Raw genomic sequence first — 195,316 nt, 5'->3', positions numbered from 1 at the left:
CCGAGTTCGGCTCGATATCTCAAGCTGGCGAGGGGAAAGGGAGCCGATCTTCATGCTTTTCAATGCCGGAGTTCGACTCAAGACGTTCAGGTCGGCGTACCTCGAGCATCCACCTCGGTCAGTCCCCTCTCCCTTTGGGAGAGGGCTAGGGTGAGGGGCTTTTTGTTTTTCAGCTTTTAGCCTTCCACAGCAGGAATATGCCCGAACATCTCCTGCGTAAACGCCACCCGCTCTTCAACCGATTCCGTCACCCCACGCGCCTTCAGCTCTTCCAGCCGCGCTTCAACCGCATGGGTACGCAACGTCAGCCCACAATCATTGGCAATCTGAATATTCAGCCCAGGCCGCGCATTCAGCTCGAGAATCAGTGGGCCTTTCTCCTGATCAAGCACCATATCAACACCGATATAGCCCAACCCGCACAGCTCATAACAGCCAGCTGCGAGCTTCATGAAACCGTCCCAGTAGGGCAGTTGCACGCCGTCCACCGCGTTGGTGGTGTCAGGGTGTTTGGCGATGATGTTGTTCAGCCAGGTGCCGCGCAACGTCAGACCCGTGGCCAGGTCAACACCGACACCGATGGCGCCCTGGTGCAGGTTGGCCTTGCCGCCGGACTGCCGGGTCGGCAAGCGCAGCATGGCCATCACCGGGTAGCCCATCAGCACGATGATGCGGATGTCCGGCACGCCTTCGTAGCTGATGCTCTTGAAGATCTGATCCGGGGTCACGCGGTATTCGATCAGCGCCCGATCACGGTGGCCGCCGAGCGAATACAGGCCAGTGAGGATGCTCGAGATGTGATGCTCCAGCTCTTCATGAGCGAGGATCTTGCCTGACACCGTGCGATAGCGGCCCTCGAAGCGGTCGGCAATCACGATGATGCCGTCACCGCCAGCGCCTTGGGCCGGTTTGATCACGAAGTCGTTGCGCCCGCCGATGATCTCGTCGAGCTTGTCGATTTCCTTCTCGGTGGAGATCACGCCGTACAGCTCCGGCACGTGAATGCCGGCCTCGATGGCGCGTTCCTTGGTGATGATCTTGTCATCGACAATCGGGTACAGGCTGCGCTTGTTGTACTTGAGCACGTAGTCGGCGTTACGCCGATTGATGCCCATGATGCCCCGCGCCTCCAGGGCCTTCCAGGTCTTCCAGAAACCGAACATCAGGCGTCAGCCTTCTTCAGGAAAGCCTTGAAGCGCACCAGCTCGGTCAGGCGGTAGCCGCGATAACGACCCATCGCCAACATGAAGCCGACCAGAATCAGCAGGATCGCCGGGAAGGTGAACACGAAGTAGACCAGCTCTGGCACGGTCATGATCAGGTGCGCGAGTGACGCCGCGAACAGCGTGCCGATCGCGACTTTCATCGCATGGCTGGCGCCGCGTTCTTCCCAGGTGATCGACAGACGTTCGATGGTCATGGTCAGAATCACCATCGGGAACAACGCCACCGACAGCCCGCGTTCCAGGCCGAGTTTGTGGCTGAACAGGCTGATCGCCGCGATCAACACTACAACAAAGGTCAGCACCACCGAGAGTCGCGGCAGCATTTGCAGCTTCAGGTGTTCCAGATACGAACGTAACGATAGGCCCAGCGCCGTGATCACGGTAAACAGCAGAATGCCGAAGCCCAGTTGCGTTTCGCGGAAGGCGAGGGCGATCAGCACCGGGGTGAACGTGCCGAGTGTCTGCAGGCCGATCAGGTTGCGCAGAATCAGGATCACCAGCACGCCGATCGGGATCATCACCATGATCATGAACGTCTGCTGAGTCTGCAGCGGCAAGCCGTACAGCGAGTATTCGAGGAAGTTGGCGTCGGTGTTTTCGTCCGTCAGCTTGGCCAGACGAATCGCGTTCATCTCGCTGTTGTTCAGGCTGAAGGTCACGTTGGCTTTCTTGCCGCCGTCGACGGTGATCAGGTTTTCATCGCCGGTCCACCACAGCAGGCGGTCGGTCGGCAGGCCTTGCTCACCGGTTTCCGGGTTGAAGTACAGCCAGTCGTTGCCGTTGAAGCTGCGCAGCCACAGTTCAGGCGTTTGCGGCTGGTCGGCGACGAGGCGGATGGTGTGGACTTTTTCCACCGGCACGTGGGCGATGGACAACAGCAGTTCAACGATTTTGGCTTTGTGCGGCGTCGACGGATCGCCGGCCAGCAGCAGTTTCACGTTGTCGTCGTTGACGTTGTTGACGCGTTTGATCGCCTCGCCAATAAAGGTTTCGACGTCGGCGGAATGCTGGCGGATCGGCGCGAGCAGGGCTTCGGCGGCGATTTTCTCAGGGCCTTCGATGGCGATGCTGTCGCGGAAGGTCGGGCCTTTGATCTTGGATTTTTCGGCGGTGTAACGCTTGGTCAGCACCAAACGGTAATAAAGCGTCTGGTTGCCCTTGGCCCGGCGCGCCGACCAGGTGACCTTGCGGTTGCCGTCGACGCGGTTGACGGCGACACCGTAGTTATTGGAGATAAAGCTTTCATTGAGGCTGACGTAATCGCGGCTCAACGGTGGCACGAACATCTGGATCTTCACCGGATCCTTGGTGCTGGCGACGAACTCGACCTTGGCGTCGATGTTCCACAAGTCGTCGGTGGCGTCTTCGGTCACCGGGATGCCGAGCACGAAAATCTGATAGGCCGTAACCGAAACGCCCAGGAGCACCAGAATGGTGATCAGGATTTTCAGGTGGAAGGTTAGAGAACGCATGGAAATTACTCGGCGGTATGAGCGGCGATGGTGCAGGCGGGTTTGCCGGCAGCGTATTTAAGGCTTGGATCGACCAGCGCATCAAAGCGTTTCAGCGCTTCGGAGCCAATCAAAAGCGGATATTGGAACGCACTTCGGTCGGTCAGGTTCACTTCGATGCTGCGCATCGCCGTGCCCATGCAGATATCCAGCTCGATCACCGGACGGGCGGTATACTTCTTGCCTTCCTCCGGGTCGTAATCGCCAGCGCGGCGCTTGATCTTGCTGACCCGCGCCAGCGGCCGTTCGATCGGGTGCGAATGCGCGGCGTCGATGGCCAGGTAGAAACGTACCCAGGACTCACCGTTGCGTTTAAAGCGTTTGATGTCGCGGGCACTCAGCGATGCGGTTTTCGCACCGGTGTCGAGTTTTGCCGCAACTTCCAGGTTGATGCCGTCAAGCGAAGCGTATTCGTTGAGGCCGTACACGGTTTTTTCCCCCGCGGCGGCGAGGCCGGGCAGGCAAAACAGGGCAAAGAATGTGGGAAAAGGCTTGAGTCTCATAAATCCTGGTGCGCAGCGTTCCGTTTTCGGTTCAGGTCCTTGGCAAAACTTGCGCAAGGCCCTTCGTGTGCCTGGCAGCTTTTTATGACAAGCCGTACAAATGGCCAGCAAATGCGGGCGGCATTCTAGCACGGTGGGTTTATGGCGCCAGCGCTTGGGCCGGTCTATAAAAGATCAGAAGATCGCAGCCTTCGGCAGCTCCTACATTGGATTTGCGTGCGCCCTGTAGGAGCTGCCGAAGGCTGCGATCTTTTAAGGTTATTAGACGATTGTCGACAATACCTATTTATCCTTTGACTGATGCGGGCGAATTGGCTAGTTTTTGCCGCATTGGATTTAAAGGTGTCGACAATCATGCTGGATCAACTCGATCCCCCGGTCATCAGCGGCGACGATTCCGAGACGCTCTCGGAAAACGTCTTCCGGCGTATTCAAGCGGCCATCGTCAAAGGTGAGATCGCCCCGGGCAGCAAGATCTCAGAGCCGGAGCTGGCGCGCACCTACGGCATCAGTCGCGGGCCGTTGCGTGAGGCGATTCATCGCCTGGAAGGCCAGCGCCTGCTGGTGCGTGTACCGCACGTCGGTGCGCGGGTGGTGTCGCTCAGTCATGCCGAATTGCTCGAACTCTACGAAATCCGCGAATCCCTCGAAGGCATGGCCTGCCGTCTGGCGGCCGAACGCATGAGCGTCGAAGAAATCGACGAACTGCGCCGGGTGCTGGAAACCCACGAGCGCGATGCGGCGTTTCAGGCCGGCGTTGGCTATTACCAGCAGGAAGGCGATTTCGACTTCCACTACCGGATCATCCAGGGCAGCGGCAACCGCACGCTGACGCAGATGCTCTGCGGCGAGCTGTATCAACTGGTGCGCATGTACCGCATCCAGTTCTCGACCACGCCGAACCGCCCGCGCCAGGCCTTTGCCGAACACCACCGGATTCTCGATGCCATCGCCGACCGTGACGGCGAACTCGCGGAATTGTTGATGCGCCGTCACATCGGCGCTTCTAAACGCAACATCGCCCGTCATTACCAGGACGGCGCCCACAACAAGACAGCCACTGAACGAGGTGAGTCATGAGTTCCAACCTGAACACTCCAGGCCAGCGTTTCCGCGATGCGGTCGCCAGCGAGCATCCATTGCAAGTGGTCGGCGCGATCAACGCCAACCACGCGCTGCTGGCCAAGCGCGCCGGTTTCAAGGCGATCTACCTGTCCGGTGGCGGCGTGGCCGCAGGTTCCCTCGGCGTGCCGGATCTGGGCATCACCGGCCTGGACGACGTGCTGACTGACGTGCGGCGCATCACCGACGTCTGCGATCTGCCGCTGCTGGTCGACGTCGACACCGGTTTCGGCTCGTCGGCGTTCAATGTGGCGCGCACGGTCAAGTCGATGATCAAGTTCGGCGCGGCGGCGATTCACATCGAGGACCAGGTTGGCGCCAAGCGTTGTGGCCATCGTCCTAATAAAGAGATCGTCAGCCAGCAGGAAATGGTTGATCGCATCAAGGCTGCGGTGGATGCGCGTACCGATGACAGCTTCGTGATCATGGCGCGAACCGATGCACTGGCGGTGGAAGGTCTGGAGTCGGCACTCGATCGCGCAGCCGCGTGCATCGAGGCTGGTGCCGACATGATTTTCCCGGAAGCCATCACTGAGCTGGAGATGTACAAACTGTTCGCCAACCGCGTAAAAGCGCCGATCCTGGCCAATATCACCGAGTTCGGCGCGACGCCGCTGTACACCACCGAGCAACTGGCTGGCGCCGATGTGTCGCTGGTGCTGTATCCGCTGTCGGCGTTCCGCGCGATGAACAAGGCAGCAGAAAACGTTTACACCGCGATCCGCCGCGATGGCACGCAGCAGAATGTCATCGACACCATGCAGACTCGCATGGAGCTTTACGATCGCATCGACTACCACACCTTCGAGCAGAAGCTCGATGCGTTGTTTGCACAAAAGAAAGGCTGAACAAGATCCCCTGTGGGAGCGAGCCTGCTCGCGAAGGACGCCAACGATGACGCGGTGTCCCTGACGCACCGAGGTGTTCCAGCCACCTTCGCGAGCAGGCTTGCTCCCACAAGTTTTCCCCATACAAATTCAAAAAGATTGGAGAACACAATGGCCGAAGCAAAAGTACTCAGTGGTGCCGGGCTCCGTGGCCAGGTTGCCGGGCAAACCGCACTGTCCACCGTGGGCCAGGCCGGTGCCGGGCTGACCTATCGCGGCTACGACGTGCGCGAACTCGCTGCCGATGCGCAATTTGAAGAAGTCGCGTACCTGCTGCTCTACGGCGAGCTGCCGACGAAGGCGCAACTCGACGAATACCAAGGCAAACTGAGCAAGCTGCGCGACCTGCCGCAAGCGCTGAAAGAAGTGCTTGAACGCATCCCCGCCGACGCCCACCCGATGGACGTGATGCGCACCGGTTGCTCGTTCCTTGGCAACCTCGAGCCGGAGCAAGACTTCTCCGAGCAGCGCGACAAGACTGACCGCTTGCTGGCCGCGTTCCCGGCGATCATGTGCTACTGGTATCGCTTCAGCCACGACGGCAAACGCATCAACTGCGTCAGTGACGAGCCGACTATCGGCGGTCACTTCCTGCACCTGCTGCACGACAAGAAGCCAAGCGAACTGCACGTCAAAGTGATGAACGTTTCGCTGATCCTCTACGCCGAACACGAATTCAACGCCTCGACCTTCACCGCGCGCGTTTGTGCGTCGACCCTGTCTGATCTTTATTCCTGCGTGACCGCCGCCATCGGTTCGCTGCGTGGCCCGTTGCACGGCGGCGCCAACGAAGCGGCGATGGAAATGATCGAGCGCTTCTCGTCGCCGGAAGAGGCGATCAAGGGCACCCTCGGCATGCTCGAGCGCAAGGACAAGATCATGGGCTTCGGCCACGCGATCTATAAGGACAGCGATCCGCGCAACGAGGTGATCAAGGGCTGGTCGAAAAAACTCGCGGACGAGGTCGGCGACAAGGTGTTGTTCGCGGTTTCCGAAGCCATCGACAAGACCATGTGGGAGCAGAAAAAACTGTTCCCCAACGCCGATTTCTACCATGCCTCGGCGTACCACTTCATGGGCATTCCGACCAAGCTGTTCACGCCGATCTTCGTCTGCTCGCGCCTGACCGGCTGGGCCGCGCACGTGTTCGAGCAGCGCGCCAACAACCGCATCATCCGTCCAAGCGCCGAATATATCGGCGTTGAACAGCGCAAGTTCGTGCCAATCGAACGTCGCTGAAATGGTGAGCTGACCCGAAGCGCAAGATCACCGCTAAACCCTGTAGGAGTGAGCCTGCTCGCGATGACGGACTGACATTCACCATCGATGTCGACTGATCTACCGCTATCGCGAGCAGGCTCACTCCTACAAGGGACGGTCTGAATCTTGAGTCTGGCGTCAGCCCACCCTTTGCAACCACCGTGACCCGAGTCCTGACCCGATGAACACAGAATTCCGCAAAACCCTGCCCGGCAGTCCTCTGGATTATTTCGACGCCCGCGCGGCAGTCGAGGCGATCCAGCCCGGCAGTTACGACACTTTGCCGTACACCTCCCGCGTGCTGGCGGAAAACCTCGTGCGTCGCTGCGCCCCGGCCACGCTCACCGATTCCCTCAAGCAACTGATCGAGCGCAAACGCGACCTCGACTTCCCGTGGTTCCCGGCGCGCGTGGTCTGCCACGACATTCTCGGCCAGACCGCATTGGTCGACCTCGCCGGCCTGCGCGACGCGATTGCGTTGCAGGGCGGCGACCCAGCGCAGGTCAACCCGGTGGTGCCGACGCAATTGATCGTCGACCACTCGCTGGCGGTGGAAGCGGGCGGTTTCGACAAGCAGGCGTTCGAGAAAAACCGCGCCATCGAAGACCGTCGCAACGAAGACCGTTTCCACTTCATCAACTGGACCAAAAAAGCCTTCAAGAACGTTGATGTGATCCCGCCGGGCAACGGCATCATGCACCAGATCAACCTGGAGAAGATGTCCCCGGTGATCCAGGTGCGTGAGGGCGTCGCGTTCCCTGACACCTGCGTCGGCACCGACAGCCACACCCCGCACGTCGATGCGCTGGGCGTGATTGCCATCGGTGTCGGCGGCCTCGAAGCCGAGAGCGTGATGCTCGGTCGCGCGTCGTGGATGCGCCTGCCGGAAAGCGTCGGCGTCGAACTGACCGGCAAGCTGCAACCGGGCATCACCGCCACTGACATGGTGCTGGCGCTGACCGAATACCTGCGCAAACAGAAAGTCGTCGGCGCCTGGCTGGAGTTCTTCGGCGAAGGTGCGGCGGCGCTGACCCTCGGCGACCGCGCGACCATCTCCAACATGGCCCCGGAATACGGCGCCACTGCAGCGATGTTCTACATTGACCAACAGACTATCGATTACCTGAAACTGACCGGTCGTGAAGACCAGCAAGTGCAGCTCGTAGAGCAGTACGCCAAGCTCACCGGCCTGTGGGCCGATAGCCTGAAAGGTGCGCAATACGAGCGCGGCCTGACTTTCGATCTGTCCTCGGTAGTGCGCAACATGGCCGGCCCGAGCAACCCGCACGCGCGCGTTGCGGTGGCGGATCTGGCGGCCAAAGGCATCTCCGGGCAGTGGGAGGACGTGCCGGGGCAAATGCCCGACGGCGCGGTGATCATCGCCGCCATCACCAGTTGCACCAACACCAGTAACCCGCGCAACGTGATTGCCGCCGGACTGCTGGCGCGCAACGCCAACAAGCTTGGCCTGACCCGCAAACCGTGGGTGAAATCCTCGCTGGCGCCGGGTTCGAAAACCGTGGCGCTGTACCTCGACGAAGCGGGGCTGACCACTGAGCTGGAGCAGCTCGGTTTCGGTGTTGTCGCCTTCGCTTGCACCACCTGCAACGGCATGTCCGGCGCGCTCGATCCGCTGATCCAGCAAGAGATCATCGATCGCGATCTGTACGCCACCGCCGTGCTTTCCGGCAACCGCAATTTCGACGGCCGCATTCACCCGTATGCCAAGCAAGCGTTCCTCGCTTCGCCGCCGCTGGTGGTCGCATACGCCATCGCCGGGACCATCCGTTTCGACATCGAAAAAGATGTGTTGGGCGTGGTCGACGGCAAGGAAATCCGCCTGAAGGACATCTGGCCGAGCGACGAAGAAATCGACGCCGTGGTGAAATCTTCGGTCAAGCCTGAGCAATTCCGTCAGGTCTACATTCCGATGTTCGCCGTCCACGAAGACACCGGCCCGAAAGTCACGCCGCTGTACGACTGGCGCGAAATGAGCACCTACATTCGCCGTCCACCGTACTGGGAAGGCGCGCTGGCCGGCGCACGTCCGCTTAAGGGTATGCGCCCGCTGGCGGTGCTGCCGGACAACATCACCACCGATCACCTGTCGCCATCCAACGCGATCATGCTCGACAGCGCCGCCGGCGAATACCTGGCGAAAATGGGCTTGCCGGAAGAGGACTTCAACTCTTACGCCACCCACCGTGGCGACCACTTGACCGCGCAGCGCGCGACGTTTGCCAACCCGAAACTGTTCAATGAAATGGTCGTGGAAGACGGCAAGGTCAAACAGGGTTCGCTGGCCCGCGTCGAGCCGGAAGGCAAAGTGATGCGCATGTGGGAAGCCATCGAAACCTACATGGAGCGCAAGCAGCCGCTGATCATTATTGCCGGCGCCGATTACGGTCAGGGTTCGTCCCGTGACTGGGCGGCGAAAGGCGTGCGTCTGGCCGGTGTCGAGGCGATTGCCGCAGAAGGTTTCGAGCGCATTCACCGCACCAACCTGGTGGGCATGGGCGTGTTGCCACTGGAGTTCAAGCCGGGCACTGACCGTCACACCCTGGCCATCGACGGCAGCGAAACCTACGACGTGATCGGCGAGCGCAAACCGCGCGCGGACCTGACGCTGGTGATCCATCGCAAGAACGGCGAGCGCGTTGACGTGCCGGTGACCTGCCGTCTGGATACCGCTGAAGAAGTGTCGATCTATGAGGCTGGCGGCGTGTTGCAGCGCTTCGCTCAGGACTTCCTCGAAGAGTCGGCGGTTGCCGTTTAAATCTACTGATGCAGGCGTGAGGCTTGGGTCTCACGTCTGTGGTTAAGGAGCACCATGGCTCACGCACCACAAATCAAAATCCCTGCGACCTACATGCGCGGCGGCACCAGCAAAGGCGTGTTTTTCAGCCTCAAGGACCTGCCCGAGGCGGCACAGATTCCCGGCCCGACCCGCGACGCTTTGCTGCTGCGCGTGATCGGCAGCCCCGACCCGTACGACAAACAAATTGATGGCATGGGCGGCGCCACGTCCAGCACCAGCAAAACCGTGATCCTGTCGAAAAGCATCAAGGCCGATCACGACGTCGATTACCTGTTCGGTCAGGTCTCCATCGACAAGCCGTTCGTGGACTGGAGCGGCAATTGCGGCAACCTCTCGGCAGCGGTCGGTTCGTTCGCCATCAGCAACGGTCTGGTCGACGCCAGCCGCATTCCGCACAACGGTGTTGCGGTGGTGCGCGTGTGGCAGGCCAACATCGGTAAAACGATTATTGCCCATGTGCCGATCACCAACGGCGAAGTGCAGGAAACCGGTGATTTCGAACTCGACGGCGTGACCTTTCCGGCGGCCGAAGTGCAAGTCGAATTCATGGACCCGGCAGCGGAAGAAGAGGGCGGCGGTGGTTCGATGTTTCCCACCGGCAACCTCATCGATGAGCTGGAAGTACCGGGTGTCGGCACGTTCAAGGCGACCATGATCAATGCTGGCATCCCGACGATTTTCGTCAATGCTGAAGACATCGGTTACACCGGCACCGAGTTGCAGAGCGCGATCAACAGCGATCCGCAAGCGCTGCAGATGTTCGAGACGATTCGGGCTTATGGCGCGTTGCGCATGGGTCTGATATCGAATCTCGATGAAGCGGCCAAACGTCAGCACACGCCGAAAGTCGCGTTTGTTGCCAAGCCTGCTGATTACGTGGCGTCGAGTGGCAAAGCGGTTGGCGCCGGTGATGTGGATTTGCTGGTGCGCGCCTTGTCGATGGGCAAGTTGCATCACGCGATGATGGGCACGGCGGCGGTGGCGATTGGTACGGCGGCAGCCATTTCCGGGACATTGGTGAACCTTGCAGCGGGTGGTGTTGAACGTAGTGCCGTGCGTTTTGGGCATCCGTCCGGGACGTTGCGCGTTGGCGCTGAAGCGAGCCTGGAAAACGGCGAGTGGGTGGTGAAGAAAGCCATCATGAGCCGTAGTGCTCGGGTGCTGATGGAAGGCTACGTCCGCGTCCCCGGGGATTCTTTCTAACTTGAGATCTTATACCCTCACCCCAGCCCTCTCCCAAAGGGAGAGGGGGCCGACCGAGGTGTCTGGGGTTGTACATCGACCTGAAAGATCGAGTCGATTATGGACTCAGGGGGCCGACCGAGGTGGCTGGGATGTTCATCGATCTAATCGATTATGGATTCCGTGGAGATCGTTCACGTCGGTGAACCTCTACAGCATCCCCCAATCGGTTCCCTCTCCCTCGGGAGAGGGCTAGGGTGAGGGGCCACCCACTGAAGAAACCCAAAACAAGCAGGCACCCCAGACCTGCAATCAACCAGACCAACCCAGCCAAGCCCTGAGGAAGACCGCACCCACTCATCATTCCCGCACAGGAGAACCGCAATGAGCGCCAACGTCGACCTGAACAACCGCCCCGACTACGACCGTGTCCTGCAGGACATCGCCGATTACGTCCTCACCTTCAAAGTCACCTCCACCGAAGCCCTCGACACCGCCCGCAACTGCCTGATGGACACGCTGGGCTGCGGCCTGCTGGCGTTGCGCTTTCCCGAATGCACCAAGCATCTGGGCCCGATCGTCGAAGGCACCGTCGTCCCGTTCGGCGCACGCGTTCCCGGCACCTCCTATCGCCTCGACCCGGTCAAGGCCGCGTGGGACATCGGCTGCATCGTCCGCTGGCTCGACTACAACGACACCTGGCTCGCCGCCGAGTGGGGTCATCCATCCGACAACCTCGGCGGGATTCTCGCTGTGGCCGATCATCTTTCGCAGAAGCGTCTGGCCAACGCTGAAGCACCGCTGACGATTCGCGATGTGCTCGAAGCGATGATCATGGCCCACGAAATTCAAGGCGTGATCGCTCTGGAAAACTCCTTCAATCGTGTAGGACTCGATCACGTCATTCTGGTGAAAGTCGCTTCAACCGCCGTTACCGCCAAACTGATGGGCGCTCATCGTGAGCAACTGCTGTCGGCGTTGTCCCATGCATTCGCCGATGGTCAGGCGCTGCGCACCTATCGACATGCACCGAACGCCGGTTCGCGAAAGTCCTGGGCGGCGGGGGATGCGACGAGTCGTGGTGTGCGACTGGCCGACATCGCCATGCGCGGCGAGATGGGTATTCCCGGCGTGCTGACTGCGAAACAGTGGGGCTTTTATGACGTGCTGTTCAGCCACACCAATAGCGATCTGGCGCTGAAACCGGAGAATAAACGCGCCTTCAGTTTCTCGCGCTCGTTCGGCAGTTATGTGATGGAAAACGTGCTGTTCAAGATCAGTTTCCCCGCCGAATTCCACGCGCAAACCGCCTGCGAAGCCGCGGTGACCTTGCACCCGCAAGTGCGCAATCGTCTGCATGAAATCGACCGCATCGTCATCACCACCCACGAATCGGCGATTCGCATTATTTCCAAGGTCGGGCCGCTGGCCAACGCTGCCGACCGCGACCACTGCATCCAGTACATGACCGCCGTGCCACTGGCCTTTGGCAATCTGGTCGCCGAGCAGTACGAAGACGATTTCCACCGGGCGCATCCGATCATCGATGTGCTACGCGAAAAAATGGTCATCGTCGAGGAGCCGCGTTTCACCCGTGAATATCTGGAGCCCGACAAGCGCTCGATCGCCAACGCCGTGCAGGTGTTTTTCAAGGATGGCAGCAGCACTGAAAACGTCGTCGTGGAATACCCGATCGGTCATCGTCGCCGCCGTGTCGAGGGCATTCCATTGCTGGAAGACAAGTTCAAGGCCAATCTGGCTACACGTTTCACCGGCCAGCGCAGCGGCGAAATTTTCGCGTTGTGCAAGGATCCGGCGCAGCTCGAAGCCACCCCGGTCAATCGTTTTGTGGATATGTTCGTTATCTGAACCACTTTTCCACAGGCAATTTGGTGATCGCAAACCCGCTCAACAAAACCGCCGAATAGATCATCAGCTCCCGGGACAGGGTTTGCCCCTCGTACCAGGCGCCGATGATCACAGCGAACACCGGGAAAATGATAAACACGAACGACAGGATGATCGGGCTCAAGCGTTTAAGCAGCAAAAAGTAAACGATGAATCCGCCCACCGATGCCACCAGCCCCAGATACAGCAGGGCGCCCCACGAGCGCGCGCTGACATCGCTGAATACCGGCGTCTCAACGCTCAATCCGACAATAAATAACATCGCCCCGGCAATGCCGATTGGCAGCGTGTTGTAGGTGATCACGCTGATCGCGCTGCCGTGTTTTTTCGTCACTACGTAACACAGCGCATGCATCACCGCCGCACAGAGAATCGCCAATACTCCCAGCCATTCCGCTTGATCCAGATGCAGGCCCTGACTACGAATAATCATGAACAGACTGCCAAAACCAATGGCGATGCCGAGCATTTGTGACGGGTAGATTCTCTCGCGCAGAAACAGCGCGGAAAACAACAGGATAAACACCGGCATGCAACTGAACAGCAGGGCGGTCAGGCCGGACGATACGTGCATCTCACCGTAGTTGAGCAGGTAGTAAGGCAGGCTGAAATACGACAGCGTGACGAACACAAAGAACCAGCGGCTTTGCCGGGGAAACAACAGCGGTTCCTTGCGCAACAGCGCGAAGCTCAGGAACAGCGGAAAAGCAATCAGAAAACGCAGCCCGGCGGCCGTCAGCGGCGGCACGCTTTCCACCGCAATCTTGATCCCCAGCCACGTCGTGCCCCAACTCAAACAGACGATGAGAAACAGCGTGCTGGTGATCAATCCGGCGAGCCAGGGTTTGCTGATGTGCATCGGTGTGCTGACGGCGGTCGACATGTGGCGTACTCCGAACGGTGGAATTGACCTGATCGCGGAAACGGTCTATTTCTGATTGAACCTTTTTAAGCACGCTATTCGGGGCGAGAATGACTGTCAAAGTAAGTATTGCCATGGTGTCAATCCTCCGTGATGGACTCGCCAATGGCGTGGGCGTGAAGTACAAACGCCTGGCGAATGCCGTCGCGCAGGCCATCGACGAAGGCGTAATCGATGCCGGTAGCAAACTGCCGCCGCACCGGTTGTTGGCCGACAGTCTCGGAGTGACCATCGGTACGATCAGCCGTGCCTATGGCGAATTGGAACGCGTGGGGTTGGTCGTCGCCCGCGTCGGAGATGGCACTTATGTGTGTCAGCGCGGGATGGAACGGCCGCAGGACAAAGGCTTTCGTAATGTCAGCGATGAGCCGTCAGCCTGCTTCGACATGAGCCGCAACCAGCCTATTCCGGCGCAGGAAGCGGCGTTCATGAGCCAGAGTCTGCAGGAACTGGCCAGCGATCCTCGGGTGCTGCAACAGTTGACCGGGTACACCGCTGAAGCCGGGTTGGCGCGGCATCGTGTGGCGGGGGCGGTGTGGTTGCAGCATGCGGCGTATGTCCCGCATGCCGATCAGGTGTTGTGCGTCAACGGTGGCCAGCATGGTCTGCTGTGCACGTTGATGGGCTTGCTCAAGGCCGGCGACACCGTTGTGACCGAGCATTTGTCCTACCCGGGATTGATCGGCGTCGCACGCCAGCTCGGAATAAAACTCATTGGCGCGGCAATGGATGACGAAGGGCTTTTACCGTCGGCGCTCGAGGACATTTGTCGTCAGCATCGTGTTTCAGCACTGTATTGCACCCCGACGATCCAGAATCCTACGGCCGCTGTAATGTCCATCCCACGGCGCGAGGCGATTGCCGACCTCTGTCGTCAAAACAATCTGCTGATTATCGAAGACGAGGCCCATGCCGTTCTGGATCGCCAGCGCCCATTGCCGCTCAGCTATTTTGCGCCGGAGCGATCGGTGTTGATCGGCAGCCTGAGCAAGGCTGTTTCGGCGGGGCTGCGCGTCGGTTATCTGCATGCGCCGCAAGCTTTGATCGGACGTTTGAGTGCCGCCATCCGCGCAACGTGCTGGATGGCCAATCCGTTATCGATGGAAGTCGCGAGCCTGTGGATTGAAAGCGGCATGGCCGAGCGTTTACTGGACGAGCAGATCAGCGAGATCGCTCGGCGCAAAGCGTTGGTGGCGCCTGTGCTGCAGGGTTTGAACTACAAGACTCACCCTTACAGTCCGCACTTCTGGGTGGAGGTGCCTGAGCTGTGGCGGGCGTCGCAGATTGCGGCGGAGTTGAAGGAGAACAACTATCTGGTGGCCACCGCTGAGGCGTTTGCGGTGGGGCACGCAGCAGTGCCGCAATTTATTCGGGTGAGTGTGTGTAATGCGGTGGGGGATGATCGCTTGCTGCAGGCAGGTTTTGAAGCTCTGGCCAAGGCATTAACAGACACCGTGTGATCGTTCTTCGCGAGCAGGCTCGCTCCCACATTCGACCGCATTTCAACGGGATAAACGCGATCAAACTGTGGGAGCGAGCCTGCTCGCGAAGGCGTCAGATCAAGCAATACAGACCTATTTGAACCGCCGCTCCACACCTTTCTCCACCAGAATCTTCGCCGAAATCTCTTCCACGGAAAAATGCGTGGAGTTGATGTTGGGGATGTTCTCGCGACGGAACAGATTCTCCACTTCACGCACCTCGAACTCGCACTGGGCGTAGCTCGAATAACGGCTGTTGGGCTTGCGCTCGTTGCGGATTGCGGTGAGGCGGTCGGGGTCGATGGTCAGGCCGAACAGCTTGTGCTGATGAGCGCGCAGGGCCGTCGGCAGGGTCAGGCGTTCCATGTCGTCTTCGGTCAGCGGATAGTTGGCCGCGCGAATGCCGAACTGCATGGCCATGTACAGACACGTCGGCGTTTTGCCGCATCGCGACACGCCCACTAGTATCAAATCGGCTTTGTCGTAATAGTGCGTGCGCGCACCGTCGTCGTTGTCGAGGGCAAAGTTAACCGCCTCGATACGCTCCATGTAATTGGAGTTGTGCCCGATCGAATGCGACTTGCCGACGGTGTAGGAAGAATGCTCGGTCAGTTCCTGCTCCAGCGGAGCAAGAAAGGTCGAGAAAATGTCGATCATGAAACCATTGGACGTTGCGAGAATCTCACGGATGTCCTGATTGACGATGGTGTCGAAGATGATCGGGCGAAAGCCGTCGGTTTCAGCGGCTTTGTTGATTTGTTGTACCATGGCCCGCGCTTTTTCAACGCTGTCGATGTACGGTCGCGTGAATTTGCTGAAGGTAATGTTTTCGAACTGCGCCAGAAGGCTTTGACCCAGGGTTTCGGCAGTGATGCCGGTGCCATCGGAGATGAAGAAAGCAGATCGTTTCATTTGCACCTTGGGCCTTAAGCTAATGAGCATTTCTGGATATGATAGGCGCGATTTGTCGGCCGCGACTGGCCCGCATTCTCACTTATTTTCCAGGTCCAGGCCATACAACCGGCCAAGGCTCCCCCGGGCCACCGGTTTCTGAGCTTTTCCAACACAGTTAGTGGAGAGATCACCTTGGTAGAGTACGTAGTTTCCCTCGATAAGCTCGGCAAACACGATGTTGAGCATGTGGGGGGCAAGAACGCATCCCTGGGCGAGATGATCAGTAACCTGGCAGGCGCCGGTGTTTCGGTCCCCGGCGGCTTCGCCACGACGGCCCAGGCCTATCGTGATTTCCTCGAACTGAGCGGCCTCAACGACCAGATCCACAAGGCCCTCGACGCGCTCGACGTTGATGATGTCAACGCCCTGGCCAAGACCGGCGCACAGATCCGTCAATGGATCATGGAAGCCGAATTCCCCGAAAAACTGAATGCCGAGATCCGCACCGCGTTCGCCGCGCTGTCGGCCGGCAATCCTGATGTGGCCGTGGCCGTGCGTTCTTCCGCCACCGCCGAAGACTTGCCGGACGCCTCGTTCGCCGGTCAGCAGGAAACCTTCCTGAACATCCGTGGTGTGGAAAACGTTATCCGCGCCGCCAAAGAGGTGTTCGCGTCGCTGTTCAACGACCGTGCGATCTCCTACCGCGTGCACCAGGGCTTCGACCACAAACTGGTCGCCCTGTCGGCTGGCGTGCAGCGCATGGTGCGTTCGGAAACCGGCACTGCCGGCGTGATGTTCACCCTCGACACCGAATCCGGTTTCCGTGACGTGGTGTTTATCACCGGCGCCTACGGCCTGGGCGAAACCGTCGTACAAGGCGCGGTCAACCCGGATGAGTTCTACGTGCACAAGGGCACGCTGGAGGCCGGTCGTCCGGCGATCCTGCGTCGCAACCTGGGCAGCAAAGCGATCAAGATGATCTATGGCGACGAGGCCAAGGCCGGTCGTTCGGTCAAGACCATTGACGTCGACAAGGCGGATCGCGCGCGTTTCTGTCTGTCCGACGCTGAAGTCAGCGAGCTGGCCAAACAAGCGATGATCATCGAGAAGCACTATGGCTGCCCGATGGACATCGAGTGGGCCAAGGACGGTGACGACGGCAAGCTCTACATCGTGCAGGCGCGTCCGGAAACCGTGAAAAGCCGCACCCAGGCCAACGTCATGGAACGTTACCTGCTGAAAGAAACCGGCACCGTGCTGGTTGAAGGTCGTGCGATTGGCCAGCGCATCGGCGCCGGTAAGGTTCGCATCATCAAAGACGTGTCCGAGATGGACAAAGTCCAGCCGGGCGACGTACTGGTTTCCGACATGACCGACCCGGACTGGGAACCGGTCATGAAGCGCGCCAGCGCGATCGTCACCAACCGTGGCGGCCGTACTTGCCACGCGGCGATCATCGCTCGTGAGCTGGGTATTCCGGCAGTGGTCGGTTGCGGCAACGCCACCCAACTGCTGAAGGATGGCCAGGGCGTGACCGTTTCGTGCGCCGAGGGCGACACCGGTTACATCTTCGAAGGCGAACTGGGCTTCGACATCAAGAAGAACTCCGTCGACGCCATGCCGGAGCTGCCGTTCAAAATCATGATGAACGTCGGCAACCCGGACCGCGCCTTCGACTTCGCGCAACTGCCGAACGCCGGTGTGGGCCTGGCCCGTCTGGAATTCATCATCAACCGCATGATCGGCGTCCACCCGAAAGCGCTGTTGAACTACGACGGTCTGCCGCAGGAAATCAAGGACAGCGTCGATAAGCGTATCGCCGGTTACGACGATCCGGTCGGCTTCTATGTCGAGAAACTGGTTGAAGGCATCAGCACCCTCGCGGCTGCGTTTGCACCGAAGAAAGTTATCGTGCGTCTGTCGGACTTCAAGTCCAACGAATACGCCAACCTGATCGGCGGCAAGCTCTACGAGCCGGAAGAAGAAAACCCGATGCTGGGCTTCCGTGGCGCTTCGCGTTACATCAGCGAATCGTTCCGTGACTGCTTCGAACTCGAATGCCGCGCGCTGAAACGTGTGCGCAACGAGATGGGCCTGACCAACGTCGAAATCATGGTGCCGTTTGTCCGTACTCTGGGCGAAGCCAGCCAGGTTGTTGATCTGCTCGCCGAGAACGGCTTGAAGCGCGGCGACAACGGTCTGCGCGTGATCATGATGTGTGAACTGCCATCCAACGCGATCCTTGCTGAAGAATTCCTCGAATTCTTCGACGGTTTCTCGATCGGTTCCAACGACCTGACTCAGCTGACCCTGGGTCTGGACCGCGATTCCGGTATCATCGCGCACCTGTTCGACGAGCGTAATCCGGCGGTCAAGAAGCTGTTGGCCAACGCGATTGCGGCATGCAACAAGGCCGGCAAGTACATCGGTATCTGCGGTCAGGGTCCTTCGGACCACCCGGATCTGGCCAAGTGGCTGATGGAGCAGGGCATCGAAAGCGTGTCGCTGAACCCGGACTCCGTGCTGGAAACCTGGTTCTTCCTCGCCGAAGGCCAGGCGCAGGCTTGATCAATATGTGAACGGCCTGTTCCCTCTCAGGGGGCGGGCCTTGAGATTCAAGTAGGGCGGGCTCCTGTAGATGCCGCCCTTTTTTGTGCAAGAGCATTATGCAAAGCAGCAGCAACTTATTTCCTGTCGCCCTGATCAGCGCCGAACGGCGTGGTGATCTGAGCGAAGACGTGTATCGCTTGAAACCCGGCAACAGTCCCGACTGGTCCGTGGAAATCGCTGTGACCCGTTTGGGCATGGCCGATGACTCGACGCCTCGCGGTGTGCCGGTGATTCTGCTGCACGGCAGTTTTTCCAATCGGCGCTTCTGGTTCTCACCCAAAGGCCTGGGCTTGGGCGCATATCTGACGCGCCTGGGGTTCGACGTTTGGATTCCGGAGATGCGCGGCCACGGCCTGTCGCAGCGCAATGAGGAATACCGGCGCAATCGCGTGGCCGACTATGCCCGCTACGACCTGCCGGCGATTGCCGCGTTCGTGCGTGAGCAGAGCGGACAGGTGCCGCACTGGATTGGTCATTCGCTGGGCGGCATCACCCTGGCGGCGGCGCTCGGTGGCGAATACCTGGGCGAGCCGGCAGTGGCCTCGGCGGCGTTTTTCGGCACCCAGGTCAGCCGCACCTACTGGCCACTGAAAATCCCGCCAGTGGAGTGGAGCGGGCGCTTTATCCTCAAGCGTTTTGCGCAATTGTCGGGTTCGCGTCTCAAGCGTGGCCCGGAAGATGAGCCGATCGGTCTGGCGCTGGAAAGCATGCGCTGGTACGGCTTGTTCGGTCGTTTTGGCGACAAGGACAAGGATTGGTGGGCGGGGCTGGCCGATGTTCAAGTGCCAGTGCTGGCGGTGACCGCAGCAGGGGATCATCAGGATCCGGCCTGGGCCTGTCGCAAATTGTTCGAGCAGATCGGCTCCGAGCACAAGCAGTTCCTCAATCTGGGGCGCGAGCAGGGCTTCAACGATAATTTCGGCCATGTCGAGATGTTGGTGAGCAAAGCGGCGCAGACCGAGGTCTGGCCATTGGTGTCGCGTTGGTTGAACGATCAGCACACGCCATTGCTGGGTGAGAAGCCGGATCTGGCCGCTGCCGTGTGAGTGCGAAGGCCTTGAAGGGATTTCGTTCGGGTTGGCTTGCGGCTAAGATATGACGCAATGTGCGGATCTGGTCATTTTTGGTGGCGGTTTAGCTATTACGTTTCAGGGTTTGTTCAGGTTCGTTCAGCGACCATGGGATGGACTAAGGTAAACAACGACCACCGAAACTCGTCTCCTCAGAACGCAGCATCCTTGATCGTTTTCCTTTTTACAGGAGTTTTTCGATGAACCATTACCTTACGCCTGATCTGTGCGACGCCTATCCGGAGCTGGTACAGGTGCTGGAACCGATGTTCAGCAATTTCGGCGGCCGTGATTCGTTCGGCGGCGAAATCGTGACCATCAAATGCTTCGAAGACAACTCGCTGGTCAAGGAACAGGCTGAACTCAAGGGCAGCGGCAAGGTGCTGGTGGTCGATGGCGGCGGTTCGCTGCGCCGTGCGCTGCTGGGCGACATGATCGCCGAGAAGGCGGCGAAAAACGGTTGGGAAGGGCTGGTGATCTACGGCTGCATCCGTGACGTTGACGTCATCGCCCAGACCGATCTGGGCGTGCAGGCGCTGGCCAGCCATCCGATGAAAACTGAAAAACGTGGTATTGGCGACCTCAACGTCCCGGTGACTTTCGCCGGTGTGACGTTCCACCCGGGCCACTACATTTATGCGGACAACAACGGCGTGATCATCTCGCCGAGTCCGCTGAAGATGCCTGAATAAGCTTTTCGACAAAGGGATGCGGATGTTCGAGGAAGAAAACGCGCAGTGGGGGCTAGTGCATGCCCTGGTGCTGGACGGAAAAGGCGGTGCGCGTTCGATAGCCCGGACTGAGCTCGACGATTTGCAGCTGCAGGCCCATGAAAGCCTGTGGCTGCATTGGGATCGCAGCCATCCGCAGACCCAGACCTGGCTGCGCAAATCCAGCGGGCTCAATGAATTCACCTGCGATCTGCTGCTGGAAGAGAACACCCGGCCGCGCCTGTTGCCGCTGCCGGATGCCGAACTGTTGCTGTTTCTGCGCGGGGTCAATCTCAACCCGGGCGCCGAGCCGGAAGACATGGTCTCGGTGCGGATTTTCGCTTCTGCCCAACGGGTGATTTCCCTGCGTTTGCGCCCGTTGCGCGCCACCGATGAGCTGCTGGCGCAATTGGCCGACGGCAACGGCCCGAAAACCTCCTCCGAACTGATCCTTTATCTGGCGCAGTTCCTCACCAACAAGGTGCAGGATCTGGTCACTTGCCTCTCGGAAATCGCCGATGAGGAAGAAGAAAAGATGGATGCCGACGAACGGTATACTCCCGAGCATGGTGCCATTTTGCACATCCGTCGCCGGGCGGCCGGACTAAAGCGATTTCTCGCGCCGCAGCGGGATATTTTCGGACAACTCACGCGGATAAAACTGCCTTGGTTTGTCGATGACGATGCCGATTACTGGAACGAACTGAACAACAGCCTGACCCGCTATCTCGAAGAGCTCGAATTGACCCGAGAGCGCGTGGGGCTTGTGCTGGAGGCCGAAGACCGGCGCTTGAGCGAGCGTATGAATCGCACGATGTACCGCTTCGGGATCATCACCTGCATCTTTTTGCCGATGAGTTTTATCACCGGTCTGCTGGGTATAAATGTCGGCGGAATTCCGTTCTCCAGCAGCCCTTATGGTTTCCTGATTGCCTGTTTGACGGTGCTCGCCCTGGCCTTTGGTCAGTGGTGGTTATTCCGTCGTTTGCGCTGGGTATGAAGATGGCGCATGTGACCCGACCAAATCTGCCCGCGTCTTTCACAGACATCACGAGAGGTGCGTATGCACGATCCGTTTGAACAGTCTTTGCGCGACATGCTCAACGCTTCGCCGTCCAGCCGCGACGACGATGCGTGCCTGGGCCGCGTACTCAAAACCGCCAACCGCCAGGTTGGCGCCGGTGATCTGTTCAGCCTGCTGGGCCGCTGGCTGCCCGCGCTGATGATCGCCCTGAATAATGGATCGGCGCATGTCTCGCCGGTTTCCCGTCTTCGTAAACCTACCGCTCGCACTGCTGATAAGGCTGATTGAATATGGAACTTGATCTCTGGACTCAGAGCCTCGTCACGGCAATGACTGCGTTGTGGACCAAAGTCGCCAACTTCATCCCGAACCTGTTCGGCGCACTGGTCGTGCTGCTGTTGGGTTTCGTCGTGGCCAAGCTGCTCGATACCCTGCTGTCCAAACTGCTCGCCAAGCTCGGTCTTGATCGCCTGATGGGTGGCACCGGGCTGACCAAATTGATGTCGCGCGCCGGGTTGCAAGTTCCGATCTCGACCCTGATCGGCAAGATCGTTTATTGGTTCGTCCTGCTGATTTTCCTGGTTTCTGCAGCAGAATCCCTTGGCCTTGAGCGAGTTTCGGCTACGCTGGATATGTTGGCGCTCTATTTGCCGAAAGTATTCGGCGCGGCGCTGGTATTGCTGGTAGGTGTTTTGCTCGCGCAACTGGCCAACGGGCTGGTGCGCGGGGCGGCAGAAGGTGTGGGCCTGGACTACGCTTCGGGGCTGGGGCGAATTGCACAAGGGCTGGTGATCATCATCAGCATCTCGGTCGCGATCAGTCAGCTTGAGGTCAAGACTGACCTGCTGAACCATGTGATCGTCATCGTTTTGATTACCGTTGGTCTGGCCGTTGCGCTGGCCATGGGTTTGGGAAGCCGGGAAATTGCCGGTCAGATTCTTGCGGGAATCTATGTGCGTGAGTTGTATCAGGTTGGGCAACAAGTGCGTGTTGGCGAGGTCGAAGGCCAGATCGAGGAGATCGGCACGGTTAAAACCACATTGCTGACCGATGAGGGTGAGCTAGTCTCTCTTTCCAATCGGATCCTGCTGGAACAGCATGTGAGTAGCCGCTAATCCGGCAAACCCTGCTAATGTATGCCGCCGCAAAATGCCAGCTGATGCTGGTTGCGGCGGACATTGACCTGACTGTCGGCACGACTTGTTTTGAATAAAGCCCAAACGCTATCCACGCGCTACGACCCCCGCGAGCTCTCTGATGAGGAGTTGGTCGCGCGCTCGCATACCGAGCTTTTTCACGTAACGCGCGCCTATGAAGAACTGATGCGGCGTTACCAGCGAACATTATTTAACGTTTGTGCGAGATATCTTGGGAACGATCGCGACGCAGACGATGTCTGTCAGGAAGTCATGTTGAAGGTGCTGTATGGCCTGAAGAACTTCGAGGGGAAATCGAAGTTCAAAACGTGGCTCTACAGCATCACGTACAACGAATGTATTACGCAGTATCGGAAGGAACGGCGAAAGCGTCGCTTGATGGACGCATTGAGTCTTGACCCCCTCGAGGAAGCGTCCGAAGAAAAGGCGCCGAAACCCGAGGAGAAGGGCGGGCTTGATCGCTGGCTGGTGTATGTGAACCCGATTGACCGTGAAATTCTGGTGCTTCGATTTGTCGCAGAGCTGGAATTTCAGGAGATCGCAGACATCATGCACATGGGTTTGAGTGCGACAAAAATGCGTTACAAACGTGCTCTAGATAAATTGCGTGAGAAATTTGCAGGCATTGCTGAAACTTAGTTCAGCGCAAATATCTCTTACGTGTAGGCAAGTTCTGATAGACTTGCCGCCGAGTTGTCCCCCGGTTTGCGGGACTGCTTCACAATCACCAGATGGGGATTTAACGGATGAAACTGAAAAACACCTTGGGCTTGGCCATTGGTTCTCTGATTGCCGCCACTTCGTTCGGCGCTCTGGCACAAGGCCAAGGCGCAGTTGAAATCGAAGGCTTCGCAAAGAAAGAACAATTCGACAGCGCTCGTAACTTCAAGAACAACGGCAACCTGTTCGGCGGCTCGATCGGTTACTTCCTGACCGACGACGTTGAACTGCGTCTGGGCTACGACGAAGTGCACAACGTGCGTTCCGACGACGGTCGTAACATCAAGGGCGCTAACACCGCTCTGGACGCTCTGTACCACTTCAACAACCCAGGCGACATGCTGCGTCCATACGTATCGGCTGGTTTCTCCGATCAGAGCATCGGTCAGAACGGTTCCGGCGGTCGTGACCGCTCCACCTTCGCCAACGTTGGCGCTGGTGCCAAGCTGTACTTCACCGACAACTTCTACGCCCGTGCTGGCGTTGAAGCTCAGTACAACATCGACCAGGGCGACACCGAGTGGGCTCCTAGCGTCGGTATCGGTGTGAACTTCGGTGGCGGCTCCAAGCCTGCTGCTGCTCCAGTTCCAGCACCAGCTGAAGTCTGCTCCGACAGCGACAACGATGGCGTTTGCGACAACGTTGACAAGTGCCCGGACACCCCAGCCAACGTAACTGTTGACGCTGACGGCTGCCCAGCAGTTGCTGAAGTTGTTCGTGTTGAGCTGGACGTTAAGTTCGACTTCGACAAGTCGGTTGTGAAGCCAAACAGCTACGGCGACATCAAAAACCTGGCTGACTTCATGAAGCAGTACCCATCCACCACCACTACTGTTGAAGGTCACACTGACTCCGTCGGTCCTGACGCTTACAACCAGAAACTGTCCGAGCGTCGTGCAAACGCCGTTAAGCAAGTTCTGACCAACCAGTACGGTGTTGAATCGTCCCGCGTTCAGTCTGTTGGCTACGGCGAATCCCGCCCAGTTGCTGACAACAAAACTGAAGCTGGCCGCGCTGTAAACCGTCGCGTAGAAGCGCAGGTTGAAGCTCAAGCTAAGTAATTAGCTGCCGCTCTGAGAAAAGCCCGGCTTAGGCCGGGCTTTTCTTTGCCTGCGATTTGGCTTTGCAGCTTTAAAAAATCGCAGCCTTCGGCAGCTCACAGGACCAATGCAGATCCAAAGTAGGAGCTGCCGCAGGCTGCGATCTTTTGTTCTTCAACAACAGCCGCCACCGCCCCGATCACCAGAATCGCCGGGCTTTTCAATCCAAACGCACGCGCATCATCACTCATACTCGCCAGATCACTCCGGCATTCGCGCTGCTCTGGCAACGATGCATTCTCGATCATCGCCACCGGCGTATCCGCCACCATCCCGCCTGCCAGCAGTTGATCGCGAATCTCCCCAAGCTTGGCCACGCCCATATAAACCACCAGCGTCGTACCACCCTGCGCCAGCGCCTGCCAGTTCAACTGGCTGTCGTCCTGGGTGTGTGCAGTCACCAGCGTCACCCCGCGTGCCACACCGCGTAACGTCAGCGGAATATCGCACTGCGTCGCCCCGGCCAGCCCGGCGGTGATGCCATTGACCAACTCTACTTCGACGCCACGTTCACGCAACCACTGCGCCTCTTCGCCACCACGGCCGAAAATGCACGGATCGCCGCCCTTGAGCCGCACCACACACTTGCCATGGCGGGCATAGCGCAGCATCAGCCGATGGATAAACGCTTGCGGTGTCGAACGGCAGCCGCCGCGTTTACCCACTGCAATGATGCGGGCGTCAGGGCAGTGTTCCAGCACCGCGTCGTTGACCAGATCATCAATCAGCACCACATCGGCCTCGCGCAAGGCGCGCACCGCTTTGAGGGTCAGCAGTTCCGGATCACCCGGTCCCGCGCCGACCAGCCAGACTTTTGCGTTCATGGTGTTTTCCTCATCAGATGATGGCGGCTGGCTGCACGTCGGCATCCAGTAAGCGTTTTATTTCCGGGACGCACGAGCCGCATTGCGTGCCGCAGCCCAGTTGGTTTTTCAAGCCCTGCAGATCCAGGCCTTGGCGAATGCCGGCGCAGACCGCGTTGAGGCTGACGTTCTTGCAGTTGCACAGGGTTTTATCCACAGCCATTTGCGCCCCGAAACTGCCCGGCGGCGCACTCATTGGCGCCAATAGCCAGCGCCGCAGTTGCTCATCCGCACGGCCTTCCAGCCACAACCCTTGCAGCCAATGCTGAGCGAGGGTTTCACCGGCTAACCGGATCGCAGTGATCCGGCCGTTTTCAATGCGCACGCGTTTGCCAATGGCGCGGCGAGGATCGTCATAAGCCAATACCGGGCCGTCGATCAGTGACAGGCATTGGTCGATTTCACCGAGCAATTGCGCATTCGGAGCTTCGCTGCTGGCCGCGCGTATCAGCAATGCCGATCGTTCACGTCCGACAAGGCTGAGACTCACGTAGGAGAATGCCTCACAGAGCGGCCGTAGCGTCTCGAAATGCCGTTGAACATCGCCTTCGATCAGTGCGAAAAGCTGCCACGGCAGATTGATCGGCTCGAGACGCACACCGCTGTGTTTCAGCTCCGGTTGCTTCGACAGCGGATCAAAGTCCGGCAGGGTCAGGCTATTCACACCGCCCTTGAGAAAACGGTCGCCCCAGTGCATCGGCAGAAACGCTTGCCCCGGACGTACGCTGTCATCGCTGCCAACCGCGACGATTACCGCGCCGCGACGACTTTTAAGGTTGACCAGATCGCCCGGCTGCAAACGATGCCGGCGCATTTCGTCCGGGTGCAGGCTCAACACCGCTTCGCTGACATGCCCGAACAATTGCGCTGCCGTGCCAGTGCGGCTCATACCGTGCCATTGATCGCGCAAGCGGCCAGTGATCAACGTCAGTGGAAAGCGAGCATCGCGCTGCTCTTTGGCGGCGCGATACGAATCGGCAATAAACTGAGCCCGACCGTTGGCCGTAGGAAAAATCCCGTCCTCGTACAGTCGTGGCGTTCCTTGCCGCGCTCCGACAGGGAAGGGCCATTGCTGCGGTCCGATCTCGTCGATCAGCGCGTGGCTGATCCCGGACATATCCAGATCCCGTCCACGGGTCAGCCCTTTGAATTCATTGAACAACTGCGCAGGTTGGTTAAACGTAAACAGGCTCGACTCAGCGGGACGCAGACGTTTCTCCAGACGTTGTGCGAAATCTACCGTGATCGCCCAGTCCGGCCGCGCCTCACCCGGTGGGAGGAGGGCTTTACGCACGTGGGAAATGCGTCGCTCGGAATTGGTCACCGAGCCTTCTTTCTCGCCCCAACTGGCGGCGGGTAGCAGGAGATCTGCGAATGCAGCGGTTTCGGTGGTGCGAAAGGCTTCTTGCAGAACCACAAACGGGCAGGTCTCAAGCGCTGCTCGCACAGCATGTTGGTCCGGCATCGATTGCGCAGGGTTGGTGCAGGCAATCCACAACGCCTTGATCTTGCCGTTGCGCACTTGCTCGAACAGTTCGATGGCACTGAGACCGGTACTTTCCGGCAACCGATCAACGCCCCAATATGCCGCTACTTCGGCGCGATGTTCAGGGTTGGCCGCGTCTCGATGGCCCGGCAACAGATTCGACAAACTGCCCGTTTCGCGCCCGCCCATGGCATTTGGCTGACCGGTAAGGGAGAAAGGTCCTGCACCCGGACGGCCGATTTGCCCGGTAGCTAAATGCAGATTGATCAGTGCGCTGTTCTTCGCGCTGCCAGCGGTGGACTGGTTCAGGCCCATGCACCACAGCGACAGAAAACTCGGCGAGGTGCCCACCCATTCAGCGCACTGCTGCAGTTGCTCGACACTGATCCCGCACAGTTGCGAAACCATTTGCGGGGTGTAATCGCGCACCAGATTTTTCAAGTCGGCGAGGCCATCGGTGTGCGCCTTGATGAAGTCACGGTCGATCCAGTCTTCCCACAGCAACAGATGCAGAATTCCGTGAAACAACGCGACATCGGTGCCCGGCAGAATCGCCAAGTGCAGATCCGCGAGGTCGCAGGTGTCGGTACGCCGTGGGTCAATGACGATGACTTTCATCTGTGGGCGGCGGGATTTTGCCTCTTCCAGCCGACGGAAAAGTACCGGATGGGCGTAGGCCATGTTACTGCCGACGATCATCACGCAATCGCTGAGTTCCAGGTCTTCATAACTGCACGGAGGAGCATCGGCGCCGAGGCTGCGTTTGTAGCCGACCACTGCTGAAGACATGCACAGGCGCGAATTGCTGTCGATGTTGTTGGTCCCGACCAACGCCCGCGCCAGTTTGTTGAAGGCGTAATAGTCCTCGGTCAGCAACTGCCCGGAGATATAGAACGCCACGCTGTCCGGGCCGTGCTCGGCAATGGTCTCGGCGAACACGTTGGCAGCGTGTTCCAGTGCCGTATCCCAATCCGTTCGGCTGCGCGCCAGGCCTTTGCCCAGACGCAGTTCCGGGTACAGCGCGCGAGCCGCGAGGTCGCCGGTCAGGTGCAGGGTCGAGCCTTTGCTGCACAGTTTGCCGAAGTTGGCCGGGTGCGCCGGATCGCCGCTGACGCCGAGGATGCGCTCGCCGTCATGCTCGATCAGCACGCCGCAGCCGACCCCGCAATAACAGCAGGTCGAGGCGGTCGTCTGGCGGTTCATCAGATGGCGTCCCGCAGGGCCAGTTGCACACGACCGTTTTCGACCCGCGCCGGGTGATGGTGCGCGCAACCGATGTCCGGCGCCTGAGCTTCGCCAGATTCGAGGTCGATCTGCCAGTTGTGCAACGGGCAGGCCACACGTTTGCCGTAGATCAAACCTTGCGACAATGGTCCGCCCTTGTGCGGGCAGCGGTCGTCGAGGGCGAAAACCTCATCGTCGCTTGTACGAAAAATCGCGATGTCACCTTTCGGCCCGGCAATGATTCGCGAACCGAGGGCATTGATCTCGTCGAGGGCACAGATATCCAGCCAGTTCATGCCGGCACCTCCAGGTTTTTCACGGGAATTACGTCGAATTCTTTCTTCAGTTGCGGCTGCGCCAGACGCTCTTTCCAAGGGTCTTGCTCGAACGACAGAGAGAATTGCAGGCGCTCGTTCAGGGCCTTGCGACGCTCGGGGTCTTCGAGCACGGCTTTCTTGATGTGCTCCATACCGACCCGTTGCAGGTAGTGCACGGTGCGTTCGAGGTAGAAGGCTTCTTCGCGGTAGAGCTGCAGGAACGCGCCGTTGTATTCGCGGACTTCCTCGGCGGTTTTCAGCTTGACGAAAAACTCAGCGACCTCGGTTTTGATTCCGCCGTTACCGCCGATGTACATCTCCCAACCGGAGTCGACACCGATAATTCCTACGTCTTTTATCCCCGCTTCCGAGCAGTTGCGTGGGCAACCGGAGACGGCGAGTTTCACTTTGTGCGGCGACCACATGTTGAACAGATCGTGCTCGAGCTCGATGCCCAGTTGTGTCGAGTTCTGCGTGCCGAAACGGCAGAACTCACTGCCGACGCAGGTTTTCACGGTGCGGATGGATTTGCCGTAGGCATGCCCGGACGGCATGTCGAGGTCTTTCCAGACGCCGGGCAAGTCCTGCTTCTTGATGCCGAGCAAATCGATGCGCTGACCGCCGGTGACCTTGACCATCGGCACGTTGTACTTGTCGGCCACGTCGGCAATCCGCCGCAGTTCCGAAGGATTGGTCACGCCGCCCCACATCCGTGGCACCACCGAATAGGTGCCGTCCTTCTGAATGTTGGCGTGGGCGCGTTCGTTGATCAGGCGCGATTGCGGATCGTCCTTGGCTTCGCCGGGCCAAGTGGAAATCAGGTAATAGTTGAGGGCAGGGCGGCATGTTGCGCAGCCGTTCGGCGTGCGCCAGTTGAGGTAGCTCATGGTGCCGGCGATGGTCAGCAGATGTTGCTCGCGGATGGCCTGACGGATCTGCCCGTGATTGAGGTCGCTGCAACCGCAGATGGCTTTTTCGCTCTTCGGTTTGACGTCCGCCGCACCGCCGACGGTGTTGATCAGGATCTGTTCGACCAGCCCGGCGCAGGAGCCGCAGGAGCTGGCAGCCTTGGTGTGTTTCTTCACCTCATCGACGCTGAACAGGCCGTGTTCCTGAATGGCTTTGACGATGGTGCCTTTGCACACGCCGTTGCAGCCGCAGACTTCGGCGGTGTCGGCCATGACCATGGCTTTGTCCTGGCCTTGATGTCCTACGTCGCCTAACGCATTTTCTCCAAACATGAGGTGATCGCGGATTTCGCCGATGGCGTGATTCTCACGAATCTGCCGGAAATACCAACCGCCATCTGCCGTATCGCCGTACAGACAGGCGCCGACCAGCACGTCATCCTTGATCACCAGTTTTTTGTACACGCCGCCAATCGGGTCGGAGAGGGTGATGGTTTCCGTGCCTTCGCCGCCCATGAAATCGCCGGCAGAAAACAGATCGATGCCGGTGACTTTCAATTTGGTCGAGGTCACCGAACCCTGATAACGGGCGAAACCCAGTTGTGCGAGGTGGTTGGCGCAGACCTTGGCCTGTTCGAACAACGGCGCGACCAGACCGTAGGCAATGCCGCGGTGGCTGGCGCATTCACCGATGGCATAAATACGCGGGTCGTAGGTTTGCAGCGTGTCATTGACCAGAATCCCGCGATTGCACGGGATGCCGGCCTTTTCCGCCAATTCTGTGTTGGGACGAATACCGGCAGCCATTACCACCAGATCAGCCGGGATGATCTCGCCGTTCTTGAACTGCACCGAGCCGACCCGGCCATTGCCCGCATCGTGCAGCGCCTGAGTCTGTTCGCACAGACGGAAATGCAAGCCTCGGGATTCGAGGGCAGTTTGCAGGAGTTGGCCGCTGGTTTTGTCCAGTTGCCGTTCCAGCAGCCATTCGCCGATGTGCACCACGGTGACGTGCATGCCGCGCAACATCAGGCCATTGGCGGCTTCGAGACCGAGCAGACCGCCACCGATGACCACCGCGTGTTTGTGGGTTTTAGCGGTGTCGATCATTGCCTGGGTATCGGCGATGTCGCGATAGCCGATCACTCCGTGCAAGGTGTTGCCGGGGATCGGCAGGATGAACGGCGTCGAACCGGTGGCGATCAGCAGGCGATCGTATTCGGCCTCGGTGCCGTCCTCGGCGATCACCCGGCGCTTGACCCGGTCGATCTCCATCACTTTGCGGTTGAGCAGCAACTTGATGTTGTTTTCCAGGTACCAGTCGAGATCGTTGAGGACGATCTCTTCGAAAGTCTGCTCACCGGCCAGCACCGGCGACAGCAGGATGCGGTTGTAGTTGGTGTGCGGTTCGGCGCCGAAGACCGTGATGTCGTACAGCTCGTTGCTCAGCTTGAGCAGTTCTTCCAGGGTGCGGACCCCGGCCATGCCATTACCGATCATCACCAGTTTGAGTTTTTTCATCAGGTTCTCCGGGAGCTGCGGCTGGCCTCTTGTGGGCAGTCAGGCCTTGCTCGAGAAATTTTGCGCAAACAAAAAAAGGCGTCCCGCTAGTTGCCTAGCGAGGACGCCTTTGTCCTGGTCCCGTTCTCTCGGGAAGCGCAGCCTTCGTCGTTGAAGGTTGGGCTTTATGTGTGTGTTGGGTGGGGTAATGCAGTGGTTGTGCCAAGTGGGGGCGGTGGCGGGTTTATTGGGGTTTGGCAGTTTTTGAGGGTAATTTTTTGCACTGAATCGAGGCGGGTTGCTCGTTCGTGGGGCATTCAGGCAGGTGGATTTGTAGTGATTGGGCGGGCCCCTTCGCGAGCAAGCTCGCTCCCACAGTGGATCTTTGTCGTTCACAAATTCCTTGTGGGAGCGAGCCTGCTCGCGAATGACGCGACGCGGTTCAACTGTGAAACAACAAAACCAGCAGCGCCACATTTCCGAGCAACGCCAGCAACGCCATCGTCCGCCAGACCTTCAACGGCTCACGCTCCAATAATGGTCTGGGCCGCACACTCAAACTCCGCCGCTCACCCTGTTCCAGCACCAACAGCCATTCCTCAGCCGTTTCAAACCGTTGTTGCGGATCAGCCGCCACGCCACGCTCCAGACTCTGCGCCAGCCATTCCGGCAGATCCGGCCGATAGCGACTGGCGCTCACCGGCAGACCAAAGCGCGGTCGTTGAAACGCTTCAATTTCGCCATAGGGAAAATGCCCTGTCAGCAGGAAATACAGGGTCACACCGACCGCATACAAATCCTGCGACACACTTGGCGGATCACCGCGAAATGCTTCCGGAGCGATGTAACTGGGTGTCCCGGGCAGCGTCGATGGCGCGTCTTCGGACAAGCCTGGGCAGTACGCCAGGCCAAAATCCAGCAGACGCAATTCGCCGTCGTCGCCCACGTGCAGATTTTCCGGTTTGATGTCCCGGTGCAGAATCTGTCGCCGATGCAGCAGCCCGACCGCGCGCAGCAGTCGCTCGGCGATGTCCTGCCACTGTGCCAACGGCAGCGGGCCTGACTGTTGAAACAGCTGTGCCAGCGTCGCCCCAGAATATTCCCGCATCACGTAGTACAAATGCTGACGCTGCTGGCAGGCATGGACTTCAGGAAAGTGGCGACCGGCTACGCGTTTCAGAAACCATTCCTCGGACAACAGTGCTTGCCCGGCGTAGGAATCATCGGCGGAACGCGTGGGTAGGGTTTTCAGAAGCCACGTTTGACCTTGTCCATCAAGCACCCGATACAGCAGCGATTGCTGGCTCTGAGCGACAACCTCCAGCACTTGCCAGCCTTCGAACGACTGACCGGGTTTCAACGGTGGCGGCAGGGGCCATTGCTGCAGATGAATCAGCGCATCGCCGATACTGGCCTCACCCAAAGCATCCACCCGCACCAGCAAAGCACTGGCATTGTCCTGGCTCCCCGCCAGATGCGCGGCGTTGATCAGCGTCTGCGCTGCACTGTGCAGATCCGGTTGATCACGCAGAATCGCCGCAATGGCGGTATCGCCGAGTGTCGACCAGACCCCGTCACTGAGCAAAACAAAGCACTCGCCGTCGCGCAGTTCGCCATCAAGGAAGTCCAGCACCAGATGCTGATCCAGCCCTAGCGCACGCTTGAGCACATGCTGCATGCCCGGCTGATCCCAGACGTGGTCTTCGCTGATTCGCTGCAAGCTGTCGGCGTGCCAGCGATACACCCGGCAATCGCCGACGTGGGCGAGGGTGAAACGCCGACCACGCATGACCAAGGCGCTGACCGTGGTGAGCAACGGTTGCCCACCACCGTTGGCCTGCAACCAGCGGTTTTGCGCGAGCAGCAGGCGATCCAGTGCCTGGGCCACGCTCCAGGTTTCCGGCGTGGCGTAGTAGTCGAGCGCCAGCGCCTGCAAGGTCGAGCGCGCGGCCAGTCCGCCATCGGCACACTGGCTGACGCCATCGGCGATAGCGAACAGATAACCCTTGCTCGCCGCCAGCGCCGGCGCGGGCGTGACCAGACGCAAAGCGTCCTGATTCTCCGCGCGCGGACCGGTGGCGCTGGCTTCGGCGAAACTCAGTTGCAGGGCCATCGAAGGTTCAGACCCGCGCCGCCGTCACTGCCGCCGACCCCCAGGTGGTTCTCCAGCGACGCTTGACGCCGTGCAGGCCAAACCACGCCAGCACGCCAAGGCTGGCGAACAACCACAACGCCAACTGATAGCTGCCGGTGCTCTGCTTGATCGCGCCCATACCGGCGGCCAAGGCAAAACCGCCGATGCCGCCGGCCATGCCGATCAGCCCGGTCATCACGCCGATCTCCAGACGAAAACGCTGCGGTACCAGTTGGAAAACTGCGCCGTTGCCTGCCCCTAAACCGAGCATGGTGCAGACGAAAAGCGCCAGAGCAGCGTAGGAACTTGGCAGGTTGAAACCGACGGCCGCGATGCACACGGCGGCGACGGTGTACATCGCCAGCAACGTACGAATACCACCGAAGCGATCAGCCAGTGCGCCACCCAGCGGCCGCATCAAGCTGCCGCCGAACACGCAGGCTGCGGTGTAGTAGCCAGCGGTCACCGGGCTCAAACCGTACTGATCGTTGAAATAGCCGGGCAGGGCGCTGGCCAGGCCGATAAAGCCGCCGAAGGTCACGCTGTAGAAAAACATGAACCACCAACTGTCACGGTCGCCCAGGGCTTTGAAGTAGTCAGCCATGGCTTTGGCTTTCGGCCGCTCAGGGGCGTTTTTTGCCAGCCAGGCGAACAGCACCAGGGTCAGAATCAGCGGGATCAGAGCGAAACCGAAGACATTGCTCCAGCCGAACGCGGCGGCGAGTACCGGCGCGAGCAGCGCGGCGAAAACGGTACCGGAGTTGCCCGCACCGGCGATGCCCATGGCTTTGCCTTGATGCTGCGGCGGATACCATTGCGAGGCCAAGGGCAGGGCGACCGCAAACGATGCGCCGGCCATGCCGAGGAACAGGCCGAGAATCAACGCCTGCTCGTAGCTATGAATGCCGATTTTCCAGGCACCGAACAGCGCGCAAATCACGATGACCTGACCGATCAGCCCAGCAGTTTTCGGTGACAGCCGATCGGCGAGCATGCCCATGATGAAGCGCAACACGGCGCCAGCAAGGATCGGCGTGGCGACGACGAGACCGCGTTGTTGCGTGGTTAGCTGCAGGTCGGCGGCAATCTGCACCGCCAGCGGGCCGAGCAGGTACCAGACCATGAAGCTCAGGTCGAAATACAGGAAGGCCGCGAACAGGGTCGGGGTGTGGCCGGATTTCCAGAAGCTTGAATTCATCGCGCACCTCAGCTGAAAAGAGTCTCGAAAGGAGTCATGCAACAGCAGGTGGGGCGCCGCCACGGCCGCACCACCGGCCCCGGTCTGTGGGGCCAAAACGCAAAAACGCCGCTCCCTGATGCGCCGGTTGGGCGAACGGGTGAGCGACGTCTTTGTCGTAGGTGGGGCAACCGCCGTTGGTTACCTGTGCGTTTTACTTAGCGAGATTTGTGCCAATAACCTGAAAATCAAAAGCCCCTCACCCTAGCCCTCTCCCAGAGGGAGAGGGGACTGACCGAGGTGTCGGACCTCAAACATCGACCTGAAACACCGAGTCGATTATGGATTCACAGAAGGAATTGCAGGTCGGCGTATTTCCCGAGCATCCCCCAATCGGTTCCCTCTCCCTCCGGGAGAGGGCTAGGGTGAGGGGCTCTTAAGCTGTCAGAACACCTCAGCCCAATAACTCACTCATCGCAATAATCTGCTCCGCCACCTGAATCAGCTTCTGCTGCCGACTCATCGCCTGGCGCCGCATCAAGGTGTAAGCCTCTTCCTCATTGCAATCCTTCATCTTCATCAACAACCCCTTGGCCAACTCAATGCGCTTACGTTCAGCCAATTGCTGATCACGCGCCTGCAACTGCGCGCGCAAGGCCTGATCACTCTCGAATCGTGCCATCGCCACATCGAGAATCGGCTGCAAGCGCTGGGCGTGAATGCCTTCGACGATGTACGCACTGACCCCGGACTTGATCGCCTGACGCATCACACCGGGGTCATGCTCGTCGGTAAACATCACGATCGGCCGTGGCTGGTCGCGGCTGACCAGTACCACTTGCTCCATGACATCGCGGCTCGGTGACTCGGTATCGATCAGGATCACGTCCGGGCGCACCGTTTCGACGCGCGCGGGCAGGTCGATGGTCAGGCCGGACTCGTCGATCACCTCGAAACCGGCCTCGGTCAACGCAGCTTTCAGGCGCCCGACTTTTTTCGCTGTGTCGTTGATCAACAGAATACGCAACATGTTCGCGGTCTCCTGTCAGCGGCGGGCGAGAAGGGGGGCGTCGTCGTTCAGCGCGTGCAACTTGAAACTGCGCGCGTAAGCAGCCGGGTCGCTGCCGTCCCAGACTTTGCCGTCGAGCAACTGGCTGCTGCGCATGTCAGTGCCCCATGCGGCGACGCCGACAGCGGTGGCGGCGTCGCGGTAGACGTCCAGCCGCTGAACCTGGCGGGCGACGGCGAGGTAATCCGGATCTTCGCGCAGCAAACCCCAGCGGCGGAACTGGGTCATGAACCACATGCCGTCCGACAGATACGGCAGATTCACTTCACCGTTGCCGTGAAAACGCAGCGCATGCGGATCCTGCCAGCGATTGCCGAGGCCATCGGCGTAATCACCGAGAAAACGCGGTTCGATGCACGCCACTGGCGCATCGAGATATTCCGGCGCGCTAAGCAACTGCGCGGTGCTGCGGCGGTTTTCCGGGCTTTCTTCGATGAAGCGGCTGGCTTCAAGGATCGCCATCACCAACGCCCGTGCGGTGTTCGGATACTGCTCGACAAATTCGCGAGTGCAACCAAGGACTTTTTCCGGATGATCGGGCCAGATGGTCTGGCTGGTGGCCAGGGTAAAACCGAGATTCTGCTGCACTGCACTGGCGGCCCACGGTTCGCCGACGCAAAAACCGTCGATACGCCCGGCTTGCAGGTGCGCGACCATTTGCGGCGGCGGCACCACCACGCTGTCGACGTCCTGCAATGGATGAATGCCCTGGCTCGCCAGCCAGTAATACAGCCACATGGCATGAGTGCCGGTGGGGAAGGTCTGCGCGAAGGTGAGTTTTGCGCGGCTTTGGTGCACGTGCCGGTCCAGTGCTTCAGGACTGCTCACGCCGAGGTTTTGCAGGCCGTGAGAGAGGTTGAGGCTCTGACCGTTCTGATTCAGGCCCATCAGTACGGCCATATCCGTCGGGGCGACCCCGCCGATACCCAGGTGCACGGCGTAGATCAGTCCGTACAAACTGTGCGCGGCGTCGAGTTCGCCGCTGACCAGATTGTCGCGCAGATTCGCCCATGAGCTCTGGCGCTTGAGGTTCAGCGTCAATCCATAAGGCTGGGCGAAGCCCTGTGTGGCTGCGACCACCACCGACGCGCAATCGCTCAGGGCCATGAAGCCGAGGTTGATCGCGCTTTTTTCCGGGGCATCGCTGCCATTGACCCAGGCCAGTGGCCCTACCGAAGGTTCATTCATCCAACGTACCTCGAAAAAAAAGCGCCGCCCCGGACTTTGCGCAGGCAAACCCCGAAGACGACGCCATTGTCCGTGCCCGCCTGCCGTCATTGACCGGCGCGCTGATAGCCAGGAGGGTGCAAGGCATATGCCAGTGCCAGTGATTTGCGCGTGCGCCTCGCGCCGCAGGTCGATGCCCGGCTATAATCGCCGCCTCTTTTCGCCGCCCGAGTCATCGCCGCCCATGTACACCCTGGCCCGTCAGCTGTTGTTCAAACTTTCCCCGGAAACCTCCCACGATCTGTCGCTGGATCTGATCGGCGCGGGTGGGCGTTTGGGCCTCAACGGCTTGCTGTGCAAGGCGCCGGCAAAGAAGCCGGTGACGGTCATGGGCCTGGAGTTTCCGAACCCGGTGGGGCTGGCGGCCGGTCTGGACAAGAACGGCGCGGCCATCGATGGCTTCGCGCAACTGGGTTTCGGTTTTGTTGAAATCGGCACCGTGACCCCACGCCCGCAGCCGGGCAACCCGAAACCACGGATCTTCCGCCTGCCGGAAGCCGAGGCGATCATCAACCGCATGGGTTTCAACAACCTCGGTGTCGATAACCTGCTGGCGCGTGTGGCCGCGGCGAAATACAAAGGCGTGCTGGGCATCAACATCGGCAAGAACTTCGATACGCCGGTTGAGCGCGCGGTCGACGATTACCTGATCTGCCTGGACAAGGTTTACGCCCACGCCAGCTATGTGACAGTCAACGTCAGCTCGCCGAACACTCCGGGCCTGCGCAGCCTGCAATTTGGTGATTCGCTCAAGCAGTTGCTCGCCGATCTGGCTACCCGCCGCGCCGAACTGGCCTTGCGTCACGGCAAGCATGTGCCGCTGGCGATCAAGATCGCGCCGGACATGACCGATGAAGAAACCGCACAGGTTGCTCAGGCGCTGATCGAAACCGGCATGGACGCGGTGATCGCGACCAACACCACCCTGAGCCGTGTTGGCGTCGAAGGCATGGAGCATGGCGACGAGGCGGGCGGTTTGTCCGGCGCACCAGTGCGGGAGAAGAGCACCAATACCGTGAAGGTGCTGGCGGGTGAGTTGGCTGGGCGGTTGCCGATCATTGCGGCTGGCGGGATTACCGAAGGCAAGCATGCTGCCGAGAAGATTCTGGCCGGTGCGAGCCCGCTATCGCGAGCAGGCTCACTCCTACAGGTTATGCGCTCGGCACAAAAATCCATGCAATAAAAAGGGCTCCTCGAAGGAGCCCCTGGGCCGCAGCCCGCCGTCCGGGAAGGACGTGCATGGTAAGTCGTTACAAATTCAGATTGTCGTGTCGGAATTAATGCCCTGTGTCAGCCGACGGCGTGAAGTTCGTTGAGTCTGTGGATTCCCGCAGTGCCGGTCATACCGTCCCAGTTGTCGCCGCGTCCTTCTCGCCAGCCGTTAATCCAGGCTTGGCGTACCGACGGTAGAGTAAATGGGCAAAGCTCACGGGATTTGCCACCAACGCCATATTGATATCCGCGCAAAAATGCTCTTTCCAACGGATCACGCTTAAGTCTTCTCATAGGGTGTTTCCCTCACTTGTTGACTGTTTTGTGTCGCGTTGACCTCAACTGAGGTCTGGCAGAAGAAACCTGCCATGGTGCGGCTCGCTGCCGGCGTGGCGAGCCAAGGTGTTGACGCCGTTGCGACGTCAACCTGTGTTCAGTTCTAACCAATGAGTCACACCGAGGGAATGATCGTTTTGTCATAAGGACGTAACGAAATTGGTGCTACAGCCATAAGTAACGACGGGTTTCATGCACGGTTTTTCAGCAAACCCCGGTATGATCGGCCCCGCGCTGCATGATGGGGTTAATTCTTTAGTGAGAATGACCCACGTTTGCGCTGGGGTATAAAGCGACGAAGGGTCGCTTTAAGACTTTTTGTTTCATCAACTTTTTTATCTGTCCCGGCATCTAAGCTCTTTTAACCCGAGCAGCGGGGATGGAACGGCACACCTTCGTGCCACGCGGGCGTTCTTTTAGAAAAGCGCCTGATTGAAAACCGGATCGGCAATGCGTTGCCGATTCACTAGCCAAAGGCTCTGGAAATACCATGTCCGACCGTTTCGAACTCTTCCTCACTTGCCCTAAAGGTCTTGAAGGCCTGCTCATCGAGGAAGCCGTCGGGCTTGGCCTTGAAGAAGCGCGCGAGCACACTTCCGCCGTGCGTGGCATGGCGACCATGGAAACCGCTTATCGCCTGTGCCTCTGGTCGCGTCTGGCCAACCGCGTGTTGCTGGTACTCAAGCGTTTCCCGATGAAAGACGCTGAAGACCTGTACCACGGTGTGCTCGACATCGAGTGGCAGGATCACATGCTCAGCGACGGCACCCTGGCCGTTGAATTCAGCGGCCACGGCTCAGGCATCGACAACACCCACTTCGGTGCCCTGAAAGTCAAAGACGCCATCGTCGACAAACTGCGCACGCCGCAGGGCGACCGTCCTTCGATCGATAAGCTCAACCCGGACCTGCGCATTCACCTGCGTCTGGATCGCGGCGAAGCGATTCTCTCCCTTGACCTGTCCGGCCACAGCCTGCACCAGCGCGGTTACCGTCTGCAGCAGGGCGCTGCACCGCTGAAGGAAAACCTCGCGGCGGCGATCCTGATCCGTTCCGGCTGGCCGCGCATTGCCGCTGAAGGCGGCGCGCTGGCTGACCCGATGTGCGGTGTCGGTACGTTCCTCGTCGAAGCCGGCATGATCGCCGCTGATATGGCGCCGAACCTGCGCCGTGAGCAGTGGGGCTTCACCGCATGGCTCGGTCACGTGCCGGCGCTGTGGAAAAAACTCCACGAAGAAGCGGTCGAGCGTGCCGCTGCCGGTCTGGCCAAGCCACCGCTGTGGATTCGTGGTTATGAAGCTGACCCACGTCTGATTCAGCCAGGCCGCAACAACGTTGAGCGTGCTGGCCTGAGCGAGTGGATCAAGATCTACCAGGGCGAAGTCGCGACCTTCGAGCCGCGTCCGGATCAGAACCAGAAAGGTCTGGTCATCTGCAACCCGCCGTACGGCGAGCGTCTCGGTGACGAGGCCAGCCTGCTGTATCTCTACCAGAACCTCGGCGAGCGCCTACGTCAGGCTTGCCTGAACTGGGAAGCGGCGGTGTTCACCGGCGCCCCGGATCTGGGCAAGCGCATGGGCATTCGTAGCCACAAACAGTATTCGTTCTGGAACGGCGCGCTGCCGTGCAAACTGCTGTTGATCAAAGTGCTGCCGGATCAGTTCGTCACCGGCGAGCGGCGTACCCCGGAACAGCGTCAGGCCGAGCGTGAGCAAGCGGCTTACGACCAGACCCCGGACGAGCCGCAAGAGCGCAAGTTCAACAAGAACGGTAACCCGATCAAACCGACGCCAGCCCCGGCACCGGTGATCGAGCAACCGCGCTTGAGCGAAGGCGGGCAGATGTTTGCCAACCGTCTGCAGAAAAACCTCAAGGCCATGGGCAAGTGGGTCAAGCGCGAAGGCATCGATTGCTACCGCGTCTACGATGCCGACATGCCTGAATATGCGATGGCCATCGACCTGTACCACGATTGGGTGCACGTCCAGGAATACGCCGCGCCAAAATCGATCGACCCGGAAAAAGCCTCGGCGCGCATGTTCGACGCGCTGGCGGCCATTCCGCAGGCGCTGAACGTTGACAAGAGCCGCGTGGTGGTCAAACGCCGCGAGCGCCAGAGCGGCACCAAGCAGTACGAGCGTCAGGCTGCACAGGGCAAGTTCAATGAAGTCAGCGAGGGCGGCGTGAAGTTGCTGGTCAACCTCACCGACTACCTCGACACCGGCCTGTTCCTCGATCACCGGCCAATGCGCATGCGTATTCAGAAAGAGGCCGCCGGCAAGCGCTTCCTCAATCTGTTCTGCTACACCGCGACCGCCAGCGTGCACGCGGCCAAGGGCGGCGCGCGCAGCACCACCAGCGTCGACCTGTCGAAAACCTACCTCGACTGGGCACGCCGCAACCTGTCGTTGAACGGCTTCTCGGACAAGAACCGTCTGGAGCAGGGCGATGTGATGGCGTGGCTGGAAAGCAGCCGTGACGAGTACGACCTGATCTTCATCGATCCGCCGACCTTCTCCAACTCCAAGCGCATGGAAGGCATCTTCGACGTGCAACGTGACCAGGTGCAGTTGATCGACCTGGCCATGGCGCGTCTGGCGCCGGGCGGTGTGCTGTATTTCTCCAACAACTTCCGCAAGTTCCAGCTGGAAGAAAACCTCGCCGAGCGTTACGCGGTCGAGGAAATCAGCGCGCAGACCATCGATGCGGATTTCGCCCGTAACACCAAGATCCACCGCGCCTGGAAAATCACGGCTCGTTGACGCTTTGCGCAATTGGATCCACAGAGCCTTGATTTTTAAAGGCTCCGTGGATCTGCCCGCGCTAGCTAAATTAGTGGCTAATAGCTATAACTCACACACGGTCAATGGGGTTTTCCCGTAAATGCTGGCGTAGTGTGAGTTGTCTTTATGTCGTTGCACCCCGTGCGCCCAAAGATTCTGGGTTTCATCAGCGAAGACGTCTCGGCCTGGCTGGTCGCGCTACTGGTATTGCTCGCCGGCGGGGTTCTCACGGGGCTGCTCGCCTGGGCCACCCTCAATCAATTCCAGCAACAGACCCGTCAGCGTTTTCAACTGCTGGCCAACGAACGTTACACCCGCATCGAAGAACGCTTTCAGGATCAGGAGCAACGCCTCGATGGCCTGCGCCGCTTCTTCGCCAACTCTGAATCGGTGTCCCGCGCCGAATTCGACGGTTACACCCACCCCTTATTGATGCGTACCCAGGCCTATTCGTTTGCCCTCAAGCTCAATGGGGCCGAGCGCGCTGCATTTGAGCAGCGCGTGCGTGACGAAGGCCTGACCCACTTCACGATTCGTGAGCTGAATGCGCAGGGCGAACTGCAACTGGCGGGCGAACGCGAGGAATACGTGCCGGTGCTCTACAGCCAGACGCAGAGTCGACTTGGCTCACCGTTGGGTTATGACCTGCTGGCGCAACCCTTGCGCCGGGACACCCTGCAACGTGCCGACAAACGCGGCGGGCTGGCGGTGTCGCAACCGATGCACCTGGTCAGCATCGAGCCGTCCTACGCGCGCGGTGTGCTGCTGGTGGCGCCAGTGAGTCGTAATGGCGAGCGCCAGTCGTTTGGCTACGTGATGGCGGTAATCAGCATGCGCCAGTTGCTGGCCGATGGTCTGCCGGATGCCTTCCATGATTATCTGTCGGTGCGCATTCTCGACATGTCGACCAATGATCAGCACGAAGTGTTGTTCGAGTCGACCAATGAGCCGGCGCCGAGCGACCTGTCGGCCACGCGATTACTGCGCATGGCCGATCACGACTATCAGGTCGATATCCTGCCGAGCGACGCCTTCGCGCAGGCCAACCATTCGTCGGTCGGCAGTGTGATTATCCTGGGGGGCTTGCTCAGTCTGCTGCTCAGCGCCTTGCTCTACGTGTTGGTCAGTCAACGTCAGCGCGCCCTGCGCATGGTCGAATTGCGCACCCAGGAACTGCACGCCAGCGAACAGGAGCTGCGCGGCACCCACGGCCAGTTACGCGGCGTGCTGAATGCGGCGACGCAGGTGGCGATCATTGCCACCGACTTGCGCGGCGTGATCAACACCTTCAACCCCGGCGCCGAACAAATGCTCGGTTACAGCAGTGCCGAAGTCGTCGGGCACATGACCCTGGAAAACCTGCACCTGCCCCGTGAGCTGATGGCCCGCGCTGCCGAGTTGAGTGCGCGCTACGGGAAAAGCATCCCGACCTGCCACGCGATGCTGGTCGAGGGCGGTGAGGTCGGCGGCCACGAAGCCCGGGAGTGGACGCTGGTGCGCAGCGATGGCAGTCATTTGCCGGTGAACATGCTCGCCACGCCGGTGCTCGATGAACAAGGGTTGTGGGTCGGGCATCTGGCGATCTGCATCGACATCACTGAGCGCAAGCGCGTGCACGAGGTGCTGGCGGCGCGGGATGTGTTGCTGAAGAAACTCAGCGCGCACGTGCCCGGCGGTATTTATCAGTTCAGGATGGAATTCGATGGGCGCTTCAGCGTGATCTACGCCAGCGACGGCATCCGCGAGATCTACGAGCTGGAGCCGGACGTGCTGTTGTTCAACGCCGAAGCGATCTTCACGCGCATTCATCCACAGGACGTTACTCGTGTGCGCTCTTCCATTCGCGCCTCGGCCGACAGCCTCAGCCCATGGCGCGAGGAATACCGCGTGCAACTGCCCGAGCGCGGCCTGCGCTGGGTGCGCGGCGAGGCGACGCCGGAAGAGCTGCCGGGCGGCGGCGTGCTTTGGCACGGCTATATCTCGGATATTTCTGACCTCAAACGCGTCGAGGAAGAGTTGCGGGCGCTGTCGGTGACCGATTCGCTGACCGGCATCCACAACCGGCGCTACTTCCAGGAACGCCTGACCACGGAAATGGCCCGGGTCGAGCGCGGCGGCGGCGAGCTGTCGGTGATCATGCTTGATATTGACCACTTCAAACGTATCAACGATCAGTACGGCCACGCTGTGGGCGACCGGGTGCTGCAAGCGGTGTGCGAACGCATCGGCCATCGATTGCGGCGCACCGATGTGTTCTGTCGCTTGGGCGGCGAGGAATTCATGGTGCTGTGCCCGGACATCGACGGCGAGCATGCGCACACGCTGGCGGTTGAGTTGTGGCAGGGTTTGCGCAGTGCGCCGGTGGATGTAGTTGGCGTGGTGACCGCGAGTTTCGGTATCGCCAGTTGGCGACCGGGGGAGGGCGCGGACGCGCTGCTGTTGCGGGCGGATTCGGGCGTGTATATGGCGAAGCAGCGCGGGCGTGATCGCGTCGAACAGATGAGCTAAGCCGCGACGCTGTTCCCTTGTAGGAGTGAGCCTGCTCGCGATTGCGGTATGTCAGTCACACATGATGTATCTGGACTGACGCTATCGCGAGCAGGCTCACTCCTACAGGAGCCGCGGTGATCAGAGAACCGAAGCGGTCTGCGCCAGTTTCGGCTGCTTGTACAGATCCAGCAGCACCTGATCGAGCACCGACGATGCCCCAAACGGTGCCTTGTCATTGAGGATCGCCACCACTGCCCAGGTGTTGCCATTCACATCACGGCTGAAGCCGGCGATCGCGCGCACGGTGTTCAGGGTGCCGGTCTTGACGTGAGCCTCACCGCGCATCGCCGTGGTTTTCAGGCGTTTACGCATGGTGCCGTCAGTACCGGCGATCGGCAGCGAGCTGATGTATTCAGCGGCATACGGGCTGTGCCACGCCGCTTGCAGCATGCTCGCCATCTCACGGGCGCTGACACGTTCGGCGCGAGACAAACCGGAGCCATTCTCCATCACCAGATGCGGTGCGGTGATGCCTTTCTTCGCCATCCACTGACGCACTACGCGTTGCGCTGCCTTGGCGTCATCACCGTCGGCGTCGTTGCGGAAGCGTTGGCCAAGGCTGAGGAACAGCTGCTGGGCCATGGTGTTGTTACTGTATTTGTTGATGTCGCGGATGATTTCCGCCAGGTCCGGCGAGTAGGCACGAGCCAGCAGTTTCGCGTTGCTCGGGGTCGAGGCCAGACGATCCTTGCCCTGAATGCTGCCACCCAGTTCTTTCCAGATCGCGCGCACGGCGCCGGCGGTGTAGGTCGCGTGGTCGAGCAGCGACAGATAAGTCTGCGAACTGCAACCTTCGCCCAACTGGCCGGCCACGGTCACGGTCACGCTGCCATCGGCCTGCGGCACCGGGTTGTAGCGCACGCCGCCGGTGCATTGTTTGGAAGGCAGCGCTTTGACAGTGTTTTCGATACGCACGCTGGCAATCGGCGGCTCAACCGAGATCAGCACCCGGCCGTTATCGTTACGGGCAACAAAGCGCAGGGCCTTGAGGTTGACCAGCAAGGAGTCGGGTTTGACCAGGAACGGCTTGTTCTCGTCATTACCGTCATCGTTGAATTCCGGCAGCACTGGCTGCACGAAGAAGTTACGGTCGAGGATCAGATCACCGGTGATTTGCGTCACACCGTTGGCGCGCAGGTCGCGCATCAGCAGCCAGAGCTTTTCCATGTTCAGCTTTGGATCGCCGCCGCCCTTGAGGTAGAGGTTGCCGTTGAGGATGCCGCCGTTCAGGTCACCGTCGGTGTAGAACTCGGTCTTCCACTGATGGTTGGGGCCGAGCATTTCCAGCGCCGCGTAAGTGGTCACCAGTTTCATGGTCGAGGCCGGGTTGACCGACACGTCGGCGTTGAACACGGTCGGCGTGCCCGGGCCGTCCAGCGGCACCATCACCAGCGACAGGGCGCTGGGCTGCAATTTGCTCGCCTTGAGGGCTTTTTCGACATTCGGGGTGAGGGAAGTATTGATGGTGGCAGCGGAAACAGGCAGGGCCAGGGGCAAAAGAAGGCCGGCGAGCAATAGAGGACGCAACGATTTGATCATATGAAATAAAACCCTACAGTCGAGGGGAAAATAACGAGGACATGGATGAAAAAGCCCTCAGCGGTCATGAAAGTGTCGGCATTATGCCCCAAGGTGTTACAGCTTGTGCCTTGTCCGGGCCGGCCAATACGTTATTTTTTTACAGGCGGTCGGCTTCAGGGGCCAGAGAGTCGGGCAATCGGCGGCTTAAACTGGTAAAGTGCCGGCCGTTAATACTTAAGAGGATTGTTCCAATGGCGACTAACCGTTCCCAGCGTCTGCGCAAAAAACTGTGCGTTGATGAATTTCAAGAGCTGGGTTTCGAACTGAACCTGGACTTCAAAGAAGACTTGTCCGAAGAAGCCATTGACGCTTTCCTCGAAGCCTTCATCAAAGAAGCCATGGAAGCCAATGGTCTGGGTTATGTGGGCGGCGACGACTTCGGTCTGGTTTGCCTGCAGAAGCGTGGCTCGGTCAACGAAGAGCAGCGCGCTGCCGTTGAAGCCTGGCTGAAAACCCGCTCCGAGCTGACCAAGTATGAAGTCAGCCCGTTGCTGGACGTTTGGTATCCGGAAAAGCCGATCAACGCGGCTAAGTGATACTGAAAAAAACGGCGACCTGAGGGTCGCCGTTTTTTTTCGTCTGGTGGTTGGGGGTTCGGTTTTGGTTTGGCGGTGAATCTACCCCTCATCGGAACGCCGCCCGCCCAGCCCTCTCCCCCAGGAGAGGGGGCCGATTTATGGGCTTTTCAAAGCCTGAGTTCAACTCGGGATCACATGTCGCTAAAATTCCCGCATACAACGCGGTCAGTCCCCTCTCCCTCCGGGAGAGGGATAGGCGGGCGGCGTTCCGATGAGGGGCTTTTGATCTTTTGCCTTAAACTTTGCGCCAATTGAGGATCAGCAAGGTCAAAACCCCCGCCACAATCCCCCAAAACGCCGAACCAATGGAAAACAACGTCAACCCCGACGCCGTGACCATAAAGGTAATCAGCGCCGCCTCACGCTCCTTCACCTCGGTCATGGCAATGCTCAAGCCATTGATGATCGAACCGAACAGCGCCAGCGCGGCAATCGACAGCACCAGTTCCTTCGGCAGCGCGGCAAACAACGCCGCTAACGTGGCGCCGAACACCCCGGCAATCCCGTAGAAAATCCCGCACCACACCGCAGCGGTGTAGCGCTTGTTGCGATCTTCGTGGGCGTGCGGCCCGGTGCAGATCGCCGCGCTGATCGCTGCTAGGTTGATGCCGTGGGAGCCGAATGGCGCCAGCAGCAGCGAGGCAATACCGGTGGTGGTGATCAGCGGTGAGGCCGGCACGTTGTAACCGTCGGCGCGCAGCACGGCGATCCCGGGCATGTTCTGCGAGGTCATCGCGACTACGAACAGCGGAATGCCGATGCTGATGGTCGCCGCCAGCGAGAAGTGCGGGGTGGTCCACACCGGTGTCGCCACTTCCAGATGAAAACCGCTGAAGTCGAGCAGACCCATAAAGCCTGACAGCGCGRTGCCGATCAGCAGCGCGGCGAGCACGGCATAACGCGGCGACAGGCGTTTGATCAGCAGATAAGTGAAGAACATCCCCAGCACCAGCCCGGTGCGGTGCTGCGCGGCGACGAAGATCTCACTGCCGATCTTGAACAGAATCCCTGCCAACAATGCCGCCGCCAGCGACGCGGGGATCTTTTTCACCAGGCGTTCGAAGCTGCCGGTCAGGCCGCAGATCGTCACCAGCACGGCGCAGGTGATGTAGGCGCCGATGGCCTCGCCATAGCTCACGCCGCCGAGGCTGGTGATCAGTAACGCTGCGCCCGGTGTCGACCAGGCGATGGTGATGGGCGTGCGATAACGCAGCGACAAACCAATCGAACAGACCGCCATACCGATCGAGATCGCCCAGATCCACGAAGAAATCTGCCCGCTGGTCAGGCCCGCCGCTTGCCCGGCCTGGAACATCAGCACCAGCGAGCTGGTATAGCCGGTCATCATCGCGATGAATCCCGCGACGATCGCCGACGGTGATGTGTCGGCCAGTGGGCGCAGTTGAGTGTGCGTGGCGTCGTTCATGACGGCGGTGTTCCTTATACCAATGAAGATGTCCCCTGTACGCCAAACCCCTGTGGGAGCGAGCCTGCTCGCGAAAGCGGWGTGTCAGTCAACATTCATTTTGAATGTGAAACGGCTTTCGCGAGCAGGCTCGCTCCCACAGGGGATTGTGGTCGACCAGCGGATTCTGCGATCAAGCCTAAACTCAAACGTAACGGATCGTTGCAATACAGCGGAAGTCACAAACAGCCGTACAGTCGTGTTGCCACCTTCCATTGTGTACAATCGCGCTGTTTTTTACGCGATACTTGCCAGCGACCTACTGTGCCGTATTACAGTCACGGTCTATTCGCCGCAGTTCTCCCGACTCGAGTGCCCATGAACGAACAGTTGCAACCCCTCAAGAAACAACCGCGAGCAGGCAAAGCCGGCCGCAGCGGAACCCAGGACGATATTGTCTACGCGCATATCTTCGAGGCCATCCTCGAACAGCGTCTGGCGCCCGGCACAAAATTGAGCGAAGAAGCGCTGGGGGAAATCTTCGGGGTCAGCCGCACCATCATTCGCCGCGCGCTCTCGCGTCTGGCCCATGAAGGCGTGGTGCTGTTGCGGCCGAACCGTGGCGCCGTGGTTGCCAGCCCGAGCGTTGAAGAAGCCCGTCAGGTGTTTCTCGCACGCCGTCTGGTCGAACGCGCGATCACTGAGTTGGCGGTGCAACACGCCACCGCCGAGCAGATCGCCGAGCTGCGGCAGATGGTCAACGACGAGCGCGACAGCTTCTCCCGTGGCGATCGCGGCGCCGGTATTCGTCTGTCGGGCGAATTCCACCTGAAGCTGGCGGAAGCGGCGATGAACGCCCCGTTGATCAGCTTTCAGCGCAGCCTGGTTTCGCAGACGTCGCTGATCATTGCCCAGTATGAAAGCGGCAACCGCTCGCACTGCTCGTACGACGAACACACCCAGTTGATTGACGCGATCGAGAAGCGTGATGGTGAGTTGGCGGTGAATCTGATGATGCATCACATGGATCACATCGACAGCAAGCTCAACCTCGACGAGGAAGGCGCGTCGGATGATCTGCATGCGGTGTTCTCGCATTTGTTGCAGACCAAGAAGCCGGGGCGTCCTGCGGCCAAGCTCTGACTGACCAATAGAAAAATCCCCCGCAGCTGAAAAGTTGCGGGGGATTTTTTGTGCCTGTCTGATCGTTCCCACGCTCTGCGTGGGAATGCCTCTGGGGACGCTCCGCGTCCAGTGACGCGGAGCGTCACGGGCTGCATTCCCACGCAGAGCGTGGGAACGATCATGGGGCGGGGGAAATTAGCGCTGATGCACCAAAGCACCCGCCGCATACGTCTGCTGCACCGTGCGGTCATCGCCCAGCGTCATCAACACAAACAACGTCTCGGCAATGTTGTTGGCCTGCTTCAAACGGTAGCTCAGCAGCGGCGTGGCGTTGTAATCGAGCACCAGGAAGTCAGCGTCGGAACCCGGTTGCAGGTTGCCGATCTTGTCTTCCAGACGCAGCGCCCGCGCGCCACCCAAGGTCGCCAGGTACAGCGACTTGAACGGGCTCAGGCGCGCACCTTGCAGTTGCATCACTTTGTACGCTTCGTTCAGCGTTTGCAGCAGCGAGAAACTGGTGCCGCCGCCAACGTCAGTGCCCAGACCGACATTGAGCTTGTGCTTCTCGGCCATCGGCAGGTTGAACAAGCCGCTACCCAAGAAGAAGTTCGAGGTCGGGCAGAACGAGATCGCTGAACCGGTTTCCGCCAGTCGTGCGCATTCGTCGTCGCACAGGTGCACGCCGTGGGCGAACACCGAGCGCTCGCCGAGCAGTTTGTAGTGATCGTAAACGTCGAGATAGCCCTTGCGCTCCGGGAACAGCTCCTTGACCCACTCGATTTCCTTGAGGTTTTCGCTGATGTGGGTCTGCATGTACAGATCCGGGTATTCGGTCAGCAGTTGGCCGGCGAGGGTCAGTTGCTCCGGGGTGCTGGTCGGCGCGAAGCGCGGGGTGACCGCGTAGTGCAGGCGGCCCTTGCCGTGCCAGCGTTCGATCAGCGCCTTGCTTTCGACGTAGCTCGATTCGGCGGTGTCGGTCAGGTAGTCCGGGGCGTTGCGGTCCATCATCACCTTGCCGGCGATCATGCGCAGGTCGAGCTTCTCGGCCGCTTCGAATAACGAGTTCACCGATTGCGGGTGCACGCTGCCAAACACCAGTGCGGTGGTGGTGCCGTTGCGCAGCAGCTCCTTGACGAAAATGTCAGCGACTTCGTCGGCGTGGGCCTTGTCGCCGAACTGGCTTTCGCACGTGAAGGTGTAGGTGTTCAGCCAGTCGAGCAATTGCTCGCCGTAGGCACCGACCATGCCGGTTTGTGGAAAGTGAATGTGGGTGTCGATGAAGCCCGGGGTGATCAACGCGTCTTGGTAATGCTCGATTTCGATGTCCGCCGGCAGGGTCGGCAGCAAATCACTGGCGTGGCCAAGGGCGCTGATCTTGCCGCCATCGACCACCAGCAGGCCGTCCTCGAAATATTCGTAGGAGGCTTCGATCCCGACTTCGGCGGGGTCGGCGATGCTGTGCAGGATGGCGGCGCGGTAGGCTTTGCGAGTCAGAGGCATGAGGGTTCTCTAATCAGTTTGAGGCTTTGAGTTTGGTCGCCTGACTGCGCCGTGAAAGCGGCAGCAGTTTGGCAATCGGTTCGGCGCTGGCAGTCTGCTGGCCGAAGTTGGCGTTGTAGGTGGCGATGATTTCGCCGGCGATGGAGATGGCGATTTCCACAGGCAGTTTGCCTTTGACTTCGCCGATGCCCATCGGGCAGCGCATGCGTTGCACGACGCCGCTGTCGAAACCGCGATCGCGCAAACGGTGTTCGAACTTCGCGCGTTTGGTCTTCGAGCCGATCAGGCCGAAGTAGGCGAAGTCGTTGCGCTTGAGAATCGCGGCAGTGAGTTCAAGGTCGAGCTGATGGTTATGGGTCATGACGATGCAGTAACTGCCGGCGGGCAGCTCATCGATTTCATCCACAGGCTCTTCGGAAACGATTTTACGCACGCCGTGGGGGATGTGTTCGGGGAATTCGGCCTCGCGCGAATCGATCCAGCGCACCCGGCAGGGCAGGCTGGCGAGCAGCGGCACCAAGGCGCGGCCAACGTGACCGGCCCCGAACACGGCGATTTGCGCCTGCACCTGGCCCATCGGTTCGAACAGCAACACGGTGGCGCCGCCGCAGCACTGGCCCAGGCTGGCGCCGAGGCTGAAGCGCTCCAGATGAGTGTCCTGCTTGCCGCTGGCGAGCATCTCGCGGGCGATCTGCATGGCTTTGTATTCCAGATGCCCGCCACCGATGGTGTCGAAACTCTGATTAGCGCTGATGACCATTTTCGAGCCGGCATTGCGTGGCGTCGAGCCGAGCTCTTCGATGATCGTCACTAGAACGCAGGGTTCACCCTGGTTCTGCAGGTCGGCGAGGGCGTCGATCCAGTTGTACATACACACCTCTCAGATCGTTCCCACGCTCTGCGTGGGAATGCATCACTGGACGCTCCGCGTCCGCTGTTCAGGATGCGACGCAGAGCGTCGCGGGCTGCATTCCCACGCAGAGCGTGGGAACGATCATCAAACAACCGCGGTTTCAGCTTCGACCGCTTTCACAGCCTTCAACTGACGCATCTGCTCACACCCCCACAACACCCGCTCCGGCGTCGCAGGCGCATCGATCTGCGGCTGATGCTTGTAGTCACCGAGGCTCGCCACCGCATCCTTGATCGCGCACCACGAAGCAATCCCGAGCATGAACGGCGGCTCGCCGACAGCCTTGGAATGGAACACCGTGTCTTCCGGGTTCTTGCGGTTTTCCACCAGTTTCACCCGCAGGTCCAGCGGCATGTCCGCCACGGCCGGGATCTTGTAGCTGGCCGGGCCGTTGGTCATCAGCTTGCCTTTGTTGTTCCAGACCAGCTCTTCCATGGTCAGCCAACCCATGCCCTGAATGAAACCACCCTCGACCTGACCGATGTCGATGGACGGGTTCAGCGAGGCGCCGACGTCGTGAAGGATGTCGGTGCGCAGCATCTTGTACTCGCCGGTCAGGGTGTCGACGATCACTTCGCAGCACGCCGCGCCGAAGGCAAAGTAGTAGAACGGACGACCACGGGCCTGGCTGCGGTCGTAGTAGATTTTCGGGGTCTTGTAGAAGCCAGTGCTCGACAGCGAAACCTGATTGAAATACGCCTGCTGGATCAGCGCTTCAAAGGTCAGGATATGGTCGCGAACACGCACGTGACCGTTGTGGAATTCAACGTCTTCTTCAGTGACTTTGAAGTGACGCGCAGCGAATTCGATCAGGCGTTTCTTGATGATTTCCGCCGCGTTCTGCGCCGCTTTACCGTTCAAGTCGGCGCCGCTGGACGCTGCCGTCGGCGAGGTGTTTGGCACCTTGTCGGTGTTGGTCGCAGTGATCTGCACACGGTCGATTTCGACCTGGAACACTTCGGCCACGACCTGCGCGACTTTGGTGTTCAGGCCCTGACCCATTTCGGTGCCGCCATGGTTCAGGTGGATGCTGCCATCGGTGTAGATGTGGATCAGCGCACCGGCCTGGTTCAAGAAACTGGCGGTGAAGGAAATGCCGAACTTCACCGGGGTCAGCGCCAGACCTTTTTTCAGGATCGGGCTGTTGGCGTTGTAGCGACGAATCGCTTCACGGCGCTCGTGGTACTGGCTGCTTTCTTCCAGTTCGGCGGTCATCTCTTCGAGCATGTTGTGCTCGACGGTCTGGTAGTAGTGGGTGACGTTGCGTTCGGTCTTGCCGTAGTAGTTGGCCTTGCGCACCGCGAGTGGGTCGAGTTGCAAATGACGGGCAATCGCGTCCATCACTTCTTCGATCGCGACCATGCCTTGTGGGCCACCGAAACCACGGTAAGCGGTGTTCGACGCGGTGTTGGTCTTGCAGCGGTGACCATTGATGGTCGCATCGCCGAGGTAGTACGAGTTGTCCGAGTGAAACATCGCCCGGTCAACGATCGACGCGGACAGGTCCGGCGAGCAGCCGCAGTTGCCGGCCAGGTCCATGTTGATCCCGTGCAGGCGCCCGGTGCTGTCGAAGCCGACGTCGTACTCGACGTAGAACGGGTGACGCTTACCGGTCATCAGCATGTCTTCGACGCGCGGCAGGCGCATCTTCGTTGGTTGGCCGGTGAGGTGCGCAACCACCGCGCACAGGCAGGCCGGGCTGGCGGCTTGAGTTTCCTTGCCACCGAAACCACCGCCCATGCGGCGCATGTCGACAACGATTTTGTTCATCGACACGTCGAGCACTTCGGCAACCAGTTTCTGTACTTCGGTCGGGTTCTGCGTCGAGCAGTAGACGATCATGCCGCCGTCTTCGGTCGGCATCACTGAGGAGATTTGCGTCTCCAGATAGAAGTGTTCCTGACCGCCGATGTGCAGCGTTCCTTGGATGCGGTGTTCAGCGGTTGCCAGCGCAGAAACCGAATCGCCGCGCTGGTGGGTGTGGCTGTCGAGGACGAAGTGGCGTTTGCGCAGGGCTTCGACCACGTCGAGCACAGGTTCGAGATCTTCGTATTCGATGATCGCCGCCATCGCGGCTTTGCGCGCGGTTTCCAGATCCTTCGCGGCCACCGCAAGCACCGGTTGACCGACGAACTGCACGTCATCGATGGCCAGCAACGGGTCGCCTGGCATCAGCGGGCCGATGTCTTTCAGGCCAGGCACGTCTTCGTGGGTGATGGCGATGCGCACGCCTTCGAAGGCGTAACACGGCGAGGTGTCGATGCTGATGATCTTCGCGTGGGCGCGGTCCGACATGCGTGCATACAGGTGCAACTGGTTGGGAAATTCCAAACGATCATCGATGTACTGCGCTTCACCGGACACGTGCTTGGCGGCGCTGTCGTGCTTGACGCTGCGGCCGACGCCAGAGGTCAGATCCTTGGCGAACAGTTCAGCCAGTTCAGCCTGGGTTTTTTCTACGCCGTGATGGTTAGACATAAGCGGTCACCCGAGTCTCGATGTGCGGTGTTTGCAGTTCGATGAAGTATTTGCGCAGCAGGTTCTGTGCGCTGAGCAGGCGATATTCCTTGCTGGCGCGGAAGTCCGACAGCGGGGTGAAATCTTCGGCCAGTGCGGCGCAGGCGCGTTCGACCACCGTGTTGGTGAACGGCGCACCGATCAGCGCGGCTTCACAATGGGCGGCGCGTTTCGGGATCGCGGCCATGCCGCCGAAAGCCATGCGTGCATCGGTGATCACGCCGTTTTCCACGCGCAGGTTGAACGCGGCGCAGACGGCAGAGATGTCGTCGTCCAGACGCTTGGAGACCTTGTAGGCGCGGAACAGCTGCTCGGCGCTGGCGCGCGGGACGATGATCTTCTCGATGAATTCACTTTCCTGACGGGCCGTGACTTTGTAATCGATGAAGTAATCTTCCAGGTTCAAGGTGCGGCGAGTTTCGCCTTTGCACAGCACGACCTGCGCGCCGAGGGCGATCAGCAGCGGTGGCGAGTCACCGATCGGCGAGGCGTTGCCGATGTTGCCGCCGAGGGTGCCCTGGTTGCGGATTTGCAGCGAGGCGAAGCGGTGCAGCAGTTCGCCGAAGTCCGGGTACTCGGCGTTCAACGCTTCGTAGCAGTCGGAGAGGGCGGTGGCCGCGCCGATTTCGATGCGGTCTTCGAAGGTGTCGATGCGCTTCATTTCCGCGACGTTGCCGACGTAGATCATCACCGGCAGGGTGCGGTGGAATTGGGTGACTTCCAGCGCCAGATCAGTGCCGCCAGCGAGCAGGCGCGCTTGTGGGTAAGCGTCGTAGAGATCGGCCAGATCAGCGACGGTCAGCGGCACCAGGCAGCGTTTGTCGCCGCTGTTGAGTTCGCCGATATCGGTCGGTGCGATGGCTTTGAGGCGCGCAATGGTCTCCGCTTCGCGGGCATCGAACTGATCTGGTTGCTTGCCGCAGCAGGATTGCTCGGCAGCGGCCAGAATAGGCCGGTAGCCGGTGCAACGGCAGAGGTTGCCGGCCAGCGCTTCGTGGGCCTTGGCGTGATCCGGTGCATCACTGTTCTTTTGCAGGGCGAACAGCGACATGACGAAACCGGGGGTGCAGAAACCGCACTGCGAGCCGTGGCACTCGACCATGGCTTTCTGCACGCTGTGCAGTTCGCCTTTGTGTTTGAGGTCTTCGACGCTGATCAGTTGTTTGCCGTGCAGCGACGACACGAACGTCAGGCACGAGTTGAGGCTGCGATAGCGAATGTGTTCGCGGCCAGCGTCATCCGTTTGCAACTCGCCGACTACTACGGTGCAGGCGCCGCAGTCACCGCTGGCGCAACCTTCTTTGGTGCCGGATTTGCCGACGTGTTCACGCAGGTAATTGAGCACAGTCAGATTCGGGTCCAGGGCGTGCTCGCTACGGAGTTCCTGGTTAAGTAAAAACTGGATCACGGAAGGCCTCGCAGACTCATTATTGTTGTTAACCGACGTGAACCGAATTTAGCAGGTCTGACTTTTCGGTCAATGGTTTTCTGACTTAAAGGTCAGGAAAAAGCATTTCGTCGATCAACAACGTGTCTATTCAGTATTGACCCTCATTGGATCCCCTGCTTTTTTGCGGGAATCGTGCCAAAAACCGCTGAGTGGGCACTCCGCCATGAGCCTGCATTTGCGCTACACTGCGCCGCTTGTGCAGATCGATAGAGTTTGAAGGACAACCATGACGTTCAAGGCGCCGGACAGCCTCGCCGAGCAAATCGCTCACCACCTCGCCGAACGCATCATTCGTGGCGAAATGAAGCCGGGAGAGCGCATCCAGGAACAGAAGGTCACGCTGGCACTGAATGTCAGCCGCGGTTCGGTCCGTGAAGCCTTGCTGATCCTTGAGCGCCGCCACCTGATCGCGATCCTGCCGCGCCGTGGTGCGCACGTCACCGAGTTGACGCCGCACAAGGTGCAGAGCCTGTGCACATTGATGAGCGAGCTGTACATTCTGCTCGGCAACGCGGTGGCCAATGGCTGGCAAGTGCAGTCGGACATGGCGCCGTTCGTGCAGATCCAGCAGCGCCTGACCGCCAGCTACGAGCGTCAGGATATCCGCAGCTTTGTCGACGACAGCTTCGCCGTAATGCGCGCTGCCTATCCGTTCGCCAACAACCCGTACCTGCAAGAGACCGTCGAGAACCTGCAACCGGCGATGAGCCGTGCGTACTTCCTCGCCCTCGAACAGCGCAAGGCTTCAATGAGCGAGTTCCTCGAACTGTTCGAACGCCTGCTCGCCGCCGTGCTCGCCCGTGATTTGCCGCAGATCCGCATCGTGCTGACGGCTTACGCCCAGCGCAGCTGCGATCTGGTGGTTTCCGCCCTGACGGTTGCCTAAGCGTGCGGCTCAAGTGCATCAAACTGGCGGGATTCAAATCCTTCGTCGACCCGACCACGGTGAACTTCCCCAGTAACATGGCGGCGGTCGTCGGGCCGAACGGTTGCGGCAAGTCGAACATCATCGACGCCGTACGCTGGGTGATGGGCGAGAGTTCGGCGAAGAACCTCCGTGGCGAGTCGATGACCGACGTCATCTTCAACGGCTCGACCAGCCGCAAACCGGTGAGTCAGGCCAGTATCGAACTGGTTTTCGACAACTCCGACGGCACGCTGCTGGGCGAGTACGCCGCCTACGCCGAGATTTCCATCCGCCGTAAAGTCACCCGCGACAGCCAGACCACGTATTACCTCAACGGCACCAAATGCCGGCGTCGCGACATCACCGATATCTTCCTCGGCACCGGTCTGGGCCCGCGCAGTTACTCGATCATCGAGCAGGGGATGATCTCCAAGCTGATCGAGTCCAAGCCCGAAGACCTGCGCAACTTTATCGAAGAAGCCGCCGGCATCTCCAAGTACAAGGAGCGCCGGCGTGAGACCGAAAACCGCATCCGTCGCACCCACGAAAACCTCGCGCGTCTGACTGACCTGCGCGAAGAGCTCGAGCGTCAACTCGAGCGCCTGCACCGCCAGGCCGAAGCGGCGAAGAAGTATCAGGAATTCAAAGCCGAGGAGCGTCAGCTCAAGGCACAACTGTCGGCCCTGCGCTGGCAGGATCTCAACGAACAGGTCGGCCAGCGCGAGTCGATCATCGGCACCCAGGAAATCAGTTTCGAAGCGCTGGTCGCCGAGCAGCGTAATGCTGACGCGGCCATTGAGCGTCTGCGTGATGGTCACCATGACCTGTCCGAACGCTTCAATCTGGTGCAGGGACGCTTCTATTCGGTCGGCGGCGATATCGCCCGCGTCGAGCAAAGCATCCAGCACGGCCAGCAACGCTTGCGGCAGTTGCAGGACGACTTGAAAGAAGCCGAGCGCGCACGCCTCGAAACCGAATCACACCTGGGCCACGACCGCACGTTGCTGCTGACCCTCGGCGAAGAGCTGGACATGCTCACCCCCGAGCAGGAAGTCACCAGCGCTGCCGCCGAAGAAGCCGCCGCTGCACTGGAGGATTCCGAATCGGTCATGCACGGCTGGCAGGAGCAGTGGGACGCCTTCAACCTGACCGCCGCCGAACCGCGCCGTCAGGCTGAAGTGCAGCAGTCGCGCATCCAGCAGCTGGAAACCAGCATGGAGCGTCTGGCCGACCGGCAAAAGCGTCTCGGCGAAGAGCGCGCGCTGCTCTCGGCTGACCCGGAAGACGCGGCGATCATGGAACTCAACGAGCAGCTCGCCGAGTCCGAAGCGACCCTCGAAGATTTGCAGACCAGCGAAGAAGCGCAGGTCGAAAAACTCGAACAACTGCGGCAGGAATTGCAGCAGGCGCTGACCGCGCAACAACAGGCGCAGGGCGATTTGCAGCGACTTAACGGTCGCCTCGCGTCCCTCGAAGCCTTGCAGCAAGCCGCGCTCGACCCGGGCACCGGCACTGCCGAATGGCTGAAAGAACACAACCTCGCCGAGCGCCCGCGTCTGGCCGAGGGCTTGAAGGTCGAGGCCGGTTGGGAGCTGGCGGTGGAAACCGTGCTCGGCGCCGATCTGCAAGCGGTGCTGGTCGACGACTTCAGCGGCTTCGATTTGTCCGGTTTTACTCAGGGCGATCTGCGCCTGCTCAGCCCTGCCAGCGATGGCGTGCGCGTGGCCGGCAGCTTGCTCGACAAGGTTGATGCGCAGATCGATCTGTCGCCGTGGCTCGGTCAGGTCAAGCCGGTCGACAGCCTCGAGCAAGCCTTGGCCTTGCGCGGGCAATTGAGCGCCGGCGAGAGCTTGATCAGCCGCGACGGTTACTGGGTCGGTCGGCACTTCCTGCGCGTGCGCCGGGCCAGCGAAGCGGAAAGCGGCATGCTCGCCCGTGGCCAGGAAATCGAAGCGCTGCACCTCGAACGTGAAGAAAAAGAAGCCACGGTCGAGGCCATGGAAACCCGTCTGCAAACCCTGCGTGCGCAACAGCGTCAGCAGGAAAACGGCCGCGAACATTTGCGCCGTTTGCTGCAAGACGAAGCGCGTCAGCAAGGCGAATTGAAAGCACAGCTGTCCGCTGGCAAAGCCAAGGCCGAACAGTTGACTCTGCGTCGTACCCGTCTCGATGAAGAGCTGGTCGAACTGGGCGAACAACGCGAACTCGAGCATGAACAGATCGGCGAAGCGCGCATGCAATTGCAGGAAGCGCTGGATGCCATGGCGCTGGACACCGAGCAGCGTGAATTGCTGCTGGCCCAGCGCGACAGCCTGCGCGAGCGCCTTGACCGCGTGCGCCAGGAGGCGCGGCAGCACAAGGATCACGCCCATCAATTGGCCGTGCGTCTTGGCTCTTTGCGCGCGCAGCATGACTCCACGCGTCAGGCGCTGGAACGTCTGGAAATGCAGGCCGAGCGCCTGACTGAAAAGCGCGAACAGTTGAGTCTGAATCTGGAGGAGGGCGAGGCACCGCTGGAAGAGCTGCGCCTGAAACTCGAAGAACTGCTCGACAAGCGCATGACCGTCGATGAAGAACTGAAGACCGCGCAGATCGCTTTGGAAGATGCCGATCGCGAATTGCGCGACGCGGAAAAGCGCCGGACTCAGGCCGAGCAGCAATCGCAGTTGATTCGCGGCCAGCTCGAACAGCAACGCATGGAATGGCAAGCCCTGACCGTGCGCCGCAAGGCTTTGCAGGATCAGTTGCTGGAAGACGGCTACGATCTTAACGGCGTGCTCGCGACATTAACCGCGCAAGCCAGTGAACGCGAAGCCGAAGAAGAACTCGAACGCATCAACGCGCGGATTCAGCGCCTGGGTGCGATCAACCTCGCGGCCATCGATGAATACACGCAACAGTCTGAGCGTAAACGGTATCTGGATGCCCAGGACGCCGATCTGGTCGAAGCACTGGAGACCCTGGAAAACGTAATCCGCAAGATCGACAAGGAAACCCGTAACCGTTTCAAAGATACCTTTGATCAGATCAACGGTGGTTTACAGGCACTTTTTCCAAAAGTTTTCGGTGGCGGGCGCGCGTATTTGGAACTGACGGGCGAAGATCTACTCGATACAGGGGTAACGATCATGGCGCAGCCGCCAGGGAAGAAGAACAGCACCATCCATTTGCTCTCCGGCGGGGAAAAAGCCCTGACCGCACTGGCACTGGTTTTTGCCATCTTCAAATTGAACCCGGCGCCGTTCTGCATGCTCGATGAGGTTGACGCGCCACTGGATGACGCTAACGTTGGACGCTACGCACGCTTGGTCAAAGAGATGTCGCAGACCGTGCAGTTCATCTATATCACCCACAACAAGATCGCCATGGAAATGGCCGAGCAGTTGATGGGCGTAACGATGCATGAACCGGGTTGTTCGCGACTGGTAGCCGTGGATGTCGAGGAGGCGATGGCGATGGTGGACGCCTGAGTCAGCGTGGTGTCGGAAAAGGTAATTCAGGTCTGTAGGACTTTTTTACCAACTGCGACTTGCTGGCCAATCGACATATTCGCGCAAGCCAAATGAGACAGACGGTGTAAAGTTGTCTTTGGTCGTGCTAGTTTAATGTCAATTTTTCGTATACGTGGGCAAAACGCCTGTCAGAACATAGAGTTGGCGCCACGTTTTAAAGCGGTTTGCACAATGTAAACCCCTTATTTTTCAGCATTTTTTATAGAGGCACGGGATTACATGGAAATCGGTCTGCGCGAGTGGCTGATCGTCATCGGCATCATTGTGATAGCCGGTATTCTTTTCGATGGCTGGCGCCGTATGCGCGGCGGCAAGGGAAAACTGAAATTCCGTCTTGACCGAAGTCTGTCCAACCTGCCGGACGAGGACACCAGCGCTGAGCTGTTGGGCCCGGCTCGCGTGCTGGACACCCACAAAGAGCCGCAACTGGACGAACACGATCTGCCGTCGGTGAGCATGCCGGCCCGCGAAGCACGCGAGCCTCGCGAATCCGGTTCGAAACGTGGCAAGCGTGGCAGCAACGGTCCGGCGCAGGGCGACCTGAACCTCGATCTGGATCTGGACGGCGGCCCGAGCTTCAGCAGCCGTGACAACGATTTCGTTGAAGACAGCAAGCCCGCGCCGGCGATGGCCGACAAGGATCAGCCGCAAGCTGAAGAAGTATTGGTCATCAGCGTGATCTGCCGTGATGCCGCTGGCTTCAAAGGCCCGGCGCTGTTGCAGAACATTCTCGAAAGCGGTCTGCGTTTCGGCGAGATGGATATTTTCCACCGTCACGAAAGCATGGCTGGCAATGGTGAAGTGCTGTTCTCCATGGCCAACGCGGTCAAGCCGGGCATCTTTGATCTGGACGACATCGACCATTTCAGTACCCCGGCGGTAAGCTTCTTCCTCGGCCTGCCAGGCCCGCGTCATCCGAAGCAAGCTTTCGACGTGATGGTGGCTGCAGCCCGCAAGCTGTCGCAGGAATTGAACGGCGAACTGAAAGATGACCAGCGCAGCGTCCTGACCGCGCAGACCATCGAACACTACCGTCAGCGCATCGTCGAATTCGAACGTCGCGCCTTGACCCAGAAGCGTTGATTGAAAAGATTGCCTCGGCACAAGAGGCAGTCGGCAATATAGATTGAGCAGCCTCGGCTGCTCTTTTGCTTTATGAGAGAACACCCATGACCGCCGCCAAAAACCGCATTCTCGAGCTACGCGCTGAACTCGATCAGCACAACTACCGTTACCACGTCCTCGACGAGCCGAGCATTCCGGATGCCGAGTACGACCGGTTGTTCCACGAGCTCAAAGCGCTGGAAGCGGCCAACCCGGAACTGATCACCAGCGACTCGCCGACCCAGCGCGTCGGCAGCGTGGCGCTGACCGCGTTCACCCAGGTGCGTCACGAAGTGCCGATGCTCAGCCTCGGCAACGCCTTCGAAGAAACCGACATGCGCGAATTTGATCGCCGGGTGACCGAAGGTCTGGACCTGCCGGCCGGCGATCTGTTCGGTGGCGGTGCGGCGGTGGAGTACAGCTGCGAGCCGAAACTTGATGGCCTGGCGGTCAGTCTGCTTTATCAGGACGGCGTGCTGGTACGCGGCGCCACGCGCGGCGACGGCACCACTGGCGAAGACATCAGCGTCAACGTGCGCACCGTGCGCAACATTCCCCTGAAACTGCACGGCGAAGGCTGGCCGGCGACGCTGGAAGTGCGCGGCGAAGTGTTCATGTCCAAGGCCGGTTTCGAGCGCCTCAACGCCTCGCAACTGGAAGTCGGCGGCAAGACTTTCGCCAACCCGCGCAACGCTGCCGCTGGCAGCTTGCGTCAGCTTGATTCAAAGATCACCGCCAACCGTCCGCTGGAATTCTGCTGCTACGGCATCGGTCAGGTCTCCCACGATATTTCCGACACCCACATCGGCAACCTCAAGCAGTTGCAGAAGTGGGGTATGCCGATCAGTCACGAACTGAAGCTGGCCAAGGGCATCGGCGAATGTCTCGATTACTACCGCGACATCGGCGCGCGCCGTAACTCGCTGACCTATGAAATCGACGGCGTGGTGTTCAAGGTCAACAGCATTGCCGATCAACGCGAACTGGGCTTCCGCGCCCGCGAACCGCGTTGGGCGATCGCGCACAAATTCCCGGCTATGGAAGAACTCACCGAGCTGCTCGACGTCGAGTTTCAAGTCGGTCGTACCGGTGCTGTCACCCCGGTCGCTCGTTTGAAACCGGTCAAGGTCGCCGGCGTCACTGTGGCCAACGCTACGCTGCACAACATGGATGAAGTCGCGCGTCTGGGCCTGATGGTCGGCGACACCGTGATCATCCGCCGCGCCGGTGATGTGATTCCGCAGGTGGTGCAAGTGGTCATGGATCGCCGTCCCGAAAATGCGCGCGCGGTGCAGATTCCCGAGAGCTGCCCGGTGTGCGGTTCGCACGTCGAGCGCACGCAACTGATCAAGCGCAGCAAAGGCAAGGAAACCGTCAGCGAAGGCGCGGTGTATCGCTGCGTGGGCCGACTAGCCTGTGGCGCGCAACTGAAGCAGGCGATCATTCACTTCGTCTCGCGTCGGGCGATGGACATCGAAGGCTTGGGCGACAAAAGCGTTGAGCAACTGGTCGATGAAGGTCTGGTCAGTTCGCCGGCCGATCTGTATGCGCTGAAGTTCGATGACATCGTCGATCTGGAAGGTTTTGCCGAGGTATCGAGCAACAAACTGCTGGCGGCCATCGAAGACAGCAAGAAACCGGGGCTGGCGCGTTTTATCTATGCACTGGGTATCCCTGATGTCGGCGAGGAGACTGCCAAGGTCCTGGCGCGCTCGCTGGGTTCGCTGGAGCGCGTGCAGCAGGCGCTGCCGCAAGTGCTGACCTATCTGCCGGATGTGGGGCTGGAAGTGGCGCACGAGATTCACAGCTTCTTTGAAGATGCGCATAACCAGCAGGTGATCATCGAGTTGCTCGGCCATGGTTTGCAGATTCAGGATCAGGGTGAGTTGGGCGCCGAGTTCGCGGCCAGCACTACGTTGGGTGGCTTTCTCGACAAGCTGCACATTCCTTCGGTCGGCCCCGGTGGCGCGCAGAAGCTGGCGGACAAGTTCGGTTCGCTGGAAGCGGTGATGAATGCTGACTGGCTGGACATGCGTCAGGCCTTGCCGGAGAAACAGGCCAATTCGGTTCGCGAGTTTTTTGCGCTGCCTGAGAACCGGCAACTGGCTGAGGCATCCGAAAAGCAACTGCGTGATTTCGGCATGCACTGGCAGAGCGAGAAGAAGGTTGTTGAGGGCTTGCCGCTGTCCGACGAGACCTGGGTGCTGACCGGCAAGGTTGAGCTGATGAGCCGTGATGTCGCCAAGGAGCACTTGGAAAGCCTTGGCGCCAAGGTTGCCGGTTCCGTGTCGGCGAAGACTCATTGTGTGGTCGCAGGCCCCGGCGCTGGTTCCAAACTGACCAAGGCCAATGAGCTGGGCGTGAAAGTGATGGACGRAGAAACCTTCATCGCCTTCCTCAAAACTCACGGCGTCGCCGTTTAAGATTGATCGTTCCCACGCTCCCGCGTGGGAATGCCGCTCCGGACGCTCCGCGTCCGCTGTGACGCAGAGCGTCACTGGATGCATTCCCACGCAGAGCGTTGGAACGATCAGCAAAGCGCGGGAACGATGTTGTCACGGGAATGATCTAGTCTTGGCAAGCCCTAGGGAGAGATCGCCATGCACCGCTTTTTCGAGCAGCTCAGTTCCCGCATCATCGCGCCGTTCATGGGCGAATCCTCACGCAACAGCAAAGTCTGGCCGTGCCGCTGCGGCCAGTCGCTGTTCTTTCGCAATAGCCAGTGCCTGGCCTGCAACGCATTGCTTGGTTATCAAGCCGAAGAAAGTCGCCTGACCTCGCTGCAGCCGGGGCCGTATGAGGGCACCTGGACGCTCGATGCCGACCCCGAGGCCGGCCTGTTCCGCCGCTGCGCCAACCTCGACACAGCCGCCGCGTGCAACTGGCTGCTGCCGGCCAACGATCACGACAGCCTGTGCATCGCCTGCAGCCTCAACCGCACCATCCCCGACCTGTCCGCCCCGGACAACCCTGAGCGCTGGCGCAAAGTCGAAATCGCCAAGCGTCGCCTCGTTGCGCAACTGATCACCCTCGGCCTGCAAGTCATCCCGAAAACCGTGGATGAAGACACTGGGCTGGCCTTCGACTTCATCGGCGTCGACCTCGAAGGCAACGCACCGATGACCGGCCACGCCAATGGCCTGATCACCCTCGACATCAAAGAAGCCGACGACGCCCACCGCGAGCAGGTGAGGGCGGCGATGCATGAACCCTATCGCACACTGCTCGGGCATTTTCGCCATGAGGTTGGCCACTATTACTGGGATCGCCTGATCGCCAACGGCCCCTGGCTCGGCTCGTTCCGCAGCCTGTTCGGCGACGAACGCGCCAGTTACGCCGAAGCGCTTGATCGTCACTATCAACAAGGCGCACCTCAGGACTGGCCGCAGCACTACGTCAGCGCCTACGCAACCATGCACCCGTGGGAAGACTGGGCGGAAACCTGGGCGCACTACCTGCACATGATGGATGCGGTGGACACCGCGCTGGGTTTTGGCATGAGCGCGCGGGAAATGGATTTCGACTACCAGCCGTTTCCGCCCAGCACGCTGTACGACCCGGAGCATCCCGGTGGCGAGGCGTTCCTGTCATTCGTCAACGCGTGGATCGAACTGGCGGGCATGCTCAATGAGCTGTCACGGAGCATGGGCCAGCCGGATTTCTACCCGTTCGTGCTGCCGGCGCCAGCGATTGCCAAACTGCACTTCATTCATCTGGTGATCCAGCAGGCGGGCGGCAGGGCGGATGAGGTTCTGACCCTGTAGGCGCTGCCGCAGGCTGCGATCTTTATGTCCTTGAACCCGTTCATATTTTTAATCTGCAACCAACGGTTGTAACTTCGTCTCAGATAGGTACAATGGCGCGGCTCGCCGACAGGCAAGCATCGTTATGGTGACCCCATCGGTCCCCCCGCAACGATTACCCGTGAACCTGGTCAGAGCCGGAAGGCAGCAGCCACAGCGGGAACATTGTGTGCCGGGGTGTGGCTGGTGGGGTTACCACCTTAACGAACAATCGAACGCTTCAAACAGAACTGCATGGGTTTCGCCCACTGCGGTTTTTTTGTGTCTGCGATTTGGCCAGTGCCCTGAGTTAACTGTGGGAGCGAGCCTGCTCGCGAAGGCGTCAGACCTGCCAGAGATGAGTTGACTGAGACACCGCTTTCGCGAGCAGGCTCACTCCTACAGGGGTTATGGGGTGGCTTCAGAGGACCCGGTATAGAGCCGGATAATCTCATCAATCTCCCCCGACATTTTCATCCGCAACAACGTGCGCAATATTCGCTGCACCGGTACCTTCGGATCATTCCTCACGTAACAACCGACCTTCTGCTCCTGTAAAACCGCCACCCCCTGCAACTGTTGCTCAGGGAGCAGGCGCTGGTTAAACCAGTCCAGCGTCCACTGATTGCTCACCGCATACCGATAACGCCCGGCCAGCAGTTTCTCCAGCACCTGCTCCTGATTGCGCGCATCTTCGCGTTGCAATCGATCGTCATCGAACAGTGGTTGCAGAGTCGGGTAGGTGTAGCCCAGAACGGTGCCGATGGATTGGCGGGGCAAATGCGCGGGGACGACACTGGCAGGTTGATCTTTGCGGCTGATCAGCAGATCGCGCTGGAAGAACAACGGCAGACTCCAGATGTAATCCCCCGACTGATTTGGCAGCCATGACTGTGCGGCATAGCAGCGCACGTCGATCTCGCCGTGTTCCATGGCGGTCTGCACGCGGGCGCGGGGCAGGACGTGAAACTCGGCCGGTACACCGACCTGCGTGGCCAGGCTGAGCATCAGGTCGTAGAGAATGCCTTGGGTCGGTCGGCCGCGTTCGAATTGCACCATCGGCATTGCCCAGCTGTCGGGCATGGCGAAGCGCAACGGGTTTTCCGCTGCCGTCACGTTCAGGCTGATTCCCAGCAACGCCCCTAAGGCCCACCGCATAAACGCTCCGGTAATTCCCGATCCCCAGCCGATAAAAGCCTCTGCTCATGCAGCTTAGCCATATTAGACGAGGACACCGGATGCAATTTTGCCCTTGCTCCGCTAGCATTAGCCGCTTCTGCTTCCTTCGCTGCGACGGTTTTCGATGAGTTATCAGGTTCTTGCACGTAAATGGCGTCCGCGCTCGTTCCGCGAAATGGTCGGCCAGACCCATGTGCTCAAAGCTCTGATCAATGCCTTGGACAGCCAGCGGCTGCACCACGCGTACCTGTTCACCGGTACGCGCGGGGTGGGTAAAACCACGATTGCGCGGATCATTGCCAAATGCCTGAACTGTGAGACAGGTATCACTTCCAGCCCGTGCGGCGAGTGTTCGGTGTGCCGTGAAATCGATGAGGGGCGCTTCGTCGACCTGATCGAGATCGACGCCGCGAGCCGCACCAAGGTCGAAGACACCCGCGAACTGCTCGACAACGTGCAGTACGCGCCAAGCCGTGGGCGCTTCAAGGTCTACCTGATCGACGAAGTGCACATGCTCTCCAGCCATTCCTTCAATGCGCTGCTGAAAACCCTCGAAGAGCCGCCGCCGTACGTTAAGTTCATCCTGGCGACCACTGATCCGCAGAAACTTCCGGCAACGATTTTGTCGCGCTGCCTGCAGTTCTCGCTGAAGAACATGACGCCGGAGCGTGTGGTCGAGCATTTGACCCACGTTCTCACTGCCGAAAACGTGCCGTTTGAAGACGATGCCCTGTGGTTGCTCGGTCGCGCCGCTGACGGTTCGATGCGTGATGCCATGAGCCTCACCGACCAGGCGATTGCTTTCGGTGAAGGCAAGGTTCTCGCTACCGACGTGCGAGCGATGCTCGGCACGCTGGATCACGGTCAGGTCTATGACGTCCTGCATTCGTTGATCGAAGGCGACGCCAAAGCGTTGCTCGAAGCCGTGCGTCACCTGGCCGAACAAGGCCCGGACTGGAATGGCGTGCTCTCGGAAATTCTTAATGTGCTGCACCGCGTGGCCATCGCCCAGGCGCTGCCGGAAGGCGTCGACAATGGCCATGGCGACCGCGATCGCGTGTTGGCACTGGCGCAGGCCTTGCCGGCCGAAGACGTGCAGTTCTATTACCAGATGGGCCTGATCGGCCGCCGCGATTTACCGCTGGCGCCGGACCCGCGTGGTGGCTTCGAAATGGTCCTGCTGCGGATGCTGGCCTTCCGGCCGGCAGATACCGCAGACGCACCGAGGCAACCGCTAAAGCCAGTGGGGATCAGCCAGGCCACAGTTGATTCCGCAAACTCCGTGGCTGCCGCGCCTAAACCTGCGCCGGTAGTCGCTGCGGCTGTTGCGCCGACGCCTGCTGTAGCGCCTGCGCCTGCGCCAGTGGCTGCACCTGCACCGGCTCCCGAGCCGGCGCCGGTTGCTCCTGTTGCCGCGCCAGAACCTGAGCCAGCGCCTCTCGTCGCTGAAGAAGTCGTCGACCTGCCGTGGAATGACCCGGTGGAACCCGAGGCCGACCCCGAACCTGCACAGCAACCCGCCGTCGAACCGGTACTGGAAACCACCGCCGAGCAACCCGAGTTGCCGCCGATGCCGCTGCCGACCCCGGACAGCGTCGTTCCGGAGGCGCCTGAGTGGGCCGCCGCGCCGATTCCCGAACCGTCGGTCGCTGACGTCGATGTCGCCACCCCGGGCATGGACCTGGACGACGAGCCGCCGCTGGATGAGGATTACATCGAGCCGGACATCGATTCGGCCTACAGCTACCTCGACGAACTGGCCAGTGAGCACGCCGCCGAGCCTGCCCCGGAGCCCGAGCCAGAGCCGGCTGCGGCGCCGGCCACAGGTCTGGCGTTGCAGTGGCTGGAATTGTTCCCGAAACTGCCGATCTCCGGCATGACCGGCAGCATCGCCGCCAACTGCACATTGATCGCCGTCGATGGCGACCATTGGCTGATGCACCTCGACCCGGCGCACAGCGCACTCTTCAACGCCACGCAGCAGCGTCGTCTCAACGATGCGCTGAACCAGTTCCACGGTCGCACATTGAGCCTGACCATCGAGCTGATCAAGCCCGAGCAGGAAACCCCGGCCCAGGCCGCGTCCCGTCGGCGTGCCAACCGTCAGCGCGAGGCGGAGGAGTCGATTCACGGCGATCCGTTCATCCAGCAAATGGTTCAGCAGTTCGGCGCGGTGGTGCGACACGATACTATTGAACCTGTCGATGCCTTGGTCGCCCAAGGCTAATAACTGAAGGTGCCCGGCCGCGCTGGCCGGGCGCTGTTTTGATCCAAGTACTTTTGAGGTGATTCCCATGATGAAAGGTGGCATGGCCGGCCTGATGAAGCAGGCACAGCAGATGCAGGAAAAAATGGCCAAGATGCAGGAAGAACTGGCCAACGCCGAAGTCACCGGTAAGGCCGGCGGCGATATGGTCACCGTGGTGATGACCGGTCGTCACGACGTCAAAAGCGTGAGCATCGACCCAAGCCTGGTTGAAGGCATGAGCGAAGATGACAAAGAAATGCTGGAAGCGGTCATCGCCTCCGCCGTCAACGACGCAGTGCGCAAGATCGAAAAGAACAGCCAGGACAAAATGGGCAACATGACCGCTGGCATGAACCTGCCGGCCGGTATGAAACTGCCATTCTGATTCGCCAACCGGCGGCAGATGAGCTACACAAAATGCCAGGCATTGCGCCTGGCATTTTTGTTTCTGACCGATCGTTCCCACGCTCTGCGTGGGAATGCAGCCCGGGACGCTCCGCGTTCCAAGTCCAGAGCCGAACGCGGAGCGTCCGTTGCGGCATTCCCACGCGGAGCATGGGAACGATCAACTCACCTCGGTCCACCGGAATAAACATCGAACGCCCAAATGGCTCAACGGTCTGCTCCCTATACCCGCTGAATTAACCCTTCACAGGAGACGCTGACATGTCCGACTCTCTTACCCTCAACCAACGCTTCGTCCTCGCCTCGCGTCCGGTTGGCGCGCCGACCCCGGAAAACTTCCGCCTCGAACGCGAAGCCTTGCCGGATCTGCAGGACGGTCAGGTATTGTTGAAAACCCTGTACCTGTCCCTCGATCCCTACATGCGCGGGCGCATGAGCGACGCACCCTCTTACGCCGCGCCGGTACAAATCGGTGAAGTGATGACCGGCGGCGCGGTCAGCCGTGTCGAGGATTCACGTCATCCGAAATTCCATAAAGGCGATCTGGTGGTCGGCGCGACCGGTTGGCAGAGCCACAGCATCAGCGATGGCCGTGACATCATCCCGATCCCTGCCGGGTTGCCGAGCCCGTCGATGGCGCTGGGTGTGTTGGGCATGCCCGGCATGACCGCGTACATGGGGCTGATGGACATCGGTCAGCCGAAAGAAGGCGAAACGCTGGTGGTGGCGGCTGCGTCCGGCGCGGTCGGCTCGGTGGTCGGGCAAGTGGCAAAGATCAAAGGCCTGCGCTCGGTCGGCGTGGCCGGCGGTGCCGAGAAGTGCAAGTACGTGGTCGAAGAGCTGGGTTTCGATGCCTGCATCGATCACAAAGCCGCCGACTTCGCCGAGCAACTGGCCAAGGCCTGCCCCAACGGCATCGACATCTATTACGAGAACGTCGGTGGTCATGTATTCGATGCCGTGGTGCCGCTGCTCAATCCCAAGGCGCGCATTCCGTTGTGCGGTCTGATCGCTGGTTACAACGCCTCCGAAGCGCCAAAAGGCCCGGATCGCCTGCCGATGCTGCAACGCACGCTGCTGACCAAGCGCGTGCGGATTCAGGGCTTCATCGTGTTCGACGATTACGGTGATCGTCAGCCGGAGTTCATCAGCCACATGGTGCCGTGGGTACGCGATGGCAAGGTGAAATTCCGCGAGGACGTGGTCGAAGGCCTAGAGCAGGCGCCCGAGGCGTTTATCGGTCTGCTGGAAGGGCGCAACTTCGGCAAACTGGTGGTGAAGGTCGCCCAGGACTGAGTATTTGACGCTGGCCAGAGGCGCGGGTATAAACCGCGTCTCGTTGTTTTGTCGGACTTTTTACCCATGAGCTTCAGCCCTTTGATTCGCCAACTGATCGACGCCTTGCGCACTTTGCCGGGCGTGGGGCAGAAAACCGCCCAGCGCATGGCGTTGCAGATGCTCGAGCGTGACCGCAGCGGCGGCTTGCGCCTGGCCCAGGCCCTCAGCCAGGCCATGGAAGGGGTCGGTCACTGCCGTCAGTGCCGCACGCTGACCGAAGACGATCTGTGCCCGCAATGCGCCGATACCCGCCGTGACGATACGTTGCTGTGCGTGGTGGAAGGGCCGATGGATGTGTATGCGGTCGAGCAGACCGGTTTCCGTGGCCGCTACTTTGTGCTCAAGGGGCATTTGTCGCCGCTCGATGGCCTGGGGCCTGAGGCGATCGGCATTCCGCAGTTGATGACGCGGATCGAAGAGGCGGGCACGTTTACCGAAGTCATCCTCGCGACCAACCCGACCGTGGAAGGTGAGGCGACGGCGCATTACATTGCTCAGCTGTTGAGCAACAAAGGCCTGATCGCCTCGCGGATTGCCCACGGCGTGCCGTTGGGTGGTGAACTGGAACTGGTCGATGGCGGCACGCTGGCGCATTCGTTTGCCGGGCGTAAACCGATTTCTCTCTGAATTTGCAGTGTCTGAGCTGACGCCTTCGCGAGCAAGCTCGCTCCCACATTGGTTTTGTGTCATTCACAAATCCCCTGTGGGAGCGAGCTTGCTCGCGAATGGGGCGACTCGGTTTGGCTGATTCACACAATTGAGTTGAAAACCAAGCAAGCGCTCGGTTAAGTTCGGCGAACCTTTCCGTGGAGCTCGCCCATGCCTGCCTTTCAGGAATACTTCGACCCCAGCCACCAATTGGTCCGCGACAGCGTCAGACGTTTCGTCGAACGCGAGATCCTGCCGGACATCGATCAGTGGGAAGAAGCCGAAAGCTTTCCCCGTGAGCTGTACCTGAAGGCTGGCGCGGCAGGCATCCTCGGCATCGGTTATCCGGAAGCGCTGGGAGGCAGCCATGCAGGCGATCTGTTCGCCAAGGTCGCCGCCAGTGAGGAGTTGATGCGCTGCGGCTCTGGCGGCCTGGTAGCGGGGCTGGGATCGCTGGATATCGGCCTGCCACCGATCGTCAAATGGGCCCGTCCCGAGGTGCGTGATCACGTTGTGCCGCAAGTGCTCAGCGGCGAAAAGATCAGTGCCCTGGCCGTCACCGAACCCGGCGGCGGCTCCGACGTCGCCAACCTGCAAACCCGCGCCGTGCGTGACGGCGATGTCTATCGCGTCAGCGGCAGTAAAACCTTTATCACCAGTGGCGTGCGCGCCGATTTCTACACCGTCGCGGTACGCACCGGTGCGCCGGGGTTTGGCGGCATCAGTCTGCTGCTGATCGAGAAGGGTACGCCGGGCTTCACCGTTGGCCGGCAGTTGAAAAAAATGGGTTGGTGGGCGTCGGACACGGCTGAGTTGTTCTTCGACGATTGCCGCGTGCCTGCAGGAAACCTGATCGGCGCCGAGAACATGGGCTTCGCCTGCATCATGGGCAATTTCCAGAGCGAACGGCTGGCGTTGGCGCTGATGGCCAACATGACCTCACAGCTTGCACTGGAGCAAAGCCTGAAGTGGGCGCGCGAGCGCGAAGCGTTTGGCAAGCCGATCGGCAAGTTTCAGGTAATCAAGCATCGCCTCGCCGAGATGGCGACGGCGCTGGAAGTCTCACGCGAGTTTACTTACCGGCAAGCGGCGAAGATGGCGGCGGGGCAGAGTGTGATCAAGGAAATTTCCATGGCGAAGAACTTTGCCACGGACACCTCGGACCGGATCACCACCGAGGCGGTGCAGATTCTTGGCGGGCTGGGTTATATGCGCGAAAGTCTGGTGGAGCGGCTGTATCGGGATAACCGCATTCTGTCGATTGGCGGCGGGACGCGGGAAGTGATGAACGAGATCATTAGCAAGCAGATGGGGCTATAGGTTTCGGCGTGAGGCTGCCGGACCCTTCGCGAGCAAGCTCGCTCCCACAGTTGGAATGCGTTCCCTTGTGGGAGCGAGCTTGCTCGCGAAAGCGTCCGGGAGGGCGCTACTTATTTATCAGTCAGGGCAAACTGCGTCAGGCAGAAGCTAGGAATGCCCATGTCCTCAAGACGCTGCGAACCACCCAGCTCCGGCAAATCAATAATCGCCGCCGCTTCATGCACCCGCGCGCCCATGCGGCGAATCAGGTTGGCTGCTGCGATCAATGTCCCGCCCGTGGCAATCAAATCATCGAACATCACCACCGAATCGCCTTCACACAGGCTGTCGGCGTGCACTTCCAGGAACGCTTCGCCGTACTCGGTTGCGTAACCTTCGGCCAGTACGTCCGCCGGCAGTTTGCCTTGCTTGCGGAACAGCACCAGCGGTTTGTTCAACTGATAGGCCAACACCGAGCCGATCAGGAAGCCACGGGCATCCATCGCGCCAATGTGGGTGAAATCAGCTTCGACGTAGCGGTGGGCGAAACTGTCCATCACCAGGCGCAGAGCCGTCGGCGACTGAAACAGCGGGGTGATGTCGCGAAAGATCACGCCCGGTTTCGGGAAGTCGATCACAGGGCGGATAAGCGATTTGATGTCGAAGGAGTCGAAGACCATCGTCGAGGTGTCCTGGCAGGGCTGCAAACGGCGCAGTATACCCGCGGCTGAAACGCTTCGCTCAACCGCGGATCGAGATCAGCCTTCGATCGAGCCACCGGCCAGCGCGCAGAGCTGGATCGGGTCGAGGATGTGAATCTCTTTGCCCTCGGCGGCGATCAGTTCGTTCTGCTGGAAACGGGTGAAAACCCGGGACACGGTTTCCACCGCCAGACCGAGGTAGTTACCGATTTCATTGCGCGACATGCTCAGGCGGAACTGGTTGGCCGAAAAGCCGCGAGCGCGGAAGCGGGCCGAGAGGTTGACCAGGAAGGTAGCGATGCGCTCGTCGGCGGTTTTTTTCGACAGCAGCAACATCATTTGCTGGTCGTCGCGGATTTCCCGGCTCATAACGCGCATCAACTGGCGGCGTAGCTGCGGCAGTTGCAGGGCCAGTTCATCGAGACGTTCAAAAGGTATTTCGCAGACCGATGTGGTTTCCAGTGCTTGGGCGGAGACCGGGTGTTTCTCGGTGTCCATGCCGGACAGGCCGACCAGTTCGCTCGGCAGGTGGAAACCCGTCAACTGCTCTTCGCCGCTGTCGCTGAGGCTGAAGGTCTTCAGGGCGCCGGAGCGTACTGCATAAACGGAATCGAACGTGTCGCCCTGGCGGAACAGGAACTCGCCCTTTTTCAGCGGGCGGCCGCGTTTAACGATTTCGTCCAGCGCATCCATGTCTTCCAGATTCAGAGAAAGTGGCAGGCAGAGAGGGGCCAGGCTGCAATCCTTGCAATGGGCCTGGTTGTGAGCGCGCAGTTTAACTGGCTCGGACATTTCTTGGATCCTTGTGGGAAAACACACATAAGCCGTAAGGGTAACTCACGGGAGGACATTCAGGCCAGTCTGGGGCGACTTTGCCCTACAGCCATAAAGCCACAGGGCCAGCAGCCGATAAACAGGTATCAAAGTGCATACAAGGAACGATTCGATGGCCGCCATTGGTACGCTGGGCCCCGCTAGCAGCGACGTTGCGGCAACGCCGGAAGCGTTTAAAGCTGTGTCCGGCAATGCACGCGATCCCGGCTCGCCCGAAGAGGCAACCCCGACCTTGGTCGAGGGCGTCAAAGTGTCGCTGTCCGGCGCATCGATCGAAAAGGCCGCCAGTATCGGTGGCGAGAACAGCGACATCGAGAGCAGCGGCTTGCCAGAGAACATCCAGCAATTGCTGAAGATGATCCGCAAACTGCAAAAACAGATTGCCGAGAAAAAGGCACTCATCGAAGCGGTCATGGCCGACAAGCGCCTTTCCAACGAAGAAAAGATCATCAAGGCTGCCGCGCTGCGAGGCGCTATCGCCGCGTTGAATACCGGTCTGATCACGGCCAATCTGGCTTTGTCCAAAGTGGTCGGGCAGTCCGGGTTGACCGCGGATCAGAACCTGAGCGTCGGTTCGTTGCTGACGAAAAACTAGATCACCCGCGAAAAACGCTGACGGTTCTGCTGTTCCAGGTAGGCATCGAACACCATGCACACCGAGCGCACCAGCAGACGACCCGCCGGCAAAACGGCGATCCGCTCGCGATCCAGCGCGATCAGGCCATCACTGGCCATACCCTGCAACTGCGGCCACAGCGCGCCGAAATAGCCCTGAAAATCGATGTTGAACTGCTGCTCGATCTCGGCGAATTCCAGGCTGAAATTGCAGATCAGTTGCTGAATCACCGCTCGGCGCAAGCGATCATCGGCGTTACACACCAGGCCCCGGCTGGTCGCCAGTTGTGCGGCGGCGAGGGTGTTCTGGTACTCGTTGAGATCGCTGCTGTTCTGGCAGTACAGATCGCCGATCTGGCTGATCGCGGAAACCCCCAGACCAATCAGATCGCAGTGGCCATGAGTGGTGTAACCCTGGAAGTTGCGTTGCAGGGTTTGTTCTTCCTGAGCAATCGCCAGCTCGTCATCGGGCAGGGCGAAGTGATCCATGCCGATGTAGCGATAGCCGGCGGCGGTGAGCTGCTCGATGGTGCGCTCAAGCATTTCCAGCTTCTGCGCAGGCTCGGGCAATTCATTGCCGTTGATCCGTCGCTGCGGCATGAAACGCTCGGGCAGGTGCGCATAGTTGAACACCGAGAGCCGGTCCGGTTGCAGGCTGATGACTTCTTCAACGGTGCGGGCGAAATTTTCCGGGGTCTGTTTGGGCAAGCCGTAGATCAAGTCGATATTGATCGAGCGGAACTGCAGGGTACGCGCGGCATCGATCACCGCGCGGGTTTCTTCCAGACTTTGCAGGCGATTGACCGCGCGCTGCACCGCCGGATCAAGGTCTTGCAGGCCGATGCTGACCCGGTTGAAACCCAGTTCGCGCAGCAGGCCCATGGTCGACCAGTCGGCTTCGCGCGGGTCGATCTCGATGCCGTAATCGCCGGAGTCGTCATCCAGCAGATTGAAATGCTTGCGCAGGTGCGCCATCAACTGACGCAGTTCGTCGTGGCTGAGAAAGGTCGGCGTGCCGCCACCGAAGTGCAGTTGTTCGACCTTCTGCGCCGGGTCGAGGTGGCAGGCGATCAACTGGATTTCCTGCTCCAGCCGCTGCAGGTAGGGCAGGGCGCGACCACGATCCTTGGTGATGACTTTGTTGCAGGCGCAGTAGTAGCAAATGTTCGCGCAGAACGGCACATGCACATACAACGACAACGGGCGCAGGGCCTTGCGGCTGTCGCGCAGGGCATGAAACAGGTCGAAGGTGCCGACCTGACTGTGAAATTGCACGGCCGTCGGATACGAGGTGTAGCGCGGCCCCGCCAGGTCGTAGCGGTGGATCAGATCAGAGTCCCAACGAATGGCGTCGAGCATGCGGGCATTCCCCCGGATAGGCTGGCAGTGTGAGCGAGTCTATCGGGGGGCGGTGGTGGCGCTGTTGATTTGCATCAACGGGGAGAGGTGTGGTGTTAGTGCGGGCCTCTTCGCGAGCAGGCTCGCTGCCACATTGGATCGGTGGTGCAACACAAATCCCCTGTGGGAGCGAGCCTGCTCGCGAAGGCCGCGCCGCCGATCTAATGGCCCATGAGCCAATGCTGATGTGGGCCGGGTAATGTCCAGATCCCGAACAGGATCACCAGCAGTCCACCCGCCATGCGCACGCTGCGTTTGCGCAAAATGGCAGTCACGCGTTCCGCCGCAAGCCCCGTCGCCAGCAAAACCGGCCAGGTGCCGAGGCCGAACGCGAGCATCAACAACGCACTGTCCAGCGCATTGCCCTGACTCGCCGACCACAGCAATGTGCTGTAAACCAGTCCGCACGGCAGCCAGCCCCACAACGCGCCAAGTAGTAACGCGCGCGGCACACTCGACACCGGCAGCAAGCGGTTGGCCACCGGTTGAATGTAACGCCACAGCCCGCGCCCCAAACTTTCAATGCGCGTCAGCCCACTCCACCATCCGGCCAGATACAAACCCATGGCGATCAGCAACAACCCGGCCAGCACACGCATGAACAATGCGGCTGGACTGTTCGCCACCGCCCATCCCGCCAGCCCGATCAGCAAGCCCGCCGTGGCATAACTGAGGATTCGGCCCAGGTTGTACGCCAACAACAAGCGAAAGCGCCGGCTGCGCTGTTCCTTGGGAATCGCCAGGGTCAGCGCGCCCATCAAACCGCCGCACATGCCCAGGCAATGACCGCCACCGAGCAGGCCGAGGATCAATGCCGATACCAACAGCGGCGCCAGTTCAAGCATGAGGTGGGGCCTTGTCGTCCGGTTTGTCGGGGTTGGCTTCGTCCACGGCGGCGGTGTGGTTCGGATCCTGATCATCGAACAGGATGCTGTGCGCCGGGCCGTCGAGGTCGTCGTACTGACCGCTGTCCACCGCCCAGAAAAAGATGTAAACGGCGATGGCCACGATCAGCAGGGCGGCCGGGATCATCACGTAGAGAGCTGGCATCTGTACTCCAGGTGCCCGCGCGGCTCAGGCCGGCAGCGGGCGGGTGTGCGATCGGGTGCTGGCGGGCGGCGGACTCGGCAGGCGAGTCAGGCGCAGGGCATTGAGCACCACGGTCAACGAACTGATCGACATGCCGACGGCGGCCCACACCGGAGTGATCCAGCCGAGGGCGGCGAACGGCAACATGAGGCCATTGTACAGCGCCGCCCACAGCAGGTTCTCGATGATGACCCGACGGGTCCGCCGCGCGAGCGTGAAGGCTTGGATCAAGGCGTCGAGGCGGTTGGACAGCAACACCGCATCGGCACTGGTTTTCGCCAGATCGGTGGCCGAACCCATGGCCACGCTGATGTCGGCCGCGGCGAGTACCGGCACGTCATTGACGCCATCGCCGAGCATCAGCACTTTGCGACCTTCCCGGTGCAGCTGTTGCAGGACCTGCAGTTTGTCGTCCGGACGCAAACCGCCACGAGCTTCATCAATGCCCAATTCCGCTGCCACACTGGCGACCATTGGCGAGCTGTCGCCGGACAACAACAGCGTACGCCAGCCGCGCGCCTTGCACGCGGCGAGCAGCGCGGGGGCGTCATCACGCAAGCGGTCGTCGAGAACGAACCACGCCAGCGGCCCTTGAGTGTCGCCGAGCAGCAACCATTGGCCGGCCTCATTCGGCATGGCGGGCACGTTCGCACCGCTGAGGGCGCAGACAAATTCTGCCTGACCGATGCGCAAACGCTGTCCGCCCACCAAGCCTTCGAGGCCAAGCCCCGGCGTGCTGTGGACTTCTTCAGCGGCCAGCGGCGCACGGCCAAAGGCACGGGCAATCGGGTGTTCCGAACGGTTTTCCAGTGCGGCGGCAAGGCTCAGGCATTCATCGCTGTCGCGCGCGCCGAGCGGGCGAATCGAGCGCAGCACCAGTCGGCCTTCGGTGAGGGTGCCGGTCTTGTCGAAGATCACCGTGTCGATTTGATTCAAGCCTTCCAGCACGTGACCACGGGTCAGCAGCAAACCGAGTTTGTGCAATGTCCCGGTGGCTGCGGTGAGCGCGGTCGGTGTCGCCAGCGACAGCGCGCACGGGCAGGTCGCAACGAGCATGGCGAGGACGATCCAGAATGCGCGCGATGAATCCAGCTCCCACCAGAGCAGGCCGATGGCCGCGGCGGCAATCAGTGATAACAGCAAAAACCATTGCGCGGCGCGGTCGGCGATTTCCGCCAGTCGCGGTTTTTCCGCCTGGGCGCGGTCGAGCAGACGGACGATGGCCGACAGGCGCGTGTCTTGGCCCAGCGCCTGAACTTCCACGGTCAACGCGCCTTCGACATTGAGCGTGCCAGCAGTGACCGTGTCGCCGAGGGTACGCGGTTGCGGCAGGTATTCGCCGGTGAGCAGCGATTCGTCGATGCTCGATTGGCCGTCGATGATCTTGCCGTCCGCCGGCAAAATCGAGCCGGCCTGCACCAGAATCCGCTCGCCGAGGCGCAGTTCGCTGAGCAGGATGCGTTCGCTCTGGCCGGCTGCATCAAGGCGCAGGCAGGAGGCAGGCAACAGATTGACCAATTGCGCGGTGGCGGCAGCGGTGCGTTCGCGGGCACGGCGTTCGAGATAGCGGCCGGCAAGCAGGAACAGTGCAAACATCCCCACCGCGTCGAAATACAACTCGCCGACCCCGGTGATCGAGGTCCAGATCCCGGCAATGTAGGCACTGCCGATCGCCAGCGACACCGAGACATCCATGGTCAGGTGGCGTGTGCGCAGATCGCGCATCGCGCCTTTGAAGAACGGCGCGCAGCTGTAGAACACGATCGGTGTGGTCAGGAACAGCGCGACCCAGCGCAGGATCGTGTGCAGCTCGGGGCTGAGGTCGATGTTGAATTCCGGCCAGGTGGCCATGGTCGCCATCATCGCCTGGAACCACAGCAGCCCGGCGACGCCGAGCTGACGCAGGGCCAGGCGGTTTTCGCTGGCCAGTTGTTCGCTGGCGCGATCGGCCTGATACGGGTGGGCGGCGTAGCCGATGTGGCGCAGTTCGGCGAGCACTTGGCTCAGCGGTAATTGCGCGTCGGCCCAGCGCACGTGCAAGCGATGGTTGGACAGGTTCAGCCGCGCTTCGGCCACGGCGGGCAGCGTGCGGAGGTGTTTTTCGATCAGCCAGCCGCAGGCGGCACAACTGATGCCTTCCATCAACAGGGTGGTTTCAGCCAGTTCGCCTTCATGGCGGACGAAGGGTTGCTGCACATCGGCGCGGTCGTACAGGGCCAGTTCATCGACCAATTGCACCGGCAATGCTTCGGGGTTGGCCGAGGCTTCGCTGCGGTGTTGGTAATAGCTTTCCAGGCCGCCGGCGACGATGGCTTCGGCCACGGCCTGACAGCCCGGGCAGCAGAATTCGCGGGATTGCCCGAGTACGACGGCAGTGAAGCGGCTGCTGGACGGGACCGGCAGGGCGCAGTGATAGCAGGGGAGTGGGGTGGTCATGGCATCGTTGAGGGGTTAAGCCCTTGCATTGGGGTTGTCCGCTTGCCCTCACCCCAGCCCTCTCCCGGAGGGAGAGGGAGCCGATTGGTGTGAGCCGGAAAAACTGGTTCAGTCGGCTGGATCATTACTGTCATACACAAAACGTGCAAACGCTCGAGATCAGTTCCCTCTCCTGGGGGAGAGGGCTAGGGTGAGGGGGCTTTTGAAGTTGTTTACTTCTTCAAGTCTTCGGCACCTTGCAGCGGCTCGTCACCCAGCAACAAATCCTTGTCATGGTTAACCAATTCTTCCTCGAACATCCGCCAGACGTGATCATCCTGACTGCCCAGCAACTCGACAAACCGGCGACCTTCAACTTTGTCACCCAATTGACCGATGTAACGCCCGGTTTCAGTCTCGCTGCGGGTCAGGACAATCTTGCGATCCTTCTCCGGCTGCGTCGGTGAAATCAGGTTCAGCTCCAGGGTCTTTGGCTGACTGTCACCGCTCAAGCGCAAATCAACTTCACCGGTCACGTCATCCAGATGCACAGCGGCGCGCATTTTCAGAGTCTGTGCCAACAGTTCACGGTCCAGCGAACGGTTGATGCCTTTGCCGGCCTCGTAGTAGTTGTCGTTGACCAGGTTGTCCGGGTTGTTCACCGCAATGGTCACCATGGACAGGGTCAGGGTCACCGAACAGGCCAGAATCCCGATGATGATCCATGGCCAAAGGTGCTTGTACCAGGGACTTGCGGCGTTTGCTGCGGGCATGTTCAGTTCTCTCAACGGATTTGTGGGCCGATGAATCGGCTCTTGGCTTCAACGTGGACGCTGTCGTCATCGGCATCCTTGAGGATGAATTTCACCTCGTTGGTGCTCGATGGCAGTTGCTCCGGTGCGCTCGACAACTCGACCGGCATGCTGACGATGTCGCCGGCCGCGACTTTGATCTCGCGTTTGCCTTGCAGGCGCAGGTCGGGCAGGCCCGCGGCTTCCAGCACGTAAGTGTGGTCGCGCTGATCCTTGTTCATGATCTTCAGGCTGTAGACGTTTTCGATCCGGCCTTCGGCGTTTTCGCGGTACAGCACGCGGTCCTTGCTAACGTCGAAGCCGACCAGCGAGCGCATCACGAATGCAGTGACCAACAGGCTGATCATCGCCAGCAACACTACGGCATAGCCGATCAGGCGTGGCCGCAGTTTATGGGTTTTCTGCCCGGACAGGTTGTGTTCGGTGGTGTAGCTGATCAGCCCGCGCGGGTAATCCATCTTGTCCATGATGCTGTCGCAGGCGTCGATGCAGGCCGCGCAGCCAATGCACTCGATCTGCAGGCCGTCGCGGATGTCGATGCCGGTCGGGCACACCTGAACGCACATGGTGCAATCGATGCAATCGCCCAGCCCCTGGGCCTTGTAATCGACGCCTTTCTTGCGCGGGCCACGGCTTTCACCGCGACGCGGGTCGTAGGAAACAATCAGCGTGTCCTTGTCGAACATCACGCTCTGGAAGCGTGCGTACGGGCACATGTAAATGCACACCTGCTCACGCAGCCAACCGGCGTTGCCGTAAGTGGCGAGGGTGAAGAAACCGACCCAGAAATACGACCAGCCATCGGCCTGGCCGGTGAAGAATTCGAAGACCAGTTCACGGATCGGCGAGAAGTAGCCAACGAAGGTCATGCCGGTGACAAAACCGATCAACAGCCACAGCGCGTGTTTGGCGAATTTGCGCGCGAATTTGTTGGTGCTCATCGGCGTCTTGTCGAGCTTGATGCGCTGGTTGCGGTCGCCTTCGGTGACCTTCTCGCACCACATGAAAATCCACGTCCACACACTTTGCGGACAGGTGTAGCCGCACCAGACCCGGCCGGCGTACACGGTAATGAAGAACAGGCCGAACGCGGCAATGATCAACAGGCCCGAGAGCAGAATGAAATCCTGTGGCCAGAAAGTGGCGCCGAAGATGAAGAACTTGCGCTCCGGCAGGTTCCACCACACGGCCTGATGACCGCCCCAGTTCAGCCAGACCGTACCGAAATACAGCAGGAACAGTGCCGCGCCGCCCATCATCCGCAGATTGCGGAACAGGCCGGTGAACGCGCGGGTGTAGATTTTTTCTCGAGAGGCGTAAAGGTCAACGCTGTTGTTCGCGTTTTTGCTCGGTGGTGTGACGTCGTGTACCGGAATCTGGTTGCTCATCATTGCATCCCACGGCAGTGGAAAAATGCCTCGGTCGATACGTGCCAACCCAGGTCAGAAAGGGGTGTTGCAGTGGCGCAATGATACGCCGGTCGCTCTGGCTCAAGGGTGCGACCTTTGGTCGCGTTGGGTAAAAAACCTGAATGGTGTAGCGAATGCAGCAAAGCATGATGCAGGTCAATTGACTTGTTGAGTATGGACGGTTTTGGCTTGAGGGCTAATTCATTGTTTCCATGGGAGAACAGTCCGCCGCTGCGGTCATTGCGAGTTTCATAAAAAAGCCTGGTCAGATTGGACGCACGCACGAATGGCGTCACGTTCAGGGTTTCCTTTGCACAACTCGACGCGTGTCTGGCCTGAAAGAAAACTTTGAATGTGGTTTTGCGTGGGCCACGCCACGTTGAATGGAACTTGTCATGTTTATTTTCAGTGCTCTGCAGGTTATTAAACTTGTGCGGCTAGTGTCTCTGAAATAAATCCAATTGATTGTTCTTTGTGAGTGCTTTGAAGTTTTCTGTTTTTTCGAATAAGTTCTGTTTGCGCGAAAAGTTTGCGCCTGATTGATTAATTTAAACGGAATTTAATGTATGGCTTTTAACAAGTTTGCAAGCGTTGTGCTGGGTGTTTGTTTGTGGGCGACGGGTGTATCGGCGCAGGCTATAACCGGAACACCGAAACACATGGTTTTTGCCTCGGATACTCAATATCCCTGGACCGACAAGACCGATGACCGGGAGCCGGAATCCGACGCCGAATTCGATGTTCGTTCGAAATGGCTGGTTGATACTCAGCTTGGGAGTATTGCCGAGTTCAGAAATCAGCACGGCTCTCAAGCCCAGGTGCCTTTGATGATCAATGGCGATATAACCGCTTTTGGTCATGGCTGGCAGCGTTCGTTCATGAAGGATTTACTGACCAAACACTTCAAAGGTGAGTATTTGTACGGCTTGGGTAATCACGATTATGAAAACAATGTTGATGATTGTTTTAGTAATAGCTGTGCAGCGGGAAGTATCGTCGAGTTCAAAGAGCATCATGAGGGTAAAGTCGACAGCTTTGATCTGAAAATCACCAGTGGGTTTCTCAGTAAAAAGTACTCTGGCAGTCTCGCCTATTCAAAAAACATCGGCGAAGTTCATATGGTTCAACTCAATAACGAACCGACGTATACCACCCGGATTGCTCATCCATTGAACCCGACGACATTTGAAATCAACGATGCGCTCGACTGGCTCGAGACGGACCTCAGACTGGCGCGAGCCTCGGGGTACGCCATCATCATCAATATGCATAAACCGTTGCGCCACCAGGGGACCCAGGCGCAACAGAAACGCTTCACCGATATGGTCAATAAATATCAAGTGACGGCGATCTTTGCCGGCCATTTGCATAAGGATGGAGGTGATGCCTATTGGGAGGGTAGCGTGCCCATCTACCTGAGCGGCAGTACGTCTCAGCAAACCTATCTGATTGCCAGTTTCACCGAGGACCGCAAGCAGTTGCAGGTCTATCTGGTGAAGAACAATCAGTGGCGCAATCGAACGCTGATCGATACGACGCCGGTGCATTCAATCTTTGCCAAGCGCCCATAAAAAAAGCCCCGCCAGTGATTAGGCGGGGCTTTGGACGATCAGTGATTGGCCGCGTTCCATGGATTGATCAGATGAACGCCGCTGAGTTGGAAATCGGCAACATTACGGGTGACCAGCGTCAGCCCATGAACAAGCGCGGTGGCGGCGATCAAAGCGTCGCATTCATTGCTGCGATCAGGCACGTGCAGCTGTGCACATCGGCTAGCGACGGCGCTATCGACCGAGAGGATTCTTCCCGAGAATGCGGGTTTGACATGACGCTCGAGCCAGTTGCGCAGCATCCCTCCTTGTGGCGGGTCGCGGCGTTCGATACGCAGAATGCCGGTTTCCAGCTCCAGCACAGTGATGGCCGATAAATACAGGCTGGCCGGGGCGACGCTGTTTGCCCATGTCACCACCTGCTTGTTGGCCTGGGGTTTTCGCAGTTCGGAAACTACATTGGTATCCAGTAGAAACATCAGGACAGGTCCACGCTGCGAGGAGTGATGACGGCGCGCTCGGTTTCGAATTCGATGTCAGGCGCATTCGGCATGACCAGCAGATCGACGATGCTGGTCTGGCTACCGGTCAGTTTCTGGTATTCCTCGATGCTCAGCAGTACATGGGCAGGCTTGCCACGATCGGTAATGATGACCGGGCCCTGATGCGCGGCTTTTTTGGCGGCACTGGTGTCCTGGTTGAATTCGCGGCTGGAAATGGTCGTGATGGCCATCATGTTCGGCCTCCGGTGATTCTGGTGTAGAAACGTTACTACTTTGGGGTTTGCCCAGCAATCAAAAAGGTGGGTTGCGGACGATCGGTTTATCACTGTCATAACGGCACCGGCGAAAGCGCCCCGGCCAAAGGGCAGGGGCGCAGGATATTGGACGTAAATTCGCTGTGTTTTGCTGCCCCCTGTCAGGGCAATCTGCCGCCGCCAAGACCGTCCAGACCGCCGCTGTTACCTGGGCGACCTACAGGGTTTGGTGAGGGTGAGCGTGCGGGTGCCACAGGCCTATTCACCGCCGTTGCTTCATGATCATGGAGGGGCTGCAAACGTTTTGGCAGTGTGGTTTCGTCATTCTTTGACATGTAGGCTTCATCCTTGAAGGTTGACCCGATGCTGTTCATCGGAGTGGGAAAAACCTACAGGGCAGTGCTGCTCAGGTCTATTGAGCATATGTCTCAAGGCATGAATGCCAGCATGAAAAAAGGCCCCGCCAATCAACATTGGCGGGGCCTTTTGTACTTCAAACGCTGGCCTTACTCGGCGTTCGCTTCGGGTGCTTTTTCACCGTGGGACAGGCTGTAAACATATGCCGCCAGCAGGTGCACCTTGTCGTTGCCTTGCAGTTGTTCCTGCGCAGGCATCTGGCCCTGACGGCCGTAACGGATGGTCTGCTGCAGTTGCGCGAAGCTCGAACCGTAGATGAACGCACCCGGGTGGGTCAGGTCAGGCGCGCCCATGGCGGGGGTGCCTTTGCCGGCCGGACCGTGGCAGGCCACGCAGTTGGCGGCGAACAGTTTGCCGCCGTTGGCCGGATCAGCCTTGGTGCCTTCCGGCAGCTTGCGGCCATCCAGGTTGGTCACAACGAATGCTGCTACGTCGGCAACACCTTGCTCACCGATGACTTCAGCCCAGGCCGGCATCACTGCGTGACGACCGCCCATGATGGTGGTCTTGATGGTTTCCGGCTCGCCGCCCCAGCGCCAGTCGGCGTCGGTCAGGTTAGGGAAACCGTAGGCGCCCTTGGCGTCGGAACCGTGGCACACCGAGCAGTTGGAGGCGAACAGACGGCCACCCATCTTCAGTGCTTGCGGATCCTTGGCCACTTCTTCGATCGGCATGGCAGCGAACTTGGCGAAGATCGGACCGAACTTAGCGTCCGAACGAGCCATTTCCTTTTCCCACTCGTGCACGCCGGTCCAGCCGGTCTGGCCGTTGGCGAACGCGGTCTGCTTGTCGTTATCGAGGTAGTTGTAGCCCGGCAGCAGGCCTTTCCAGTTGCCCAGGCCCGGGTACAGCACCAGGTAACCCAAGGCAAAAATGATGGTGCCGACAAACAGCATGAACCACCATTTCGGCAGTGGGTTGTCGTACTCCTCGATCCCGTCGAAAGAGTGCCCGACCGTCTCGTCCGTCTGTTCGCTGCGCTGGCCCTTGCGGGTCGACAGCAGCAGCCAGGTCAGGGAAAAGATCGTACCGAGACTGAGGACTGTGACGTACAGACTCCAGAATGTAGTCATTCTTTGTTACTCCTAGAAGCTTGCTCGACGTGCTTGATGGCTTCGGGATCATCCGCAAAAGGCAACAAGGTCGCGTCTTCAAACTCCGACTTGCGCTTGGGGCTGAACACCCACAGCGCCAGACCGATGAAGGCCACCATCACGACAACGGTGCCCAGGCCACGAATCATCCCGATATCCATCTAGATCACCGTTTGCTTTTGATGATGGTGCCCAGGCCTTGCAGATAGGCCACCAGCGCGTCCATTTCGGTTTTGCCCTTCACGGCATCCTTGGCCCCGGCGATGTCTTCGTCGGTGTAAGGAACGCCGAGCGTGCGCAACACTTCCATCTTCCTGGCAGTGTCTTTGCCGTCGAGCTTGTTTTCTACGAGGAACGGGTAAGCCGGCATTTTCGACTCAGGCACGACGTTGCGCGGGTTGTACAAGTGCGCACGTTGCCAGTCATCGGAGTAACGACCGCCGACACGGGCCAGATCTGGCCCGGTACGTTTGGAACCCCACAGGAACGGGTGATCCCAGACGCTTTCACCGGCGACCGAGTAGTGCCCATAGCGTTCGGTTTCGGCACGGAACGGACGGATCATCTGCGAGTGGCAGCCGACACAGCCGTTGGCGATGTAAACGTCGCGGCCTTCCAGTTCCAGCGCCGAACGCGGCTTCATGCCTTCGACCGGCTTGTTGGTGACGTCCTGGAAAAACAGCGGAACGATTTGGGTCAGGCCGCCAACGCTGACGGCGATGACCATGAAGAAGGCCAGCAGGCCAATATTCTTCTCGACAGCTTCATGCTTCATCAGTGAGCTCCAACGACAGCGATCTGGGCAGCGGCTTCGGCTTCAGCCGGGTTCGAGGCGCGCACGGTGCGCCAGACGTTGTAAGCCATCAGGAACATGCCGCTGGCGAAGAAAGCACCGCCCAAGGCGCGAACGATGTAGCCCGGGTGGCTGGCTTGCAGCGCTTCAACGAACGAGTAGGTGAGGGTGCCGTCGTCGTTGATTGCACGCCACATCAGGCCCTGCGTGATGCCGTTGACCCACATCGAAGCGATGTACAGCACGGTGCCGATGGTCGCGAGCCAGAAGTGCGCGTTGATCAGGCCGACACTGTGCATCTGCGCACGCCCGAACAGACGCGGGATCATGTGGTAGATCGCGCCGATCGAGATCATCGCGACCCAACCGAGAGCGCCAGCGTGTACGTGGCCGATGGTCCAGTCGGTGTAGTGCGAGAGCGAGTTGACGGTCTTGATCGCCATCATCGGCCCTTCGAAGGTCGACATGCCGTAGAACGCCAACGAAACCACGAGGAAGCGCAGGATCGGGTCGGTGCGCAACTTATGCCAGGCGCCCGACAGGGTCATCATGCCGTTGATCATGCCGCCCCAGCTTGGCGCCAGGAGGATGATCGACATCGCCATGCCCAGCGATTGTGCCCAATCCGGCAATGCGGTGTAGTGCAGGTGGTGCGGGCCGGCCCAGATGTACAGGGTGATCAGGGCCCAGAAGTGCACGATCGACAGACGATAGGAGTAGATCGGACGTTCGGCCTGTTTCGGCACGAAGTAGTACATCATCCCGAGGAAACCGGTGGTCAGGAAGAAGCCCACCGCGTTGTGGCCGTACCACCACTGGATCATCGCATCGGTCGCGCCGGAGTAGGCGGAGTAGGACTTGAAGAAGCTCACCGGCAGGGAGGCRTGGTTGACGATGTGCAGCATCGCCGTGACCACGATGAACGCACCGTAGAACCAGTTACCCACATAAATGTGCTTGGTTTTGCGCTTGGTAATGGTGCCAAAGAACACCAGACCGTAGGTGACCCAGACAATCGCCAGCAGAATAGCCAGTGGCCATTCCAGTTCCGCGTATTCCTTGGTGGTGGTGTAACCCAGCGGCAAGGTGATGATTGCGCCGACGATCACCGCTTGCCAGCCCCAGAAGGTGAAGGCCGCGAGGCTGTCGGAAATCAGTCGCGTCTGGCAGGTTCGCTGCACGACATAGTAGGAAGTGGCAAACAGTGCACAACCACCGAAGGCGAAAATCACCAGGTTTGTGTGCAACGGGCGCAGGCGTCCAAAGCTCGTCCACGGCAGACCGAAGTTCAACTCCGGCCAGACCAGTTGCGAGGCGATGAAGACACCGAGCCCCATGCCAAGGATCCCCCAGACCACCGTCATGATGGCGAACTGGCGGACTACCTTATAGTTATAAGCAGTCGGACTGATTGCTGTGCTCATTCTAAGGTTCCACGGTTTGGGTGTTTTATTAGGATTAAAATCGGCCGCAAGTATGCAGAGAGCAGGGGGTCATTGCAACGCGCCATGACCTGGGTCAATGCTTTCCAACGCTGATTCTGCGGCCTTTCCATGCGCCGCGTAAGGACAAAATTGGCCTCGGACAAAATGTCGCAGCGGACGAAAAAAGCGAGGGGTTCAGGTCGCTTGTAACGGAGTGTGTTCAAACGCTCAGTTCGGGTGACGGACGGTAAATGGCACGACAGCCGGTATCTACCGGCGTTTGCGGCCACATCAGTCAGCCGGTTCGCGGAACACAGCAGTCAGCGTTGACCTGGAACCGGCACAAGCCAGTCCGCATCGAGCAAGCGTAGACCCGAATCAGAGGAACCGAAAGGAGAGGGTGTGAAGGGGTGCGACAATGCGTCGCAAAGGGGCTGGATGCTGCCGCACCGAGAATGGTGCGGCAGAGGTGTACGCAATGATTACTTCTTGTTGTCTTCAGTAATCAGTTTTTCTGTATTCAATCCATGTGACAGGCTGTACACATAAGCGGCAAGCAATTGCACTTTATCGTTGCCCAACAGCTCGTTCTGCGCCGGCATGTGACCCTGGCGACCATGGCGAATGGTCTGCTCGAGTTGGGTCAGGCTGGTGCCATAGATAAACCCGGCCGGGTGCGTCAGATTCGGCGCGCCCATGGCTTCAGTACCTTGGCCGGTCGCCCCATGACAGGCCACGCAAGTGGTGCTGAACGCTTGCTGTCCGGCTTGCAGGTCAGCCTTGTTGTCGGCTGGCAATGGCAAACCGGCCAGTTCGTGACGGACGTACGCCGCGACGTTTTTCACCCCGGCTTCGCCCAACACTTCGCCCCAGGCCGGCATCGCCGCCATCCGGCCACCCATGATGGTGGTCTTGATGGTGTCGGCGTCGCCGCCCCAGCGCCAGTCGCTGTCGGCAAGGTTAGGGAAACCGAACGCGCCTTTGGCATCGGAACCGTGGCACACCGAGCAATTGGAAGCGAACAAGCGGCCACCCATTTTCAGCGCCTGTGGGTCCTTCGCCACTTCTTCCAGCGGCATGGCGGCGAACTTGGCGAAGATCGGCCCGAATTTGGCGTCGGCCTTGTTCATTTCCTTTTCCCACTCGTGCACGCCGGTCCAGCCATCCTCGTAACCGGGAAGAATGCCTTTCCAGTTGCCCAGGCCCGGATAGAGGATCAGATAGCCCACGGAAAACACCAGCGTGCCGGCGAACAGCATGAACCACCACTGCGGCAGCGGGTTGTCGTACTCCTCGATGCCGTCGAAGCTGTGGCCCATGGTCTGGTCGACGCTGCCCTTGGTCTCGCCCCGGCGGGTGCCGATCAGCAGCCACGTCAGGCCGATCAGGCTGCCGATGGTCAGTACGCAGATCCACGTACTCCAGAAGGTGGTCATGGCCGGGTACTCCTTGTCTCATTTACTGGGGTTGTGTCGGGTTGCGGCTCGTCGGCGAACGGCAGCAGACGCGCTTCGGCGAACTCCGGGGTGCGCTTGCGGTTGAACACCCACAAGGTCAGGCCGACAAAGGCGACGAACACCACGACCGTGCCGAGGCCACGAATCATGCCTGCACTCATTTCAATGACCATGGCTCACCTCTTGCTCTTGATCGCAGTGCCGAGCACTTGCAGGTAGGAGACGAGGGCGTCCATTTCGGTCTTGCCCTTGAGGCTGGCCACCGCACCGCTGATGTCGTCGTCGGTGTACGGCACGCCGAGGGTGCGCATGGTCTTGAGCTTGGTTTCGGTGTGGCTGCTGTCGACCGCTTGCGTGACCAGCCACGGATAGGCGGGCATTTTCGATTCCGGCACAACGTTGCGCGGGTTGTACAAGTGCGCGCGGTGCCAGTCATCCGAGTAACGCGCGCCGACCCGGGCGAGGTCCGGACCGGTACGTTTCGAACCCCACAGGAACGGGTGATCCCAAACGCTTTCGCCGGCCACCGAGTAGTGCCCGTAGCGCTCGGTTTCGGCGCGGAACGGCCGGATCATCTGCGAGTGGCAACCGACGCAGCCTTCGCGGATGTAGATGTCGCGGCCTTCCAGTTGCAGCGCGGTGTAGGGCTTCATGCCTTCCACCGGTTTGTTGGTGACGTCCTGGAAGAACAGCGGGACGATCTGGGTCAGGCCGCCGATGCTCACGGCGAACACCATGAGCAACATCAACAGGCCGACGTTCTTTTCAATCGTTTCGTGTTTCATGGCGGACTCCTCAGGCCATCTGCGCGGCAGCAACGACGTCAGCAGGCTGCGAGGCCCGCACGGTGCGCCAGGTGTTGTAAGCCATCAGGAACATGCCGCTGAGGAAGATCGCCCCACCAATCAGCCGCACGACGAAGCCTGGATGGCTGGCCACCAGGGTTTCGACGAAGGAGTAGGTCAGCGTGCCGTCCTCGTTCACCGCGCGCCACATCAGGCCTTGGGCGATGCCGTTGACCCACATCGAGGCGATGTAGAGCACGGTGCCGATGGTCGCGAGCCAGAAGTGCGCGTTGATCAAACCGACGCTGTGCATCTGCGCCTTGCCGAAGATTTTCGGGATCATGTGGTACAGCGCGCCGATCGAGATCATCGCGACCCAGCCGAGAGCGCCGGCGTGTACGTGGCCGATGGTCCAGTCGGTGTAGTGGGAGAGGGCGTTGACGGTCTTGATCGCCATCATCGGACCTTCGAAGGTCGACATGCCGTAGAACGCCAGCGAGACCACAAGGAAGCGCAGGATCGGGTCGCTGCGCAACTTATGCCAGGCGCCCGAGAGGGTCATCATGCCGTTGATCATGCCGCCCCAGCTCGGTGCCAGCAGAATCAGCGACATCACCATGCCCAGCGACTGTGCCCAGTCCGGCAGCGCGGTGTAGTGCAAGTGGTGCGGGCCGGCCCAGATGTACAGGGTGATCAAGGCCCAGAAGTGCACGATCGACAGGCGATACGAATACACCGGACGCTCGGCCTGTTTCGGCACGAAGTAGTACATCATCCCGAGGAAACCGGCGGTGAGGAAAAAGCCTACGGCGTTGTGGCCGTACCACCATTGCACCATCGCGTCGGTTGCACCGGCGTACACCGAGTAGGACTTGGTGAAACTCACCGGCAACTCAAGGTTGTTGACGATGTGCAGAATCGCCACGGTGATGATGAACGCGCCGAAGAACCAGTTGCCCACGTAGATGTGCTTGGTCTTGCGCTGCATGATCGTGCCGAAGAACACGATGGCGTAGGCGACCCAGACGATGGTGATCAGGATGTCGATCGGCCATTCCAGCTCGGCGTATTCCTTGGAGCTGGTGTAACCCAGTGGCAGGCTGATCGCCGCCAACAGGATCACCAGTTGCCAGCCCCAGAAGCAGAACGCGGCGATTTTCGGCGCAAACAATTGGGTTTGGCAGGTGCGTTGCACCGAGTAGAACGAACTGGCGAACAGCGCACAGCCACCGAACGCGAAGATCACCGCGTTGGTGTGCAGCGGGCGCAGACGGCCGAAACTGGTCCAGGGCAAATTGAAGTTGAGTTCGGGCCAGACCAATTGGGCCGCGAGAAAAACCCCGAGGCCCATGCCGACGATGCCCCACACCACCGTCATAATGGCGAATTGGCGGACCACCTTGTAGTTGTAGGCGGTACTGATAGAAGTGTTCATGGTTCCCCATCCACGGTTCAGCCGAAGTGAGCGCGCGCAAAACACGCGGCGAATCCTTCGTCTGGAGTTATAGGCAGACTAAAAGCGAGGCAAGCATGGACAAACAGCACAAGGCCAGTATTGACGGGGATCAATGGGCGCAGTGCGTGCTCGATCATGGATGGCTTTGGAACGCCGCCAGTGGTGAGGCTTCAGCGACGTTGATCCTTGCCCACGGTGCTGGTGCTCCGATGGATAGCGATTGGATGAACGACATGGCTGGGCGCCTTGCCGGGCTTGGCATCAACGTGTTGCGGTTTGAGTTTGCGTATATGGCGCAGCGGCGGGTGGATGGCGTGAAGCGGCCGCCGAATCCTGCTGCGAAACTGCAGGAATGCTGGCGCGAAGTGTTTGCCGAAGTGCGACGTCATGTCGCTGGGCCGCTGGGGATCGGCGGCAAGTCCATGGGCGGGCGGATGGCGAGTCTTTTGGCTGACGAATTGGGCGTTGATGCGTTGGTGTGTTTGGGCTATCCGTTTTATGCAGTGGGTAAACCGGAGAAACCGCGGGTTGAGCATTTGGCTTCTTTGCAGACGCGGACTTTGATTGTGCAGGGGGAGCGGGATGCGCTGGGTAATCGGGAGGCGGTTGAGGCTTACACCTTGTCACCGAGTATTGAGGTGACGTGGCTAACGGCTGCAGATCATGACCTCAAGCCATTAAAGGTTTCCGGGTTTACCCATGAACAGCATTTGGCCAGCGCTGCGCAGAAAGTATCCGAGTTTCTCAAGGGTTAACCGAGATCCCGAACTGCATAAAGATCGGCTCCCTTTCCCCCTCGCCCCCTTGGGGGCGGTCCGACGTTTCGGGAGGGCTGGGGTGAGGGGGTAGATCTTGAACACTGCACATTTTTCGATCTATGTGCATATTCGTTGCTGCGGTTAAGCCCACTTAGGGTTTCGCCCTTACGGCGACTCACTTTTTTTACAAACGCCTAAAAAAGTAAGCAAAAAAACGCTTGCTCCTACGTGCGGCCCGCTCGCTAAAGCTCGGGGTCCCTTCGCTCCGGGATCGATCCGGGCGCAGCGTCTCCGGTTTGCTTCGCTGCACCTCCTCTCGCTGTGTTTGGCTGCGCCAAACGGTCGCTACGCTCCCACCCCCGGATCAATCCCTCCACTCAGCCTTCCGACGTCGCCCGTGAATCAAGATCAAAAGCAGGCGAGCTGACACTCGGCCTATTGAGTGGTGAAGAGCACGGCGCGCTTGGCTTTGGTTTTTGTGGTGTTATCGCCCCTCACCCCAGCCCTCTCCCGAGGGAGAGGGAGCCGATTTTTGGGCTTTTCAAAGCCTGAGTTCAACGCGCTATTGCACGTCGGCGTACCTCTCCCAAACACCGCGATCAGTCCCCTCTCCCTCGGGGAGAGGGCTAGGGTGAGGGGCTTTTGATCTGTTTCAGAATCTGAGTTCAACTCGGTATCGCACGTCGGCGTATCTCTTCCATTCCATGCGGTCAGTCCCCTCTCCCTCTGGGAGAGGGTTAGGGTGAGGGGCGATTTCGCTGACACGATAAAAAACTGGAAGCGCGCACTGCCCAGCATTTCCTGTGCGCAAACATGATTTTGTGAGCACGTTTAAATTACACAACCCGTTACGCCACGGGGCCTACAACACCTTGCGCCGTTACCTACGCGTACGCCAGAATCCGCCGGCTTACACGACTACAGGCCGGGCTATATCGTTTCCTTGTCACTGAAAAACAGTGATCGGGTTTGGTAGCCCGCCTTAAATTGTCGTTGTTGCGACACTGTCGATGCTGTCTCCTTTTTGAGATATGGCTTTGTATGGTGGGCATGCGTGGGGCTCCTCTGTGAGCGCCGGGTTACCCAATTTGACCGGTCTACCAACCCGCGCATGGCCGCCACCCGCCGTTTGGTAGCGAGGGTGATGGCTCCCGTTTTTTCAAATTGGAGCTTTATCTATGTTCAAAATCACACCAAACCCACCACCCACTGATCCAATCCCCCACGACCCAGCGCTCAGCCCGCAAAAGATCAAAGAAGCAACCGACCGCGCCCTCGACTATTACCTCAGACCCGAAGCACTGGGGGCTCCACCAAGCTCGCCAAAATTTCGCCCGGTCTATCTCGTCGACCCCACGCTGGATGACGAAACCCTGCTGGTCGAGGCGAGCGAGTCGCTTTCATACGCCCACGCCATGGCCGGCAACATCGCCAACTCAATAGGCGGCCCGGAGCGCAAACCGCTGCTGGCGCTGCAACAGGTGATCATGCTCAACGAGCTGTTGGTCAATCGACTGCTGGATAAGCTGAAGTTGCCTCAGTAGTTATTGGGCCGGCCCTCACCCTAACCCTCTCCCAGAGGTAGAGGGGACTGACCGAGGTGAATGTGCCAGGTGCACCGACTTGAGATACCGAGTCGAACTCAAATTCTGAAATGCACAGAGATCGGCTCCCTTTCCCCCTCGCCCCCTTGGGGGGAGAGGGCTGGGGTGAGGGGGAGATATTCAATGACACAACAAAAAACCCGGAAGCTCTCGCTTTCCGGGTTTTATGTTATCGCCAGTTCAATCAGCGGTTAAACCGCTCCACCAACGAGTACTGCGTATTCGCTGTCTTCGTCAGTTCTTCACTCAACAACGCCGAGTTATGCGCCTGTTCCGACGTCTGATCCGCCAGTTCCGAAATATTGCTGATGTTGCGGCTGATCTCTTCAGCCACCGCACTTTGCTCTTCCGTCGCTGCAGCAATCTGCGTGGTCATGTCGGTGATGTTGGCCACCGCTTCACTGATACCGACCAACGCCTGATCCGCTTCCAGCACCCGCGCTACACCTTCTTCAGCCTGACGATGTCCGGCTTCCATGGTTTGCACGGCACTCGAAGCCGTCTGCTGCAACTTGGCGATCAGGGCATGAATCTGCCCGGTCGATTCGCTGGTGCGTTGCGCCAGTTGACGCACTTCGTCAGCCACCACGGCAAAACCACGGCCCATCTCGCCAGCACGGGCTGCCTCGATGGCGGCGTTGAGCGCGAGCAGGTTGGTCTGGTCGGCGATGCCTTTGATCACATCAACCACGCCGCCGATTTCGTCACTGTCCTTGGCCAGTTGCGTCACGGTCAGGCCGGTTTCCCCGACAACGACCGACAAACGCTGGATGGCTTCGCGGGTTTCGCCGGCGATGTCACGGCCGCGACCGGTCAGGCGATTGGCTTCCTGAGTGGCGTCAGCGGTGCGCTGGACATGGCTCGCCACTTCCTGGGTGGTCGCGGCCATCTGGTTGACGGCGGTGGCGACTTGTTCGGTTTCCACACGCTGGCGTTCCAGGCCGGTGGAGCTGTTGTGCGCCAGGACGTCGGATTGCTTGGCCTGATCGGTCAAGTGTTCGGCGGTGTCCTGCAGACGGGTCAGGCAGGTTTTCAGGCGTGCTTCCTGGCTGAGGATCGACATTTCTAGACGCGCCTGGGCGCCACGGCTGTCGGTGTACATCTGCGCGATCAGCGGGTCGGAAGTGGTCTGCTCGGCCAGGCGCAGCAGGCGTTTCAGCCCGCGTTGCTGCCATTGCAGGCCCATCAGGCCCAGCGGCACCGACAAACCGGCAGCGAGGGCGAAGCCCCAGTGCGAGTTCAGCGTCGCGCCGATCACGAAGCTCAGTTGGCTGACCAGAATGAACGGCAGCCAGTCCTGCAGCACCGGCAGCCATTTGTCGCTGGAAGGGATCGCCGACTTGCCCTGGTTGATGCGTTGGTAGAGCGCTTCGGCGCGGCGGATCTGTTCGGCCGTGGGTTTGATCCGCACCGACTCGTAACCGACCACCTGATTGCCGTCGAACACCGGTGTGACATAGGCGTTAACCCAGTAATGGTCACCGGTCTTGCAGCGATTCTTGACAATGCCCATCCATGGCAAGCCTTGTTTCAATGTGCCCCACATGTGCGAAAACACCGCCGCCGGGACGTCGGGGTGACGGACCAGGTTGTGCGGCGCACGGATCAGCTCTTCACGCGAAAACCCGCTGATCTCGACGAAAGCGTCGTTGCAGTAGGTGATCACGCCCTTGGCGTCGGTTGTGGAAATCAACCGCTGCTGAGCCGGGAAAGTCCGTTCGCGTTGTGTAATGGGCTGGTTGTTACGCATGGTTTTTCAATCCGCAAGGCTTTGAAAGGTTGTCGGCGGTGACAGCTTTTTATTGAAATTTTTTTTCAATAATCAGCACGGCGTCGCAAAACGGCGCTTGCTTCAGCCGGCGAGCATCGGATAAGTGAACAAACCAAAATGCAGCAGGTTCAGCCCGAAATGCGTGGCGATCGCCGCGCCGAGCCCGCCAAAACGGTAGGCCAGACCATAGCCGACACCCGCCAGCCCTGCCAGCAACACCCAGGTCCAGCCTGCGCCGGCATGCACCAGTCCAAACAGCAAAGAGGCCAGCAGCAGGGCGAGATTTTCTCCGTAGGGCAGATTTTTGAAACGCTGACTGAGGCCGCCCTGTATATAGCCGCGAAACAGCGCTTCCTCGACCAAGGTCACCAGCAGCAGATTGTTCAGCACCCACAGCCACGCTTGATCAGGCCACTTCGGTGCCCAGGCGATCACGCCCAGCAACAGCGCGCCGCCAATGGCAAGAACCGCGCTCAGCGTCAGGGCGAGGGCGGTGGCGTAGACGCTCAGGCGCAACGAACGTCGCCCGACAATCCACGGGCACACCAGCAACAACCAGAAGCCAACCAGCGGTTTGTCGAGGTTCAGGTACATCGCGAACGGCACGGCGTTGTCGGTGAAGCGTTGCGGATCAATGGCGCGACCGTTGGCGAAGCCCGGTAGCCAGTGCAATGCCAACGCCACGGCCAGCACGATGAACAGGCCATGGCCGAGAAAACGTGCGACCGGCACTTTCTGCAGATGCACGGCGAAACCTGCGAACACCAGCAGCCCAATGGAGATCAGCGCCAGCCAGCCGAGGTGGCCGTAACTCAGCGCCCATCCGTAACCGAGGCTGAGAAGCGCCAGATAGAGCCATGGCAAAGCCTTCATCGAAAGTCCCTGTGCAAATTTGTGGAAGGGCTTTCTACACGGACGAGCGGCGGGGGACAAGTGAAGGTGAGGCGGCAAACCGGGACAACTCCAATACCGTTGGCCAAACATAAATCCCAATGTGGGAGCGAGCTTGCTCGCGAAAGCGGTGTGACAGGCAATAGTTGTTTCGACTGATACACCGCATTCGCGAGCAAGCTCGCTCCCACAGAGGATTGGTATTTCAGAAAGGGTTTTGCGTTTGGCGTGGGATCTAGCGCAAGTTAAGTTTCGCCGCCGCACGCTCGGTTATTTCCGTGCGCAGTTTCAGCGATGGCGCTGCACGCAAACGTGCTTCATCGACAATTGCGCTCGGCGCGGTTGCCGGGCTGCCCGCGTTGAACGGCGGCGCCGGGGCATATTCCAATTGCAACTGGATCAGCTGCGCCGCGTCGGCACCCACCAACTCTTCAGCCAGCACCAGCGCAAAATCAATCCCCGCCGTAATCCCGCCGCCGGTAAACAGATTGCCGTCACGCACCACCCGATCCTTCACCGCGATCGCCCCCAGCGTCGGCAGCAGATCGTGATACGCCCAATGCGTGGTCGCCCGCTTGCCTTGCAACAGACCCGCCGCGCCGAGCACCAGCGAACCGGTGCACACCGATGTCACGTACTTCGCCTGCGCAGCCTGACGCTTGATGAAAGCCAGCGTCAGCTCATCTTCCATCAGCGCGCCGACGCCACCACCACCCGGTACACAGATCACATCCAGATCCGGGCAATCCTCAAACGTGGTGGTCGGTTTCAGCAGCAGTCCGGTGCTGGCGGTGACCGGCATCAGATCCTTCCAGATCAAGTGCACCTGCACGCCCGGCAGCGAGGCGAGCACGTCATACGGCCCGGTCAGGTCGAGTTGCTGAACCTGCGGAAACAACAGAAAACCGATCTGCAACGTCATCGTTCTTACTCCATGAAAAGGGCTGGACGGCTTCACTGTAGGCGCGTAGGTTCTGGCGCATACGCCAATAACCCCACGAATTACGCCAAATGCCCAAAGCCATCCACGTACTCGCGTTTGCCAACATGCAGATCCTCGACGTCACCGGCCCCTTGCAGGTGTTCGCCTCGGCCAACGACATCGCCCGTCAGCGCGGCTTGCCGATCCCGTATGCGCCGAGCGTGATTGCCAGCGGCGGCGGGCCCGTGATGTCCTCGGCGGGGTTGGCGGTGTTAGCCGAACCGTTGCCCGAAGCGCCCAGCGATACGTTGATCATCGCCGGTGGCTGGGGCATTTATCCTGCCGCTGAAGACGTGCTTTTGGTCGATTGGGTACGCGAACATGGAGCGAAATGCCGACGCGTGGCCTCGGTGTGTACGGGGGCATTTCTGTTGGCGGCGAGCGGCTGGCTCGATGGCCGTCGCGTGGTTACCCACTGGACGCGATGCGAACAACTGGCGCAGCAACATCCGAATTTGCACGTCGAGGCCAATCCGATTTTCATCAATGACGGCCCGGTCTGGACCTCGGCGGGGGTTACGGCCGGCATCGATCTGGCCTTGGCCATGGTTGAAGAGGATCTGGGCAGCGACATCGCCCTGGACGTCGCCCGGCATCTGGTGGTGTTCCTCAAGCGCCCGGGCGGGCAATCGCAGTTCAGCGTGACCTTGTCGTTGCAGAATCAGGGCAATCGCTTTGATGAACTGCACGCGTGGATCGCCGAGAATCTCACCTGCGACCTCGGCATCCCGACCCTCGCAGAACAAGCCGGCATGAGCGAACGCAGTTTCGTCCGCCACTACCGCGCCGACACCGGCCAGACCCCGGCGCGGGCGATCGAATTGATTCGCGTCGAAACCGCCCGGCGATTGCTCAGTGACACCGGTTTGCCGGTCAAACGCATCGCCGCCAATTGCGGTTTTGGCAGTGAAGAGACATTGCGCCGAAGTTTTCTGCGGGCTATCGGGGTTACGCCGCAGGCTTATCGGGAGCGGTTTTCGGTCAGCGCTGCAACAGATCCAGTAATGCCTTGAGGGTTTGTTCAGGAGCTTCCTCGGGAATGTTATGGCCGACATCGGGCAACACACGCCGCTCATAAAAACCGGTGAAATGCTCTGCGTCTTCATCCTCTTGTGGCGCAGGGCCGACACCGTCGTCGGCACCGCACAAAGAAATGGTCGGCACGCCAATGGTCGGTTGCCGAATCAGCAAATCTTCCATCAACTCAAACGCCGGATCTCCCGCGACATACATGAAGCGGTGGCGATAGGAGTGGATCACCACGTCAACGAAATCAGGGTTGTCGAAGGCAGGCGCGGTCAGGGGAAAACGCTCGGCAGCGTGCGACCAGGTCGGAGACCAAAGCCTCCAGAGCAGCTCACAAAACTCCCGACGATTGTGCTTCAGGCCCTCAACGCCACGTGGCGTGTGGAAGTAATACTGATACCAGAACCGATGCTCGGTCTCGGGATCCAGCGGTCGAATCGAGTTGGGGATGTCCTGCAGGTTGTAGCCATCACCGGTCACCAAGCCGCGCACTCGTTCCGGAAATAACGCCGCGACGATGCATGCCGCGCGACCACCCCAGTCATACCCGCAGAGCGTGGCTTGTTCGATGGAGAGTGCATCCATCAAATTCAACAAATCCTGAGCGAGTGCGGCTTGCTGGCCTGAGCGCAGTGTTTGTGCATCGTTGAAGCGAGTCTGCCCATAACCGCGCAGGTACGGAACGATGACTCGGTAACCCTGAGCGGCGAGGAGCGGCGCGATTTCATCGTAAGCGCGAGGGGAATAGGGGAAGCCATGAAGGAGGATCACCGGCACACCGGTTTCCGGGCCATGCGCCTCATAGGCAATGGTCAGGCTAGCGGTTTTGCAGAACAGAATCGCTTTTCCACTCATACCTGGCTCCTGTTATCCGAACAGCACCTTCTGCCAATGATCTTCACTGATGATGGCGATTGGCACGCCGCTGTCTCTCAGCTCAACGGCTTTTTTGATCTTCGTACCATAGCTGCTGTGCAGCCACTGTTCATTGCCGATGCTGCCGATCACTAGATAATGGATTTTCTTGCTGACACCTGCACCTATCATTCCGCCGCGTTCTACGATCAGCGATTCACACGCTTTGCGCGGCCCGTAAGCCATAACACCGGTAAACAGAAAAACACGATTGGCACAGTCCAGAGTTGGGGCTGGACTATCGAGCGGCAGGCTGTTGGGCACACTGAAGGTTTGTGCTGCGCCCACTGGCAGGCCGGCGAACTGATGAAGAATCTCCAGCAATTCCACCGATTCATCGGCATCCAATAAACCGTCGCTAAGCATGCCCTCAAGACGCTTGTAGAGAATATTTACCACCGGATCCCCCAAGTGAACCAAGTGGGTTTCGATCCAGGTCTTGAGAAACTCGGCTTCCTGTTGATTGATCTTGCCATCAGCGGCTAGCCCGGCAGCGACCCCTGCCAGTGCGTCGGCCGAACGCCTGTCAATCCGCGCTTCGTGAAAGAAACGGCTGTTTTGAAATTCCTGATGCAAATCGACCATCGCTGTTTCTCCTTAAACCTCAGCTTCCGCCACCTGATTGAAATACTTCGTTCGATCCGGGGTAAACGTCACCCGCATCTTCGTTCGCGAGCAGGTCAACGAGCGTTCTTCGCTCAGATCAATATCCAGATCCTCACCGCGCAAGCCTTGCCACTGCGCCAGATACTTCAGCGAGCCATATTTCTCGTTTTTCTTCAGGCTGCGGCTCACGCCACCTTTCCAGCCGAGCACGGGCAGTTCGCCGGCGAGACATTTTTGCGCGAGGTCGGGGAAGCGGGTGGCGCGCTGGCGGCCGATTTCCCAGCACTTGATCAGGCCTTTGTCCGCGGCTTCCCAGAGTTGGGTGCGGGTCAGGCCGCTGCGAAGCGGCGTGTCGATGGTGCGCTGGACGTGCTGGGACATTCTGGTTCCTTGAATTCGGGTTTTATTGGACAGCTCCGCTGTGCCCGTTGCGGTGGATGGTAGGGGTGGATGTAACAGCTGGCAACAGGGTATTTCCGGGTGTGACTGCGAGTTGCAGGGCAGGCACGGTTCGGAGGATGTTGACCATTTGTAGTCTTACGGCAGTTGAAAACTGTGCTGAGGGAGCTTGCTCCCGCTCGGCTGTGCAGCAGGCGCAAAGTCAGGCAACCCGGTGCTTCAGTGGGCTTGGGGAGGCAGATTTCAGGGCCGCTTCGCGCCCCGGCGGGAGCAAGCTCCCTCGCCATAGGGGGTGGGAGTGAGCCTGCTTTTGCGTAGGTGTCAGTCCTACAATTGGTTGTTGATGCAGACTATTTCCTACAGCCTTTGGTGACAATTACGGCTGCCAGTAACTCTTTTCCCCACTCAGCTTGCGGTCGAGAAAACTCGCCGCACTGATCAACGCCAGGTGCGTCAAGGCTTGCGGGGTATTACCCAAGTGCCGGCCATGGGCGTCGAACTCTTCGGCGTAGAGACCCAGCGGATTGGCATAGCGCAGCAATTGCTCAAACTCCAGATGGGCTTTTTCAACCTGCCCCGCGCGAGCCAGGCATTCGACGTACCAGAACGAACACGCGGCGAAGGCGCCTTCAGTGCCGGCCAGGCCATCGATATTGCTGTCGTCATTGCGATAGCGATAAACCATGCCGTCGCGCACCAGGGTCTTTTCGATGGCCGCAAGGGTCGACAGCCAGCGCGGATCCTTGGCGCTGACGAAACGCACCAACGGCATCAACAACATCGAGCCATCCAGCGCGGTGCCGCCCTTGTACTGGACGAAATGCCCGCGCTCCTCATTCCAGAAGTTGTCCCAGATGTCGGCGTAGATCGCCTGCCGGGTCGAGTCCCATTGCGCAAACGGTGCCGGTAACGAGCGTTTCGAGGCCAAGCGAATCGCCCGGTCCAGCGCTACCCAGCACATCAGCCGTGAGTGCAGGAAGTGATGCTGCTCACCGCGCATTTCCCAAATGCCGACATCGGCGGTCTGCCACGTTTCACAGACTTGATCGACCACTTCGCGCACATGTTTCCAGCCTTCATGGGAAATCGCGTCGCCGTACTTGTTGACCAGATACACCGCATCCATCAGCTCGCCGAAGATATCCAGCTGAATCTGATCGTAAGCGCCGTTGCCGATGCGCACCGGTTGCGCACCGCCGTGACCGGACAAGTGCGACAGCTCAGTTTCCGGCAATTCCTGACGACCATCGATGGCGTACAGAATGTTCAACTTCATCGGCTTGCCGCAGCAGTCGCTGACCCGTCCGCGCAGCCAGCCCATATAGGCGTTGGCCTCGCCGACAAAGCCCAGGCGCATGAACGCGTACACCGTGAACGAGGCATCGCGGATCCATGTGTAGCGGTAGTCCCAGTTACGTTCGCCGCCCGGCGTTTCCGGTAGACCGAAAGTGGCGGCGGCGAGAATCGCGCCGTGTTTGCGTGAGGTCAGCAGCTTCAACGCGAGGGCCGAGCGGTTGACCATTTCCCGCCAGCGTCCGCGGTAAATCGACTGACCGATCCAGTCGCGCCAGAACTTCAATGTGCGTTCCATGCACAAGTGTCCGGCGCCTTCGGCGAATCGTGGATCATCGGTCGCCCCGAGCATGAACGCCGCCGTTTCATCTTGCTTGAGCGTGAATTGTGCCACCGCCGCTTGCGCGTCGATCTGCATCGGCTGGTCCGAAGCCAGGCGCAGTGACGGTTGGCCGGAAGCGCTAAACGTCACGTCTTGTTGATCCATCTGAGCTCGGGTGTCGGCTCGGGCGTAATCATGGCGCACGGCGCAGCGCATGGTGAAAGTCGCTTCGCCGCTGACCACGCGCACCCGACGCATCAACAGCGGCAGGTCATCGGCGTTGTCCGCCACTGGCAGCAGATCGGTGACTTCGACCACCGCGCGCTCACTCAGCCAGCGGGTTTGCAGAACGTTAGTGTCGGGCAGGTAAATCTGTTCGCGGCGCGCGTCCGGCAAGTCCGGCGCCAACTGGAAAATCCCCGCGTCCGGGGTGTCCAGCAACGAACAGAAAATCGACGGACTGTCGAATTCCGGCCAGCAGAAAAAATCCACACTGCCACGGTCGTTGATCAGTGCTGCACTGCGCATGTCGCCGATGATCCCGTGGGCGTCGATCGGGCTTTGTCGTTCCAGGTGATGCTCAGCCATTGCCGCGAAACTCCGGATAGAGGCTCATGCCGCCGTCGATGAACAGGGTGGTGCCAACGATGTAATCGGCGGCATCCGAGGCGAGAAAGACCACGGCGTTGGCGACGTCTTGCGCGTCGCCGATACGCCCGTAGGGAATCAGATCAAGCAGCTTTTCGCCGGCAGCGCCTTCGGTGGCATCTTTATTGATCGCCGTGCGAATCGCCCCCGGCGCGATGCCGTTGATGCGAATGCGTTGGTGGCTGACTTCCTGTGCAAGGGTCTGCATCAGCTGATCGACACCTCCCTTGGACGCGGCGTAATTGACGTGTCCGGCCCAGGGAATGCGCTGGTGCACCGAACTCATGTGGATGATCTTGCCGGCCGCGCGGGACACGCCTTCACGAACGCCCTGGCGATTGAAGATCCGCAGGGCAGCGCGGGCGCAGAGGAACTGCCCGGTGAGGTTGACGCCGATCACCGCGTTCCAGTCGTCGAGGGTCATGTCCACAGCGGCGGCATCTTTTTGCATACCCGAGTTGGCCAGCAGAATATCCAGCGAACCGAAGGCATCGATGGCCGCCGAGAACAGCCGCTCAACCTCGTCTTCCTTGGAGACATCAGCGCGAATGGCGATGGCCTGCCCACCGTCAGCAATGATTTGCCGGGCCAGTGCTTCGGCAGGTTCTGCCTGGCGGTTGTAGTTGATGACCACCGCCGCGCCGGCAGCGGCCAGGGCTTTGGCGCACGCGTGGCCGATGCCGGAGCTGGCGCCGGTGATCAGGGCTGTTTGTCGGGCGAGGGAAATATGCATGCAAAATCGCGCCTGGGGTCAGTGGGCTTATTTAGCTGACTGACGGGCGGTGGCGAGAGTTCATCTTGCGATCATGAAAAGATCGACAGCTTCAGACCTGATAGCGACCACTGGTGCGATGCCATTCCACATTGCCGGCCAGCCAGCTCTTGACTCCGCCCAGGTAACGTATGAGCGGCGCTGATGCGTGCGGCATTACGGCCTGTTCTGCGGCCTCATACAAATGCATGATCTCGTCGTGAATGGCGGCACTTTGCGCCATTGCTTGTTCCGGCGAGCAGTGCTGTTCGCGGATCAACAGCAAGGGCAGGTTGAAGTCACCGATTCCGGCTTGCTGCTCCTTCAGCGCCGAAAACAGATCATTGGCAATGATCGTCGCGCTGGCGGCCAGTGCCGTCACGCGTCGCACGTCGGGTGCGCTATACACATTGGCCGGTAGTTCGTAGCCTGCAATGATGTCGATCAACGACAGGCACGGCAGGAAACTGTTGACCTGACGGTGGGCCAGATATTCCCAAAGTGCTGGCGTGAGACCTTCGGTGCGCCAGGCCGCTTCGGCGCTCATGGTCACGAACATGGCGATGATTTCATGGCGCACGCGTGCCACCTGTGCCGGTGTGGCGAAGGACTCCACCCGCGCCAGATACCCGCGCAGAGCGACCAATACCGGATCGCCGCTCAATGCCCGCTCAAGGCCGGGGCGGAACCGTTCGCTCAAGTAAACCGGTTCCAGCGCTGCCAGCGCCACGGACAGGCGTGGGCCGACCATTTTCGGTTCAGATCCGGTTCTCTCGTCATCGCAGTAGTAATCATCGACGGCGAACAGGGCGGCAAAACATTGCGCCGCCAGCAGCAGGCGGTCCGGATCATCCGTATCGTTATGACAAAGCACAGCGAAGCGCCCGAAGCCCATCGCCCGCACTTTTTTGTGCTGGCCTGGAAAAATCCCGACCTGCTCGATCCACGGCATGAGGCGATCATCCACTTCTGCCGCCAGAGACGGGTCGACTCTAAAAGGGGCAAGTCCATACAGCAGCGGGACAGTCCAGGGCGATTGCATCGGCGATTCCTTCGCGGTTGAGCGCAGGGTCATCAGAGCCCGATTGGCGAAAAAAGGCACCTGTCAGACCTGACAGGTCTGCGCGCTTTGCGACAGATGGTCATCCTGGATCCAGAGTCTGACGGAGGTTTCTGTCGGTCTGGTCAGTTGCCAGCGGCAGGCCGGCAGGGGCGACTGAGTCATCTGTTCAGCGAAACGACCCGGGGCTTCGCACCTTCACATTCCACCAACAATTCCCTGCTTCCACGCCACCCGACCCTATGGCAACTTGGCGGCCCTTGATGAGGCTGCAGTCCATGGCAAACCCCTACCGCGAATTGTTCAACGCCCCCGGCGCACGGAATTTTGTCCTGGCCGGAATGATCGCGCGCATGCCGATCTCCATGACCGGTATCGGCGTGATCACCATGCTGTCGCAGTTGAAGGGCGGGTATGCGCTGGCCGGCGCGGTGGCGGCAACCTTTGCCCTGGCCACAGCGTTTTGCGCGCCGCAGGTATCGCGTCTGGTTGACCGTTATGGGCAGCGACGCATTCTGCCGGTATCGGCATTGATCGGCGGCGGGGCGCTGCTGCTGTTGCTGCTGTGCACGCGGTTGCAGGCGCCGAACTGGACGCTGTTTATCTTTGCCGCACTGGCCGGGTGCATGCCGAGCATGTCGGCGATGGTGCGGGCGCGCTGGACGGAGATCTATCGTGGCCAGCCGCAGTTACAGACGGCTTATGCGTTGGAGTCAGTACTCGATGAAGTCTGCTTTATCGTCGGTGCGCCGCTGTCGGTGGGGCTGTGCGTGACGCTGTTTCCCGAGGCCGGACCACTGGCGGGACTGTTGATGCTGGCGGTCGGCGTCACCGCGTTTGTCGCCCAGCGCAGCACGGAGCCCTCGGTGCATCCGCATGAGCCACACCATCAAGGCTCGATCATTCGCTCCACGGACATGCAATGGCTGCTGTTGTTGATGACCGCCATGGGCGTCATCGTCGGTGTGATTGATGTGGTCAGCGTCGCGTTCGCCCAGCAACAGGGGCAGCCGGCGGCGGCGAGCATCGTGTTGTCGGTGTACGGAATCGGTTCTTTCCTGTCCGGTATCGCGTTCGGTGCGATGCGCTCGAAGCTGCCGTTGCCGCAGCTGTTTTTGTACGGTGGAGTGGCGACGGCGGTGACCACATTGCCGCTGTTGCTGGCGAGCAATATTGTTGGATTGTCGGTGGCGGTGTTCGTCGCCGGGCTGTTCTTCTCACCGACGCTGATTGTGGCGATGGCGTTGATCGAGCGCATCGTACCGCCGGCCAAGCTCACTGAAGGCCTGACCTGGCTGGTGACCGGTTTGAGTATCGGCGTGGCGGTGGGCGCCGCCGGCGCAGGTGCGCTGGTCGATGCCTTCGGCGCGCGCAGCGGCTTCTGGCTGGCGATTGCAGCCGGGGCGGTAGTCCTCGCATCGGCGGTGCAGAGTTTCCGTCATCTGAAGTGATCGGCTAACCGACTAATTCCCGCGCTATCTCATCCGTTCTCTTTTACAGATAACCCTATTGAGGTAAACGCGGTGACAAAGCTGACACTGCTGTGCCTGCCCTATTCGGGCGCCAGCGCCATGGTCTATAGCCGCTGGCGGCGCCAACTGCCGTCGTGGCTGCACTTGCAACCGGTGGAGCTGCCCGGGCGCGGTGCCCGTTTCGACGAACCCCTGCAAATCGACATGCGTGCGCTGGCCCGGCAACTGGCCCGCGAGCACAAGGCTGGCTTGCAGACGCCTTACGCACTGTTCGGGCATAGCCTCGGCGCGCTGCTAGCGTGCGAGATGGCGCATGCCTTTCGCGAACTCGGGGTACCGGAACCGGTGGCGTTGTTCGCTTCCGGTACTGCTGCGCCAACGATGCGCAGTGACTACGATCGCGGCTTTGCCGAAGCGCGCAGCGATGAGGAATTGATCGATCAGCTGCGCACTTTTCAGGGCACCAGCGAAGAAGTGCTGGCTAACAAAGAACTGATGAGCCTGACCCTGCCGGTGCTGCGCGCGGACTTCATGATGTGCGGGCGTTTCACGCCGGCGCAGCGGCCGTTGCTCAACTGCCCGGTGCACGTGCTGGGCGGCAAGGAAGACCGCGCGACCACCGAGCAACTGATCGGCTGGAGCAAGGAAACCCTGGGCAGTTTTTCCGTGGACATGATGACCGGTGGGCATTTCTTCATTCATGAACACGAAGCCCGGGTCATCCGCACGATCAAGACCCATCTGGAAGTCCATCAGCGCCGTCATGCGCAGGCTACGGCACCGGCGTTTTAGCGCGCGGTTCACCTATCGAGTGATTACAGGAGGCCAGTCATGGCTGTTGCTGTGGGATTTTCCGTTCGGCCACTGCTGCCGCAACGGGGGCGCTTGCCGTTGTTGGTGGAAGCGACCGATGCGGACACTGACTTGTTGGCGGTGTTCGATGAATTGAAAGAACTGGTGGACGAGCATCTGCTGCGCGACGGCGGGGTGCTGTTTCGCGGCTTCCGTCTGAACGGTGCCGAACAGTTCCGGCAGTTTGCGGCCAGTTTTGGCCATCCGTTGTTGAACTATGAATTCGGTTCGACGCCGCGCACCAACGTGACGCAGGGTGTGTACACCTCAACCGAATACCCGGCGCACCAGAGCATTCCGCTGCACAACGAGCAGGCTTATTCCCGCGACTGGCCGATGAAGATCTGGTTCTACAGCATGATCGCCGCCAAGTCCGGCGGCGAGACGCCGATTGCCGACAGCCGTGAAGTTTATCGGCGCATTCCGTTGGCGATTCGCGAGCGCTTCGTCAGCAAAGGGCTGATGTATGTGCGCAACTTCGGCAACGGCTTGGATGTGGCTTGGGAAGACGTGTTCAACACCGACGATCGCGAGGTCGTCGAGGCCTACTGCAAGGCCCACGGCATTGTCTGCGAATGGAAGGACGACGGTGAGTTGCGCACCCGCCAGACTTGTCAGGCGGTGGCGGTGCATCCTGTGACCGGCGACAACGTCTGGTTCAATCAGGCGCACCTGTTCCACATTTCCAATCTGCAAGCGGAAGTGCGCGAAAGCCTGCTCGATATCGTCGACGAAGAAGACTTGCCGCGTAACGTTTATTACGGCGATGGCTCGGCGATTGAAGACGAGGTGCTGGCGCAGATTCGCGCGGTGCTCGATGAGTGCGCGATCAGCTTTCCCTGGCAGGAGGGCGATGTGCTGATGCTCGACAACATGCTCTCGGCGCACGCGCGTTCGCCATTCGAGGGGCCGCGCAAAGTGATTGTCGCCATGGCTGAAGGGCATTCACAGGGGCCGCTCTGAGCAATCCCCACGCCTGGTGGTAAAGCAGCCGAAGCCGGTCTCGTACCGGCTTCGGCGTTTGTGTGCCTAGCGTCGGGCCGCTGTTGCGCCAGCGCGCTAAATCATCACGTTTGTCATTCGTTCTTGTTGATACGACCGGGTCTCCTGGTCACGCCGCCGATCAGCAAGGACCCCATGCATGAATGCCGCAGACGCCCAGAAACTAGCCCGTCGCTTTATCGAACTGCCACAGGACAAACGCCGTTTGTTCCTCGCCGGCATGGCCCGTGAGGGCATCGATTTTGCGCAGCTTCCCATGACTGCCTGTGACGGAATCGCCGAGCGTGACGGGCTTTCGTACGCCCAGCAGCGGATGTGGTTTCTTTGGCAACTGGACCCGCACAGTGCCGCTTACAACTTGCCGATGGCGGTGCGCCTGACGGGTGACCTGCAAGCACAGGCGCTGGAGCAGGCGTTCAGTCTACTGGCGGCGCGGCACGAGTGCTTGCGCACCACCTTCGGTCAGGAAGGTGAGCGCGCGTTTCAGCGCGTCGCCGAACCGCAGCCGTTGAAACTGCCGATCACCGATCTCAGCGCATTGCCCGAGGCCCAGCGCTGGCCGCTGGCGCAACAGCACATGATGGCTGAGGCCGCTCAGGCCTTCGATCTCGAGAACGGTCCGCTGCTCAGCCTGCGCCTTTTGCGTCTGGCCGAGCAGGAGCATGTGTTGCTGCTGACCTTGCACCACATCATCGCTGATGGCTGGTCGATGAACATTCTCATCGATGAATTCATGCGCACTTACGATGCTCTGGTGGCGGGGCGCGAGCCGTCATTGCCGGCACTCACCGTGCACTACCGAGATTACGCCCTGTGGCAACGCAGTTGGCTGGAGGCCGGAGAGCGCGAGCGTCAGCTGGATTACTGGCGTGCACAATTGGGCGACGAGCATCCGCTGCTTGAGCTGCCGACCGATCGTGCCTATCCGGCGCAATCCAGTCATCAGGGCGCGCGTCTGGAAACGGTGATCGACGCAGCGCTGCGCCAAGCGCTGAAAAGCCTCGCGCAACGTCAGGGCGTGACGCTGTTCGTGGTGCTGTTGGCCGCGTTCAAAACGTTGCTGCATCGCTATAGCGGCCAGACCGATATTCGCGTCGGCGGGCTGATTGCCAACCGCACCCGCAGCGAAACCGAAGGGCTGATCGGCTTCTTCGTCAACACGCAGATTCTGCGCAGTGAAGTCACCGCACAAACCCGTTTTGCCGATCTGTTGCAGAGCCTGCGTCAGGCCGCGCTCGGTGCTCAGGTTCATCAGGATCTGCCGTTCGATGCCTTGATCGAAGCCTTACAACCGGCGCGCAGCCAAAGCCACAACCCGTTGTTCCAGGTGATGTTCAACCACCAGCCGCTGGTGACCGACTTGCACGATGTGCAACTGGAGTCCGGTTTGCAGGTGGGCTATTTGACTGAGGAGCAATTGGCCGGCAGCGGTCGCCAACATGCCGCCACCAGCGACCTGATGCTCGACACCCGCGAGGAGGGCGAGCAATTGTTCGCGGCCTTCACGTATGCCACCGATATTTTTGATGCCACCACCATTTCCGCGATGGCCGGGCATTGGCGCAACATCCTCGCGTCCGTGTGCCGCGATCCGCAGCAAGTCGTCGGCGAAGTCGAACTGCTGGCGGCGGCGGAACGTGCACAACTGATTCAGGCCACCGAAGCAGAACCTGTGTTCGCCAGCGTGCAGAGCCTGTTCGAAGCGCAAGTAGCGCGCACGCCACAGGCATCGGCAGTGATTCTGGCGACCGAGCCGTCGCCGGCACTCAGCTATGCCGAGTTGAACAGCCGCAGTAATCGTCTGGCCCATCAGTTGCGCGCTCGCGGTGTCGGCCCTGACGTGCTGGTCGGCGTGGCGCTGGGGCGCTCGCTGGAACTGGCGGTGGCATTGCTGGCGGTGCTCAAGGCCGGCGGCGCCTACGTGCCGCTGGATCCGCAAACCCCGGCCGAACGCTTGCGCCATGTGCTTGATGACAGTGGTTTGAAACTGCTGCTGACCGATCGCGAAAGCCTCGTCAGCCTGCCGGATCTTGGTGGCGTCGATTGCCTGTGCCTGGAGCAACTGGCCGACACTGATCAGGCCGACAATCTGCCGGTGACGGTCGCCGCACAAAACCTCGCCTATGTGATTTACACCTCCGGTTCCACCGGGCGGCCGAAAGGCGTCGCGGTCAGCCACGGCGCGCTGAGCGAGTTCATCGCCCGCGCCATCGATTACAGCGACCTGCGTGAAGGCGATCGTGTTTTGCAATTCGCCACCAGCAGCTTCGACGGCTTCGTCGAGCAGTTTTTCCCGCCGCTGTGCCACGGCGCCGCAGTCGTCCTGCGCGATGCGCGGTTGTGGGACAGCGCGGCGTTGCATCAAGTGATTGTCGATCACGGCATCACCCTGGCCGACTTGCCGGCCGCTTATTGGTATTGGCTGGTGCAGGAATATGCCGCTAATCCACCGAGCGGCTTCGGTGCGCTGCGGCAGATTCACGTCGGTGGCGAGGCGATGGCGGTGGACGGTTTGCGCCTGTGGCAACAGGCCGGTTTGGGCCATGTGCGACTGCTCAATACCTATGGGCCGACCGAAGCCACGGTGGTGTCGAGCATTCACGATTGCACGGCATTGACGGCAGACGCCGTGTCGTGGCGCGGCATTCCGATCGGCCACGGTCTCGACGCGCGGCGTTTATACGTGCTGGACGATGATTTGAACCTGCTGCCGCAAGGCGCGGTGGGCGAGTTGTACATCGGTGGTCCGGGCCTGGCGCGGGGTTATCACCGCCAGCCGATGCTCAGCGCCGAGCGTTTTATCGCCGACCCGTTTGCCGATGGCCAGCGCCTGTACCGCACCGGTGACCGCGCGCGCTTGCGACCTGACGGAGCCGTGGAGTACATCGGTCGGGTCGATCATCAAGTGAAGATTCGCGGTTTCCGCATCGAGCTGGGCGAAATCGAATCGCGCCTGCAGCAATGCCCTGGCGTTCGCGAAGCCGTGGTGCTGGCGGTGCCGCTCAGCGGCGGCCAGCAACTGGTGGCCTACGTAGTCGCCGATCACGCCACGCTCGAAAACGCCGCGACGCAAGCGGCGTTCCGTCAGCAAATTCGCGCTGCCCTGCAAGCCCATTTGCCGGACTACATGGTGCCGGGCCACTTGCTGTTGCTGGCGAACCTGCCGCTGACACCCAGCGGCAAGCTCGATCGCAAGGCGTTGCCGGCGCCGGATCCGAGTCAACTGCAAGGCGACTATCGCCCGCCGCAAACAGTCACCGAACAACAACTGGCGCAGATCTGGGCGGATGTCCTGCAAGTTTCGCGGGTCGGTCTGGACGATCACTTCTTTGAACTGGGCGGCCATTCGTTGCTGGCGGCGCAGGTGATTGCGCGCATCAAAACTCAATTGGGCGTGGTGCTGCCGCTGCGCAGCCTGTTCGAGAAGCCGCTGCTGACCGAGCTGGCCGCCGTGCTGGCGCAACTGGCAGATGGCGCAACGAACGACGACTGGTCCGACATGGATCAGTTCATCAATGCTTTGGAAGGAGAAGATGTATGAGCGGCACCATGGCGGAACGTATCGCGAAGAGGTTCGTCGGCTTGCCGCTGGAACAGCGTCGGCTGTTTCTGGCCAAGTTGCGCGAAGATGGCAAGGACTTCAGCCTGTTGCCGCTGCCGGTCAGTCGTCACGATGTCGCGCCGATTCCGTTGTCGTTCGCTCAGCAGCGCCTGCTGTTTCTCTGGCAACTCGAACCGCAAAGCGCCGCCTACAACATGGCCCCCGGCCTGCGCCTGAGCGGGCGTCTGGACGAAGTGGCACTGCAGCGTTCGTTCGATCATCTGGTGGCGCGCCATGAGGTCCTGCGCACGGTGTTCCAGACTGACGGTGATCAGCCGCATCAGGTGATCCTTGCGCAGCAACCGCTGGCCGTGGAACGCATCGACCTGACGGACTTGCCGGCAGCAGAACGCGAGCAAGCGTTGGCGCAACAGGTGCAGACCGTCACCGCACGACCATTCGATTTGCGCCACGGGCCGCTGTTGCGCGCGAGTTTGTTTGCCTTGGCCGACGAGGAATTCGTGCTGGTGGTGAGCATGCACCACATCGTCTCTGACGGCTGGTCGATGGACGTAATGGTCAAGGAATTCGTCCAGTGCTATCAGGCCTTCAGCCTCGAACGCGAACCGCAATTGCCGGCGCTGGCGCTGCAATACGCTGACTACGCGATCTGGCAACGGCGCTGGCTGGAAGCCGGCGAGGGCGAGCGTCAACTCGATTACTGGCGTCAGCAATTGGGTGAAGAGCATCCGCTGCTGGAAGTGGCACCGGACTTCGCCCGGCCACTGACGCAAAGCTTCGAAGGCCAGACCCTGAGTTTTGATTTCGGTGCGCCGCTGTCCCTGCAACTCAACGCTTTTGCCCGTAGCCAAGGCATCAGTCTGTTCATGCTGGTGCTGGCCGGGTTCTCGTTGTTCCTGTCGCGGCAGGCCGGGCAGCGCGACATTCGCGTCGGCGTGCCGAATGCCAACCGTGGCCGCGCTGAAGTCGAAGGGCTGATCGGCTTTTTCGTCAACACCCAAGTGCTGCGTTGCGAGGTGGATGAGCGCGGCAGTTTCGAGGATTTGCTGGCGCGGGTGCGTGAAGCTTCGTTCGGCGCGCAGGCGCATCAGGAGTTGCCGTTCGAGCAACTGGTGGACGAGTTGGTCGCCGAACGCACCCTCGGCCACAACCCGCTGTTCCAGGCCAAGTTCAACCAGAACGTCGGCATGCAGAAACAGCGCGCGATGGCTCTGCCAGGGCTGACGGTTGCCGAATATCCGCTGGACAAGGACGGCACTCACTTCGATCTGGCGCTGGACATCACCGATGACGGCACGCTGATTCACGGTCAGATGACCTATGCCAGCGACCTCTATCGTCCGCAGACCGTCGAAGCTTTCGTGCCGGCCTTGCTCGGTCTGTTCAGCGAATTGCTGAAAGCGCCGCAGGCACCGTTGCACCGTGTTGCGTTGATCTCGCCAGCGCCGCTCCCGGCACCCGCCGAACCGGCGTTGTTGGTGTTGCAGCACTGGGATCGTGAAGTCGCGCACCAGCCCGAAGCACTGGCCGCGCGCGACCTGAATCAGGCCTTGAGTTTTCAGGCGCTGGATCAGGCGGCCAATCGACTGGCCCATCATTTGCGCGCCCAAGGCGTGCGCGATGGCCAACCAGTGGCGGTGCTGATGGAGCGTTCGCTGGACTGGCTGACCTGTGTGCTGGCGATCTTCAAGGCGGGCGCGGTGTACATGCCGCTGGACGTCAAGGCGCCGGACGCACGCTTGCAGCAGATGCTCGGCGCTGCGAAAGCACGGCTGCTGTTGTGCGCCGAAGACGATGCGCGTGTCTGCGCGCTGGCGGTCGATGGCTGTCAGGGCATCGCCTTTGCAGCGTTGCAGTGGCAGTCAATGCCGGACACGTGCCCAGCCGTGACGCTGTGCGCGCAATCACCGGCGTACGTGATTCACACCTCCGGTTCCACCGGGCAACCGAAAGGCGTACTGGTCAGCCACGGTGCGCTGGGCAGTTATGTGCGCGGTGTGCTGGAACGACTGGCGCCGGCAGCGGACAGCAGCATGGCGCTGGTCTCGACCATCGCTGCGGATCTTGGTTTTACCGTGCTCTTCGGTGCGCTGTGTTCCGGGCGCCTGTTACATGTCTTGCCGGAAGAATTGGGCTTCGATCCGGACCGCTTTGCCGAGTACATGGCCGCGCATCAAGTGGGCATGCTGAAAATCGTCCCGGGCCATCTGGCCGCGTTATTACAGGCCGCGCGGGCTGCCGACGTGCTGCCGGAACACGCGTTGATTGTCGGCGGTGAAGCGTGCTCGCCGGCGCTGGTCGAGCGCGTGCGCCAGCTCAAACCGGGCTGCCGCCTCATCAACCACTACGGGCCGAGTGAAACCACGGTGGGCGTGCTGGCCCATGAAGTCGGTGATCTGACCCTGACGCGCAGCGTACCGGTCGGTAGCGCACTGGCCGGCGCTCACGTTTACGTGCTCGACGATGTGCTGAACAACGTTGCCGATCAGGTGGCCGGCGAGTTGTATATCGGTGGTGACAGCGTGGCGCTGGGCTACCTGAATCAGCCGGGGCTGACGGCCGAGCGCTTCCTCCCGGATCCGTTCGGTTCGCCGGGTGCGCGGGTGTATCGCAGTGGTGACCGGGTACGCCGCAATCGTCAGCAAACGGTGGAGTTCATCGGCCGCGCCGACGATCAGGTCAAGGTGCGCGGTTATCGCGTGGAGCCGGCGGAAGTCGCGCGGGTGTTGCTGGGCCTCGACGGCATCAGTGAAGCGGCGGTGCTGGCGCTGTCACTGGATGACGACCCGACGCGTCTGCAACTGGTCGCGTGGTGTGTGCCGGCGGCGGGGCGGACCATGCAGGCGCAGGCGCTGCGCGAGCAATTGCAGGCGTGCCTGCCGGATTACATGGTGCCGGCGCAGATTGTGCTGCTGGAAACATTGCCGCTGACCGCCAACGGCAAGCTCGACAAACGTGCCTTGCCGGTGCCGGGCGTGGTCACTCAGCACTTCGTCGCGCCACAAGGTGAAGTTGAAGAGAAACTCGCGGCGATTTGGGCCGATGTGCTCAAGCTTGAACGCGTGGGCAGCAGCGACAACTTCTTCGAACTGGGCGGTGATTCGATCCTCAGCTTGCAGATCATTGCCCGGGCCAAACGCCAGGGCATCAAGCTGAGCCCCAAGCAATTGTTCGAAAAACAGACCATCGGCCAACTGGCTGCGGTGGCCAAGTTGATCGAAGCCAAAGCCGTCGCGGCTGCGGCACCTGCTGCTCGCGGACCGTTGCCGCTGTTGCCGATTCAGGCACGTTTCTTCGCAACCGCGATTGCCCAGCGTCAGCACTGGAACCAGTCGGTGATGTTGCAGCCGACCACGCCGCTCGACGCCGTGCATCTGCGCACAGCGCTGGCGGCGTTGATCGAACAGCACGATGCGCTGGCGATGAATTTCCAGGCGTCCGCTGACACGTGGCAGGCAATGCCACAGCCCCAGCGTGATCCGCAGCTGTTGTGGGTGCGTGAGCTGGATAACCTGGACGCTTTGCCGGCACTCGCCGACGACGCCCAGCGCAGTCTGAATCTGCAACAAGGGCACTTGGTGCGGGCGGTGTTGGTGAATCTGCCGAATGCTGAGCAACGCCTGTTGCTGGTTATCCATCACCTGGTGGTCGACGGTGTGTCGTGGCGCATTCTGCTGGAAGATCTGCAGCACGCTTACACTGCGCTGGCGGCGGGCACGCCGCTGGTCTTGCCGGGCAAAAGCAGCTCGCTGCACAGCTGGGCCGAGCATTTGCACCGTTACGGGCAAAGCGCAGCGCTGACCGCTGAGAGCGCCTACTGGCGGCAAACCCTGGCGGCGGGCGACGCGCAACTGCCACGGGATTTCCCGCAGGACACCCAGACCCGCGCACAAGCGGCCCGGGCCAGCACGCGCTTGAGTCAGGCGCTGACCCATAAGCTGCTGAAAGTGGCGCCAGCGGCGTATCGCACGCAGATCAACGACCTGTTGCTGACGGCCCTGGCGCGGGTGTTGTGTGACTGGAGCGAACAGCCTTCGGTACTGATTCAGCTCGAAGGTCATGGTCGCGAAGATCTGTTCGACGACATCGACCTGAGCCGCACCGTGGGCTGGTTCAGCAGCCTGTTCCCGGTGCGCCTGACACCGGCGGCGACGCCAGGTGCGTCCCTCTGTGCGATCAAGGAGCAACTGCGGGCGGTGCCGGGCAAAGGCATCGGGTTTGGTGTGCTGCGTTATCTGAGCCAATCCGCCGAGTTGCAGGGATTGCCGCAGCCGCGCGTGACCTTCAACTACCTCGGCCAGTTCGACGGCGCATTCAACGCCGACGCGGGTGCGCTGTTCGTGCCAAGCGGCGAAAGCACCGGCGCCAATCAGGACGCGGCAGCGCCGCTGGGTAACTGGCTGAGCGTTGACGGTCAGGTCTACGGCGGTGAGCTGGAATTGACCTGGACCTTCGGCAGCGGCATGTATCGCGCAGAAACCGTCGCGGCGCTGGCCGAAGCCTATCGTCGCGAGCTGGAGCGTTTGATCGAACATTGCTGCGACAGTGGCGAGGCGGCTGTGACGCCGTCGGACTTCAGTCTGGCAACGCTGACCCAGGCCCAGCTCTCGGCGCTGCCGATCCCGGCCCGCGACATCGTCGACCTCTATCCGCTGTCGCCGATGCAGCAGGGCATTCTGTTCCACAGCGTCAACGATCCGGACAGTCCGGTGTACACCAACCAATTGCGTGTGGATGTGCAGCATCTCGACGCCGAGCGCTTCCGTCTAGCGTGGCAGCAAACCGTTGATGCCCACGAGATCCTGCGCACGGCATTTGTCTGGCCACAAGACGCTGCCGCCGCAGTACAAGTGGTGCGTCAGAGTGCACAGATGCCATGGCGCGAGCAGGACTGGCGCGGTCGTGCTGACCTCGGCACGGCGCTGGAGCAACTGGCCGGCGAGGACTTGGCCAACGGTTTCGACCTGACCGGCGCGCCGCTGTTGCGGGTGACGCTGGTGCGCACCGACGAGGCCACGCATCACCTGATTTACACCTGCCATCACATCCTCATGGACGGCTGGAGCACCTCGCAGTTGTTCGGCGAAGTGCTGCAGCGGTATGCCGGCATGACCCCGGTGGCCGGGCAGGGGCGTTATCGCGATTACATCGAATGGCTGGGTCAGCGCGATCAGCAGGCCAGCCGTGATTTCTGGACGACGGCCCTCGCTGATCTTGATGAGCCGACGCGTCTGGCCAGTGCCGTGTCGGGCGGGCAGCACGCGGCCAGCGGTTACGCCGATCACGAGCATGTATTCAGCGAGACCTTGACGGCGGATTTGAACCGCTTCGCCCGCGAGCAGAAAGTCACCCTCAATACCTTGGTGCAAGCGGCGTGGCTGGTGTTGTTGCAGCGTTATACCGGGCAGGACCATGTGGCCTTCGGCGCGACCGTCGCCGGGCGTCCGACGGATTTGCCGGGTGTCGAGCAGCAGATCGGTCTGTTCATCAACACCTTGCCGGTGGTCGCGGCGCCGTCCGCCGAAATCGTCGTCAGCCAGTGGCTGCAACAGGTGCAGGACGTCAATCTGGCCCTGCGTGAACACGAGCACACGCCGCTCTACGACATTCAGCGTTGGGCCGGTGCCGGTAACGGCGCGTTGTTCGACAGCATTCTGGTGTTCGAAAACTACCCGATGGCCGAAGCGCTGCAACAGGGCCCGGCCACCGGTCTGACGTTCTCGGCGATTCGTCGTCAGGAACAGACCAACTATCCGTTGACGCTGGTGGCGGTCACCGGGCGTGAGCTGAGCCTGGGGATCAGTTACGACCGGGCCAGTTTCGATGCGGCCGCAATCAGCGGTTTGAGCGCGCAACTGGAGAGCCTGCTGACGCAGTTCCTCGCCGATGCTTCTCTGCCGCTGGGCGAGTTGCAATTGCTTGCAGAACCGCAGCGTCAACAAGCCATCGCTTGGGGCAAGGCTGACCTCACGGCAACGGACGCGCGCACGGTGCTGGAACACCTCGCCGCGCAAGTGCAGCGCCAACCGCAAGCGCATGCGGTGCTGTTCGCCGAACAACAGATCGATTACCAAAGCCTCGATGCTCGGGCCAATCGTCTGGCGCACAAGCTGCAGGCACTGGGTGTCGGACCGGAGGTGCGCGTCGGCGTGTGCATGCGACGCACGCCGGATATGCTCGTGGCGTTGTTGGCCATTCTCAAGGCCGGTGGCGCCTATGTGCCGCTGGATCCGGACTACCCGCAGGAACGCTTGCTGCACATGCTCGATGACAGCCGCGCCGCCGTGCTGATCACCGAACCGGCCGCACTGGCGCTGCTGCCTGAAAACTTGAATGCGCAGGTGTTGTTGGTGGAAGAGGGCGCGTTGAGCGCGTTCCCGGCCAGCGCACCGCTGGTGAAGGTCTCTGCGCAGAATCTGGCGTACGTCATCTACACCTCCGGTTCCACCGGCAAACCGAAAGGCGTGGCGATCACCCACGCTAACCTGTCGGCGCTGATTCAGTGGTCGGCCGGGGTCTATCGCGAAGAACAGTTGCGTGGCGTGCTGGCGTCGACGTCGATCTGCTTCGACCTGTCGGTCTGGGAGATTTTCGTCACTCTGGCTTGCGGGGGTTGCCTGGTGTTGGCGGACAATGCGCTGGCGCTGGCCGATTTGCCGGCCCGCGAACAGGTCACCCTGATCAACACGGTGCCGTCGGCGATTGCCGCGCTGCAACGGGCCGGGCAGATTCCGCGTTCGGTGGCGACCATCAATCTGGCCGGTGAACCGCTCAAACAGAGCCTGGTCGACACGTTGTACGCGAGCACGTCGGTGCAACAGGTCTACGACCTCTACGGGCCGTCGGAAGACACCACCTATTCGACCTTCACCCTGCGCACCCCGCAGGGGCAGGCGAACATCGGCCGGCCGTTGCCGAACACCGTGGCCTATCTGCTCGACAGCCAGTTGCAAGTGTTGCCGAGCGGCGTGCCTGCCGAGCTGTATCTGGGCGGTGCCGGTGTGACCCGGGGTTATCTGCTGCGCGCAGCGCTGACCGCCGAACGTTTTGTGCCGAACCCGTACGCCAGCAACGGCGAACGCCTGTACCGCACTGGCGATCTGGTGCGCCAGGGCGGCGACGACAACATCGAGTACATCGGCCGGGCCGACCATCAGGTGAAGATTCGCGGCTTCCGTATCGAACTCAGCGAAATCGAAGCACGGCTGCTGGAGCAGGATGAGATCCGTGAAGCCGTGGTGCTCGCGCAGGACGGAGCCGCCGGCAAACACCTGCACGCCTATGTGGTGGTGGCGCAGGCAGTGGTCGATCAAACGGTGTTGGCGGAACGCTTGCGCAATGCGCTGGCCAGTCGCTTGCCGGCGCACATGGTGCCGGGCCACTTGCACCTGATCGACGCCATTCCGCTGACTCCCAACGGCAAGCTCGATCGCAAGGCGCTGATGGCCTTGGGCGACGGCCCGACGCAGCAGTACTATCAGGCGCCGCAAAGCGATTTGCAGTGGCAGGTGGCGACGATCTGGCAGGAGGTGCTGGAGGTCGAACAGGTGGGCCTCGCGGACAACTTCTTCCAGCTCGGCGGGCATTCGTTGCTGGCCACGCTGGTGGTGACCCGGATCAAGGAACGTCTGGGCGACAAGGTGCCGCTTAAAGAGTTGTTCGAAACCGATACCCTCAAGGCGTTCTGCGCGCGAATCGAGGCTCTGCGCGTCGAAATGTCGCCCGTTCAGGATGAATTGGCTAAATCCCTGGAGGCCCTCAAACGTCTATCCCTCGATGATCTGGAAAAACTGATTTCTTGAGAGGGAAAAACGCGTGCAAGAGTTAATCGAGTCGGTAGGACAACTTTCGGCTAAGCAAAGAAAGGCTCTGGCGGTTCTGCTCAAGCAGAAAGGCGTCAACCTCTTTGACATTGCCCCGGTTTTCAAGCGCACGGCCGAAGAGCCGTTGCTGCTGTCCTACGCTCAGCAGCGTCAGTGGTTTCTCTGGCAGTGGGCGCCGCACAGTGCGGCCTACAACATTCCGACGGCCCTGCGTTTGCAGGGCCCGCTGGATGTCAGCGCGCTGGAGCGCAGCGTCGAGGCGCTGATCGAACGACACGAAACCTTGCGCACGGTGTTCTCCCAGGAAACCGCGCAACCTTTGCAAGTGGTCCTGCCCGCAGGGCCCTTTGCACTGGAGATTCATCAACTGAACGCTGAGCTGGCCAACGACGCGGATGCCTCGATCCAGGCGTTCGTGCAGACCCAGAGCCAGAAAACTTTTGACCTGCAGCACGGCCCGCTCTTGCGCGCAGCGCTGCTGCAAGTCAGCCCCAATGACCATGTGCTGGTGCTGACCCTGCACCACATCGTCTCCGATGGCTGGTCGCTGCAAGTGATGATCGAGGAACTGGTGCAGCTCTACGCCGGTTTCAACCTCGATCACGACGCCGGTCTGCCGGCGCTGCCGATTCAATACGCCGACTACGCCTTGTGGCAGCGGCAGTGGATGGAGGCCGGTGAACAGGAGCGGCAACTGGCCTACTGGCAAGAGAAACTCGGTGGCGAACAACCGGTGCTGGAACTGCCGATGGATCGCCTGCGCACCATCGAGCAAAGCTTCGCTGGCGCCAGCCATAACCTGATTCTCGACCCGGCGCTGAGCAACGCGCTCAAAGCCTTCGCCCGGCAAGAAAACGTCACCCTGTTCGTGGTCTTGCTGGCCTCGTTCCAGGCCTTGTTGCATCGCTACAGCGGTCAGGCCGACATCCGCGTCGGCGTGCCAAATGCCAACCGTGGCCGGGTAGAGATCGAGCGGCTGATCGGCTTCTTCGTCAACACTCAGGTGCTCAAGGCCGACATCGATGGGCAGATGTCCTTTGTCGATCTGCTGCGTCAGGTCAAACAGACCGCGCAAGAAGCGCAGGCCCATCAGGACTTGCCGTTCGAGCAACTGGTCGAAGCACTGGAACCGGGCCGCAGCCTCAGTCACAGCCCGCTGTTCCAGGTGATGTTCAACCATCAGGCCGAGCGCCGCGCGAGTGTCGAAACCCGTTTGAATGGCCTGAGCATCGAACCGCTGGAATGGCAGAGCCAGACCGCGCAGTTCGACCTGACCCTCAACACCACCGAACAGGCGCATGGCATCGAAGCCGTGCTGAAGTACGCCACCGATCTGTTCGACGCCGCGACCATTGAGCGTCTGGCACAACACTGGAATGCGCTGTTGCAGGCCATCGTCGCCGCGCCGACCCAGCGCATTGGCCAGTTGCCGATGCTCGATGCCGGCCAGCAGCAACAATTGCTGGCGCAGTGGAATCCCGAGCGGATCAAGCAACCGCTCGAGCAGTGCATTCACCAAGCCATTGAAGCGCAGGCCGAGCGTCATCCCGACGCAATCGCCGTGACGTACGACGGGCAACGCCTGACGTACGCCGAACTCAATTGCCGCGCCAATCAGTGGGCGCATGTGTTGATCGCCCGTGGCGTCGGCCCGGACGTGCGCGTTGGCGTGGCGGTCGAGCGTTCGCTGGACATGATTGTCGCCATCCTTGCCGTGCTCAAGGCCGGTGGCGCTTATGTGCCGCTGGATCCGGGCTACCCGGATGATCGCTTGAGCTACATGATCGAAGACAGCGGGATCGAGCTGCTGCTGACCCAAGGCCATCTGCTTGCGCAACTGCCGGTACCGTCGGGGCTGGCGTGCCTCGATCTGCATCAAGCGCCAGAGCCGGGCAACGAAACCAACCCTCTGTGCCTGACCACGCCGGACAGCCTGGCGTACGTCATCTACACCTCCGGTTCCACCGGTAAACCGAAAGGCGCATTGCTGCCGCACGGCAACGTCATGCGGTTGTTCAGCGCCACCGAACACTGGTTCGATTTCGGCCCGCAGGACAGCTGGACGCTGTTCCATTCCTACGCTTTCGACTTCTCGGTCTGGGAGATTTTCGGCGCGCTGTTGTATGGCGGCAAACTGGTGGTGGTGCCCCATGACATCAGCCGTTCTCCGGAAGATTTCTACACGCTGCTGTGCGATGAAAACGTCACCGTGCTGAACCAGACGCCGTCGGCGTTCAAGCCATTGATGCAGGTCGCCAGCGAGTCGACGCGCAATAACTCTCTACGCTACGTGGTGTTCGGCGGCGAGGCGCTGGAAGTGCAGAGCCTTCGCCCGTGGTTCGAACGCTTCGGCGACCGTGCGCCGACGCTGATCAACATGTACGGCATCACTGAAACCACGGTGCACGTGACCTACCGGCCGTTGTCGATGGCCGATCTTGAACAAAGCCACAGCAGCCCGATTGGCGAGCCGATTGTCGACCTGTCGTGGTACTTGCTCGATGGCGCGCTGAACCTGGTGCCGCAAGGCTGCATCGGTGAGTTGTACATCGCCGGTGCCGGTCTGGCCCGGGGTTACCTGAATCAGGCCGGCATGACCGCCACGCGCTTCGTTCCCGACCCCTTCAATCCGCAGGCCGGCGAGCGTCTGTATCGCACCGGCGACCTGGCGCGGCTGCGCGGCGACGGGGTGATCGAATACATCGGGCGGATCGACCATCAGGTGAAGATTCGCGGCTTCCGTATCGAGCTCGGCGAAATCGAAGCGCAACTGCTCAAGCATGCCGATGTGCGCGAAGCCGTGGTGCTGGCGGTCGACGGTATCAGCGGCCAGCAACTGGCGACGTGGATTGTCGCGAACGAGGTGCTGGACGGCGAAGGGCAGGGCGCACTGCGCGATTCGATCAAGGCGCATTTGCGCGAGACCCTGCCGGACTACATGGTTCCGGTCAGTTGGGCGTTCCTTGAACGTCTGCCGCTGACCGCCAACGGCAAACTCGATCGCAAGCAACTGCCGCATCCGGACGTTGCCCAGGTGCAGGAGGTCTATGCCGCGCCGCGCAACGAACTGGAGCAGCGTCTGGCCGAGATCTGGCAGGAGGTGTTGAAGGTCGAGCGTGTCGGCCTCAACGACAACTTCTTCGAGCTGGGCGGCGACTCGATCATTTCGATTCAAGTGGTCAGCCGCGCGCGTCAGGCCGGCATTCGCTTCAGCCCCAAAGACATCTTTCAGCACCAGACCGTGCAGCGTCTGGCGACCGTCGCGCAACAGAGTGACGCGGTGCAGATGCAGCAGGGCGAAGTACTCGGCGACGCGCTGCTGACACCGATCCAGCATTACTTTTTCAACAGCGACATTCCGGCGCGGCATCACTGGAACCAGTCGATCCTGCTGACCCCGGCCACCGCGCTGCGCGCGGCGCCGCTGGAGCAGGCGCTGGTGCAGTTGCAGCGCCACCACGACGCCTTGCGCCTGCGCTACCGGCAAACCAACGATGGCTGGCAGCAGAGCCACGCGCCGGCGGATCAGGCGCGAGGTTTGCTGCGCACGGTCACGCTGGACGACAGCGCAGCATTGCCAGCGTTGTGCCTGGACTTGCAACGCAGCCTCGATCTGCTCGATGGCCCGCTGATTCGCGCAGCATTGGTCGACTTGCCGGACGCCAGTCAGCGTACGTTGCTGGTGATCCATCACCTGGTGGTCGATGGCGTGTCGTGGCGGATCCTCCTCGAAGATCTGCAAAGCGCTTATCAACAACTGAGTAGCGGTCAGCCTGTGCGTCTGCCGGCCAAGACCAGCGCGTTCAAGGATTGGGGCAAGCGTCTGCAGGCGCATGCCCGTAGCACTGAACTGGAAAGCGAACTGGATTACTGGCGCGGGCAACTGCGCGAGGTGTCCGTCGAGCTGCCGCTGGACAACCCGCAGGGCCAGTTGAGCAACCGTTTCGAGCGCAGCGTCGATACGCGTCTCGACGCCGAACGCACTCGCCAGTTGCTGCAACAGGCACCGGCGGTTTATCGCACCCAGGTCAACGACCTGCTGCTGACCGCGCTGGCCCGCGTGCTGTGCCAGTGGACGAACACCGACAGCGCCCTGGTGCAGCTTGAAGGTCACGGTCGCGAAGACCTGTTCGATGACGTCGACCTCAGCCGCACGGTAGGTTGGTTCACCAGCATGTTCCCGGTGCGCCTGACCCCGGACGCCAGTCTGGAAACCTCGATCAAAGGCATCAAGGAGCAACTGCGCGCGATCCCGAACAAAGGCATCGGTTATGGCTTGCTGCGTCATCTGGGCAGCGCCGAGTCGCAAGGGGTGTTGAACGAACTGGCGCAACCGAAGGTGACGTTCAACTACCTCGGCCAGTTCGACAACAACTTCGATGAACACGCCCTGTGGGTGCCGGCCACTGAAGACAAGGGCGCCGGTCAGGACGAAAACGCGCCGATGGCCAACTGGCTGACCATCGATGGCCGGGTTTATCAGGGGCAGTTGAGCCTGACCTGGACCTACAGCGGTGATGTCTTCGAAGAGGCGACCATCAACGCGTTGGCCCGCGCCTACGAAGTGGCGCTGGGCGAGTTGATCGACCATTGCCTGAGCCACCCGAGCGGTGGTTTGACACCATCGGATGTGCCGTTGGCCGGGTTGTCCCAGGCGCATCTGGACAGCTTGCCGATCGCCGCCCAGCGCATCGAGGACATCTATCCGCTGGCGCCGATGCAGCAAGGCATCCTGTTTCACAGCCTGTACGACGCCGATGCCAGCGCCTATGTCTATCAGATGCTGCTGGATATCGACGGCCTCGACGTGGCGCGTTTCCAGCAGGCCTGGCAGCGCGTGGTGGATCGCCATGAAGTGCTGCGTGCCGGGTTCATCTGGGGTCGCGATGGCCTCGATGCGCCGCTGCAAGTGATCAATCGCCAGTTGACCCTGGAAATGCCCGAAGTCGATGTGCGCGGTATGGCGGACTTGCCGGCCGTGCTCGAAGCGCGGGCGCAGGCTGATCGCGAACGCGGTTTCGATCTGCAGAATCCGCCGCTGCTGCGCCTGTGCCTGCTGCGCACGGCCGATGATCGCCATCGCCTGATTTTCACCTGCCACCACATCCTCATGGATGGCTGGAGCAACTCGCGGATGTTTGGCGAGGTGTTGCAGGATTACGCCGGTCAGCCGGTGCCAAGCGCGCAGGGCCGTTATCGCGACTTCCTCGTCTGGCTGCAAGGTCAGGACAAGGCGGGCGCGCAGGATTTCTGGCGCGGACAACTGGCCGCACTGGACGAACCGACCCGACTGGCTTCGGCGTGTCATGGGCGTACCGTGCCGGGGCCGGGCAAACAGATGTATCGCCTGCATTTCAACCAAGCCTTCACTCAGCGTCTGAACGGTTTCTCCCGCCAGCAGCAAGTGACCCTCAACAGTCTGGTGCAAGCCGCGTGGTTGCTGGTGTTGCAGCGCTACACCGGTCAGGCCACGGTGGCCTTTGGTGCGACCGTGTCCGGACGTCCGGTGGATCTGCCGGGCATCGAGCAGCAATTGGGCCTGTTCATCAACACCTTGCCGGTGATCGCCAGCCCGCAGGCCACGCTCAGCGTCGGCGACTGGGTGCGCAGCGTGCAGGACAAAAACCTGTTGCTGCGCGACTACGAGCAGACGCCGTTGCAGGACATCCAGCGTCTGGCCCAGCTGAGCGGCGAAGCGCTGTTCGACACCTTGCTGGTGTTTGAGAACTATCCGGTGTCCGAAGCGCTGGAGGCCAACCCGGGCGGTCTGCGTTTCGCTGGCCTGGAGCACCGCGAGCAAACCAACTACGGTCTGACCCTGATCGCCGGGGCCAGCGATGTCTTGAACCTGGATTTCAACTACCTCACCGAACACTTTGCCGAACGCAGCGTGCTAGGTCTGGCGGGGCATCTGGAAGAAGTGCTGCGTCAGTTCATTGAGGCGCCGCAGCGTCTGCTCGGTGAGATCGGCCTGTTGCCACTCGCCGAACGCCAGACCCTGGCGCAATGGAACGACCATCAGGCCGCGTATCCGGCTGAGCGGTTGATCCCGCAAAGTTTTGAACGTCGCGTCGCGGCGCATCCGCAGGCACTGGCGCTGAGTCATGCCGGCGTCGCCCTGAGCTATGCCGAGCTCAATCAACGCGCCAACCAGTTGGCTCATCATCTTGTCGCACTGGGTGTCGGCGCGGAAATCCGTGTAGGCGTGGCGATGCCGCGTTCGGCGGAGCTGGTCATTGCCCTGATGGCGGTGCTCAAGGCCGGTGGCACCTATGTGCCGCTGGACCCGGATTACCCGGCGGATCGCGTGGCCTACATGCTCGACGACAGTCAGGCGAAAGTATTGCTGACGCAGCAGTCGCTGCTGGCGCAACTGCCGCAGACCGATGCGCAGGTGGTGCTGGTCGAGGCGGGTGGTGCAGCATTTGCCGAGCAGCCTGCGGACAATCTTCCTGCGCGCGGGGATTCAGCCAATCTGGCCTACGTGATCTACACCTCCGGCTCTACCGGCAAGCCGAAAGGCGTGGCCATTGCCCATCGCAACGTGCAGGCGCTGATTCACTGGTCCGCCGAGGTCTACAGCGAAGACGATCTGCAAGGTGTACTGGCGTCGACGTCGGTGTGCTTCGACCTGTCGGTGTGGGAGATCTTCGTCACCCTCGCACGCGGCGGCTCGATCGTCATGGCGCGCAATGCCCTGGAACTGCCGGACTTGCCGGAGCGCGATCAGGTGGGCCTGATCAACACCGTGCCGTCGGCGATTGCCGCGCTGCAACGCACCGGGCAAATTCCGCCGGGCGTGCGCATCATCAACCTCGCCGGCGAGCCACTGAAGCAGAGCCTGGTCGACACGCTCTACCGCGAAACGGCGGTGGCGCACGTCTACGACCTGTACGGGCCGTCGGAAGACACCACCTATTCGACCTGCACCCGCCGCGAACTGGGTGGTCAGGCGAACATCGGCCGGCCGCTGGTCAACACCACGGCGTATATGCTCGACGGTCAATTGCAGCAAGCGCCGCTGGGCGTGGCGGCTGAGCTGTATCTGGCCGGCGACGGCATCACCCGTGGCTACCTGTTCCGCCCGGGCCTGACCGCCGAACGTTTCGTGCCCAATCCATTCTCGAGCAGCGGCGAACGCATGTACCGCACCGGCGACCTGACCCGCTTCAGCGATGACGGCCGGATCGAATACGTCGGCCGCATCGATCATCAGGTCAAGGTGCGCGGTTTCCGCATCGAACTGGGTGAAATCGAAGCGCGTCTGCTCGCTCAGGACAGCGTGCGCGAAGGCGTGGTGCTGGCGGTGGATGGCCACAGCGGTCAGCAACTGGTGGCGTATGTGGTGCCGAGTGACAGTAGCCTCAGCCTCGAACAATTGGACGATTTGAGTGAAACGCTGCAGGCCGCGCTGAAGGCGCATCTGCCGGAATACATGGTGCCGGCGCAGTGGCTGTTCCTCGAACAGTTGCCGCTGACCCCCAACGGCAAACTCGACCGCAAGGCCTTGCCGGCAGCGGACCTCAGCCAGTCGCAGCGCGAATACGTGGCGCCATCGACGCCGTTGGAGCAGCAACTGGCGGAGGTCTGGCAGGACATTCTGAAGATCGAACGGGTCGGCGTGACCGACAACTACTTTGCGCTGGGCGGCGACTCGATCATCTCGATCCAACTGGTCAGCCGTGCGCGCCAGCAGGGGATTCGCTTCACCCCCAAAGACCTGTTCCAGCAGCAGACCGTGCAGAAACTCGCCGCTGTGGTTGCGCTCGAGTCGTCGACCGACGAGGCGCCGTTGGATTATCCGCTGGCGCAACTCGATCAGGCGCAGCTCGATGCGTTGCCGGTGCCGGCCGACCAGATCGAGGATGTCTACCCGCTGTCGCCGATGCAGGAAGGCATGCTCTTCCACACGCTGTCGGATAACGGCAGCAGCCTTTACGTGCAACAGGTCAGCCTGCCGATCAATGGCCTGGACGTGGAGCGCTTCCGCCAGGCGTGGGAATTTGTCATCGCCCGTCAGGCGATTCTGCGCACCAGTTTCCATTGGCAGGACGGCCTGGCCAAACCGTTGCAGGTGGTGCATCGCCATGCGCCGTTGCAAATGCAGGTGCTCGATTGGCGTGATCGGGAGACGAGCGAGGAACTGATTGCCGAGTTCGCCAGCGCTGACCGTGCGCTCGGTTTCAATCTGGCCGAAGCGCGTTTGTTGCGGGTGACCCTGCTGCGCCTGAGCGACGATCAGTACCAGATGATCTGGACCAGCCACCACATCCTCATGGACGGCTGGAGCAGTTCGCGGCTGTTTGGTGAGGTGCTGCAGTATTACGCCAAGGGCGAAATCATCGGCGAGAACGGTCGTTACCGCGACTTTATCGCCTGGTTGCAGGCGCAGGATCAGGACGCCCAGGAGCTGTTCTGGAAGGCGCGGCTGGCGGCGGTCAACGAGCCGACGGCACTGAGCCAGGCGATGCACCCGCGCCACAGCGCCGATGTCGCCGGTCACGATGCGATCTATTCGAACTGGGATAAAGCGCAGACCGCGCGGCTGTTGCAGTTCTGCCGCGACCTGCGGATCACCCCCAACACGCTGATTCAGGGTGCATGGTTGCTGCTGTTGCAACGCTACACCGGGCAGCAGACGGTGACCTTTGGCGCCACGGTGTCGGGGCGTCCGGAAAGCCTGGCGAATGTCGGCAACATGCTCGGTCTGTTTATCAACACCTTGCCGATCATTCAGACCCCGCAAGCCGATCAGCGTCTGGCTGACTGGCTGGGCGAAGTGCAGGCCTACAACCTCGACATCCGTGATTATTCCCAGGCGCCGCTGGCGGATGTACAGCGCTGGTCCAGCCTCGGTGGGCAGGCGTTGTTCGACAGCATCGTGGTGTTCGAAAACTTCCCGATCGACGATCGCTTGCAGGAAGACAACGACACCGATCTGACCTTCGGCAAATCCATCGGCCATGGCGTGACCAACGTGCCGATGGACCTCGCGGTGATGCTCGGCGACGAGTTGTCGATCGAATACCTGTACCTGCGCAGCCACTTCAGCGCCGAGGCGGTTGTCGGTATTCGCCAGACCATGGAAAACACCCTCGCCGCGATGCTGGCGGCGCCATACGAGCGCCTCGGTAATTTGCAGCGCCTGAGCGGCGAGCAATGGCAAGCGGCGCAAGCCTGGAGTGCCGAGCCGACGCACACCCATCATGCCGCGCTGTTGCCGGAACTTATCAGCCGTCACGCGCAACAGCAGCCGCAGGCTATCGCCCTGCAATGCGCCGGGATGAACCTGACTTACGCCGAACTCGAGCAACGGGCCAACCGACTGGCGCACTGCCTGATCGAACACGGCGCCGGGCCGGAAGTGGTGATCGGCGTAGCCTTGCCGCGTTCGCTGGAAATGGTCGTGAGCTTCCTCGCCGTGCTCAAGAGCGGGGCGGCGTACGTGCCGCTGGACATCGATTATCCGCCGGAGCGTCTGGCCTACATGATCGAAGATTCCGGCATGGCGCTGTTGCTGACCCAGAGCAGTCTGCGCAGCACGTTGCCGGCGCGGCAAGGCCTGCTGCGTCTGGAAATCGATCACCTCGATGAAAGCCGTTATGCCGACCACGCCCCCGACTGTCGCGTGCAGGAACAGGGCTTGGCCTATCTGGTTTACACCTCGGGTTCCACCGGGCGACCGAAAGGCGTCGCGGTGACCCAAGGCCCGCTGAGCATGCACTGTCAGGCCATCGCCGAGCTGTACGAAATGGACGCCAGCAGTTGCGAGCTGCACTTCATGTCGTTCGCCTTCGACGGGGCCCATGAGCGCTGGTTGAGCACCTTGTACAGCGGCGGTCGTCTGGTGATTCGCGACGGTTGCCTGTGGACGCCGGAGCAGACCTATCAGGCGCTGCACGACTACGGCATCACCATTGCCTGCTTCCCGCCGGCCTATCTCAAGCAACTGGCCGAGTACGCGGCGGCCAGCGGCATTGCGCCGCCACCCGTGCGCATCTATTGCTTCGGCGGTGATGCGGTGCCGGATCAGACCTTCGAGCAGGTCAAGGCTGCGCTGCGTCCGCAGTACTTCACCAACGGCTACGGCCCGACCGAAACCGTGGTCACGCCGATGCTCTGGAAAGTCCCGGCCAGCCAGCATTGCGAAGCGGCGTACGCGCCGATCGGCCGTGCCGTGGGCGCGCGCTCCCTGTACGTGCTGGACGAAGACCTGAACCCGCTGCCGCCAGGCTTTGCCGGTGAGTTGTACATCGGTGGCTATGGCGTCGCCCGGGGTTATCACGGCCGTCCGGACCTGACCTGCGAGCGCTTCGTGCCCAATCCGTTCGCGGTGGGCGAGCGCCTGTATCGCAGCGGCGATCTGGTACGTTTGCGTGTCGACGGTGTGGTCGATTACGTCGGCCGTATCGACCATCAGGTCAAGGTGCGCGGCTTCCGCATCGAACTGGGTGAAGTCGAGGCCAGTCTGCGCCAGTTGCCGTCGGTCACCGATGCACTGGTGATCGCCCGCGACAATGCCTCCGGCAAGCAACTGATCGGTTATGTGGTCACCGCAAGCGGCGAGGACATCGGCGATGAACTCAAGGCGGGCCTGCGCGCCGCGTTGCCGGAATACATGGTGCCGGCGCAGATCGTTTGCCTCAGTGCTTTCCCGGTAACGCCAAACGGCAAGCTCGATCGCAAGGCGCTGCCGGAACCGGAATTCAAAACCGAAGAATACGTCGCCCCGCGCAACGAGCAGGAAAGCCTGCTCGCGGACATCTGGGCGCAGGTGCTGCAGGTCGAACAAGTGGGCATCAGCGACAATTTCTTCGAACTGGGCGGCGATTCGATTCTGAGTTTGCAAGTGATCTCCCGCGTCAGAAACCACCCGACGTTGCAGATGGATCTCAAGCTGCGCGACCTGATGCGTTATCAGACCATCGCCGGCATCGTCGAGCAGGAAGCGGCGAAGGAGGGCACGGCACAACCGCAGACGGACGTCACGCACGTGGCCGCCGAGGGCTTGTTCAATCTCTTGCCGATTCAGGAGTGGTTCTTTGCCGAAGGCATGGCCGAGGCGCATCACTACAACCAGTCATTGCTGTTGAGCGCGCGCCAGCCGCTGGACCTCGATGCGCTGGAGCAGGCACTGGGCTGGATCGCGCAACATCACGACTCGTTGCGCCTGCGTTTCTCCCACGAAGGCGGGCGCTGGATGCAGCGTTACTGCGACCTCAGTGAACAGGGCGAAGCGTTGCTCTGGCGCCGCGAGGCGGACAACAGCGAGCAGGTCGAAGCCTTGGCCAACCTTGCCCAGCGCAGCTTGAAACTCGACGACGGGCCGGTGTGGCGGGTGATGCACGTCGCCTTGCCGGATGGCCAGGCGCGCCTGCTGGTGGTGATTCACCACTTGGTGGTCGACACCGTGTCGTGGCGAATTCTGCTCGATGATTTGAAAGTGGCGTACGAGGCGTGCGTGCAGGGGCTCGAGCCGAAACTGCCGATTCGCACCAGCAGTTATCGATCATTCGCCGAGGCCTTGCAGGCGCAGGCGCCGGTGATTGCCGAGCAGGAACTGGGGTACTGGTTGGAGCAACTGGATCAGCCGGGCGTCGACCTGCCTTGCGACAACCTGCGCGGCAAAAACCTCGTGCGTCAGCAGGCGCAGGCGCGGCTCAAACTGTCCCGCGAGCATACTGAACAACTGCTCAAACAGGCTCCGGCGGTTTACGGCACGCAGATCAACGACCTGCTGTTGTCGGCGCTCAGCCGTGCCCTGTGCCGTTGGAGTCAACAACCGTCGGCGCTGATCCTGCTCGAAGGCCATGGTCGTGAAGACCTGTTCGAGGCCATCGACCTGAGCCGCAGCCTGGGCTGGTTCACCAGCATGTTCCCGGTGCGTTTGCGCCCGGACAGCGACGACATCGGTCAGTCGATCGTCAACGTGCAGGCGCAGTTGGCGGCAGTCCCGCAGAAAGGCATCGGCTATGGCGTGTTGCGGCATCTGGCTGGCGCTGAGGTGTCGAGGCAACTGGCCGAGTTGCCGCAAGCGCGAGTGACGTTCAACTACCTGGGGCAATTCGACCAGAGCTTCGACGAGCAGGCCCTGCTGGTGCCGGCGCTGGAAGAAACCGGTGACAACTACAGCCTTAAAGCCAATCTGGGCAACTGGCTGGAAATTGTCGGCCAGGTCTATGACGGTCAGTTGGCCTTGCGTTGCATCTACAGCAGCCAGCGTTATCGCGCCGGCACCATGGATGCCTTGATGAGCGATTACCAGCGTGAGCTGGAAGCGTTGGTCGAGCACTGCATGGCACGCGCGGGCTGATCGCCACGCGTTCAGTCATCTTCGGGGGCGCTGCCGCGGCGCGCCCCTTTTTTTGCCGATACAAGGATTTTAGCGATGTCGTTACACCCTGATCTGGAAGCCTTCCTCGACTTGGCCCAAGACAGCCAGGACGCCGGCCTGCCGGCCATGCACCAAATGACCCCGAGCGAAGCCCGCGCGACTTTCGAACAGACCACGGCGCAACTGCGCTGGCCGGCGCCTGAAGACCTGTTGGTCAGCGAAATCGACACGTCGGCACGTGATGGTGCGCCGCTGGCACTGCGTCTGTATCGACCCAATGCTGCGGTTTCGCCGATGCCGGTGCTGGTGTATTTCCATGGTGGTGGTTTTGTTGTCGGCAGCCTCGACTCTCACGACGGTGTGTGCCGCGAGTTTTGCCAGCGCACGCCGTGTGCGGTGTTGTCGGTCGGCTATCGACTGGCCCCGGAGCATCGTTTTCCAACGGCACTGGAGGATGGCGAAGACGCCTTGTCGTGGTTAGCGGAAAACGCCGTGAGTCTTGGGCTTGATACCTCGCGCGTGGCGTTTGGTGGCGATAGTGCCGGCGCGACGTTGGCCACGGTGCTGGCGATTCAGGCGGTGGTGCAACCGCATACTGTGGCCATCGCGCCGAAGGCACAGTTGTTGTGCTATCCGGTGACCGATGCTTCGCGCGTGCACGATTCGCGGTTGTTGTTCAGCGAGGGGTATTTGTTGGAGAGCGATACGCTTGACTGGTTTTATCAGCATTACGCTCGCAGTCCGGAAGATTATCTGGATTGGCGTTTTTCGCCGTTGTTGGCGGAGGATCTGCAGGGGGTGGCGCCGGCGATTGTGTTGTTGGCGGGTTTTGATCCGTTGCTTGATGAGGGGCAGGCTTACGCTGATAAGTTGCGGGGGCAGGGGGTGAGTGTCGAGGTTGAGCATTGTCCTGGGCTGACGCATGATCTGCTGCGGATGGCTTCGGTGATGCCTGATGTTTTGCGGGTGCATGAACGCCTGAGCCGGGCGTTGGCGCGGGTGTTGGTTTGATTTTGGGGGGGGGGGGGTGGTTTTTGGGTGAATATCCGTTGCTGCGGTAACGGCTCCTTGGGGTTCCGCCCTTACGGCGGGTCACTTTTTACAAACGCCTAAAAAGTAACCAAAAACGCTTGCTCCTACGTGCGGCCCGCTCGCTGGGGCTCGGGGTTCCTTCGCTGCGGGATCGATCCGGGCGCAGCGCCTACGGTTTGCTTCGCTGCACCTCCTCTCGCTGTGTTTGGCTGCGCCAAACGGTCGCTGCGCTCCCACGCCCGGATCAATCCCTCCACTCAGCCTTCCGATGTCGCCTTACAGATCAAGATCAAGAGCAGGCGAGCTGACACTCGGCCTATTGAGTGGTGAAGAGCGGGTGTTCGGCTTTGGATTTGAGGTGGATTTTCCCCTCACCCCAGCCCTCTCCCGAGGGAGAGGGAGCCGATTTTTGGGCTTGTCAAAATCTGAGTTCGACTCGGTATCGCATGTCGGCGAAGCTCTCCCAAACACCCTGGTCAGTCCCCTCTACATCCGGGAGTGGAGGGAGAGGGGCCGATTTGTGTGTTTTTCAAAACCTGAGTTCAGCGCGGTATCGCACGTCGGCGTAGCTCGCCCAATCACCTCAATCAGTCCTCTCTTTTTCTTGGAGGGAGAGGGGCTGATTTGTTTGCTTTTTAGAGCCTGAGTTCAACGCGGTATTGCACGTCGGCGTAGCTCTCCCAAACACCTCGGTCAGTCCCCTCTCCCTCCGGGAGAGGGCTAGGGTGAGGGGCTCTTGATCTAGCTTTTGATCTTGCTTTGGCTTTGGCTTTGGCTCTTGATCTTTTGCCCCATCGGCAGGCCGAGCGGAGGTGTTCATCCGGGGGTTAGGCGCGCAGCGCCGTGCGGCGAAGCCGCATACATCGAGAGGAGGTGCAGCGAAGCAAACCGTAGGCGATGCTCCCGGATGGACACCGTAGCGAGGGAACACTGAGCCTCAGCGAAGTGCCGTACGCCGGGGCAAAGCCTTTTGGGTTACCTTTTCGGCGTTTGGAAAAGGTGACTCGCTGTAAGAGCGAAACCGCCAGCGGCAACACCCGCAGCAACGGATATGCCCCCAAAACCCAAAGAGCATGGTCGGCCCGAAGGCCGCCAAGACCAACAGGCGAAAAAAAGCCCCACCAAAGCGGGGCTCTCTCACAACACACCCAATCAGAAGTCAGCCTTGACCGACATCACGAAGTTACGCGGATCACCATAGAAATTACCGAACCCTTCGGTACCAATGGTCGAGTAGTAACGCTTGTCAAACAGGTTATTCCCGTTAAGCGCCACCGACCAGGTGTCATCGATACGGTAGCCAATGCGACCGTTCCAGACCGCATAACCGGCGCCATCAATGTTGTCACCGCCCAAAGGCGAAGTCCGGTAGTTGCCCGTCTGCGCGTTGACACCCGCACCGATCGTCACGCGATCCAGCGGCCCGCTCAGGCTGTAGTCACCCCAGACACGCAGCAAATGGCGCGGCACGTAGGAGTTGTAGACCACGCCATCCTGCGTGGCGTCGGCATCTTCCAGCACCTTGGTCTGGGTGTAGGTGTAACCGGCGAGCAATTGCAGCCGATCAATCACCTCACCACTGACTTCAGCTTCGAAGCCCTGCGCGCGAACCTTGCCGGAGTTGATCGAGCAAGAACTGTCTTCGCAACGCGGGTCATCCTGGGCGGCATCTTTCTGAAGGGTGCGGAACAGGTTGAAGGAGCTGTTCAGACGACCGTCGAACCACTCACCCTTGATCCCCAGCTCGTAGCTCTGGCCAACCAATGGCTTGAGGGTGCTGCCATCGATGGTCTTGTAAGCGCCTTGCGGGGTGAAGATGTCGGTGTAGCTGGCGTAGGCGGTCAGGTTGTCGTTGAGGTCGAACAGCACACCGGCGAACGGCGTGACCTGGCCGGTTTCGGTGGACTTGGTGTCGACCTGGGTGCCTTCGCCACGGAAGTACTGCACCGAGTCGGTGTCGGACTTGTACCAACTGACACGGCTGCCCAGTACCAGGGTCAGCGGATCAGCCAGTTTCAGGCGGGCGATCGAGTAGGCGCCGTATTGCTTGATGTGCATGTCCACCGGGCCGCCACGGGAAGCGTTGGCCAGGTAGTAGCTTTCGTCCGGTTGCGGGATGTGGTGGTTGGGGTCGAGCACGTTCTGCCGTTGAGGCAGGGCGGCGACGGCGTAGAAGTCATCCTTGTGCGAACGGCTGGCATTGGCGCCGATGGTCAGTTCGTGTTGCTGGCCGAAGGCGTCGAATTTGCCGTCGACATAGGCATCGAAGCCGTAGTCGCGCTGGTCGTAGTCGTAAATACTGCCCAGCATCAGGGTATTGGTGGCGGTGGCACCGACCGGCACGGCGCCGCTCGGGAAGGCATATTCCATGTCCTGGGTGTTGCGCGAATACACCCCGGCGACTTTCAGCGACCAGTCGTCGTTGAACTGGTGTTTCAGGTCGGCGAAGTAGGTGGCGCGTTTGCTGCGCTGGTTGTTCCACGCGGTGTTCAGGCAGGTGGAGCGCTTGAGGTGCAGGTCGGAGCCGTCGGCGTAACGCGGCAGACCGCCCCAGCATGGCGTGGCGTCGACGTCTTCCCAGGCGAAACCCAGCCCCAGGGTGGTGTCGGGGCTGAGGTCGAAGTCCAGGGCGCCGTAGTAGATCTGGTCCTTGCGGCTGGCCACGTCATAGAAATATTGACGGGTCTGTTCGGTGACCACGGCGCGACCACGGATGGTGCCGGAATCGTTGAGCGGGCCGCCGGTATCGACCTGGCCACGATAGTTGTCCCAGGTGCCTGCCGACAACGACAGTTGTGTGTGCGCAGTGTCCTGGCCGCGTTTGCGCACGAAGTTGACGCCACCGGCGGTGCCGCCTGCGCCTTTCATCATGCCGGCTGCGCCACGCAGAACTTCCACGCGGTCATAAATGGCCATGTCGCTGTTGAAGCTGTCGGCCTGCACGTAGCTGCTACCGATATCCAGCGGCACGCCGTCGTACTGGTACTGGCCAGTCATACGGAAACCGCGGGAGTAGAAATACTTGCCGCCCATGGGCGAGTCATACACGGTAATGCCCGGGGTCTTCTCCATCACCTGTTCGATGGTGTTGAGGTTCTGGTCATCGAGCATCTTGCGGGTCATCACCGTGACCGACTGCGGGGTTTCCTTCAGCGAGTGCACGCCCTTGCCAATGGTCACGCCGCCGGTGGTGTAGGAGTTGCTGCCCTCAGTGGTGGCGCCCAGGCGGCTGGCGTTGACGTTGGTCGGGGCCAGTTCCATCGCGCTACCGGTGGCCGGGCCGAGCACGGTCACGGTGTTGCCGTCACGCTGGTAGCGAATGCCGGTACCGTTGAGCATCGCCTTGAGTGACTCATCATCCTGGTAGCGGCCGTTGAGCGCGCTGGAGCGCAGACCTTGCAGGCTTTCCGGGCTGTAGATGATTTGCAGACTGGTTTGCTGGCCGAGGGTTTGCAGCGCCTGCGCCAGTGGCTGCGACGGGATGTTCAGGGTCCATTCCTGGGCTTGGACATACGGGGCTGCCGTGAGTGTCAGTGCCAGACCAAGGCCGGTGCCGGCCAGTCGAGTGCGTGTCGCGCCGTGCATCAGCAGGGCTCGAGTCAGAGGGCGAAGCATGAAACGGGATGCGGACATGAGGTTAAGACCTTGGCAGGTATAGTTGTTAATGGTTCTTATTCATCTCATTAAGACGAGGAAGCCGCGGCAAACCGGAAAATTATTTTTCCGGCCAGACCGCGGCCTCGTCGATCAAGCGGTTTGCAGTTCGCTCTTGACCTTGCCGGCCTCCATGCGCACCAGTTGATCGGCGACGTCGAAGTAACGGTCATCGTGGGAAATGACGATGATGGTCTTGCCCAGACGTTTGAGGTCAGGCAGCAACTCGGTGTAGAAAATTCGCCGGAACGTCGGGTCCTGATCGGCCGCCCATTCATCGAATACCAGCACCGGCCGCTCTTCGAGCCAGGCATTGACCAGGGCCAGGCGCTTGCGCTGGCCGGTGGACAAATCGGTGGTGCTGAACGCGCCGTCGCGCACGCTGACCTTGTGCGCGATCTCCAGACGTTCGAGGTAGCGGGTCGCGTCCTGCGGGACTTCGCGGTCGCCCTGAATCAGATCGTCGAACAGGTAGTAGTCGGCAAAAATCGTGGTGAAATTCTGCCGGTAGTCATCGCGGTTGAGCGCGGTGATCGGCTGATCGTTGACGCGGATTTCGCCTTCGGTTGGCGCGTACAAGCCCAGCAGCAGTTTGATCAGTGTGGTTTTGCCGCAGCCGTTTTCACCAACGATAAAGACGATGTCGCCCTGTTCGATGCGCAGGTTGACCGGCCCCAGACGGAACGGTTCGCTGCCTTCCACGGGCGGGAAGGCGTAACGCACGTTGTGCAGTTCCAGGCTGTTGACCGCACCGGGTTTCTTGCCTTGGTCTTCCAGCAACAGATGCGGTTCGGGCGAGGAAAATTGCTCGCTCAGTTCGGCGATGCGGCGGAAGGCAATCTGCGCACGGCTGATGATCGGCAACGTGCTGACCAGATGCTCCAGCGGCCCCTTCATGTATAGCAGCACCAGGACGAAGCCGCTCATCACCGCTTTGTCGCCGCTGGGCCAGAAAGATTGCAGGGCCAGCGCCATGCCGATGACCACGAAGAACAGCATCGAACCGAAGGACTTGGCGATCACAAAAGTGTTGATGGATTTGATCTGGGTGTCGCAGATCTTCTCGGCGGTTTTCTGAATACCGGCGACAAACATGCGCTGGCGACGCGGACGGTGAATGCGCAGTTCCTTGGCGCCCTCGGCAATCGCGTTGTAGTGCTTTTGCAGTTCATCTTCGGAATCGCGTGCAGCGTAGAAACCGCGCATGCCCTTGGCCCGGGCAATCGCTTGAATGGTCGTGCCGATGGCAATGGCCACCAGCATCATCAGGAACATCGGCCAGGACAGCATGGCCAGATAGCCGAGGCAGCCGAGGGTGACGGTCATGGAAATTGCCAGCGGGGCGAAGGCGAAGGCGAAGTCGCTGATGGTGTCGACGTCGTGGGTCAGCACCGGGATCAACCGATGGCTGCGGTAGCGTTCGATCTGGTCGATCGGCGCCGACAGGACCTTCTCCCCCAGCTCTTTGCGCAATTTGGCGATGATGTGCTGGCCGACGTAGTTGGTGCCGATGTCGGACAAAATCGTCGTCAACAAGGCCAACGCACAGAGGCCAGCGAAGATCATTACCACGGTGCGGGTCAGGCCGTCGTCGGAGTGCAGGGCATTGTTGATGGTCGCCAGCAGCACGGTGACGCTCAGGCCGCCGATCATGCCGAGCACGATGGACACAGAGACGATCAGGCGGAAGGGCTTGAGCAAGGCGAACAATTCGTTGATCGCCCCACGCGTAGGCTTGGTCATGGAGGATTCCTGCTTCGGTGCGGAGGGAGTGCCGGTACTTAAGGAAAACGAATGGTCACGGACTTTCTTTAAACGACCGCAGGCGGGGCTGCGGTCGTGGCGGGCAGGATCAGAGGTCGCGCACTACGCGAAACCCGAGCCAGTCGCCTTTGCTGGTCGGCCAGCTGCTGTTGCGGTTGCCGGAGCGCGAGAACACCGGCGCCTCGCCCCAATCGTTGCCACGCATGACCTGACGCTCGCAGTTTTCCTGGGTCCATGGGCGACCGTCGTTGGGTACGCCGGAGTAGTCCTTGTGATAACAGTCGGCGGTCCATTCGTAGACGTTGCCGTGAACGTCGTAAACGCCGAAGGCATTGGCCGGGAACGTCCCGGCAGGGGAGGTGAAGTTGTAGCCGTCGGCGGCGCCGTAGGTGTTGGCGTGTCTGGAGATCTGGTAGTTGTTGCCTTCATCGAACGGGAAAGGGAAGGGCCCGGTGCTGCCGCCGCGTGCGGCGTACTCGCGGATCGATTCGCTTTGCAGGCGATACGCGTGGCCGGTCTTTTTCGATAACCAATCGATGTAGCCCTGGGCTTCGGCGACGTTCATGCACACGGCCGGGTCGCGGGCGGTCTGTTTGAATTGCGGTTTGCCGGCGGTGCAGCGGCGACCCGGGCGATCATCGAAGTCGTAAGGCTTGTTGCCGGTTTCGCGCACGTACGCGTCCCACTCGCCGACCAGCACCTGGAAGCGGCTGATGGCGAAGGGTTTGCTGAAGGTCACTGCGTGGCGCGGGCCTTCGTCCGGTTCGCGGCCGACTTCGTCGTCCGGGGTGCCCATGGTGAAGGTGCCGGTCGGCAGCACGACCATTTCCGGGCAGTCCTTGCAGTCCTTGAACACTTTGCCCGGCGCCGGCGCTGTCGCCGCTTGAGCTGCACCGGGCAGCAGGCCGGCGCACAGCGCGGTCAGGGCCAGCGCGGGCAAGGCCTTGAAGGTGAAACAGGCGTGAGGCTTTTTCATGAGTCGTCTCTGTGAAAGGAAAACGGGAGGCGAAGGTTCAGGCGCGCAATTTTTTGCCGAGGATGGCCATGAAGCGGTCCACTTCGGCTTCGTTGTTGAGCAGGCCGGGCGCGGTGCGAATCACCGGGCCGACATCACGGCTGACCGCATCGCAGATCACCCGGTTTTGCATCAGGTAGGCGGCGACTTCATCACTGTCCTGACCCTTGACCCGGAAGAACGTGAAACCGGCGGAAAACTGCGGATCGAGCGGGGTCACCAGTTCGATGTTCGCGTGTTCGCGCAGGCGCTGCTTCAGGTAGCCGTTGAGCTGATGAATGCGCGCCTGAACCTCGGCCTTGCCCAGTTGCAGGTGCAACTTGAACGCTTCGTCCACCGCCCAGCGATGCTCGAAAGCGTGGTAACCGCCCGGGGTCATGATCGTGGCGAAAGAGGTGGCTTCGGAGAACGTCGGCACGCTCGGGCTGACGTATTTCAGCTCTTCGCTGCGGCTGCACACGATGCCGGTGCCGCGCGGGCCGAACATCCACTTGTGGGTGCCGGCGATAAAGAAGTCGCAGTTCATCTGCGGGAAACTCAGGTCGTCGACACCGAAACCGTGCACGCCGTCGACCACGTAAATCAGCCGATCCTTGTCGTCGCGTTGACGGTTGTGTTCATCGACCAGCCGCGAGATAGCGCTGATCGGCAATTTCACACCGCTGCCCGAATGCACCCAGGTCATGCCGAGGACGCGGGTCTCAGGGCGAATGTTGCGGTTGATGGTGTCGAGCACCTGATCCAGGGAAATGCTTTGCGGGTTGTCGAACAGCCTGAGTTTACGCACCTGCGTGCCATCGCGGCGGCTGCGGAAATCGAGAATGTTGCGGGTGGAATAGTGCTCGTGCTCGGTGGTGAGGATTTCCTGATCCGCGCGCACTTGCACGCTGCCATAAATCATCGCCAGACCTTCGGTGGTGCTACCGGTGAGCGCGATCTGGCCGGGCTTGGCTTGCAGGTATTGGCCGGCCCAGACCCGCACGTTTTCCTGCAATTGTTCGTCGCTCCCCAAATCCCAGTCCATGGCCAGCCCCGGGTTCAGGTCAAGCGCGGCGCGATGGCGTTCGATGGCCTCGCGCACGGGTTTGGGGTGAGAGGTAATCAGGAAATTGGCGAAGTGGATCGCCTGTGGATCCTGATCGAACAACTGGCGCAATTGCGTCCATTTGTTCGCGGAGGCCACGGGGGCGGTCGTCGCCATGGCCGGTGCTGTCAGGCTGGCGCCAAGCGGCAGGGCGGCCGCGACCACGCCAGCCTGTTTCAGAAAAGTCCGGCGGTCTGTCATGGCTTGGCAGTGTCCTGACGGGAAATCAGTGCCGGTTTCGCGGATTTCTGCACCTGATCCCAGACGCGCATGAAGTTGCCGCCCCACAGCTTGGCGATGTCCGCTTCGGAGTAGCCGCGCTGTATCAATTCGGCGGTGACGTTGCGGATTTCGCCAACGTTTTCCCAACCCTTGATGCCGCCGCCGTCGTTGAAGTCGGACGAGATGCCAACATGGTCGATACCGATTTTGCGCACGGTGTAATCGATGGCGTCGCCGAGATCCTTGAGGGTGGCTTTCGGCTCTTCTTCAAGGATGCCGTAGAGGCCGCTGGCGTACTGGCCGAGTTTCTGTTCCGACCAGGCCGTGATGATCGGGTCGCCCGGCATCAGCGCCATGGCCAGGTTTGGCAGTGGCGGCAGATCGAAGCGTGCGCGCAGGGCATTGAGTTTGTCCTGCGTGCCCTGAGTCAGCGGTTTGAGGTACTGCGAGAAGCCGACCACCTGAACCACGCCGCCGCTGTTCTTGATCAGCTGCAATTCCTTGTCGCTGAGGTTGCGCGGAATATCCACCGCCGCACGCGGCGCCGAGTGCGAGGCCACCAGCGGTGTGCGGCTCAGCTGTGCAACCTGTTCCAGGCCTTTGGTCGACATCTGCGAAACGTCGATGATCACGCCCAGATCGTTCAAACGCTGCACTGCTTGCTTGCCGATATCGGAGAGACCGTCGAGGGCGTCCGGTGAGTCATTGAAGAACGGCAGCGGCCGCGAGGAGTCCGCCCAGCTGTTGTTGCCGATGTAGCTGAAGCCGAACATGCGCATGCCGCGTCCGGCCCACAGGTCCAGTTTGCTCAGGTCGTTGCCCAGCGGGTAAGCGTTGAGCATGCTGATGAAAATCGCAAACTTGCCTTCGCCATGCAGGCGGCGGAAATCATCCGGGGTGTAGGCGATGCCGACCTGATTGGGGAAGTCGCGGACCATGCCGGTGATGATCTTGTAACGGACTTCCTGTTGGTTGCGGGCTTCTTCGACAAAACCTTCGGTGGGGCGATGCGGAGCGTTCGGGCCGTTCCACATTTCCGGCCAGCCGAACACCGTCAGCGCAGCGCCCGACAAGCGCCCGCGATTGGCCTTGATCAGGTCGAACTGGCCGGAGCCGTCCTTGTCGGCTTCATTGCCGTGGGCGCCGAAACTCAGCGGTACGGTGATGTGGCTGTCGAAGGAGAGAATGCGATCCTGCAACTCGGTCGCCTGTTTCATCACTTTTACCGGGTAGCCAGGGTTGTCCCGAAACCAGTAATCCCAAGCCAGAAACCCTGCGCCGGCGCTGATCGCCAAGGCCAGCGGCAGGCCGATAAATAGAGCCTTTTTCGAACGCGGTTTTGTCATTGCCATCTCATTCAGGTTCGCCGTCGAGGTGCAGGCGCAGGGGCCTTTGCTATCTGGGAGGAACGAGTGGCCGGGCGGGTAATTTAGTCGCGCGCAGGAAAAGCGCTGACGGCGCGTAGCGATCTTTTGCCGGGGCCGTAAATTTCCCCGGCGAGCAAACGTTCTAGCTTGGATAAAGCCTGCTTCATGGCTGACACAGGTAGGGCAATGACGATCTCTCGACGCTGGTTCATGGCGGGCATGGCACTCACGGGCGCCGCGCTGCCTGCCGCTTTTTATGCACATCGTGAGCTGACCCGCGAGGAGTTTCCGATCACCCCGGGCGAGGCTACGGTCGATCTGGCCGATACCGCCGGACAGCAGTTGGCGGACAACCTGCGCGGCGTCTGGGATATCCGTTTCAGCGGATCTGCGGCGGGGCTTGATGGCTTGCCACGCGACGGCCTCGAGTTGTTTCTCGACATTGCCCACAGGGGGCGCGGTTTGCGCGGGTTTCTCGATACCGGTGCCAGCCTGCGCTCAGAAGCGCCTGCGTGTTACCAAGTGATCGGCGATCTGGCGCCGGGCAACGGCGCCGAAATGTACTGGCGGCTGATGCGCGCCGATGCGCCGCACGCGCCGCCGGTCTACGAATTCAAAGTCAAACTCGACGAAGTCTGGGCGGCGTTCGGCAATGCCGGCAGCGGTACGTTCACCGGGCAAGTGTTGCGCCTCGATCGGCCGTTGGCGCTGCCTGAACTGGACAATCATTTCATCGCCATCAAGCGGCGTTTTCCCGAAGCCCGCGAACGCACCGGTTTGAACCCGACGCTGTTGGCGTGGCTGGTGGCGCCGGAACATCGCCTGTTCCACCAGCTCTGGCACGCCAGCCGCGACAAGTGGCACAAGCTCTCGGAGAAAAAGCGCGACGCCCTGCGCGGTATTGGCTGGCAACCCGGCCCCCGTGACAAGGAGCGCGATGCCCGTGGGCCCAGCAAGGATCGTAACGGCTCTGGCATCGATTTTTTCTTCATGCACCGGCACATGCTCGGTAAGGCCCGTTCGATGCAGGATCTGCCGTCCTGGCAGGCCTTCCCGATGCCGCAGCCGGAGCTGGAACGCGACCGCCAAGGCTTCGCCCGTTACTTCGACAATCACGACGGCGATGCACTGCCACCGACGTGGCTGACCGAAGGTGATGACGAATACACCAAGTGGGTCAGCGATATCAAAGCGGCCGAGACCTATCACAGTAATTTCCAGGTGTGGGAGTCGCAGTACCGCGACCCGCGCTACTTGGCGAAACTCACCCTCGGCCAGTTCGGCTCGGAAGTCGAACTGGGCCTGCACGACTGGTTGCACATGCGCTGGGCGTCGGTGGCGCGGGATCCGTCCAACGACATTCCGGTGCCGATGGCGCGCGATCAGGCGGATTTTGCCGCGCGTTGGTATGCGCCGGAAAACGACTTTCTCGGCGACCCGTTTTCCTCGCACGTGAACCCGGTGTTCTGGCGTTTCCACGGCTGGATCGATGACCGCATCGAAGACTGGTTCCGCGCCCACGAGCGTTTTCATCCGGGCGAGGTCAGCCGGCTGGAGGTCAACGGCGTGCCGTGGTTTGCGCCGGGGCGCTGGGTTGAGGTCGATGACCCGTGGCTGGGGCCGGACACCCATGGCTGCAGCACCGTGCCGGGGTTGCAGATCGGGCGCTCGGTGGAGATGGATCCAGAGACGATGAAGCTGGCGTTGCGCATCACCTTTGGCGATGAAGACAACATGGCCGACCTGTTCCGCAAAGTGCCGCAGCGACCGTGGTACGCGCGGCATCTGAAAGTGAAAGGGCGGCAACTCTGAGCGCAAAAAAATCGCAGCCCGGTGCTGCGATTTTTTTTGCCTGGGGATCTTGGTTGCCTGACCTGGCGCCTTCGCGAGCAGGCTCGCTCCCACAGGGGACTTTGTAAACGACGCAGATCCAATGTGGGAGCGAGCCTGCTCGCGAAGGCGTCAGTCCTGTCGATAATTTTCGCTCAGATAACCTGCCAACCCCCGCCCAGCGCCTTGTACAGGGCAATGCTGGCCTGCAAGCGCGAAAGGCGCAGTTGCACATTCATATCCTGCGCCGCATACAAGGTGCGCTGGGTTTGCAGCACCGTCAGCAAGTCTTCGGCACCGGCCTGATAGCGGCTCTGGGCAATGTCGAACGCGGTCTGCGCCTGGCTCAGTTCTTCGCTTTGCCACTGGCGCTGTTCATCGAGGCCGCGAATGTTGCTCAGGGCTTTCTCCACGTCGGCAAAGCCATTGATGATCGCCCCGCGATAGGTTTCCAGCAGTTCGTCCTGACGCGCCTTGGCCTTGTCGCGCTCGGCGCTCAGGCGGCCGTTGTTGAAGATTGGCGCGGTCAATCCGGAAGACAGGTTGTAGAACGTGGTGCGCAGCAGGTCCGCCGCCAGATCGGCGCCGGTGCCGAGGCTGGCGGTCAGGGTGATTTTCGGCAGCATGGCGGCGCGGGCCACGCTGACGTCAGCCTGGGCCGCCGCCAGTTTGGCTTCGGCGCTGGCGATGTCCGGACGCCGGCTCAGCAGATCGCTGGGCACGCCACTGGCGATGTTCGGCCATTGCAACTGTTCGAATGACTGTTGCGGTGCCGACAATGCCTGCACCGGTTGGCCGAGCAGGGCGGCGAGGGTGATCAAGGCTTCGCGGGCCTGTTGCTGCACCAGTGGCAATTTGCGCTGCTGTTCGGCGACCAGGCTTTTTTGCTGGGCCAGTTCCAGCGCGGTGGCGCTGCCGGCGTCGAAGCGGGTTTGCACCAGGTGCAGGACGTTCTGCGCATTGGCCAGATTGAGCTCGGCAATGCGTGCCTGTTCGCGCAATGCCAAGGCCTGTGTGTAACTGTTGGCGACGCCGCTTTGCAGGGTCAGTTCGACGGTGGCACGGTCGAATTCGCTGGCCTGTACACCGAACACGGCGCTGTCGCGCGCCGCGCGTTTACCGCCCCAGAAGTCTATTTCGTAACTGGCGCTCAGCTCGGCGTCGTAGTAATCCAGCGAGCGATTATCCGGGCTGACGTCGAGTTGGCTGTAGCCTTTGCCGTGCAACAGTTTCTGCCGATTGGCATTGAGACCGGCCTTGATTTCCGGGAGCAGCGGGGCGCCGGCAATCGTCGCACTTGCCTGGGCCTGCCTGACCCGGGCGACGGCGGCGCCGAGGTCATGGCTGCCCACTCGCGCCTGTTCGACCAGACGATCCAGCTCGGGGCTGCCGAACTGAGTCCACCATTGGCGGTTGCTCTGCACGGCACCGGGATGCTCAGGCGATTGCCACGCGGCCGGAGGCTGCACGCCGCTGTCGGGACGTGGCGCAGGGCTGTTACAGGCCGCCAGCAACAGGCTGGCGGCAAGGATGGTCAGTGGCGCTTTCATAGGTCGATCATTCACTGGTAAGGGCCGTGACCGGGTCGAGCCGGGCAGCCTTGCGGGCAGGCATGAAGCCGAAGAGGACGCCGGTGGCCAGCGCGCAGGCGAAAGCGCCGATGACGGCCAGCCATTGAAACGCGATCGCCACGCCGCTGAACAACAGCACGCCGCCGACCAGCATCGCCAGGCTGATACCGGCCAAGCCGCCGACCACCGAAAGCATCACCGCTTCGGTGAGAAACTGGCGCAGGATGTCGCGCTGGCGCGCGCCCGTGGCCATACGGATACCGATTTCCCGGGTGCGTTCGCGCACGGTCATGAGCATGATGTTCATCACCCCGATACCGCCGACCAGCAACGAGATCGCGGCGATGGCGCCGAGCATCAGCGACAGCGTGCCCTGCGTGCGTGCTTCGGCTTGAATCATTGCGGCGTTGTTGGTCAGTTCGAAATCCTTCTTGCCGTTGTGCCGCCGCAGCATCGCCTGTTCGATCGCCTGCTCGGCGTCTTTGACTTTGCGTGCGTCCTTGGCGGCGATCACCACGTATTCCGGATTACGGCTGCCGAACAGGCGCGTGCTGGCCGCCGAGTAGGGCACGGCGATGCGGTTGTCGCTGTCGGAATCGCCGGAGCTCGAGCCCTTTTCCGCCAGAACACCGAGCACCTGAAACGGCACGTTTTCGATCAGGATGTATTGGCCGATCGGATCGGCGACATCCTTGAGCAGCTTGTCGCGCACCTTGGTGCCGATCACGGCCACGGCGGCGGCGCTGTCTTCATCGGCCTGGCTGAAGTAGCTGCCCTGAACCACCGGCCAGTTGAAAATGCTTGGAAAATTGGTGTCGTTGCCACCGACGTAACTGCTGTGGTCGGCATTGCCGAAACGCACGCCAGCGGTCGAGCCGTTGACCGGCATGATCCGCTCGACCTGGGGCAGGGCGGCTAGTTCGGCGACGTCGTCGAGGGTGATGATGCCCGGTGGTGTGCGCGGATTGGGTGCGGCGCCGCTGAGGTAGATGATGTTGGAACCGAAGGCGCCCATTTGCGCCATCACCTGGCGTTTGCTGCCTTCGCCCACCGCGAGCATCACCACCACCGAGGCCACGCCGATGACGATCCCGAGCAGGGTCAGCGCAGTACGAAAACGATTGATCCACATGACCCGCCACGCCGCTTGCACGGCGTCGACCAGTTCACCTTTCCAGGCGCCGGTCTGGGTGCTGCCGCTGCTCAGGCGCTGGCGCAGATCCACCGCTTGCAGGGCACCGGGATTGGCGCTGCGTGGTGGCGCTGACGGGTGTTCGGCGGTGTCGCTGATGATCAGGCCGTCACGAATCTCGATGATGCGCTTGGCTCGTTGTGCGACTTCGCGGTCGTGGGTGATGAGAATCACCACATGGCCCTGACTGGCGAGTTCGTCGAGCAGGGTCATGACCTCGGCGCCGCTGTGGCTGTCGAGGGCGCCGGTGGGTTCGTCGGCGAGGATGATGTGGCCGCCGTTCATCAGCGCCCGGGCAATCGACACCCGTTGTTGCTGACCACCGGAAAGCTGATGCGGGCGGTTACCGGTGCGGCTGCCCAGGCCGAGCCGCTCCAGCAAGGCACTGGCCCGGGCGTGGCGTTCGGCGGCCGGGGTACCGGCGTAGATAGCCGGCATTTCGACGTTTTCCTGGGCGGAGCCGGACGGAATCAGGTGATAACCCTGGAATACAAAACCAAACGCTTCGCGGCGCAGCCAGGCCAGCGCATCGCTGTCGAGTCGGGCGACGTCTTCTCCGGCGAAGCGATATTCGCCGCTGGTAGGGCGGTCGAGGCAGCCGAGGATATTCATCAATGTCGACTTGCCGGAGCCGGACGCCCCGACGATGGCGACGAACTCACCGGCATGAATCGACAGATCAATGCCGCGTAATACTTCCACCAGCGGGCTGTCATTGCCGCCATAGGCTTTGCGGATCTGCCGCAGGTCAATCAGGGGCGTTTGCATTCAGCCTCCGCTGCCGGTGGCCGGCGCGCTGAGGATGTGATCGCCTTCGGCCAGGCCTTCAAGCACTTGGGTGCGCAAGCGGTCGCTGATGCCGGTGCGCACTTCGCGGGACTGGATTTCGCCATTGGCGGCGACGATCTGCGCCCGTTGCCATTGTGGGCGTGAGCCGGGTTGCAGGGCGGCGCTGGGCACAGTGAGGGTGTCTTGCGCCTGTTGCGCCACAAAGAACACCTGCGCAGTCATGTCGGTCATCAGGCTGTTGTCGGCGTTGTCGACGTCGAGCAATACGGTGTAGAGCACCACGCGTTCGCTGCCGCTGCGACCGCTGGTGGGACTGCCACCCTGATTCTGTTCGAGCGGGCGCGGCGGCACCGGCAGAATTTGCCGGACGGTGCTGCTCCAGCGCCGAGCGCCGCCGCTGAGCGTGGTGAAGTAGGCGGTCATGCCGGGTTTGACGTGGCCGATGTCCGCTTCGGAAACCTCGGCCCACACGGTCATCGGCGAAAGCCGGGCGATGCGCAGAATCAGCGGGGTTTGCTGCTGCGCGTTGAGCGTCTGGCCTTCGCGGGCGCCGACGGCGACGACCGTACCGCTCATCGGCGCATAAATACGCGTGTAGCCGAGCTCCGCTTCATCACTGCGCAGGCTGGCTTGAGCCTGGCGGATCTGCGCCTGGAACATGTCGATGCGTGCCTGCGTGGCGCGGACTTCGGCGCGGGCGGTCTGCACGTCTTCCTCACGGGTGGCGCCACCGGCGGCGAGTTTCTGCTGGCGCTGGTATTTCTGTTGCGCGAGGTCGTGCTGGGCGCGTTGCTCCTGCAACTGTGCCTTGAGGTTTTCGATGGAAAACCGCCCGGCATCCAGTTTGGCCTTTTGCGTGGAGGGGTCGATCTCTACCAGTAACTGGCCTTCCTTGACCGTGTCGCCAGCCTCGACATGAATCTTCTGGATCTGCCCGGACGCCTGCGCACCGACGTCCACATAACGGCGTGGCTGCAGCGTGCCCAGTGCGGTCACGCTGTTTTCGATACTGCTGCGGGTCACCTGCACCGTGGCGAGGGCGTCGCGCCCGGGCGGCAGGACTTGCCACGCGGCAACGGCGATCACGGGAATCAGGCAAAGGGCGGCGAACAGAGCGCGTCGGGCGGGGCGGGGACGTTTCATGCAGGGTTCCGGCCAGTGGAATCGGCCCGTCATTCGGCCAGTACACAGGCGTGCAGAGGCGCTGAACGCTGTCGCATGGCACGACAGATACGGGGAGCTGTCCTGTAAACGATGAATGCACAAGGGAATTTAAGCGCCGTACACATCAAGTAACAGGTAGCCAGACGCGACTATTTGGGGCGGATGTGGAAACAGCGCTTTAAATCTATATGAGAATTACTATAAATTACGCACCTCACGTTGCCACTATCTTGCTACTGCGTTTGCGGCGGCTGGATCAGTGTGCTCAAGGACAGGAACTGCATCGATGCGGTCGGGAGTCATGTTGGAAAACTACTATCGCGAGCTGGTGTGTTTCCTTAACGCCAAGCTGGGCAACCGTCAGGTGGCCGAAGATGTGGTGCATGACGCTTATGTACGGGTACTGGAGCGTTCCAGCGACACACCGATCGAACAACCGCGGGCCTTCCTTTATCGCACGGCATTGAACCTGGTTATCGATGATCATCGGCGCAACGCCTTGCGCCAGGTCGAATCGCTCGATGTGCTGGACAGCGAAGAGCGCTATTTCACCCCGTCGCCCCACGGCACCCTCGACCACGGTCAACGTCTGGAGATGCTCCAGCGCGCGTTGGCCGAGTTGCCGCCGCGCTGCCGAGAAAGTTTTCTGCTGCGCAAGATCGAAGGTCTGTCCCATCCGGAAATTGCCGAGCACCTGGGGATTTCCAAGGCGTTGGTGGAAAAGCACATCGTCAACGCCATGAAGCATTGCCGCTTGCGCATCAAACAATGGGACGCCCATTGATCCTTGCTGGTTAAATTTCCGTTCATCGTCCTCGTTCCTACTCAACAGACGACCTGCTGACCTGATTCAGGCCGGTCAGGCCACCCAGGCTTTATCCCCGCGTTGAGGGGTTCATCCAGAGGACACTGGAAATGACACAGGCAATTGCATCGCCCATCGTTCACGACCTGATCGGCGTCGGTTTCGGCCCTTCGAACCTGGCGCTGGCCATCGCTCTGCAAGAGCGCGGCCCGACCCAGGGTGAGCTGAATGTGCTGTTCCTCGACAAGCAGGCCAACTACAGCTGGCACGGCAACACCTTGTCGACGCAGAGCGAGTTGCAGATTTCCTTCCTCAAGGATCTGGTGACCCTGCGTAATCCGACCAGCCCGTACTCGTTCGTCAATTACCTCAAGTATCACGGTCGTCTGGTCGACTTCATCAACCTCGGCACCTTCTATCCGTGCCGCATGGAGTACAACGACTACCTGCGCTGGGTCGCCGGGCAGTTCACCGAGCAGAGCCGTTACGGCGAAGAAGTGCTGACCATCGAGCCCGTGCTGCACAACCACCAGGTTGAAGCGCTGCGCGTGATTTCCCGCGATAGCCAGGGCCTGCAACATGTACGCACCACCCGTTCGGTGGTGGTCAGCGCCGGTGGCACACCGCGTATTCCGGAGGCGTTCAAAGCGCTGAAGGGCGATAGCCGCGTGTTCCACCACTCGCAATACCTCTCGCAAATGGCCAAGCAGCCGTGCGTGAACAATCAGCCGATGAGCATCGCGATCATCGGCGGTGGGCAGAGTGCGGCGGAAGCCTTTATCGATCTGAACGATTCGTTCCCGTCGGTGCAGGTCGACATGATCCTGCGCGGCTCGGCCTTGAAGCCCGCCGACGACAGCCCGTTCGTCAACGAAGTGTTCTCGCCTGAGTTCACTGATCTGGTGTTCCAGCAGAACAGCGTCGAGCGTGAGCGTCTGGTCAACGAGTACCACAACACCAACTATTCGGTGGTCGACATCGACCTGATCGAGCGCATCTACGGCATCTTCTATCGGCAGAAAGTCTCGGGTGTTGCCCGTCACGCGTTCCGTACCCTGACCACCGTCGAGAAAGCCACCGCCACCGAAAACGGTATCGAGTTGGCTGTGCGCAACAACGCCACTGGCGAAGTCAGCGTACGCAACTACGATGCGGTGGTCCTGGCCACTGGTTACGAGCGGCAGATGCACCGCAAACTGCTGGCGCCGCTGGAAGAATACCTGGGCGACTTCGAGGTCGATCGCAATTACAAACTGATCACCGACGAACGCTGCCAGGCCGGCATCTACATGCAGGGCTTCTGCCAGGCCAGCCATGGTCTGAGCGATACGCTGCTGTCGGTGCTGCCGATTCGTGCGGACGAGATTGCCGGTTCTTTGTATGACCATGGCAAGAACCGTGGGCATCGGTCGATGGCGGATCTGCTGTTGGCGACGGCCAGTTGATTTTTTAGCGCCTCACATACCGCTTTCGCGAGCAAGCTCGCTCCCACAATGGTTCTGTGTACGCCGGACAAATGTGGGAGCGAGCTTGCTCGCGAAGGGGCCTTCAAGAACACCGCAAAAATTCGTTCCTGAACCCTTCCTGAACATCCCCCACATTCCCCGACACACTGCCTTTTGCGGGTTTACTCTCCAGACATCGGGGCGTAAGCTTCGCGCGTTTTCATCAATAGCGGAGACCCACAGTGGGTACTTGTTCGAGTGACAGTTGTCGGCCGGTCTCGGTAACCGGCAGATTCTCGGCAAGATAACGCGCAGCCTTTCTCTGCCGTTGTCTCGCCGTAACAGCGAGCAGCGGCATCCCGTGCATGACCCGTCCTGGGCCATGTCTGGACGTTCCTTCTCATCGACGCTGAACAGAGCGTGATTGCGACTTTATTGTCGTCATCGCAGCCCTATCGACACGCCTGTCGTTTCTGACTGGCGCGCCAAGCCTTGCCGTGCCGGTTTTTCCGGCGGACGAGGCGCGGCCGTACCTGCTTGACGGTTTCCCGGCTGACCATAGGGGCAACAGCCATGAAACTTACGCTCAAGGAATTCTTCGCAGGTTTTCTGCGGACCCGCCACATCGCCCGGCACTTCCGTCGTCTGGCGCTGCTGGAATCGATCAACGACACCACGGTCAGCCGTGAAGTCCCGCCGACTTTGGCCAACACCCTGGTCGATGCCGCGCATTGCGACAGCGGTGTGTTGCTGTCGTCACTCGGCACGCATTCCGATGGCCTCACCGATTTCGAAGTCGATGCGCTGCGTGCGCAATACGGTCTCAACGAAGTCGAACACGAGCAGCCGCTGCCATGGTGGATTCACCTGTGGCACTGCTACAAAAACCCGTTCAACTTGCTGCTGACGTTGTTGGCGGTGATCTCGTGGCTGACCGAAGACCTCAAGGCCGCCGTGGTGATTTTCTCCATGGTGGTGCTGTCGACGCTGCTGCGTTTCTGGCAGGAAAGCAAATCCAACCAGGCTGCCGACGCGCTGAAAGCCATGGTCAGCAACACCGCCACGGTGATGCGCCGTGATGCACCGCGCAGCGAGTTGCCGATCAAGCAACTGGTGCCGGGCGATCTGATCGTGCTCTCGGCCGGCGACATGATTCCCGCTGATTGCCGGGTGCTCAGTGCCAAAGATCTGTTCGTCAGCCAGGCGGCGATGACCGGTGAATCGATGCCGGTGGAAAAATTTTCGCGTCAGCAGGATCGCGACACGCGCAATCCTCTGGAGCTGGACAACATCCTGTTCATGGGCACCAACGTCGTCTCCGGCACGGCGGTGGCGGTGATTCTCACCACGGGCAACAGCACCTATTTCGGTGCGCTGGCCCAGCGTGTCGGCGCAACCGATCGCGCGGTGACTTCGTTCCAGCAAGGCGTCAACAAAGTCAGCTGGCTGTTGATCCGTTTCATGTTCGTGATGGCGCCGCTGGTGCTGTTCATCAACGGTTTTACCAAGGGTGACTGGACCGAAGCATTGCTGTTCGCGCTGTCGATTGCCGTCGGCCTGACCCCGGAAATGCTGCCGATGATCGTCACCTCGACGCTGGCCAAAGGCGCGGTGTTCCTGTCGCGTAAAAAAGTCATCGTCAAACGTCTCGATGCGATCCAGAACTTTGGCGCGATGGACGTGCTGTGCACCGACAAGACTGGCACGCTGACCCAGGACAAGATCTTCCTCGCGCGCAATGTCGATGTCTGGGGCGAAGACTCCGATGACGTGCTGGAAATGGCCTACCTCAACAGCTACTACCAGACCGGTCTGAAAAACCTGCTCGATGTCGCGGTGCTGGAGCACGTGGAAATCCACCGTGAACTGAAAGTCGGCACGACGTTTCGCAAGGTCGATGAGATCCCGTTCGACTTCAATCGTCGGCGTATGTCGGTGGTGGTCGAAGGACGTGGCCAGCCACATCAGTTGATTTGCAAAGGTGCCGTGGAAGAAGTCTTGGCGGTGTGCAGCCGCGTGCGTCACGGTGAGGTCGATGAAGCCTTGAGCGATGAATTGCTGACCCGGATTCGTCAGGTCACCGCAGCATTCAACGCTGAAGGCTTGCGCGTGGTGGCGGTGGCCGCACGCTCGATGCCCGAAGGTCGCGAGATTTACAGCCTGGCCGATGAACAGGAACTGACGCTGATCGGCTATGTGGCGTTCCTCGATCCCCCGAAGGAAAGCACCGCGCCGGCGCTCAAGGCCTTGGCCGAACATGGCGTGGCGGTGAAAGTGCTGACCGGCGACAACGAACTGGTGACCGCGAAAATCTGCCGCGAAGTCGGTCTGGCTCAGCAGGGTTTGCTACTGGGTAACGACGTTGAACGCATGAGCGATGCCGAACTGGCGGTTGCCGTAGAGACCACCAACGTCTTCGCCAAACTGACGCCGTCGCACAAGGAACGCATCGTGCGCGTCCTCAAAGGCAATGGTCATGTGGTCGGCTTCATGGGTGACGGCATCAACGATGCGCCCGCGCTGCGCACCGCCGACATCGGTATTTCCGTGGACAGCGCGGTGGACATCGCCAAGGAAGCGGCGGACATCATCCTGTTGGAAAAGAGCCTGATGGTGCTGGAGGAGGGCGTACTCGAAGGGCGGCGCACCTTCGCCAACATGCTCAAGTACATCAAGATGACCGCCAGTTCCAATTTCGGCAACGTCTTCTCGGTGCTGGTCGCCAGTGCGTTCATTCCGTTCTTGCCGATGCTGCCGATGCACCTGCTGGTGCAGAACCTGCTCTACGACATTTCGCAGATCGCCATTCCGTTCGATAACGTCGACGAGGACATGCTGAAAAAACCACAACGCTGGCAGCCGGGTGACGTTGGGCGCTTCATGCTGTTCTTCGGCCCGATCAGTTCGATCTTCGACATCACCACATTCGCCTTGATGTGGTACGTATTCGATGCCAACACCCCGGATCACCAGACCCTGTTCCAGTCCGGCTGGTTTGTGGTCGGGTTGCTGACCCAGACGCTGATCGTGCACATGATCCGCACGCCGAAGATTCCGTTCCTGCAAAGCCGCGCGGCCATGCCGCTGCTGGTGATGACCGGGATCATCATGGCGGTCGGCATCTTCCTGCCGATGGGGCCGCTGGCGCACTACTTCAAACTGCAGGCGCTGCCGTCGCTGTACTTCGTGTTCCTGCCGGTGATTCTGCTGGCGTACATGGCGCTGACCCAGGCAGTGAAAGGGTTCTACATCCGCCGGTTCGGCTGGCAATAACCGCACGGCCAACACCGTTCCCCTGTGGGAGCGAGCCTGCTCGCGAAGGCGTCCAGTCAGTTAATCATCTGTTAGCTGACACACCGCTTTCGCGAGCAAGCTCGCTCCCACAAGGAGTTGATGCGTTCTCAAGAGGGAGATACACATGCAAGCCATCAACAACCTCAACCTCGATTCGCTGCTCGATACCCTCGTCAGCCTCAGCGCTGCGTTCATTCTCGGCGGTCTGATCGGCTTCGAGCGTCAGTACCGGCAACGCACCGCCGGCCTGCGCACCAATGTGCTGGTCGCCGTCGGCGCGGCGATTTTCGTCGACATGGCCAACCGTCTCGCCGGTGCCGAAGGTGCGGTGCGTGTGGTCGCCTACGTGGTCTCCGGCATCGGTTTTCTCGGCGCCGGGGTGATCATGCGCGAAGAGGGCAACGTGCGCGGTCTCAATACCGCCGCGACCCTGTGGACCTCCGCAGCGGTCGGTGCCTGTGCCGGGGCCGATCTGCTCGCCGAAGCCGTACTCGGCACGCTATTCATTCTGGCCGCCAACACCTTGCTGCGGCCGATCGTCAACAACATCAACCGCCAGCCACTGGACGTGGTCTCGGCGGAAGTCACCAACATCGTTTACGTCATCGCCCGGCGCTCGCAGCAAACCGCCGTGTTCGCCTTGCTTGAGGCCGAGCTTGAACGCAGCAACTACCCGGCCAGCGATGTTGATGTGCATGCCTTCGGCGCCGATGAAATCGAAATCGAAGCGACGCTGGCGACGACGTCGGTCGATGGTGATGAACTGGATGCGCTGGTGGCGCGGATTTCCACATCGGCGCTGGTGGTGCAGGCGTTCTGGAGTCCGAGTACCACGGAATGATCGTTTTCGGTTGCTGAGAATTGTCCTACAAGGCGGCAAGAAAGAGCCTACATTTTCACCCTTGGGTCTCGATCACTATTTGTTCCGGAGCAGAGATGCCCGGCGTCCTGATGACTCGATGCGTTATTACGGAAGTGCAATGAATACCTGGAAAGTTCGGCAGGGAATGGCCGGAAAGAGGGGGGAACCATTCGTTGCAGATTCCGTGATGAAGGTTGTTCGCTACAGCGAGCAAGCCTGTTGTCGCTGATGAGTAATTGGGAGAGCCAGGCCGCTGGGCCGAATAAACAACTATCCCAAGAGATGTAAAAAATGAAAAAGATCGTCGCTGTTACCGCCGCTACCGTTGTCATGGGTCTCGCTTCTTTCGCCAATGCTGCGACGCCGGCTTCCGGCAACCCTGGCACCGTACGTTTCAATGGTGAAATCGTATCCGGCGCCTGCGGTATCGACGCCAGCTCTCTGGACCAGACCGTTTCCCTGGGGCAGGTGCCATCGAACCAGTTCAAGGCGATCGGTGATCGTTCGACGCCGACCAAGTTCGACATCATCCTGACCGACTGCGACACCACCACCCAGAAGAACGCCCGCTTCACCTTCAGCGGTGTGCAGGATCCAGCGGTTCCGGGCCTGTTCGCCACTACCGGTCTGGCGCAGAACGTCGGCATCCGTCTGCAGGCCAGCGCTGGCGAAATGCTCGATAACGGCACCGAGCAGGTCGCTCCGGTTGTGCTGCAAAACGGCAACAACACCGTGACCTTCGCCGCCATGTATGAAGCCACCTCTGCGACCGTCACCACCGGTGAAGCAGACAGCGTTGCGAACTTCACCGTGGCCTACAACTGATACCTCGGTATCGCACGTTGTAAGAGAAAGGGGTGAAAACCCCTTTTTTCTTTTCCGTCAAAGTTCTGATAAAGGCTATTTCCCGTGTACGGCCGAAAACTTTTCGTGTCTTGCGTGTTGATCTCCTGTGCGCGTTATTCAAACGCTGTGGAGTTTAATTCGGAGTTCCTGAATATCGATAAAAACGACGATATCAGTCTCGGACAGTTTGCCCACGCCCAATATACTGTGCCCGGTCGTTACTTGCTGGATATCACCGTCAATCAGCGTTATTTCGGCTCACGTTCGATCGAGTTCAAGAGCGGCGCCAACCCGCAAGAAAGTTACGCCTGTCTGCCCGAAGACCTGGTGGCGACCTTTGGTCTCAAGCCTGCGTTGCTCAAAAGCCTGCCGCGTCTGGCTGAGGGGCAATGTGTGGATTTGCGTGGCATTGAAAATGCCTCGATCAAGTACATGAAAAACCTTGGACGGCTGTCGATCAGTCTGCCGCAGGCCACCTTCGAATATGACGATCCCAACTACATTCCGCCTGCCGCCTGGAGCGACGGGCTCAACGGCGCGTTGCTTGATTACCGAGTGATCGCCAACAGCCGCGAAACCAATACGCCGTCCGGCGATTCGCGTTCATTGCAAAGCTATGGCACGGCCGGGGTCAACCTCGATGCCTGGCGCATCCGCGCCGATTATCAGGCGCGGCAAGAATCAGGTAGCCAGAATAATGATCCCCACGGCGAAGCGTTCCAGTTGAACCGCTTGTACGCCTATCGCGCGTTGCCATCGATACGTTCGAAGCTGTCGGTCGGTGAGGACTATCTGAACTCCGATGTGTTCGACACCTTCGCCTTGCGCGGTGCGACCCTGAGCAGCGACGACCGCATGTTGCCGCCGAACCTGCGCGGTTATGCGCCGCTGATCAGTGGCGTGGCGCGTACCAACGCGACCGTCACCGTGTCCCAGCAGGGCCGTGTGTTGTACTCGACCACGGTGACGCCGGGCGCGTTCAGCCTTCAGGATCTCAACAGCAGCGTGCAAGGCACACTGGATGTGACCGTGCGCGAAGAGGATGGCAGCGAACAAACGTTTACCGTAGCCACCGCCGCCGTGCCGTTCCTGTCCCGTGAAGGCGAGTTGCGTTACAAGGTTTCCGCCGGCCAGCCGCGCCTGACCGGTAACGGCGGCACAGAGCCTGAGTTTGTCGCCTCGGAAGCGGCCTATGGTCTGCCAAGGGACTGGACGATCTACGGTGGCGTGCTGGCGGCCTCGGGTTATCAGTCGAATGCCATCGGTATCGGCAAGGACCTTGGCGTATTCGGCGCAGTGTCTGGTGATGTCACCACGTCTCGGGCGAAGCTGCGCTGGAACGGCGAAACCGTGGCCGGCAACTCTTACAGAATCAACTATTCCAAGCGTTTTGACGCCATTGGCACCGACCTGCGGTTTTTGGGTTATCGCTTTTCCGACAAGACCTTCACCAACTTTTCGCAGTTTGTCGGCGATGCCGATTCCTATGCGATGAACTCGGGCAAGCAACGTTATTCGGTGACCTTGGCCAAGCATTTTTCCTGGTTATCGACGAGTTTTTCCTACGACCATTCGACTTATTGGGACGCGCCGGCAGCCGATCGTTTCGGCATGACCGTGGCGCGCAGTTTTTCCCTTGGCAACGTCAAGAACATCACCGCAAACCTGTCGGCTTACCAGACGCAAAACAGTCGGCAGAATGACTCGCAGATCTACCTCGGTGTGACGGTGCCACTGGGGGGCAATTCGATGGCCTCCAGTAACCTGCAGCGCTCGGGCTCCGGCGATTCGTCCGCCAGTGTCGGCTACAGCCATGACGACGGCGAAGGCGTGAACTATCAGGTGTATGGCGGCGTTGGCGACAACCGCTACGTCAACGCCTATGTCGGTAAACGCGCTTCGAGTTACCGCGCCAATGCGTCGGCCTCCACCGATGGCAGCACCTATCGCTCGCTGACCGGCGAACTCGACAGCTCGCTGGTCGCCACCCGTTATGGAGTCTCGGCCCATGGCAATGGCACCAATGGCGATACGCGCCTGCTGGTGTCCACCGATGGCGTACCGGACGTGGCCTTCACCGGGCAGACCCGCACCAACCGGGACGGCTATGCGGTGATGGATGGCTTGCCCTCGTTTCAGGCTTACGAAGCGCGGGTCAACGTCGAAAAACTGCCGCTCAACACCGAAGTGTCCAACCCGATCCAGCGTCTGGCGCTGACCGAGGGAGCCATCGGCTACGTCAATTTCGCCACGGGGCAGGGCCGCAACGCATTTGTCGTGTTGACCCGCAACGACGGTAAACCGGTGCCTTTCGGCGCATCGGTGCAGGACAAGAACACCAACCGGGAGGTGGGCATCGTCGGCGAGGCGGGCGTCACTTATCTGTTGGGCATCAAGGTTGGGGCTGAACTGGTAGCGCGTTGGGATGACGCCGGCCAATGCAGTCTGGCCAAACTTCCTGAGGAGGACGTGGTGAGCAATATCGCCAAGCCTGCCCAGTGTCTGTAACCGCGTCTTCCAATAAACCCGGAGTCATCATGTCTCGTTTTGCCTTGTTTACTGCTCACCGTCTGTTTCTGGCCGCGGGCCTTAGTCTGCCGCTGTTGGCCAGCGCCGCTGTGGTGCCGGATCGCACCCGGCTGGTGTTCGAGGAAAGTGCACCATCGGTCAGCGTCACAGTCAGCAACAAAAACCCGCAGCTGCCATTTATTGTGCAGTCGTGGATCGAAAACGAGAGTGGCCAGAAAGTCACCTCACCGTTCATGGTCCTGCCACCGCTGCAGCGCATCGAGCCGAACGAAAGCAGTGTGCTGCGTATCGTGAAATTGCCCGAACTGGCCCTGCCGGCGGACCGCGAGTCGGTGTTCTATTTGAACATTCGCGAGATTCCGCCGAAGAGCCAGGCCGTCAACTCGATGCAGATCGCCTTGCAGTCGAAGATCAAATTGTTCTATCGCCCGGCAGCGGTGAAGCGTGAGCGTGGCGAAGACCTCGCGCTGGGCCTGAACCTGAAAATCGACCCGGCAGCGAAACAGCTGATTGTCGATAACCCGACACCGTTTCACATCACTGTGGTCGGGCTGCTGGCCGGCCCGGAAAAAACCAGAATGCCGATCGATACGGTGATGATCGCGCCACGCGGCAATGCGCGCTTTGCCCTGAGCAACACCGCGTTCAGCACCTTGCGGGTGTCGAACATGAATGACTTCGGTGGCCAGTCCGATACGTTGTTCAACTGCGTGGCGAACGTCTGCAAAGGCGTGAGACCGTGAGCCTGTTCTCCACGCTGACCCGGCTGGTCGCGGCCGCAGTGCTGCTGGGCGCGTCGCAGTTGGCTTCGGCGATGGTCTGCAAGTCGCTGGACGGCGGCAGCTACCTGAGCGAATACATTGGCCCGGTGTCGGTGCCGGACACCGTGCCGGATGGCACGATCATCTGGCGCTCGAAAACCCATGTGGTGCCGGCCGACTGCTGGAAACTCTTCGATCTGCACTTCAGGGAAGACGATCCGATCTACTTCTATGGCAACCCGGCAGGACTCAATGCCACCCCGTGGGGCATCGAATTCGGTCTGGTGTATCGCGGCGTGACAGCCTGGGACGGCGACTGGAGTTCCAACCCGACCCAGGGCGTGAACAGCGGATTCGTATCCCGTGGTTGCCCGGACGCGACCAGCGGCGCTGACATGCTCGCGTGTTCACGGGTGACGCCCAGCATTGCGTTTCAGGTGGTGATCCGCAAACGCGGTTTGTTGCCCTTGCAGCGTCCCTCGCAAGACACCTACGACGTGTTCCAGTTCGACGGTCTCTATGGCTTGAATGGCGGGCCGAGCAACCCGGCGGGCAACTTCCGTTTTCAACTCTCCGGGTTGCAGAACATTGTCGGCACCGCGTGCACGGTCGATGTCACGGTGACGCCGGAGCCGGGCATTGTCGACTTTGGCGTGATTCAGAAAACCACCACTGGGTTCTCGCCGCCCAATCCGACCCGGCCCTTCAGCCTCGCGCTGGAAAAGAAGTGCAGCAGTGCGATCAACATCGGTGCGACGTTTGTCACCGCCAACCAGCAGGGGCTTTACAACATTCTGCCGACGGCGGGCAGCCAGTTCGGCATTCAGGTGCGCGATGCCCACAACAATCTGGTGCAGATCAACGAGCCTTTCCCTCTGGCGAATTTTCCGGCGGACGTCAGCCATATCGATGTGCCGTTCAGCGCGTCGGTGGTGTCGCTGGGCGATCCCGAAGTCGGACCGTTCGAAGCGATCATGGTTGTGCAGATCGTTTACTACTGATGACGCCTTAGCCTCTGGGAAATTTCCTACATTGACGCAGGATAAGTCCTGCGTTCAACCCTGCTGGCGCAGGCCACTATCCGGTCTCCCGGGTCAATTGAGTGATTAAAGGAAGATGACCTCCCCACGTATTCTGGTGCTGGAAAATCATGAGTTTGCCCGCAACGTGCTGGTCAGGATGTTGCAACGCCTGAGCGTGCGTGACGTTTTGCAAGCACCGGATGCCGAGCAGGCCATGGTGCAGATGCACCTGCAGGGCGGGGTCGATATCGTGATCTGCGACCTCACTGACCGGGGCCTCGATTGCCTGGAGTTCCTCCGTGTTGCCAGCCACAGCGGTATGGTGCGCGCGGTGTTGCTGTGCAGTGAGCTCCCCCCGGAACTGGCGCGCACCTTGGGGCAAATGGCCTCGCTGGGCGGTCTGCAATTGCTCGGAGTGCTGAGCCGGCCGGTGCAGCTGCGTGCCTTGAACCGCCTGCTGTATCGCTATAAACACGGGCGGATCCCGCCGGTGCTGGCGCCACCGAGCAAAGAGTTGCCCCACGAAGATGAAGTGCGCCGCGGGCTGGCGCTGGGTGAGTTTCGGGCGTGGTTTCAGCCGCAGTTTCAATTACACAGCGGTGCGGTGATCGGCGTGGAAGCGCTGGTGCGTTGGCAGCATCCTGCGCGCGGGACGCTGTTGCCTTGCGACTTTCTCTCCGCCGTGCTGGCGTATGACTTGACCGACCAGATGTTCAAACAGTTGCTCGAACAGGGCCTGAACTTGCTGGGCATTTTGCGTCATCGTGGTGTGGCCTTGCAGTTGGCGTTCAATCTGCATGCCTCGCAACTGACCCATAGTGCTCTGGTGGAACACATCAAACGGGCGCTGGAGCGGCACGGGTTCAACGGATCGGTTCTGATGCTCGAACTGGCGGAGAACGGTTTGCTCGATTGCCCGCCCGGCACGCAGGAGAACTTGTTGCGTTTGCGCCTGCTCGGCTGCGGATTAGCGGTCGACGACTTCGGTGTCGGGTTTTCCTCGTTGAAGCTGATGTGCCAGTTGCCGTTCACCCAGATAAAACTCGATGGCCGTTTTGTCCAGCACCTCGACCGTCAACGCAACCGGGCGATGGTCGCCAGTACGAGGGTGCTGGCTCGTTCGTTAGGAATGGATCTGGTGATCGAAGGCATCAGCAGCCCAAAGGTGCTTGAGCATGTGCGCGAGCTGGAGTGCGAAATGGGTCAGGGTTATTACCTGGCCCGTCCCATGAACGGACATGACTTGCTGCAATGGCTGGAGAAGCCAGAGGGCGAGCGCTGATCGTTGTGCGGTGCTGTGCGGTGTTTTCCAAGAATTTTCCTACAATTCTGTGGTGCTCGTGTATGTTCTGCACGTGGAGCATCTGGACTGCTGTCCCATTGTTATTTGTGGCGTTGCCAAGTAGTTGATCAACGTCTTACAGGGGTTTTTATGTTGAAAGCGATCATCGTGGACGATCACCCGTTCATTCGCTCTGCGGTCAAGATGCTGTTGAAACAGGAACATTTCGAAGTCGTCGCGGAAGCGGACAATGGCGCCGATGCTGTGCAGCTGGCCCGCGAACATACCCCCGACCTGATCATTCTGGACATCGCCATGCCCAAGCTCGACGGCCTGGAGGTGATCTCGCGTATCCGCGCGCTGAACCTGTCTTGCAAGGTCCTCGTGCTGACGTCGCAGTCGGCACAGTTTTATTCCATGCGCTGCATGAAGGCTGGCGCAGCCGGATACATGTCGAAAACCAACGACCTCGACGAGTTGGTCAAAGCCATCAAGGTGGTGATGGACGGCTATACCTTCTTCCCCAATCTGGCCAGTAGCTCGGTGCGCCGCAGCGATGCCCAGGCCACCGATCTGGAACTGATTCAGAGTCTGTCTGATCGCGAGTTGACGATCCTGCAGCAACTGGCCAAGGGTTTGAGCAACAAGGAAATCGGCGAAGCCATGCTGTTAAGCAACAAAACCGTCAGCACTTACAAGACGCGGCTGATCGAGAAACTCAACGTCAAGTCGGTGGTGTACCTCGCCGATTTTGCCAAGCGTAACAACCTGCTCTAGATGATTATTTTCGTCAGAAATTGCCTGGCCGGTCTGGCACTGTTCGGCTCAATGTCGTTGCTGCAGGCCATGGCCGCGACGCAGCCCGATACATTGCAATTGCTCGGTCGCTCGGATGTCGACGAGTATGCCGTGCCACTCGATGAGCCGGACTGGAGCTGGTTGCGCCGCAAGGGGCGTCTGTTGCTCGGCGACAGCAGCCCTGATTACGCGCCTTTTGCGATCACCGGCAACGGCAATGATTACGAAGGCCTGACGGCCGATTACGCACAACTGATCGAACAATTGCTGCACGTCACGGTCGAGGTCCGGCGCTACGCCTCGCGCGGCGATCTGCTGACGGCGCTGAAGCACGGCCAGATCGATATGATCGGCACCGCTAACGGTTTTGAGGCGGCGGATCCCGAACTGGCAATTTCTTCGCCTTACGCTGACGATAACCCGACCCTGGTGACGCGCATCGATGAGAGTCACAACCTGCCGGAAGACCTGGCGGGCAAACGAGTGGCGATGCTCTATCACTACCTGCCACCGGAAACGGTCAAGGCGTTTTACCCAAAAGCCGACGTGCAACTGTATCCCTCGACACTGACGGCGATCGGTGCCGTGGCGTTCGGTCAGGCTGACGTCTATCTGGGCGACCTGCTCAGCTCCAATTACCTGGTCAAGAAGAACTACCTCAACAACGTTCAGCTCAGCGATTTTTCGCGTATGGAAACCCAGCCCTTCAGTTTTGCCGTGACCCGGGACAACACCCGGTTGTTGCACATTCTCGATGCGGCGTTGAAGGTCATTCCTGCGGAAGAGCGTATGAGCATCCGGCGCCGCTGGAGTGTCGGCGGGGTGGCCATTCCCGGCCAGCATCGACTGCATTTCAGCGTGAACGAACAGCGTTGGCTGGATCACCATCCGCGTATCAAAGTCGCGATCAACGAAAACTTTCTGCCGTTGACCTTTGTCGATGAAGCCGGAAAGTTTCGCGGCATCAGTGCTGATGTGCTGGCCAAGATCAGCCTGCGCACGGGCCTGCAATTCGATATACAGCGTGTTGAGTCGGTGGGCGACCTGATCGGTGAGGTGACCAGCGGCAAGGCCGACATGCTGGCGGCGTTCACGCCGAGCACCGAGCGCGAAGGTCAATTGCGCTTTACCCGGCCGTACCTGATCAACCCGTTCGTGCTGGTCACTCGCCGTGGCGGCGAACCGATGACGCTGGATCAGATGGCCGGCAAGCGCCTGGCGCTGATCAGCGGCAACATTCTGCGCGAGTACCTCATCGAGCAATTCCCCAAGGTGCAACTTGTGACGGCAGGCAACGCCGCCGAGGCCATGGAGATGGTCGCGTTGGGCAAGGCCGACGGCGCGATCAATTCGCTGGTCAGCGCGCGCTATTTGATCTCGCGCCAGTACCGCGACACTTTGCAGGTCACCAGCACGGTCGGCACCCAGCCTGCACGCATCGCACTGGCCACCAATCGCGGTGCGCTGGAGTTGTACTCGATCCTCGACAAGGCACTGTTGAGCATCAGTCCGGAAGAAATGGACGAGTTGACCAACCGCTGGCGCAGCGAAGTGGTGGTGGACGACAGTTACTGGCTGCGCAATCGCGCGATGATCATCCAGGGCTTCGTGATCGCCGGCGTGTTGCTGTTGGTGGCGCTGGGCTGGATCGCCTATCTGCGTCTGTTGATGCGCAAGCGCCGTCAGGCTGAAATTGCGCTGAACGATCAGATGGAGTTCATGCGCGTGCTGATCGACGGCACGCCGCATCCGATCTACGTGCGCGATCGCGAAGGTCGCCTGGTGATCTGCAACAGTGGTTATCTGCAAGTGTTTGGTACCGAGCGCGAAGCGGTCATCGGCAAGTTGGTCACGGACGGCGTGCTCAGCGATATGCAGCAGGCACAGACGTTTCAGGATGATTATCTACGGGTGATGGAGGACGGCTTGCCGAGCATCCAGGACCGTAGCCTGAATCTGGCGGACGGCCGCGCGCTGACCATCTACCACTGGATGCTGCCGTATCGTGGCAGCGACGGTGCAGTCAACGGCATGATCGCTGGCTGGATCGATGTCAGCGAGCGTCAGCATCTGTTGCAGGAACTGCAAATCGCCAAAGATGTTGCCGATGACGCCAACCGCGCCAAAACCACGTTCCTGGCAACCATGAGCCATGAAATTCGGACGCCGATGAACGCCATCATCGGCATGCTCGAACTGGCGCTGAAAAAGGCCGATCAAGGAGTGCTGGATCGCTTTGCTGTTGAGGTGGCCTCGGGCGCAGCGCGGGGCTTGCTGGACCTGATTGGCGACATTCTCGATATTGCACGGATCGAGTCCGGGCGCCTGTCGCTGGCGCCGGAACGCGCCAATCTGCGTGAACTGATTGAATCGGTTGCGCGCATTTTTGAAGGCCTGGCGCGCCAGAAACAGTTGCGTCTGCAACTGGACCTGGATGCCCTGAGCAACGTCGACGTGTTGATCGATCCGCTGCGTTTCAAGCAAGTGTTGTCGAACCTGTTGAGCAATGCGATCAAGTTCACCGATGTGGGCAAGGTGGTATTGAGCGTGCAGGTCGAGACCGGCAGTGATGATCGACTGCGCCTTTGCTTGCGCGTAACCGACAGTGGGCGCGGCATCTCGCTTGTGGATCAGGCGCAATTGTTCACGCCGTTTTCCCAGGCTGCCAACCATGGTCAGTCGGCCCAGGGCGGCTCCGGGCTGGGGCTGATGATCAGTCGCACCTTGTGCGAAATGATGGGCGGCAGCCTCGCGCTGACCAGCGAATTGGGGCAGGGCACGCAGATCGAGGTGCGGTTGAATCTACCGACACTCGATCCTCTGGACGCCGCGCCGGTCGAGGAAAACGTGGCACTGCAGGCCAGCCACTGTCTGAATATTCTGGTGATCGACGACTACCCGGCCAACCGTCTGCTGCTGTCGCAGCAGTTGAGTTATCTGGGCCACCGGGTGACGGATGCCGAGGACGGCGCCCATGGCCTGCGTGCCTGGCGCAACCAGACGTTCGACGTGGTCATCACCGACTGCAACATGCCGATCATGAATGGTTACGAACTGGCCCGGGCGATCCGCGATGAAGAGGCGACGCGAGGATTGGCGCGCAGCCTGGTGTTGGGGTTTACCGCCAATGCGCTGGCCGAGGAGAAGGATCGTTGCGCCGAGGCCGGCATGGACGACTGCCTGTTCAAACCGATCAGCCTCAGGGATCTGAATCTGCGTCTGGCCGCAGTCGTTCCACGGCCTCGTTCACCGACTGAAGACGAGCCCGGCGATGTCGGCACCGGTGACATCGATCTGGGCAGCCTCGAACAATTGACCCGTGGCGACCGCGCGTCGATCAACAGTCTGTTGAGCGATCTGGCCACGAGCAATGCGCAGGACATGGCCAAACTGATGCGCCTGTTTACCCAGCACGACATGCCCGGGCTCGCCAATCTGGCCCACCGGGTCAAGGGTGGCGCACGCATTATCAAGGCGCACTCACTGATCCAGGCTTGTGAAGCGCTGGAGGTTGCCAGCGAAGGTCTCGACACGCAGGTTCTGACCGAAGCGGTGGATGCCTTGCAGCAATCGATGGAGCGTTTGGCGGAGCAACTGGACGAGCGCCTGGCGTAACAAACTATTTCCAGTTTCCCTGTGTTTCTTGCGAATTTTCCTACATTCGTCACTGGCTCTCTGTCGCTAACGTGCGGTGGTCTCGGCATACAGCCGAGCTCACTTCACTGGTTAACATTTGGAGCTGTTGATGACCCTTCCACGTATGTCTTCCCGTGCACGATTGGCCGTCTGTGGACTGGCCGTTGCTGCGGCGTTGAGTGCCTGCGCCAGCGCGCCGCTGCCAGAGCAACAGATCAGCTTGTCCAAGGACGCGGTCAACCGTGCGGTGTCGGCCGAAGCAACCCAATACGCACCTTTGGAAATGAAGGCAGCGCAAGACAAGATGTTCCAGATGGAACGCGCCCTCGGTGAGAAAAACTACCCGCAAGCCAAGTTGTTGGCCGAACAGATCGAAGCCGATGCCAACCTCGCCGAACGTAAATCACGCGCTGTGAAATGGCAGAAACAACTGGCTAACGCGCGCAATGGCATTGAGGTGCTCAAGCAGGAAATGCTGCAAGACCCGGTCACCGGTTTCAATCCGCCAGCCAGCGCTCAATAAGGACTTGTTCATGTCGAATTTCAAACTGTTGCCCATCGCTTCGCTGATCGCTCTGACACTGGCCGGTTGCGCCACGCCGCCTGAAAACCCGCAACTGCTGCAAGCCCGCGAACAGTTCGCGGCGCTGCAAAACAAGCCGGAAGCCAACACCCTCGCAGCCATTGAAACCAAGTCTGCCTTTACGGCGTTGAACGCGGCCGACCAGGCGTCGCAGAAGGACCGCCAGGCACCGCAAGTCGATCAATTGGCCTATCTGGCCAGCCAGAAAATCGCCCTGGCCGAGCAGACCATTGCCGGCCGCCAGGCCGAGGCGGGTCTGAAGAAAATTGACGCCGAGCGGACTCAGGTGCAACTCGACGTGCGCACTCAGCAGCTCAAGGCGCTGCAAGCGATGAAAGCGCAGAAAACCCAGCGCGGGGAAGTCGTGACCTTCGGCGATGTGCTGTTCGACACCGGCAAGGCCGATCTCAAGTACGGCAGCCAGCGCAACTTCGAACAACTGGCGCAGTATCTAGCGGCCAACCCTGAACGCAAGGTGCGTATCGAAGGGTTTACCGACGATGTCGGCGGTGACGATTTCAATCAGCGTCTGTCGGAGCAGCGTGCGGACGCCGTGGCTTTCGCGCTCAAGCAAATGGGCATAGGCGCTGATCGGCTGATCACCAAAGGCTACGGCAAGCAATTTCCGATTGCCGATAACGGCAATGCTCGCTCCCGTCAGCTCAACCGTCGGGTGGAGGTCATCATCTCTTACGGTTCAAGCGTGGTCGGTGCACGCGGCTGATGAGCGATCAAGCGAGCCTGCAACGGGCTCGCTTTCTTGCATCTGAGCATGGGTCAAGACCGATCAATGCTCTTGGGAAATTTCCTACAAAGACAAGGAAAAATCCTACTCAGAAAGTCCCTTCGATTCTCTAAATTGCCGGTTCCCCGAGTGCGAACCGGTTCCCTCAAAGGTTCTGACTCAACTCTATTTACGCCGTTGCCCAAGAGGGCGCACGTGAGGTTCTGTTGATGAAAACCCGTTCCCCGTTGTTCCAGCGCAACCCTGTCGCCGTGGCCGTCGCCATTGCGTTTTTGCTGCCACTGCACGCCAGTGCCTACACCTCTTCAGTCAATGGCGGGGCAGTGATTTATGACGAAAGCGTTACCACCGGCGTGCAATCGATCGGAACCAACGGCACGGCCCATCGCACCACGGTCAGCGGTAGTGGGACGCAGAGCGTATTTCAGAACGGTGTGACCTACGACACCGTAGTAGATGGTGCGACACAAAACGTTCTCAGTGGCGTCAGCCATGGCACGGTGGTCAATAACGGCGGCTCACAGATGGTGGGCACCAGCGGTATTGCCAATGACACCGTGCTCAATGCCAGTCAGCAGACCGTCACTCGTTCCACGGCCAACCGCACGCTGATCAATGCGGGCAGCGTACAGACGCTGGATATCATGGCGATTGCCAACGATAGTCAGGTCGGTGCTGGCGGTACGCAAAACCTGATCAACATGGCGGTGGCTAACGGCAGCGTGATTAACGCAGGCGGTGAGCAAACCCTGCGCCGTGGCTTGGTCGGCGGGGCGGTGGCCAATGACACGCGCGTGCAGGGTGGTACCCAAAGCGTGTACGCCACTGGCACGGCCAATAACAGTACGGTCAGCAACGGTGGTCAGGTCAATCTCTACACGGGTGCCCAAGCCAATGGCCTTGTGGCAGACGCAGGTGGCACGGTGAATGTCATGGAGAACGGCGTGAACACGGTGGACTCGCTGACCCTCAATGGCGGGCGTCTGGCATTCGCGCCGGGCAGCGACGGTACGTTCAAGACGCTTACGGTCAATGCTCTTTCCGGTAGCGGCAGCATTTTGATGAATACCGATATCGCCAATCAGCGTGATGATTTGCTGATCGTGCAAGGCGCCGGCATGGCCAGTGGTGATCACACGCTGATCGTCGGCGATAGCGGTAATGAACCGACGACCTCCGATGGCCGCTTGCTGTTGGTCGATACGAACGGCGGCAGCGCGAAATTCGCCCTGTATGGCGGCCACGTCGATGCGGGTGCATTCCGCTATACCTTGCGCCAACAGGGTGATGACTGGGTACTGGCGAGCGGGGGAGCGATTCCGGTTGATCCGGTAACGCCGGTGGATCCAGAGACGCCAGTAGACCCCGGCAATCCGGTGGAGCCAGTGACGCCAGTTGATCCGGTCAATCCAGTGGATCCGGTGGGCCCTGTGACGCCACCGCCGCGCCCGATCGACCCGGCGCCGGAAAACCTGTCCAAAGGGGCCAACGCCGCCATCGCCGCGCACACCGCCGGCGCCAGCCTGTGGAACGCGCAGATGAACGCTCTGGTCAAGCGCCTCGGCGAGTTGCGCATGGGCGAGGATGACGGGGGGCTCTGGACCCGCGCCATCGGCAAGCGTTTCGATGTGAGCGAGCATTCCAGCCGCGCCTATTCCCAGGACGTCAGCGGTCTGGAAATCGGTGCCGACAAGGCTTTCGCAGTGGACAGCGGCAAGATTTATGTCGGTGGCATGGTCGGTACTGCGCGTTCCGATCTGGATTTCGGTGAAGGGGCGTCGGGCGATATCGACAGCCGCATGTTCGGCATTTACGCCACTTACCTCAATGACAATGGCGTCTACGTTGACAGCGTCTTGAAGTACAGCCGTTTCGATACGGACATCAAAACGCCGAACAATCTGGGGCAAGCGGTAAAAGGTTCCTACAGCACTAATGGTGTCGGTGCTGATATCGAGGTTGGCAAACGCATCAATCTGAAGGATGGCTGGTTCGTCGAGCCGCAACTGGAAATCACTGCGACCCGCACCCAAGGGGCCAGTTACACCGCCAGCAACGGTCTGCGCGTCAAGTCCGATGATCTGGATTCACTGCAAAGCCGTGTCGGTTCGCTGTTCGGTCGCAGCCTGGAGCTAAGCAATGGCATGAAGGCCCAACCGTATGTCAAAGCGTCGTACATCACCGAGCATGCCGGCAGCAGCAAGGTCAGCGTCAATGGCAACAAACTCGATGCCGAGCTGCCGGGCAACCGCGTCGAACTCGGCTTCGGCGGCGTATTGCAGGTCAGTGAGAAAAGCAAGATCTCGCTGGATGCCGAGTACGCCAAGGGCAATGGCATCGAACAGCCATTCGGAGTGAGCCTGGGGTATCGCTACCTTTGGTGAGGCGGGTTGCCACGTCGGATCCTTCCGACGTGGCGTTGTTCTTCAAAGGGCGTCGGAGATTTCTTGGTATTTTTTCAGACTCGTCCTACATGCTTTGACGACTGTTTTGCCTAGTGTGTCGCCTCTTACGCCGCGAGCGGCGACCTTTTCTACCTCTGTCGAAACCAATGTCCTACAAAAGCTGGCGAATTCTGATTGCCGACGAGGAGCCTGCGTTGCACGCCCGAATCGGCAAGACCTTTAAAGAACTGGGCTGTCGCGAACTGACGCGGGTGCACTCGTTTCGTGAGTTGTTGGGCGTGACCCATTACTCCAGCGAGCCCTTCCAGCACTTTGACCTGATGATCATCAACGCGGGGTTGATCGCCGCCACTGGCGTGGATTGGGTGCGGTTCTTTGCAAGCAATGCACAGATTCGCCACGGGGTGATTCATGACACTGTTCGCGGCCAGCCGCAGGCTCAGACGATTTATGCCAACCACCGACGACAGTTGATGCTGATCCGTACCCCGGACCGGCAAACCCTTGGCCCTTTGCTGGAGCACCTTGATGTTCAGGAACAATCCCACAACCGTTGAGACCTCTGCTGGCGAGTCGAATACGCCATTGGCCACGACACACCATGCTCCCGGCATCGACGACTCAATTGCCGTGCCTGCTCTGCCGCTGCGTGTGTTGGTGTTGGAAGACCATGCGTTCCAGCGCTCGGTGGCGGTCAACATGCTGCGTACGCTGGGTTGTCGCGAAATCTTCGAGGCCAGTGACGGAGCTCAGGCGCTGGCGCTCTTGCAGGAAGTCGGTACGGTCGATGTCGCCCTGTGCGATTTGCAGATGGAGGGGATGGACGGGCTGGAGTTTCTGCAGCGGGTGGGGGCCTCGGGGCAGGTCAAGTCGGTGATCATCAGTAGTTCGCTGTCGGCAGACCTGCGTCGTGCGGTGCATCAGATGGTGGCGTTGCTTGGCCTGGAACTGCTTGGCGATGTAGGCAAGCCTTTGCATGTGCAAGTGCTGGCGAATCTGCTGAGCAAATCCCTCGACAGGCCGGCTCTGGCGCAACCCACGGCCGCGGCCGTGACGCTGGCCAGTGAGGCATCGGTTCGTCAGGCGTTGGCGCAGCAGCAATTGCAGGCCTGGTATCAGCCCAAATTCAACCTGCAGACCGGTGAGGTCTGTGGTGTAGAGGTGCTATGCCGCTGGCTCCATCCAACCCACGGCATCCTTTCGCCCGCTTTGTTCATGCCTGTGCTGGAGCGTTGCGGATTACTCGACGAGCTATTGTTTGCGCAGATCGATCAGGCGCTGGGTGTGCAACGAAGTGCCCGTGCGCAGGGAGTTTTCCTGAATGTTGCGTTCAATCTGCACGCTGTGCAGTTGGCCAATGCGCAGCTCACGACCACGTTGAAAAACCTTCTGGCGCACCACGGTGCTTGCGGTGCAGGCCTGACTTTCGAACTGACCGAAAGCGGTCTGCTAGAAGCGCCGGCCACCAGCCTGGAAAGCCTCGTCCGCCTGCGAATGATGGGCTGTCGTCTATCGATCGATGACTTCGGCGCCGGCTTCTCATCTTTGCAGCGCTTGTGTCAGTTGCCGTTCAACGAGATCAAGCTCGACGCCGAATTCATCCGCAATCTTGAGCACGAACCGCGATGCCGGGCGGCGATCAGCAGCACACTGGCGTTGGGAGAAACCCTCGGCATGAGCGTGGTGATCGAAGGAATCGAGACCGATGCACAGCGTCGTGAACTGTTGGCATTGGGGTGTTCCCAAGGGCAGGGCTACTGGTATGCGCGGCCGATGTCGGGGGCCGATTTGTTGCTTTGGTTGCAGCAGCACGGTGATCGGCGTGACTCGGATGAGTGAACCTTCTTTTAGGAAAAGTCCTACAGAACCTGTCGTGTGGCTTGCGTAGTCTTGCCGCACCCAGAAACCGTGACACCGGGAGATTGAACATGATCAATAAAGCCCTGCGCATCCTGATTGCAGACTCGCAGCATTTCCACCGGATGAAAATCGAGCGTCTGTTCAACAGCCTCGATTACTACCGCGTGGCCCCGGTGCAAAGCCTCACTGAACTGTTGACGCTGGTGGACTACGGTTGTGAGCCGTTCGATGTGGTGGTCATCAACGCCGAGCTGGCGGCGCGTTCGCTGGATCTGCTGGGGTTTTTCCTTGATAACCCGCAGATTCGTCAGGCGTTGATCTACAACGAAGGCACGGCGCCGTTGCAACAGACCTCGGGGTTCGCTCAGGAGAATGTGCAGATCAGTCATTTGATGTTGCCTTCAAAGCAGTCGATCAGTCAGTTGATGGCGCTGGTCGATGTGCCCGCAAAGCCAGGTAAACCGGTCGCTCACAAGCCACACCCGCTGATGCAGTACGTTGCGCATGCATAAAAAGTCCCCGGCCGCAACTGTCAGACCTGACAGGTGCTTTGCTCCCCGTTCCATGCAACAGTCCCTGTGCAGCCACTGAGTCTGGATCAGCCCCCATCGGTGGCCTGCCCGTCAGCCTTTGCACCGGGAGTGGCCATGAAGTTAGCGCTGATCGTCGACGATCATCCGGTGGTGCGTGCCGCCATCCGGATCGTGTTGCAAGCCGAAGGATTCAAGCAGATATACGAGGCGTCCGAAGGCAACGAGGTGATCTCGCTTATTCGTGAACACAAGCCTCAATTGGTGATCCTCGACCTGAATTTGCCAGTGCTCGGCGGGCTGGAGGTGCTGGCCCGGATCAAGGCCAATGATCTTCATTGCCGAGTGCTGGTGTTCAGTACACACGAGCCGATGTTCTATCAGGAACGCTGTGTGCGCGCTGGGGCCATGGCCTACGTGACCAAAACCAATCAGCTGGAGCAGTTGCGCAATGCCATCCGGGCGGTGGTGTCGGGGCATACCTTTTTCTCTGCGCTCCCGGACCCTTTCAGTACGCTGAATGCCGTACAGATCACGGAAAAACAGATGATCGAGCAGCTCTCCGACCGTGAGTTGAGCATTTTTGCGCAACTGGGGCAGGGCAAGTCCAACAAGGCGATTGCTGAGGACATGCACCTGAGTCACAAAACCGTCAGCACCTATAAGACCCGTCTGATGAAAAAACTCGGAGTGAACTCAGCGGTACACTTGCGCGATTTCGCCAAGCGCAATCATGTGATCTGAGCGAACAGACATGAGGCAGGGGCGCCGGATTGTCTGGCTGTGGCTGTGGCTGTGGCTGACGCTGATGACCACTTGTTGGGCAAGCGATACGCCGCAGGTGCTGCAAGTGCTGACCCGTACCGGACTGGAAAATGTCCAGCTGCGCCTGGATGAACAGGACCGGCAATGGCTGCGTCAGCACCCGGTGTTGCGCATGGGCATTTCCGGGCCGGATTACCCGCCGTTCGAGATCACCCGTAATCAACAGGAACTCGAAGGGCTGACCGCCGATTACGCCGACCTGCTGGGGCAGTTGCTCGGCGTGCGCATCGAAGTCCGCCGTTTCGCCAACCGCGATGCCGTGATGGCGGCACTCAAACGCGGCGATCTCGATCTGCTGGGAACCTCCAACAGTTTTGAAGCCGCCGACCCGGCCTTCATCCTGTCCCGTGCCTACGCCGAAGATCAGCCGATGCTGGTGACTCGACTCAATGAACAATTGCCCACCGATCTGGCCGGCAAGCGCCTGGCCATGGTCGAGGACTATCTGCCTCTGGCCAGCGTGCAGGCGTTTTATCCCCGGGCAAGTGTGCAGCGTTACCCGTCGGCGATGGATGCGCTCGGTGCGGTGGCCTTCGGCGCGGACGATGTTTATCTGGGCGACTTCATCAGTGCCAACTACCTGATCAACACCAATTATCGTAACGACCTGCAATTGGCCGGTCCGGCCGGGCTGGACGCCAATTCGTTCGGCTTCGCGCTGTTGCGCAGCGATGGGCGCCTCAAACGCATCGTCGACAAGGCATTGACGGCCATCCCCATGGAGCGGCGCCAGCGCATCGAGCTACGCTGGAGCGTCGGCCTCGCCGATATGGCTGAACAGTCGCGGGTGCAACTCAGTGCGAATGAGCAGGAGTGGCTGGACCAGCATCCCGTGGTCCGGGTCGGAGCCATCGAAGATTTCGCACCGCTGACGTTTTTCGATGCCGATGGCCGTTTCAGCGGACTGTCGGCGCAACTGCTGAGTCTGATCAGCCAGCGCAGCGGGTTGAACTTCGAGATCGTGCGCGGGGCGTCGCTGGATCGGCAGATCGAACAGCTCAAGGCCGGTGAACTGGATGTATTGCCGGTGGTGACACCGAGCAGCGAGCGCGAAGCCGAACTGCAATTTACCCGCGCCTACCTGAATAATCCGTTTGTGCTGGTCAGCGCAATCACCGCGCAGGGACCGCTCAACCTCGATGATCTGGCCGATAAACGGCTGGCGATTTATCGCGGCCATCCGTTACGTGCTTACCTGTTGAGCCGCGTGCCGCGCATCCGTCTGGTCGAAGTCAAAAGCCCCGCTGAAGGCATGGCGTTGATTGCCAAGGGGCAGGTCGATGCCACGGTAAGTTCATTGCTGGTGGCGCGCTTTCTGATCGCACGTCACTACCGTGAGCGTCTGCGCATTACCGGCACCATCGGCGATCAACCGGCGCGCATTGCGTTGGCGACGGCACCGCAGATGCCGGCATTGCATTCGATCCTGAACAAGGCGCTGTTGAGCATCGCCCCGCCACAGATGGACGAACTGGTGGAGCGCTGGAGCCACGATGTGGTGGTGGAAGACAGTTATTGGTTACGCCATCGTCGCGAGATTCTCCTCGGTTTTGCCGGTGCCGCGGTGTTGCTGGCGCTTGCGCTGGCCTGGATCGTTTTTCAGCGCCAACAGATTCGCCGGCGCCAGCAATGGCTGCAGCAATTGCAGGAAGCCAAGGACGCGGCAGACGATGCCAATCGCGCCAAGACCACGTTTCTGGCGACCATGAGCCATGAAATCCGCACGCCAATGAACGCCTTGATCGGCATGCTCGAACTGGCCTTGAAGCGCGCCGAGGAGGGCGTGATCGATCGCTTGGCGATCCAGGTGGCATCCAACGCCGGGCAACAGTTGCTGGCGTTGATCGGCGATATCCTCGACATCGCGCGGATCGAGACCGGGCATTTGTCCCTCGTGCCTGAGCGTGCCAACCTGCGTGAGCAGGTGGTGTCGGTGTGTCGAGTGTTTGAAGGGCTGGCTCGGCAGAAGCGCTTGTTATGGCACATCGAACTTGATGCCCGCAGCAACATTGACGTGCTGATTGATCCGACGCGCTTCAAACAAGTGCTGTCGAATCTGTTGAGCAACGCGATCAAGTTCACCGAGGAGGGCGAGGTCAGTCTACGGCTGACGGTGACCACCGTGACGGCGGAACGCCTGACCGTGAAAGTGCTTATTGAAGACAGCGGGGTGGGGATCGACGCCGACGACCGACGACGGCTGTTCAACCCTTTCGTGCAGGCGAGCCATGACTCGCAATCAGCCCGCAGTGGTTCCGGGCTGGGTCTGGTCATCAGTCGCAACCTCTGTGAAATGATGGGCGGTACGCTGCGGCTTGACAGTGCACCGGGTGAAGGCACACGCGTCGAAGTCAGTCTTGAACTGCCGTTGTTGGCTGCTCTGGCTCGCGCGCCAAGTGCTCCGCAAGCAGCGCTTGCGGTAACGTCGTCACTGAGTGTTCTGGTGGTGGACGATCATCCGGTGAACCGATTGCTGTTGTGCTGGCAGTTGAGTGAGCTCGGCCATCGCACCGTCGACACCGAGAACGGTGATGAAGGCCTGAAGCAGTGGCGGGCGCAGGCGTTCGATGTGGTGATCACCGATTGCAACATGCCGCGGCGCAACGGTTACCAACTGGCGCGGGCCATCCGCGATGCCGAGTCGCATGCCGGCCGCAAGCCTTGTCTGATCCTCGGTTTTACCGCCAATGCGCAAGCCGAGGAAAGGACGCGCTGCCTGAATGCCGGCATGGACGAATGCCTGTTCAAACCGATCCGCTTGCACGACCTGGCGCAGGCGTTGACGGCTGCCAGTCATTGCGAGAAGACGGTGGACCCCGGCGAGGTGCCCGCGCTGACGGAAATCGACCTGAGCACGCTGGAGCAAATGGCCGGGGATGATCGTGCCTTGATCGAACAGTTGCGCAAGGAAGTGTTGAACAGCGTGCGCCTCGATCTGCAACGTCTGGAGATTTTGCAGCAGGAGCAGGATCGCGCAGGGCTGCGCGAGCTGGCGCATCACATCAAGGGTGGGGCGCAGATGGTCGGCGCGGCGCGGGTGGTGGCGGCATGTGTAGCGCTTGAGCAGGCGTGTCGCGAGACGCACGCGGCGCCGCTGGACGTGGCGAGCGAGACGTTACGCGAGGCCATGGCCGGACTCGCGCAACGCTTGCAAATCTGACGGGCACCGGCTCAGTCCCAGTGCGGCGCGATGCCTTTCGGGCTGGTCAGGCGATGGCCGCGATCAAGCGTGGCAATCAGCGCCATATCGGCGTCGCTCAGTGTCAGCGCCGTAGCGGCAAGGTTGCTTTGCAGGTTGGCGCGTTTGGTCGACGACGGAATCACCGCGTAGCCAGACTGCATGGCCCAGGCCAGGGTGACTTGCGCCGGGGTGGCTTGCAGGCGCTGGGCGATCTGCCGGATCAGCGGATCTTGCAGCACTTCGCCGTAGGCGAGGGTCATGTACGAGGTGATGTGGATGCCTTGGCTCTGGGCGAACTCGACCACTTTGCGGTTTTGCAGGTACGGGTGCAGTTCAATCTGATTAGTAGCGATGTTGTCGGCACCGACCGCCGCGATCGCCTGTTGCATCAGCTCGATGGTGAAGTTGGAAACACCGATCTGTCGGGTCAGGCCCAGACGCTTGGCTTCGAGCAGGGCGCCCATGAACTCTTCGACCGGTACCTGGTTTTCCGGCGACGGCCAGTGAATCAGCGTCAGGTCGAGGTAGTCGGTCTGCAGTTTTTGCAGGCTTTCCTTGAGGCTGTCGATCAAGCGATCCTGGGCGAAGTTGGCGACCCAGATCTTGCTGGTGATGAACAGCTCTTCGCGGGTGACACCGCTGGCCGTAATGGCATGGCCGACGTCGGCTTCGTTTTCGTAGATTTGCGCGGTGTCGATGGCCCGGTAGCCGAGTTCGAGAGCGGTGCTCACCGAATCAATGACGACCTGGCCTTGCAGGCGAAATGTACCCAGACCGAAAGCGGGAACAGACATGAAAAACTCCAGGGTTGCAGTGGGAATGGGCAGGAGTATCCGCGTCCGGATGGTTGAGAAAAACCGCTGGTGGGGCAAAGCACTGTTGACCGGAAGTCATGAATCATTTTCAGGATTTGTGTTGTCTGGGCTGGCCTCTTCGCGAGCAGGCTCGCTCCCACAGGAGATCTGTGGTGTTCACAAAATCCTTGTGGGAGCGAGCCTGCTCGCGAAGGGCGCACCACCGATTCAGGCAATGTCACTGTGGGAAAATTCCTCGCCGAGAAAATCAATCAACGTGCGCACCGACGGCAATAACCCGCGCCGCGAAGGGAAAATCGCATGCACCAACCCGCACTTCGGCGCCCAACCGGGAATCAACTCCACCACACGGCCGGCCGCAATGTCCTCACGCACCACTACACTCGGCAAATGCGCCACGCCAACGCCGGCAATCACCGCCTGACGCAAGGCAATCAAATCATCAGTGACCATGCGTGGCGTATGGCGAATCAGTGCCGTGTTGTCATTCGGCCCGAGCAGCTCCCATTGATATTCGCGCTGCGCCGCGCCCCAGTGCAGGCTCGGCAAGCCATTGAGGTCGGCAGGTGAGGGCGGTGAAGACAGGCGTTCGACAAACTGCGGGCTGCCGACCACTGACTGCGTGCTGTTGCCCAGCACCTTCATGACCATGTCGGTGTTCTCCAATGGCGGAAAACGCACGCGCAGGGCGATGTCGAAGCCTTCGTGCAGCAGATCGACGCGGCGATTGGTGCTCTCGATGAACAACTCCACCAGCGGGTATTTGAGCATGTAACGGGTGAGCATCGGCCCGACCCACGAGTTGAGCAGCGCTGTCGGGCAACTCAGGCGCACCAGCCCCTGCGGTTCGGAGCGGTTGCGTTCGATCAGCTCGGCCGCGCTTTCCGCCTCAACCCGCATGGCCAGGCAGCGCTGGTAGTACGCCTGACCGATTTCGGTCAACTAGCAGTGGCGGCTGGTGCGATGCAGCAGGCGCACGCCAAGGCGTTCTTCCAGTTCGGAAATCCGTCGGCTGAGCTTCGATTTGGGCATGTCCAGTGCGCGCCCGGCGGCGGCGAAACTATGATGTTCGACCACTTGGGTGAAGTAGTAGAGGGTGTTGAGGTCTTCCACCATCGTTCTCCATATAGAACGCTAAGGCTGATTTTTGCAGTCTAGTGCATTAATGGATACGGATTTAAGCTTAATCCATGGCATCACTCACCCAAATTGGAGACAACCATGAAAAACATCATCGGTATCTACACCAGCCCGCGCGGCCATTGGGTCGGCGATGGTTTCCCGGTTCGCACGCTGTTTTCCTACGACAACCTGGGCAAACACATCAGCCCGTTCCTGCTGCTCGATCACGCCGGTCCGGCCGATTTCACCCCGACCATCGAACGGCGTGGCGTTGGTCAGCATCCGCACCGTGGTTTCGAAACCGTGACTATCGTTTATGAAGGCGAAGTGCAGCACCGCGACTCGACCGGTAGTGGCGGTGTGATCGGCCCGGGCGATGTGCAATGGATGACTGCGGCTTCCGGAATCCTCCACGAGGAATTTCATTCGGAAAACTTCGCCAAAACCGGCGGCAAACTGGAAATGGTTCAGTTGTGGGTCAACCTGCCGGCCAAGGACAAAATGGCCGCGCCGGGCTACCAGACCATTCTCGACAGCGACATCCCGAGCATTGCGCTCAAGGACAACGCCGGTCGCCTGCGGCTGATCGCCGGCGAATTCGATGGCCACACCGGCCCGTCGCGGACTTTCACACCGATTGATGTGTGGGATCTGCGCCTGAACGCCGGCAAGTTGCTGACGCTGGATTCGCACGAAGGCCGCAACACCGCGCTGGTGGTGCTGAAAGGTTCGGTGCAGGTCAACGGTGTGGAATCGGTGCGTGAAGGGCAGTTGGCGCTGTTCGAACGTGATGGCCATCAGCTGACACTCGAAGCCAGCCAGGACGCGGTGGTGTTGCTGCTCAGCGGTGAGCCGATCGACGAACCGATCGTCGGCCACGGCCCGTTCGTGATGAACACCGAGCAGGAAATCCACCAGGCCTTCGCCGACTTCCAGTCCGGCCGCTTCGGCCAGATGCACGCTTAACGCACAACCACTGCGCTCTACACAGGACGCGTAGGCCGGTTCGCAGGCCAGGGATGGCTGTTGCCTATAGAAAAGAGGAAACGCCCATGAACACGCCCGTCCGAGCCAGATCAACGCCTGGGACAACGAAGATTTCGTCAAGGCGATCAAGGCCACTGGCAAGAAGCAATTGATCATTGCCGGTGTGGTGACTGAGGTTTGCGTGGCGTTCCCGGCGCTGTCGGCGCTGGAAGAGGGCTTCGATGTGTTTTTGGTGACGGACGCCTCCGGCACGTTCAACGAACTGACCCGTGAATCGGCGTGGAACCGTATGTCCAGCGCTGGTGCGCAATTGATGACCTGGTTCGGTCTGGCCTGCGAGCTGCACCGCGACTGGCGCAACGACATCGAAGGGCTGGGCACGCTGTTCTCCAATCACATCCCGGATTACCGCAACCTGATGACCAGCTACAGCACCCTGACTAACGGTAAGTAACCCAGGCCGCACGCAGTCCCCCCCGTGGGAGCGAGCCTGCTCGCGAAGGCGTCATGTCAGTCGATGCACCTTTGACTGATCGACCGCATTCGCGAGCAGGCTCGCTCCCACATTTGGTTTTGTGGTGTTTTTGCGGGCGTGTTCATCCTCTGAAATCAATTGCTCCTACACTTGCTCAATCTGTGCGATCTTCTCGCGATTGGCCCCTGTCGGAGTTGTTTGATGCTGTCTCTGCTCACCGAACATCCGTTGTTCTGCGCGTTGATCCTGATCCTCCTCGATCTGGGTTTATGGCGTCTGATCAGTTCCCATGGCAGCGAGTGGAAACTGCTGGTGCGGGTGCTGATTTTCAGCCTGTTCAGCGTGCTGCTGTTCAACGAAGGCCTCAATCCGATGGAGCCGGCGCCGTGGGCCGACAACGTGCCGCTGCACCTGGCGGCGACTGGCCTGCAGATTGGCTGGTGGCTGTTCGGTGCGCGCACCCTGACGGTGTTGATCGGCGCGGTGATGATGCAGCGGGTCGGCCACACCGGGCGGTTGTTGCAGGACTTGCTCGGCGCGGTGATTTTCCTCATCGCGATCATTGCGGCGCTGGCCTATGTGCTGGATCTGCCGGTCAAAGGCGTACTGGCGACCTCCGGGGCGTTGGCGATCATTGTCGGTCTGGCCTTGCAGAGCACGCTCAGCGATGTGTTTTCCGGAATCGTCCTCAACACCACCAAGCCTTATCAACTCGATGACTGGATTTCCATCGACGGCACTGAAGGCCGCGTCACCGATATCGACTGGCGCGCCACGCGCCTGCAAACCAGTCAGGGCAGCATGGCGGTGATCCCCAATTCGCTGGCGGCCAAGGCCAAGATCATCAATTTCAGTCGGCCGAGCAATATGTTCGGCGTCGCGGTCAGCGTGCAAGTCAGCCCGCATGCGCGGCCCAGTTCGGTGATCGATGCGCTGGAGCGGGCGATGCAGGGCTGTCGCCAGTTGCTCGACACACCTGCGCCGAGCGTCGCACTGAAAAGCTCCGGCAGCAGTGGCGCGGAATACGAGATCAGCGGTTTCGTCGCCTCAATGGGCGAGAAGCGCGTGGTGCGCAATCAGTTGTTCGATCTGGCCTATCGGCACTTGCAGGCCTCCGGGGTCAATCTGCTGTCGAGCGATGAAAGTGCTGCGCCGACCAACCTGTCGCGGCCCCGGGCGTTGCTCGACAGCTCGCCGATTTTCTCCACCCTGCGCCAGGAAGAGAAGGACACCTTCAGCCAGAACATGAGCCTGCAAACCTTCCGTGCCGGCGAAGTCATTCTGGCGGGTGGGGAGGTCAGCGATCATTTGTTCATTATCGAGTCCGGTGTGGTGTCGGTGACGTTGAAGCGTCACGGCACACCGTTCGAGTCCGGGCGCATGGGGCCGGGCGAGGTGATTGGCGAGGCAGGGATCTTGTCCGATTCCGCATTGCCGGCGGACTTTTCGGCGAAGACCTTTTGCGCGTTGTATCGCATCGAGAAGTCGTACCTCAAACCGTGCCTCGATGCGCGTCATGATATCCACGACGCGATGCAGACGCTGCTCGATTTCCGCCTGCACAAGGCGCAATCCCTGACCGAGGAAGCGCCGGCGGTTGTACCCAAAAGAGGCTTTTTGCAGTGGCTGCGTAATCGCGCCTGAAGGGTCAAGTAGCGAGTTTCTGCTCCAGATGCAAGCGCACCTGCGGCCACTCGTCGTCGATGATGCTGAAGCGCACCGAGTTGCGCTTGCGCCCGTCCGGCATGATCCGCTCATGCCGGACGATGCCTTCTTGCTGCGCGCCAAGGCGCAAGATCGCATTACGTGATTTCTGGTTGTTCTCGTCGGTGGTGAACTGCACGCGCACGCAGTTGAGCGCTTTGAAGGCGTGTCGCAGCATCAGGTATTTGGCTTCGGTGTTGACGAAGGATTTCTGCCAGCTCGCGGCGATCCAGCTGCTGCCGATTTCCAGCTTGCGATTGAGCGGGTCGATCTTCCAGAAACGCGTTGAGCCGAGCACTTCGCCAGTGTCTTTGAGCACAATGACAAACGGCATTACCGTGCCGGCATCACGGCCATCGAGGGCTTTTTTCAGATAACTGTCGACAGTGCTGGGCGAAGGCACCACGGTGACGGTGAGGTTCCACAATTCGCCGTCAGCGGCAGCGTGGAGCAGGGCGTCGGCATCTGAATACTGGAGCGGGCGCAAGAGGATGCGCTGACCTTGCAGCGTGGTTTGCATGGGATTCCGGTCTCGGCAGTGCGGGCGAATGGCGAGCGCCCATTACGCCGCACGAGACTGATCCGATGCAACCGGCACGATGATCACGGGGTCACAATTTTTACAGCCCTTGGGCAGGAGCCTCAGCCGATGAAAAACCTGCGAATCGCCACTTACAACGTCAACGGTTTACGCGCACGTTTGCCGAACCTGCTGGACTGGCTCAAGCGCGAGCAGCCGGATATCGCCTGCCTGCAAGAACTCAAATCCGTCGACACGGCGTTTCCCGCAGCAGAACTGGAAGCCGCCGGTTACGGCGCGATCTGGCAGGGCCAGGCCTCCTGGAACGGTGTAGCAATTCTCGCCCGCGATGCGCAGCCGCTGGAGAGCCGACGCGGTCTGCCGGGTGATCCCGATGACAAGCACAGTCGTTATCTGGAAGCGGCGGTGCATGGGGTGCTGGTCGGCTGCCTGTACCTGCCCAACGGCAACCCGCAGCCGGGGCCGAAATTCGATTACAAACTAGCGTGGTTCGAACGGCTGATCAGCTATGCAAAAGACCTGCAAAGCAGCGATCACCCGGTGGTGCTGGCCGGCGACTACAACGTCGTGCCCACCGACATGGACATCTACAACACCCGCTCGTGGCTCAAGGATGCGCTGCTGCAACCCGAGAGCCGCGAGTGTTATCAGCGCTTGCTCGATCAAGGCTGGACCGATTCGCTGCGGCATCTGTATCCCGAGGATCGGCTCTATACGTTTTGGGATTACTTTCGGCAGCATTGGCAAACCAACTCCGGTCTGCGCATCGATCATCTATTGCTCAACCCGGCGCTGAGTCCGTATTTGCATGACGCCGGTGTAGATGCCTGGGTGCGCAATGAACCGCACGCCAGTGACCATGCGCCGACATGGATTCGCATCGGTTCCCGCAAGAAACGCTAGCGGGCGATTGGCGAAATCAATTGTCGAAAGCAGTGCCTGATCCCGTATACATGGCGACCATCAACGCAGTGACCTGCGGCCCCATGCATAAGGATCGAGCAATGAGTGAGCCACGCCTGACGAATCTGAAGCTGTACCTGCAACGTCTGGGTTTTGAAACGCCACCGGAACCGACAGTGGCGACCCTGCGCCTGCTGCAACTGCGCCATACCGGCGTGTTCCCTTTCGAGAATCTGGCGACGATTACCGGCGCGGCGGTATTGATCGATCTGCCATCCATTGAAGAGAAAGTCCTGCTCGGTGGACGCGGTGGTTACTGCTACGAGCTCAATAACCTATTCTTTGCCCTGTTGCTGGAACTGGGCTTCGACGCTCGGGCCATCAGCGGGCGCGTGGTAATGAATCAGCCCGAAGGCAGCTGGACAGCGCGCACACACCGTTTGAGTCTGGTGACCATCGACGACGTGCGCTACATCACAGATGTCGGCTTCGGCGGCATGGTGCCGACCGCGCCGCTGCTGCTCGATACCGAGACCGAGCAAGCGACCCCTCACGAACCTTATCGCATTGAAAAACAGGCCGACGGCTACATGCTACGTGCCAATGTGGCGGGTGAATGGCGGCCGATGTACCTGTTCGATCTGCAACGCCAGGAAGACATCGATTACACCATTGGCAACTGGTATGTCTCGACTCACCCTGAGTCACCGTTTGCACAGCGCCTGATGGTGGCGCGCACCGGGGATGGCTGGCGCAAGACCCTGAACAACGGCAGTTTCGCTGTTCATCGCATGGGCGCCAGCAGTGAGCGACGCGAGGTTACTCGGGTCGATGAGCTGATTGAATTGCTGGCGCGCGAGTTTGCTCTGCACCTGCCGGATCTGCCCCACATACGGCAGGCTCTGGCGCGGATGATCGTACCGGTTTCCGTTTAGGGCTTGGCGTCGGGCTCGAGCACTCGGCGAATTTCTCCGACCGCTGCCGACAGTTTTTTCTCGAGACTCTTGAGGTCTGCAGCGGTGATGCCTTTCTTGAATTGCCCGCTCGATTCGGCTTGTTCCGGTTTGGCAACGGCATCGAGCAGGGCATGACGCAGGGTGTTATTGATCACCGTCTGATAACCGAACCCTTCGTTTTCCGCGACCGTTCGCGCCGCTTCGATGACGGCGTCATCCAGCATGATGGTGATGCGGGTTTTGCCCTTGTTTGAAGCCAACGCACCGCGTTTGCCCTGAGAAAAGTCATATTCGTCTTGCATCGATCAAGCCTCCAGAAAATAAGCGCTACGTTCGCTGGGTGTGGCGACACGCGCAGAAATGATTCGAACGACATTTGCATCCCGGTAACTGTAAGCAACGACCAACAAGCGCCCTTTGCCGTTGGCGCCAATAGTGATCCAGCGCTGTTCGTCATGGTCGTTGTCCTCGATCGTCAGTGCTCGTTCGTCGTGAAAGACCGGTTCGGTCTCGGCGAGGCTGATGCCCTTGTGCTTGAGTTTGTTGGCTGCGTTCTTGCTTTTGTCGTACTGAATTTCAATTGACTTCATTATGCATACTTTATATGTATAAAAAAGAGCGCGACCGCACCGTCGGTCGCCGTGAACACTTCAGCGTAGTGGCGGCAGGCGAGGGCACTGGAGAGGAAGTGTTGCCGGATTTGTGGGGGATGGGAGCAGCGGGCTAGAAGCTTGGGTGGCTACCTATCCATTATGTGACTGATAAGTTGTATACAACTCTATGGACATTTGTCACGAGTATTGAATACAGTGTGCGCATAACAAAAACCAGGGAACCCCCCACCATGAAAACGCCCCATGTTTCACACCAACGGCCCGAGGACGAAAATCTCGGGGTCGGCGCGAATATGGCTTACGGCCTGCAACATGTTCTGACCATGTACGGCGGTATCGTTGCGGTGCCACTGATCATCGGCCAGGCGGCCGGCCTGTCGCCGGCGGACATTGGTTTGCTGATTGCTGCTTCATTGTTTGCGGGGGGGCTGGCGACGCTGCTGCAAACCCTGGGTCTACCGTTTTTTGGTTGTCAGTTGCCGCTGGTGCAGGGCGTGTCGTTCTCCGGTGTGGCGACCATGGTCGCGATCGTCAGCAGTGGCGGGGAGGGCGGCTTCCAGTCCGTGCTTGGCGCAGTGATTGCGGCTTCCTTGATAGGCTTGTTGATCACACCGGTGTTCTCGCGCATCACCAAGTTCTTCCCGCCGCTGGTCACCGGCATCGTGATCACCACCATCGGCTTGACGCTGATGCCGGTGGCCGCGCGCTGGGCCATGGGCGGCAACAGCCATGCGCCGGACTTCGGCAGCATGCAGAACATCGGTCTGGCGGCAGTCACGCTGGTGCTGGTGTTGCTGCTGAGCAAGGTCGGCAGCTCGACCATCTCGCGTCTGTCGATCCTGTTGGCCATGGTGATCGGCACGGTGCTGGCGGTGTTCCTTGGCATGGCGGACTTCTCCAGCGTCACCACGGGGCCGATGTTTGGCTTCCCGACGCCGTTCCATTTCGGCATGCCGACCTTCCACTTCGCCGCAATTCTGTCGATGTGCATCGTGGTCATGGTGACCCTGGTGGAAACTTCGGCGGACATTCTTGCGGTCGGTGAAATCATCGGCACCAAGGTCGATTCCAAACGCCTGGGCAATGGCCTGCGGGCAGACATGCTGTCGAGCATGTTTGCGCCGATTTTCGGTTCGTTCACCCAGAGCGCCTTCGCCCAGAACGTTGGGCTGGTGGCGGTTACCGGGATCAAGAGCCGTTACGTGGTCGCTACTGGCGGTATCTTCCTGGTAATTCTTGGTCTGCTGCCGTTCATGGGTCGGGTTATCGCAGCAGTGCCGACGTCGGTACTCGGCGGCGCCGGTATCGTGCTGTTCGGCACGGTGGCGGCGAGCGGTATCCGTACGCTGTCCAAGGTTGATTATCGCAACAACGTCAACCTGATCATCGTCGCCACTTCGATCGGTTTCGGCATGATCCCGATTGCCGCACCGAACTTCTACGACCACTTCCCAAGCTGGTTCGCGACCATTTTCCATTCGGGCATCAGCTCGTCGGCGATCATGGCGATCCTGCTCAACTTGGCGTTCAACCACTTCACCGCCGGTAACTCGGATCAGCAGTCGGTGTTTGCTGCGGCGGAAGAGCGGACCCTGCGCTATCGCGACCTGGCGGCGCTGCGTGAAGGCGATTACTTCAGCGACGGCAAGCTGCATGACTGCGATGGCAAGGAAGTGCCGGTCATCGAGCCTGATGATCACGATCATGGGCAGGGTGCCCCGAAAGCGCAGGTGAGACCCAGCGAGCATGTCTGACGGCTGTGCCTGAATAGAAAAGGGCCGATCTGGTAAGCACAGATCGGCCCTTTTTCATTTCAAGATCTTTTGACCTTTTCAAGCGCCCACAAAAAAGCCCCTGAATCTTTCGATTCAGGGGCTTTGCTATCTGGCTCCACAACCTGGACTCGAACCAGGGACCCAATGATTAACAGTCATTTGCTCTACCAACTGAGCTATTGCGGAATTGGTGCGTATGTTACTGATTCAAAAAGAGAAGTCAAGCGCCGGTTGTAAAATTAGCTGAATCCTCGGGACGAACGGTGACTTGTCAGCGATTGGCGGTTACCAGAACTGCAGCAGAGGTCTACCATGGGCGCCCGGAAGTGGTCACACGCGCTGCCGGCCATTCGCCGAAAAAGGTCTGCGTCATGAACCATTTATCCCGCAACAGCGAGGTGTTCGCATGAGCATCGCGCAAATCAGCCTGCCCAAGGGCGTTGGCCCTCACGCCGAAAAACTCTTCGATGCAATCACCCAGGCCAGTACCGCTGAGGAATTGAACCGCGCCGGTGGCAAGGCCGAAGGCTTCGTCCTGGGTCTTGAAAGCACCAAGGCGATCAAGAGTCAGATCGCCGAATCGCTGTACGTCGTTTATGACGACGCCGCGAGTCAGCGAGCGATCGAACTGGCTTAACTGCCGAAGGTGATGGTGCCCATCATCAGTTTGGCGTAAGCCGCGGTGGCGGCCAGTTGCACCAGCCACAGGACCAGGCCACCCAGGAACACCCCGGCGGCGACTTGCAGCACCAGGCTTTTCTCGCGTTTGGCCGAGGCACGAGGGATGAAATCATCCAGGTCGTCACGGTCGGCGCGCAGGTTGTCGTTTTTCATATCTGATCTCACAAAATTCTGGAATGTACTCATCACCTGTGGGAGCGAGCTTGCTCGCGAAGGCGTCATGTCAGTCGACAACGATGTTGAATGACAGATCGCTTTCGCGAGCAAGCTCGCTCCCACATTTGGACATGTGTGCAGTTTAGAGGGGATAGGGATTGTTTCGTGACAATAAAAAACGGGAAGCCCCAAGGCTTCCCGTTTTTCATCACAGTGCGAAATCAGATGACCTGAACAATCGCATCCGTTACCGCCTTGATGTTGTTCTGGTTCAGCGCAGCCACGCAGATGCGGCCGGTGTCCAGGGCGTAGATGCCGAACTCGTTACGCAGGCGATGCACTTGTTCAGTGGTCAGGCCCGAGTAGGAGAACATGCCGCGCTGACGACCGACGAAGCTGAAGTCGCGGCCCGGGGCTTTCTCTGCCAGCAGGGCAACCATCTGCTCGCGCATGCCGCGAATGCGCAGACGCATTTCCGCCAGCTCGGCTTCCCATTGTGCACGCAGTTCCGGGCTGTTCAATACAGCTGCAACGATGCTTGCGCCGTGGGTCGGCGGGTTGGAGTAGTTGGTGCGGATCACGCGCTTGACCTGCGACAGCACGCGCGCGCTTTCTTCTTTCGATTCGCTGATGATCGACAGCGCACCAACGCGCTCGCCGTACAGCGAGAACGATTTGGAGAACGAGCTCGAAACGAAGAAAGTCAGACCGGACTCAGCGAACAGGCGCACAGCTGCGGCGTCTTCGTCGATGCCGTCGCCAAAACCTTGATAGGCCATGTCGAGGAACGGCACGTGACCTTTGGTTTTAACCACTTCCAGCACGTTGTTCCAGTCCGCCGGGGTCAGGTCGACGCCAGTCGGGTTGTGGCAGCAGGCGTGCAGGACAACGACCGAGCCGTTCGGCAGGGCGTTGAGGTCGTCGAGCATGCCGGCACGATTCACATCGTGGCTGGCTGCGTCGTAGTAACGGTAGTTCTGCACCGGGAAACCGGCGGTTTCGAACAGGGCACGGTGGTTTTCCCAGCTTGGGTCACTGATCGCCACAACGGCGTTCGGCAGCAGTTGCTTGAGGAAGTCGGCACCGATCTTCAGTGCGCCGGTCCCGCCGACGGCCTGAGTGGTGATGACGCGACCGGCGCTGATCAGCGGCGAGTCGTTGCCGAACAGCAGCTTTTGCACGGCCTGGTCGTAGGCGGCGATACCATCGATCGGCAGGTAACCGCGCGAAGCGTGTTGAGCGGCGCGAACGGTTTCGGCTTCGATCACGGCGCGCAGAAGTGGAATTCGCCCCTCTTCGTTGCAGTAAACACCCACGCCCAGGTTGACCTTGGTGGTCCGGGTATCGGCGTTGAATGCTTCGTTGAGGCCCAGGATTGGATCGCGGGGTGCCATTTCGACAGCGGAGAACAGGCTCATTATTGCGGCGGCTCTGAATGGAGAATGGAGGGACGTGTCGCGCTCCAGCCGGATGCACTAGAGCGGTGCACAAACGGGGAGCTAGTATAGAGGCCATTACGGAACAATGGCGACAGGCGATTCGGCTTTTAGGGTAAGTTTTTCCGATTATTTCTTGACCGTTAGTCGACTGCACGTGTCAGAGTCTTTACCGGATGTAGGACGTTTGCCTTGAAAGGTGAGGCAATCGCCACCACATTGAGCACAATCCAGGTTTTTTCTTGCGCGACACCGGTCGTTTGCGGTCGTCCCCGTGGTGTACCGCTTTGCTCGGAATGCCGCGATCCCAGAGGTGTATATGTCCGAATTCCAGCTCGTCACCCGCTTCGAGCCCGCCGGCGATCAGCCAGAAGCCATCCGCCAATTGGTGGAGGGCATCGAGGCCGGGCTGGCGCACCAGACGCTGCTCGGTGTGACCGGCTCGGGCAAGACCTTCAGCATCGCCAATGTCATTTCGCAGATTCAGCGCCCGACCCTGGTGCTGGCGCCGAACAAGACCCTTGCTGCGCAGCTGTACGGTGAGTTCAAGGCGTTCTTCCCGAATAATGCCGTCGAGTATTTCGTTTCCTACTACGACTACTACCAGCCCGAAGCCTATGTGCCGTCGTCCGACACCTTCATCGAGAAGGATGCGTCGATCAACGACCACATCGAGCAGATGCGCCTGTCCGCAACCAAAGCGTTGCTGGAGCGTAAAGACGCGATCATCGTCACCACGGTGTCGTGCATCTACGGTCTGGGTAGCCCGGAAACCTATTTGAAGATGGTGCTGCATGTCGATCGTGGCGACAAACTCGATCAGCGTGCGCTGTTGCGGCGGCTGGCCGACTTGCAATACACGCGCAACGATATGGACTTTGCCCGCGCGACTTTCCGTGTACGCGGCGATGTGATCGACATCTACCCGGCGGAATCCGATCTGGAAGCGATCCGCATCGAGCTGTTCGATGACGAGGTCGAAAGCATTTCCGCGTTCGACCCGCTGACCGGCGAAGTCATCCGCAAGATGCCGCGCTTCACCTTCTACCCGAAGAGCCACTATGTAACGCCACGGGAAACCCTGCTCGACGCCATCGAACACATCAAGGTCGAATTGCAGGAACGCCTCGAATACCTGCGCAGCAACAACAAACTGGTCGAAGCCCAGCGTCTTGAACAGCGCACCCGTTTCGACCTGGAGATGATCCTCGAGTTGGGTTATTGCAACGGCATCGAAAACTACTCGCGCTACCTGTCCGGTCGCCCGGCCGGTGCCGCGCCGCCAACGCTCTACGATTATCTGCCGGCCGATGCCTTGCTGGTGATCGACGAATCCCACGTCAGCGTGCCGCAGGTCGGCGCGATGTATAAGGGCGACCGTTCGCGTAAGGAAACCCTCGTTGAATACGGCTTCCGTTTGCCGTCGGCGCTGGATAACCGACCGATGCGTTTCGACGAGTGGGAAGGGGTCAGCCCGCAGACCATTTTCGTCTCGGCGACGCCGGGCAACTACGAAGCCGAGCACGCCGGGCGTGTGGTTGAGCAAGTGGTGCGGCCGACTGGCCTGGTCGACCCGCAGGTTGAAGTGCGTCCGGCGCTGACTCAGGTCGATGATCTGCTCTCGGAAATCAGCAAACGCGTGGCGGTCGAGGAGCGGGTGCTGGTCACCACGCTAACCAAACGCATGGCCGAAGACCTTACCGATTACCTCGCCGATCACGGCGTGCGCGTGCGTTATCTGCACTCTGATATCGACACCGTTGAGCGCGTGGAAATCATTCGCGACCTGCGCCTCGGGACCTTTGATGTGCTGGTCGGGATCAACTTGCTGCGTGAAGGCCTGGACATGCCGGAAGTGTCGCTGGTGGCGATTCTTGACGCGGACAAGGAAGGCTTCCTGCGTTCCGAGCGTTCGCTGATTCAGACCATTGGTCGCGCCGCACGTAACCTCAATGGTCGGGCGATTCTCTATGCCGATCGCATGACCGGTTCGATGGAGCGGGCGATTGGCGAGACCGAGCGGCGTCGCGACAAGCAGATAGCGTTCAACCTGGAAAACGGCATCACCCCGCGCGGGGTGATCAAGGACGTCGCCGACATCATGGAAGGCGCCACCGTGCCGGGCTCGCGCAGCAAGAAGCGCAAAGGCATGGCCAAGGCTGCCGAAGAGAACGCCAAGTACGAAGCCGAACTGCGCTCGCCGAGCGAAATCACCAAGCGCATTCGTGCGCTGGAAGAGAAGATGTATCAGTTGGCGCGGGATCTGGAATTTGAAGCGGCGGCGCAGATGCGCGACGAGATTGCCAAACTGCGTGAGCGGCTTTTGGCGGTCTGAAAATTTGCAGTGTTTAGTCGGGCCTCTTCGCGAGCAAGCTCGCTCCCACATTGGAGTTGTGTCGTTCACAAATCCCCTGTGGGAGCGAGCTTGCTCGCGAATGGGGCGACGCGGTCTTAATGAGACTCCCCAGCCTTCAGCCCCTCTGGCAATTTCTTGGTCAGCAAAATCGCCAACATGCTGATTCCCAGCGCAATCCCGACAAAGTGAAACGCATCGTTGTACGCCATGATCGCCGCCTGCTGATGGACGATCTCGCTCAGCTTGCTCAACGCCGCCGTGTCACTGCCAAACCGATCAGTCATCGACGCCAAACGCTCGGCCACCTGCGGATTGGTCGGCACCACCGCCTCGCGCAAATAATCGAAGTAGGTCTTGGTGCGCGCATCCAGCAGTGTCGCGAGCAGGGCAATACCAATCGCGCCGCCCAGATTTCGCAGGATATTGAACAGACTCGACGCCGACCCCGCGTCCTGCGGCAGGATGTACGCCGTGGCGATCAGCGAAATGGTCACCATGATCAACGGCTGCCCCAGCGCACGAATAATCTGGATCTGGTTGAACTGCGGCCCGGCGAAATCCGGGTTGAGCACCCCCGAAGAAAAACTCGCTAGCCCGAACAATCCAAAACCGATCGTGCACAGCCATTTCGGCGAAACAAACTTCATCAGCTTCGGCACCAGCGGAATCAGGAACAGCTGTGGCACGCCCATCCACATGATCACTTCGCCGATCTGCAGGGCGTTGTAGTTCTGGATCTGCGCCAGATACAGCGGCAACAGATAGATCGAACCGTACAACCCGACACCCATGCCCAGACTGGAAATACTCGACAGACCGAAATTGCGATTACGCAGGATGCCCAGATTGATCAGCGGATTCGGTTTGGAGATCTGCACGATCACAAAGGTGATCAGACTCACCAGCGCAATGCTGCCCAGCGTCACTATCAGGCTTGATTCGAGCCAATCCTTGCGATGGCCTTCCTCTAGAAAAACCTGCAAGCAGCCGAGACCAATCCCCAGCGTGAGGATTCCGGTGTAGTCGGTGCTTTTCAGTAATTCCCAGTGCGCTTCTTTCTTTTCCAGCCCGTACATCAGGCCGGCGATCATGATCAGGCCCGGCGGGATGTTGATGTAGAAGATGTATTCCCAACCCCAGTTTTCCGTGAGCCAGCCGCCCAGCGTCGGGCCGATGGACGGGGCGAACGTGGCGGTCATGGCGAACATCGCCATGCCTTTGGCGCGGTGGTGTTCGGGGAGTTTGATCAGGGTCAGGGTGAACGCCAGCGGGATCAGCGCGCCGCCGGTGAAACCCTGCATGGCGCGAAAGACGATCATGCTCTCCAGGCTCCACGCCATCGAGCACAGCAGCGAGGAAACCAGAAAACCCAGCGACACCCACACCGCCAGTCGCCGCGCCGACAGCAACTGCACCAGCCACGCGGTCAACGGAATCATGATGATTTCCGCGACCAGATACGACGTGGAAATCCACGAGCCTTCTTCCAGCGTCGCCGATAAGGCGCCCTGAATATCTTTCAGAGAAGAGTTGGTGATCTGAATGTCGAGCACGGCCATAAACGCGCCGAGCATCACGCTCATCACCGCAATCCAATCGCGCCGGGTCGGTTCGCCGACCGGGCGGATCAGCGCATCACCGGCCATTGTCCGGGGCGTCTTTGATGTTCACGGTGGCGGTCACCGACATGCCCGGACGGATCTTGCCGTGCAACGGGTTGTCGGCCTTGAAGGTCAGTTTTACCGGAATCCGCTGCACGACTTTGGTGAAGTTGCCGGTGGCGTTGTCCGGCGGCAGCAGGCTGAATTGCGCGCCGGAGGCGGCGAACAGGCTGTCGACCCGCGCTTCGATCGGCGTGTCGCTGTAGGCATCGAAGGTCAGCTCGGCTTTTTGCCCGGGCTGCATGTGGCCGATCTGGGTTTCCTTGAAGTTGGCCTGCACCCAGATGTCTTCGTCCGGGACGATCGACAGCAGGTAAGCGCCAGCCTGCACCACTTGGCCGTTACGCGCGGCGCGCTGGCCGACCAGGCCGCTGATTGGCGCGTGGATTTCGCTGCGGGTCAGGTTAAGTTCGGCTTGCGCGAGATCGGCGCGGGCGTTGGCGATTTGTGCGTCGAGGCGTTTGATTTCTGCGTTCAGGGCGTTGACCTGCTGACGCTGGCCTTGCGCATCGGCCTGCGCCTTGGCCACCTGCGAACGGGCGATATGAGCGTCAGCGGAGAGGGTGGTCACGCGTTCTTCGGAAACGTAACCGGGCTTGCGCAGGGTTTCGGCACGCGACAAATCCATTTGCGAGCGGCCCAACGTTGCTTGGGTGGTTGCCACTTGTGCGTCGCTGGAAGCAATCAAACTGGCTTGCTGAGTCAATTTGCTTTGCGCTTGCAGGCGCTCGGCTTCGCGGGTGGCAAGGGCGGCATTGGCGCGATCGATGGCCAGACGGAAATCATTCGGTTCGAGGCGCACCAGCAACTGGCCTTTTTCCACGTGTTGATTGTCCTGCACCAGCACTTCATCGATGCGCGCGCTCAACTGGCTCGACACACGGGTGATTTCGCCCTGGACATAGGCGTTGTCGGTGCTTTCATAAAAACGCCCCTTGAAAAACCAATGGGCGAAAAAGCCCCCGGCAATCAGCAGGACGAGCAGCAGGAAAATCAACAGGCGACGCTTGAGTTGGGCAGGCATGGGCAAACTGTAGTCGATGAATTGTAAGGAAAGTTATCAGCAGGCGAATCTGGCATACAGCCGATAAACGGTAAATGCCATCCGCTGATATTTGCCCATTCACCACGGCTTACGGGCGTTCCAGACGCAAACTTGGCTTAAATGCCCTGCCCGCTGGAGCGGGGCGGGTGTCGCCTGTTACCATTCGCCGCTTGATTGTTTTGCTTTTCATTCTTTTCGAGACATGCCATGACCACCGTCCGCACTCGCATCGCGCCATCGCCTACCGGGGACCCCCACGTAGGTACCGCTTACATCGCATTGTTCAACTACTGCTTTGCCAAGCAGCATGGCGGTGAGTTCATCCTGCGCATCGAAGACACTGACCAGTTGCGTTCGACCCGCGAGTCCGAACAGCAGATCTTCGACGCCCTGCGCTGGTTGGGTATCGACTGGAGCGAAGGCCCGGACGTCGGCGGCCCGCACGGCCCGTATCGCCAGAGTGAGCGCGGCGACATCTATCAAAAGTACTGCCAGCAACTGGTCGACATGGGCCACGCGTTTCCGTGCTTCTGCACCGCTGAAGAGCTGGATCAGATGCGCGCCGAGCAAATGGCTCGCGGCGAAACACCACGTTATGACGGCCGCGCGCTGCTGCTGTCGAAAGAAGAAGTCGCCGCCCGTCTGGCCGCTGGCGAACCCCACGTGATCCGCATGAAAGTGCCGAGCGAAGGCGTTTGCGTGGTGCCGGACATGCTCCGTGGCGACGTCGAGATCCCGTGGGATCGCATGGACATGCAAGTGCTGATGAAGACCGACGGCCTGCCGACGTACTTCCTCGCCAATGTCGTCGACGACCACCTGATGGGCATCACCCACGTGCTGCGCGGCGAAGAGTGGCTGCCATCGGCACCGAAACTGATTCTGCTTTACGAGTACTTCGGCTGGGAACAGCCAGAGCTGTGCTACATGCCGCTGCTGCGTAACCCGGACAAGAGCAAGCTGTCCAAGCGCAAGAACCCTACCTCGGTGACATTCTACGAGCGCATGGGCTTCATGCCGGAAGCGATGCTCAACTACCTCGGCCGTATGGGCTGGTCGATGCCGGACGAGCGCGAGAAGTTCTCGCTGCAGGAAATGGTCGACAACTTCGACCTCAAGCGTGTCTCGCTGGGCGGGCCGATCTTCGACATCGAGAAGCTGTCGTGGCTCAACGGCCAGTGGCTGCGTGATCTGCCGGTGGAAGAGTTCGCTGCACGCGTGCAGAAGTGGGCGTTCAATTCCGAATACATGATGAAGATCGCGCCGCACGTTCAGGGCCGCGTTGAAACCTTCAGCCAGGTTGCCCCGTTGGGCGGTTTCTTCTTCGCCGGCGGCGTCAATCCGGATGCCAAGCTGTTCGAATCGAAAAAGCTTTCGGGTGATCAGGTTCGCCAGTTGATGCAGTTGATCCTGTGGAAGCTGGAAAGCCTGCGTCAGTGGGAGAAGGACAACATCACCGCGACGATTCAGGCTGTGGTCGAATCGCTGGAGTTGAAACTGCGCGATGCGATGCCGCTGATGTTTGCTGCGATCACCGGTCAGGCGAGTTCGGTCTCGGTGCTCGATGCCATGGAAATCCTTGGCCCGGATCTGACCCGTTATCGTCTGCGGCAGGCGATTGACCTGCTGGGTGGCGTGTCGAAGAAAGAAAACAAAGAGTGGGAAAAGCTGCTCGGCGCTATCGCCTAAGCGCTTGCGGCTTTGTGCAGGAGCTGCCGAAGGCTGCGATCTTTTGATCGTGCCTTCGGCGCTTCTCCCGAATTTACGGGGGGAGGGCGGTAAGTGATTGTTATGCCGACGAAAAATTTTGAAATTTTTCAAAAATAAGTTTGACAGGCTTTCGATACGCCCTTAAGATTCGCCCCGTCCTCAGCGATGACATCAACGATGAGGGGCTATAGCTCAGCTGGGAGAGCGCTTGCATGGCATGCAAGAGGTCGACGGTTCGATCCCGTCTAGCTCCACCAATTTACACTTCGAAGCCTGGCCACACCGGCTCCGAAGCGATCAACACTCAGCGTTGATCAGTTGTATAGAAGGGTTTGCGTCCCCTTCGTCTAGTGGCCTAGGACACCGCCCTTTCACGGCGGTAACAGGGGTTCGAGTCCCCTAGGGGACGCCAGTTTTACAGAAGTGATGTTGCAAGATGTCACTCCGCCGCGAGGCGAAAAATCCGGGGCTATAGCTCAGCTGGGAGAGCGCCTGCATGGCATGCAGGAGGTCAGCGGTTCGATCCCGCTTAGCTCCACCAATTTACAGTTCAAGGTCTGGCCACACCGGCCTTGAATCGATCAGTTCTCAGCGCTGATCAGTTGTATAGAAGGTTTTTGTCCCCTTCGTCTAGTGGCCTAGGACACCGCCCTTTCACGGCGGTAACAGGGGTTCGAGTCCCCTAGGGGACGCCACGATTACCCGCTCTGCGGGATTTTATAAGGGTCATTCAATTATTGAATGGCCCTTTTGTTTGTCTGGCGTTTGGCCAATTCTCCTTTTTCCTTACACTGTGCATCAGACCAGCGGTCATATCCTTGACTTGCAGAATATTATTATGCGAATAATATTCTAGTCGTAATATTCGGAGGCAACGATGAACGATAAAAAAGCTCAAACCCGCGAACGCATCCTCAAGGCTGCCAGCGCCGCACTGATTCAGCGTGGCCCGGCCGACCCTAGCGTGGGCGAAGTGATGGGCGCAGCCGGCCTGACCGTCGGCGGTTTCTATGCGCACTTCGAAAGCAAGGACGCGATGATGCTGGAAGCGTTCAAGCAGCTTCTCGGCCGCCGCCGCGACCTGATTGCCGACATGGATGCCGAGTTGACCGGTGAAGAGCGTCGTGCCTTGGTCGCCGCGTTTTACCTGTCGCGCAAGCATCGTGATTCCAGCGACGCGGCATGCCCGATTCCAGCGTCGATCGGCGAGCTGGGCCGCTTGCCGGAATCGTTCCGCATCGCGCTGAACGAGCACCTGGAATTGATGATTGCGCAGTTGGCGTCCAGCCCTGAGGACACCGACAAAGCCTTGGCTGACGTGGCTTTGATGGTGGGTGGTCTGGCACTCGCAAGAGCGCTCGGCCCGGGAGACTTATCCGATCGATTGCTGCGCGCTGCCAAGTCGGCGGTGCGTTGACCTGAAGGCAACTCGCCTGAGGAGAGAGCGATGAACACGTTGAAGTGGGTTCGTGGCGTTAATGGCACCTTGGGCTGGATTGCACCGAAACGCGTGGCGAGCAAAATGCGTGTGGCATTCATGACGCCACGTTCGCTGCCTCTTCGTGATTGGGAATTGCCGCTGCTGGTCAGCTCCGAACGCATCACTTTGCGTTTTGGTCTCTCGGCGCTGCGCTGGGGCCAGGGCCCGACGGTGCTGCTGATGCACGGCTGGGAAGGGCGGCCAACCCAGTTCGCCGCGCTGATCACCGCACTGGTCGATGCCGGGTATACCGTCGTCGCGTTGGATGGTCCGGCTCACGGTCGTTCGCCGGGGCGTGAAGCCAATGTCGTGTTGTTCGCTCGGGCAATGCTCGAAGCCGCTGCCGAGTTGCCGCCATTGCAAGCGGTCATCGGTCACTCCATGGGCGGCGCCAGCGCCATGCTCGCCGTGCAACTGGGCTTGCGCACCGAAACCCTTGTCAGTATTGCCGCGCCTGCGCGCATTCTTGGCGTACTGCGCGGTTTCGCCCGCTACGTCGGTATGCCGCCGCGAGCGCGCTCCGCCTTCATTCGCCAAGTCGAGCAAGACGTTGGTATGCGCGCCGCCACCCTTGATGTCGCTCACTATCAACTGGATATGCCCGGCCTGATCGTGCATGCCGAAGACGACAATTTCGTTTCGGTCAAGGAATCGCAGCTGATCCACGAATCCTGGTTCGACAGTCGCCTGTTGCGCCTTGAAGGCGGCGGGCACCAGCGTGTGCTAGCCGACCCTCGGGTGATTGATGGCGTGTTATCACTGCTGGCCGGCCGCAGCCTTCAGGCGCGCCAATCGGCCTGAGCTCCGTTACACTGCTCCGGTTGAATACTTTGACCGGGAGTGGGGCATGGGTTGGGATCGGGCAACGCCGTTTACCATTGATCTGCAAGTAGGCGCCGAGGACATCGACGGGTTGGGCCACGCGAATAACGCCGTGTACGTGACCTGGCTCGAGCGCTGCGCCTGGCGCCACTCGCAACGTCTGGGTCTGGATCTGGTCGAGTATCGGCGACTGGATCGGGCGATGGCCGTGGTCCGTCACGAGATCGATTATCTGGCAGCGGCCTATGAAGGCGACGAACTGCAATTGGCGACCTGGATCGTTGATTGGGATCAGCGCCTGAAAATGACCCGGCATTTCCAGCTCAAGCGCCCGAGCGACAATGCCACGCTGTTGCGCGCGCAGACCACGTTTGTCTGTATTGAACTGTCGACCGGTAAGCCGAAGCGCATGCCGGCTGAGTTTATCGAGGGCTATGGCCCGGCGATCCAGCTTCCCGAGTCGGTAAATATCTAAACTGTAGGAGTGAGCCTGCTCGCGATAGCGGTGTGTCAGCCAACATATGCC

The 195,316-nt window shown here is 60.3% G+C and carries 137 protein-coding genes, 5 tRNA genes, 1 other RNA gene and 3 pseudogenes; 79 read left to right on the top strand and 67 right to left on the bottom strand.

The genetic code is table 11. The annotated features are described in order from the left end of the window. Positions 1–176 precede the first annotated feature (176 nt). Genes AC1DVF_RS06305 through rloA form a run of 3 tightly spaced genes read right to left on the bottom strand, consistent with a single transcriptional unit; the run spans position 177 to position 3,240 of the window. Positions 177–1,163 (bottom strand): alpha-L-glutamate ligase-like protein, encoded by a 987-nt coding sequence (locus AC1DVF_RS06305; protein ID WP_093431747.1) that lies wholly within the window; start codon positions 1,161–1,163, stop codon positions 177–179. Next, positions 1,163–2,698 (bottom strand): osmotic stress tolerance membrane protein RloB, encoded by a 1,536-nt coding sequence (gene rloB, locus AC1DVF_RS06300; RefSeq protein WP_093431750.1) that lies wholly within the window; start codon positions 2,696–2,698, stop codon positions 1,163–1,165. Before rloB ends, AC1DVF_RS06305 begins: the two co-directional genes overlap by 1 nt. Before the next feature lie 5 nt (positions 2,699–2,703). After that, the gene (gene rloA, locus AC1DVF_RS06295) at positions 2,704–3,240 is read right to left on the bottom strand and encodes a retropepsin-like aspartic peptidase RloA (RefSeq protein ID WP_053116866.1); all 537 of its coding nucleotides are present in this window, start codon (positions 3,238–3,240) and stop codon (positions 2,704–2,706) included. A 357-nt stretch (positions 3,241–3,597) separates the two neighbouring features. On the opposite strand from rloA, the gene AC1DVF_RS06290 reads away from it, so the two are divergent. From AC1DVF_RS06290 to prpD, 6 genes are all read left to right on the top strand, one after another. Next, positions 3,598–4,320, top strand: a complete 723-nt coding sequence (locus AC1DVF_RS06290) for a GntR family transcriptional regulator (protein ID WP_172828118.1) — start codon at positions 3,598–3,600, stop codon at positions 4,318–4,320. Further along, entirely contained in the window at positions 4,317–5,210 is an 894-nt protein-coding gene (prpB, locus tag AC1DVF_RS06285; protein WP_093431754.1) for a methylisocitrate lyase, read from the top strand. The genes AC1DVF_RS06290 and prpB overlap by 4 nt, the downstream gene beginning before the upstream one ends. A gap of 150 nt (positions 5,211–5,360) precedes the next feature. Beyond that, positions 5,361–6,488 carry a bifunctional 2-methylcitrate synthase/citrate synthase gene (gene prpC, locus AC1DVF_RS06280; RefSeq protein WP_460090269.1) on the top strand — a complete coding sequence of 376 codons (1,128 nt, stop codon included), beginning with the start codon at positions 5,361–5,363 and terminating at the stop codon, positions 6,486–6,488. 202 nt (positions 6,489–6,690) lie between these two features. Further along, the gene (acnD, locus tag AC1DVF_RS06275; RefSeq protein ID WP_477782230.1) at positions 6,691–9,285 is read left to right on the top strand and encodes a Fe/S-dependent 2-methylisocitrate dehydratase AcnD; all 2,595 of its coding nucleotides are present in this window, start codon (positions 6,691–6,693) and stop codon (positions 9,283–9,285) included. 54 nt (positions 9,286–9,339) lie between these two features. Beyond that, on the top strand, positions 9,340–10,530 hold the full coding sequence (gene prpF, locus AC1DVF_RS06270; protein WP_257357947.1) for a 2-methylaconitate cis-trans isomerase PrpF: 1,191 nt from the start codon (positions 9,340–9,342) through the stop codon (positions 10,528–10,530). A gap of 363 nt (positions 10,531–10,893) precedes the next feature. After that, complete coding sequence (gene prpD, locus AC1DVF_RS06265; RefSeq protein ID WP_477782229.1) at positions 10,894–12,378, top strand: 2-methylcitrate dehydratase; 1,485 nt, start codon at positions 10,894–10,896, stop codon at positions 12,376–12,378. Here prpD and AC1DVF_RS06260 read toward each other — a convergent pair. Next, complete coding sequence (locus tag AC1DVF_RS06260) at positions 12,371–13,276, bottom strand: DMT family transporter (RefSeq protein WP_175559587.1); 906 nt, start codon at positions 13,274–13,276, stop codon at positions 12,371–12,373. The genes prpD and AC1DVF_RS06260 overlap by 8 nt on opposite strands. A gap of 113 nt (positions 13,277–13,389) precedes the next feature. On the opposite strand from AC1DVF_RS06260, the gene AC1DVF_RS06255 reads away from it, so the two are divergent. Then, positions 13,390–14,799 carry an aminotransferase-like domain-containing protein gene (locus AC1DVF_RS06255; RefSeq protein ID WP_477782228.1) on the top strand — a complete coding sequence of 470 codons (1,410 nt, stop codon included), beginning with the start codon at positions 13,390–13,392 and terminating at the stop codon, positions 14,797–14,799. 114 nt (positions 14,800–14,913) lie between these two features. Here AC1DVF_RS06255 and ppsR read toward each other — a convergent pair whose 3' ends face one another. Then, a complete protein-coding gene (ppsR, locus tag AC1DVF_RS06250; protein WP_034152875.1) occupies positions 14,914–15,732 on the bottom strand; it encodes a posphoenolpyruvate synthetase regulatory kinase/phosphorylase PpsR in 819 nt (272 codons plus the stop codon). A gap of 174 nt (positions 15,733–15,906) precedes the next feature. On the opposite strand from ppsR, the gene ppsA reads away from it, so the two are divergent. From ppsA to AC1DVF_RS06210, 8 genes are all read left to right on the top strand, one after another. Further along, entirely contained in the window at positions 15,907–18,282 is a 2,376-nt protein-coding gene (gene ppsA, locus AC1DVF_RS06245; protein ID WP_099758458.1) for a phosphoenolpyruvate synthase, read from the top strand. Positions 18,283–18,380: 98 nt separating this feature from the next. Further along, the gene (locus AC1DVF_RS06240) at positions 18,381–19,370 is read left to right on the top strand and encodes an alpha/beta fold hydrolase (RefSeq protein ID WP_460090273.1); all 990 of its coding nucleotides are present in this window, start codon (positions 18,381–18,383) and stop codon (positions 19,368–19,370) included. Between the two features lie 224 nt (positions 19,371–19,594). Then, the gene (rraA, locus tag AC1DVF_RS06235) at positions 19,595–20,086 is read left to right on the top strand and encodes a ribonuclease E activity regulator RraA (RefSeq protein ID WP_093431777.1); all 492 of its coding nucleotides are present in this window, start codon (positions 19,595–19,597) and stop codon (positions 20,084–20,086) included. A gap of 22 nt (positions 20,087–20,108) precedes the next feature. Then, positions 20,109–21,104: a zinc transporter ZntB gene (locus AC1DVF_RS06230; protein ID WP_093431779.1), complete on the top strand. Its 996-nt coding sequence runs from the start codon at positions 20,109–20,111 to the stop codon at positions 21,102–21,104. Positions 21,105–21,167: 63 nt separating this feature from the next. Beyond that, on the top strand, positions 21,168–21,416 hold the full coding sequence (locus tag AC1DVF_RS06225) for a hypothetical protein (protein WP_008076827.1): 249 nt from the start codon (positions 21,168–21,170) through the stop codon (positions 21,414–21,416). A gap of 2 nt (positions 21,417–21,418) precedes the next feature. Next, complete coding sequence (locus AC1DVF_RS06220; protein ID WP_007916401.1) at positions 21,419–22,243, top strand: mechanosensitive ion channel family protein; 825 nt, start codon at positions 21,419–21,421, stop codon at positions 22,241–22,243. Between the two features lie 90 nt (positions 22,244–22,333). Further along, on the top strand, positions 22,334–22,924 hold the full coding sequence (sigX, locus tag AC1DVF_RS06215; protein WP_011333251.1) for an RNA polymerase sigma factor SigX: 591 nt from the start codon (positions 22,334–22,336) through the stop codon (positions 22,922–22,924). A 107-nt stretch (positions 22,925–23,031) separates the two neighbouring features. After that, positions 23,032–24,066, top strand: coding sequence for an OmpA family protein (locus AC1DVF_RS06210; protein ID WP_034152869.1), 1,035 nt, complete (start codon positions 23,032–23,034; stop codon positions 24,064–24,066). Between the two features lie 95 nt (positions 24,067–24,161). Here the strand turns inward: AC1DVF_RS06210 and cobA are convergent, their stop codons facing one another. From cobA to AC1DVF_RS06170, 8 genes are all read right to left on the bottom strand, one after another. Further along, positions 24,162–24,929: a uroporphyrinogen-III C-methyltransferase gene (cobA, locus tag AC1DVF_RS06205; protein WP_099758461.1), complete on the bottom strand. Its 768-nt coding sequence runs from the start codon at positions 24,927–24,929 to the stop codon at positions 24,162–24,164. A 13-nt stretch (positions 24,930–24,942) separates the two neighbouring features. Continuing rightward, positions 24,943–27,657, bottom strand: coding sequence for a nitrate reductase (locus AC1DVF_RS06200; RefSeq protein WP_477782227.1), 2,715 nt, complete (start codon positions 27,655–27,657; stop codon positions 24,943–24,945). Further along, positions 27,657–27,974 (bottom strand): nitrite reductase small subunit NirD, encoded by a 318-nt coding sequence (gene nirD, locus AC1DVF_RS06195; protein WP_016985592.1) that lies wholly within the window; start codon positions 27,972–27,974, stop codon positions 27,657–27,659. The genes AC1DVF_RS06200 and nirD overlap by 1 nt, the downstream gene beginning before the upstream one ends. Next, positions 27,971–30,424 carry a nitrite reductase large subunit NirB gene (gene nirB / locus AC1DVF_RS06190; RefSeq protein ID WP_477782226.1) on the bottom strand — a complete coding sequence of 818 codons (2,454 nt, stop codon included), beginning with the start codon at positions 30,422–30,424 and terminating at the stop codon, positions 27,971–27,973. The genes nirD and nirB overlap by 4 nt, the downstream gene beginning before the upstream one ends. 421 nt (positions 30,425–30,845) lie before the next feature. Next, entirely contained in the window at positions 30,846–32,516 is a 1,671-nt protein-coding gene (locus AC1DVF_RS06185; protein ID WP_257357971.1) for a bifunctional protein-serine/threonine kinase/phosphatase, read from the bottom strand. A gap of 7 nt (positions 32,517–32,523) precedes the next feature. Continuing rightward, positions 32,524–33,735 carry a nitrate/nitrite transporter gene (locus tag AC1DVF_RS06180; RefSeq protein ID WP_093431792.1) on the bottom strand — a complete coding sequence of 404 codons (1,212 nt, stop codon included), beginning with the start codon at positions 33,733–33,735 and terminating at the stop codon, positions 32,524–32,526. Between the two features lie 433 nt (positions 33,736–34,168). Next, positions 34,169–34,744 carry an ANTAR domain-containing response regulator gene (locus tag AC1DVF_RS06175; protein WP_007916390.1) on the bottom strand — a complete coding sequence of 192 codons (576 nt, stop codon included), beginning with the start codon at positions 34,742–34,744 and terminating at the stop codon, positions 34,169–34,171. A 15-nt stretch (positions 34,745–34,759) separates the two neighbouring features. Then, complete coding sequence (locus AC1DVF_RS06170) at positions 34,760–35,971, bottom strand: CmpA/NrtA family ABC transporter substrate-binding protein (RefSeq protein ID WP_460090280.1); 1,212 nt, start codon at positions 35,969–35,971, stop codon at positions 34,760–34,762. 223 nt (positions 35,972–36,194) lie between these two features. Between AC1DVF_RS06170 and AC1DVF_RS06165 the strand changes: the two are divergent. Next, positions 36,195–37,130 (top strand): annotated as a pseudogene (locus AC1DVF_RS06165) (quinone-dependent dihydroorotate dehydrogenase); the annotation flags it as partial. 170 nt (positions 37,131–37,300) lie between these two features. Here AC1DVF_RS06165 and rmf read toward each other — a convergent pair. Next, a complete protein-coding gene (gene rmf / locus AC1DVF_RS06160) occupies positions 37,301–37,516 on the bottom strand; it encodes a ribosome modulation factor (RefSeq protein WP_003223300.1) in 216 nt (71 codons plus the stop codon). 532 nt (positions 37,517–38,048) lie between these two features. Between rmf and rlmKL the strand changes: the two genes are divergently transcribed. Together rlmKL and AC1DVF_RS06150 are read left to right on the top strand one after the other, a co-directional pair. Further along, positions 38,049–40,319, top strand: a complete 2,271-nt coding sequence (gene rlmKL, locus AC1DVF_RS06155; RefSeq protein WP_034152861.1) for a bifunctional 23S rRNA (guanine(2069)-N(7))-methyltransferase RlmK/23S rRNA (guanine(2445)-N(2))-methyltransferase RlmL — start codon at positions 38,049–38,051, stop codon at positions 40,317–40,319. A 147-nt stretch (positions 40,320–40,466) separates the two neighbouring features. Next, positions 40,467–42,848, top strand: coding sequence for a sensor domain-containing diguanylate cyclase (locus AC1DVF_RS06150; RefSeq protein ID WP_477782225.1), 2,382 nt, complete (start codon positions 40,467–40,469; stop codon positions 42,846–42,848). A 120-nt stretch (positions 42,849–42,968) separates the two neighbouring features. On the opposite strand, the gene dacB is transcribed toward AC1DVF_RS06150, so the two are convergent. After that, positions 42,969–44,429 (bottom strand): D-alanyl-D-alanine carboxypeptidase/D-alanyl-D-alanine endopeptidase, encoded by a 1,461-nt coding sequence (dacB, locus tag AC1DVF_RS06145; RefSeq protein WP_186623433.1) that lies wholly within the window; start codon positions 44,427–44,429, stop codon positions 42,969–42,971. 233 nt (positions 44,430–44,662) lie between these two features. Here dacB and AC1DVF_RS06140 point away from each other — a divergent pair, with 233 nt between their 5' ends. After that, positions 44,663–45,007 (top strand): YggL family protein, encoded by a 345-nt coding sequence (locus tag AC1DVF_RS06140; RefSeq protein ID WP_007916365.1) that lies wholly within the window; start codon positions 44,663–44,665, stop codon positions 45,005–45,007. A 277-nt stretch (positions 45,008–45,284) separates the two neighbouring features. Here the strand turns inward: AC1DVF_RS06140 and AC1DVF_RS06135 are convergent, their stop codons facing one another. Beyond that, on the bottom strand, positions 45,285–46,475 hold the full coding sequence (locus tag AC1DVF_RS06135; protein ID WP_477782224.1) for a benzoate/H(+) symporter BenE family transporter: 1,191 nt from the start codon (positions 46,473–46,475) through the stop codon (positions 45,285–45,287). 357 nt (positions 46,476–46,832) lie between these two features. On the opposite strand from AC1DVF_RS06135, the gene AC1DVF_RS06130 reads away from it, so the two are divergent. Beyond that, complete coding sequence (locus tag AC1DVF_RS06130; protein WP_007918375.1) at positions 46,833–47,597, top strand: GntR family transcriptional regulator; 765 nt, start codon at positions 46,833–46,835, stop codon at positions 47,595–47,597. Between the two features lie 177 nt (positions 47,598–47,774). Here the strand turns inward: AC1DVF_RS06130 and guaD are convergent, their stop codons facing one another. The 4 genes from guaD to xdhA all read right to left on the bottom strand — a co-directional run bounded on the left by guaD (position 47,775) and on the right by xdhA (position 53,917). Beyond that, on the bottom strand, positions 47,775–49,079 hold the full coding sequence (guaD, locus tag AC1DVF_RS06125; protein WP_477782223.1) for a guanine deaminase: 1,305 nt from the start codon (positions 49,077–49,079) through the stop codon (positions 47,775–47,777). A 13-nt stretch (positions 49,080–49,092) separates the two neighbouring features. After that, the gene (xdhC, locus tag AC1DVF_RS06120) at positions 49,093–49,950 is read right to left on the bottom strand and encodes a xanthine dehydrogenase accessory protein XdhC (RefSeq protein ID WP_477782222.1); all 858 of its coding nucleotides are present in this window, start codon (positions 49,948–49,950) and stop codon (positions 49,093–49,095) included. 126 nt (positions 49,951–50,076) lie between these two features. Then, positions 50,077–52,470 carry a xanthine dehydrogenase molybdopterin binding subunit gene (xdhB, locus tag AC1DVF_RS06115; RefSeq protein ID WP_150751626.1) on the bottom strand — a complete coding sequence of 798 codons (2,394 nt, stop codon included), beginning with the start codon at positions 52,468–52,470 and terminating at the stop codon, positions 50,077–50,079. Continuing rightward, complete coding sequence (gene xdhA, locus AC1DVF_RS06110; RefSeq protein WP_095047730.1) at positions 52,463–53,917, bottom strand: xanthine dehydrogenase small subunit; 1,455 nt, start codon at positions 53,915–53,917, stop codon at positions 52,463–52,465. Before xdhA ends, xdhB begins: the two co-directional genes overlap by 8 nt. Before the next feature lie 268 nt (positions 53,918–54,185). On the opposite strand from xdhA, the gene AC1DVF_RS06105 reads away from it, so the two are divergent. The 6 genes from AC1DVF_RS06105 to ffs all read left to right on the top strand — a co-directional run bounded on the left by AC1DVF_RS06105 (position 54,186) and on the right by ffs (position 63,477). Next, positions 54,186–54,845, top strand: a complete 660-nt coding sequence (locus AC1DVF_RS06105) for a GntR family transcriptional regulator (RefSeq protein ID WP_034152853.1) — start codon at positions 54,186–54,188, stop codon at positions 54,843–54,845. Positions 54,846–54,847: 2 nt separating this feature from the next. After that, the gene (smc, locus tag AC1DVF_RS06100) at positions 54,848–58,336 is read left to right on the top strand and encodes a chromosome segregation protein SMC (protein ID WP_034152852.1); all 3,489 of its coding nucleotides are present in this window, start codon (positions 54,848–54,850) and stop codon (positions 58,334–58,336) included. 261 nt (positions 58,337–58,597) lie between these two features. Beyond that, positions 58,598–59,461 (top strand): cell division protein ZipA, encoded by an 864-nt coding sequence (gene zipA / locus AC1DVF_RS06095; RefSeq protein ID WP_034152851.1) that lies wholly within the window; start codon positions 58,598–58,600, stop codon positions 59,459–59,461. A gap of 86 nt (positions 59,462–59,547) precedes the next feature. Then, positions 59,548–61,905: an NAD-dependent DNA ligase LigA gene (ligA, locus tag AC1DVF_RS06090; RefSeq protein WP_477782221.1), complete on the top strand. Its 2,358-nt coding sequence runs from the start codon at positions 59,548–59,550 to the stop codon at positions 61,903–61,905. A gap of 177 nt (positions 61,906–62,082) precedes the next feature. Next, on the top strand, positions 62,083–63,246 hold the full coding sequence (locus AC1DVF_RS06085; protein ID WP_477782220.1) for a zinc-binding metallopeptidase family protein: 1,164 nt from the start codon (positions 62,083–62,085) through the stop codon (positions 63,244–63,246). 134 nt (positions 63,247–63,380) lie between these two features. Then, positions 63,381–63,477: signal recognition particle sRNA small type (gene ffs, locus AC1DVF_RS06080), an RNA gene on the top strand. A 195-nt stretch (positions 63,478–63,672) separates the two neighbouring features. Here ffs and AC1DVF_RS06075 read toward each other — a convergent pair. Then, on the bottom strand, positions 63,673–64,422 hold the full coding sequence (locus tag AC1DVF_RS06075; protein ID WP_320337287.1) for a substrate-binding periplasmic protein: 750 nt from the start codon (positions 64,420–64,422) through the stop codon (positions 63,673–63,675). Positions 64,423–64,567: 145 nt separating this feature from the next. Here AC1DVF_RS06075 and dnaX point away from each other — a divergent pair, with 145 nt between their 5' ends. The 5 genes from dnaX (at position 64,568) to AC1DVF_RS06050 (ending at position 70,402) form a co-directional block, all read left to right on the top strand. Further along, the gene (dnaX, locus tag AC1DVF_RS06070) at positions 64,568–66,670 is read left to right on the top strand and encodes a DNA polymerase III subunit gamma/tau (protein ID WP_477782219.1); all 2,103 of its coding nucleotides are present in this window, start codon (positions 64,568–64,570) and stop codon (positions 66,668–66,670) included. Between the two features lie 67 nt (positions 66,671–66,737). Next, positions 66,738–67,076 (top strand): YbaB/EbfC family nucleoid-associated protein, encoded by a 339-nt coding sequence (locus AC1DVF_RS06065; RefSeq protein ID WP_016984747.1) that lies wholly within the window; start codon positions 66,738–66,740, stop codon positions 67,074–67,076. A 281-nt stretch (positions 67,077–67,357) separates the two neighbouring features. Then, entirely contained in the window at positions 67,358–68,392 is a 1,035-nt protein-coding gene (locus AC1DVF_RS06060; RefSeq protein ID WP_194934562.1) for an NADP-dependent oxidoreductase, read from the top strand. Positions 68,393–68,458: 66 nt separating this feature from the next. Further along, positions 68,459–69,061: a recombination mediator RecR gene (recR, locus tag AC1DVF_RS06055; RefSeq protein ID WP_007918335.1), complete on the top strand. Its 603-nt coding sequence runs from the start codon at positions 68,459–68,461 to the stop codon at positions 69,059–69,061. Positions 69,062–69,253: 192 nt separating this feature from the next. Further along, complete coding sequence (locus tag AC1DVF_RS06050) at positions 69,254–70,402, top strand: acyl-CoA dehydrogenase family protein (protein ID WP_194934563.1); 1,149 nt, start codon at positions 69,254–69,256, stop codon at positions 70,400–70,402. A 110-nt stretch (positions 70,403–70,512) separates the two neighbouring features. Here the strand turns inward: AC1DVF_RS06050 and AC1DVF_RS06045 are convergent, their stop codons facing one another. Together AC1DVF_RS06045 and fnr are read right to left on the bottom strand one after the other, a co-directional pair. Continuing rightward, entirely contained in the window at positions 70,513–71,061 is a 549-nt protein-coding gene (locus AC1DVF_RS06045) for an adenine phosphoribosyltransferase (RefSeq protein ID WP_034152844.1), read from the bottom strand. Positions 71,062–71,139: 78 nt separating this feature from the next. Beyond that, positions 71,140–71,874 carry a fumarate/nitrate reduction transcriptional regulator Fnr gene (fnr, locus tag AC1DVF_RS06040; RefSeq protein WP_007918332.1) on the bottom strand — a complete coding sequence of 245 codons (735 nt, stop codon included), beginning with the start codon at positions 71,872–71,874 and terminating at the stop codon, positions 71,140–71,142. Positions 71,875–72,028: 154 nt separating this feature from the next. On the opposite strand from fnr, the gene AC1DVF_RS06035 reads away from it, so the two are divergent. Further along, the gene (locus tag AC1DVF_RS06035) at positions 72,029–72,511 is read left to right on the top strand and encodes a hypothetical protein (protein WP_116255244.1); all 483 of its coding nucleotides are present in this window, start codon (positions 72,029–72,031) and stop codon (positions 72,509–72,511) included. On the opposite strand, the gene hemN is transcribed toward AC1DVF_RS06035, so the two are convergent. From hemN to AC1DVF_RS06000, 7 genes are all read right to left on the bottom strand, one after another. Then, on the bottom strand, positions 72,508–73,890 hold the full coding sequence (gene hemN, locus AC1DVF_RS06030) for an oxygen-independent coproporphyrinogen III oxidase (RefSeq protein WP_477782218.1): 1,383 nt from the start codon (positions 73,888–73,890) through the stop codon (positions 72,508–72,510). The two genes, AC1DVF_RS06035 and hemN, sit on opposite strands and share 4 nt — an antisense overlap. Before the next feature lie 200 nt (positions 73,891–74,090). After that, positions 74,091–74,774: a sulfite exporter TauE/SafE family protein gene (locus AC1DVF_RS06025; protein WP_064116888.1), complete on the bottom strand. Its 684-nt coding sequence runs from the start codon at positions 74,772–74,774 to the stop codon at positions 74,091–74,093. Continuing rightward, entirely contained in the window at positions 74,767–74,979 is a 213-nt protein-coding gene (gene ccoS / locus AC1DVF_RS06020) for a cbb3-type cytochrome oxidase assembly protein CcoS (protein WP_093431851.1), read from the bottom strand. Before ccoS ends, AC1DVF_RS06025 begins: the two co-directional genes overlap by 8 nt. A 24-nt stretch (positions 74,980–75,003) precedes the next feature. Further along, positions 75,004–77,454 (bottom strand): heavy metal translocating P-type ATPase, encoded by a 2,451-nt coding sequence (locus AC1DVF_RS06015; RefSeq protein ID WP_477782217.1) that lies wholly within the window; start codon positions 77,452–77,454, stop codon positions 75,004–75,006. A 212-nt stretch (positions 77,455–77,666) separates the two neighbouring features. After that, entirely contained in the window at positions 77,667–78,206 is a 540-nt protein-coding gene (locus tag AC1DVF_RS06010; RefSeq protein ID WP_093431857.1) for a FixH family protein, read from the bottom strand. Between the two features lie 11 nt (positions 78,207–78,217). Continuing rightward, positions 78,218–79,633, bottom strand: a complete 1,416-nt coding sequence (gene ccoG, locus AC1DVF_RS06005; RefSeq protein ID WP_093431860.1) for a cytochrome c oxidase accessory protein CcoG — start codon at positions 79,631–79,633, stop codon at positions 78,218–78,220. Continuing rightward, a complete protein-coding gene (locus AC1DVF_RS06000; protein ID WP_257358019.1) occupies positions 79,633–79,950 on the bottom strand; it encodes a hypothetical protein in 318 nt (105 codons plus the stop codon). The genes ccoG and AC1DVF_RS06000 overlap by 1 nt, the downstream gene beginning before the upstream one ends. A gap of 270 nt (positions 79,951–80,220) precedes the next feature. On the opposite strand from AC1DVF_RS06000, the gene AC1DVF_RS05995 reads away from it, so the two are divergent. Beyond that, the gene (locus tag AC1DVF_RS05995; RefSeq protein WP_460098353.1) at positions 80,221–81,225 is read left to right on the top strand and encodes a metallophosphoesterase family protein; all 1,005 of its coding nucleotides are present in this window, start codon (positions 80,221–80,223) and stop codon (positions 81,223–81,225) included. 38 nt (positions 81,226–81,263) lie between these two features. On the opposite strand, the gene AC1DVF_RS05990 is transcribed toward AC1DVF_RS05995, so the two are convergent. The 10 genes from AC1DVF_RS05990 to ccoN (AC1DVF_RS05945) form a co-directional block, all read right to left on the bottom strand. Beyond that, positions 81,264–81,683, bottom strand: coding sequence for a type II toxin-antitoxin system VapC family toxin (locus AC1DVF_RS05990; RefSeq protein WP_093431866.1), 420 nt, complete (start codon positions 81,681–81,683; stop codon positions 81,264–81,266). Continuing rightward, complete coding sequence (locus tag AC1DVF_RS05985) at positions 81,683–81,937, bottom strand: type II toxin-antitoxin system Phd/YefM family antitoxin (RefSeq protein WP_175559588.1); 255 nt, start codon at positions 81,935–81,937, stop codon at positions 81,683–81,685. The genes AC1DVF_RS05990 and AC1DVF_RS05985 overlap by 1 nt, the downstream gene beginning before the upstream one ends. A 530-nt stretch (positions 81,938–82,467) precedes the next feature. After that, the gene (gene ccoP, locus AC1DVF_RS05980) at positions 82,468–83,451 is read right to left on the bottom strand and encodes a cytochrome-c oxidase, cbb3-type subunit III (RefSeq protein ID WP_093431872.1); all 984 of its coding nucleotides are present in this window, start codon (positions 83,449–83,451) and stop codon (positions 82,468–82,470) included. Beyond that, a complete protein-coding gene (locus AC1DVF_RS05975; protein ID WP_003175465.1) occupies positions 83,448–83,633 on the bottom strand; it encodes a CcoQ/FixQ family Cbb3-type cytochrome c oxidase assembly chaperone in 186 nt (61 codons plus the stop codon). Before AC1DVF_RS05975 ends, ccoP (AC1DVF_RS05980) begins: the two co-directional genes overlap by 4 nt. A 5-nt stretch (positions 83,634–83,638) precedes the next feature. After that, positions 83,639–84,247: a cytochrome-c oxidase, cbb3-type subunit II gene (gene ccoO / locus AC1DVF_RS05970; RefSeq protein WP_093431874.1), complete on the bottom strand. Its 609-nt coding sequence runs from the start codon at positions 84,245–84,247 to the stop codon at positions 83,639–83,641. Then, complete coding sequence (gene ccoN, locus AC1DVF_RS05965) at positions 84,247–85,689, bottom strand: cytochrome-c oxidase, cbb3-type subunit I (protein ID WP_093431876.1); 1,443 nt, start codon at positions 85,687–85,689, stop codon at positions 84,247–84,249. Before ccoN (AC1DVF_RS05965) ends, ccoO (AC1DVF_RS05970) begins: the two co-directional genes overlap by 1 nt. Positions 85,690–86,171: 482 nt before the next feature. Then, positions 86,172–87,125, bottom strand: a complete 954-nt coding sequence (gene ccoP, locus AC1DVF_RS05960; RefSeq protein ID WP_095047712.1) for a cytochrome-c oxidase, cbb3-type subunit III — start codon at positions 87,123–87,125, stop codon at positions 86,172–86,174. Next, positions 87,122–87,319: a cbb3-type cytochrome c oxidase subunit 3 gene (locus tag AC1DVF_RS05955; RefSeq protein ID WP_016987592.1), complete on the bottom strand. Its 198-nt coding sequence runs from the start codon at positions 87,317–87,319 to the stop codon at positions 87,122–87,124. Before AC1DVF_RS05955 ends, ccoP (AC1DVF_RS05960) begins: the two co-directional genes overlap by 4 nt. Before the next feature lie 3 nt (positions 87,320–87,322). Then, positions 87,323–87,931 (bottom strand): cytochrome-c oxidase, cbb3-type subunit II, encoded by a 609-nt coding sequence (gene ccoO / locus AC1DVF_RS05950; protein WP_003223389.1) that lies wholly within the window; start codon positions 87,929–87,931, stop codon positions 87,323–87,325. 10 nt (positions 87,932–87,941) lie between these two features. Further along, positions 87,942–89,366, bottom strand: coding sequence for a cytochrome-c oxidase, cbb3-type subunit I (gene ccoN / locus AC1DVF_RS05945; protein ID WP_008082029.1), 1,425 nt, complete (start codon positions 89,364–89,366; stop codon positions 87,942–87,944). Between the two features lie 95 nt (positions 89,367–89,461). Here ccoN (AC1DVF_RS05945) and AC1DVF_RS05940 point away from each other — a divergent pair, with 95 nt between their 5' ends. Both AC1DVF_RS05940 and AC1DVF_RS05935 read left to right on the top strand, forming a co-directional pair. Further along, complete coding sequence (locus tag AC1DVF_RS05940) at positions 89,462–90,142, top strand: alpha/beta family hydrolase (protein ID WP_477782216.1); 681 nt, start codon at positions 89,462–89,464, stop codon at positions 90,140–90,142. Between the two features lie 1,181 nt (positions 90,143–91,323). Further along, positions 91,324–91,689, top strand: a complete 366-nt coding sequence (locus tag AC1DVF_RS05935; protein ID WP_099758482.1) for a DUF6124 family protein — start codon at positions 91,324–91,326, stop codon at positions 91,687–91,689. Between the two features lie 244 nt (positions 91,690–91,933). On the opposite strand, the gene AC1DVF_RS05930 is transcribed toward AC1DVF_RS05935, so the two are convergent. The 3 genes from AC1DVF_RS05930 to inhA form a co-directional block, all read right to left on the bottom strand. After that, positions 91,934–93,499, bottom strand: coding sequence for a methyl-accepting chemotaxis protein (locus AC1DVF_RS05930; RefSeq protein ID WP_460090298.1), 1,566 nt, complete (start codon positions 93,497–93,499; stop codon positions 91,934–91,936). Between the two features lie 102 nt (positions 93,500–93,601). Beyond that, positions 93,602–94,393 carry a CPBP family intramembrane glutamic endopeptidase gene (locus AC1DVF_RS05925; protein WP_099758484.1) on the bottom strand — a complete coding sequence of 264 codons (792 nt, stop codon included), beginning with the start codon at positions 94,391–94,393 and terminating at the stop codon, positions 93,602–93,604. Between the two features lie 253 nt (positions 94,394–94,646). Further along, positions 94,647–95,333 carry an isonitrile hydratase gene (gene inhA / locus AC1DVF_RS05920; RefSeq protein ID WP_414926865.1) on the bottom strand — a complete coding sequence of 229 codons (687 nt, stop codon included), beginning with the start codon at positions 95,331–95,333 and terminating at the stop codon, positions 94,647–94,649. Positions 95,334–95,422: 89 nt separating this feature from the next. Between inhA and AC1DVF_RS05915 the strand changes: the two genes are divergently transcribed. Beyond that, the gene (locus tag AC1DVF_RS05915; protein ID WP_116255253.1) at positions 95,423–96,406 is read left to right on the top strand and encodes a GlxA family transcriptional regulator; all 984 of its coding nucleotides are present in this window, start codon (positions 95,423–95,425) and stop codon (positions 96,404–96,406) included. Here the strand turns inward: AC1DVF_RS05915 and AC1DVF_RS05910 are convergent. The 6 genes from AC1DVF_RS05910 to AC1DVF_RS05885 form a co-directional block, all read right to left on the bottom strand. Continuing rightward, complete coding sequence (locus tag AC1DVF_RS05910) at positions 96,375–97,274, bottom strand: alpha/beta fold hydrolase (protein ID WP_460090300.1); 900 nt, start codon at positions 97,272–97,274, stop codon at positions 96,375–96,377. The genes AC1DVF_RS05915 and AC1DVF_RS05910 overlap by 32 nt on opposite strands. Positions 97,275–97,286: 12 nt before the next feature. Next, positions 97,287–97,919, bottom strand: a complete 633-nt coding sequence (locus AC1DVF_RS05905) for a BRCT domain-containing protein (protein WP_099758487.1) — start codon at positions 97,917–97,919, stop codon at positions 97,287–97,289. 12 nt (positions 97,920–97,931) lie between these two features. After that, complete coding sequence (locus AC1DVF_RS05900; RefSeq protein WP_093431912.1) at positions 97,932–98,321, bottom strand: hypothetical protein; 390 nt, start codon at positions 98,319–98,321, stop codon at positions 97,932–97,934. 394 nt (positions 98,322–98,715) lie between these two features. Beyond that, complete coding sequence (locus AC1DVF_RS05895) at positions 98,716–100,542, bottom strand: glycoside hydrolase family 15 protein (RefSeq protein ID WP_320337299.1); 1,827 nt, start codon at positions 100,540–100,542, stop codon at positions 98,716–98,718. Continuing rightward, the gene (locus tag AC1DVF_RS05890; RefSeq protein WP_093431918.1) at positions 100,535–101,335 is read right to left on the bottom strand and encodes a glucose 1-dehydrogenase; all 801 of its coding nucleotides are present in this window, start codon (positions 101,333–101,335) and stop codon (positions 100,535–100,537) included. Before AC1DVF_RS05890 ends, AC1DVF_RS05895 begins: the two co-directional genes overlap by 8 nt. 91 nt (positions 101,336–101,426) lie before the next feature. Continuing rightward, positions 101,427–102,428: a family 2 encapsulin nanocompartment cargo protein terpene cyclase gene (locus AC1DVF_RS05885; protein WP_477782215.1), complete on the bottom strand. Its 1,002-nt coding sequence runs from the start codon at positions 102,426–102,428 to the stop codon at positions 101,427–101,429. 263 nt (positions 102,429–102,691) lie between these two features. On the opposite strand from AC1DVF_RS05885, the gene AC1DVF_RS05880 reads away from it, so the two are divergent. The 7 genes from AC1DVF_RS05880 (at position 102,692) to AC1DVF_RS05850 (ending at position 130,469) form a co-directional block, all read left to right on the top strand. Next, positions 102,692–103,864: an MFS transporter gene (locus AC1DVF_RS05880; protein WP_093431924.1), complete on the top strand. Its 1,173-nt coding sequence runs from the start codon at positions 102,692–102,694 to the stop codon at positions 103,862–103,864. A 72-nt stretch (positions 103,865–103,936) separates the two neighbouring features. Further along, a complete protein-coding gene (locus tag AC1DVF_RS05875) occupies positions 103,937–104,677 on the top strand; it encodes a thioesterase II family protein (RefSeq protein ID WP_116255258.1) in 741 nt (246 codons plus the stop codon). 39 nt (positions 104,678–104,716) lie between these two features. Further along, positions 104,717–105,700: a TauD/TfdA family dioxygenase gene (locus AC1DVF_RS05870; RefSeq protein ID WP_099758494.1), complete on the top strand. Its 984-nt coding sequence runs from the start codon at positions 104,717–104,719 to the stop codon at positions 105,698–105,700. Between the two features lie 178 nt (positions 105,701–105,878). Continuing rightward, positions 105,879–109,280 (top strand): amino acid adenylation domain-containing protein, encoded by a 3,402-nt coding sequence (locus AC1DVF_RS05865; RefSeq protein WP_477782214.1) that lies wholly within the window; start codon positions 105,879–105,881, stop codon positions 109,278–109,280. Further along, positions 109,277–117,103 (top strand): amino acid adenylation domain-containing protein, encoded by a 7,827-nt coding sequence (locus AC1DVF_RS05860; protein WP_477782213.1) that lies wholly within the window; start codon positions 109,277–109,279, stop codon positions 117,101–117,103. Before AC1DVF_RS05865 ends, AC1DVF_RS05860 begins: the two co-directional genes overlap by 4 nt. Before the next feature lie 13 nt (positions 117,104–117,116). After that, positions 117,117–129,437, top strand: coding sequence for a non-ribosomal peptide synthase/polyketide synthase (locus AC1DVF_RS05855; RefSeq protein WP_477782212.1), 12,321 nt, complete (start codon positions 117,117–117,119; stop codon positions 129,435–129,437). A 75-nt stretch (positions 129,438–129,512) separates the two neighbouring features. Beyond that, a complete protein-coding gene (locus tag AC1DVF_RS05850) occupies positions 129,513–130,469 on the top strand; it encodes an alpha/beta hydrolase (RefSeq protein WP_414926874.1) in 957 nt (318 codons plus the stop codon). A 1,173-nt stretch (positions 130,470–131,642) separates the two neighbouring features. Here the strand turns inward: AC1DVF_RS05850 and AC1DVF_RS05845 are convergent. The 5 genes from AC1DVF_RS05845 to pvdM form a co-directional block, all read right to left on the bottom strand. Continuing rightward, positions 131,643–134,123 carry a TonB-dependent siderophore receptor gene (locus AC1DVF_RS05845; RefSeq protein ID WP_477782211.1) on the bottom strand — a complete coding sequence of 827 codons (2,481 nt, stop codon included), beginning with the start codon at positions 134,121–134,123 and terminating at the stop codon, positions 131,643–131,645. Between the two features lie 114 nt (positions 134,124–134,237). Next, positions 134,238–135,887 (bottom strand): cyclic peptide export ABC transporter, encoded by a 1,650-nt coding sequence (locus AC1DVF_RS05840; protein WP_093431948.1) that lies wholly within the window; start codon positions 135,885–135,887, stop codon positions 134,238–134,240. 109 nt (positions 135,888–135,996) lie between these two features. Beyond that, complete coding sequence (pvdO, locus tag AC1DVF_RS05835) at positions 135,997–136,884, bottom strand: dihydropyoverdine dehydrogenase (protein ID WP_460090310.1); 888 nt, start codon at positions 136,882–136,884, stop codon at positions 135,997–135,999. A 37-nt stretch (positions 136,885–136,921) separates the two neighbouring features. After that, complete coding sequence (pvdN, locus tag AC1DVF_RS05830; protein WP_460090311.1) at positions 136,922–138,208, bottom strand: pyoverdine-tailoring periplasmic protein PvdN; 1,287 nt, start codon at positions 138,206–138,208, stop codon at positions 136,922–136,924. Further along, positions 138,205–139,575 (bottom strand): pyoverdine-tailoring dipeptidase-like protein PvdM, encoded by a 1,371-nt coding sequence (pvdM, locus tag AC1DVF_RS05825; RefSeq protein WP_093431958.1) that lies wholly within the window; start codon positions 139,573–139,575, stop codon positions 138,205–138,207. The genes pvdN and pvdM overlap by 4 nt, the downstream gene beginning before the upstream one ends. A 207-nt stretch (positions 139,576–139,782) precedes the next feature. Between pvdM and pvdP the strand changes: the two genes are divergently transcribed. Further along, complete coding sequence (pvdP, locus tag AC1DVF_RS05820; protein WP_460090313.1) at positions 139,783–141,408, top strand: pyoverdine maturation tyrosinase PvdP; 1,626 nt, start codon at positions 139,783–139,785, stop codon at positions 141,406–141,408. 173 nt (positions 141,409–141,581) lie between these two features. Here pvdP and AC1DVF_RS05815 read toward each other — a convergent pair whose 3' ends face one another. Genes AC1DVF_RS05815 through AC1DVF_RS05805 form a run of 3 tightly spaced genes read right to left on the bottom strand, consistent with a single transcriptional unit; the run spans position 141,582 to position 146,121 of the window. Beyond that, positions 141,582–142,976, bottom strand: a complete 1,395-nt coding sequence (locus AC1DVF_RS05815; protein WP_477782210.1) for an efflux transporter outer membrane subunit — start codon at positions 142,974–142,976, stop codon at positions 141,582–141,584. 7 nt (positions 142,977–142,983) lie between these two features. Beyond that, positions 142,984–144,957, bottom strand: coding sequence for a MacB family efflux pump subunit (locus AC1DVF_RS05810; protein WP_099758505.1), 1,974 nt, complete (start codon positions 144,955–144,957; stop codon positions 142,984–142,986). Next, the gene (locus tag AC1DVF_RS05805; RefSeq protein WP_320337311.1) at positions 144,958–146,121 is read right to left on the bottom strand and encodes an efflux RND transporter periplasmic adaptor subunit; all 1,164 of its coding nucleotides are present in this window, start codon (positions 146,119–146,121) and stop codon (positions 144,958–144,960) included. A 322-nt stretch (positions 146,122–146,443) separates the two neighbouring features. On the opposite strand from AC1DVF_RS05805, the gene AC1DVF_RS05800 reads away from it, so the two are divergent. The 19 genes from AC1DVF_RS05800 to AC1DVF_RS05710 all read left to right on the top strand — a co-directional run bounded on the left by AC1DVF_RS05800 (position 146,444) and on the right by AC1DVF_RS05710 (position 173,530). Next, positions 146,444–146,926, top strand: a complete 483-nt coding sequence (locus AC1DVF_RS05800; RefSeq protein WP_042704912.1) for a sigma-70 family RNA polymerase sigma factor — start codon at positions 146,444–146,446, stop codon at positions 146,924–146,926. Positions 146,927–147,057: 131 nt separating this feature from the next. Then, positions 147,058–148,392, top strand: a complete 1,335-nt coding sequence (locus AC1DVF_RS05795; RefSeq protein WP_460090317.1) for a lysine N(6)-hydroxylase/L-ornithine N(5)-oxygenase family protein — start codon at positions 147,058–147,060, stop codon at positions 148,390–148,392. 573 nt (positions 148,393–148,965) lie between these two features. Continuing rightward, positions 148,966–151,665 (top strand): magnesium-translocating P-type ATPase, encoded by a 2,700-nt coding sequence (mgtA, locus tag AC1DVF_RS05790; RefSeq protein ID WP_460090318.1) that lies wholly within the window; start codon positions 148,966–148,968, stop codon positions 151,663–151,665. 145 nt (positions 151,666–151,810) lie between these two features. Continuing rightward, positions 151,811–152,527, top strand: coding sequence for an MgtC/SapB family protein (locus AC1DVF_RS05785; protein WP_007913384.1), 717 nt, complete (start codon positions 151,811–151,813; stop codon positions 152,525–152,527). Between the two features lie 312 nt (positions 152,528–152,839). After that, on the top strand, positions 152,840–153,373 hold the full coding sequence (locus AC1DVF_RS05780; protein WP_093431979.1) for a fimbrial protein: 534 nt from the start codon (positions 152,840–152,842) through the stop codon (positions 153,371–153,373). 84 nt (positions 153,374–153,457) lie between these two features. After that, positions 153,458–155,902, top strand: coding sequence for a fimbria/pilus outer membrane usher protein (locus AC1DVF_RS05775; RefSeq protein ID WP_477782209.1), 2,445 nt, complete (start codon positions 153,458–153,460; stop codon positions 155,900–155,902). A 29-nt stretch (positions 155,903–155,931) separates the two neighbouring features. After that, positions 155,932–156,666 (top strand): fimbrial biogenesis chaperone, encoded by a 735-nt coding sequence (locus tag AC1DVF_RS05770; protein ID WP_095047683.1) that lies wholly within the window; start codon positions 155,932–155,934, stop codon positions 156,664–156,666. Continuing rightward, positions 156,663–157,685 (top strand): fimbrial protein, encoded by a 1,023-nt coding sequence (locus AC1DVF_RS05765; protein ID WP_225919927.1) that lies wholly within the window; start codon positions 156,663–156,665, stop codon positions 157,683–157,685. Before AC1DVF_RS05770 ends, AC1DVF_RS05765 begins: the two co-directional genes overlap by 4 nt. 115 nt (positions 157,686–157,800) lie before the next feature. Continuing rightward, entirely contained in the window at positions 157,801–158,988 is a 1,188-nt protein-coding gene (locus tag AC1DVF_RS05760; protein ID WP_093431988.1) for an EAL domain-containing response regulator, read from the top strand. 150 nt (positions 158,989–159,138) lie between these two features. Then, positions 159,139–159,765, top strand: coding sequence for a response regulator transcription factor (locus AC1DVF_RS05755; protein ID WP_093431991.1), 627 nt, complete (start codon positions 159,139–159,141; stop codon positions 159,763–159,765). Then, positions 159,766–163,401 (top strand): transporter substrate-binding domain-containing protein, encoded by a 3,636-nt coding sequence (locus tag AC1DVF_RS05750; RefSeq protein ID WP_414926881.1) that lies wholly within the window; start codon positions 159,766–159,768, stop codon positions 163,399–163,401. 130 nt (positions 163,402–163,531) lie between these two features. After that, complete coding sequence (locus tag AC1DVF_RS05745; protein WP_477782208.1) at positions 163,532–163,945, top strand: DUF4398 domain-containing protein; 414 nt, start codon at positions 163,532–163,534, stop codon at positions 163,943–163,945. Positions 163,946–163,955: 10 nt separating this feature from the next. Next, positions 163,956–164,729 (top strand): OmpA family protein, encoded by a 774-nt coding sequence (locus AC1DVF_RS05740; RefSeq protein ID WP_460098400.1) that lies wholly within the window; start codon positions 163,956–163,958, stop codon positions 164,727–164,729. 230 nt (positions 164,730–164,959) lie between these two features. Then, on the top strand, positions 164,960–167,134 hold the full coding sequence (locus tag AC1DVF_RS05735) for an autotransporter outer membrane beta-barrel domain-containing protein (RefSeq protein ID WP_186624673.1): 2,175 nt from the start codon (positions 164,960–164,962) through the stop codon (positions 167,132–167,134). A gap of 167 nt (positions 167,135–167,301) precedes the next feature. Beyond that, the gene (locus tag AC1DVF_RS05730; protein ID WP_093432000.1) at positions 167,302–167,712 is read left to right on the top strand and encodes a hypothetical protein; all 411 of its coding nucleotides are present in this window, start codon (positions 167,302–167,304) and stop codon (positions 167,710–167,712) included. Then, entirely contained in the window at positions 167,684–168,994 is a 1,311-nt protein-coding gene (locus AC1DVF_RS05725; protein WP_477782207.1) for an EAL domain-containing response regulator, read from the top strand. The genes AC1DVF_RS05730 and AC1DVF_RS05725 overlap by 29 nt, the downstream gene beginning before the upstream one ends. An 89-nt stretch (positions 168,995–169,083) precedes the next feature. Beyond that, complete coding sequence (locus tag AC1DVF_RS05720; protein ID WP_093432006.1) at positions 169,084–169,527, top strand: chemotaxis protein CheY; 444 nt, start codon at positions 169,084–169,086, stop codon at positions 169,525–169,527. A gap of 135 nt (positions 169,528–169,662) precedes the next feature. Continuing rightward, on the top strand, positions 169,663–170,289 hold the full coding sequence (locus tag AC1DVF_RS05715) for a response regulator (protein WP_460127779.1): 627 nt from the start codon (positions 169,663–169,665) through the stop codon (positions 170,287–170,289). Between the two features lie 10 nt (positions 170,290–170,299). Further along, complete coding sequence (locus AC1DVF_RS05710; protein ID WP_477782206.1) at positions 170,300–173,530, top strand: transporter substrate-binding domain-containing protein; 3,231 nt, start codon at positions 170,300–170,302, stop codon at positions 173,528–173,530. An 11-nt stretch (positions 173,531–173,541) separates the two neighbouring features. On the opposite strand, the gene dkgB is transcribed toward AC1DVF_RS05710, so the two are convergent. Continuing rightward, positions 173,542–174,345 carry a 2,5-didehydrogluconate reductase DkgB gene (dkgB, locus tag AC1DVF_RS05705; protein ID WP_477782205.1) on the bottom strand — a complete coding sequence of 268 codons (804 nt, stop codon included), beginning with the start codon at positions 174,343–174,345 and terminating at the stop codon, positions 173,542–173,544. 228 nt (positions 174,346–174,573) lie between these two features. Next, positions 174,574–175,482 (bottom strand): annotated as a pseudogene (locus tag AC1DVF_RS05700) (LysR substrate-binding domain-containing protein). A 105-nt stretch (positions 175,483–175,587) separates the two neighbouring features. Between AC1DVF_RS05700 and AC1DVF_RS05695 the strand changes: the two are divergent. The 3 genes and pseudogenes from AC1DVF_RS05695 (at position 175,588) to AC1DVF_RS05685 (ending at position 178,594) form a co-directional block, all read left to right on the top strand. Beyond that, positions 175,588–176,454 carry a pirin family protein gene (locus tag AC1DVF_RS05695; RefSeq protein ID WP_186624668.1) on the top strand — a complete coding sequence of 289 codons (867 nt, stop codon included), beginning with the start codon at positions 175,588–175,590 and terminating at the stop codon, positions 176,452–176,454. Positions 176,455–176,548: 94 nt separating this feature from the next. Then, positions 176,549–176,929 (top strand): annotated as a pseudogene (locus AC1DVF_RS05690) (isochorismatase family protein); the annotation flags it as partial. Between the two features lie 222 nt (positions 176,930–177,151). After that, positions 177,152–178,594, top strand: coding sequence for a mechanosensitive ion channel family protein (locus AC1DVF_RS05685; protein ID WP_093432023.1), 1,443 nt, complete (start codon positions 177,152–177,154; stop codon positions 178,592–178,594). A gap of 4 nt (positions 178,595–178,598) precedes the next feature. Here the strand turns inward: AC1DVF_RS05685 and AC1DVF_RS05680 are convergent, their stop codons facing one another. Next, positions 178,599–179,174, bottom strand: a complete 576-nt coding sequence (locus AC1DVF_RS05680) for a GNAT family N-acetyltransferase (RefSeq protein WP_477782204.1) — start codon at positions 179,172–179,174, stop codon at positions 178,599–178,601. A 129-nt stretch (positions 179,175–179,303) separates the two neighbouring features. On the opposite strand from AC1DVF_RS05680, the gene xth reads away from it, so the two are divergent. Both xth and AC1DVF_RS05670 read left to right on the top strand, forming a co-directional pair. Beyond that, positions 179,304–180,098 carry an exodeoxyribonuclease III gene (xth, locus tag AC1DVF_RS05675; protein ID WP_460127784.1) on the top strand — a complete coding sequence of 265 codons (795 nt, stop codon included), beginning with the start codon at positions 179,304–179,306 and terminating at the stop codon, positions 180,096–180,098. Between the two features lie 101 nt (positions 180,099–180,199). Then, positions 180,200–181,033: an arylamine N-acetyltransferase family protein gene (locus tag AC1DVF_RS05670; RefSeq protein ID WP_460127786.1), complete on the top strand. Its 834-nt coding sequence runs from the start codon at positions 180,200–180,202 to the stop codon at positions 181,031–181,033. On the opposite strand, the gene AC1DVF_RS05665 is transcribed toward AC1DVF_RS05670, so the two are convergent. Beyond that, the gene (locus AC1DVF_RS05665; RefSeq protein ID WP_093432035.1) at positions 181,030–181,356 is read right to left on the bottom strand and encodes a BrnA antitoxin family protein; all 327 of its coding nucleotides are present in this window, start codon (positions 181,354–181,356) and stop codon (positions 181,030–181,032) included. The two genes, AC1DVF_RS05670 and AC1DVF_RS05665, sit on opposite strands and share 4 nt — an antisense overlap. Before the next feature lie 3 nt (positions 181,357–181,359). Beyond that, positions 181,360–181,644, bottom strand: coding sequence for a BrnT family toxin (locus tag AC1DVF_RS05660; protein ID WP_477782203.1), 285 nt, complete (start codon positions 181,642–181,644; stop codon positions 181,360–181,362). A gap of 254 nt (positions 181,645–181,898) precedes the next feature. Here AC1DVF_RS05660 and AC1DVF_RS05655 point away from each other — a divergent pair, with 254 nt between their 5' ends. Then, positions 181,899–183,422, top strand: coding sequence for a nucleobase:cation symporter-2 family protein (locus AC1DVF_RS05655; RefSeq protein ID WP_460127788.1), 1,524 nt, complete (start codon positions 181,899–181,901; stop codon positions 183,420–183,422). Between the two features lie 131 nt (positions 183,423–183,553). On the opposite strand, the gene AC1DVF_RS05650 is transcribed toward AC1DVF_RS05655, so the two are convergent. Then, a tRNA-Asn gene (locus tag AC1DVF_RS05650) sits at positions 183,554–183,629 on the bottom strand. A 220-nt stretch (positions 183,630–183,849) separates the two neighbouring features. Between AC1DVF_RS05650 and AC1DVF_RS05645 the strand changes: the two genes are divergently transcribed. Beyond that, positions 183,850–184,080: a hypothetical protein gene (locus tag AC1DVF_RS05645; RefSeq protein WP_093432041.1), complete on the top strand. Its 231-nt coding sequence runs from the start codon at positions 183,850–183,852 to the stop codon at positions 184,078–184,080. Here the strand turns inward: AC1DVF_RS05645 and AC1DVF_RS05640 are convergent. After that, a complete protein-coding gene (locus AC1DVF_RS05640) occupies positions 184,077–184,277 on the bottom strand; it encodes a hypothetical protein (protein WP_095047664.1) in 201 nt (66 codons plus the stop codon). The two genes, AC1DVF_RS05645 and AC1DVF_RS05640, sit on opposite strands and share 4 nt — an antisense overlap. A 224-nt stretch (positions 184,278–184,501) precedes the next feature. Then, positions 184,502–185,698 carry an amino acid aminotransferase gene (locus tag AC1DVF_RS05635; protein ID WP_099758523.1) on the bottom strand — a complete coding sequence of 399 codons (1,197 nt, stop codon included), beginning with the start codon at positions 185,696–185,698 and terminating at the stop codon, positions 184,502–184,504. 337 nt (positions 185,699–186,035) lie between these two features. Here AC1DVF_RS05635 and uvrB point away from each other — a divergent pair, with 337 nt between their 5' ends. Then, positions 186,036–188,051 (top strand): excinuclease ABC subunit UvrB, encoded by a 2,016-nt coding sequence (gene uvrB / locus AC1DVF_RS05630; RefSeq protein ID WP_007913411.1) that lies wholly within the window; start codon positions 186,036–186,038, stop codon positions 188,049–188,051. Positions 188,052–188,167: 116 nt separating this feature from the next. Here the strand turns inward: uvrB and AC1DVF_RS05625 are convergent, their stop codons facing one another. Next, entirely contained in the window at positions 188,168–189,718 is a 1,551-nt protein-coding gene (locus AC1DVF_RS05625) for an MDR family MFS transporter (RefSeq protein ID WP_460090336.1), read from the bottom strand. Then, positions 189,708–190,757, bottom strand: a complete 1,050-nt coding sequence (locus tag AC1DVF_RS05620; RefSeq protein WP_093432053.1) for an HlyD family secretion protein — start codon at positions 190,755–190,757, stop codon at positions 189,708–189,710. Before AC1DVF_RS05620 ends, AC1DVF_RS05625 begins: the two co-directional genes overlap by 11 nt. A 228-nt stretch (positions 190,758–190,985) precedes the next feature. Here AC1DVF_RS05620 and gltX point away from each other — a divergent pair, with 228 nt between their 5' ends. The 8 genes from gltX to AC1DVF_RS05580 all read left to right on the top strand — a co-directional run bounded on the left by gltX (position 190,986) and on the right by AC1DVF_RS05580 (position 195,265). Then, entirely contained in the window at positions 190,986–192,467 is a 1,482-nt protein-coding gene (gene gltX / locus AC1DVF_RS05615) for a glutamate--tRNA ligase (RefSeq protein WP_007913414.1), read from the top strand. 202 nt (positions 192,468–192,669) lie between these two features. Further along, positions 192,670–192,745 (top strand) — tRNA-Ala (locus tag AC1DVF_RS05610). A gap of 79 nt (positions 192,746–192,824) precedes the next feature. Beyond that, positions 192,825–192,900: transfer RNA gene (locus tag AC1DVF_RS05605), tRNA-Glu, on the top strand. Between the two features lie 53 nt (positions 192,901–192,953). After that, positions 192,954–193,029 (top strand) — tRNA-Ala (locus AC1DVF_RS05600). A 78-nt stretch (positions 193,030–193,107) separates the two neighbouring features. Beyond that, a tRNA-Glu gene (locus tag AC1DVF_RS05595) sits at positions 193,108–193,183 on the top strand. Positions 193,184–193,365: 182 nt separating this feature from the next. Further along, positions 193,366–193,905 carry a TetR/AcrR family transcriptional regulator gene (locus tag AC1DVF_RS05590; RefSeq protein WP_007913421.1) on the top strand — a complete coding sequence of 180 codons (540 nt, stop codon included), beginning with the start codon at positions 193,366–193,368 and terminating at the stop codon, positions 193,903–193,905. 30 nt (positions 193,906–193,935) lie between these two features. Further along, the gene (locus tag AC1DVF_RS05585) at positions 193,936–194,769 is read left to right on the top strand and encodes an alpha/beta fold hydrolase (protein ID WP_477782202.1); all 834 of its coding nucleotides are present in this window, start codon (positions 193,936–193,938) and stop codon (positions 194,767–194,769) included. 46 nt (positions 194,770–194,815) lie between these two features. Further along, a complete protein-coding gene (locus AC1DVF_RS05580) occupies positions 194,816–195,265 on the top strand; it encodes an acyl-CoA thioesterase (protein WP_460090337.1) in 450 nt (149 codons plus the stop codon). Positions 195,266–195,316 lie beyond the last annotated feature (51 nt).

It is taken from the genome of Pseudomonas sp. P4_D7, from assembly GCF_056401755.1.
The sequence above is the reverse complement of the archived record's forward strand: the minus strand, read 5'-3'. Positions and strand labels throughout refer to the sequence as shown.

Bases quoted from the DNA above. Each gene is read 5' to 3' on its own strand.
- AC1DVF_RS06305 (WP_093431747.1), bottom strand. From the start codon at position 1,163: ATGTTCGGTTTCTGGAAGACCTGGAAGGCCCTGGAGGCGCGGGGCATC.
- rloB (WP_093431750.1), bottom strand. From the start codon at position 2,698: ATGCGTTCTCTAACCTTCCACCTGAAAATCCTGATCACCATTCTGGTG.
- rloA (WP_053116866.1), bottom strand. From the start codon at position 3,240: ATGAGACTCAAGCCTTTTCCCACATTCTTTGCCCTGTTTTGCCTGCCC.
- prpB (WP_093431754.1), top strand. From the start codon at position 4,317: ATGAGTTCCAACCTGAACACTCCAGGCCAGCGTTTCCGCGATGCGGTC.
- prpC (WP_460090269.1), top strand. From the start codon at position 5,361: ATGGCCGAAGCAAAAGTACTCAGTGGTGCCGGGCTCCGTGGCCAGGTT.
- acnD (WP_477782230.1), top strand. From the start codon at position 6,691: ATGAACACAGAATTCCGCAAAACCCTGCCCGGCAGTCCTCTGGATTAT.
- prpF (WP_257357947.1), top strand. From the start codon at position 9,340: ATGGCTCACGCACCACAAATCAAAATCCCTGCGACCTACATGCGCGGC.
- prpD (WP_477782229.1), top strand. From the start codon at position 10,894: ATGAGCGCCAACGTCGACCTGAACAACCGCCCCGACTACGACCGTGTC.
- AC1DVF_RS06260 (WP_175559587.1), bottom strand. From the start codon at position 13,276: ATGCACATCAGCAAACCCTGGCTCGCCGGATTGATCACCAGCACGCTG.
- AC1DVF_RS06255 (WP_477782228.1), top strand. From the start codon at position 13,390: ATGACTGTCAAAGTAAGTATTGCCATGGTGTCAATCCTCCGTGATGGA.
- ppsR (WP_034152875.1), bottom strand. From the start codon at position 15,732: ATGAAACGATCTGCTTTCTTCATCTCCGATGGCACCGGCATCACTGCC.
- AC1DVF_RS06240 (WP_460090273.1), top strand. From the start codon at position 18,381: ATGCAAAGCAGCAGCAACTTATTTCCTGTCGCCCTGATCAGCGCCGAA.
- rraA (WP_093431777.1), top strand. From the start codon at position 19,595: ATGAACCATTACCTTACGCCTGATCTGTGCGACGCCTATCCGGAGCTG.
- AC1DVF_RS06230 (WP_093431779.1), top strand. From the start codon at position 20,109: ATGTTCGAGGAAGAAAACGCGCAGTGGGGGCTAGTGCATGCCCTGGTG.
- AC1DVF_RS06225 (WP_008076827.1), top strand. From the start codon at position 21,168: ATGCACGATCCGTTTGAACAGTCTTTGCGCGACATGCTCAACGCTTCG.
- AC1DVF_RS06220 (WP_007916401.1), top strand. From the start codon at position 21,419: ATGGAACTTGATCTCTGGACTCAGAGCCTCGTCACGGCAATGACTGCG.
- AC1DVF_RS06210 (WP_034152869.1), top strand. From the start codon at position 23,032: ATGAAACTGAAAAACACCTTGGGCTTGGCCATTGGTTCTCTGATTGCC.
- cobA (WP_099758461.1), bottom strand. From the start codon at position 24,929: ATGAACGCAAAAGTCTGGCTGGTCGGCGCGGGACCGGGTGATCCGGAA.
- AC1DVF_RS06200 (WP_477782227.1), bottom strand. From the start codon at position 27,657: ATGAACCGCCAGACGACCGCCTCGACCTGCTGTTATTGCGGGGTCGGC.
- nirD (WP_016985592.1), bottom strand. From the start codon at position 27,974: ATGAACTGGCTGGATATCTGTGCCCTCGACGAGATCAATGCCCTCGGT.
- nirB (WP_477782226.1), bottom strand. From the start codon at position 30,424: ATGAAAAAACTCAAACTGGTGATGATCGGTAATGGCATGGCCGGGGTC.
- AC1DVF_RS06185 (WP_257357971.1), bottom strand. From the start codon at position 32,516: ATGGCCCTGCAACTGAGTTTCGCCGAAGCCAGCGCCACCGGTCCGCGC.
- AC1DVF_RS06180 (WP_093431792.1), bottom strand. From the start codon at position 33,735: ATGAATTCAAGCTTCTGGAAATCCGGCCACACCCCGACCCTGTTCGCG.
- AC1DVF_RS06175 (WP_007916390.1), bottom strand. From the start codon at position 34,744: ATGTTGCGTATTCTGTTGATCAACGACACAGCGAAAAAAGTCGGGCGC.
- AC1DVF_RS06170 (WP_460090280.1), bottom strand. From the start codon at position 35,971: ATGAATGAACCTTCGGTAGGGCCACTGGCCTGGGTCAATGGCAGCGAT.
- rmf (WP_003223300.1), bottom strand. From the start codon at position 37,516: ATGAGAAGACTTAAGCGTGATCCGTTGGAAAGAGCATTTTTGCGCGGA.
- rlmKL (WP_034152861.1), top strand. From the start codon at position 38,049: ATGTCCGACCGTTTCGAACTCTTCCTCACTTGCCCTAAAGGTCTTGAA.
- AC1DVF_RS06150 (WP_477782225.1), top strand. From the start codon at position 40,467: ATGTCGTTGCACCCCGTGCGCCCAAAGATTCTGGGTTTCATCAGCGAA.
- dacB (WP_186623433.1), bottom strand. From the start codon at position 44,429: ATGATCAAATCGTTGCGTCCTCTATTGCTCGCCGGCCTTCTTTTGCCC.
- AC1DVF_RS06140 (WP_007916365.1), top strand. From the start codon at position 44,663: ATGGCGACTAACCGTTCCCAGCGTCTGCGCAAAAAACTGTGCGTTGAT.
- AC1DVF_RS06130 (WP_007918375.1), top strand. From the start codon at position 46,833: ATGAACGAACAGTTGCAACCCCTCAAGAAACAACCGCGAGCAGGCAAA.
- guaD (WP_477782223.1), bottom strand. From the start codon at position 49,079: ATGCCTCTGACTCGCAAAGCCTACCGCGCCGCCATCCTGCACAGCATC.
- xdhC (WP_477782222.1), bottom strand. From the start codon at position 49,950: ATGTACAACTGGATCGACGCCCTCGCCGACCTGCAGAACCAGGGTGAA.
- xdhB (WP_150751626.1), bottom strand. From the start codon at position 52,470: ATGTCTAACCATCACGGCGTAGAAAAAACCCAGGCTGAACTGGCTGAA.
- AC1DVF_RS06105 (WP_034152853.1), top strand. From the start codon at position 54,186: ATGACGTTCAAGGCGCCGGACAGCCTCGCCGAGCAAATCGCTCACCAC.
- zipA (WP_034152851.1), top strand. From the start codon at position 58,598: ATGGAAATCGGTCTGCGCGAGTGGCTGATCGTCATCGGCATCATTGTG.
- AC1DVF_RS06085 (WP_477782220.1), top strand. From the start codon at position 62,083: ATGCACCGCTTTTTCGAGCAGCTCAGTTCCCGCATCATCGCGCCGTTC.
- AC1DVF_RS06075 (WP_320337287.1), bottom strand. From the start codon at position 64,422: ATGCGGTGGGCCTTAGGGGCGTTGCTGGGAATCAGCCTGAACGTGACG.
- dnaX (WP_477782219.1), top strand. From the start codon at position 64,568: ATGAGTTATCAGGTTCTTGCACGTAAATGGCGTCCGCGCTCGTTCCGC.
- AC1DVF_RS06065 (WP_016984747.1), top strand. From the start codon at position 66,738: ATGATGAAAGGTGGCATGGCCGGCCTGATGAAGCAGGCACAGCAGATG.
- AC1DVF_RS06060 (WP_194934562.1), top strand. From the start codon at position 67,358: ATGTCCGACTCTCTTACCCTCAACCAACGCTTCGTCCTCGCCTCGCGT.
- recR (WP_007918335.1), top strand. From the start codon at position 68,459: ATGAGCTTCAGCCCTTTGATTCGCCAACTGATCGACGCCTTGCGCACT.
- AC1DVF_RS06050 (WP_194934563.1), top strand. From the start codon at position 69,254: ATGCCTGCCTTTCAGGAATACTTCGACCCCAGCCACCAATTGGTCCGC.
- AC1DVF_RS06045 (WP_034152844.1), bottom strand. From the start codon at position 71,061: ATGGTCTTCGACTCCTTCGACATCAAATCGCTTATCCGCCCTGTGATC.
- fnr (WP_007918332.1), bottom strand. From the start codon at position 71,874: ATGTCCGAGCCAGTTAAACTGCGCGCTCACAACCAGGCCCATTGCAAG.
- AC1DVF_RS06035 (WP_116255244.1), top strand. From the start codon at position 72,029: ATGGCCGCCATTGGTACGCTGGGCCCCGCTAGCAGCGACGTTGCGGCA.
- hemN (WP_477782218.1), bottom strand. From the start codon at position 73,890: ATGCTCGACGCCATTCGTTGGGACTCTGATCTGATCCACCGCTACGAC.
- AC1DVF_RS06025 (WP_064116888.1), bottom strand. From the start codon at position 74,774: ATGCTTGAACTGGCGCCGCTGTTGGTATCGGCATTGATCCTCGGCCTG.
- ccoS (WP_093431851.1), bottom strand. From the start codon at position 74,979: ATGCCAGCTCTCTACGTGATGATCCCGGCCGCCCTGCTGATCGTGGCC.
- AC1DVF_RS06015 (WP_477782217.1), bottom strand. From the start codon at position 77,454: ATGACCACCCCACTCCCCTGCTATCACTGCGCCCTGCCGGTCCCGTCC.
- AC1DVF_RS06010 (WP_093431857.1), bottom strand. From the start codon at position 78,206: ATGCCCGCAGCAAACGCCGCAAGTCCCTGGTACAAGCACCTTTGGCCA.
- ccoG (WP_093431860.1), bottom strand. From the start codon at position 79,633: ATGAGCAACCAGATTCCGGTACACGACGTCACACCACCGAGCAAAAAC.
- AC1DVF_RS05995 (WP_460098353.1), top strand. From the start codon at position 80,221: ATGGCTTTTAACAAGTTTGCAAGCGTTGTGCTGGGTGTTTGTTTGTGG.
- AC1DVF_RS05990 (WP_093431866.1), bottom strand. From the start codon at position 81,683: ATGTTTCTACTGGATACCAATGTAGTTTCCGAACTGCGAAAACCCCAG.
- AC1DVF_RS05985 (WP_175559588.1), bottom strand. From the start codon at position 81,937: ATGGCCATCACGACCATTTCCAGCCGCGAATTCAACCAGGACACCAGT.
- ccoP (WP_093431872.1), bottom strand. From the start codon at position 83,451: ATGACTACATTCTGGAGTCTGTACGTCACAGTCCTCAGTCTCGGTACG.
- AC1DVF_RS05975 (WP_003175465.1), bottom strand. From the start codon at position 83,633: ATGGATATCGGGATGATTCGTGGCCTGGGCACCGTTGTCGTGATGGTG.
- ccoO (WP_093431874.1), bottom strand. From the start codon at position 84,247: ATGAAGCATGAAGCTGTCGAGAAGAATATTGGCCTGCTGGCCTTCTTC.
- ccoP (WP_095047712.1), bottom strand. From the start codon at position 87,125: ATGACCACCTTCTGGAGTACGTGGATCTGCGTACTGACCATCGGCAGC.
- AC1DVF_RS05955 (WP_016987592.1), bottom strand. From the start codon at position 87,319: ATGGTCATTGAAATGAGTGCAGGCATGATTCGTGGCCTCGGCACGGTC.
- ccoO (WP_003223389.1), bottom strand. From the start codon at position 87,931: ATGAAACACGAAACGATTGAAAAGAACGTCGGCCTGTTGATGTTGCTC.
- ccoN (WP_008082029.1), bottom strand. From the start codon at position 89,366: ATGAACACTTCTATCAGTACCGCCTACAACTACAAGGTGGTCCGCCAA.
- AC1DVF_RS05940 (WP_477782216.1), top strand. From the start codon at position 89,462: ATGGACAAACAGCACAAGGCCAGTATTGACGGGGATCAATGGGCGCAG.
- AC1DVF_RS05935 (WP_099758482.1), top strand. From the start codon at position 91,324: ATGTTCAAAATCACACCAAACCCACCACCCACTGATCCAATCCCCCAC.
- AC1DVF_RS05930 (WP_460090298.1), bottom strand. From the start codon at position 93,499: ATGCGTAACAACCAGCCCATTACACAACGCGAACGGACTTTCCCGGCT.
- AC1DVF_RS05925 (WP_099758484.1), bottom strand. From the start codon at position 94,393: ATGAAGGCTTTGCCATGGCTCTATCTGGCGCTTCTCAGCCTCGGTTAC.
- inhA (WP_414926865.1), bottom strand. From the start codon at position 95,333: ATGACGTTGCAGATCGGTTTTCTGTTGTTTCCGCAGGTTCAGCAACTC.
- AC1DVF_RS05915 (WP_116255253.1), top strand. From the start codon at position 95,423: ATGCCCAAAGCCATCCACGTACTCGCGTTTGCCAACATGCAGATCCTC.
- AC1DVF_RS05910 (WP_460090300.1), bottom strand. From the start codon at position 97,274: ATGAGTGGAAAAGCGATTCTGTTCTGCAAAACCGCTAGCCTGACCATT.
- AC1DVF_RS05905 (WP_099758487.1), bottom strand. From the start codon at position 97,919: ATGGTCGATTTGCATCAGGAATTTCAAAACAGCCGTTTCTTTCACGAA.
- AC1DVF_RS05900 (WP_093431912.1), bottom strand. From the start codon at position 98,321: ATGTCCCAGCACGTCCAGCGCACCATCGACACGCCGCTTCGCAGCGGC.
- AC1DVF_RS05895 (WP_320337299.1), bottom strand. From the start codon at position 100,542: ATGGCTGAGCATCACCTGGAACGACAAAGCCCGATCGACGCCCACGGG.
- AC1DVF_RS05890 (WP_093431918.1), bottom strand. From the start codon at position 101,335: ATGCATATTTCCCTCGCCCGACAAACAGCCCTGATCACCGGCGCCAGC.
- AC1DVF_RS05885 (WP_477782215.1), bottom strand. From the start codon at position 102,428: ATGACCCTGCGCTCAACCGCGAAGGAATCGCCGATGCAATCGCCCTGG.
- AC1DVF_RS05880 (WP_093431924.1), top strand. From the start codon at position 102,692: ATGGCAAACCCCTACCGCGAATTGTTCAACGCCCCCGGCGCACGGAAT.
- AC1DVF_RS05870 (WP_099758494.1), top strand. From the start codon at position 104,717: ATGGCTGTTGCTGTGGGATTTTCCGTTCGGCCACTGCTGCCGCAACGG.
- AC1DVF_RS05865 (WP_477782214.1), top strand. From the start codon at position 105,879: ATGAATGCCGCAGACGCCCAGAAACTAGCCCGTCGCTTTATCGAACTG.
- AC1DVF_RS05860 (WP_477782213.1), top strand. From the start codon at position 109,277: ATGAGCGGCACCATGGCGGAACGTATCGCGAAGAGGTTCGTCGGCTTG.
- AC1DVF_RS05850 (WP_414926874.1), top strand. From the start codon at position 129,513: ATGTCGTTACACCCTGATCTGGAAGCCTTCCTCGACTTGGCCCAAGAC.
- AC1DVF_RS05845 (WP_477782211.1), bottom strand. From the start codon at position 134,123: ATGTCCGCATCCCGTTTCATGCTTCGCCCTCTGACTCGAGCCCTGCTG.
- AC1DVF_RS05840 (WP_093431948.1), bottom strand. From the start codon at position 135,887: ATGACCAAGCCTACGCGTGGGGCGATCAACGAATTGTTCGCCTTGCTC.
- pvdO (WP_460090310.1), bottom strand. From the start codon at position 136,884: ATGAAAAAGCCTCACGCCTGTTTCACCTTCAAGGCCTTGCCCGCGCTG.
- pvdN (WP_460090311.1), bottom strand. From the start codon at position 138,208: ATGACAGACCGCCGGACTTTTCTGAAACAGGCTGGCGTGGTCGCGGCC.
- pvdM (WP_093431958.1), bottom strand. From the start codon at position 139,575: ATGACAAAACCGCGTTCGAAAAAGGCTCTATTTATCGGCCTGCCGCTG.
- pvdP (WP_460090313.1), top strand. From the start codon at position 139,783: ATGACGATCTCTCGACGCTGGTTCATGGCGGGCATGGCACTCACGGGC.
- AC1DVF_RS05815 (WP_477782210.1), bottom strand. From the start codon at position 142,976: ATGAAAGCGCCACTGACCATCCTTGCCGCCAGCCTGTTGCTGGCGGCC.
- AC1DVF_RS05810 (WP_099758505.1), bottom strand. From the start codon at position 144,957: ATGCAAACGCCCCTGATTGACCTGCGGCAGATCCGCAAAGCCTATGGC.
- AC1DVF_RS05805 (WP_320337311.1), bottom strand. From the start codon at position 146,121: ATGAAACGTCCCCGCCCCGCCCGACGCGCTCTGTTCGCCGCCCTTTGC.
- AC1DVF_RS05800 (WP_042704912.1), top strand. From the start codon at position 146,444: ATGTTGGAAAACTACTATCGCGAGCTGGTGTGTTTCCTTAACGCCAAG.
- AC1DVF_RS05795 (WP_460090317.1), top strand. From the start codon at position 147,058: ATGACACAGGCAATTGCATCGCCCATCGTTCACGACCTGATCGGCGTC.
- mgtA (WP_460090318.1), top strand. From the start codon at position 148,966: ATGAAACTTACGCTCAAGGAATTCTTCGCAGGTTTTCTGCGGACCCGC.
- AC1DVF_RS05785 (WP_007913384.1), top strand. From the start codon at position 151,811: ATGCAAGCCATCAACAACCTCAACCTCGATTCGCTGCTCGATACCCTC.
- AC1DVF_RS05780 (WP_093431979.1), top strand. From the start codon at position 152,840: ATGAAAAAGATCGTCGCTGTTACCGCCGCTACCGTTGTCATGGGTCTC.
- AC1DVF_RS05770 (WP_095047683.1), top strand. From the start codon at position 155,932: ATGTCTCGTTTTGCCTTGTTTACTGCTCACCGTCTGTTTCTGGCCGCG.
- AC1DVF_RS05760 (WP_093431988.1), top strand. From the start codon at position 157,801: ATGACCTCCCCACGTATTCTGGTGCTGGAAAATCATGAGTTTGCCCGC.
- AC1DVF_RS05755 (WP_093431991.1), top strand. From the start codon at position 159,139: ATGTTGAAAGCGATCATCGTGGACGATCACCCGTTCATTCGCTCTGCG.
- AC1DVF_RS05750 (WP_414926881.1), top strand. From the start codon at position 159,766: ATGATTATTTTCGTCAGAAATTGCCTGGCCGGTCTGGCACTGTTCGGC.
- AC1DVF_RS05745 (WP_477782208.1), top strand. From the start codon at position 163,532: ATGACCCTTCCACGTATGTCTTCCCGTGCACGATTGGCCGTCTGTGGA.
- AC1DVF_RS05740 (WP_460098400.1), top strand. From the start codon at position 163,956: ATGTCGAATTTCAAACTGTTGCCCATCGCTTCGCTGATCGCTCTGACA.
- AC1DVF_RS05735 (WP_186624673.1), top strand. From the start codon at position 164,960: ATGAAAACCCGTTCCCCGTTGTTCCAGCGCAACCCTGTCGCCGTGGCC.
- AC1DVF_RS05730 (WP_093432000.1), top strand. From the start codon at position 167,302: ATGTCCTACAAAAGCTGGCGAATTCTGATTGCCGACGAGGAGCCTGCG.
- AC1DVF_RS05725 (WP_477782207.1), top strand. From the start codon at position 167,684: ATGTTCAGGAACAATCCCACAACCGTTGAGACCTCTGCTGGCGAGTCG.
- AC1DVF_RS05720 (WP_093432006.1), top strand. From the start codon at position 169,084: ATGATCAATAAAGCCCTGCGCATCCTGATTGCAGACTCGCAGCATTTC.
- AC1DVF_RS05715 (WP_460127779.1), top strand. From the start codon at position 169,663: ATGAAGTTAGCGCTGATCGTCGACGATCATCCGGTGGTGCGTGCCGCC.
- AC1DVF_RS05710 (WP_477782206.1), top strand. From the start codon at position 170,300: ATGAGGCAGGGGCGCCGGATTGTCTGGCTGTGGCTGTGGCTGTGGCTG.
- dkgB (WP_477782205.1), bottom strand. From the start codon at position 174,345: ATGTCTGTTCCCGCTTTCGGTCTGGGTACATTTCGCCTGCAAGGCCAG.
- AC1DVF_RS05695 (WP_186624668.1), top strand. From the start codon at position 175,588: ATGAAAAACATCATCGGTATCTACACCAGCCCGCGCGGCCATTGGGTC.
- AC1DVF_RS05685 (WP_093432023.1), top strand. From the start codon at position 177,152: ATGCTGTCTCTGCTCACCGAACATCCGTTGTTCTGCGCGTTGATCCTG.
- AC1DVF_RS05680 (WP_477782204.1), bottom strand. From the start codon at position 179,174: ATGCAAACCACGCTGCAAGGTCAGCGCATCCTCTTGCGCCCGCTCCAG.
- xth (WP_460127784.1), top strand. From the start codon at position 179,304: ATGAAAAACCTGCGAATCGCCACTTACAACGTCAACGGTTTACGCGCA.
- AC1DVF_RS05670 (WP_460127786.1), top strand. From the start codon at position 180,200: ATGAGTGAGCCACGCCTGACGAATCTGAAGCTGTACCTGCAACGTCTG.
- AC1DVF_RS05665 (WP_093432035.1), bottom strand. From the start codon at position 181,356: ATGCAAGACGAATATGACTTTTCTCAGGGCAAACGCGGTGCGTTGGCT.
- AC1DVF_RS05660 (WP_477782203.1), bottom strand. From the start codon at position 181,644: ATGAAGTCAATTGAAATTCAGTACGACAAAAGCAAGAACGCAGCCAAC.
- AC1DVF_RS05655 (WP_460127788.1), top strand. From the start codon at position 181,899: ATGAAAACGCCCCATGTTTCACACCAACGGCCCGAGGACGAAAATCTC.
- AC1DVF_RS05645 (WP_093432041.1), top strand. From the start codon at position 183,850: ATGAGCATCGCGCAAATCAGCCTGCCCAAGGGCGTTGGCCCTCACGCC.
- AC1DVF_RS05640 (WP_095047664.1), bottom strand. From the start codon at position 184,277: ATGAAAAACGACAACCTGCGCGCCGACCGTGACGACCTGGATGATTTC.
- AC1DVF_RS05635 (WP_099758523.1), bottom strand. From the start codon at position 185,698: ATGAGCCTGTTCTCCGCTGTCGAAATGGCACCCCGCGATCCAATCCTG.
- uvrB (WP_007913411.1), top strand. From the start codon at position 186,036: ATGTCCGAATTCCAGCTCGTCACCCGCTTCGAGCCCGCCGGCGATCAG.
- AC1DVF_RS05625 (WP_460090336.1), bottom strand. From the start codon at position 189,718: ATGGCCGGTGATGCGCTGATCCGCCCGGTCGGCGAACCGACCCGGCGC.
- AC1DVF_RS05620 (WP_093432053.1), bottom strand. From the start codon at position 190,757: ATGCCTGCCCAACTCAAGCGTCGCCTGTTGATTTTCCTGCTGCTCGTC.
- gltX (WP_007913414.1), top strand. From the start codon at position 190,986: ATGACCACCGTCCGCACTCGCATCGCGCCATCGCCTACCGGGGACCCC.
- AC1DVF_RS05590 (WP_007913421.1), top strand. From the start codon at position 193,366: ATGAACGATAAAAAAGCTCAAACCCGCGAACGCATCCTCAAGGCTGCC.
- AC1DVF_RS05585 (WP_477782202.1), top strand. From the start codon at position 193,936: ATGAACACGTTGAAGTGGGTTCGTGGCGTTAATGGCACCTTGGGCTGG.
- AC1DVF_RS05580 (WP_460090337.1), top strand. From the start codon at position 194,816: ATGGGTTGGGATCGGGCAACGCCGTTTACCATTGATCTGCAAGTAGGC.